The 230,686-nt window shown below is 71.3% G+C and carries 173 protein-coding genes and 16 pseudogenes (1 of these 189 only partly in view); 105 read left to right on the top strand and 84 right to left on the bottom strand.

All coding sequences use genetic code 11. The features are described 5' to 3' along the window. On the bottom strand, nt 1–180 hold the 5' portion of the coding sequence (locus tag ACWCP0_RS04025) for a histidine kinase (protein WP_451077271.1). 1,062 nt of this gene lie to the left of the window's left edge; 180 of the gene's 1,242 nt are visible here — the first part of the coding sequence; it begins with the start codon at nt 178–180; its stop codon lies beyond the left edge, outside the window. Between the two features lie 145 nt (nt 181–325). Between ACWCP0_RS04025 and ACWCP0_RS04020 the strand changes: the two genes are divergently transcribed. Further along, nucleotides 326–547 (top strand): hypothetical protein, encoded by a 222-nt coding sequence (locus tag ACWCP0_RS04020; RefSeq protein ID WP_451077270.1) that lies wholly within the window; start codon nt 326–328, stop codon nt 545–547. A gap of 9 nt (nt 548–556) precedes the next feature. Here ACWCP0_RS04020 and ACWCP0_RS04015 read toward each other — a convergent pair whose 3' ends face one another. Beyond that, nucleotides 557–1,258 carry a TetR/AcrR family transcriptional regulator gene (locus ACWCP0_RS04015; protein WP_451077269.1) on the bottom strand — a complete coding sequence of 234 codons (702 nt, stop codon included), beginning with the start codon at nt 1,256–1,258 and terminating at the stop codon, nt 557–559. Nucleotides 1,259–1,373: 115 nt separating this feature from the next. Between ACWCP0_RS04015 and ACWCP0_RS04010 the strand changes: the two genes are divergently transcribed. After that, nucleotides 1,374–2,624: a saccharopine dehydrogenase family protein gene (locus tag ACWCP0_RS04010; protein ID WP_451077268.1), complete on the top strand. Its 1,251-nt coding sequence runs from the start codon at nt 1,374–1,376 to the stop codon at nt 2,622–2,624. Between the two features lie 46 nt (nt 2,625–2,670). Here ACWCP0_RS04010 and ACWCP0_RS04005 read toward each other — a convergent pair whose 3' ends face one another. Beyond that, complete coding sequence (locus ACWCP0_RS04005; RefSeq protein WP_451077267.1) at nt 2,671–3,294, bottom strand: dihydrofolate reductase family protein; 624 nt, start codon at nt 3,292–3,294, stop codon at nt 2,671–2,673. 182 nt (nt 3,295–3,476) lie between these two features. On the opposite strand from ACWCP0_RS04005, the gene ACWCP0_RS04000 reads away from it, so the two are divergent. Beyond that, on the top strand, nt 3,477–4,208 hold the full coding sequence (locus ACWCP0_RS04000; protein ID WP_451077266.1) for a 3-oxoacyl-ACP reductase family protein: 732 nt from the start codon (nt 3,477–3,479) through the stop codon (nt 4,206–4,208). A 161-nt stretch (nt 4,209–4,369) separates the two neighbouring features. On the opposite strand, the gene alc is transcribed toward ACWCP0_RS04000, so the two are convergent. Both alc and allB read right to left on the bottom strand, forming a co-directional pair. Further along, a complete protein-coding gene (gene alc / locus ACWCP0_RS03995; RefSeq protein WP_451077265.1) occupies nt 4,370–5,482 on the bottom strand; it encodes an allantoicase in 1,113 nt (370 codons plus the stop codon). A 4-nt stretch (nt 5,483–5,486) separates the two neighbouring features. Continuing rightward, nucleotides 5,487–6,833, bottom strand: a complete 1,347-nt coding sequence (gene allB, locus ACWCP0_RS03990) for an allantoinase AllB (RefSeq protein ID WP_451077264.1) — start codon at nt 6,831–6,833, stop codon at nt 5,487–5,489. A gap of 329 nt (nt 6,834–7,162) precedes the next feature. Here allB and ACWCP0_RS03985 point away from each other — a divergent pair, with 329 nt between their 5' ends. Further along, nucleotides 7,163–7,984: an IclR family transcriptional regulator gene (locus ACWCP0_RS03985; protein ID WP_451077263.1), complete on the top strand. Its 822-nt coding sequence runs from the start codon at nt 7,163–7,165 to the stop codon at nt 7,982–7,984. A gap of 61 nt (nt 7,985–8,045) precedes the next feature. Here the strand turns inward: ACWCP0_RS03985 and ACWCP0_RS03980 are convergent, their stop codons facing one another. Both ACWCP0_RS03980 and ACWCP0_RS03975 read right to left on the bottom strand, forming a co-directional pair. Next, complete coding sequence (locus tag ACWCP0_RS03980; protein ID WP_451077262.1) at nt 8,046–8,762, bottom strand: class I SAM-dependent methyltransferase; 717 nt, start codon at nt 8,760–8,762, stop codon at nt 8,046–8,048. Nucleotides 8,763–8,823: 61 nt separating this feature from the next. Beyond that, nucleotides 8,824–9,183 carry a DUF5955 family protein gene (locus ACWCP0_RS03975; protein WP_451077261.1) on the bottom strand — a complete coding sequence of 120 codons (360 nt, stop codon included), beginning with the start codon at nt 9,181–9,183 and terminating at the stop codon, nt 8,824–8,826. A gap of 280 nt (nt 9,184–9,463) precedes the next feature. On the opposite strand from ACWCP0_RS03975, the gene ACWCP0_RS03970 reads away from it, so the two are divergent. Next, entirely contained in the window at nt 9,464–10,072 is a 609-nt protein-coding gene (locus ACWCP0_RS03970; RefSeq protein WP_451077260.1) for a nucleotidyltransferase family protein, read from the top strand. 224 nt (nt 10,073–10,296) lie between these two features. Beyond that, complete coding sequence (gene aceB / locus ACWCP0_RS03965; RefSeq protein WP_451077259.1) at nt 10,297–11,928, top strand: malate synthase A; 1,632 nt, start codon at nt 10,297–10,299, stop codon at nt 11,926–11,928. 67 nt (nt 11,929–11,995) lie between these two features. Here aceB and ACWCP0_RS03960 read toward each other — a convergent pair whose 3' ends face one another. From ACWCP0_RS03960 to ACWCP0_RS03950, 3 genes are all read right to left on the bottom strand, one after another. Next, entirely contained in the window at nt 11,996–12,307 is a 312-nt protein-coding gene (locus ACWCP0_RS03960; protein ID WP_451077258.1) for a TspO/MBR family protein, read from the bottom strand. 614 nt (nt 12,308–12,921) lie between these two features. After that, the gene (locus tag ACWCP0_RS03955; RefSeq protein WP_451077257.1) at nt 12,922–15,039 is read right to left on the bottom strand and encodes a DUF3320 domain-containing protein; all 2,118 of its coding nucleotides are present in this window, start codon (nt 15,037–15,039) and stop codon (nt 12,922–12,924) included. A gap of 7 nt (nt 15,040–15,046) precedes the next feature. Continuing rightward, nucleotides 15,047–17,866 carry a DUF4011 domain-containing protein gene (locus ACWCP0_RS03950; RefSeq protein ID WP_451077256.1) on the bottom strand — a complete coding sequence of 940 codons (2,820 nt, stop codon included), beginning with the start codon at nt 17,864–17,866 and terminating at the stop codon, nt 15,047–15,049. A 289-nt stretch (nt 17,867–18,155) separates the two neighbouring features. Between ACWCP0_RS03950 and ACWCP0_RS03945 the strand changes: the two genes are divergently transcribed. From ACWCP0_RS03945 to ACWCP0_RS03935, 3 genes are all read left to right on the top strand, one after another. Then, nucleotides 18,156–19,301 carry a serine/threonine-protein kinase gene (locus ACWCP0_RS03945; protein ID WP_451077255.1) on the top strand — a complete coding sequence of 382 codons (1,146 nt, stop codon included), beginning with the start codon at nt 18,156–18,158 and terminating at the stop codon, nt 19,299–19,301. 66 nt (nt 19,302–19,367) lie between these two features. Next, nucleotides 19,368–22,244, top strand: a complete 2,877-nt coding sequence (locus ACWCP0_RS03940; RefSeq protein WP_451077254.1) for an SNF2-related protein — start codon at nt 19,368–19,370, stop codon at nt 22,242–22,244. Between the two features lie 217 nt (nt 22,245–22,461). Then, a complete protein-coding gene (locus tag ACWCP0_RS03935) occupies nt 22,462–27,336 on the top strand; it encodes a class I SAM-dependent DNA methyltransferase (RefSeq protein WP_451077253.1) in 4,875 nt (1,624 codons plus the stop codon). Between the two features lie 64 nt (nt 27,337–27,400). On the opposite strand, the gene ACWCP0_RS03930 is transcribed toward ACWCP0_RS03935, so the two are convergent. Together ACWCP0_RS03930 and ACWCP0_RS03925 are read right to left on the bottom strand one after the other, a co-directional pair. Beyond that, entirely contained in the window at nt 27,401–27,616 is a 216-nt protein-coding gene (locus ACWCP0_RS03930; RefSeq protein WP_451077252.1) for a DUF397 domain-containing protein, read from the bottom strand. After that, nucleotides 27,613–28,446 carry a helix-turn-helix domain-containing protein gene (locus ACWCP0_RS03925; RefSeq protein WP_451077251.1) on the bottom strand — a complete coding sequence of 278 codons (834 nt, stop codon included), beginning with the start codon at nt 28,444–28,446 and terminating at the stop codon, nt 27,613–27,615. The genes ACWCP0_RS03930 and ACWCP0_RS03925 overlap by 4 nt, the downstream gene beginning before the upstream one ends. Nucleotides 28,447–28,904: 458 nt before the next feature. On the opposite strand from ACWCP0_RS03925, the gene ACWCP0_RS03920 reads away from it, so the two are divergent. Continuing rightward, entirely contained in the window at nt 28,905–32,459 is a 3,555-nt protein-coding gene (locus ACWCP0_RS03920) for an nSTAND1 domain-containing NTPase (RefSeq protein WP_451077250.1), read from the top strand. Here ACWCP0_RS03920 and ACWCP0_RS03915 read toward each other — a convergent pair whose 3' ends face one another. Further along, on the bottom strand, nt 32,460–32,759 hold the full coding sequence (locus ACWCP0_RS03915) for an NIPSNAP family protein (RefSeq protein WP_451077249.1): 300 nt from the start codon (nt 32,757–32,759) through the stop codon (nt 32,460–32,462). It abuts the gene before it with no gap. Nucleotides 32,760–33,158: 399 nt separating this feature from the next. On the opposite strand from ACWCP0_RS03915, the gene ACWCP0_RS03910 reads away from it, so the two are divergent. Then, nucleotides 33,159–34,271, top strand: coding sequence for an NADAR family protein (locus tag ACWCP0_RS03910; RefSeq protein WP_451077248.1), 1,113 nt, complete (start codon nt 33,159–33,161; stop codon nt 34,269–34,271). 301 nt (nt 34,272–34,572) lie between these two features. Continuing rightward, the gene (locus tag ACWCP0_RS03905) at nt 34,573–36,003 is read left to right on the top strand and encodes a hypothetical protein (protein ID WP_451077247.1); all 1,431 of its coding nucleotides are present in this window, start codon (nt 34,573–34,575) and stop codon (nt 36,001–36,003) included. A 51-nt stretch (nt 36,004–36,054) separates the two neighbouring features. On the opposite strand, the gene ACWCP0_RS03900 is transcribed toward ACWCP0_RS03905, so the two are convergent. Continuing rightward, nucleotides 36,055–36,519, bottom strand: a complete 465-nt coding sequence (locus ACWCP0_RS03900; protein ID WP_451077246.1) for a hypothetical protein — start codon at nt 36,517–36,519, stop codon at nt 36,055–36,057. A 275-nt stretch (nt 36,520–36,794) separates the two neighbouring features. Here ACWCP0_RS03900 and ACWCP0_RS03895 point away from each other — a divergent pair, with 275 nt between their 5' ends. The 7 genes from ACWCP0_RS03895 to ACWCP0_RS03865 all read left to right on the top strand — a co-directional run bounded on the left by ACWCP0_RS03895 (nt 36,795) and on the right by ACWCP0_RS03865 (nt 50,414). Then, nucleotides 36,795–38,108: a DUF262 domain-containing protein gene (locus ACWCP0_RS03895; protein ID WP_451077245.1), complete on the top strand. Its 1,314-nt coding sequence runs from the start codon at nt 36,795–36,797 to the stop codon at nt 38,106–38,108. Continuing rightward, complete coding sequence (locus ACWCP0_RS03890; protein WP_451077244.1) at nt 38,105–39,268, top strand: AAA family ATPase; 1,164 nt, start codon at nt 38,105–38,107, stop codon at nt 39,266–39,268. Before ACWCP0_RS03895 ends, ACWCP0_RS03890 begins: the two co-directional genes overlap by 4 nt. Nucleotides 39,269–39,448: 180 nt before the next feature. Beyond that, the gene (locus ACWCP0_RS03885) at nt 39,449–40,243 is read left to right on the top strand and encodes a hypothetical protein (RefSeq protein ID WP_451077243.1); all 795 of its coding nucleotides are present in this window, start codon (nt 39,449–39,451) and stop codon (nt 40,241–40,243) included. 113 nt (nt 40,244–40,356) lie between these two features. Further along, complete coding sequence (locus ACWCP0_RS03880; RefSeq protein WP_451077242.1) at nt 40,357–40,812, top strand: ATP-binding protein; 456 nt, start codon at nt 40,357–40,359, stop codon at nt 40,810–40,812. Nucleotides 40,813–41,140: 328 nt separating this feature from the next. After that, a complete protein-coding gene (locus ACWCP0_RS03875) occupies nt 41,141–47,944 on the top strand; it encodes a DEAD/DEAH box helicase (protein ID WP_451077241.1) in 6,804 nt (2,267 codons plus the stop codon). Next, the gene (locus ACWCP0_RS03870; protein WP_451077240.1) at nt 47,944–50,184 is read left to right on the top strand and encodes a UvrD-helicase domain-containing protein; all 2,241 of its coding nucleotides are present in this window, start codon (nt 47,944–47,946) and stop codon (nt 50,182–50,184) included. Before ACWCP0_RS03875 ends, ACWCP0_RS03870 begins: the two co-directional genes overlap by 1 nt. 50 nt (nt 50,185–50,234) lie before the next feature. Further along, nucleotides 50,235–50,414 (top strand): hypothetical protein, encoded by a 180-nt coding sequence (locus tag ACWCP0_RS03865; RefSeq protein WP_451077393.1) that lies wholly within the window; start codon nt 50,235–50,237, stop codon nt 50,412–50,414. 76 nt (nt 50,415–50,490) lie between these two features. On the opposite strand, the gene ACWCP0_RS03860 is transcribed toward ACWCP0_RS03865, so the two are convergent. Next, entirely contained in the window at nt 50,491–50,796 is a 306-nt protein-coding gene (locus ACWCP0_RS03860) for a SelT/SelW/SelH family protein (protein WP_451077239.1), read from the bottom strand. Nucleotides 50,797–51,351: 555 nt separating this feature from the next. Between ACWCP0_RS03860 and ACWCP0_RS03855 the strand changes: the two genes are divergently transcribed. Beyond that, complete coding sequence (locus ACWCP0_RS03855; protein ID WP_451077238.1) at nt 51,352–51,573, top strand: hypothetical protein; 222 nt, start codon at nt 51,352–51,354, stop codon at nt 51,571–51,573. Here ACWCP0_RS03855 and ACWCP0_RS03850 read toward each other — a convergent pair. The 3 genes from ACWCP0_RS03850 to ACWCP0_RS03840 all read right to left on the bottom strand — a co-directional run bounded on the left by ACWCP0_RS03850 (nt 51,563) and on the right by ACWCP0_RS03840 (nt 55,423). Further along, nucleotides 51,563–52,498 (bottom strand): fibronectin type III domain-containing protein, encoded by a 936-nt coding sequence (locus ACWCP0_RS03850; protein ID WP_451077382.1) that lies wholly within the window; start codon nt 52,496–52,498, stop codon nt 51,563–51,565. The two genes, ACWCP0_RS03855 and ACWCP0_RS03850, sit on opposite strands and share 11 nt — an antisense overlap. A 197-nt stretch (nt 52,499–52,695) precedes the next feature. Further along, nucleotides 52,696–53,214, bottom strand: coding sequence for a hypothetical protein (locus ACWCP0_RS03845; protein ID WP_451077237.1), 519 nt, complete (start codon nt 53,212–53,214; stop codon nt 52,696–52,698). Nucleotides 53,215–53,335: 121 nt separating this feature from the next. Beyond that, nucleotides 53,336–55,423 (bottom strand): hypothetical protein, encoded by a 2,088-nt coding sequence (locus tag ACWCP0_RS03840; RefSeq protein WP_451077236.1) that lies wholly within the window; start codon nt 55,421–55,423, stop codon nt 53,336–53,338. A gap of 192 nt (nt 55,424–55,615) precedes the next feature. Here ACWCP0_RS03840 and ACWCP0_RS03835 point away from each other — a divergent pair, with 192 nt between their 5' ends. From ACWCP0_RS03835 to ACWCP0_RS03825, 3 genes and pseudogenes are all read left to right on the top strand, one after another. Further along, the gene (locus tag ACWCP0_RS03835; RefSeq protein WP_451077235.1) at nt 55,616–56,224 is read left to right on the top strand and encodes a TIGR03086 family metal-binding protein; all 609 of its coding nucleotides are present in this window, start codon (nt 55,616–55,618) and stop codon (nt 56,222–56,224) included. Nucleotides 56,225–56,339: 115 nt separating this feature from the next. Then, nucleotides 56,340–56,543 (top strand): TRIC cation channel family protein, encoded by a 204-nt coding sequence (locus ACWCP0_RS03830; protein WP_451077234.1) that lies wholly within the window; start codon nt 56,340–56,342, stop codon nt 56,541–56,543. Nucleotides 56,544–56,751: 208 nt separating this feature from the next. Continuing rightward, nucleotides 56,752–57,345, top strand: a pseudogene (locus tag ACWCP0_RS03825) (exonuclease); the annotation flags it as partial. 10 nt (nt 57,346–57,355) lie between these two features. On the opposite strand, the gene ACWCP0_RS03820 reads toward ACWCP0_RS03825, so the two are convergent. Next, nucleotides 57,356–59,224: a peroxidase family protein gene (locus tag ACWCP0_RS03820; protein ID WP_451077233.1), complete on the bottom strand. Its 1,869-nt coding sequence runs from the start codon at nt 59,222–59,224 to the stop codon at nt 57,356–57,358. Nucleotides 59,225–59,502: 278 nt separating this feature from the next. Here ACWCP0_RS03820 and ACWCP0_RS03815 point away from each other — a divergent pair. Continuing rightward, a pseudogene (locus ACWCP0_RS03815) lies at nt 59,503–60,275 on the top strand (twin-arginine translocation signal domain-containing protein); the annotation flags it as partial. 200 nt (nt 60,276–60,475) lie between these two features. On the opposite strand, the gene ACWCP0_RS03810 reads toward ACWCP0_RS03815, so the two are convergent. From ACWCP0_RS03810 to ACWCP0_RS03785, 6 genes are all read right to left on the bottom strand, one after another. Continuing rightward, nucleotides 60,476–61,867: an 8-oxoguanine deaminase gene (locus tag ACWCP0_RS03810; RefSeq protein ID WP_451077232.1), complete on the bottom strand. Its 1,392-nt coding sequence runs from the start codon at nt 61,865–61,867 to the stop codon at nt 60,476–60,478. 234 nt (nt 61,868–62,101) lie between these two features. After that, complete coding sequence (gene pucL / locus ACWCP0_RS03805; RefSeq protein WP_451077231.1) at nt 62,102–63,049, bottom strand: factor-independent urate hydroxylase; 948 nt, start codon at nt 63,047–63,049, stop codon at nt 62,102–62,104. A gap of 7 nt (nt 63,050–63,056) precedes the next feature. Then, the gene (uraH, locus tag ACWCP0_RS03800) at nt 63,057–63,470 is read right to left on the bottom strand and encodes a hydroxyisourate hydrolase (RefSeq protein ID WP_451077230.1); all 414 of its coding nucleotides are present in this window, start codon (nt 63,468–63,470) and stop codon (nt 63,057–63,059) included. After that, a complete protein-coding gene (gene uraD, locus ACWCP0_RS03795) occupies nt 63,470–63,979 on the bottom strand; it encodes a 2-oxo-4-hydroxy-4-carboxy-5-ureidoimidazoline decarboxylase (RefSeq protein WP_451077229.1) in 510 nt (169 codons plus the stop codon). The genes uraH and uraD overlap by 1 nt, the downstream gene beginning before the upstream one ends. A gap of 155 nt (nt 63,980–64,134) precedes the next feature. Further along, nucleotides 64,135–64,512, bottom strand: coding sequence for a helix-turn-helix domain-containing protein (locus ACWCP0_RS03790; RefSeq protein WP_351222503.1), 378 nt, complete (start codon nt 64,510–64,512; stop codon nt 64,135–64,137). After that, the gene (locus ACWCP0_RS03785) at nt 64,509–64,769 is read right to left on the bottom strand and encodes a thiamine-binding protein (RefSeq protein WP_451077381.1); all 261 of its coding nucleotides are present in this window, start codon (nt 64,767–64,769) and stop codon (nt 64,509–64,511) included. Before ACWCP0_RS03785 ends, ACWCP0_RS03790 begins: the two co-directional genes overlap by 4 nt. A 247-nt stretch (nt 64,770–65,016) precedes the next feature. Between ACWCP0_RS03785 and ACWCP0_RS03780 the strand changes: the two genes are divergently transcribed. The 4 genes from ACWCP0_RS03780 to ACWCP0_RS03765 all read left to right on the top strand — a co-directional run bounded on the left by ACWCP0_RS03780 (nt 65,017) and on the right by ACWCP0_RS03765 (nt 69,252). Then, the gene (locus ACWCP0_RS03780) at nt 65,017–66,060 is read left to right on the top strand and encodes a lytic transglycosylase domain-containing protein (RefSeq protein WP_451077228.1); all 1,044 of its coding nucleotides are present in this window, start codon (nt 65,017–65,019) and stop codon (nt 66,058–66,060) included. A gap of 51 nt (nt 66,061–66,111) precedes the next feature. Continuing rightward, complete coding sequence (locus tag ACWCP0_RS03775) at nt 66,112–67,134, top strand: RNA polymerase sigma factor (protein WP_451077227.1); 1,023 nt, start codon at nt 66,112–66,114, stop codon at nt 67,132–67,134. A gap of 263 nt (nt 67,135–67,397) precedes the next feature. After that, nucleotides 67,398–68,288, top strand: a complete 891-nt coding sequence (gene ku / locus ACWCP0_RS03770) for a non-homologous end joining protein Ku (protein WP_451077226.1) — start codon at nt 67,398–67,400, stop codon at nt 68,286–68,288. Between the two features lie 265 nt (nt 68,289–68,553). Continuing rightward, complete coding sequence (locus ACWCP0_RS03765) at nt 68,554–69,252, top strand: SDR family oxidoreductase (RefSeq protein ID WP_451077380.1); 699 nt, start codon at nt 68,554–68,556, stop codon at nt 69,250–69,252. A gap of 227 nt (nt 69,253–69,479) precedes the next feature. Here ACWCP0_RS03765 and ACWCP0_RS03760 read toward each other — a convergent pair whose 3' ends face one another. Continuing rightward, complete coding sequence (locus tag ACWCP0_RS03760; RefSeq protein ID WP_451077225.1) at nt 69,480–69,683, bottom strand: hypothetical protein; 204 nt, start codon at nt 69,681–69,683, stop codon at nt 69,480–69,482. On the opposite strand from ACWCP0_RS03760, the gene ACWCP0_RS03755 reads away from it, so the two are divergent. From ACWCP0_RS03755 to ACWCP0_RS03675, 17 genes are all read left to right on the top strand, one after another. Beyond that, nucleotides 69,682–70,911 (top strand): damage-control phosphatase ARMT1 family protein, encoded by a 1,230-nt coding sequence (locus ACWCP0_RS03755; RefSeq protein WP_451077224.1) that lies wholly within the window; start codon nt 69,682–69,684, stop codon nt 70,909–70,911. The genes ACWCP0_RS03760 and ACWCP0_RS03755 overlap by 2 nt on opposite strands. 335 nt (nt 70,912–71,246) lie before the next feature. Further along, nucleotides 71,247–71,489, top strand: coding sequence for a hypothetical protein (locus tag ACWCP0_RS03750; RefSeq protein WP_451077223.1), 243 nt, complete (start codon nt 71,247–71,249; stop codon nt 71,487–71,489). Nucleotides 71,490–71,517: 28 nt separating this feature from the next. Further along, on the top strand, nt 71,518–72,105 hold the full coding sequence (locus ACWCP0_RS03745) for a class IV adenylate cyclase (protein WP_451077222.1): 588 nt from the start codon (nt 71,518–71,520) through the stop codon (nt 72,103–72,105). A 640-nt stretch (nt 72,106–72,745) separates the two neighbouring features. Then, nucleotides 72,746–73,657 (top strand): ABC transporter ATP-binding protein, encoded by a 912-nt coding sequence (locus tag ACWCP0_RS03740; protein WP_451077221.1) that lies wholly within the window; start codon nt 72,746–72,748, stop codon nt 73,655–73,657. Continuing rightward, nucleotides 73,654–74,424, top strand: coding sequence for an MlaE family ABC transporter permease (locus ACWCP0_RS03735; protein ID WP_451077220.1), 771 nt, complete (start codon nt 73,654–73,656; stop codon nt 74,422–74,424). The genes ACWCP0_RS03740 and ACWCP0_RS03735 overlap by 4 nt, the downstream gene beginning before the upstream one ends. Before the next feature lie 3 nt (nt 74,425–74,427). Beyond that, nucleotides 74,428–75,255 carry an MlaE family ABC transporter permease gene (locus tag ACWCP0_RS03730; protein WP_385419186.1) on the top strand — a complete coding sequence of 276 codons (828 nt, stop codon included), beginning with the start codon at nt 74,428–74,430 and terminating at the stop codon, nt 75,253–75,255. A gap of 5 nt (nt 75,256–75,260) precedes the next feature. Next, nucleotides 75,261–76,505 carry an MCE family protein gene (locus ACWCP0_RS03725; protein ID WP_451077219.1) on the top strand — a complete coding sequence of 415 codons (1,245 nt, stop codon included), beginning with the start codon at nt 75,261–75,263 and terminating at the stop codon, nt 76,503–76,505. After that, entirely contained in the window at nt 76,502–77,545 is a 1,044-nt protein-coding gene (locus tag ACWCP0_RS03720; protein WP_451077218.1) for an MCE family protein, read from the top strand. The genes ACWCP0_RS03725 and ACWCP0_RS03720 overlap by 4 nt, the downstream gene beginning before the upstream one ends. Before the next feature lie 8 nt (nt 77,546–77,553). Further along, the gene (locus ACWCP0_RS03715; protein WP_451077379.1) at nt 77,554–78,531 is read left to right on the top strand and encodes an MCE family protein; all 978 of its coding nucleotides are present in this window, start codon (nt 77,554–77,556) and stop codon (nt 78,529–78,531) included. After that, a complete protein-coding gene (locus ACWCP0_RS03710) occupies nt 78,531–79,664 on the top strand; it encodes an MCE family protein (RefSeq protein WP_451077217.1) in 1,134 nt (377 codons plus the stop codon). The genes ACWCP0_RS03715 and ACWCP0_RS03710 overlap by 1 nt, the downstream gene beginning before the upstream one ends. After that, entirely contained in the window at nt 79,661–80,947 is a 1,287-nt protein-coding gene (locus ACWCP0_RS03705) for an MCE family protein (protein WP_451077216.1), read from the top strand. Before ACWCP0_RS03710 ends, ACWCP0_RS03705 begins: the two co-directional genes overlap by 4 nt. Beyond that, on the top strand, nt 80,944–82,224 hold the full coding sequence (locus tag ACWCP0_RS03700) for an MCE family protein (protein WP_451077215.1): 1,281 nt from the start codon (nt 80,944–80,946) through the stop codon (nt 82,222–82,224). Before ACWCP0_RS03705 ends, ACWCP0_RS03700 begins: the two co-directional genes overlap by 4 nt. A gap of 5 nt (nt 82,225–82,229) precedes the next feature. Continuing rightward, complete coding sequence (locus ACWCP0_RS03695) at nt 82,230–82,814, top strand: hypothetical protein (RefSeq protein ID WP_451077214.1); 585 nt, start codon at nt 82,230–82,232, stop codon at nt 82,812–82,814. A gap of 75 nt (nt 82,815–82,889) precedes the next feature. Further along, nucleotides 82,890–83,714, top strand: a complete 825-nt coding sequence (locus tag ACWCP0_RS03690; RefSeq protein ID WP_451077213.1) for a hypothetical protein — start codon at nt 82,890–82,892, stop codon at nt 83,712–83,714. 163 nt (nt 83,715–83,877) lie between these two features. After that, nucleotides 83,878–84,717, top strand: a complete 840-nt coding sequence (locus ACWCP0_RS03685) for a TIM barrel protein (RefSeq protein WP_451077212.1) — start codon at nt 83,878–83,880, stop codon at nt 84,715–84,717. Between the two features lie 41 nt (nt 84,718–84,758). Continuing rightward, nucleotides 84,759–85,652 carry a 2-hydroxy-3-oxopropionate reductase gene (locus tag ACWCP0_RS03680; protein WP_451077211.1) on the top strand — a complete coding sequence of 298 codons (894 nt, stop codon included), beginning with the start codon at nt 84,759–84,761 and terminating at the stop codon, nt 85,650–85,652. Between the two features lie 257 nt (nt 85,653–85,909). Further along, nucleotides 85,910–87,373 carry a catalase gene (locus ACWCP0_RS03675; RefSeq protein ID WP_451077210.1) on the top strand — a complete coding sequence of 488 codons (1,464 nt, stop codon included), beginning with the start codon at nt 85,910–85,912 and terminating at the stop codon, nt 87,371–87,373. 938 nt (nt 87,374–88,311) lie between these two features. Here ACWCP0_RS03675 and ACWCP0_RS03670 read toward each other — a convergent pair. Further along, on the bottom strand, nt 88,312–88,704 hold the full coding sequence (locus ACWCP0_RS03670; RefSeq protein WP_451077209.1) for a DUF5994 family protein: 393 nt from the start codon (nt 88,702–88,704) through the stop codon (nt 88,312–88,314). A 400-nt stretch (nt 88,705–89,104) separates the two neighbouring features. Here ACWCP0_RS03670 and ACWCP0_RS03665 point away from each other — a divergent pair, with 400 nt between their 5' ends. Next, nucleotides 89,105–90,049 (top strand): Mur ligase family protein, encoded by a 945-nt coding sequence (locus tag ACWCP0_RS03665; RefSeq protein ID WP_451077208.1) that lies wholly within the window; start codon nt 89,105–89,107, stop codon nt 90,047–90,049. 646 nt (nt 90,050–90,695) lie between these two features. Here ACWCP0_RS03665 and ACWCP0_RS03660 read toward each other — a convergent pair. Next, nucleotides 90,696–91,493 (bottom strand): carbon-nitrogen family hydrolase, encoded by a 798-nt coding sequence (locus tag ACWCP0_RS03660; protein ID WP_451077207.1) that lies wholly within the window; start codon nt 91,491–91,493, stop codon nt 90,696–90,698. 442 nt (nt 91,494–91,935) lie between these two features. Here ACWCP0_RS03660 and ACWCP0_RS03655 point away from each other — a divergent pair, with 442 nt between their 5' ends. After that, nucleotides 91,936–93,405, top strand: a complete 1,470-nt coding sequence (locus tag ACWCP0_RS03655) for a multicopper oxidase family protein (protein ID WP_451077206.1) — start codon at nt 91,936–91,938, stop codon at nt 93,403–93,405. 483 nt (nt 93,406–93,888) lie between these two features. Here the strand turns inward: ACWCP0_RS03655 and ACWCP0_RS03650 are convergent, their stop codons facing one another. Further along, nucleotides 93,889–95,109 (bottom strand): MFS transporter, encoded by a 1,221-nt coding sequence (locus ACWCP0_RS03650; protein WP_451077205.1) that lies wholly within the window; start codon nt 95,107–95,109, stop codon nt 93,889–93,891. 297 nt (nt 95,110–95,406) lie between these two features. Here ACWCP0_RS03650 and ACWCP0_RS03645 point away from each other — a divergent pair, with 297 nt between their 5' ends. The 5 genes from ACWCP0_RS03645 (at nt 95,407) to ACWCP0_RS03625 (ending at nt 99,140) form a co-directional block, all read left to right on the top strand. Beyond that, complete coding sequence (locus tag ACWCP0_RS03645) at nt 95,407–95,601, top strand: hypothetical protein (RefSeq protein ID WP_451077204.1); 195 nt, start codon at nt 95,407–95,409, stop codon at nt 95,599–95,601. A 68-nt stretch (nt 95,602–95,669) separates the two neighbouring features. Beyond that, nucleotides 95,670–97,010: an LCP family protein gene (locus ACWCP0_RS03640; RefSeq protein ID WP_451077203.1), complete on the top strand. Its 1,341-nt coding sequence runs from the start codon at nt 95,670–95,672 to the stop codon at nt 97,008–97,010. A gap of 385 nt (nt 97,011–97,395) precedes the next feature. Then, nucleotides 97,396–98,127, top strand: coding sequence for a TSUP family transporter (locus ACWCP0_RS03635; RefSeq protein WP_451077202.1), 732 nt, complete (start codon nt 97,396–97,398; stop codon nt 98,125–98,127). A 105-nt stretch (nt 98,128–98,232) separates the two neighbouring features. Continuing rightward, nucleotides 98,233–98,451, top strand: a complete 219-nt coding sequence (locus tag ACWCP0_RS03630) for a hypothetical protein (protein WP_451077201.1) — start codon at nt 98,233–98,235, stop codon at nt 98,449–98,451. 197 nt (nt 98,452–98,648) lie between these two features. Beyond that, the gene (locus ACWCP0_RS03625) at nt 98,649–99,140 is read left to right on the top strand and encodes a DUF1801 domain-containing protein (protein ID WP_451077200.1); all 492 of its coding nucleotides are present in this window, start codon (nt 98,649–98,651) and stop codon (nt 99,138–99,140) included. Between the two features lie 105 nt (nt 99,141–99,245). Here the strand turns inward: ACWCP0_RS03625 and ACWCP0_RS03620 are convergent, their stop codons facing one another. Next, nucleotides 99,246–100,391 (bottom strand): winged helix DNA-binding domain-containing protein, encoded by a 1,146-nt coding sequence (locus ACWCP0_RS03620; protein ID WP_451077199.1) that lies wholly within the window; start codon nt 100,389–100,391, stop codon nt 99,246–99,248. A gap of 146 nt (nt 100,392–100,537) precedes the next feature. On the opposite strand from ACWCP0_RS03620, the gene ACWCP0_RS03615 reads away from it, so the two are divergent. Then, entirely contained in the window at nt 100,538–100,960 is a 423-nt protein-coding gene (locus ACWCP0_RS03615) for a DUF6221 family protein (RefSeq protein WP_451077198.1), read from the top strand. Nucleotides 100,961–101,184: 224 nt separating this feature from the next. On the opposite strand, the gene ACWCP0_RS03610 is transcribed toward ACWCP0_RS03615, so the two are convergent. After that, complete coding sequence (locus ACWCP0_RS03610) at nt 101,185–101,316, bottom strand: hypothetical protein (RefSeq protein ID WP_451077197.1); 132 nt, start codon at nt 101,314–101,316, stop codon at nt 101,185–101,187. 40 nt (nt 101,317–101,356) lie between these two features. On the opposite strand from ACWCP0_RS03610, the gene ACWCP0_RS03605 reads away from it, so the two are divergent. Continuing rightward, on the top strand, nt 101,357–102,082 hold the full coding sequence (locus ACWCP0_RS03605; protein ID WP_451077196.1) for an NADPH-dependent F420 reductase: 726 nt from the start codon (nt 101,357–101,359) through the stop codon (nt 102,080–102,082). 666 nt (nt 102,083–102,748) lie between these two features. On the opposite strand, the gene gcl is transcribed toward ACWCP0_RS03605, so the two are convergent. Next, nucleotides 102,749–104,533: a glyoxylate carboligase gene (gcl, locus tag ACWCP0_RS03600; protein WP_451077195.1), complete on the bottom strand. Its 1,785-nt coding sequence runs from the start codon at nt 104,531–104,533 to the stop codon at nt 102,749–102,751. A 250-nt stretch (nt 104,534–104,783) separates the two neighbouring features. Here gcl and ACWCP0_RS03595 point away from each other — a divergent pair, with 250 nt between their 5' ends. The 4 genes from ACWCP0_RS03595 to ACWCP0_RS03580 all read left to right on the top strand — a co-directional run bounded on the left by ACWCP0_RS03595 (nt 104,784) and on the right by ACWCP0_RS03580 (nt 107,744). Then, nucleotides 104,784–105,632, top strand: a complete 849-nt coding sequence (locus tag ACWCP0_RS03595; RefSeq protein WP_451077194.1) for a hypothetical protein — start codon at nt 104,784–104,786, stop codon at nt 105,630–105,632. A 156-nt stretch (nt 105,633–105,788) separates the two neighbouring features. Next, complete coding sequence (locus ACWCP0_RS03590) at nt 105,789–106,583, top strand: TIGR04222 domain-containing membrane protein (protein WP_451077193.1); 795 nt, start codon at nt 105,789–105,791, stop codon at nt 106,581–106,583. A 14-nt stretch (nt 106,584–106,597) separates the two neighbouring features. Continuing rightward, a complete protein-coding gene (locus tag ACWCP0_RS03585) occupies nt 106,598–107,125 on the top strand; it encodes a GNAT family N-acetyltransferase (RefSeq protein ID WP_451077192.1) in 528 nt (175 codons plus the stop codon). Nucleotides 107,126–107,180: 55 nt separating this feature from the next. After that, entirely contained in the window at nt 107,181–107,744 is a 564-nt protein-coding gene (locus tag ACWCP0_RS03580) for a dihydrofolate reductase family protein (protein WP_451077191.1), read from the top strand. 529 nt (nt 107,745–108,273) lie between these two features. Here ACWCP0_RS03580 and ACWCP0_RS03575 read toward each other — a convergent pair. Both ACWCP0_RS03575 and ACWCP0_RS03570 read right to left on the bottom strand, forming a co-directional pair. Further along, a complete protein-coding gene (locus ACWCP0_RS03575; RefSeq protein ID WP_451077378.1) occupies nt 108,274–109,224 on the bottom strand; it encodes an FAD-dependent oxidoreductase in 951 nt (316 codons plus the stop codon). A gap of 7 nt (nt 109,225–109,231) precedes the next feature. Then, nucleotides 109,232–109,378, bottom strand: a complete 147-nt coding sequence (locus ACWCP0_RS03570; RefSeq protein ID WP_451077392.1) for a hypothetical protein — start codon at nt 109,376–109,378, stop codon at nt 109,232–109,234. A 74-nt stretch (nt 109,379–109,452) separates the two neighbouring features. Between ACWCP0_RS03570 and ACWCP0_RS03565 the strand changes: the two genes are divergently transcribed. Further along, nucleotides 109,453–109,644 carry a hypothetical protein gene (locus ACWCP0_RS03565; RefSeq protein ID WP_451077190.1) on the top strand — a complete coding sequence of 64 codons (192 nt, stop codon included), beginning with the start codon at nt 109,453–109,455 and terminating at the stop codon, nt 109,642–109,644. A 300-nt stretch (nt 109,645–109,944) separates the two neighbouring features. On the opposite strand, the gene ACWCP0_RS03560 is transcribed toward ACWCP0_RS03565, so the two are convergent. The 3 genes and pseudogenes from ACWCP0_RS03560 to ACWCP0_RS03550 all read right to left on the bottom strand — a co-directional run. After that, nucleotides 109,945–111,777: a PhoX family protein gene (locus ACWCP0_RS03560; RefSeq protein ID WP_451077189.1), complete on the bottom strand. Its 1,833-nt coding sequence runs from the start codon at nt 111,775–111,777 to the stop codon at nt 109,945–109,947. A 138-nt stretch (nt 111,778–111,915) separates the two neighbouring features. Further along, nucleotides 111,916–112,151 (bottom strand): annotated as a pseudogene (locus tag ACWCP0_RS03555) (AMP-binding protein); the annotation flags it as partial. A gap of 14 nt (nt 112,152–112,165) precedes the next feature. Next, nucleotides 112,166–112,405: pseudogene (locus ACWCP0_RS03550) on the bottom strand (AMP-binding enzyme); the annotation flags it as partial. Between the two features lie 9 nt (nt 112,406–112,414). On the opposite strand from ACWCP0_RS03550, the pseudogene ACWCP0_RS03545 reads away from it, so the two are divergent. The 4 genes and pseudogenes from ACWCP0_RS03545 to ACWCP0_RS03530 all read left to right on the top strand — a co-directional run. Continuing rightward, nucleotides 112,415–116,899 (top strand): annotated as a pseudogene (locus tag ACWCP0_RS03545) (RICIN domain-containing protein); the annotation flags it as partial. 10 nt (nt 116,900–116,909) lie between these two features. Then, nucleotides 116,910–117,569: a hypothetical protein gene (locus tag ACWCP0_RS03540; protein WP_451077188.1), complete on the top strand. Its 660-nt coding sequence runs from the start codon at nt 116,910–116,912 to the stop codon at nt 117,567–117,569. 57 nt (nt 117,570–117,626) lie between these two features. Beyond that, nucleotides 117,627–117,953: a hypothetical protein gene (locus ACWCP0_RS03535; RefSeq protein ID WP_451077187.1), complete on the top strand. Its 327-nt coding sequence runs from the start codon at nt 117,627–117,629 to the stop codon at nt 117,951–117,953. 12 nt (nt 117,954–117,965) lie between these two features. Then, nucleotides 117,966–118,337 (top strand): annotated as a pseudogene (locus ACWCP0_RS03530) (DUF6907 domain-containing protein); the annotation flags it as partial. A 308-nt stretch (nt 118,338–118,645) separates the two neighbouring features. Here the strand turns inward: ACWCP0_RS03530 and ACWCP0_RS03525 are convergent. Both ACWCP0_RS03525 and ACWCP0_RS03520 read right to left on the bottom strand, forming a co-directional pair. Beyond that, on the bottom strand, nt 118,646–120,187 hold the full coding sequence (locus tag ACWCP0_RS03525; RefSeq protein WP_451077186.1) for an AMP-binding protein: 1,542 nt from the start codon (nt 120,185–120,187) through the stop codon (nt 118,646–118,648). Nucleotides 120,188–120,310: 123 nt separating this feature from the next. Next, nucleotides 120,311–121,657 (bottom strand): annotated as a pseudogene (locus ACWCP0_RS03520) (AMP-binding protein); the annotation flags it as partial. A gap of 103 nt (nt 121,658–121,760) precedes the next feature. Between ACWCP0_RS03520 and ACWCP0_RS03515 the strand changes: the two are divergent. From ACWCP0_RS03515 to lysA, 4 genes and pseudogenes are all read left to right on the top strand, one after another. After that, nucleotides 121,761–122,589 (top strand): annotated as a pseudogene (locus ACWCP0_RS03515) (LuxR C-terminal-related transcriptional regulator). 52 nt (nt 122,590–122,641) lie between these two features. After that, nucleotides 122,642–123,289, top strand: a complete 648-nt coding sequence (locus ACWCP0_RS03510) for a LysE family translocator (protein WP_451077185.1) — start codon at nt 122,642–122,644, stop codon at nt 123,287–123,289. A 242-nt stretch (nt 123,290–123,531) separates the two neighbouring features. Then, nucleotides 123,532–123,885: an SAV_915 family protein gene (locus ACWCP0_RS03505; protein WP_451077184.1), complete on the top strand. Its 354-nt coding sequence runs from the start codon at nt 123,532–123,534 to the stop codon at nt 123,883–123,885. Between the two features lie 32 nt (nt 123,886–123,917). Beyond that, nucleotides 123,918–125,288 (top strand): diaminopimelate decarboxylase, encoded by a 1,371-nt coding sequence (lysA, locus tag ACWCP0_RS03500; RefSeq protein ID WP_451077183.1) that lies wholly within the window; start codon nt 123,918–123,920, stop codon nt 125,286–125,288. Nucleotides 125,289–125,324: 36 nt separating this feature from the next. Here the strand turns inward: lysA and ACWCP0_RS03495 are convergent, their stop codons facing one another. Then, nucleotides 125,325–126,470 (bottom strand): winged helix DNA-binding domain-containing protein, encoded by a 1,146-nt coding sequence (locus ACWCP0_RS03495; RefSeq protein WP_451077377.1) that lies wholly within the window; start codon nt 126,468–126,470, stop codon nt 125,325–125,327. Nucleotides 126,471–126,716: 246 nt separating this feature from the next. On the opposite strand from ACWCP0_RS03495, the gene ACWCP0_RS03490 reads away from it, so the two are divergent. The 11 genes from ACWCP0_RS03490 to ACWCP0_RS03440 all read left to right on the top strand — a co-directional run bounded on the left by ACWCP0_RS03490 (nt 126,717) and on the right by ACWCP0_RS03440 (nt 140,152). Further along, complete coding sequence (locus ACWCP0_RS03490; RefSeq protein WP_451077182.1) at nt 126,717–127,877, top strand: magnesium and cobalt transport protein CorA; 1,161 nt, start codon at nt 126,717–126,719, stop codon at nt 127,875–127,877. Between the two features lie 791 nt (nt 127,878–128,668). Further along, the gene (locus ACWCP0_RS03485) at nt 128,669–129,607 is read left to right on the top strand and encodes an NADP-dependent oxidoreductase (RefSeq protein WP_451077181.1); all 939 of its coding nucleotides are present in this window, start codon (nt 128,669–128,671) and stop codon (nt 129,605–129,607) included. Further along, nucleotides 129,604–130,068 (top strand): cupin domain-containing protein, encoded by a 465-nt coding sequence (locus ACWCP0_RS03480; RefSeq protein ID WP_451077180.1) that lies wholly within the window; start codon nt 129,604–129,606, stop codon nt 130,066–130,068. The genes ACWCP0_RS03485 and ACWCP0_RS03480 overlap by 4 nt, the downstream gene beginning before the upstream one ends. Nucleotides 130,069–130,313: 245 nt before the next feature. Further along, nucleotides 130,314–131,021, top strand: coding sequence for a hypothetical protein (locus ACWCP0_RS03475; protein WP_451077179.1), 708 nt, complete (start codon nt 130,314–130,316; stop codon nt 131,019–131,021). Nucleotides 131,022–131,269: 248 nt separating this feature from the next. Beyond that, on the top strand, nt 131,270–131,893 hold the full coding sequence (locus ACWCP0_RS03470; RefSeq protein ID WP_451077178.1) for an IS607 family transposase: 624 nt from the start codon (nt 131,270–131,272) through the stop codon (nt 131,891–131,893). Continuing rightward, the gene (locus ACWCP0_RS03465) at nt 131,890–133,860 is read left to right on the top strand and encodes a zinc ribbon domain-containing protein (RefSeq protein ID WP_451077177.1); all 1,971 of its coding nucleotides are present in this window, start codon (nt 131,890–131,892) and stop codon (nt 133,858–133,860) included. Before ACWCP0_RS03470 ends, ACWCP0_RS03465 begins: the two co-directional genes overlap by 4 nt. 13 nt (nt 133,861–133,873) lie before the next feature. Further along, the gene (locus tag ACWCP0_RS03460; RefSeq protein ID WP_451077176.1) at nt 133,874–134,413 is read left to right on the top strand and encodes a TauD/TfdA dioxygenase family protein; all 540 of its coding nucleotides are present in this window, start codon (nt 133,874–133,876) and stop codon (nt 134,411–134,413) included. 97 nt (nt 134,414–134,510) lie between these two features. Then, nucleotides 134,511–136,319, top strand: coding sequence for a methylmalonyl-CoA mutase family protein (locus ACWCP0_RS03455; RefSeq protein ID WP_451077175.1), 1,809 nt, complete (start codon nt 134,511–134,513; stop codon nt 136,317–136,319). Further along, a complete protein-coding gene (gene scpA, locus ACWCP0_RS03450; protein WP_451077174.1) occupies nt 136,319–138,493 on the top strand; it encodes a methylmalonyl-CoA mutase in 2,175 nt (724 codons plus the stop codon). Before ACWCP0_RS03455 ends, scpA begins: the two co-directional genes overlap by 1 nt. 5 nt (nt 138,494–138,498) lie before the next feature. Beyond that, the gene (meaB, locus tag ACWCP0_RS03445; protein WP_451077173.1) at nt 138,499–139,494 is read left to right on the top strand and encodes a methylmalonyl Co-A mutase-associated GTPase MeaB; all 996 of its coding nucleotides are present in this window, start codon (nt 138,499–138,501) and stop codon (nt 139,492–139,494) included. A 124-nt stretch (nt 139,495–139,618) separates the two neighbouring features. Then, entirely contained in the window at nt 139,619–140,152 is a 534-nt protein-coding gene (locus tag ACWCP0_RS03440; protein WP_451077172.1) for a MarR family winged helix-turn-helix transcriptional regulator, read from the top strand. Nucleotides 140,153–140,162: 10 nt separating this feature from the next. Here ACWCP0_RS03440 and ACWCP0_RS03435 read toward each other — a convergent pair whose 3' ends face one another. The 11 genes and pseudogenes from ACWCP0_RS03435 to ACWCP0_RS03385 form a co-directional block, all read right to left on the bottom strand. Beyond that, the gene (locus ACWCP0_RS03435) at nt 140,163–141,176 is read right to left on the bottom strand and encodes a Rieske 2Fe-2S domain-containing protein (RefSeq protein ID WP_451077171.1); all 1,014 of its coding nucleotides are present in this window, start codon (nt 141,174–141,176) and stop codon (nt 140,163–140,165) included. A 2-nt stretch (nt 141,177–141,178) separates the two neighbouring features. Beyond that, a complete protein-coding gene (locus ACWCP0_RS03430) occupies nt 141,179–141,406 on the bottom strand; it encodes a recombinase-like helix-turn-helix domain-containing protein (protein WP_451077170.1) in 228 nt (75 codons plus the stop codon). Nucleotides 141,407–141,426: 20 nt separating this feature from the next. After that, nucleotides 141,427–142,362 (bottom strand): PDR/VanB family oxidoreductase, encoded by a 936-nt coding sequence (locus tag ACWCP0_RS03425; RefSeq protein WP_451077169.1) that lies wholly within the window; start codon nt 142,360–142,362, stop codon nt 141,427–141,429. A 13-nt stretch (nt 142,363–142,375) separates the two neighbouring features. Next, nucleotides 142,376–144,025, bottom strand: coding sequence for a thiamine pyrophosphate-binding protein (locus ACWCP0_RS03420; protein ID WP_451077168.1), 1,650 nt, complete (start codon nt 144,023–144,025; stop codon nt 142,376–142,378). 12 nt (nt 144,026–144,037) lie between these two features. Further along, on the bottom strand, nt 144,038–144,820 hold the full coding sequence (locus tag ACWCP0_RS03415; protein WP_451077167.1) for an SDR family oxidoreductase: 783 nt from the start codon (nt 144,818–144,820) through the stop codon (nt 144,038–144,040). A gap of 14 nt (nt 144,821–144,834) precedes the next feature. Then, nucleotides 144,835–145,587 carry an SDR family oxidoreductase gene (locus tag ACWCP0_RS03410; RefSeq protein ID WP_451077166.1) on the bottom strand — a complete coding sequence of 251 codons (753 nt, stop codon included), beginning with the start codon at nt 145,585–145,587 and terminating at the stop codon, nt 144,835–144,837. Further along, the gene (locus tag ACWCP0_RS03405) at nt 145,580–146,101 is read right to left on the bottom strand and encodes a cupin domain-containing protein (RefSeq protein WP_451077376.1); all 522 of its coding nucleotides are present in this window, start codon (nt 146,099–146,101) and stop codon (nt 145,580–145,582) included. The genes ACWCP0_RS03410 and ACWCP0_RS03405 overlap by 8 nt, the downstream gene beginning before the upstream one ends. Nucleotides 146,102–146,131: 30 nt before the next feature. Continuing rightward, nucleotides 146,132–146,926, bottom strand: a pseudogene (locus ACWCP0_RS03400) (alpha/beta fold hydrolase); the annotation flags it as partial. Beyond that, nucleotides 146,923–147,738: an aspartate dehydrogenase domain-containing protein gene (locus ACWCP0_RS03395; RefSeq protein ID WP_451077165.1), complete on the bottom strand. Its 816-nt coding sequence runs from the start codon at nt 147,736–147,738 to the stop codon at nt 146,923–146,925. The pseudogene ACWCP0_RS03400 and the gene ACWCP0_RS03395, both read right to left, overlap by 4 nt. Further along, the gene (locus ACWCP0_RS03390) at nt 147,735–148,667 is read right to left on the bottom strand and encodes a VOC family protein (RefSeq protein ID WP_451077164.1); all 933 of its coding nucleotides are present in this window, start codon (nt 148,665–148,667) and stop codon (nt 147,735–147,737) included. Before ACWCP0_RS03390 ends, ACWCP0_RS03395 begins: the two co-directional genes overlap by 4 nt. 297 nt (nt 148,668–148,964) lie before the next feature. Continuing rightward, the gene (locus tag ACWCP0_RS03385; protein WP_451077163.1) at nt 148,965–150,449 is read right to left on the bottom strand and encodes an aldehyde dehydrogenase; all 1,485 of its coding nucleotides are present in this window, start codon (nt 150,447–150,449) and stop codon (nt 148,965–148,967) included. Between the two features lie 318 nt (nt 150,450–150,767). On the opposite strand from ACWCP0_RS03385, the gene ACWCP0_RS03380 reads away from it, so the two are divergent. After that, nucleotides 150,768–152,132, top strand: a complete 1,365-nt coding sequence (locus tag ACWCP0_RS03380; protein ID WP_451077162.1) for an MFS transporter — start codon at nt 150,768–150,770, stop codon at nt 152,130–152,132. 156 nt (nt 152,133–152,288) lie between these two features. On the opposite strand, the gene ACWCP0_RS03375 is transcribed toward ACWCP0_RS03380, so the two are convergent. Next, nucleotides 152,289–152,633, bottom strand: coding sequence for a hypothetical protein (locus ACWCP0_RS03375; protein WP_451077161.1), 345 nt, complete (start codon nt 152,631–152,633; stop codon nt 152,289–152,291). On the opposite strand from ACWCP0_RS03375, the pseudogene ACWCP0_RS03370 reads away from it, so the two are divergent. Next, nucleotides 152,590–152,935, top strand: a pseudogene (locus ACWCP0_RS03370) (arginine deiminase family protein); the annotation flags it as partial. The gene ACWCP0_RS03375 and the pseudogene ACWCP0_RS03370 sit on opposite strands and share 44 nt — an antisense overlap. A 33-nt stretch (nt 152,936–152,968) precedes the next feature. Here the strand turns inward: ACWCP0_RS03370 and ACWCP0_RS03365 are convergent. The 3 genes from ACWCP0_RS03365 to ACWCP0_RS03355 all read right to left on the bottom strand — a co-directional run bounded on the left by ACWCP0_RS03365 (nt 152,969) and on the right by ACWCP0_RS03355 (nt 155,099). Next, the gene (locus ACWCP0_RS03365; RefSeq protein ID WP_451077160.1) at nt 152,969–154,405 is read right to left on the bottom strand and encodes a S1 family peptidase; all 1,437 of its coding nucleotides are present in this window, start codon (nt 154,403–154,405) and stop codon (nt 152,969–152,971) included. Nucleotides 154,406–154,605: 200 nt separating this feature from the next. Beyond that, complete coding sequence (locus tag ACWCP0_RS03360; protein ID WP_451077159.1) at nt 154,606–154,776, bottom strand: hypothetical protein; 171 nt, start codon at nt 154,774–154,776, stop codon at nt 154,606–154,608. Between the two features lie 65 nt (nt 154,777–154,841). Beyond that, complete coding sequence (locus tag ACWCP0_RS03355) at nt 154,842–155,099, bottom strand: hypothetical protein (RefSeq protein WP_451077158.1); 258 nt, start codon at nt 155,097–155,099, stop codon at nt 154,842–154,844. 299 nt (nt 155,100–155,398) lie between these two features. On the opposite strand from ACWCP0_RS03355, the gene ACWCP0_RS03350 reads away from it, so the two are divergent. Together ACWCP0_RS03350 and ACWCP0_RS03345 are read left to right on the top strand one after the other, a co-directional pair. Continuing rightward, complete coding sequence (locus tag ACWCP0_RS03350; protein ID WP_451077157.1) at nt 155,399–155,977, top strand: hypothetical protein; 579 nt, start codon at nt 155,399–155,401, stop codon at nt 155,975–155,977. Between the two features lie 66 nt (nt 155,978–156,043). After that, nucleotides 156,044–160,933 (top strand): HAD-IC family P-type ATPase, encoded by a 4,890-nt coding sequence (locus ACWCP0_RS03345; protein ID WP_451077156.1) that lies wholly within the window; start codon nt 156,044–156,046, stop codon nt 160,931–160,933. 216 nt (nt 160,934–161,149) lie between these two features. Here ACWCP0_RS03345 and ACWCP0_RS03340 read toward each other — a convergent pair. The 3 genes and pseudogenes from ACWCP0_RS03340 to xylA all read right to left on the bottom strand — a co-directional run. Next, nucleotides 161,150–161,291 (bottom strand): annotated as a pseudogene (locus ACWCP0_RS03340) (endo-1,4-beta-xylanase); the annotation flags it as partial. Nucleotides 161,292–161,384: 93 nt separating this feature from the next. Then, nucleotides 161,385–162,650, bottom strand: coding sequence for an ROK family protein (locus ACWCP0_RS03335; RefSeq protein ID WP_451077155.1), 1,266 nt, complete (start codon nt 162,648–162,650; stop codon nt 161,385–161,387). Between the two features lie 298 nt (nt 162,651–162,948). After that, on the bottom strand, nt 162,949–164,118 hold the full coding sequence (xylA, locus tag ACWCP0_RS03330; RefSeq protein ID WP_451077154.1) for a xylose isomerase: 1,170 nt from the start codon (nt 164,116–164,118) through the stop codon (nt 162,949–162,951). 241 nt (nt 164,119–164,359) lie between these two features. Here xylA and xylB point away from each other — a divergent pair, with 241 nt between their 5' ends. The 5 genes and pseudogenes from xylB (at nt 164,360) to ACWCP0_RS03305 (ending at nt 170,016) form a co-directional block, all read left to right on the top strand. Beyond that, the gene (gene xylB, locus ACWCP0_RS03325) at nt 164,360–165,844 is read left to right on the top strand and encodes a xylulokinase (protein ID WP_451077153.1); all 1,485 of its coding nucleotides are present in this window, start codon (nt 164,360–164,362) and stop codon (nt 165,842–165,844) included. 69 nt (nt 165,845–165,913) lie between these two features. Next, nucleotides 165,914–166,351 (top strand): annotated as a pseudogene (locus ACWCP0_RS03320) (glycosyl hydrolase 115 family protein); the annotation flags it as partial. A 136-nt stretch (nt 166,352–166,487) separates the two neighbouring features. Next, nucleotides 166,488–166,808, top strand: a complete 321-nt coding sequence (locus ACWCP0_RS03315; protein ID WP_451077152.1) for an endo-1,4-beta-xylanase — start codon at nt 166,488–166,490, stop codon at nt 166,806–166,808. A 219-nt stretch (nt 166,809–167,027) separates the two neighbouring features. Continuing rightward, nucleotides 167,028–167,248, top strand: a pseudogene (locus tag ACWCP0_RS03310) (Hsp20/alpha crystallin family protein); the annotation flags it as partial. Nucleotides 167,249–167,565: 317 nt separating this feature from the next. Further along, the gene (locus ACWCP0_RS03305) at nt 167,566–170,016 is read left to right on the top strand and encodes a SpoIIE family protein phosphatase (protein WP_451077151.1); all 2,451 of its coding nucleotides are present in this window, start codon (nt 167,566–167,568) and stop codon (nt 170,014–170,016) included. A 236-nt stretch (nt 170,017–170,252) separates the two neighbouring features. Here ACWCP0_RS03305 and ACWCP0_RS03300 read toward each other — a convergent pair whose 3' ends face one another. Next, nucleotides 170,253–171,176, bottom strand: a complete 924-nt coding sequence (locus ACWCP0_RS03300; protein WP_451077150.1) for a MurR/RpiR family transcriptional regulator — start codon at nt 171,174–171,176, stop codon at nt 170,253–170,255. A 352-nt stretch (nt 171,177–171,528) separates the two neighbouring features. On the opposite strand from ACWCP0_RS03300, the gene ACWCP0_RS03295 reads away from it, so the two are divergent. Beyond that, a complete protein-coding gene (locus ACWCP0_RS03295; RefSeq protein WP_451077149.1) occupies nt 171,529–173,619 on the top strand; it encodes a SpoIIE family protein phosphatase in 2,091 nt (696 codons plus the stop codon). A 119-nt stretch (nt 173,620–173,738) separates the two neighbouring features. Here the strand turns inward: ACWCP0_RS03295 and ACWCP0_RS03290 are convergent, their stop codons facing one another. Beyond that, complete coding sequence (locus tag ACWCP0_RS03290) at nt 173,739–174,224, bottom strand: SPW repeat protein (protein WP_451077148.1); 486 nt, start codon at nt 174,222–174,224, stop codon at nt 173,739–173,741. 121 nt (nt 174,225–174,345) lie between these two features. Between ACWCP0_RS03290 and ACWCP0_RS03285 the strand changes: the two genes are divergently transcribed. After that, complete coding sequence (locus tag ACWCP0_RS03285; RefSeq protein ID WP_451077147.1) at nt 174,346–174,801, top strand: VOC family protein; 456 nt, start codon at nt 174,346–174,348, stop codon at nt 174,799–174,801. 112 nt (nt 174,802–174,913) lie between these two features. After that, nucleotides 174,914–175,144 (top strand): annotated as a pseudogene (locus ACWCP0_RS03280) (TetR/AcrR family transcriptional regulator); the annotation flags it as partial. Here the strand turns inward: ACWCP0_RS03280 and ACWCP0_RS03275 are convergent. After that, complete coding sequence (locus tag ACWCP0_RS03275; RefSeq protein WP_451077146.1) at nt 175,071–175,985, bottom strand: DMT family transporter; 915 nt, start codon at nt 175,983–175,985, stop codon at nt 175,071–175,073. The pseudogene ACWCP0_RS03280 and the gene ACWCP0_RS03275 overlap by 74 nt on opposite strands. 148 nt (nt 175,986–176,133) lie before the next feature. Between ACWCP0_RS03275 and ACWCP0_RS03270 the strand changes: the two genes are divergently transcribed. The 5 genes from ACWCP0_RS03270 to ACWCP0_RS03250 all read left to right on the top strand — a co-directional run bounded on the left by ACWCP0_RS03270 (nt 176,134) and on the right by ACWCP0_RS03250 (nt 182,252). Beyond that, nucleotides 176,134–176,601, top strand: a complete 468-nt coding sequence (locus ACWCP0_RS03270; protein ID WP_451077145.1) for an MFS transporter — start codon at nt 176,134–176,136, stop codon at nt 176,599–176,601. After that, on the top strand, nt 176,598–178,745 hold the full coding sequence (locus tag ACWCP0_RS03265) for an FUSC family protein (RefSeq protein ID WP_451077144.1): 2,148 nt from the start codon (nt 176,598–176,600) through the stop codon (nt 178,743–178,745). The genes ACWCP0_RS03270 and ACWCP0_RS03265 overlap by 4 nt, the downstream gene beginning before the upstream one ends. Before the next feature lie 22 nt (nt 178,746–178,767). Continuing rightward, on the top strand, nt 178,768–179,916 hold the full coding sequence (locus ACWCP0_RS03260) for a PP2C family protein-serine/threonine phosphatase (protein WP_451077143.1): 1,149 nt from the start codon (nt 178,768–178,770) through the stop codon (nt 179,914–179,916). A 199-nt stretch (nt 179,917–180,115) separates the two neighbouring features. After that, nucleotides 180,116–181,774: a SpoIIE family protein phosphatase gene (locus ACWCP0_RS03255; protein ID WP_451077142.1), complete on the top strand. Its 1,659-nt coding sequence runs from the start codon at nt 180,116–180,118 to the stop codon at nt 181,772–181,774. 13 nt (nt 181,775–181,787) lie between these two features. Then, nucleotides 181,788–182,252, top strand: coding sequence for a hypothetical protein (locus ACWCP0_RS03250; protein ID WP_451077141.1), 465 nt, complete (start codon nt 181,788–181,790; stop codon nt 182,250–182,252). 218 nt (nt 182,253–182,470) lie between these two features. Here ACWCP0_RS03250 and ACWCP0_RS03245 read toward each other — a convergent pair whose 3' ends face one another. Together ACWCP0_RS03245 and ACWCP0_RS03240 are read right to left on the bottom strand one after the other, a co-directional pair. Then, nucleotides 182,471–184,597, bottom strand: a complete 2,127-nt coding sequence (locus ACWCP0_RS03245) for a SpoIIE family protein phosphatase (protein ID WP_451077140.1) — start codon at nt 184,595–184,597, stop codon at nt 182,471–182,473. A 66-nt stretch (nt 184,598–184,663) separates the two neighbouring features. Then, nucleotides 184,664–186,211, bottom strand: a complete 1,548-nt coding sequence (locus ACWCP0_RS03240; RefSeq protein ID WP_451077139.1) for a DUF6777 domain-containing protein — start codon at nt 186,209–186,211, stop codon at nt 184,664–184,666. A 148-nt stretch (nt 186,212–186,359) separates the two neighbouring features. On the opposite strand from ACWCP0_RS03240, the gene ACWCP0_RS03235 reads away from it, so the two are divergent. Then, entirely contained in the window at nt 186,360–187,670 is a 1,311-nt protein-coding gene (locus ACWCP0_RS03235) for a streptophobe family protein (RefSeq protein WP_451077138.1), read from the top strand. 165 nt (nt 187,671–187,835) lie between these two features. Here ACWCP0_RS03235 and ACWCP0_RS03230 read toward each other — a convergent pair whose 3' ends face one another. The 7 genes from ACWCP0_RS03230 to ACWCP0_RS03200 form a co-directional block, all read right to left on the bottom strand. Continuing rightward, nucleotides 187,836–188,495, bottom strand: a complete 660-nt coding sequence (locus ACWCP0_RS03230) for a hypothetical protein (RefSeq protein WP_451077137.1) — start codon at nt 188,493–188,495, stop codon at nt 187,836–187,838. A 14-nt stretch (nt 188,496–188,509) separates the two neighbouring features. After that, complete coding sequence (locus ACWCP0_RS03225; protein WP_451077136.1) at nt 188,510–191,002, bottom strand: FHA domain-containing protein; 2,493 nt, start codon at nt 191,000–191,002, stop codon at nt 188,510–188,512. A gap of 76 nt (nt 191,003–191,078) precedes the next feature. After that, on the bottom strand, nt 191,079–192,230 hold the full coding sequence (locus ACWCP0_RS03220; protein WP_451077135.1) for an XdhC family protein: 1,152 nt from the start codon (nt 192,228–192,230) through the stop codon (nt 191,079–191,081). Nucleotides 192,231–192,277: 47 nt separating this feature from the next. Continuing rightward, entirely contained in the window at nt 192,278–193,741 is a 1,464-nt protein-coding gene (locus ACWCP0_RS03215) for an NCS2 family permease (RefSeq protein ID WP_451077134.1), read from the bottom strand. 296 nt (nt 193,742–194,037) lie between these two features. Continuing rightward, on the bottom strand, nt 194,038–196,443 hold the full coding sequence (locus ACWCP0_RS03210) for a xanthine dehydrogenase family protein molybdopterin-binding subunit (protein ID WP_451077133.1): 2,406 nt from the start codon (nt 196,441–196,443) through the stop codon (nt 194,038–194,040). Between the two features lie 2 nt (nt 196,444–196,445). After that, on the bottom strand, nt 196,446–197,105 hold the full coding sequence (locus tag ACWCP0_RS03205) for a (2Fe-2S)-binding protein (RefSeq protein WP_451077132.1): 660 nt from the start codon (nt 197,103–197,105) through the stop codon (nt 196,446–196,448). A 2-nt stretch (nt 197,106–197,107) separates the two neighbouring features. After that, complete coding sequence (locus ACWCP0_RS03200) at nt 197,108–197,998, bottom strand: FAD binding domain-containing protein (protein ID WP_451077131.1); 891 nt, start codon at nt 197,996–197,998, stop codon at nt 197,108–197,110. Nucleotides 197,999–198,281: 283 nt separating this feature from the next. On the opposite strand from ACWCP0_RS03200, the gene ACWCP0_RS03195 reads away from it, so the two are divergent. Then, nucleotides 198,282–200,015 (top strand): PucR family transcriptional regulator, encoded by a 1,734-nt coding sequence (locus tag ACWCP0_RS03195; RefSeq protein WP_451077130.1) that lies wholly within the window; start codon nt 198,282–198,284, stop codon nt 200,013–200,015. A gap of 803 nt (nt 200,016–200,818) precedes the next feature. After that, nucleotides 200,819–201,592 (top strand): hypothetical protein, encoded by a 774-nt coding sequence (locus ACWCP0_RS03190; protein ID WP_451077129.1) that lies wholly within the window; start codon nt 200,819–200,821, stop codon nt 201,590–201,592. 209 nt (nt 201,593–201,801) lie between these two features. On the opposite strand, the gene ACWCP0_RS03185 is transcribed toward ACWCP0_RS03190, so the two are convergent. The 3 genes from ACWCP0_RS03185 to ACWCP0_RS03175 form a co-directional block, all read right to left on the bottom strand. Further along, complete coding sequence (locus ACWCP0_RS03185; RefSeq protein WP_451077128.1) at nt 201,802–202,152, bottom strand: hypothetical protein; 351 nt, start codon at nt 202,150–202,152, stop codon at nt 201,802–201,804. A gap of 329 nt (nt 202,153–202,481) precedes the next feature. After that, entirely contained in the window at nt 202,482–203,810 is a 1,329-nt protein-coding gene (locus ACWCP0_RS03180; RefSeq protein ID WP_451077127.1) for a hypothetical protein, read from the bottom strand. Nucleotides 203,811–203,827: 17 nt separating this feature from the next. Then, the gene (locus ACWCP0_RS03175) at nt 203,828–204,634 is read right to left on the bottom strand and encodes a GntR family transcriptional regulator (RefSeq protein ID WP_451077126.1); all 807 of its coding nucleotides are present in this window, start codon (nt 204,632–204,634) and stop codon (nt 203,828–203,830) included. A 147-nt stretch (nt 204,635–204,781) separates the two neighbouring features. Between ACWCP0_RS03175 and ACWCP0_RS03170 the strand changes: the two genes are divergently transcribed. Next, nucleotides 204,782–205,657: a (2Fe-2S)-binding protein gene (locus ACWCP0_RS03170; RefSeq protein WP_451077125.1), complete on the top strand. Its 876-nt coding sequence runs from the start codon at nt 204,782–204,784 to the stop codon at nt 205,655–205,657. 237 nt (nt 205,658–205,894) lie between these two features. After that, nucleotides 205,895–206,998, top strand: a complete 1,104-nt coding sequence (locus ACWCP0_RS03165; RefSeq protein WP_451077124.1) for a DUF2637 domain-containing protein — start codon at nt 205,895–205,897, stop codon at nt 206,996–206,998. Between the two features lie 114 nt (nt 206,999–207,112). On the opposite strand, the gene ACWCP0_RS03160 is transcribed toward ACWCP0_RS03165, so the two are convergent. The 4 genes from ACWCP0_RS03160 to ACWCP0_RS03145 all read right to left on the bottom strand — a co-directional run bounded on the left by ACWCP0_RS03160 (nt 207,113) and on the right by ACWCP0_RS03145 (nt 214,947). Next, nucleotides 207,113–207,532 (bottom strand): ATP-binding protein, encoded by a 420-nt coding sequence (locus ACWCP0_RS03160; protein WP_351222326.1) that lies wholly within the window; start codon nt 207,530–207,532, stop codon nt 207,113–207,115. A gap of 143 nt (nt 207,533–207,675) precedes the next feature. After that, the gene (locus ACWCP0_RS03155; RefSeq protein WP_451077123.1) at nt 207,676–209,418 is read right to left on the bottom strand and encodes a pyruvate dehydrogenase; all 1,743 of its coding nucleotides are present in this window, start codon (nt 209,416–209,418) and stop codon (nt 207,676–207,678) included. Nucleotides 209,419–209,459: 41 nt separating this feature from the next. Continuing rightward, the gene (locus ACWCP0_RS03150; RefSeq protein ID WP_451077122.1) at nt 209,460–211,070 is read right to left on the bottom strand and encodes a protein phosphatase 2C domain-containing protein; all 1,611 of its coding nucleotides are present in this window, start codon (nt 211,068–211,070) and stop codon (nt 209,460–209,462) included. A 133-nt stretch (nt 211,071–211,203) separates the two neighbouring features. Beyond that, a complete protein-coding gene (locus ACWCP0_RS03145) occupies nt 211,204–214,947 on the bottom strand; it encodes a S8 family peptidase (protein WP_451077121.1) in 3,744 nt (1,247 codons plus the stop codon). 198 nt (nt 214,948–215,145) lie between these two features. Here ACWCP0_RS03145 and ACWCP0_RS03140 point away from each other — a divergent pair, with 198 nt between their 5' ends. The 4 genes and pseudogenes from ACWCP0_RS03140 (at nt 215,146) to ACWCP0_RS03125 (ending at nt 217,971) form a co-directional block, all read left to right on the top strand. Beyond that, on the top strand, nt 215,146–216,141 hold the full coding sequence (locus ACWCP0_RS03140; RefSeq protein WP_451077120.1) for a helix-turn-helix domain-containing protein: 996 nt from the start codon (nt 215,146–215,148) through the stop codon (nt 216,139–216,141). Nucleotides 216,142–216,214: 73 nt separating this feature from the next. Continuing rightward, nucleotides 216,215–216,697: a DUF456 domain-containing protein gene (locus tag ACWCP0_RS03135; protein ID WP_451077119.1), complete on the top strand. Its 483-nt coding sequence runs from the start codon at nt 216,215–216,217 to the stop codon at nt 216,695–216,697. 95 nt (nt 216,698–216,792) lie between these two features. After that, a pseudogene (locus ACWCP0_RS03130) lies at nt 216,793–217,597 on the top strand (glycosyl hydrolase family 95 catalytic domain-containing protein); the annotation flags it as partial. Further along, nucleotides 217,594–217,971, top strand: coding sequence for a PPOX class F420-dependent oxidoreductase (locus ACWCP0_RS03125; RefSeq protein ID WP_451077118.1), 378 nt, complete (start codon nt 217,594–217,596; stop codon nt 217,969–217,971). The pseudogene ACWCP0_RS03130 and the gene ACWCP0_RS03125, both read left to right, overlap by 4 nt. 20 nt (nt 217,972–217,991) lie before the next feature. On the opposite strand, the gene ACWCP0_RS03120 is transcribed toward ACWCP0_RS03125, so the two are convergent. The 6 genes and pseudogenes from ACWCP0_RS03120 to kdpF form a co-directional block, all read right to left on the bottom strand. After that, on the bottom strand, nt 217,992–219,326 hold the full coding sequence (locus ACWCP0_RS03120) for a DNA-3-methyladenine glycosylase 2 family protein (RefSeq protein ID WP_451077117.1): 1,335 nt from the start codon (nt 219,324–219,326) through the stop codon (nt 217,992–217,994). Between the two features lie 186 nt (nt 219,327–219,512). Continuing rightward, nucleotides 219,513–220,577, bottom strand: coding sequence for a ribosome small subunit-dependent GTPase A (gene rsgA / locus ACWCP0_RS03115; protein WP_451077375.1), 1,065 nt, complete (start codon nt 220,575–220,577; stop codon nt 219,513–219,515). Between the two features lie 316 nt (nt 220,578–220,893). After that, entirely contained in the window at nt 220,894–223,437 is a 2,544-nt protein-coding gene (locus ACWCP0_RS03110; protein WP_451077116.1) for an ATP-binding protein, read from the bottom strand. Between the two features lie 308 nt (nt 223,438–223,745). Next, a pseudogene (locus ACWCP0_RS03105) lies at nt 223,746–224,030 on the bottom strand (NAD-binding protein); the annotation flags it as partial. Between the two features lie 109 nt (nt 224,031–224,139). Beyond that, nucleotides 224,140–226,731, bottom strand: coding sequence for an ATP-binding protein (locus ACWCP0_RS03100; protein WP_451077374.1), 2,592 nt, complete (start codon nt 226,729–226,731; stop codon nt 224,140–224,142). Next, entirely contained in the window at nt 226,728–226,817 is a 90-nt protein-coding gene (kdpF, locus tag ACWCP0_RS03095; RefSeq protein WP_351222293.1) for a K(+)-transporting ATPase subunit F, read from the bottom strand. The genes ACWCP0_RS03100 and kdpF overlap by 4 nt, the downstream gene beginning before the upstream one ends. A gap of 229 nt (nt 226,818–227,046) precedes the next feature. Here kdpF and ACWCP0_RS03090 point away from each other — a divergent pair, with 229 nt between their 5' ends. After that, the gene (locus ACWCP0_RS03090) at nt 227,047–228,609 is read left to right on the top strand and encodes a Na+/H+ antiporter (protein ID WP_451077115.1); all 1,563 of its coding nucleotides are present in this window, start codon (nt 227,047–227,049) and stop codon (nt 228,607–228,609) included. 619 nt (nt 228,610–229,228) lie between these two features. Here the strand turns inward: ACWCP0_RS03090 and ACWCP0_RS03085 are convergent. Beyond that, nucleotides 229,229–230,587, bottom strand: a complete 1,359-nt coding sequence (locus ACWCP0_RS03085) for a hypothetical protein (RefSeq protein WP_451077114.1) — start codon at nt 230,585–230,587, stop codon at nt 229,229–229,231. Nucleotides 230,588–230,686 lie beyond the last annotated feature (99 nt).

Here is a 230,686-nt window from a genome sequence, read left to right as displayed (position 1 = left end):
CTTGCTCGCCTCCGCCGCGAGGAGCCCGATGACGGCGGCGAACAGGAACGCGACGGTGTCCACGACCCAGTCGCGCACGGTCCGGCGGGGACGCTCACGGCCCCGGTCGCCCGGAAGCTCCGGGTCCGGGGGGCCGGCGATGGCCGACGGCAGCAGCCAGGAGTACTCCGTACGCGTCATATCGACAAATTTACGCAGGCGAGGGGCCCGGAATCGCCGCGCGAGGGCCGACAGCTACCAAAGTCACGCGGTCTCAGACTTTGGACGCAGCGGTGCATGCCGTCGGCGGAGGCGGCACGTCGCCCGGCCGGGCGACGATCACGGCATGAAGAAGCTTCTGGAGTTCATCGGGATGGCACTGCTCGTCGTGGGCATCTGCGGGGTGCTGCGCGAGCTGACCGGGGGCTGGTTCGCACTGATGGGCTTCACCCGGTGGCTCATCGAGCCGATCGGCTTCCTGGAGGGCAGGGAGCTTTACGCGCACATCGTGGTCACGGTGCTCGGCTTCGCGTTCCTGATGACCGCGGACCGGAGCCGTCGCGCCTGACGTGTGCGGTCACAGCGCCGCGAGCCGGGCCGCGGCGCTGGCGATGAGCATGTCGAGCGCTCCCGGATAGGCGCTGGTGTTCATCTCCGCGATCAGATGCGGGGCCGCGGGCGCGATATGGGGGTGCGTGTCCGCCGGCAGCCGGGCGTACGTGGCCTGCCATACGGTCTCGTCGGCCCGGCGGGCCGCCTCGGGCAGCGCCAGCGCGGCGGCGTCCAGCGCCGCGAAGGCCAGCGTCTGGTCGATGAAGCAGTGGTAGATACGCACTGCGGCGGGCGTCGGGAAGCCTGCGCGGTGCAGTACTCCCAGGATGATCTCGTCCGAGGCGATCTCATGGGCGCGTCCGGAGACCCGGCTCGCCGTCAGCACCGCCGCCTGGGGATGCGCCAGATAGGCGGCGTGAATGCGCAGCCCCAGTTCCCGCAGGTCCGCCTGCCAGTCCGCCGTGGCCGACCAGCCCCGCAGCGCACGGCCGATCAGCTCGTCGCCGACCGCCAGCGTCAACTCGTCCATGCCGCGGAAGTAGCGGTAGAGGGTGCTCGGATCCGCCCCCAGCGCCGCCCCGAGCCGGCGTGCGGTCAGTCCATCGCTGCCGTGCTCGCGCAGCATGCGCAGCGCCGTCGTCACGATCAGCTGCTCCGAAAGAACCACACCCGTCTTCGTCGGGCGACGCCGCCGCCGCTCGGAGTCCGGGACCACCTTCTTGGGCACCGGCCTGCCCCTTCGCACGTCGCCGACCCTTATGCCAACGCCATTGACGCTACCAGTCGCCGGTGAGTTTCATCGGGGCCCGGGAGAGCCCCCGGGAAGAGGGAAGGACCTCGTTATGCGCATCTTGCTGGTCGGCGCCGGTGGAGTGGGGACAGCCGTCACCCGGATCGCCGCTCGCCGTGGATTCTTCGAGCACATGGTCGTCGCGGACTACGACGAGTCACGCGCCGAGGCGGCCGTGGCGGCCCTCGCCGCTCCCGGCACGGCGGGCGCGGGCGCCCCCCGGCAGGAAGGCCGCTTCGCCGCCGTCCGCGTCGACGCCTCGGACGAGTCGGCGGTCACGGAACTGCTCGTACGGGAACGCTGTGACGTGCTGCTCAACGCGACCGATCCGCGCTTCGTCATGCCACTGTTCCGCGCGGCCCTCGCCGCCGGTGCCCACTACCTGGACATGGCGATGTCGCTGTCGCGGCCGCATGCGGAGCGCCCGTACGAGGAGTGCGGGGTCAAGCTCGGGGACGAGCAGTTCCTGCTGGCGGACGACTGGGAGAAGAGCGGCAGGCTCGCGCTCGTCGGCATGGGCGTGGAGCCCGGGCTCTCCGATGTGTTCGCCCGGTACGCCGCCGACGAACTGTTCGACACCATCGAGGAGATCGGTGTGCGTGACGGTGCCGATCTGACCGTGGACGGCTATGACTTCGCCCCCTCGTTCAACATCTGGACCACGATCGAGGAATGCCTCAATCCGCCGGTGGTCTACGAGAAGGACCGCGGCTGGTTCACGACAGCCCCCTTCACCGAGCCGGAGGTCTTCGACTTCCCGGAGGGCATCGGACCGGTCGAGTGCGTCAACGTCGAGCACGAGGAGGTCCTGCTGATCCCCCGCTGGGTCGACGCCGGTCGCGTCACCTTCAAGTACGGGCTCGGTGGCGACTTCATCAACACCCTGCGGGTGCTGCACCAGGTGGGCCTGGACCGGACGGAACCCGTCACGGTGCCCGGGCCCGAGGGGCCGGTGCAGGTGTCGCCCCGAGACGTCGTCGCGGCGTGTCTGCCGGACCCGGCCACGCTCGGGGACCGGATGCGCGGCAAGACCTGCGCGGGCACCTGGGTCAAGGGGCGCAAGAACGGCCGGCCGCGGGAGGTGTACCTGTACCACGTGGTCGACAACGAGTGGTCCATGAAGGAGTACGGATCCCAGGCCGTGGTCTGGCAGACCGCCGTCAATCCCGTCGTCGCCCTGGAGCTCGTGGCGACCGGCGCATGGTCAGGGGCGGGGGTGCTGGGACCGGAGGCCTTCGCGCCCGGGCCGTTCCTCGACCTGCTCACGGACTACGGCTCCCCGTGGGGCATGCGGGAGCATTAGCGGCACCTCGCGGCCGGCAGGAGCGGTCACCGTGTCCGGTGACTCCTCATTCGGGGAGTTCGAACGTGCCGTACTCGGGCCGGCCGGCGGTCCGGTAGGTGTGGATGGCGACGCCCGCGCCGGTGGTCGAGGACGAGGCGAGCGTGAGGCGCGTGGGCGTGGTGCCATCGGCGAAGAGCCTCAGACCCGAGCCCAGCACCACGGGGAAGACCAGCAGATGGAACTCGTCGATGAGGTCATGGGCCATCAGGGAGCGGGCGAGCGCACCGCTGCCGTGGATCTGGAGTTCGCCGTCGCCGAGCTCCTCCTTGAGCCGGGCCACCTCGTCGGCGACATTGCCGGAGATGATCGTGGAGTTGTTCCATTCGGCCTTCTCCAGGGTCGTGGAAACCACGTACTTGGGGAGGGAGTTGAGGCGCGAGGCGACCGGATCGTTCTCGTCGGTCACCTTCGGCCAGTGGCCGGAGAAGATGTCGTACGTCCGGCGGCCGAGGAGGAAGGCCCCGGCACGGTCGAAGACTCCGTCGATGAAGGCGCCGAAGTCCTCGTCCGCGAACGGAAAGCTCCAGCCACCGTGCTCGAAACCGCCGCGGGTGTCCTCGATCCGGCCGCCAGGTGCCTGCTGGACGCCGTCGAGCGACAGGAACTGGGTCAGGGTGAGCTTGGCCATGGGGGATTCCTTTCCTCGGTCTCACAAGCTCTGACTCCACCCTCGGCCGGAACTCATCGCCGTGCGCGACCGCCGTGCGCGATCCCGTGTCCGATGGCCCTGTCCGATCGCCGCCGGTGTCAAGGGCTGCGGCCCGATGTCATGGAAGTCATCACCATTCGCCGACGGACGAGGAGACTTCTATGAACGGCAAGGTGGCCCTGGTGACCGGCGGCAGCCGCGGGATCGGCGCGGCGACCGCGCTCCGGCTGGCCCTGGAGGGGGCGGACGTGGCCATCACCTACGTCCAGGACAGGGAGGCCGCCGACGAGGTCGTGCGCAGGATCGGGGCGACCGGCCGGCGCGGGGTGGCGCTGCGCGCCGACGCGGCGGACGCCATCGAGGCGGTGGGCGCGGTGGAGCGTGCCGTGGCGGAGCTCGGCCGGCTCGACGTGCTGGTCAACAACGTGGGCGTGGGCCTGCTCGGCCCACTGGAGAGCCTGTCACCCGCGGACGTCGACCATGTGCTCGGCATCAACGTACGCGGCGTCTTCCTCGCCTCGCAGGCGGCGGCCGCGCGTATGGAGAAGGGCGGGCGGATCATCACCATCGGCACCTGCATGACCCAGCGTGTGCCCGGCCCGGGCGGGACTCTCTACGCCATGAGCAAGTCCGCGCTGATCGGCCTGACCAAGGCCCTGGCACGGGAACTGGGCGAGCGCGGCATCACCGCGAACATCGTCCACCCCGGCCCCGTCGACACCTCCATGAACCCGGCCGACGGCCCGTTCGCCCAGGCCCAGAGCGCGCTCACCGCGCTCGGCCGCTTCGGCGACCCCGACGAGGTGGCGTCGCTGGTCGCCTACCTCGCGGGCGGCGAGGCGGCGTACATCACGGGTGCCGAGCTATCGGTCGACGGCGGCCACGCGGCCTGAACTCGGACCTGTGCGTGGGGCCACGCGGCCTGAACTCGGACCTGTGCGTGGGGCCACGCGGCCTGAACTCGGACCTGTGCGTGGGGACACGCGGCCTGACACACGTGCGGGGGGCGCACCGGTGCTGTCGTTCCCGTGCGCCCCACGTACGGGAGATGTCGTCAGCCACCCAGCTCGCGGTGGCGGGCCGCCAACCGGGCCGCGCCCTGCTCCGTGAGGGAGCCGAAGAGACGGAGGCGGGAGAACCCTCCGTCCGGGAAGATGTCGATGCGCACGTGCGTACCGACCGCCGGGGTGTCCAGCACGAAGCGGTGGTCGGTGTCGGGCTGCAGACGGGTCCGCGGCAGGAACTCGGTCCACTCGCCGTCCTCGCCCTGTTTGACGGACAGGGAAGCCCAGCCCGCCGAGTTGCCCTTGAGGCAGGCGGTGTCGATCTCGACGGCGCGGATCTCGGACTCGGCGACGAGCTGGTAGCGGATCCAGTCGTTGCCCTGGTCGCGGCGGCGGGCGGTCTCCCAGCCGTCGTCCATCTTGCGGGAGCGGCCCGGGTTGATGGTGTTGGTGGGCGGCGAGTAGAAGCGGTTGGACGCGTCCTGGACGGAGCCGCCGTTCTCCAGGGCCACCACGTCGAAGGTGCCGAGCGTGGCGAGCCACTTCGGGTCCGGTACGACCTCGCCGTACACGCGCAGCCGGGCGATGCCGCCGTCGGGGTGCTGGTTGACGCGCAGGTGTGTGAAGCGCTGCTCGGCGGTGACCTCGAAGCCGTTGGCCGCGTGGCCGCCGACGGGGGTGCGCGGGACGACGGTCGTCCACTTCACGCCGTCGGAGAGGAGCTCCTCCGGCGTGGGGGCGCCCTCGACGGACGTGCCCTCGATGGACACGGCCTGCGGCATGTTGCCTCGGAAATGGGCGGTGTCGACGACGATGCCGCGGATCACACCGGGGGCGCCCAGGCGGACGAGCGCCCAGTCGTGGTCGTCGGCGGTCGGCCACGGGTGCTCGGCCGAGACACCGCGGCGGCGGCGGGTCTCCCAGCCGTCCATGATCTTGCCCTTGTGGCCGAAGTGCTCGGGGTCGAACTCGGCGGCCTCGGGGACGAGGAGGTTCTCCCGCTGGGCGAAGAACTCGTCGTTGGCGGCGATCACACCGGCGCCGAGCCGACGGTCGGCGAGGTTGGCGTAGCCGGTGAACGGGAAGTCCGCGGTGCGGTAGTCGGCGTACGGGTCGCCGCCCGCGTACGGGCTCGCGTTGCCGGTGAAGGACGGTGTCGCCACGGTTTCAGGTGTTCCTTTCGAGCAGCCGGCCGGTCGGCTCGGCGAGGGTGCCGTTCTCCACGATCCGCGTGCCGCGCAGCCATGTCGACCTCACGACGCCGTGCAGGGTCTTTCCGGCGTAGGCCGTGACCTGGTTGCGGTGGTGGAGCTCGGCCGGGTCCACGGTGAAGGTCTCGTCGGGGGCGAGGACGGCGAAGTCGGCGTCGCGGCCGGCCTCGATGGCGCCCTTCTGCGTCAGACCCGCGAGCTCCGCCGGGGCTGACGACATCCAGCGGACGACGTCCTCCAGGGGGTGACCGCGCCGGCGCGCCTCGGTCCAGATGGCCGGGAGGCCCAGTTGGAGCGAGGAGATTCCGCCCCAGGCGGTGGCGAAGTCTGGGGTCTTGAGGTCGGTGGTGCAGGGCGAGTGGTCGGAGACGATGCAGTCGATCGTGCCGTCGGCCAGGCCGGCCCACAGGGCGTCCTGGTTCTCCGCCTCACGGATCGGCGGGCAGCACTTGAACTCGGTGGCCCCGTCCGGGACTTCCTCGGCGGTGAGGGTGAGGAAGTGCGGACAGGACTCGACGGAGATCTTCACGCCCTCCGCCTTCGCCGCCGCGATCAGCGGCAGTGCGTCACCGGACGACAGATGCAGGACGTGCACGCGGGCGTCCAGCCGCCTGGCCTGGGCGATCAGGTTCCCGATCGCGGTGTTCTCGGCATCGCGCGGACGGGACGCGAGGAAGTCGGCGTACCTCGGGCCCGGCTGCTGCGGCGCGGCCGCCAGGTGGTGCGGGTCCTCGGCGTGCACGATCAGCAGGCCGCCGAAGCCGGCGATCTCGGCCAGGGAGCGGGCGAGCTGCTCCTGGTCGAGCTCGGGGAACTCCTCGACGCCCGACGGGGACAGGAAGCACTTGAAGCCGAAGACGCCGGCGTCGTGCAGGGGCCGCAGATCCTTGACGTTGTCCGGGATCGCGCCGCCCCAGAAGCCGGTGTCCACGTGCGCCTTGGGCCCGGCCACCTCCTGCTTGGTGCGGAGGTTGCCGACGGTGGTGGTGGGCGGGAGGGAGTTCAGCGGCATGTCGAGCAGCGTGGTGATGCCGCCGGCCGCGGCCGCGCGGGTGGCGGTCCAGAAGCCCTCCCACGCGGTGCGGCCGGGGTCGTTCACATGAACATGGGTGTCGACGAGGCCGGGGAGCACGACGTCGTCACCGACGTCCTCGAGCCGGGCCCCGGCCGGCACCTCGGCGTCGTACGGCAGCACGGCCGCGATCCTTCCGGCGGCGACGGCGACGGATGCGGCGCGCGTCCCCTCTGGGGTGATGACGCGTGTCGAGCGCAGTACCAGGTTGACGTCGTTCACATCACTCACGTCCGGACCGGACACCCGTGCCCCCTCACTTCCATTCCACAGGGCGAAATTCAACGAACTGTTGAAGGAATCTTCACTCCGGGCCCTGCGTCCGTCAAGACCCTCCCCTGGCGCAGCGCGCACTCGGATGTTTCCATAGAGTGGAAAGAAGATTTCTTGAAGCGGAACCCAGCTATCCACAGGGCGGGGCTCAAAAGGTCGCAGGCGGCGGCCGTCAACCATGGACAAACGCCTCCTGACCGGCAAAGACTCCTTGACATGGGCAGCGCCCAGCCCGCCACCGCCCGGTAGGCTGGCACCTTGCCCGCCCGCCTGAAAGGACCGTTGACGTGCCGACGTCCAGCGCCAGCAGCGCCCCGGTGTCCACCGAGGCCGCCAAGCCCGCCGCGAACAGCGGTGGCGTGCAGTCCCTCGAGCGCGCCTTCGATCTGCTCGAGCGGATGGCCGATGCCGGGGGCGAGGTCGGGCTGAGCGAGCTCTCCGCGAGCAGCGGGCTCCCGCTGCCGACCATCCACCGCCTGATGCGCACGCTGGTCGCCTGCGGCTACGTACGCCAGCAGGCGAACCGGCGCTACGCCCTGGGCCCCCGCCTGATCCGCCTCGGCGAGTCCGCGTCCCGGCTGCTCGGCACCTGGGCGCGCCCGTATCTGGCTCGTCTGGTCGAGGAGACCGGCGAGACGGCGAACATGGCGCTGCTCGACGGCGACGAGATCGTGTACGTGGCGCAGGTGCCGTCGAAGCACTCGATGCGCATGTTCACCGAGGTCGGCCGCCGGGTCCTGCCGCACTCCACGGGCGTGGGCAAGGCGCTCCTCGCGCACACCCCGGCGGAGGAGGTACGGGCCCTGCTCGCCCGCACCGGCATGCCGGCCGCCACCGAGAAGACGATCACCACTCCCGAAGGCTTCCTCGAGGCCCTGGAGCAGGTCCGGCGCGCCGGGTACGCGGTGGACGACAACGAGCAGGAGATCGGCGTCCGCTGCCTCGCGGTCTCGGTGCCCAACTCCCCGACGGCCGCGGCGATCTCGATCTCGGGCCCGGCGGGCCGGGTGACCGAGGCGGCGACGGAGAGGATCGTCCCGATCCTCCAGACGGTCGCCAAGGAGCTCTCCGAGGCGTTGGCCAACACCTCCGCCCCGCCGCAGGGCTGAGCGACCCCATCGACCGGGCGGCACCCGAGCGCCGGTCCGCTCGATGCCGCGCCCGTCCGCTTCAGGCTTCCTTGCGCGCCACGACGAGCGCGGCGCGCGGACGCCCGTCCCGCCTGCGACGCCCCAGCCCTTCGAGCGGAAGCAGCTCCACCGCGAATCCGGCGCGCTCCAGGTCGGGGCGCACTTCGGTGAGCGGGAAGGTGCGGTAGTACATGACGAAGCGCGGCCACCACACGGTGTTGCGGACCCTCATGGCCACGTCGAAGCCGAGCATCGCCCAGTACGGCCACGAGCCGGGGCGCGGCGGTGCTCCGACCGGGAACGCGAAGACGCCGCCGGGCCGGAGCACCGAGTGCACCTGAGCGAAGAGCCCGGGCCGCTCCTTCGGCAGGAAGTGCCCGAACGCCCCGAAACTCACGGCGAGATCGAAGGCGGCCGCGAAGGGCAGGGCCCGCGCGTCGGCCCGTACCCAGTGGGCCTTCGCCTGCACACCCCGTGCCACGTCGAGCATGCCCGCGCTGAAGTCCACGCCGACGACACGGTCCTGGCAGACCTCTCCCAGGGCGCGGGTGCCCGCACCGGTGCCGCAGCAGATGTCGAGCCCGGCGCCGAACGGCCCGAGCGGCCGGAGCGTGCGGACGACCTCGTCGAGGATCCGCTCGGGCGTGCGGAAAGGGGTCGCGTCGAACTTCGGCGCGAGCAGGTCGTAGCCGTGCTCGACCGAGGAGAGCGCCTGGACGGTGAGCTCGCGGAGAGTGGGGCCCTGGTTGGTGGACATCACTGCTCAGCGTAGCCACAGGGGGCCGGGCGTGGGCGTGGACTCCGCTCTCCGGTCCGCGTCAGAGGCGCGGCTCTCCGTTCGGGCCGCCGGTCGGCTCGCCGCTGGGCTCACCGCTCGGCTCGCCGAAGAGCTCCACGGCGTTCCGTACGTTCGTCAGCCCGGGGGCGAGCGCGCTCACCGAGCCGATCGACCCGGCGATCAGCAGCAGCGAGCGGCGCAGCCGGCGGATCTCCGGCACCCCGCTGACCGCCATCGCGTCCATCGCCGCCAGTTCGTCCTCCGCGATCCCGCGGTCGGTGAACTCGGCCGGGTACCCGGCCAGTTCGCGGCGGAGCCGGGAGACGGCGGAGCGCAGCTCCGCCACCCTCGGGTCCTCACCGCTCCGTGTCACCCGCGTCTGCCCCACGCTCCGCAACAAAGCTCTCCCCCTCGCACGTCCTCGTGCCCGGCCTTTTGTCCGACCCGCCGGACGGTGGTCAGACGCCTGGGGTCGCGGGCAAGTTAACGCCATTCCGTGCGGAGTCCGCCACTCCGCGGTACGAAATTCAGCTCGACGTGTCGGCTTCCGGCACCCTGCGCCACCGTCGGGTCGGGGGTGGAGCGGTACTCGGGTCCCCCACGGTGAACTCCGGTACCGGAACGGCACCCTGTCCAAGGTCGTCGAGGCATCTCGCCACTCGATGAGGTAAGCAGGGTGCATGGCTCACACTTCAGACAAACCGCTGGTCGTCGGTCTCGTGCTGGCGGCGGGCGGCGGCCGTCGGCTGGGCGGCCGGCCCAAGGCCCTGCTGGAGCACCACGGACGCCCCCTGGTGGAGCACGCGGTGCGGGTGCTGCGGGCGGGCGGCTGCCGTTCCGTGCACGTCGTGCTGGGCGCTTCGGCGGACGAGGTGCTGCGGAGGGCCGAGCTGGGGGGGTGTGTCGTGACGGTCAACGAGGACTGGGAGGAGGGCATGGGCTCCTCGCTCCGTACCGGCCTCGCGTCGCTGGGAACCGCGGGCGGGCCGGACGCGGTCGTGGTCTCGCTGGTGGACCAGCCCGGCATCGGCGCGGCGGCCGTCGCCCGGGTGGTGGCGGCGTGCGATGCGCCGTCCGCGCTGGTGTCGGCGTCGTACGACGGGCGGCGCGGCCATCCGGTGCTGTTCGGCTCCACCCGCTGGGAGGCGGTGGCGGAGCGCGCGGCGGGCGACCGCGGAGCCCGGGACTACCTGCGGGAGCACGAGAAGGAGATCACGCTGGTCGAGTGCGGGGACGTGGCCGAGGCGTACGACATCGACACGCCGGAGGATCTGGAGCACCTTGGGTGAAGGGCGTGGCACTGAGCGCCACGATATGTCGAACCGCAGAATCTCGATATCAACAAATCATTGAACTTCCACCATGCGGTAACTACTATCCACTGTTCAGAAGCGCCCGATCCCCCGGACGGCGCTGACGACCGCACTTCGGAGCTCTGGCACTGAGTGCCACAATCACGCCCCCGCGGCCGCCAGGCACTGCCCGTGAAGCTCGCTGAAGGAAGTGACAGCTCATGTCCGCACCAGCGCCGTCGCCGCTGGCCATCGTCGATGCCCAGCCACTGCCCCGGCAGGAGGAGGTGCTGACCGACGCGGCACTCGCCTTCGTCGCCGAGCTGCACCGGCGGTTCACGCCCCGGCGCGACGAGCTCCTCGCCCGCCGCGCGGAGCGCCGCGCCGAGATCGCCCGCACCAGCACCCTCGACTTCCTCCCGGAGACCGCACAGATCCGTCAGGACGAGAGCTGGAAGGTCGCGCCGGCCCCGGCCGCGCTGAACGACCGCCGCGTCGAGATCACCGGCCCGACCGATCGCAAGATGACCATCAACGCCCTGAACTCGGGCGCGAAGGTCTGGCTCGCCGACTTCGAGGACGCGTCCGCCCCCACATGGGAGAACGTGGTCATCGGCCAGCTCAATCTGATCGACGCCTACGAGCGCCGTATCGACTACACCGACGACCGCACGGGCAGGTCGTACGCGCTGCGGCCGGCGGAGGAACTCGCCACGGTCGTCATGCGCCCCCGCGGCTGGCACCTCGAGGAGCGCCACCTCCGCCTCGACGGCCGCCCCGTCCCCGGTGCCCTGGTCGACTTCGGCCTGTACTTCTTCCACAACGCGAAGCGCCTGATCGACCTGGGCAAGGGCCCGTACTTCTACCTCCCGAAGACCGAGTCGCACCTGGAGGCCCGCCTCTGGAACGACATCTTCGTCTTCGCCCAGGACTACGTCGGCATCCCGCAGGGCACCGTCCGCGCGACCGTCCTGATCGAGACGATCACTGCGGCGTACGAGATGGAGGAGATCCTCTACGAGCTCCGCGACCACGCCGCAGGGCTGAACGCCGGACGCTGGGACTACCTCTTCTCGATCGTCAAGAACTTCCGTGACGGCGGCACCAGGTTCGTCCTCCCGGACCGCAACGCGGTGACGATGACGGCCCCGTTCATGCGCGCCTACACCGAACTCCTGGTCCGCACCTGCCACAGGCGCGGCGCGCACGCCATCGGCGGCATGGCGGCGTTCATCCCGTCCCGGCGGGACGCGGAGGTCAACAAGGTCGCCTTCGAGAAGGTCAAGGCCGACAAGGACCGCGAGGCGGCGGACGGCTTCGACGGCTCCTGGGTCGCCCACCCCGACCTGGTCCCGATCGCCATGGCTTCGTTCGACGCGGTGCTGGGCGACAAGCCCAACCAGAAGGACCGCCTCCGCGAGGACGTCACGGTGGCTGCGGGCGACCTGATCGCCATCGACTCCCTCGATGCCAAGCCGACGTACGAGGGCCTGCGCAACGCCGTCCAGGTCGGTATCCGCTACATCGAGGCGTGGCTGCGCGGCCTCGGCGCCGTCGCCATCTTCAACCTGATGGAGGACGCGGCCACCGCCGAGATCTCCCGCTCCCAGATCTGGCAGTGGATCAACGCGGGCGTGGAATTCGAGCACGCCGGAAAGACCGTGACGGCCACCCCGGAGCTGGCCCGCAAGGTCGCCGCCGAGGAACTCACCGCGATCCGCGAGGAGATCGGCGAGGAGGCCTTCACGGCCGGCAAGTGGCAGCAGGCCCACGACCTGCTGCTGCACGTCTCGCTGGACGAGGACTACGCGGACTTCCTGACGCTGCCCGCGTACGAGCAGCTGGTCGGCTGACCCTTCCTGCTCGCCGCTTCGTCTCCGCCGCCGCCCCCGGTACCGCACAGCATCGGGGGCGGCCGCCTTACGAGGTGCCGGCGATCCAGATCGCCAGGTTCAGGGCCGCGGCGAAGGCGACCCAGCAAAGGTAGGGGACGAGCAGCAGCGCCGCCGGACGGTGCAGGCGGCCGAAGGCGACCACGGTCGCCGCCAGGGCCACGAGGAGCAGGCAGATGTCGGCGAAACCGAGTCCGTACTGACGCGCCCCGAAGAACAGCGGGCTCCAGACCAGGTTGAACGCGAGCTGCAGCGACCACCACACCATCGCCCCCCGGTTCTCCGGCCGGGGCCTGCGCAGCACCAGCCACGCGGAGACGGCAATCGTGGCGTGGAGCACGGCACACCGGGGCGAACAGCCAGACGGGCGGCGCCCGGTCCGGCCGGTCGAGCGAGGCGTACAAGCCTCCGGCGCCGGCCGACGCGACGGCCCCGAGGCCCGCCACCGCGTAGCAGACGGCGAGCAGGGCGACGAGCAGGAGCGGCCCGCACGCCACCGGCCGGGCCGGAGGACGGTCGGATGTGGTTCGGGACACGGCCTTGCTCCTGTGGGGAGCTTTCACCTGTACAGGTGCCCGGCCCACGCAGTCGGACACCCACATGCGGCACGTCACGCCGGGGCCTGGGCAGCCCGGGAACAACCCGAGCTGGTTGACGGTTCACCCATACGTGGCCGCGGAGGGGACAGTGTCCCCGGGCCTCACCTATTGCCCATGGGGACGATCGTTCGGCTGAAGCCCCATGGAGCCTTTCGCCGAGAGGCGACCACCCTCCGCGGTCCCACATACGACCCCGGCCGGTCCCCCCCACCGGTCGGGGTCCCTCCTGCCCGCGTACGGTCACCGCTGCTGTGGCGAGATGCTGCCGTTGACCGGCTTGTGCGCGCCGTGGAAATCTCGGACCCGGCTGGTGGGCGGGAATCCGCACCAGGTCACGGCCCGAGCCGGCGTCGGGTCAGCGCACCGCTCCGACCCGCCCAGGACCGCCCTCCAGCTTGCGCTGCCGGTACAGCTCCGCGATGTCCGCAGCCAGGCAGTCGCGGATGTCCTTGCCCGTGCGCCGCCAGCCGAAGAACTCACACGCCTGCTTGATCAGCTCTTCCTCGGACATGCCCGGGCACTCCGCTGCGAGCTCACAGAGGGCCAGATACCGCTCCTCCGGCGCGATGTACGTGACCTTGCGCGGGGCCTCCCCCTCGTCGGGACACCGGGCCTTCAGCCCTTCCGCCCGCTCCGCCACATCGAAGAAGGAACCCTTTGAGGTGACGAGACCCGCGCGGACCAGAGCCTGCGCCACTTCCCTCACGTTGTCGCGGATGCGGTTCCCGGCTCGGCCCAGGCCCCAGATTTCACGGGCGCGCTGGACCAGCAGGTCCTCGTGGATGGGGCCCTCAGCCTCGATGATCTGCGCCAGGGCCTTGCGCAGCGCGGGGCGGGCCTCCGGCGTGTGGAGCTCGTGCCGCACAGCAACCCAGACCGAGGCGGTCCGGTATCGGGCGCTCCACTCTCGCTCCACCTCGGTGTCGACCGGCACCCGCTGGAACTCGGCCTCGCCCCGTCCTCCCTCCGCTCGCGGGGCCGGAACCGCCAGCGCGTGCCCGCCCGGGCCGGCGGTCGATCCAGCCGCCGAAGCCGGGCCGCCCCCGGCCGAACCGCCCGACACCACCGCCGCCTGTGCCCCCGGCGCCGATGCCGCCAACGGTCCCTGGGCGATCGCCTGCTCGACCGCCTCCCTCAGCCGCAGCGCCGCAGCCGCACGGCCCCGGTACCAGTCGGTGCCCCAGATCCGGTACAGCCTCCAGCCCAGGCCCACGAGCACCTGCTCGCGCAGTCTGTCGCGGTCACGGGCGGCCTTCGAGGAGTGGTACATGGCGCCATCGCATTCGATGCCGAGGGCGTAGGCACCGGGGAGCTCGGGGTGGCGGAGGCCCAAGTCGATGCGGTAACCGGCGACGCCGACCTGCGGCTGGACCCGGTAGCCCCAGCCGCGCAGGACCGCAAGGACGGACTCCTCGAACGGGCTTTCCGGCTCCGCGTCGGACTGGACGACGTCGCGCGCGAGGACGGACGGCCCGTTCTCGGCGTACTCGAGATAGCGCTTGAGGTACTGGACGCTCTCGTTCGGGCTGTCGGCCAGTCCCGAGCCGCGGAAGGAGGCCACGACCTCCATGCGGTATCGGGAACGGGTAACCGCCACGTTGAGCCGGCGCCAGCCACCACCCTTGTTGATCGGACCGAAGTTCAGTCCGAGCTTGCCGTTCTCGTCAGGGCCGTAGCCGACGGACATGATCATCACGTCGCGCTCGTCGCCCTGCACCGATTCGAGGTTCTTGACGAAGAAGCCGTCGAGCCGGTCCTCGGTGAAACAGTGGTCGAGGTCGGGGCGGGACAGCCGTGCCTGCTGCACGGCTTCGTCGATGGCGGAAGCCTGCGCCTGGGAAAGGGCGACGACGCCGAGGGTCTTGGCGGGCCGGGTGTCGAAGTGGTGGATGACCCGTTCGGCGACGAAGGCCGCCTCGGCCCGGTTGTCGCGGCGGCCTCCCCTGTCGTAGACACCGCCGGCCTTGAGGAACGCGACACCGACGTCGTTGCCCTCGTCCAGGGCGCCGGGGAAGGTCACCATCGAGTTCTCGTAGAACTCTCGGTTGCTGAAGGTGATCAGGTTCTCGTGGCGGCTGCGGTAGTGCCAGCGCAGGGGCAGCTCGCGCATCGCGCCGGCCTTGCAGGCGTGCAGCAGAGACTCGAACGAGTCGGGGACGTCCTCCGCGTACTCGTCCGCGTCGTCGTCGACGGAGGAGTCGAAGAACGAAGTGGGCGGCAGCTGCTTGTCGTCCCCGGCGACGATGAGAGTGCGCCCACGGTAGATGCAGTTGATGGCATCGCTGGGCCGTACCTGGGATGCCTCGTCGAACACGACCACGTCGAAGTGGTAGTCGGCAGGGAGGAATTGACTGACGGTCAGCGGGCTCATCATGAAACACGGTTTGATCGACTGCACGACCTCGCGGGTCTTGCCGAGCAGTTCGCGAACCGGCAGGTGTCGGGTCTTCTTCTCCGCCTCCCGGGTGATCACGGCTCCGCTACCGCTGCCGAAGCGGCGCGGCCGCCGCTGGTTGCAGGCCTCGATCACCGCGCCGCCCGCCGCGGCGACGAGGCGGCGGGTCGGCCGCCCTGAAGTCGGAGACGCGCGCGTCGAGGTCGTCGGAGCGTGTGTGGCGCAGTCGTGCATCGGTGGCGAGGATCCCGTCGGCCCAGGAGCGGAGCATCGCCTGCTCGACGACGTCCGGCAGTTGCCGCGGGTCGATCGCCCGCTCGGCCGCGCCGGCGACGAGGTCGTCGGCGCCGTGGCGGGCGAGTACGGCGAGGCCGTCGCGGTACGCGCGCCATTCCTCGGGTCCGTGCGGGTCTGCGAGCAGCAGGTCGACCACCTGCTGTGCCTGGTCGAACGTACCGAGCAGGGAGGGGGAGAGACGGGTGCGGCGGTCGTCGTCGAATAGTTCGAGCAGCGCGGTCACGGAGCGGGACCAGCGCTCGGCACGGCCTACCGCGATCGCGCACCAGATGCTGAGGGAACGCCTTACGTTCTCGGCCAGCAGGCGCGGCAGCGGATCGGTGTCGGTGCCGTCGGCCAGCTGAGCGGCGAGGAGGTCGCGGAGCTCCGCCTCGCCGCCCAGTTCGGCGACACGGTCGGCGTTGGCCAGGGCTCGGTCGAGCGCTTCGACGGCCTCCTGTGTGCGTGGGGTCCAGCGGCCCAGAACAGCGGAGTGCAGGTCGGCGAGACGAGCCACGTCGGCCGAGGCACGCTGCCAGCCGAGCGCCTGCTCCAGCCGCCCCACGAGGGACTTGTCCCACGTCCCGCCGCGGGTGAGTGCCACGACGGCCGCGCGGTCGGCCTTGTACTGGGCGGAGAAACGGGCCATCAGGCCGCGGTGTTGCTCGGCGAAGCGGCCCACCAGTTCGGGAAGATCGTCGGCGCGCAGCACCTGCTCGCCGAAGACGTCCTCGGCTGCGGTGCGGGCCCGTGTCTCCTCGGCCAGGGCCTGTCGAAGCTCCTCCGCGGCGTCATGGGCGCGGCGCAGGGTGGCGGGCTCGAACCATCCGCCGGGCGGCCGGTGCTCGGCCGTCGTCAGGTCGGCGAGCCCGCAGAGGGCGAAGGCCGCCTCGGCCCGGTCCGGTTTGGGCATCCCGAACAGGTCGGCCAGCTGCCCGAGTTGGCCGGACACATCGTCGGGCAATGCAGTATCGGGCGGGACCTGCAGGTCGTTCTGCAGTCCCGCCCGCAGGGTACGGACGGCCTGCTGGAGCTCGCGAACCGAGCGAGCCTCGTCCTGCGCGGCGGCGAAGGGGCGGCGTCCGACTACGGCCGTGAGTGCCTCCAGAGCGCCCGAGGCTTCCGCGACAATCTGGTGCGCAGAGGTGCCGACCAGTCCACGCCAGGGGAAGGACTCCCCCTCGGCCGCGGGCCGCCATGCTCTGCTGATGGCTTGCGCCGCGGCTGAGAGCTCCTGCATGGCACCGGCGCTCAGGGTGCGCACGGTCTGCGCATTCTTGGCGGACAGCGGAAGCTGCCGCGTGCCGGCCTGCTCCAGCAGGACAAGGCGTCCGAGGACGTCGTGCAACGTACGCTGCAGCGGCTCGCGGGTCTGGTTCATGGCGGCGGCGTAGGAGGACAGTTCCTCACGCAGCTTCCGCGCCCGCTCCAGTTCGTGTTCGGCGGCTCCGGTGACTCGGGCCTCTGTGGTGAGCACCCGCGCAAGTTCCGTGGCAACCGCCTTCTTGCTCGTGTCGCCGCTGTGCAGTGCCATGACGAAGTCGCCGAGTCCCACGCTGCGCAGGCGGTTGCGCACGACGTCGAGTGCCGCGGCCTTCTCACTGACGAACAGCACGCTGCGGCCCGCGTGCATCAGGGCGGCGATCATGTTGGTGATGGTCTGGCTCTTGCCGGTACCGGGCGGGCCGCTCATGACGAACGACCGGTTGTCGAGGGCGGCCGCGATGCACTGTCGTTGCGAGGCGTCGGCGTCCAGGACCAGCGGTGTCTTCTCCGGCAGCTGGACGTCGTCGATGCGGTCCAGCTCCGGAGGCTCGAAGCCGATCACGTCGTCGGGAAGGCCCGCGTCGGGGCCCAGCGCGACGGCCCGTACGAGGGGGTGGCCGAGGATCTGCGCCTCGTTCTGCTGGAGGTCCTGGTACATGGCCTCCCGATGCGAGGCGAACAGGCCCAGTACGACGCGTTCGTCGACCGACCAGCCCTTCAGACCTGCCGCGACGCCGCGGGCGGCCGAGAGCACGGCAGGCAGGTCCGTGACGTCGGTGGCTGTGACCGGGCTCCAGTCCACTCCGAGCCTGTCCAGCTTGACCGCGAGCGCAGGGTTGTGGACGCGGTCCTGGTCGTCGGCCAGGTGCAGGCGGTAGCGGCGGTGGCTGTCCCGGCGCAGCTCGACCGGGACCAGGAGCAGCGGGGCGGAGCTGCTTTCCTGGGCGCCTTCCTCACGCCAGTCGAGCATGCCGACACCCAGCCACAGCACCCACAGGCCGTAGTCGTTGAACATCTGGCCGGACTTCGAACGCAGTTGATAGAGGGCGCTGTTCAGGCTTGCCTGCGTGGCCTTCTGCGTGATCAGACCGGGACCGATCCGCCCCACGGCGACATCCTCGCGGTCGCCCGCCTCCTCCGCCACGGGTGCGAAATCCCAGCCCTTGGCGAGGCCCGACAGGAGTACGCCGGCGCCGGGCGAGGTGATCTCCAGCGTGGCGGTCCTGGTGTGGCGGAAGTTGAGGAGGCGGTTCCGGCCGCTCAGGTCGAGGAGCGAGCTGCGCCAGCCGTCGAGGACCGCTTTCAGCCGCTCAAGACCGGGGTCGCTGACGGAGGCGGACGCGGGCCGGGGCGGGCGGGTCATGCGGGAGGTACCTCCTGAGCAGGGCGCACAGGGGTAGCCGCTCTCACAGGTCCCCCCTGGAGGTATCTACTTATCAGCCGCCATAGGCCGACACACCGGAGTCCGCCAACACGATATGGAGTTGTTGTGAAGGCGCCTACACATATCACGCCTGGAGGCGAGCGGCCTCGCCTGCATGGCCCACGCGGCTGTCGGTGCGTCTCCTGCCCCGTACCGGCTTCATGACCGTACGCAGTCGTCTAACGTGTTACCGGCGCTTTCACCCGATCAGCCCCGAACGAGGAACCACGTGCAGACGACCCCGCTCAGCCCCGAGGACCCGGTCGACCTCGGCGGCTTCGAGCTGCTCGGCAGGATCGGGCACGGCGGCATGGGGCAGGTCTACCTCGGCGAGTCGCCCGGCGGTGAACCGGCGGCCGTGAAGGTGATCAAGGCATCCGTCGTGGACTCCGAGGCGCGTCTGCGCTTCGCGCAGGAGATCGAGGTTCTCAAGACCGTGTGGGGCCCGCGCATCGCCGCGTTCCTGGATGCCGACCCGGAGGCCGAGCGCCCTTGGCTCGCGACGGAGTACGTCGACGGCCCCGATCTGCGCAAGCACATCACCACCCACGGCCCACTCCCCTCCGTCCTCGTCGCTTCGCTCGGCGCGACGCTCGCCGAAGCGCTGGCGGCCGTGCACAAACAGGGCCTCGTCCACCGGGACCTCAAGCCCGCGAACGTTCTCCTCGGACCGAACGGCCCCAAGATCATCGACTTCGGGCTCGCAGCCTTCACCGAGACCGGCGTCACCCTCACGGCGCCCAACACGGTGATGGGCACGCCTGCCTGCATGTCCCCGGAGCAGGCGAACGGCATCAAGCCCCACCAGCCACCCGTCGACGTGTACGCGCTCGGCGCGGTGCTGCTCTACGCGGCGACCGGCCATTACCCGTACCAGGCCGACAACGTCCACGTCATGTTCCACATGATCACCGAGCGGTCGAAGGAGCCGGACCTGACCGGCACACCGCAGGAGCTGGTCCCGCTGCTGACGGCAATGCTGTCGTACGCCCCCGCCGACCGGCCCACGCTGCCCAAGGTGGTGCAGCAGTGCCGGGCGGTCATCGAGGCCCAGGGCATGAAGGTGGCGCAGGCGCGCCGCCGGCTGACGGCGTTCACCGCCCCGGGGGCCACGCCGCCCGCCGCCGAGAGCGCCGCTGCCGCCGAGGCTTCAACCCTGCCGGTCACGCAGGAGCCGCCTGCGCCCACGCTCCCCCTGGACACCCCCGCGGCCACCGCATATACACCGACCGTGAAGATCCCGGACCCTGCGCCCTCGCCCACACCGCTGAAGCCGAAGCGGCCCGCGGCCCCGGCGCCCCTGCGCCACTCGGTCCAGGCCCGCAAGGTGGCCCAGCAGCTGCGCGAGACGTACGCGCAGAGCGCCTCGTTCTGACGCGCGGGACCTCGCCCCGCACCACCCCGTACAGCAGCAGCAACACCAGCACAGGAGGCAGCGCCCGTGACCGTCGAGCAGGAGCGCACGGACCGGCACACCGGGGCGGCCGGCGAGGCGTCCGCCCAGTACCCGCCGGGCGCACAGATCGTCGTACGCGACGAGGAGTGGCTCGTACGGAACGTCACGCGCACCGCCCACGACGGGGACCGGATCGAGGCCGTCGGCGTCTCGGAGTTCGTCCGCGACCAGGAGGCCGTGTTCTTCACGGCCCTGGACGACGTGGAGCTGATGGACCCGCGCCGCACCAAGCTGATCAATGACGACTCGGCCAACTTCCGGCGCAGCCGGCTCTTTCTGGAGGCCGTGCTCCGCAAGACCCCGCTCCCCCAGTCCGAGCGCGGTCTCGCCCTCGCCGACAGCTTCCTGCTCGACTCGCTCCCCTACCAGCACCGCCCGGCGCAGCTCGCGCTCTCCGGCCGTAATCTGCGTCCCCGCCTGCTCATCGCCGACGTCGTCGGCCTCGGCAAGACGCTGGAGATCGGTCTCACGTTGGCCGAGCTGATCCGCCGGGGCCGGGGCGAGCGCATCCTCGTCGTCACCCCGCAGCACGTCCTGGAGCAGTTCCAGCACGAGCTGTGGACGCGGTTCGCGATCCCGCTGATCCGGCTCGACTCGGCCGGCATCGAGAAGGTGCAGCGGGAGATCCCGGCGGGCCGCAACCCGTTCACGTACTTCAAGCGGGTCATCGTCTCCATCGACACCCTCAAGAACACCGACCAGTACAAGCACCACCTGGAGCAGATCCGCTGGGACGCGGTCGTCATCGACGAGTCCCACAACCTGATCAACCGCGGCTCGCTGCGCAACCAGCTCGCCCAGCTCCTCGCCCCGCGCACCGACGCCCTGATCCTCGCCTCCGCCACCCCGCACAACGGCGACGCCCGCTCCTTCGCCGAGCTGATCTCCCTGCTCGACCCGGCCGCTATCCGCGACCCCGAGCGGTACGAGGCGAAGGACATCGAGCACCTGTTCATCCGCCGTACCAAGGTCAGCCCCGAGGTACGCGACCAGATGAAGGGCCAGTGGGCGGACCGCGGCCCGTCGGAGTCGGTGCGCTGCGTGGCCACCCCGGCCGAGGAGAAGGTTTTCGAGGAGCTGGCGCAGGTGTGGCTGCCTGAGGACGGCAAGTCCGTCAGCGATGTGCCGCTGTTCCCTTACACGCTGCTGAAGTCCTTCCTGTCGTCGCACGTCGCGTTCCGGGCGACGGTCGCGGCCCGTATCAAGACCTTGAGCAGCAAGGAGTTCGCCGACCCCCAGGCGCCGGAGCGCATCGCGCTGAACCGGCTGCGCGAGCTGACTTCGGGAATGCAGGAGTCGGACTCGGCGAAGTTCGGCGCGCTGGTCGAGCAGCTGCGGGCGATCGGCGTCGGCCCGAAGAACGACACCCGGGTGGTGGTCTTCTCCGAGCGCGTCCAGACGCTGGAGTGGCTGCGCGAGACCGTACCGGCAGCGCTCGGCTTCAAGGGCAAGGCGCTGACGGAAGCCGCGCGCGTGATGCACGGCGGGCTCTCCGACGAGCAGCAGATGCAGTGCGTGGAGGACTTCGGCCTCGCCGACACCCCCGTACGCATCCTGTTCACGGGAGACGTGGCCTCCGAGGGTGTCAACCTGCACCGTCAGTGCCACCAGCTCATCCACTACGACGTGCCGTGGTCGCTGATCCGCATCGAACAGCGCAACGGCCGTATCGACCGCTACGGTCAGGCCCACCAGCCGCAGTTCCGCGCGCTGATCCTCATGAGCGAGGTCGACGGCGCGAAGGACGACCGCACGGTCGCGGAACGCCTGCTGGAGCGCGAGGACGAGGCGCACCGTTCGCTGGGTACGGCAGAGGGGGTGAGCGGGCTCTACCGGGCGGAAGCCGAGGAGAAGTCCCTCATCCAGGACCTGCTCAAGGGCCGTACGGTCGACGAGTCGTTGCAGCACACGGCCGCGGAGGCGGCGGAAGCGGACGACGACTTCCTCGCCGACTTCTTCGGCTCGGTCGACGCGGTCGGTGACGAGGGAGCCGATGAGGACGGGTCGGATACGGCTCCGGCGACCGCGGACGTTCCGCGCCTGTTCGCCGGCACCCGCGAGTTCATCGACGAGGCAGTACGCGAGGTGTTCCCGGACGCCCAGCGGCAGCTGGAGATGGACCGCGACACCGAGACCGGTCTGATCTCCTTCCGGCCCCCGTCGGACCTGGTCCACCGCATGAAGTCCCTGCCGCCCGACTACCGCCGCGAACAGCGCCTCCACGAGCGCCTGTTGGTGACGCTGAACCGCAAGCTCGCCGACCTGTCGTTGGTACGGGCCCGGGAGTCGGCCACCTCCAGCTGGCCGGAGATCTCCCTGCTGACCGACCTCCACCCGGTGGTGGAGTGGCTGACCGACAAGGTGCTGGTCAGCCTCGGCCGCCAGGAGGCCCCGGCCATCACGGCCGACGTCACGGCCCCGACGTACCTGATCCAGGGCATCTACTCCAACGCGCTGGGTCGCCCGACGGTCGTGAAGTGGATGGCCGTCACGGGCGACGAGGTCACCGACGACATGGTCTCCCTGCTGCGCCGGGCCGGTGTCGGCCCCACTATGGCCAACCCGCTGCACCGCCACGACCTGGAGGCCCTGCGGTCCGGCATCCCGGCAGCGCTGGAGGAGGCCGAGCGCTTCCTCGACCGGCACAGCCAGGACTGGGACCGGGCACTGCTCCAGCCGATCGAGCAGTACAAGCAGCGGCTCGGCGACTGGGAACAGCTCAGCCAGGCCGGCGGCACGACCAAGACCGACCTGGCTCGGCTGGCCGACTCGCTGCTGACCACCGGCCGCCCGATGCTGCGCGTGCTCGCCGTCCTCGACGCGGCCTCTTCCATCCCTTCGCCCGCTCCCGCCCGCGACTGAACCAGGAGGTTCCCGCACCATGACGTACGACTCCCTGGTCAACCGCGGCGACTACTTCTCCGCGCACTACCTGGCCGAGGTCTTCCCCAAGGACCTCAAGTCCGGGCTGCTCGCGAAGTGGAAGGAGCGCGAGGAGGAGGCGAAGGCAGCCGGGGCCACGGGCGACTGGATCGAGTACACAGGCAGTGACCCCGAGCCCCTGCCCGTCACCCCGCGCGTGGGCCTGCGCGGCCTGCGCCGCCCGTACTTCAGGGCCCGCGCCTTCTTCGCGGAGGCCGCCGCCACGGCCGACGAGGCGACGACGTACGACGCACCCGAGTGGCGCCGACGGGCGGCCGACCTCAACATCCTCGTGCTGCGCGCACTGGGCTACGACGGCAAGCCCCAGACGCTCACCGTCCGCCGCGCGGACAACACGCACGAGGTCGAGGTCGCCCACGCCGAACCGGGCCTCGTCGCCCTCGACTGCGGCTGGGCCGCCGAGCCGGACGCGGCCCTGGACCCAGAGGGCGCGGGCCGCCTCCTCCACCCATTGCAGCTTGACGCTCAGAACGTGGTGCGGACCGGCTCCAAGCTCGCCTCGTTCCTCTTCGCCTGCGAGGACGCCCCGCGGTATGTGCTGCTGCTGGCCGGTGGCGTCATCGTGCTCGCCGACCGCGCCGCGTGGGGCGAGGGCCGCTACCTCGCGGCCTCGCTGGACACCGCGCTCGACCGCAACAACACCAAGGACGGCCAGGAACTGGACACCCTGGCGGCCCTGTTCGGCGCGGATTCGCTCCGTACGCCGGAGGAGGGCGGCGAGAATCCCCTGGCGGGTCTCGTCGACAAGTCGACCAAGCACGCGGTGGGCGTCTCCTCGGACCTGCGGGACGGGCTGCGCCAGTCGGTGGAGCTGATCGCGAACGAGGTCCTGGAGCGTGTTCGGGGACATGAGGGCGTACGACTGGAGGACCTCAAGGAACTCCCGGAACTGGCCCAGCAGTTGACGCGCGAGTCGTTGCGCTATCTGTACCGGATCCTGTTCCTGCTGTACGCGGAGGCCCGGCCCGAGCTGGGCATCCTGCCGTCCGACTACCCGGAGTACCACCAGGGGTACGGGCTCGGCCGGCTGGGCGAACTGGTCGCCGAGCGGGACCTAGTCGGCGAGAAGGCGCGCGAGGGCTTCTACCTGTACGAGTCGCTGGACCTGCTGTTCCGGAAGGTGCAGGAGGGGTACCGGCCGCGTCGTACACACGGGGTCGCCGAGGAGAAGGCGTCCGAAGACATCGGGCTGCGCTTCGAGCCGCTGCACTCGAAGCTCTTCGAGGGCGAGTCCATCCGCCTGATCGGGGCCGAGTCCGTACCCGACCCGAGGTACGACGAGGACGCGGAGGGCGGACCTCGATACCTGGACACGCGGCTGCGCAACGCCACGCTCTACCAGGTGCTGCGCAAGCTGATGCTCACCAAGGGCAAGAAGGGCGAGCGCGGCGGCTTCATCTCGTACGCGCAGCTCGGCATCAACCAGCTCGGCGCGGTGTACGAGGGCCTGATGTCGTACTCGGGCTTTGTCGCGGGCGAGGAGCTGTACGAGGTCGCGAAGGGCGGCGACCCGAAAGACGGGTCTTGGCTGGTGCCCGAGTGCAAGGCCGACGAGTACGCGAACTTCTTCGTACGGCACCGGGACGAGGACACGGGCGAGGAGGTGCCGGTCCGGTACCGGCCGGGGGCGTTCGTGTACCGGCTGTCGGGCCGTGACCGTCAGACCTCGGCGTCCTACTACACACCGGAGTCGCTGACGAAGGTGACGGTGCAGCTGGCGCTCCAGCATCGGTTGGACCAGGACGGGACGACGACCGAGGCACGGGAGCTGCTGGACTGGAAGATCTGCGAGCCGGCGCTGGGGTCCGGGGCGTTCTTGAACGAGGCGATCAACCAGGTCGCGGCGGAGTACCTGCGGCGTCGGCAGGAGGAGACCGGCGAGGCGATCGACACGGAGAAGTACCCGATCGAACTCCAGAAGGTCAAGGCTTACATCGCGCTGCACAACTCTTACGGCGTGGACCTCAACTCGACGGCGGTCGAGCTGGCGGAGGTCTCGCTGTGGCTGAACACCATGCATCCCGGCATGGAGGCACCGTGGTTCGGACTGCACCTGCGGCGGGGCAACTCGCTGATCGGTGGGCGCAGGGAGATCTACGGGCCAGAGCGCTTGAAGAAGGGCGGTTGGCTGGGGACGACGCCGGAGCGCTTCCCGCTGACGGAGGCGGCCGGTGGGCTGCCGGAGGGGGCGGTGCACCACTTCCTGCTCCCGGCGAAGGAGTGGGGCGCGGTCGCCGCCGAGAAGGAAGCGAAGGCGCTCGCGCCGGACGAGGCGAAGGCGCTGGGGGCGTGGCGGAAGGCGATCACCAAGTCGCCGAGCACGAAGCAGGTTGCGCGCCTTCAGGGCTTGGCCCGGCGGGCGGAGTATCTGTGGGGGCTGGTGTGCCGGCGTCTGGAGATCTCAGAGCGGGACATCTCGCGCAAGATCGATGTGTGGGGCGCGGAGAGTGAGTGGCTGCGCCAGCCGGTGGAGGCGGTACAGCGCGAGGACGTGCTGGCCGACCTCGAGCGGGAGGACACCCCGTATTGGCGTCTCAAGACGTTGATGGACGCGTGGTGCGCGCTGTGGTTCTGGCCGGTCCATGAGGCATCGATACTGGACGGAACGAATCCGTACTACCAGCGCGCCGCTCAGGCAGCGGAGCGGGCGGCGATGTACGAGACCGCGCTGTCTTCCATGCCGGAGGAGTCCGAAGGCGTCCTGATCTCATGGGCAGAAGACGCGCTCCCTGGCTTCGAGACCGACGCCAAGCAACTCTCGCTGACGCGGGAGGACGTGGACAAGCGCCGGACGCGCGGTCGTAAGGAAGCGATCACGGCCCAGCGACGTGTGGTGATCCCTCTCGCGAACCTGGACGACTGGCTGGCCTTCGCGGAGTCGCTACTCGGTACGCAGGAAGTCCCGGCGGACTCGCTGATCTCGGAGTTCGAGTCGCTGTCTGAGCTGACCCCGTACGAGGACGACCTCCCGGATTACATGGGCATGGACCGGGCGCATCACCTGGAGGAGCGCTACCCGTGGGCGGGCGCTGCGCATGACGTCGCGACCCAGCAGGGCTTCTTCCACTGGGAGTTGGAGTTCTCCCAGGTGTTTGGGCGGGGCGGGTACGACTTGCAGGTGGGGAACCCGCCCTGGGTGAGGCCCCGCTGGGAAGAGGACGTTGTACTAGCAGAGCTAGAGCCGTGGTTCATACTCTCGGACAAGCCAGGCACGGGAGAATGGCGACTCAGAAAGGACGAAGTACTCGGGGACAGAGTGGAAACCTCCCAGTACTTCTTGGGAGAGCTTGCAGCCAATGTCGGGGCTGTTGCTGCGCTAAGCAGTCCCACGAGTTATCCGTTGCTGGCCGGCACTCAGCCGGATCTCTACCGGGCATTCATGTGTCGAACATGGGACGCCAACGGGACAACCGGAGTCGTCGGCCTCATTCACCCCGACACCCACTTCGCAGGAAACAAGGAAGGCCGCCTTCGTAGTGCGGCCTACCGCCATCTTCGGGTTCATGGCCACTTTCAGAACCTCCGCCTCCTGTTCGCAGAGGTGACTTGGACCAAAGAGTTCGGAATCCATATCTACGGGGCCGACCGCGAGATCTCATTCACCCATGTCAGTTGGCTTTTTGATTCTGTTCCGCTCATCAACTCATTCGCTCACGACGGCTCCGGCCCACTCCCCCGCATCAAGCATGAAGGGCATTGGGACCTGCGCCCCCATCGTGCGCGCCTAGTAGAAGTCGATGCGGGTGTCCTTGAGCGCTGGCAACGCCTGGCTGGCGAAACAGAAACACCTATCGAAGAGACGAGGCTGCTCTACCCCGTTAGCACGGCAGAGCAGAACGCAATTGACGCCCTTGCGGTAACATCCTTGCGCTTGAATGACCATAGCCCCTCCATTACCCGCGGATTCGATGAGAAGGGAGCGAAGGATGCTGGGCTGATCCGCTGGGAGACTTTCGCTCCCGCCGACTGGAAGGAGGTGATCATGCGTGGCCCCCAGATTTCGATCGCCACGCCCTTCGCAAAGCAGCCCCCACACACCTCCCGCGTTGATGCACCCGCATGGCTCGTCGACCTTCATCCCGATGGTGTGCCGTCCTCCGACTACCAGCGCGCGTGCGGTGCTGATGCATTCCAGGCTGCACAAGACCGGTGGAATGGAAGGCCGTACACAGAGTACTTCCGTGCCGTATGGCGCGAGATGATTCCCTCTGCCACAGAGCGCAGCCTCTTCGTGGCTCTCATCCCTCCCGGGCCGTCACATATTCACGGTATGCGAAGCATGGCATGCGCGGACAACCGCACAACCGTGCTGACAACAGGTTTTTGGGCTACGTTGCCCCTGGACTATGCCGTGCGCATTAGTGGGCGCGGGCATCTCGACGTCGCCGACGCTCGTACACTTCCTGCACCCGCATCAGTCCACCCCCTTGCCGATCCACTTCTGTTGCGCACTCTCCGCCTGAACTGCCTCACTTCGGCATACGCGCCACTCTGGTCGGAACTGTATCGACTAACGTGGCCAGGCTATGAGGACTGGGCCCGCCCTTGGCCCAGGCTCCGCCCTCTGGCCGGACACCTCACATCCGACTGGGGCCCGGAGACCCCCCTGCGCACAGAGTACGAGCGCCGCGCGGCACTGGTCGAGTTGGATGCTCTTGTTGCGGTGTGGCTAGGCATCAGCGCGGACGAACTTGTGGCCCTTTATCTCTCCCGCTTCCCTCAACTCGTGGGATACGAAAGTGAAATGTGGTTCGACAGCAATGGTCGCCGCCTCGCTGCCAACTACAATGCCTACGGCCACGGACAGACCAAGGACATCTACCCAGCCTTCGTGGAGCACCACGGCAGCCAAGCCACAACCCAACCCCCCGAGGGCTACACCGCGCCGTTCTACAAGGCCGACCGCGAGACCGAGATGCGTGCCGCACACGCGCACTTCCAGGCGCGGCTCGACGCGGAGATCGCCGCCGGCCGCTGGTCCCCGCCGGAGCCGACCACCGCGGAGGCCTGACGCAAACGCTGCGGGGCGGTTCCCAAACACTTAAGAACCGCCCCACGCCAAGCCGACTACGTACCTACACGGCACCGCTCCCCGCCGCGAACCCGACGAAGGCATCCCACGCTTGCGCGGGCACGGTGAGGATCGGAACGGTGGTGTCCTTGGAGTCGCGAACGTGCACAACCCCAGGGCGAGGCGCGACCTCCACGCACTGACCGCCCTCGCCGCTGCTGTAGCTGCTCTTGAACCACGCCAGCTCAGGGGCAGCCGACGCAGACTTATCGACGTTCATGTCTCTCCAAGCAACTTCTCGATGAGGACCAGCGATTCGCGCGGGGTGAGCGCCTGCGCCCGAAGGAGACCGTACTGCTCTTCGAGCTCCCGCACAGTCCTCCGGTCTGTGTAGAGACGGCTGTGCTTGTACGCCTCCACATAGGCGATCCTCCGTCCTTCCTCCGTCTCGATCAAGGTGAACGGACCAGCCAGTCCCGCGTGCTCTTCACGCTTGTTCGGCATGACTTGAATGTCGACGTTCCTTCGCTCACCGCACAGCAGGAGTTGCTCAAGCTGTCCGCGCATCACACCACGGCCTCCAGCGGGGCGGGTGAGAACCGATTCCTCGATGACGAAGCTGAACGTGGGCAGGGGCATCCGCGCCAAGACATCCTGCCGGGCCAGGCGGGCGACGACACGCTCTTCGATCGTCTCCTCGGTCAGGATGGGCCTCCTCATGGTGAACACGGCCCTCGCGTACTCCTCCGTTTGCAAAAGCCCGTTGACCACATGGGTGTCGTAGACATGGAGTTCGACGGCCTCGGCCTCCAACTTGGCCGCATCCCTGAAGAACGCCGGATACTGAGCCCGCGCCACCTCCTCCTTCATCTCCGCCAATACACCCCGCGCCCCCAACAGCTCATCTGCCTGCTCGATGAACCTCGGCGGCGGAACCCGCCGCCCCTGCTCGTACGACGCGATCGTCGAGGCCGAGTACCCCGTTGCCGCCCCGAACGCCGCCCGGTCGTACTTTTCGCACTCACGGAACCGCTTCAACTGCCGCCCGAACACATGCAGGATGCCCGACCCGGGCCCCTGCTCCGCCTGCTGCTCGTCGTCCACCGTCATCCGCACACCACCTCCCGCGCACCCGCGCCCACACCCAACGCCGCCGCCCCAACCCCGGTCACGCCCCACCCCGCGTACAGCCGCCCCGCCGCCGCGTACACAGCTTCCTGTCCCGTCACACCCCACCCTGATCAACGGTACGCAGACCACACCACGTTCGGCCCGGAAGAGCCGACAATTACCCCCCTCCGCGCGACACCGGCACCACCAGACCACCACCCTCGCGTCGCGGCCACCCTCGACTCCCTCAACAGCCTCGGCAGTTCGCGCTGTGTGGCTGGTCTGCCTACGCGGAGTTGAGTTCGTCTCCCGCGCCCCCGATGATGTTCACGAGCACGGACTTCACGGGCACGGACGCTGCCGCCGCAGGTTCAGTGAGAGAGCCGGTGCCCGACTGTCGACAGGGCCAAGGGGGCTGGGATGCTGGGGGAAAGCCACACGGCCGAAGTCGGTCCCGCATGAGGCACCGCATACAGCTCGCGCTCCAGATCATGCTCGTACTCGTCGCGAGCCTGCTCGGCATCGTCACCAACTACGCCACCAACGCGGACGACGCGCCCTGGCTGTTACAGGCCATTCAGCAGGCGTCCGTACCCGCCATCGGGCTGCTGATCGTCGCCATGGTGGTCGGGCAGGTCGTCGTGTACCGGCTGGAGAACCCCGCACCGCCGCACGTCGACTGGCCGCGCGACCGCGTGCCGTACCCAGGGCTGGACGCCTTCGACGAAGACGAGGCAGCGGTCTTCTTCGGCCGGGAGGTCCAGGCCGCCGAACTCACGCGCAGACTCCACGCATCGACGGAGCAGCCTGCCGACCGGTTCCTGGTGCTCGTCGGCGCGTCCGGCAGCGGAAAGTCCTCGCTGATCAGAGCAGGAGTGATGCCCCGGTTACGGGAACGCCGGTGGACGCTGCTGCCCGCCTTCTCCCCCGGACCCAACCCTCTCGGTGCCCTGGCGACGGCCATCGTGGCCGCCAGCGGCGGGCACGAGCCGATGAGCGCCGTGCTGCGGCGCCTGCGTCAGGGGCCCGGGGCCCTGAAGGCGGAGCTGTCCCGGCTGCGTGGCGGCCGGTTCCGGCGCACGCTGCTGGTGGTCGACCAGTTGGAAGAGGTGGTCACCCTCGCCGGGGAGCGGGAATGCACACAGTTCCTCGACGCGCTCCGCTCATGTGTCGAGCAGGACTGCGGCATTCGTGTGCTCGCCACGCTCCGGGTGGACCTCCTGGGGCGGCTGCTCGGCACAGGCCACGCTGACATCGTTCAACGTCCCATCGCCATCGGTACCTTGGGCAGACCTCAGCTTGCTCAGGTCGTGGAGCGCCCGGGTGCCCTGGTCGGTCTCTCCTTCGCGCCCGGCGTCGTCGACACCATCGTGGACGAGACCGGCGCGGACGACGCCCTGCCGCTGCTCGCCTATCTCCTTCAGGAGCTCTACTTCGCTGCCGGCCCCGGCGGAACGGTCACCGAGGAGCTGTACCGCGAACTCGGCGGAGTGGCGGGCGCGCTCGCACGGCAGGCGGACCACACCGTTGCGGAGATCGGCACCAGCGAGGGGATCGACTTCGTGCTCCGGGTGCTCCTCAGATTCGTCACCGTTCAAGGGCACGAAGTCGCCCGCCGTCACGTACCGCTGTCCGAACTCACCGCTCAGGAACGCCACGTCGTGGATGCCTTCGTCGACGCGCGGCTGCTGACGACCGGCGTACGCGGCGACTCGTCCGCCGCCGCTCCGGAGCCCTACGCACAGGTGGCGCACGAGGCGCTGTTCCGTCAATGGGCTCCGCTGAGGCAGGAAGTCGAAGCGCGCGTCGAGCAGCTGCGCGAACGCGCCGAGCTCGAACGGTGGGCCGAGGACTGGGAGCACTCCGGCCGCAGCAACGACTACCTCCTCACGGGCGAACGTCTCTCCCTGGCCCAGCGGTGGCTCGCCGCACTTGAGGAGGCCGGGCAGGCATCGGAGCCGGCACGCGCACTCGTCCAGTCCTCACAGCGACGCGATCTGGCCTTTCTGCGCCGGGTGTCGGACAGCATCGGGCAGCATGTGCTCGGCAGCGCCGAGACCCGACCTGAGCAGGCCATCCTTCTCTCCTTGGCCGCGCTCGGTGAGTGCACGTCGACACCGTCGGCCCGGCGCGGTCTCATGACGGCGCTGGCGGCCAGTCATCTTCGCGCCCGACTCGACGTCCACACGGACACGGTCCGACACACAGCCTGGTCACCTGACGGACGCCTGTTGGCCACGGCTTCCCGAGACGGGACCGCCCGGATCTTCGACGCACGGTCGGGACGGTCGCTGCTCGTCCTCCCTTCCGACGGCGCGATGGTCGAATCGGTCGCCTGGTCCCCCGATTCGTCCCACCTCGCCACGGCGGGCCGGGACCGCGTGATCAGGATCTGGGACGCCACCACCGGCGCTCCCGTTCGGCTGCTGACCGGGGCCGCCGACATCGGCAGGCAGGTGGCCTGGTCGCCCGACGGCCGGCATGTCGCCGCATCGTCCAAGGACCGCGTCGTCAGAGTCTGGGAAGCCGACTCGGGCCGTCTCGTTCACGAGATGCGTGGACACCGCGACGACGTCTGGGGCGTCGCCTGGTCCCCGGACAGCACCCGCCTGGCCTCCGCCTCCCACGATCAGACGGCGATGGTGTGGGACTTGGCGACATGCGCGCCCATCACGACCCTGACCGGCCACGGGGACTTCGTCGAGGGCATCGCGTGGGCCCCGGACGGACGCTCCATCGCCACGGGTTCCGGTGACCACACGGCACGGATCTGGGACGCGCAGACCGGCGACCTTCGGCTGCTGCTGCGCGGACACACCGATTACGTATGGAACCTGGCCTGGTCCCCGGACGGCCGGATGCTCGCGTCCGCGTCCTCCGACCGGACCGTCCGCATCGTCGGCACGGATGACGCGAAGGTCCTGGCCGTACTGCGTGGGCACACCGACACCGTGTGGGGGGTGACCTGGTCTCCCTCAGGCGCGCAGCTGGCCACGAGCTCGACCGACGGCACCGCGATGATCTGGGGCCTGCGCCCACGAGGAGCCGAGCAGGTGCTTGTCGACGGGCACGCCGGCCCGGTGAACCAGGCAACCTGGTCCTCCGATGAGACGCGTATCGCCACCGCCTCCGACGACGCCACGGTACGCATGTGGGACGCGGCCACCGGCGCTCCCACCGCGCAGACGCTGCCGCTGGACGACCGGGTGTGGAGCGTGGCGTGTTCGCCGCAGCATCAGCGGCTCGCGCTCAGCACCAACGACGGACTCTTCCGCGTCGTGGACGAAGCAGGCGGCACCCTGTTCGAGCATCGTGGCGAAGTCGTCGAAGCATGCGCCTGGTCGCCCGACGGTCTACGTATCGCCACCGGCGGGCACGACGGCACCGTACGCATCCGATCCGCAGAAAGCGGCACCGAACTGTGTGCCTTGACGGGGCATCAGGACTGGGTGGGACGCATCGCGTGGTCGCCCGGCGGCCGCATGCTTGCCAGCTCCTCCGACGACCGCACCTGCCGTCTGTGGGACGTCGCCGACAGTCGGCAACTCACCGTCCTGCGCGGCCACGACAACTACGTGGACGATGTCGCCTGGTCGCCGGACGAACTGCGCCTCGCCACGGCTTCCGGCGACTGGACGGCCGCCGTGTGGGACGCGGCCACAGGACGCCGCATCGACATTCTGAAGGGCCACGAGGGACGCGTCCGCGCCATCGCGTGGTCCCCCGACGGACATTACTTCGCCACGGGCTCCGACGACCGCACCGTGCGCGTCTGGTCCGCCGCGACCTTCGAGGAGGTCGCCATCGTCGGGGTCCACCAGGACAAGGTGACGTCGATCGCCTGGTCACGGGACAGCATGCGGCTGCTCACCGCCTCCTTCGACGGAACTGCCCGCGTATGGTCCGCCGACCCCGACTTCGGCCGTCTCGAAGCACACGCCCGTGGAAGGGTTTTCCGGACGCTCGGAGACCACGAACGGCGTCAGCACATGCTGCCGCTCACGGCTACGTAGTCAGTAGCGTTCTTCCACCGTGCGGTCCTCGGTGCTGAGAAGATAGTCGTCCGGGTCAAGATTCATGGCTTTGCGGGCGGGCGACGACCAGTACATCGCATTGCGCTCCGCAAACGTCTCGGGGCCGTCGTACGAGATCAGCCAGACGAACTGGTTGCGCTCACGGTCCACCCACGCCCCACCGATGGTGAATCCCAACTCCAGCCGCAGCGGCACGATTTCCGTGCGCCACCGCTCCACCCACTCTTCGAGCATGCCGTCACGAACGGTATACGTACGGAGCTGGGTGGTCTGGGCCATCTGAGACATCCCTCCTGGAGCGGAACCTGGTGCATCTGGCACCCAGGCTATGCGATGAGACAGCCGTTCGAAGGCTGCGGGCACGTGACAGGCCGGGACGGACGATCATCCCGTGGCCACACGTCGTGATACGACACGGATCACATCCGCCGGACCGGTCAGTACGGTTCGCGAGCGGCGCGTACCGAGGCGCGTTCCGCTCTGGCCGATCCATCGACCTGTTGCCGGGCATCGTGAGCGGCAGGCTCCTCGCCAGTTCCCTCTCCCCCAAGAGGAAGCACCGGCGGCAGGCCGTACACCCCCGGCGGCGCGCACAGCGAGGCCGGGGGGCACCGTGCAGGAGACGGGCGGAGCACAATGCACCGGCGGCGTGCATCGCGGGTCCGGCACAATGGCGCGATGATCGGCAACCGGATCACCTACCGCATGGCGGACGGCATACGCGTACCCGGTACCTGGCGGCACGCCTTCATCCGCAACGGCGACTACCACCTGACCGACCTGTTCATCTACGCGGACGGGCTCATCGACTGCTGGGGCCTGGTCACCCTCGACGAGTTCGAGGAGAAGCTGCGCCGCGGCTGGGTCGCCACCGAACTGCCCGACGGCGGCAGGGCGTCCGGCTACGACGTGGCGGGCTGGAAATTCAGCGAGCCGCGCACCTGGCTCACCCCCGAGCTGCTGCTCGCCGAGGTGCGGGACACCATCGAGCAGCTCAACGGCCGCCCCGACTCGACGGAGCGGTGCCTGGCCGCGGTTGACGCGTTCCTCGCCGACCGGACCGAGGAGCAGCGGGCGGCCGCCCGCGCCGCCTACCTCGCCATCCCCAGGACCCAGCGGCGCTACGCGCTCGGCGACATGGACCGGAAGGACTGGCCGCTCCGGGTCCTGGTGGCCGGGCCGGGCGGGCAGATGGAGGACTGGCCGGACGAGCCGGTCACGCAGGAGGCCTACGACAGGGCAGTCGCCTACCTCGAGGACAGGGCGCGGTGGATCGCCGAACGGCCCTCACGGCTCCCTGCGGACGGACCGGCGACCCCGGTCGCGCCTGCGATCCAGCTGTACCACTCGTATCCGCTGAAGCCGTCGGACGATCCGGGCAAGAAGGCCCTGCGCAACGACTACCCCGCACCCATCGGCGTCGACGGCGTCACTTACCCCTCCGTCGCCTGCGCGTACTGGGCGCTCTCGGCTGCCGACCCCGACGCCCGGGCCGCGATCACGGGCGCGGACACAGCCGCCGACGCCCATAGGCTGGCCACAGACGCCCGCCGCCGCGACGGCTGGGAGCAGGCCCGGACCGCTGTCATGACCGGCCTGCTGCGGGCCAAGTACACCCAGCACCCCAACCTGGCCGAGATCCTTCTGGCGACGGGCGACGCGACCCTCGTCTACGACGACGCCGACTCCGGCTTCTGGGGCGACAACGCCGGTCGCGGCAGGAACTGGACCGGTCGCCTCCTCGAACTCGTCCGCTCCGAACTGCACGCACACCGGGCCGGAATAGTCTGAGGGGCCGGGGTGGTCTGGCGCCAACGGCCGGTGTGCCTCAAGGCCGAGACCGACCGGCTCCCCACTCGGGCGGGTCGACGGATCGCAGCTGACTCTACAAACTCCACGGTGGCCTGGGCGCACCTCGCCCACGGGCTTCCCGTGTTGCCTGCCAGTCACTTGCTCCCCATCCGGCCAGAGAAGCGCCTTGAACGCGCCAAGCTGAGCCCACACCCCCAACAAACGCTCACCAGTTCGATAGGTCTGGTGGCGACCAGGTGATCGGCGCCAAGCCGACACCGACCAACTCGGGGGTACATCCATGCGAATACCGTGGCTCCGCCACGCCCGTGGACGGACATTCGCCCTGCTCACCATCGCGGCCCTTCTGCCCGTCGCAGCCCCGGCCGCGGCGGCTGCCGGCGGTCAGGACGATCTGCGGATCGAGACGTACGTAATGCCTTCTGGGGCGGCACATCCGTCACTGGAGGACCTGCGCAGCGGTCGGGTCAGAGAGACCCTGCGCCGCATGACGGGGGAGATGCAGTCCGAGGCGCGACTGCCTGCTGAGACGGTGGGCCCTGCCGCGTCGTACGCGCCGCTGTCCAAGGAGCCGTCCGGCTCAGCGCCTACGCCCGCGCCGGCACCGTCGAATCGTTCCTCCTCCCAGCTGGCACCGTTCGCCACATATCCGGAGCCCGCCCGCACCATGACGTATGAGGAGTGCCGGAACGGGCTCGGCAGCACGCAGAAGTTCTTCATCAAGTCCCGGTTCGCGGTCTGCTCGGGTGCGTCGTTCCTGCAGACCTGGATACGGAACAACCGGCCCGTCGGCGAGAGCATGTTCAACGTCCGGGTCGTCGGCACGATCGCCAAGAACAGCCGCGAGATCAAGTTCCAGTACTACTACACCGAGATGCAGACGACCGGCTCGACCGCGACAGCCGCTATGAAGATCACGACGAAGGGCGCGATACCGCAGAGCTGGCCCTCGGGAGTCCGTTACGTCCAGGGCGGCAACATGCCGGGCACCAAGAGCTTCGAGGAGCTCAAGCGGCAGCGGAGCTACCTGCACACGGTGAACGCAAAGCCGGGGCAGGGAAGTGGCGGCGCCACCGATCTCGTCTTCTCCGTGTACGAGCCGGTCATCACCATCACACCGCCGGCCGGTTGGAGGCTGGGCGGCGCGCTCAGCGGCAAGCTGTTCATGCTCGCGCCACGCTGGGACGCCGCCACCTACCTCGCGAACTCCACCGGCGGCGGAAACCCCGCACGCAAGGGCGCGGCCACGTTCAGCTATCTGCCCACGCTGACGTACAGCGCGAAGGCAGGGGCCGAGGAGCGGGCCGTCGCCGAGCACATCCGTACCGCGTTCACCAAGCCGCTCGACACCAAGCCGTACATGTCGGCCAAGAAGGTTCCGGGGCAGGTGCCGAAGGAGCCGCTGCACCGGCTGGTGCAGCAGACCCGCAAGGACGACAACCGAAAGGCGGCCGTCAAGCAGTGCAAGCGGTACTGGGGGGACAACTACTCCTGGGGCGGCACCCGGGAGTGCGACGAGTTCCCCTTCGCCACCTATGAAGGTGCCGCACAGGCCGACCACGACCCTGACGCCAAGAAGTTCAACTTCTCGGTCCTGCCCGTGGCCAAGGCCGACAACGGTGCCGCCGGCAGTCTTCTGCTCGGGTTCTACGCGAAGAACCGGCTCGTCGACGGACTCCAGGACGGGTTCCTGGTGAAGATCACCTCATGACCGGCGGGGGCGGGGGCCTGGCAGGTCCCCGTCCCCGCGTGTCATCCGTCGCTATACCTTCGGCCAGAAACGTACGAGGTAGCGCTCGGCGCCGTCGGCCGTACCCGTCTGGGCGGACAGTCGCTCGGCTTCCTCGCGCCCGGCGCAGCACACCTGGACGTGCCACGTGCCGCCCTTGTCGGACAGCGTAATGATCTGGTCCGTCCGCCCGAGACTCATGGACCATATGGCCACCTCGCCGCTGGTCGACACGAACTCGGCCTCCCCGCGCTCGTCCCACCGGGTCCAGTCCTCTTCGGGCGGGCGATCGTCCCACACCTCGGCGGTCACTGCGGCAGTGTGCGTGTGCCCGGCGCTGAAGATGTCGATTCGCCCGGGAAACGTGGTCAGAAACTGCCCGAACACACTGTCGTCGGGATACGGCACCGGAAGCTCGGCGTCATCGGACTCCTGCAGGCAGAAGCTGTGGTAGCCGACATCGGCGCCGAATCGCTGCTGTCGGATCAGTTCCGCCACGCCAACTCCTCACCACGAACGGCCAGCTGGTTACGGCGTGATGCTAGCCGCGTCCCGAGGGGCGATGGGCCACCCCGATCGCAGCTCTGGCCGAGATGCTGCGCTTCGGCCGTGTCATACGCCGCGTCGTTGGTCGCCCAGACGCCGGACCGGAGACCCTTCCCGGCTTCTGAACAGCCGTCCGCCTGCTGACCTCCCAGCACCCGGACCATCGGGCACAATCGGGCGGGACAGGACGCAGCCACGCCGATGCCAGGACGGGAGTACGAGGAGACATGTCGTTGGAGGACAGCGGCGGCAACCGTGCGGCGGCGAAGGAGCAGCTGTCGCTGTACGGGCGCTACCAGGACGGGCCTTCCGTGGAGGACAGCGGTGGGTTCCTCGTCGAGGTGGGTGCCGACGGCCGGAGCACGGACGTGGAGCTGGAGCTTCCCGACACGGACGGGGACCACGGAGCGGATGGGATCACGGCTCCCTACGATCCCTCCAAGATCGAGATTCAGACGTCGAACCCCACCATCAACCTGCTCATGTCGCGGCTGAGCAACGGGATGATCGACCTCGCTCCCGACTTCCAGCGCCGCGCGGGCATCTGGTCGGACGAGCAGCAGAGCCGGCTCATCGAATCACTGCTCCTGCGTATCCCGATCCCCTCCTTCTACGCCGCCGAGCTCGACGACAGCTCCTGGGCACAGGACAGCTCCTGGGCCATCGTGGACGGCATCCAGCGGCTGACGGCGATCGCCCGGTTCATCGCCCCCCAGGCCCTGGCAGAGGTCGCGGGCATCGACAAGGGCCCACTCAAGCTGCGCGGGCTGGAGTATCTGCGCGAGGACTTCGAAGGCAAGGGGTACGCGGATCTGACCGGGCGGCTGCAGATCCGTCTCAACGAGACGCAGGTTGTCGTCCATGTCATCCGGCCGGGCACCCCGGAGGCCGTGAAGTTCAACATCTTCGCCCGCATCAACACCGGCGGGCTGCCACTCACCCGGCAGGAGATCCGGCACGCGCTGATCCCCGGGCCGGCACGGCAGTTGCTGTCCGCGCTCGCGGAGTCGACCGAGTTCACCACGGCCACCAGCAACGGCGTGTACAGCGAGCGGATGGCCGACCGGGAGATGGTGCTGCGGTTCATGGCGTTTCGGCTGACATCACCCGAGAGCTTCCGTTCCCAGGACTTCGACCAGTTCCTCGCGCTGACGATGCGACAGATCAACCGTCTGTCGGACGCCGATCGAGAGGCACACGCGGAGGCCTTCAGGTGGGCGATGTTCACCGCGTGGGCGATCTTCGACGCGCACGCCTTCCGCAAGCTGTATCCGGGGCAGGTACGGCGTTCACCCGTCAACAAGGCCATCTTCGAGACGGTGGCGGTGAACCTTGCCGAACTCACTGATCAGGAGCGCACGGCGCTGGTAGCGTCGCGTGCGGTTGTCCTCGAGAGGTTCCAGCAACTCATGACCTCGCGGGAATTCGAACGGGCCGTATCCGTGGGAACGGGCGACCGAGCCAAGGTGGTCACACGCTTCGCCGCGGTCCGTGACCTCTTTCGGTCCGTGCTGGAGCAGGAGGAATCGAACGCGTCGTGATCGACAGGCTGAAGCTCGTCAACTTCAAGGCGTTCCGCTCCGCGACGATCCCGATGGCACCGGTCACTCTGCTCACCGGCCTCAACTCCTCGGGCAAGAGCACTGTGTTGCAGGCCCTGGTAATGCTGCGCCAGTCCTACGACGCAGGCATGCTGCTCACCGGCGTGAACGACCCCGACGGCCGGGGAGGTTTCCTGCTGGACGGTGAGCTGCTGGAGCTCGGCACGGGCCAGGACGTGCTGCATGAGGACTTTCTGCCCTCAGACTCCGGCCAGGAGCCCATCATCCGTATCGAGCTCCGCATGACCGACGGCGCACCTTGCGGGTGGGCTGCACGGTATGCGCCAGAACAGGACGTACTGCCGTTCTTCACCTCCTTGGTGATGGGGCAGGCGGCCGACGGACTTGACGAATCAGTACCTCTCTTCTCCCGCCGCTTCCAGTACCTGAAGGCCGACCGCATCGTCCCTGCCACCATCTACCCGCGCTCCCACCACCAGGCTATTGCGCGCGGGTTCCTCGGTTCACGCGGCGAACACACCATCAACTTCCTGCGTCATCATGGGCCGGACATCGTCCCGGAAGGTCCACTACGCCATCCTGACGCTCGCGCTCACACGCTGATGGACCAAGTCGTCGCCTGGATGCAGGAGTTGTGTCCCGGCGTCAACCTGGAGGCTGCGGAGATCCCCGGCGTCGATTCGGTGCGCCTCAGTTACGGATTCGGCGGGACGACCGGCATCGACTCCAGCCGTCGACGCCGCCCCACCAACGTCGGATTCGGGCTCACGTACGCCCTGCCCATCGTCGTCGCGTGTCTCACCGCCGGGCCCGGCAGTCTCGTCCTGTTGGAGAACCCGGAGGCGCATCTGCACCCGCGCGGGCAGGCCCGCATGGCTGCCCTGATCGCGGCCGCCGCGGCAGCGGGTGCGCAGTTGGTCGTCGAGACGCACTCGGATCACGTCCTGAACGGGCTGCGCATCGCAGTGAAGACCAAACGCATCGCCGCATCGGACACGGCCGTCCACTTCTTCAGGAACGGCGGGCAGCACAGCGCCGAGATCCTCAGCCCGCACATGGGTGACGACGGCATGCTCTCCGACTGGCCGAAGGGGTTCTTCGACGAGTGGGAGAACTCCCTGGACCAACTGCTCGACTGACCGACACCGGGTACCGGCCATCAGTGCCGACGCGACGACTGGGGGCGGGCGTTGCCACTCCTGCTGTTTCTGAATGAAAGATCCTGCGAGTCCTCCGCCTCATCGGGCGAAGTCCGGGCGGCCATGGACGAGTTCGTACGCGTCTTACGCGTCGCCCGGAGCTGGCGAGAGGTCGCTCTCGTGACCAGGACTCCTTTGGCATCCGCGGAGCTCGCCACCGGCTACCACTTCCAGCAGTGGGCCGCGGACAACCGCAACCGCACGCAACGACAGTTCATCAAGGCGCTTCGTAACCGGGCTCCCTTCTCCGACGTGCTGCCGCAGCACGCCGCATCCGACGAAATCGAGTACGAGTGCGCCGGTGAGACCGTCGAGGGCGTCGGCGCGGCGCATCTCATGGACGGGCTGGCGGTAAGCCTGCCTCTCTCGCTCGCTTGGTCCGGATCGTGGCTGGACGTGACCGCGCGGAGGCTCGTGGAGACCGACAGCGGCGACCTGTCCCTGGAGCAGGTCGTCGAGCCTGTGCGGCACGCGGCTCAGCGGCCCGACCTCGACCCTCACGAGAAGTGGGGATCTTCGACGGGTCTCGAAGCGGTCGACTCGGCAGCACAACTATGGGAGCAGCGGGGGGACTTCTTTCCCCGACTCCAGTTCCTTCCCCGCGTCCAGGACGACCTGGAGCGCCTGGAACTTCGGTGGTTCATTCAGGTGCGCAGCCTCCTCGCCCGCCTCCAGGCCTCGGCCGCCGCCTGGGATCCCACCTCAGTGGCTCTTCCCGAGTGGCAAGGGGCGAAGGTCACCCCGGAGCACGAGCAGCGCAAGCGCCTCTGCATCTTCCGCGACCTCGACGGCGTGGAGCGCTGTTTCGACCTGCACGGTCGTTTCACCCCCGGGGCGGGCCGGCTGCATTTCCGTGCCGTCCGCGAGGAGGGGACACTGCGGATCGCCTACATCGGGCGCAAGTTGGGGAGCTGAAGCCATGGGCCGGCGGTCTGCACGTACATCGCCGCGGCAACCTCGTACAAGCCCCGACCGTCCACGCATCACCCCTGGTCAGCGAGGTTTGCGTGGCGGCACCGTTGGGCGGCATGAAGCCAGCCGATCTTTCGTCCGAGGAACTCGTTCAAGCCCTGTCGGTCACCCGCGAGTTCTCGATGCAGTTCACATCCACACCACGCGGAGCGCGGCTCGCGCGGCGATTGGTGTCCCACCGGCTGCACGAATGGGGACACCCGTACGACTCCACCGCGAACGAGGCCGTGACGCTCATCACCGCCGAGTTGGTCGCGAATGCCGTGCGCCACGGACATGTGCCCGGACGGGACTTCCACCTGCGTCTCATCGCCACCTCGACGACTCTGCGCGCCGAGGTCACCGACACGCGAACGGAGAAGCAGCCGTGCCCCGGACCGCGGCTCCCCTCCTCCGACGAGGATTCGGGCCGCGGGCTGCTGCTCGTCGACGCGCTCGCCACCGACTGGGGCGTCTCACCGCGCGCCGCGGCCCCGGGCAAGACGGTGTGGGCCGAGGTCGCCCTTTCGTAGGAGTTCCGCGTTCGGGTTCCGGGCCGGTACGCGGGACGGCGGTCCACAGGGGCGCGATGCACCGGCCGATGTCCGTGGCCAGGCGCCCGTAGGCGTGGATGGCGCGCCGACGCGTCGGCAGTACAGGCATCGACCGTCACGGCTCCCCCATGGTCATGGCTCCCGAGTCGTCCCTGGTCGCAGGGTGAACGGAGACAGTCCGTCACGAAAGGGTGCATATCCGGCCACGGGCGATATCCCGTCATCACCGATCCTGGTCAGAATGTCCGCGGTCGGATATACGGTTGATCCACATCACTTGCACGTACAGCAGCACCGAGGGAGCACCGTGAGGCCGACGCTGGCCGCCGCGCAGTTGCGGGGCAGTCTGACCCAGTACCTCACGACGACGTACGCGCTGGCGGACGAGGACACCCGGCTCGCATTGGAGCGGTTTCTCGGGCATCCGGAGACCGGGATCTTCAGGGGGCCGTATCTGCGGATCAGGACGCCGTTCCATGCCGCGGACGACGGCTGGCAGCGGCACCTGGACTGGCGGCCCGGCTTCCCGCCGTACCGCCACCAGGTCAGGGCGTGGGAGCGGCTGAGCACTCTCCACGGGCCGGCCCGTCCCACGCTGATCACCACGGGGACGGGTTCGGGCAAGACCGAGTCGTTCCTCGTCCCGGTGCTGGACCACTGCCGCCGGGAGAAGGCCCGCGGGCATACGGGCGTCAAAGCGGTGCTGCTGTATCCGATGAACGCGCTGGCGACCGACCAGGCAGGACGTATCGGGGACTATCTGGCGCAGCCGGACCTCGCTCAGGTCACTGCGGGGCTGTACATCGGTGACCGGCCCGACACCGACTTCCGGCGGGTGATGACGAGGCGCGAGGAGATGCGGGTCTCGCCGCCCGATGTGCTGATCACCAACTACAAGATGCTGGATCTGCTTCTGCAGCGCGGCGAGGACCTGCCACTGTGGCAGGGCGCCGACATCCGGTATGTGGTGCTGGACGAGTTCCACACCTACGACGGTGCGCAGGGCACGGACGTGGCGATGCTGCTCCGGCGGCTGGCGGTGGCGACCGGGGCACGTGACATCTGCCCGGTGGCGACGTCGGCGACGCTCGGCGAGGGCCGCGGCAGCAGCGGGCGTACGGGCATACTCGACGTCGCGGCGCAGGTGTTCGGCGTGGAGTTCGGGCCGGACGCGGTCGTCGGCGAGGAGCGTCTGACCGCCGGGCAGTTCGCCGGTGAGGTGGACTACGAGCTGCCGGAGCCGCCGGGTCCCAAGGAGGTCATCGAGGCGTCCGGCGGTCCAGGCGTGGAGGCGCATCCCGACCTGCTGGACCTGGACGGGCTGGTGGCCCGTCTGCTGGGGCGCGGTGGGCTGGACGCCTTCCAGATCGGCAGGCTGCTCAAGCGACACGACTTCACGCACAAGGTGCTGTCCCTGCTGGACGGTGAGCCCCGCGGCGAGTGGGAGCTGCGTGACCTGCTGGGCGGTCTCGGATACGCGTGGGGGCGCACGGCCCGGGAGAATCCCCGGCTCGCACTCCAGGCGCTGTCCCGCTTCGTGGCGTTGCTGTCCGCCGCACGCGACCCGGAGTCGGACGAGAAGCGGCCCAGGCCCCTGCTGCACATCGAGGCGCATCTGTGGGTGCGGCCCGTCACGCGCGTGCTGCGCGGGGTGGGGAGGACCCCGGAGTTCCGGTGGTACGAGGACGACCGTACGGCGGCCAGGCGTGCCGCGCTCGCCGCCGGGCCGCCCGTCGCGGGCGAGGAGGACTCCGGCAGCAGGGCGGCGGACGCACGCCGGCCCGAGTCGATCCCGGGCACGGACACCGCACTGAGGCCGTCCGCCGCGACGCTGCCTGCGGTGTACTGCCGCAACTGCGGGCGGTCGGGCTGGGCGGCACTGTCGCCGGAGGCGGATCCGCAGCAGCTCGTGATGGCCCAGGAGAAGGTGTGGCGGGCCGGACTCGGGCGCGACAAGCGGCGCATGCGCTACTTCATAGCGGCCACCCCCGCCGAGGCCGAGGAGGCGCTGAACGCGCTGACGGGTGCGAAGCCTTCGTCCGGCGGGACGGACCCGCTGTCGGTGGTGGTGCTGGACGGCGGTCAGGGCACATACCGGCTGCCGCAGCTCGCCGACGCCGAGGAACTTCAGGACGCGTGGTTCGCGCTCGCCATCACGGACAAGAAGTCGGCGGACAAGGCCGCCCTGGACGACCGCTGTCCGGCCTGCAACACCGACAACGGCATCCGCTTTCTCGGCACAGCTCTCGCCGCGCTCGCCTCCGCGACCGTGACCCAGCTGTTCACGGGCGGAGACATCGCGCTCGTGCCGGAGGAACGCAAGACGCTCCTCTTCAACGACTCGACGCAGGACGCGGCGCACCGGGCGGGCTATGTGGCCAACGCGTCCTACAAGTTCTCGCTCAGGTCGCTGCTCGCACACAATCTGGACGAGTCGGGCGCCCCGGTCGCGCTCAACGACCTGATCGGCAATGTGCTGGACTCGGTGGACGATCCCCAGGCGCTGGCCGCGGTGGTGCCGCCGGACCTGCACGACGAACCCGGCGTGGACCGGCTGCTGTCGGGGCGGGGCACGGGTGACGCCCGGACCTGGAAGCTGATCGGCGAGCGGCTGGCGTTCGCGACGGTGATGGAGTTCGGGCTGCGCTCCCGCCAGGGGCGCACGCTGGAGCTGACACGCACCGCCGCCGCCGAGGTCGTGATCGACCACCCCGACCGGATCACGGCGCTGGCCCGGGATCTCCATCTGTCCTTGCCGGGGCAGCTGATGGTGAGCGGCGGGCTGCCGACGCCGGAGCGGTATCTGGCCTTCGTACGCGGCCTGCTGGAGCGCATCCGGCTGCGCGGCGGAGTGCGGCACCGGTGGCTGGAGCCGTGGATCAAGGACGCAGGGGTGGCCCGCTACAAGATCTGGGGCGGCCGGCCCGACGGCATGCCGGCGTTCCCCGACGGGATGGCCGTGCCACGGTTCCTGCTGGACGGACAGAAGGAGCGGTCAGCCTTCGACGCCGTGACCGGACGGCTGGGCTGGTACCAGGACTGGGCACGGCGCTGCCTCGGTCTGGACACGGCCGGGGCGACAGAGTACCTGCGCAGGCTGCTGCCGGTCCTGGTGGAGGAGCACGCGCTCTCGGTGCGTACGGCGCAGGACCGCACCACACGGGTGTATGGACTGCAGCCGGGGCACGTCGAGGTGCGGCTGCTCGACGACGACGTGGTCAACAAGGCGTATGTGAGCTGTGCGGACTGCGGCTGGCAGCAGGTGGTGCCGCCCGAGCGCCGCACCCGCTGGTACGGGCATCCGTGCCCCCGCTACCGGTGCGGGGGGATGCTCCGGGCACCGCTGACCGACGGCTGGGCGTCCGGGGCGGACATCCGCAGCAGCATCGGCTCCAGCGGCTTCGCCGCCTCCCGTGCCCGCGACTACCGGGACGACTACTACCGTCGGCTGTACCTGACCGGCGGCACCTTCCGGGTCGTGACGGCCGAGCACACGGGCATGCTGACCCGGCCCCAGCGCGAGCGCGTGGAACGCACCTTCCGATCCGGTACCCACTACACCGACCCGAACGTGCTCTCCTGCACACCGACGCTCGAACTCGGCATCGACATCGGCGATCTGTCCGCCGTGCTGCTGGGCTCGCTGCCGAAGGGACCCGCCAATTACGTGCAGCGCGCCGGGCGGGCGGGCCGCCGGACGGGCAACGCGCTGGTTGTGGCCTTCGGTGGCCGGCGCGCCCGGGACCTGTACTACCTGGACGACCCGCGGGAGATGATCGCGGGCGACATCGTGCCGCCCGGCTGCTATCTCTCGGCCGTCGAGATCCTGCGCCGCCAGTACACGGCGCATCTGCTGGATCTTGCCGCTCGCGGCGAGCTGACCACGGCCGACAGCGAGCGGCTGATGCCCGTACCCCGGCTGGCGTCCGCCCTGTTCGGCACGACCGGCTGGTGCCAGGACCTGGCGGACGCGGCTCTGACGCACGGGGCGCGGCTGGTGGAGGAGTTCCTTTCGCTGTTCCCTCGCAGCGACGACGACATGGGTGTCACCGACCACGCTGCCGACGAGCTGCGGGCGTACGCGACCGGCGGCATCGCTCGCACGCTCCAGGAGGCCGAGGAGGACTGGACGGGACGCCGTGAGGAGCTACGGCGGCGCATCGCGGCCATCGATGCGGCCATGGAGGGGCTGGTCCGCAGCGACCCGGAGCAGGACCGGGAGCACCGTGAGCTGCTGGCGGAGCGCCGCACCACTGGTGATCTGCTGCGCGAGCTGAGCCGTTCCAGCGCGCACGGTGCACTGGTCGAGCTCGGCCTGCTGCCCAACTACAGCCTCACGGACACCACCACGCAACTGGAGGCCACCCTCTACTGGACCGAGGAGAACCCGGACGGCGAGGAGGGCAGCCGCAAGGCGTACCGCAGCGAGGTGCGCGACTACGAGCGCTCGCGCCGGCTCGCCCTCGCCGAACTCGCCCCGGGCAACAGCTTCTACGTCAACGGCTACCGCCACCAGGTGCGGGCTCTCGACATCGGGGGCCCCGACCGTCGGTCCTGGAAGGTGTGGCGCCTGTGCCCGGCCTGCGGTTACGTGCGGACGGAGAACGCCCAGCACGACGCGTCGCCCTGCCCGCGCTGCGGCGGGCGGGAGATCGCAGACGCAGGCTGCGTCCAGTACGTACTGGAGCCCAGGCGGGTCATCGCCCGTGACAAGCGGGACGACGCGCGGGTGCGCGACGACAAGGACGAGCGGGACCGGCGGCGGTACGCCATGCTGACCACCGTCGACATCGATCCCGCACATCTGGCGCCGGGCTCCTGGCGGCACGAGACGGCCACATTCGGCGTCGACTTCAGCCGTCGCGCGAAGATCCGCACCCTCAACCTCGGTGTGGACCGGCAGGACGGCAGCAGCACCGTCCCGCTCGCAGGCGATGACGTACGTATCAACCCGTTCTACGTCTGCGCGAGTTGCGGCGGTGCGACCGCCGACGGCCGGCCTGTGGCGGACAAGCCGCAGGACGCGCTCACCGATTCCCTCGCCGCCAGTGCCAAGGCCAGTGCACACCACCTGCTGTGGTGCCCCCGCCGACGGACCAAGGGCAATGGCGACGAGCAGGGCAAGGGGCAGGATCTGCCGCTGCTGCTGGCGCACGAGCTGGACACCGAGGCGGTCCGGATCCTCCTGCCCGCGTCGGTCGCCCGCGCCCGGGAGCGGCTCGCCTCTTTCACTGCGGCGATGTTCGCCGGTATCGCCGCCCGTTACGGCGGCGACCCCGACCACATCGACATCGCGGCCGCCTCCATGCCCGACGGCGGCGACTCCGACTGGACGCGACGCTTCCTCGTCGTCTACGACCGCCTCCCTGGCGGGACGGGCTATCTGCACCGGCTCGCGTCCGCAGACGGCTTCCGCGAGGTGCTGGTGGCGGCCCGGGACGTCATCGAGAGCTGCACCTGCATCGAGAAGGGTCAGGACGGCTGTCACCGCTGTCTGCTGCGCCGTGTGCCTGCGAGCGACTACGACCGCGTCAGCCGGAGCGAGGTCCGCCAGATGCTGGACGAGCTCCTGGGCAAGGACGGCGAGGCGTGGAAAACCACCGAGATCCGCACCACTCAGCAGATCCCGCTGGAGCGGCAGGCCGAGTCCGACCTGGAGGTCATGTTCGTCGAGACGCTCAAGGACTGGGCAGCTCAGCCCGACTCCCGGGCCGCTGCCGACACATACACGACGGCCGCGGGGACGTACTCGCTGGACCTCCGGCTCACTGCGGCGGACGGCGCCGTCCTGCGGTGGCGGGTGTCCCAGCAGCGTGTCCTGGACGGTACCCGGCCCGACGTCCTCTTCGAGCGGCTCGACGCCCCGGGCCCGCGCCTCGCCCTGTATCTGGACGGTTACGAGTTCCACGCGAGCACGAAGCACAACCGCCTCGCCGACGACGCCACCAAGCGGGCACGGCTGCGTGTCGACGGTGTGCGCGTGTTCCAGCTGACCTACTACGACGTGAAGGAGTGGCGCACCCGCGTCCGGGAAGCGGGCTACTCCGCAGCCGGCCCGGCCGATCCCGTGTGGAGGCCGTACGGTGAGCAGGCATGTGCCCAGGCGCGTGCGTACTACGCCAAGGTGCGCGGCGCCCTGCCAGGTGAGCTCGCCGAGACGGTGTGGGTCAACCCGGCGGACACCTTGATCGCCTATCTGCGGGCTCCGGACGCGGGCGGATGGCTCGCGCGGGCGGAGGCCGTTGTCGCGGGCCTGACCGGAGCGGGCGCCGATGCGGCTGTCGTCTCGGCGGACACCGTCGGCGAGCAGATCGAGGCGGCGCTGCGCGGGCGGCCCCCGCAGACGCAGCCCGGGAAGGTACGTCTGCTCGCCGCGACGGACGCGTCCGCCTGCCGGGTGGTGGCCGCCGCCGACGGGCGGCGGACTCCCCCCGTGTGGTCCGCGATCACCGTCCTCGACGACTCCGAGGCGGCCGTCGCAGACGAGGCCCGTCACAAGAAGCGCTGGCGGGCTTGGCTGTACTGGAGCAATCTGCTGCAGTTCCTGGAGCAGGGCGGCGGCGACAGTGCCCAGCTGACGACAAGTCTGCTGGACGGTTTCTCGGCCCAGGAGTTCTCCGTCGCGGGCGGGGCGGGCTGGCTGGAGTCGACCCGCGTCACGCTCGTCGAGGAACGGCCACCGGTCGCAGCGGCCCAGGAGCCGCCCCTGGCCGCCGCAGTGGCGGTCCCTGGAGTCGAGGAGGCTCCGGCAACGACGCGGACCGACGGCTGGGAGGCCGTGCTGGAGCTGCTCGACCCGGACGAGCCGGGGCTGGAACTCCTGGCCGTGGCGCTCGCATCCCTCGGCGTCCCGGCGCCGCGGGACGGCTATGAGCTCGACGACCGCGGCTGGATGGCGGAGTTGGCCTGGCCCGACGCCAAGGTCGGTGTCGTCCTGGACCACCGGCCGGTGGACACGGAAGGCGATCCGGAAGCGGAGGACCGCGACCGTGCCTACGCCGCCGCGGGTTGGGACGTGCGCCCCGCCGGCGGCTGGACGGCGAGGGAGCTGGCCGAGCGGCTCCGAGGACAGGAACGGCACGACGGAACGACCCGGGGGGGCACCCACTGATGAGCACGGCGAACGTGACACTTCGGCTGCTGGACAAGGCCGACAAGGAGATCCTCAAGCTCCCCCGCACGGTGAAGGGGGCGATCTACGACTTCCAGCACAAGTTCAAGGCGAACCCGCACTCCTCGGGGCTGCGGCTCAAGCAGCTGACAGGCGACACACGCCTGTGGTCCGCACGGGTCAGCGACGACTACCGAGCGCTGCTGCTGCGGCTTGCGGACGGCGATTGGCTGATCGTCTCGGTACGGCACCGCAAGGACGTGTACGACCGGGTCACGTACGGCGTCAACCCGGTCACGGGCGGCATCGAGTACGTCGACCTCCAGGTCGTCGAGGAGAGCCTCGCCAAGCGACTGCTGCCGAAGACGGCTGCGCCGGCCGAACCGGAACAACCGGTTGCGCCCGCGCCGTCCGTGGCCCCCGAGCCGCTCTTCGCCCACGTCACCGACGAGCAGCTCACCGAACTCGGCGTGGCCGAACCGCTGCTGCCCGTCGTACGCACGCTCACCACCGAGGACCAACTGCTCGGTCTCGTCGAGTACGCACCGCAGCTCTCCGGCGAGGTGCTGCTGTCCCTCTTCGACGGCAAGTCGTACGACGAGGTCCTCGAACAGGTCACGGCCCCCGTTGCCGCACCCGAACCGGTGGACACCACCGACTTTCAGGCGGCGGCCGAGCGCCCGGCGACGATGGTCACCACCACCGACGACGCGCTGCGAGAGGCCCTGGAAGGCGGCAGCTTCGGCCGTTGGAAGGTGTTCCTGCACCCCACACAGGCCAAGCTGGTGGAGCGCGACTACTCCGGGCCGACGCGCGTGGGAGGCGGCCCTGGTACGGGCAAGACCATCGTCGCACTCCACAGGGTCAAGCACCTCGTGTCCCAGCTGCCGCCGGGGCGCACCAAGCCGGTACTGCTGACCACGTACAACAAGAACCTGGCGGCAGACCTCCGGGCTCGTCTGCTGGAGCTGGGTGGTGAAGAGCTGCTGGCGCGCGTCGAGATCAGCCATGTCGACCAGCTGGCGCTGCGTGTGGTGCGCGAGGCGGAGCCCGGCAGCAGCAGGCAGACCATCGATGACAACCAGGCCCTGCGTGAGTGGCGTTCGATGCTCGACGAGTCGGACGAGACGGGCTGGGACGCGGAGTTCCTCCACGAGGAGTGGACGCAGGTGATCCTCGGCCAGGCGGTCGCGTCCCGGACCGACTACTTCCGCGCCCGGCGCGCAGGCCGGGGCCGGAACGTGACCCGGGCCGAACGTGCCGAGATCTGGCAGCTGGCGGAGCGGTTCACCCAGCGGCTGGACCAGCTCGGACGGCAGACCTGGGGACAGGTCGCCGAGCGTGCCGCAAGGCTGGAGATGGAGCGTGAACAGCGCATCCAGGCCGTGGAGCGACAGCGCGAGGCCGCCGGCGGCCGGGAAAACATCCACCTGCAGGACACCTCGGCGGGCTGGCTGCGCTATCGCTACCGGCACATCGTGGTCGACGAGGCACAGGACCTGCAGCCAGGGCACTGGAAGATGCTGCGTGCGATGGTGGCCCGGGAGCGCAACGATCTCTTCCTGGTCGGCGACACCCATCAGCGCATCTACAGCACGCAGGTCACGCTCGGCAGCCTCGGGATCAACATCCGGGGTCGCTCGGCCAAACTGTCCCTGAGTTATCGCACTACCCGGCAGATCCTCGGTTCGGCGCTCGAAGTGCTGCGCGGGGAGGCGTTCGACGACCTCGACGGCAGCGAGGAGACTCTGGCCGGCTACCGATCCGTTCTGAGCGGCGGCGTGCCCACACTGCACCCGAGCACGGACTGGGACGCGGAGCGGGAAGGCATTGCCGGATTGATTGCCGGGTGGGGTGACATCCCGCTTGAACAGATCGGCATCTGCGTCCCCACGAACGCCATGGCGCAGGAGGTGGCCTATGCCCTCGCCCAGGTCGAGATCAGGGCAGTCGAGATCGGTCCGGACGGGCCACGCGGGGACGAGGGCGTCCACATCGGGACGATGTTCCGGTTCAAGGGGCTGGAATACCAGCGCATGATCATCGCCGGAGTGACACAGGGTCTCGTGCCACGCGAAGCGATCCTGCAACTGCGGTCGGCCGACGCCCTACGTCACCGCCGCGAGATGCAGCGGGCCCGCTCACTGCTCTTCGTCGCAGCGACGCGTGCCCGAGACAGCCTCGACATCTTCTGGCACGGCTCGCCGAGCCAGTTCCTGGAGCCGCTCCTGCCCGCCTGAGTGTGCGTCTGTTCCGTGTCAGCGGCGTGCCATGACCCGTTGTCGCCAGCTTGCAAGGTGGATCGCAAGGTCGCACCGAGAAACTCGCCGCGACCCGCGAGGAGCACGGTGAGAAGGCTTTCGCGGCCGACACATGGCAGGAGGCGCACGACCTGCTGCTGCACGTCTCACTGGACGCGGAGTGCGCGGACTTCCTGCCCCTGTCGGCGTACGAGCAACTGGCCGGTTGACCTCGGCCGTCTGCGTGTCGCTGCCGTCGCGCCCTCGTACCACACGACACCAGGGGGCGACGGCATCGGCCGGTGGCTACTGCACCGGCTTGTCCGTGTGCCCCAGCGTCCGCCCCGGTGCGACCCGGTCCCGGACCAGCCGCTTGACGGCCGTGGGCTCCGGGAAGCCCTGCTCCCGCCGGTCCCACACGACCTCGCCGTCGACGCGCACGACGAAGACACCGCCGGTGCCGGGCTTCAGTGCGAGCTCCTCCAGCTCCGTCTCGAACGTGGTGAGCAGTTCCTGGGCCAGCCATGCGGCCCTCGGCAGCCAGCGGCACTGGGTGCAGTACTCGATCTGCACACGGTGAGCGGCATCCGTGGGCGGGGTGGACGGGTTCACGGGACGACGCACCTCTCGGCTGCTGTGGTGACGGTGGAGCACCGGGCCGCGGCCGCGGGCACTCGTACGTTCCCATTCTGAGGGGCGCGTTCTGACGGGCGCGCCCGGCCCGACGAGCACGCCGACACGGAAGCACCACCCGGAGTCCGCTCTCCGGAACGGGCGGGACGGGCGCATCAACCGCGGGACGGCCCGTGTCCCGCGGCACGCACTGTTGTCACGCTCTGTGCCACAAGCGGACGCGATAGCGCTCGACGCCCTTGGCCGTGCCCGTCTCCGCCGCGAGTCGCTCAGCCTCCGTCCGGCCCGCGCGGCAAACCTGCACCCGCCACGCACCGTCCGTGTCCGGGAGCCTGACGAGTTCGCGGGTCCGCCCGAGGCTCATCGACTCGGCCCGACGTCGGATGCCGCGAGCAGCCCTCGCCCGGCATCATGAAAGCCATGAATCCTCCGAGCACGGACTGGGTCACCGTCGCCGCCTACGAGAACCTGCCCGGCTGCCTCCGGCCGATGGCCGCCGCACGCGCCTGACTGCGTGACCGCGGCATCGACTGGATGCCCTTCGACGAGAACGAGATCCGTTGGGGGCTTGCCTGCGGCGTCGGCCCCGACGGGCACTGGCACGGGTGGTTCGACGTCCGTGTCCGCAGCGACGCCCTGCGCCGGCTCGGCCTGCACCCCGACCAGCCGACCGCCGAGGTCGACGGTCCCTCCCCGCCCGGCTGGTGGCACGCCGCCGCCGAACGTCACCGTCGGAACCGCGTCCCTAGCCGATGACCACCGTGCGCTGCGCCGAGAAGTCCCCCCAGTTCCCGTCCGGGAGCTTCGCCCGGAGCTTGACCGAGTAGCGCGTGCCCGGCTTGTCGGTGACGGTGAAGCTGTAACGGACCTGGCCGGGTGGAGGTTGGGCGCCCCAGACGATCGTGGTCGCGAGCTTGCCGTTGAGGAAGAGCTGGTGTTCCTTGACCGGGGCGCCCGTCGTCGGTGGGGTCCAGGTCAGGTCGATGGCGTGGGCCGTGCCGGTGGTGCGGGCGGCGGCGGCGAGGGCCGATGGGGCCGTGTTCGGGCCGGCGCCCGGGGCGGAGGCGGTCGTGAGGTCGAGCGAGGGGCTGTCGGGGGATGAGTTGTCCGCCGCGTCGCGGGCCCGGACCGTGAAGGTGTAGACGGTGCCGGGGCGCAGACCGGTGATGCGGGCGGTGGTCGTGGTGCCGGGGACGGTGTGGATGCGGGAGTCGGCCTGGTAGATGTCGTACGACGTGACGGCCGTGTCGTCGCTCGCCGCGCCCCAGTTCAGGGTCACCGACCGGGCCCCCTCGGCCCGGCCCTCGGGGGCGCCGGGTCTGCTCGGGGCGCGGCTGTCCTCGGCGGCCGGGGCGAGGGTCGTCACGGGGACCGTGGCGCTGTGAGGTGAGGCGTTGCCCGCGGCGTCGAGGGCCCGGACGGTGAAGGTGTACGCGGACGACGGCGCCAGGCCGTCCACGTCGATCATGTGCTGGGTGGCGGGCACCGACTTCACCTTCGTACCGGTGCGGAAGACTTCGTACGCGGTGACGCCGCGGTCGTCCGTCGACCGTTCCCACATGACATGCACGGAAGTGGCGCTGCCGGCCTGGGCGGTGACGCCGCTCGGTACGGACGGGCCGCTGGTGTCCCCGGCCTGCTGCTCACCGCAGGCAGTGAGCAAGGCGGCGGCGGTGCACATCAGCGCGGTCAACACGGCGGATCCCAGGGCGCGTTGCACAGGACTGCCTCCGTCCGACGGAGCAATGGTCCAGACCTGTATGGCACAGTCGGCCACGCCCTGCAAGGGCCTGGCGTGCCCGGCCGACCAGATCCCGCGCTGCCCGTCGGACGAGTCGGTGACGGCACGGAGGACAACCCGACGGACGCCGGCCCGGCTCAGGGCGATCGCTCGGGAAACGACGCGGCTATGTCCCGCATCCGGACCAGTTCACGCTTCGCGGCCTCCACCTGGCCCAGATCGAGAGCCATCCACGCGCGGGCGTACACGTAGTCGATGTCCTGACGCGTCGGCGGATCGATGTCGGAGCGACCGCGCAGGCGCCTGAACTCACCACGCAGGAACAGGCGGACGTGGTCGAGCCGGTCGCGTTCCGCCAGAGAGAGCGCCTCGGGGAGGAGGTCCTTCACGTAGTCGCGCACCTGCGCATCGGCCTCCTCCGGGCGCGGCGCCGAAGGGGCGTGGGGCAGACCGTACTCACGTGCATCATTCATCAGTTGGCGCGAGAGGTCCTCCGCAAAGTCCAGGTCGCCTGCGGCGTGGGCCGTGCGCGCCGAGGCGAGAACGCCCTCCAGCTCGCGGCGTCCCGTGGCACCTTCATCAACGCGTGAGCCCAGGTAGCTCGACCAGACATCAAGCCGTTTGCTCAGCTCCGCTCGTCGCCAGACGTCGTACATACCGGTCGATCGCCGCCTCTCCAGTTCGGACCGTTCGAACCCGGTCCGGCACGATACGGCGGCGGGTGGGGTTCCGGCCTGCGATTTTCCGGCGCCCCGCGACCAGCGGACGGCTCGGGTCTCACTCGCTTCGCGACGCGCGCCGTTTCCCGGAGGGCCTGGCGGACACGGCGGTCTTGACGGTGTGCGCCGCCGCGTCCCTCACCGCCCGCTCCGGGTGCCGGTCGCGCAGGTCGTGCAGGACACGCGCCGAGGTGGGCGGATCCGCGTCGGCCAGCGCACGGACGAGCGCCTTGGCGCCGCCCGGCCATACGGCGGCAGCCGCGTCGAAGGCGTCGAGGACCGCCGTGGGGACCGGGTCCGGCTCGCGGTTCTCGGCCGCGGCGGCGACGAAGGCGCGCATGTCCTCCGTCCAGAGGAGGTCCAGGTCCTCGAGGAGCAGGGTCGCGCGAGCGGTGACGGGGACGAGGGCCTCGTCGGCCGGCTCGTGGCGGGCGGCCAGGAGGCGGTGTGCATATGCGCCGGTGACGGGGTCGGTCACGGCCGCCCGGAGCGCGCCGACAGGGACGGCGGCGGCGTCGAGGTGGGCGAACAGCGTCGGAGTCGCCGTGTTCGGGAAGTCGGCGGCCTTGGCGGCGGACACGGCCGTCAGCAGCTCGCTCCAGGCCGCGTCCGTGCCGCCGCGGGCCGTCGTCCAGTCGGTCAGGGTGGCTGCGGCGATGGCCGGGGGCCAGTGCTGGACGGCGGCGACGGTCTCGGCGGCGCCCCAGGCGGCGACGTCCTCCCGGTCGGGGGCGGCGACCTCGCCCGCGGTCAGGATGTGGCGCATGACGGCGCTGCCGAGCGGGGTGAGGCCGTACGCGTCGCCGGTGCGGAAGACACAGCCTGTCTCGGCGAGTTGGTCGACGAGGCCGGCCAGGGCGTGTGCGTGGGCGTCGAGTTCGGCGCGGTCCGCATCCGTCAGCTCGGGGAGGGACAGGAGGCTCGCGAGTTCGGCCGTCGCCGGCGTCGCGTAGGCGACGGGGGCCGAGTCCGGGACGGGCACCGGGAGCTCCTCCAGGCCCGGGGCGACCTTCCAGCCCGCGATGTCGGCCGCCTTGCGGGCCACCGACTCCGGGGTGCAGCCGCGCTCGTAGAGGGTGTACAGGATGTGCGCCGCGTCGACGGCGTACTCCTGCTCCGGCCCGGCGGCCACGGGGATGCGTTCGACCAGCGCGGCCAGGATGTCGGCGCCCAGCTCGGTCAGCTCCTCCGGCGTGCCCTGGGTCCAGACCGCCGTGGCAGGGCCGGGGAATCCGCACCGCTCGGCCACTTCGCGCAGGTCGTCGCCCGCCGTTCCCGCCGCGAGGGCCGTGGGGAGCGGGGCCGCGTGCAGCAGGGCCCTGATGGCGTCCGGGTCCGGCGTCGCGGGCGGCGGAGGGAGCGGGATACCGGAGTCGGCGAAATAGTCGAGGTGCTCGTCGCGCGTGCGGTCCGCGAGGGCGAGGTGCGCAAGGTCCTCCGGGCCCGGTGCGAGCTCGGCGTACGGGCCGGCGAGGGCGTCGCTGAGGCCGGTGGCGGTCCAGCGGTCAGTCAGCTCGGCCGCGAGGCGCTCCAGCCGGTCCGGCCCGGCGGCGGGGTCCTGGGCGAGCAGGGCCTCGGTGAGGACGGCCCGGGCCACGAAGGTGCGGGCCGTGACGGCGGAGCGGTGCAGCGGTGACGGCAGTTGCGGGCGGTCGGCGTGTGGGGTCCGGGAGTGCGCCGCCAGCCAGGTCCGTACGGCATCGGCGTCGTCCGCGTCGACGCCGTCCGCCCGCAGCAGTGACGCGTACCAGCGCGGCCAGGTCAGGTTCCGCGGGTCCGTCATCGCCCGCTCGAACTCCGGCAGCGCCTCCTCCACGGCGGCGATCAGGCGGGCATGGCGCTTGGCGTTCAGCCTGCGTGCCGCCTTGACCCGGTCGGCGAGTGCCGTGAGCAGACCGGGCATGGCGGCGAGCTCGTCGGGCGTCACCGCCAGCAGCCCCGGCAGGTCCTCGTGCAGCACGCGGACCAGCAACTGCGGCGTCGGCTCGGGTACGCCCGCCCTGGTGTCCGCGCCGTGCAGGGCGAGGAGCGTGAGCACGGCGTCCGCGGGGCGTGCGGGCGGGGCGGCTCCGCGCTCCGACTCCGCCCGGGCGAGGAAGTCGTCGAGGCCGGTGTGCAGGGCAGCGGTGGGGGCGGTACGGGTCACCTCGGGAGCGTATGGGCGCCATGGGCGACTCGGCCGTCCTGGCGCGTACGGATGGCCCGATCGGGTGATCACCGGGAACCTCTGCGTCACCGAAGCGGACTCACGGATGGGACACCGACGGAACAGACGGGGCAGCGACGGGTCGCCGCTGGGACACCGATGAGTTTTTGTCGGCGGGAAGGTCTGCCAGTCATGGAGACGAACCACACGAACACCCCCGACCTGGGACCCGTCGCCGCCGCCATGGCACGGCTGGCGAGCGGCGTCGACGACGCGCGCCTCGGGGATCCCACCCCCTGTCCGAAGTACGCCGTACGGGAGCTCCTCGCCCACATCGTCGGGCTGTCCGTCGCTTTCCGTGACGCCGCGCGCAAGGACCTCGGCCCGACGACGGACACCGATCCGGGCACGGTCACCCCGGTGCTGGAGGACGACTGGCGCGGGACACTCCCCCGCGTCCTGGACGAGCTGGTGGCGGCGTGGCGCACCCCCGGCGCCTGGGACGGCGACACCCAGGCCGGCGGCGTCACGTTCCCGGCCGCGATCGCGGGGCGGGTCGCGCTCAACGAACTCCTCGTCCACGGCTGGGACCTGGCCCGCGCCACGAGCCAGGACCACGACCCGGACGAGGCGAGCCTCGCCGTGTCGTACGCCCTGCTCAAGCCGGCCGCGGACGACCCGGGACGTGGCGGCATGTTCGGCCCGGCCGTGCCGGTCCCGGACGACGCGCCGCTGCTCGACCGGGTCATCGCGCTGAGCGGGCGGAGCCCCGACTGGACCGGGGAGGCCGACACCCGCTGACGAGACCGGCGAAGGGGCGACCACCCCGTGCCCGCGGTCGGCGCACCCCCGGGGCTGCAACGGTCGCCCCCATGGCGGAGCATCCCGCGCCCCCGTCCCAGGAAGAGATCCGGGGGTGTCGCATGTGTACGAGATCCTCGGTCACTCGGTGCTCACGGTGGCGGCTCACTCGGGCATCATCGTCTTCGCCGTCACCGGGGCTCTGGTGGCCGTACGCGCGAGGTTCGACATCCGCTACGGCTGGCGCAGTCCCCTCGCCTGGAAGGGCGAGGCGCCTCCGGTCCCCCGGCCGGCCGGGCAACGGACCGGGGCCGGCTGAGGAGGACGGCGCACGCGAGCAGCGCGGCAAGCAGGACGAGCCCGCCCAGCACCAGGAAGCTGACCTCGACCGCCGAGACGAAGGCATGGTCGGCGGCGTCACGGACCCGGTCCCGTGAACCGCCCGGCAGCCGGGCGAGCAGTCGCTGCGCTCCCGACGCGTCGAAAACCCGGTGGCCCGCGGCCCGGCGGCCTGCGAGGCTCGCCCCATGCCTCATCCGTCGTCACCCTCCTCACCACGCACGCCGTCACGCCGTGTGAAGCCCAGCCTCTACATCTCCGTCGATGTCGAGGCCGACGGCCCGATCCCGGGCCCGTACTCGATGATCAGCCTCGGTGCGGCGGTGGCGGGGCGGCAGGACGCGCACGGGTACGTGCCGGCCGAGGACCACGGGGCACACACCTTCTACCGCGAGCTGCGGCCGATCAGCGAGGAGTTCGTCCCCGAGGCGCTCGCGGTGAGCGGGCTCGACCGGGACCGGCTGATCAGGGACGGCAGCGAACCGGCCGCCGCGATGGCCGCGTTCGCCGACTGGGTGCGCGAGGTGAGCACGGGGGCCCAGCCGGTGATGTGCGGTTACCCGGCCTCGTACGACTGGATGTTCCTGTACTGGTATCTGATCCGGTTCACCGGCGCGAGTCCGTTCGGCCACTCGGGATGTCTGGACATGAAGACCCTGTACGCGACGAAGTCCCGGCTCCCGCTGCGTGCCGTCGCCAAGGGAACGATGCCGCGCAGGCTGCTCTCGCGGCGACGGCACACTCATCACGCGCTGGACGACGCGATCGAGCAGGCGGAGCTGTTCAGCAACCTCATGCTGTGGGATCCGAACCCGGGTCCGGATCCGCACCCGGACCCGGCCCCGGCCCCGTGGCCGAAGCCGGAGCCGCATCCGGCACGGACTCCGGCCCCGGAATCGGGCCGTCCCCCAGCGGGTTGAGCTGGTCCGCCTCGCCGTCGAAGGCGAAGAGCAGCAGATCGGCCATCGTGAAGGCGCCGCGGCGTGCCGCGGGCAGGCTCGGGCGCCAGTCGGGATGGCGGACGATCGAGGTGCGACTGCCCTCCATCGCCCGGTGGAAGACCTCGGCGACGAGATGACCGCCGACGCCGGTGAGACGGCCGGGGTGGCGCGGGTTCGTCTCCGACTCACGGAGGATGTAGAACCAGAGCGGGGTGTGGGCGACGAGCTCGGCGCGCTCGGCGTCGGTCAGTGCGGACAGGTCCGCGCCGCTCCCCGACCCCTCCAGGATCTGGTCGGCGGTGAGGGGCTCGATGCCCATGTCAGCGGCCAGTTGGGGGCCGGTGGCGAGTTCCACCATCTCGGCGCGGGCGAGGTTGCGGAACGCCAGGTTGCGGTGGAGGGCGGGCGGAGCCGGCTGTCCCCGGCCCGCGAAGGTGCCGGTCGGCAGCAGGGTGAGCGGGTCGACGAGCCGTGTGTCGATGCGCTTGGCCAGGTTGAACTCGCCGGCCGGTACGGCGAGGTCGTCGCGGCCCGCCTCCGCGAAGTCGAAGAGCCTGCGGAAGTCGGCGACCCAGTTGCTCGGCAGGCGCAGGTTCTCGCCGGACTGCGGGTCGTCGAGGTCGCTGAGGTCGTCGGGGTTCCCGCTCGGCGCAGTGAGGTTTCCCGCCGTACCGCTGAAGCGGAAGAGCAGCGCCAGCGACGCGGCGCCGCCGGGCCCATCCGTGCGGAAGACCCGGTTCCACTGGTAGGCCGCGCGGATCATGCTGTGGCCGAGCCGGTACGCGGCGACGGAGAACTCCAGCGGCATCGTGGGCCGAGCGCCCGGGCGGTACGTCCCCGGGGCGTCGAAGTGGCGCCGCCCGTAGGTGAAGACGCGCGACACGATCTCCGGGTCGACGATCCGCGGCAGGAAATCGGTGCGCAGCATCCACTGGTAGTGCTTGACGACGGTCTCGCGGGCGGCCCGGAAGAGCAGCGGCTCGGGCACGCCGCTCGCGGCCAGGTGTGCGTGGACCTGGTTGTGCAAGCGGATGAAGGCGAGATGGAGCTGCCCGACGGCCAGGTTCTCGTCGTTGCGGGCGTCGGGAATGAGCGCGGCACGCTGGTCGGCGCGGGTCCCACCGGCGCTCTCGCCGGCCCGCGGCAGGTCGAAGCCCTTCAGGTCCGTGTTGGCGGGCGGGAAGTCGGGCGGGAACGGCACGCCGAGTGAGGTGCCTGCCTTCAGCCTCCCGTCGGGCTCGTAGAAGCGGGTGCTCGTGCGGTGGTCGGGGCCGAGGCCGTAGACGGAGTCGAGGTCGAGGGCGGGTGAGCGGCCCTGGCGCAGGTCCTCGTCCTCGACCGGTTCGCCGAGCGCGGCCCGGGTGTTGTCGAGGGTCAGGTCGTGGTCGACGAACTGGCCGAGATAGGTGAATCCCGCCGGGATCCCCGGCGCGCCGTCCGCGTCGGAGTCGGGGTCCGGCCCTGCCGCGGCGGTGGTCATCGCCTCGGCCAGCTTGGCCCGCAGCTGCTCGCCGATCGGGGCGCCCCGCTGCTTGCTCAGCCGGGAGAACCGGAAGGCGCGCCGCTGCTCCTCGGCGGTGGGGGCGCGCGAGGCGCCGTGCTCTCCCCCCGGCCGCGGCTCGAGGACGCGGCCGTCGTGCCCTTCCCGGTCCTCGGTGCCGTCGTGCCCTTCCCGGTCCTCGTTGACGACGTAGTAGGTCTCACGATGGTGACGGTGCATGAAGTGCCCCCGGTTCTGTCCCCCGTACCACGCGGGGTTCGTCCCGCGTGGCGGTCGTGCGTCCCTGTCTGCCCTGTACGACGCCATACGTCCGGGGCCGGTTGTGTCCCCCGCCGAATGCGGCCGAATCCCGCCGTGGACGAGGCGCACGCGACCGTCCCCCCACGCGTGATCAAACGATCAATTCGCTCAACTCTGCCCAAATACTTGAGCACTTGACCGAAGCGGTGTGAGAAACCGGTCACTTCGCAACGCCCTCCCCCGGCTCCGGAGACCCCATGAAGACCGCCTGGACCCGTCGCGGCTTTCTGCGCGTGACCGGCTGCACCGCCTGCGCCCTCGCCCTTCCCACCGCCTCCCTCCCCTCCTCGGCCCTGTCCGCTCCGGCACACGCCGCGACGGACGCCGACGCCTACGACACGCTCCGCGCCACCTGGCGCGATCCGATCCTCGGCACCGGATTCAGCCCCACGGCCGAGCCGTTCAGGACGAAGCTCGCTCAGCTCGGCACCGCCGCCGCGGGCCGGCGCGACTCCATGGCCCCCGCGAGCGGCTCGCTCTGGCCCGATCTCGTCTTCGCCGACCCGGAACCGGACACCGACCAGGAGTCGTACGGCTACTCGGCGAAGATCGTGGACAGTTACGCCCGGCTGCGGACCATGGCCGGGCGTACGTACGCCAGGGCACCGGACTCACCGGGAACGCCGCCCTCGCGGCCGACGTCCTCACCGGCCTGGACCACCTCCACGCCCAGGTCTACAACGAGAACCGGACGCGGTACGGCAACTGGTACAGCTGGCAGATCGGCGCCTCGCAGATCATGCTCGACATCTGCGTGCTCCTGTACGACCAGCTCTCCGCCACCCAGATCGCCCACTACTGCGCGGCCGTGGACCACTTCGTGCCGGACTCCGCGGTCGCGAGCTACACCGGCACGAGCACCGGCGCGAACCGCGTCGACCTGTGCCGCGTCCTGGCGCTGCGCGGAGTGGTCGGCAAGAGCTCGGCGAAGCTCGCACTCGCCCGGGACGCGCTCTCCCCCGTCTTCCCGTGTCACCTGACCGGCGGCTGATGCCCTGATCCCCTCCCGGTGCCGCCGATACCGCCGGTACCGCCGGCAGCCCCGGCGGACCATCCCCGGGGGGTGCGTGCCTTTGGCGCACGCCCCCCCGGTGACGGCTGCCGTGGACCCCGCTCGGGTTCACGGCCGCCGGCCGAGGGCCGTCCCCCTCGGCCGGACTACCGGGGGTGTCAGGCCTGCGCGGCGATCCGCGCGAGGCGCTGGGCCTCGTCCCGCGTGGAGCGGGCGATGGCGTCCTCGTCGACGTGCAGCAGCCGGCTGTCCTCGACGACCGGCTTGCCGTTGACGAGCGAGAGCGTGACCGGGGCCGCCGCGCCGAAGACGAGGGCGGTCACCGGGTCGGCGATCGAGGAGTGGGCCAGCGTGTCCAGCTTCCAGAGCACCAGGTCGGCGAGCTTGCCGGGCTCCAGGGAGCCGATCTGGGAGGCGCGGCCGAGGACCTGGGCGCCTCCGTACGTACCGAGCCGCAGGGCCTGGCGCGCGTTGAGCGCGCGCTCGCGGTGCACGGTGCTCAGGCGGTTGATCAGCAGGGCGTTGCGCAGTTCGGTGTGCAGCTCGCCCGACTCGTTGGAGGCGGTGCCGTCGACGCCCAGGCCGACCGGCACACCGGCGGCGAGCATGTCCGGCACGCGGGCGATACCGGCGGCGAGGCGGGCGTTGGAGGACGGACAGTGGGCGACACCGGTCCTCGTGCGGGCGAAGGCCTCGATGTCGGAGTCGTTCATGTGGACGCAGTGGGCCATCCACACGTCCTCGCCGAGCCATCCGGTCGACTCGAAGTAGTCGGTCGGGCCCATGCCGAACAGCTCGTGGCAGAACTTCTCCTCCTCCACGGTCTCCGAGCCGTGGGTGTGCATCCGCACGCCCTTGCGGCGGGCCAGCTCGGCGCCCTGCCTGAGCAGTTCGGTCGAGACGGAGAAGGGGGAGCAGGGGGCGACCGCGATCTGCGTCATCGAGTCGAAGGAGGCGTCGTGGTGCTTGTCGATGGTCTCCTCGGTGGCGGCGAGGGCACCTTCGAGGGTCTCGACGGCGAAGTCCGGCGGCAGGCCGCCGTCCTTCTCGCTGCGGTCCATCGAGCCACGGGCGAGGGTGAAGCGGACACCCGTCTCGGACGCGGCACGGATGATCGCGCCGGAGAGGTCGCCGGAGCCCTTCGGGAAGACGTAGTGGTGGTCCATCGCGGTCGTGACGCCGCCACGGGCCATCATCGCGAGCGAGCCCTGGGCCGCGGAGTACGTCATCTGCTCGTCGATGCGCGCCCACGTGGGGTAGAGCGCGACCAGCCAGTTGAAGAGGTTGTGGTCCGTGGCGAGGCCCCGGGTGATCCACTGGTAGAAGTGGTGGTGCGTGTTCACCAGGCCCGGGGTGACGAGGTGGCCGGTGCCGTCGATACGGCGGACCACGTTCTCCAGGTTCTCGGGTGCCTTCCCCGCGCCGATCGACTCGATCCGGTTGCCGGCGACGACGACGTACCCGGAGGCGTATTCGGTGTCGTTGGCGTCCACGGTCGCGATCGCACAGTTCTCGATGACTGTGCGCGGGGCTGCTGCCGATGCTGCCATGGCGGTGCGTCCTTTGTCTGCGGTGGCGGTCAGGGCACGGCAGGACCCTAGGGGGAGTTGAGTGCCACGGCCGCGGGACCGTGGGTGCCGAAAGGGAAACAGCAGGTGGGGGTCCGGTGGGTCCGGTACGGGGACGCCGCGGCGGACAGATGCGGCGTACACGTGTCAAGCAAAGCACGCCACCGGCGTACGGCCCCGCCTCCGGTCGGGCGGGGGCCGTCCGCCGGCCATGCGTCAGAGGTTGGTCAGGTCGACGGGGATCCGCGGCTCGACGCCGTCGCGCAGGATCGTGGCCTCGATCAGGCCGTACGGGCGATCGGCCGCGAAGTAGACCTCGTTGTCGTTCTTGAGCCCGAAGGGCTCCAGGTCGACGAGGAAGTGGTGCTTGTTCGGCAGGGAGAAGCGGACCTCGTCGATCTCCGAGCGGTGATTGATGATGCGCGCACCCATCTGGTACAGCGTCTGCTGCAGGGAGAGGGAGTAGGTCTCGGCGAAGGCCTGGAGCATGTGCTTCCTCACCTGCTCGTAGGACTTCTCCCAGTGGGGCATCCGCTGCTCGTCGTCGGTCCAGTTGAACCGCCAGCGACCGGAGACCTGGGTGGCCAGGATGCGGTCGTACGCCTCCGGCAGCGTCGTGTACTTGTCCTTGACGTAGCCCCAGAACTCGGAGTTCGTCGAGTTCATCACGACCAGGTCCTTGAGGCCGGAGATGACCTCCCACGTCGAACCGTCGTAGGTGATCTGGGTGACCCGGGTCTCCTGGCCCTTGCGGACGAAGGAGTGCTTGACCTCGTCCGCGCCGATGAACCTGGAGTTGGCGTCGGAGGTCTCGATGCGCTCCCAGGCGTACTCCTCGATACGGATGCGCGCCCGGTGGATCGGCTCCTGCGAGGTCACGAAGTGACGGGCGAGGTGGATGCCGAACTGCTCGGCGGACTCGATGCCGTGCTCCTTGGCGAACGCGTACACCGTGTTCTTGGTGGTGTCCGTGGGCAGGACGTTCGCGTTCGATCCGGAGTAGTGGACGTCGTCCATGTCGCCGGAGAGGGCGACCGAGACGTTCAGGTCCTTGATGTGGTGGGTGGCACCGTCGCGCGTGATCTTGACGACGCGGTTCTCGGCCTTGCCGTACTGGTTCTGTCCCAGCATCACAGGGCGGGCGGGTCGGGAATGGGCTGTCATGTGTCTGCTAGCTCCCTCGGTAAACGGAGTAGCCGAACGGGTTGAGCAGCAGCGGTACGTGGTAGTGCTCGCCCGGTACCACGGCGAAGGTGATCGCCACCTCCGGGAAGAACACCCCGGCGGCACCGCTGTCCCGATTCGCGGGGGCGTCCTGCTGGGCTTCGGCTTGCTTCTTCGAGCTGTGCTCGTTCAAGAAATACGGCTCGGTCTCGAAGTCGAGCCGTACGTGGGTGGTGCCCTCCGGCAGCGCCGGAAGGTCCTTGCAGCGCCCGTCCGCGTCGGTCGCGGAGCCGCCGAGCGCCACCCACTCCGCGCCGGACCCGGCTCGGGCCGACAGGGAGACGGCGACGCCCTCGGCGGGGCGTCCGACGCTGGTGTCCAGGATGTGCGTGGAAACCGACGCGGTGGTCCCGGTGCTCATCAGTTCTCTTCCTCCACCAGGCGGCCCAGCCGGATGCGGTTGATCTTTCCCAGTTCGGTGCGGACGATCTCCCGCTCCTGCTCGGGCGAGTTGTCGATCCGCTCGCGGACGGCGTCCCTCATCTGCTCACCGGTCCGGCCGGTGGCGCAGATCAGGAAGACGTGGCCGAACTTGTCCTGGTAGGCCAGGTTGAGTTCGAGCATGTCGGCCTTGAGCTCCTCGGCGGCGCCGGCCATTCCGCTCTGTTCGCGGGAGGAGGTCGGGTCCCCGGGCTTCGGGCGACCGATCGGCGGGTGCCCCGCCATAGCTTCGGCCAGATCCTCGGCGGTCAGCTCGGCCATGGCGGCGTCACTGGCGGCGAAGAGGGCTTCCACGGTGGCGTACGGGCGCTGGGCGAGCAGCTTGCTCCCCCACGCCGAGCTGGCACACACCTCGTGCAGCGCGGCCTGGGCCGCACTGTCCGGCGAGGTGTTGAACCGGGCGAGGCCCGGTACGGAAGTCGAAGACACGGGAGCCTCCGTGGCTGTTCTGCACTGTGCGTCGGACGGGCTGGGGACAGCTAACGCCTTCAGCCAACACCGCGTCAACACTTTGTTGAAACTCCGGTGACACAAAAGCCGCCGTCCCGACATCCGGACGGCGGCTGTCTACGCATGGCGATCAGCTACTCACTCTTCGCGGCATTCTCACGGTTGAGATAGTTGTACACAGTGAACCGGCTGACACCGAGCGCACTTGCCACCGTCTCCACCCCGTGCCGCACCGAAAAGGCACCACGTGCCTCCAGGAGCCGGACGACCGACTGCTTGGTCTTGCGGTCCAGCGCGGAGAGCGGCATGCCGTGGCGGCGCTCCAGCGCGACCAGGATGTGGTCCAGCGACTCGGAGAGCTGGGGCAGCCGCACGGCGACGACCTCGACGCCCTCCCAGGCCAGGACGACGTCGTCGCGCCCCGCCTGCTCGGGCCGGAGCAGCTCCGCGCCCATGGCGTCCACCAGCGGCTTCACCGCGATGACCAGCGGGTGGTCTGCCGACTCGGTCACTTCTCGCCCTCCCCCGTCTCCCCGATCACATTGACCTGGAGCGAGACCCGGGTGGCGCCGGCTCCGAGAGCCTTGCGCAGCAGCGAGTCGACGGCGGTGAGCACCTCGTCCGCGCTGCCTTCCGCCGTGTTTCCGAACGGCCCGACGTCGACGGCGTCGAGGTCCGCCGCCTGGATGACCTCCCGCGCCACCAGCGCGTGGGCGGGGGCCTCATCCAGGTCGAACGGTTCGGTCGTGAACTCCACTCTCAGTCGCACCATGCCCCCACGTTAAGCCCGGCCGCGCCGGCCTCCGCCGCCGGTCCGGAAATTGCGCGGCTTCCGCGCGACGGACCGGCGCCCGGCCGCCGTAGAGCCGGTGAGGGAAGCCGCGCCGGGCCTCATCTCCGGTGCGGTGTCAGGACTGGGAGGGGATCGCGGAATGGCACAGCGCACGCGCACAGTTGCCGGAGGTGCCGGAGGTGTCAGAGATGTCAGAGGTGTCAGGGGCGTCAGAGGTACGGCGGTGGCGGCTGCGGCCATGGCGGCGCTGACCGCCTCCCAGGCGCCGGGGGCACAGGCATCCCCGCCCGGCACGGAGACGGTGCCCGCCGGAGCCGGGCGGTCAGGCGTCGCAGGCGACAGCGCGTACCGCACCGAGCTGCCGCCGCTGCGGGCACCGGTCACGGAGGGCGAGGGCGGCGCGGACGGTGCGCCGGGCGGCTCCGGCACGACTGCCGTGGGCGCACTGCCGGCCACCGTTCTCGCCGCGTACCGGGGGGCGGAGTCCGCGCTCGCGACGGCCGCCCCCGGCTGCGGCCTGCGCTGGCAGCTGCCGGCCGCGATCGGCCAGGTCGAGTCCGGGCATGCGCGCGGCGGGCGGGTCGCCCCGGACGGCACGGCTCTCACGCCGATCCTGGGGCCGCGGCTGGACGGCAACGGGTTCGCGGCGATCAGGGACACGGACGGCGGCAGGTACGACGGGGACGTCCGGTACGACCGCGCGGTCGGCCCCATGCAGTTCATCCCGTCGACCTGGGCCGTCTGGGGCGCCGACGGCAACGGGGACGCAGCGGCCGACCCGCAGAACGTCCACGACGCGGCGCTCGCGGCGGGCCGCTACCTGTGCGCGGGCGGACGGGACCTCCTCGACCCGTACGACCTGGACCGCGCGATCCTCGCCTACAACCACTCGACGGCCTATCTCCGTACGGTCAGGGCCTGGTTCGCGTACTACCTCGAAGGGCACGGTGTGGTTCCGGAGCGGCGCGGCACCGCGCGCCCGCAGTCGCGCCCGGCTGCCTCGGCGCGGTCCGGTCGACCGGGGGAGGAAGGGCCGGCAGCACCGTCCTCCCCGGCTCCCTCGCCCTCGGCGTCCTCCGGGACCGACCCCGCGGGCGGCCAGGAGGACCCACCACAGGCGCCCGTAAGTCCCCTCCCCGGAAAGGGTGTTGAGCTGCCGGTCGCAACTCCCGGCGACGGGGTGCTGCCGAGCACGACTCCGCTGGTCGGCAACGGTACGGATTCGATGGGCGCCGGCCTCTCCACAACCCCGGATACCCGGCGGTAATGTCGCGCCCGCCGGGCGGCAGGGACCGGCGGTGAGCGCGAAGGGGCCCTCATGGCGGAAACGTCTCAGGACCGGTGGCAGCGCGCATGGAGCCACCGGGAGCAGCTGCTGAAGGTGGCCCGCCGCAGATCCATGAGCGTCGAGGACGCCGAGGACGCCGTGCACGAGGCGATGCTGCGTGCCGCGGAGAATCCGCACCTCGACGACGAGCGGCTGGGCGCCTGGCTGACGACGGTGACCATGCGGCTCTGCGTCGACCGCTACCGCCAGGTCCACCGCGAGGCCGAGGTGCACAACAGTCCGACACTGATCACGCCGGGCCCGGCGCCCGTCGAGGACGTGGTGTGCGACCGGGCCGAGGCGAAGTGGCTGGCCGTACGCAGCGGGGAACTGCCCGCCCGGCAGGCCGAGGCGCTCTGGCTGAAGGCCGAGGACCTCGACGTCGGGCAGGTCGCCGTGAAGATGGGGCTGAGCTACCGCACGGTCGAGTCGCTGCTGGCGCGGGCCCGGCGGACGCTGCGCAATTCCCTGGCCGCGACGCTGGGCCTCGCCGTGTGGCTGTGCGACCGCTGCCGGCCGCGAACCCTGGGCAACGCGCAGGCCGTGGCCGTGGCATCGACGGCAGCGGCCACGCTGGTCGTCGCGGGGTTCGTCCTGCCGTACGACCACGGCGGGGACGTTCCGCCCGTCCCCTCGCCGGGCACGTCCGACACCGGGGAGGTGCGGGTGGCGGGCGACGAGGCCCGTCGCCCGCCGGTCCCGGCCTCCGCCGCGAGCCCGGTGACCTCGTCCCTCGTCCCGAGCCCCACCTCGCCGCCGTCGCCGCTCCTGCCGGTCGTCTCCGTGCCGCCGCTGCCATCCCTGCCGTCGCCCGACGTCCCGGAGGTGACGGACGTGGTCCGGGGTGCGTCGCTGCCAGCGCTGCCCACACCGCCGCTGCCACTGCCCAGCGCGAACATTCCGGGCGCACCCGGCGCGGCGGCTGCGCCCGCGCCGTCCGCACCACCCGCGCCGTCGGTACCGCCGCTGCCCACGTCGGTGCCGCCCGTCCCGATGGGCGCGCCGACGCCGTGAAGACGGCGATCACACGGGAAACGCACAACGCTGCCCGACGTGAACGCCACACCCCTTGTACCGAATAGGGTCCGGGCAGGATCTGCACGTTGCCGGCAGCGCATCCCTGCCGGTCACGCCGCTGGTACAGGTTCAGTGGATCCCCGGACGTCTTGCAGCCGCAGCCGCCTTCACCGTCCTCGGGTTTCTGGTCCCCGCACCCCGCATGCCACCTCGCGCCGCCCGCCATACCCTGGTGGTCCGAGGGGGTCTGGAGGTGCACGATGCCCCGCCCTGTGTGGTCCGGAGCGATCAGCTTCGGCCTGGTCACGATCCCGATCAAGCTGCTGCCCGCGACCGAGGACCGCAGTGTCCACTTCCGGCAGATCCACCTCGAGGACCAAGGGCTGATCCGCTACAAGAAGGTCTGCGAGCTCGACGGCAAGGAGTTGTCCCAGGCCGAGATCGCCAAGGGGTACGAGCTGCCGGGCGGGGACACGATCACGATCACCGACGAGGAGCTGGAGGCGATCCCGTTGCCGACGGCGAAGGCGATCGACATCGAGGGGTTCGTGCCCGCCGCGAGCATCGACCCGATCCGGATCGGTGACGGCTACTACCTGGCTGCGGACGGGCCTGTGGCGGCGAAACCGTACACGCTGCTGCGGAAGGCGCTGGAGCGCAGCTCGAAGGTCGCGGTCGCCAAGATGGCCTTCCACGGCCGTGAGCGCCTCGGCCTGCTGCGGACGGTCGGCGACGCGATCCTGATCCACATGATGCGATGGCCGGACGAGATCCGGAGCTCCGAGGAGCTGACGCCTCCGGCGACCGAGCTGCGCGAGGACGAGGTCGAGGGCGCGCTCGCGCTGATGGACACGATGAGCACCGAGGGCATGCCGGACCTGCACGACGAGTACCGCGCGTCCCTGGAGCAGGTGATCGCCGCCAAGGTCGGGGGGAAGGCACCCCCGGAGACACCGGAGCGGGAGGAGCCGGCCGGGCAGGTCGTGGACCTGATGGCCGCCCTGAACGCATCGGTGGCGGAGGCGAAGGAGCGGCGCGGCGACGCGACGGTGCACGAGATGCCGAAGAAGAAGGCGGCCGCGAAGAAGAAGACGGCCGCGAAGAAGACCGCGGCCAAGAAGACGTCAGGCCGCAAGCCCCGCAGCGCCTGAAGGCCTGAGCCGGAGCCTGCCCGCTCACCGGGGATGCCCCCTTCTGCACGTCGACACCCCCGCCCCGGTCTCCGCCGTCCTGGACATGCCCTTCTGTACGTCCTCGCAGGTGGGCCACGGGCATGTCCGGTACGCGCAGCTTGGCCGTCGAGTGCGGAAGAGGTAGGGACGCAGGTGCAGTCGAGTGACAGGTGGATGAGCCGCTGTCCGGGGCCTAGCGTCGGAAGAAGGGAGGTTTCCACATCCGCGCGCAAGGAGGGTGATCATGGACATCACAGGTTCGGTAGCCCTTGTCACGGGTGCCAACCGTGGCATCGGGCTGGCCTTCGCCCAGGCACTGCTCGCTCACGGCGCCGCCAAGGTTTACGGCGGGGTCCGGGAGCCGGAGACCCTCCGGGACACCGGGCTTGTTCCGCTGCGACTGGATGTCACCGACGAGGAGCAGGTCGCCGCAGCCGCACGTGCCGCCGGCGATGTCAGCATCGTCATCAACAACGCCGGGGTCGCCGGTGGCCCGTCCCTCCTCGAGGGATCATTCGACGGCGCCAGGCGCGAGATGGAGGTCAACTACTTCGGCACCTGGGCTGTCTCGCGTGCGTTCGCGCCCGTCTTGGCCGCCAATGGCGGCGGTGCGCTGGTGAACATGCTGTCCGTGGCATCGTGGGTGGCCAACAGGCGGCTTCCGAGCTACGCGGCCTCCAAGTCCGCACAGTGGTCGCTGACGAACGCCTTCCGACTGGCGCTGCGGGAGCAGGGCACGCTGGTGGTCGGCGTGCATGCCGGCTATGTCGACACCGATTTGGCGGCGGATATCGACTCCCCGAAGATCCTTGCGGCCGACGTGGCCGAGAAGACGATGGCAGCGCTGCTCAATGACGAACCCGAAGTGCTGGTGGACGAGGCCACCCGCCACGTACGCGCCGCGCTCTCGGGGGAACTGGAGGCTCTGTATGCCAATCGGTGACCGCCCCGACCCGCCGCCGTCGTCCTGACCGCCGAGCAGGCCGGTGACGCACCCGCGTTCCCGGCATCAGGGGCAGCGGACATGGCGGGCTCGTCCGCTCAGGCCGCACGGCAGGAACGCCGGCGCCGGCCGCTGCGTGCGATGACTGGACGTGGCCGGCATCCAGGCCGAGCTGACCGCCCTCGGAGCGACGCAGGCATTCCCGGGGACCGTCCCAACCCGCAAGATCATCGGGTTCCGCGGTCGTGGTGGCGGAGCTGGGCGGAGCTGGTACCGGCGGTGGCGGCGATACGGTACGGCTCTGCTCGCTCGGCGAGCAGAAGCAGATCGCCGGGGTCAGGGTGGAAGCACTGCTCGTGGGCAGTCCGGCCGGTGCCCTGGCCCCGGATGTCAAGGACACACGAGCGATACGCGAAGGGCTCGGACACCATGACAGAGAAGATCTCTGGCGCCCACGACGACCAGGACGACGACCCGAGCCCCGGAAGGGCCGCCGGATCCGGAGCGCCGGTGATCTTGAGCAACAAGCCCGGCTCGTTCGCCAGGGGCGTCCTGGAGAGGCGCCATCCCGCGCTGATCCGGCAGGTACGCGACGCTTTCCCGTACGGTCCCCGGCAGCACCGGGCCCTCGACGCTCTCCTGGACGAGATCACCGACGGTGTCGTCGAACCGCTCGAGGCATCGGACCCGGACCTCGAGCTCTGGTCGGCCTGGGGGCGGAAACACTTCGGACGATCGTGGTTCGACGTCCCGTTCCTCTGGGCCGAGAGCTACTTCTACCGCAAGCTCCTCGCCGCCGTCGACTACTTCGGTGAGGGGCCATGGCAGGGCGTCGACCCCTTCATGCCCTTCAAACAGGCCGAACTGCGCGGTGCGGCGGTGGACGAGGAACTCCGGGCCCTGGACGAGCTCGCCGATGCGCCCGCCGACGAGCGGGCCACGGCCTTGCTGTACGCCTCGCTCTGGGGCAACCGCGCAGACCTCGGCTTCCGTGCCTCGGCGGATGAACCAGCGCCCGGCGACACCGACCCCAACCTGGTCGCCGACGACAGCGCCGAGCTGTGGTCGCTCCTGCCCGCAGGGGCGCCGGCGACCGTCGCCGTAGTGGCGGACAACGCCGGACGGGAGCTGATCCCCGACCTGATCCTCATCGACCACCTCCTCGGACACCGTCACGCCGAGCGGGTCGTACTCCACGTCAAGCCCTACCCGTACTACGTATCCGACGCGACGACGGCGGATGTCGTCGACTGCCTCCGTCGCCTCGCCCAGGCGCCCGGTGAAGCGGGCAGGATCGGCGGGCGCCTCTGGGAGGCCATGCGGACAGGTCACCTGGAGGTGCGCACCCACCCGTTCTTCTGCGCTCCGCTGCCGTACGAGGAGATGCCCGAGGAACTGCGGAAGGAGTTCGCGGCTGCCGCGGTGACCATCCTGAAGGGCGACCTCAACTACCGCCGCCTTGTCGGTGACCGGCTGTGGGAGGCGACGACGTCGTTCGCGGACGTCTCCGCGTATTTCCCGGGGCCCGTCGCAGCGCTCCGCACCCTGAAGTCCGATGTCGTCGTCGGGCTGGAGCAGCAGAAGTCGAGCGCTCTCGAACGGTCCGGCCAGACTTGGCGCACCAGCGGTACTCACGCGCTGATCCAAGCTCGGCGGTAGACGGGAGGTATCCCGACGCCCTTCTAAGAAGGCCGGCCACCACGCTGCGGAAGTCGCCTGACCACACGCCGGCCTCCGGTCGGCCCGTTCGGGAGGGAATCGCGCCTTGGGGCGCCCTGAAGGAAGCTGCCACCAAGCGCCATGCAGCACTTCGGTCTTCAGGCAGACCCGAACGCGCGCTCGCGTTTTCTTCGGGATGAGACCGGGTCGAGGTCGTCGAGGAGGACTTCCTTCTGGCCGAATCCCTGCCGGCGCACTGCGATGCCGTCTGGACGAGCTGCTCCTGGCACTACAGTGCCAATCACCAGCGCTCCCTTGCCGACTTCGTCGCCCGAATGCAGTCCATGGTCCGCGTCGACGGCCTGTTCGGTGCGGAGTTCATGATGCCTGTCGAGGGACGCCACTACCTCATCGAGCACTACACCTCACCCGAGAAGCTCGGCCGTCACTTCACCGTCAGCTGGAACGTTCTGCTCATGCTGCGAACGAACGAGTTCACCGAACGGGCGCACGTCGGTCAGTTCCGGAGCCACACCCACCGCATGGGCCTGCTCCTCGCGGCCCGCACCGCCACGTAGCCGAGAACAGCAACCGAAGAAGAGGATCATGAAGCACGAGTACGAGGCCACGTTCCTGTCCGTCGACGTGGCCGATCTCCAGGTCAAGCTGACCGCCCTCGGTGCCACGCAGGCATTCCCCCGGACCCTGCTCACCCGCAAGATCTTCGAGAATGACGCCCTCGACAACGGCCAGTGGGTCCGACTCCGCGACGAAGGCACCCGCTCCACCCTCACGCTCAAGCAGGTCACCGACTCCACCACGATCGATGGCACCACCGAGATCGAGACTGAGGTCACCGACCTGCATGCCATGGCCGACATCCTGCGCCGACTCGGTCTGCGCGAGGTCCGCTACCAGGAGAACTACCGCGAGGAGTGGCGCCTGGGCGAGGTCGCCTTCGACTTCGACACCTGGCCCGACCTCCCCACCTTCGTCGAGATCGAAGGACCCGACGAGGCGTCGGTCCGCCACGCAGCCTCTCTGCTCGACCTCGACTACGCCGACGCCCGCTTCGGCAGTGTCGACGAGATCTACAAGAGCGAGACCGGCCGCGACATCCTCGCCGAACCCACCCTCCTCTTCGCCGAGGACGAGAGGACCGACGCACCCGCGGCGACGGTCCCGAGCCACTGATCCCGGGCAGCGCCACGCTTACGGAACTCGCGTTACCCCTCGGATTATCCCCGGTATCGCCGACTTCGCCCGCGGCGGCCCCCGGCCCCGGCGGCCACGAGCGACGGCAACCACCGGGTCGACGGCTTCTGCTGGCTCTACTGCGGCCAGCACTGTGGGCACGGCCTCGTGCATCAAGCAGATGAATCATTCGACCGCGGGTGTTGACGGCTTGTGGTGGGCGAGGACGGCCGGCGGCATCGCGGTGGCCTGGTCGTAGGCGGCCTGCACGTGAACGAGCGCCTTGCTGGTGGCGATGACTCGCTGGTCGTGGTGGCGAGCTGATGCCGGCAGGCGGCGGCGAGGACGACGAGGAGGGCCGCGTCGAGGAACATCGCCGGCAGGGCGCCGTCGCGCGGCGCCGACTGGGTACGCATCGCCCGAACGACGCCGCGCAGGGCACGGGGGTATTCGTTTTCGGCCTGGATGCCGGCGGACGGGCTGGATGGCGCCTGCGGCGCCACAGCCGCCCGCGCCCGCACACCCGCGGTCGCGCTCGATTGCGCGCTCGTAAAAGATTTCGGAATTCGTTGCGACGGACCCCCCGCCCCTCCCCGTAGAGCAGATGTAGGAGCTGCTCCACGGCCGAAGGGTGAACCGGATGGGTGTCGAGATCTGTGTGGAAGGGCTGACCAAGTCCTTCGGCCACCAGGTCATCTGGCAGGACGTTTCGCTGACGCTTCCCGCCGGGGAGATCTCGGTGATGCTCGGCCCTTCCGGCACGGGCAAGTCGGTGTTCCTCAAGACGCTCGTCGGGCTGCTCAAGCCGGACCGTGGGTCGATCCGGATCGCGGACCGGGACATCACCAGGCTCCGCGAGCACGACCTGTACGAGGTGCGGAAGCTGTTCGGCGTCCTCTTCCAGGACGGTGCCCTCTTCGGGTCGATGAACCTGTACGACAACATCGCCTTTCCGCTGCGCGAGCACACCCGTAAGCCGGAGAGCGAGATCAGACGCATCGTCCTCGAGAAGATGGACATGGTCGGGCTGATCGGTGCCGAGGAGAAGCTGCCCGGAGAGATATCCGGCGGTATGCGCAAACGGGCGGGGCTGGCCCGGGCGCTCGTCCTCGACCCGGAGATCATCCTCTTCGACGAGCCGGACTCGGGTCTCGACCCGGTGCGGGTGGCGTATCTGAACCAGCTGATCGTGGACCTCAACGCGCAGATCGACGCCACGTTCCTGATCGTCACGCACGACATCGCCTCGGCAAGGCAGGTGCCGGACAACATCGGATTGCTCTTCCGCCGCGAGCTGGTGATGTTCGGCCCCCGCGAGAAGCTGCTGACCAGCGACGAGCCGGTGGTACGGCAGTTCCTGAACGGCCGGATGCAGGGGCCGATCGGCATGGCGGAGGAGAAGGACGCGGCCCAGGTCGAGCAGGAGCTGGCCCAGGTAAATGAGGGCACCGCTGTCAAGGACATGACACCACGCCTGCTGCCGAGTCCCGGGATCACCCGGCCGCCCCGCTGGGAGGCCATCGCGAAGCGAGAGGCGGTGGTGGGCGCATGAGCCTCTCCCCCACCGGCGCGCTGCGCCACTCCGGCAGTCTCTTCGCCATGGCCCTGGACGTCGTACGCACCATTCCCAGGCGGCCCTTCCAGGTCCGGGAGTTCATCCAGCAGGCCTGGTTCATCGCGAGCGTCACGATCCTGCCCACCGCACTGGTCTCCATCCCCTTCGGCGCGGTCATCGCCCTGCAGATCGGCAGCCTCACCCGCCAGCTCGGGGCCCAGTCGTTCTCGGGTGCGGCCTCGGTGCTCGCGGTGCTGCGCGAGGCTTCGCCGATCGTCACCGCGCTGCTGATCGCCGGGGCGGGCGGCACCGCGATCTGCGCGGACCTCGGTGCGCGCAAGATCCGTGAGGAGATCGACGCGATGCAGGTGCTGGGCATCGATCCGATCCACCGGATGGTCGTGCCGCGGGTGCTGGCCTCGATGGTGGTCGCGGTGCTGCTCAACGGCCTGGTGTCGGTGGTCGGCGTGGCCGGCGGCTACTTCTTCAACGTCATCCTGCAGAACGGCACGCCCGGCGCCTATCTGGCCTCCTTCACCACGCTCGCCCAACTGTCCGATCTCTGGGCGGCCGAGTTGAAGGCCCTGGTGTTCGGCGCGATCGCGGCGATCGTCGCCTCGTACAAGGGGCTGACGGCCAAGGGAGGGCCGAAGGGCGTCGGCGACGCGGTGAACCAGTCCGTGGTGATCACCTTCATGTTGCTGTTCGTGACGAACTTCGTGATGACCGCCGTGTACTTCCAGATCGTTCCGCAGAGGGGTTGACGAATGGCGCTCATCAACCGGTTCGTGGGGCGTCCGCTCCGCTCCCTCGAGGAGCTGGGCAGCCAACTGTCGTTCTACGGGCGCTCGCTGGCCTGGACCGGCCGCACCCTGCGCCGCTACAAGAAGGAGATCCTGCGGTTGCTCGCCGAGGTGAGCTTCGGCCGTGGCGCGCTCGCCGTGGTCGGTGGCACCGTCGGTGTGATCGCGTTCCTGTCGTTCTTCACCGGCACCGAGGTGGGCCTGCAGGGGTACGCGGCCCTCAACCAGCTGGGCACCTCCAACTTCGTCGCGTTCCTGTCGGCGTACTTCAACACCCGCGAGATCGCCCCGCTGGTGGCCGGGCTCGCCCTGTCCGCGACTGTCGGCGCCGGGTTCACCGCGCAGCTCGGCGCGATGCGGATCAGCGAGGAGACCGACGCCCTGGAGGTGATGGGCGTCCCCTCGCTGCCGTTCCTCGTGACCACGCGGATGATCGCCGGTTTCGTCGCCGTGATCCCGCTGTACGTGATCGGGCTGCTGTCCTCGTACTTCGCCGCCCGGACCATCACGACCGGCTACTACGGGCAGTCCGCGGGCACGTACGACCACTACTTCCAGCAATATCTGCCGCCGGTCGACGTGCTCTGGTCCTTCGGCAAGGTGATCGTCTTCGCCGTCGTGATCATCCTGGTGCACTGCTACTACGGCTATTACGCGAGCGGCGGTCCTGCGGGTGTGGGCGTCGCGGTGGGCCGTGCGGTACGCACCTCGATCGTCGCCATCAATGTCCTGGACTTCTTCCTCAGCCTGGCGATCTGGGGCGCCAACACGACCGTACGGATTGCGGGGTAGGGCCGATGCGGACACGGATCGTCGGACTGAGGGTGTACGGCATCGTCTTCATCGCGGTCATCGCGCTGCTGCTGTCGCTGTCCGTCGCTGTCTACCAGCAGGTGTTCGTCTCCGTCGTACGGATCACGTTGGAGGCCGACACGCTCGGCAACCAGTTGGAGCCGCGGGCCGACGTCAAGCTGCGCGGGCTGCTGGTCGGCGAGGTCCGCGCGGTGCGGGCCGACGGTGAGAAAGCGACGCTCGACATCGCCCTCAAGCCGGAGCACGTCTCCCGCATCCCGTCCGATGTGCATGCCCGGCTGCTGCCCAAGACGCTGTTCGGCGAGAAGTACGTCGACCTCGTGGCTCCCCGGGAGCCGTCCCGGCGGCACATCCAGGCCGGGGACGTCATCACCCAGGACCGCACCAAGGTCGGCATCGAGGTGCAGCAGCTGATGAACGACCTGCTGCCGCTGTTGCGTACGGTACGGCCCGCCGAACTCAACGCGACGCTCTCGGCGTTCGCCACTGCCCTCGAAGGCCGCGGCGACCGGATCGGCGACAACCTCACCCGCGTCGAGGGCTATCTGGCCCGGCTCAACCCCCATATGCCGTCGATCAAGGAGGACATCTCGCGGTTCGCCGATGTCGCCGAGGTCTACGGCGACGCCGCGCCCGACCTGATGAGGATCCTGCGGAACACCGTCACCACGAGCCGCACGATCGTGGAGAAGCGGGACCAGCTGGCCACCCTGTTCACCTCCACGGCCACCGTAGCCAGGACAGCGGACGGGTTCCTGGACGAGAACGGGGAGCGGCTCATCACCCTGGGCCGGGTCTCCCGCCCCACGCTCGCGCTGTTCGCCCGCTACGCGCCGGAGTACCCCTGCCTCCTCGACGGCCTGGTGAGGCAGGAGGCGGCGGCAGAACAGACCTTCAAAGGCGGAAAGATGCATATCACCCTGGAAGTCGTCCGCCCGCAGGGCGCGTACGAGCCCGGCGAGGAACCGCGCTATGGAGAGCGCTCGGGACCCGACTGCCGCGGAATGCCTCATCCGCGGATCCCGGCACCGCACGACAAGCTGAACGACGGTACGCGCGGTACGTCGAGTGCGTCCCAGGCGTCCTCGGTGTCCGCCACCGCGGCCGAGCAGCGTGCCGTGAACTCGCTCGTCGCGCCCGTCATGGGCGTGCCGGCCGATGAGGTGCCCGCGGTGGCGACGCTGCTGTTCGGTCCGATGGCCCGGGGAACGGCGGTGAGCGTCGCATGAGGTTCGTACGCGTCAAGCGCGCCAGGGAGACCGCGGCGCCGCTGGTCAAGTTCAGTGTCTTCGCGGTCGTGACGGTGCTCGCAACCGCGCTGCTGGCGGCCACCATCGTCAATATCTCCTTCACTCCCGAGCACACGTACAAGGCGGTGTTCAGCGATGTCACCGGCCTGGAGGAGGGCGACGACATCAGGGTGGCCGGGGTGCGGGTCGGCGAGGTGCATGACATTCGCATCACGGACCGGACGCTGGCGGAGGTCAGCTTCAGCGTCACCCACAACCGTCCGCTGCTCACCAGCACCGGCGCGGTCATCCGCTACCGCAACCTGGTCGGCTCGCGGTACATCGCGCTGACGGAGGGCGCCGGCGACGGCACCCGGCTGGCGCCCGGAGGGCGGATCCCGCTGTCCCGGACGCAGCCCGCGCTCGATCTCAACGCGCTGCTCAACGGGTTCAAGCCGCTGTTCGCGGCACTGAGCCCCAAGGACGTCAATCAGCTCGCCGGCGAGATCATCAAGACCCTTCAGGGCGAGGGCGGAACGGTGAACAGCCTGCTCGCGCACACCGCCTCGCTCACCACCACGCTCGCCGACCGCGACGAGCTGATCGGTTCCGTGATCGACAACCTCAACACGGTGCTGGCAACCCTGGACAAGCGCGGCGCTCGCTTCTCCGGGCTGATCAAGCAGCTCCAGCGGGTGATCTCCGGGCTGTCCGCCGACCGCAAGCCCATCGGTGACTCGCTCGTGAACATCGGTGATCTGACGGAGGCCACCTCGGGCCTGCTGGAGGACGCCCGGCCTCCGCTGCGCGACGACATCGCCGAGCTGAGGGATCTCACCGGAACGCTGAACAAGAACGAGAAGACCGTGGAGGGCGTGCTGAAGCGGCTGCCGAACAAGCTGAACGAGCTGACCGGGACGGCCTCGTACGGCTCCTGGTTCAACTTCTACCTCTGCGACTTCGACGGCCGGATCGTGCTGCCGAAGACCCGGGAGGTGCTCACTCCCGAGCTCCACGTCGCCCGTGCGAGGTGCGCATGAAAGCACGCATGATGCCGTTCCGCGAGCGGAACCCGGTCGTCATCGGCGCGGTCGGCCTCACCACGCTCGGGCTGCTGACCGTCGCCGCGTTCAACGCCGACAGCCTTCCGCTCATCGGCAGCGGGGAGACGTACAGCGCGGCATTCTCGGAGGCGGGCGGGCTCAAGCCCGGCGACGAGGTCCGTATCGCCGGCGTGAAGGTCGGCAAGGTCGACGAGGTGGATTTGGACGGAGACCACGTCAAGGTGGTCTTCCGGGTCAAGGGCGAGCCGGACTTCGGCACCAGGACGGGCGCGGCCATCCGCGTCAAGACGATCCTGGGCGCGAAGTACCTGGCGCTGGAACCGAAGGGGCCGGGGCAGCTGAAGCCAGGCAGCGAGATCCCACTGAGCCGGACGACTCCCGCGTACGACGTCGTGGCGGCCTTCAGCGATCTGACCACCACGACGGAGAAGGTCGACACGGAGCAGCTGGCGCAGGCGCTCGACACCATCTCCACCACCTTTGAGGACTCCCCCGCCGAGGTGAAGGCGTCCATCAAGGGCCTGTCGAAGATCTCCCGTACGGTCGCGTCCCGCGACCAGGCGCTGCGTGAACTCCTCGACCACGCGAACGGGGTCAGCGAGGTGCTCGCGGAGCGTTCCGGCGAGTTCTCCACGCTGGTCAAGGACGGCGACGCGCTGTTCAAGGAGATCGCACAGCGGCGGGCCGCGATCCACGCCCTGCTCAAGAGCTCGGCCGCGCTCGGAATCCAGCTGTCTGGCCTGGTCAAGGACAACAACGCGGAGATCGGCCCGGCGCTCAAGGGCCTGAACACGGTGGTGGCGATGCTCGAACGCAATCAGGCGAGCCTCGACCGCAGCATCAAGCTGATGGCGCCCTATGTGCGGGTCTTCACCAACACCCTCGGCAACGGCCGCTGGTTCGACAGCTACATCCAGAACATGGTTGCCACTCCGGTGGTCCCGCGGACGGGAGGTTCGTGATGAGCAGGCGTCTGCTGCGCCGAGCGGCGCTGGTCACGGCGCTGGCGGTCATCGCCGGGGCCGTCGTGGCGCTGTGGCCGCAGCGGGATCCGGTCCGGGTCACGGCGTACTTCCCGCGCACGGTCGGCATCTATCCCGGTTCCGACGTACGGGTGCTGGGCGTCCGGATCGGTGAGGTCAAGGAGATCACTCCGCAGGGCGAGCGGGTGCGGGTGACGCTGGAGTACGACGCCGGACGAAAGGTCCCTGCCGATGCCAAGGCGGCGATCATCAACTCCTCGGTGGTCAGCGACCGTTACCTGCAGCTGCTGCCGGTGTACCGGAGCGGCCCGGTGATGAGCAGCGGCGATGTCATCCCGGAGAAGCGGACGGCCGTACCGGTCGAGCTGGACCGCATCTTCGAGAGTCTGCACACGACGGCGGAGGCGCTGGGCCCGCGCGGCGCGAACCAGGACGGTTCGCTGTCCCGGCTGCTGGGCGTGAGCGCGGACAACCTCGAAGGGCAGGGCGAGAACCTGCACCAGACGGTGGAGGACCTTTCCCTGGCGGTGACGACGCTGTCCGACGGCAGGAAGGACATGTTCGGCACCATCCGCAATCTGCAGGTGTTCACGGCCGTGCTGGCCGCCGACGACAAGAACGTGCGGTCGTTCAACGACAGCCTGGAGCAGGTGGCCGGGCAGCTCGCCGCGGAACGCACGGACCTCGCGGCCGCCCTGCGGCATCTGGGGGTGGCGCTCGCCGATGTGTCGGACTTCGTGCGGAAGAACAAGAAGTCGCTGACGTCGAACGTGGAGGGGCTCAGCAAGGTCACCAAGGTGCTGGTCACCCAGCGCGCGGCGCTCGCGGAGCTGCTGGAGGTCGCCCCGGCGGGCCTGTCGAATCTGCAGAACGCCTACAACGCGGGGTCCGGAACCCTCGACACCCGCAACAACCCGGAGCAGGCGCAGGATCCGGCCGCGCTGCTGTGCTCGCTGCTCAGCACGACCGGGGAGGCGAAGGCCGCGGACTGCCGGGAGCTTGAGGAACTGTTCGGCTCGCTCCCGGAGCTCGGGCCGGCCGGCACCCTGCCCGTCTCCGGGGCCGGCTCGGTCGACCGTACGCTCGGCGGAATCCTGGAGGCCCGCGCATGAGGGCACTGCGCAGAGCCACGGCGGCGTGGGCGGCGGCCGGTTCACTGGTACTGACCGGCTGCGAGTTCAACGGTCTGTACGACGTCGGGCTGCCCGGCGGCGCGGCCGCCGACGGAAACGCCTACCGGGTCACCGTCGAGTTCCGGGACGTCCTGGACCTGGTGCCCCAGTCCGCGGTGAAGGTCAACAACGTCACCGTGGGCGCGGTCGAGAAGGTGGAGCTGAACGGCTGGCACGCCACGGTGCGGCTGCGTATCTCGGACACGGTGAAGCTGCCGGGCAACGCGATCGCCGAGCTTCGCCAGACGAGCATGCTCGGCGAGAAGTACGTGGCGTTGTCCGCCCCGGTGGACACCACGCCCGTCGGCAGGCTCACCGACGGCGCCCGGATCCCGCTGTCCCGCAGCGGCCGCAACCCGGAGATCGAAGAGGTGCTGTCCGCCCTGTCGGCGCTGCTCAACGGCGGCGGGGTGGCCCAGCTCAAGACGATCACCACGGAGCTCAACAAGGCCCTGGAAGGCCGGGAGAACCGGGTCAAGTCCCTGCTGACCGAGCTCGACACCTTCGTCGGCGGCCTCGACGAGCAGCGCGCGGAGATCGTCCGCGCGCTGAACGGCATCGACCGGCTGGCCAAGCGGCTCGGCCAGGAGCAGAAGACGATCGCCCAGGCCGTCGACACCATGCCGCCCGCGCTGAAAGTACTGGCCGACCAGAGGCAAAAGCTGACGTCGATGCTCACCGCGCTGTCGGAGTTCGGCAAGACCGGCACCAAGGTGATCAACGCGTCCCGGGCCGATGTGATCGCCAATCTGCGGAGTCTGCGCCCGATCCTCGAGCAGCTGAACAAGGCGGGCGACGATCTGCCGAACGCCCTGGAGCTGCTGACGACCTATCCGTTCCCGCGCAACGCGGTGGACGCCGTCAAGGGCGACTACGTCAATCTCAAGATCACCGCCGATCTCGACCTCGCGGGCATCTACGGCAACCTCGCCGACGAACCCGGGAAGCCGAGTAAGCCGGGGAAGCCGGGTCTCCCCGAGGTCCCCGGCCTCCCGGAGGTCCCCGCGGTCCCGGGTGTGCCGACGCCCACCGCGCTGCCGGACGCGCCGGGCGTGCCGGACGGTCCTGGCAGCCCCTCGGCCCCCTCGGACGACGGGGATGCGCTCTGCCCGCCGGTGTGCACCGGCAGTTACGCCTCGTACGGGAGCGGGGACGAGGACGGCTTCCCGCCCGGGGTCGATCCCGCCCTCGCCGAGCTCATGCTGAAGGGGATGCTGCCGTGATCACACTTACGGTCAAGGCCCAGTTGCTCGCCTTCGCCACGGTCACCGCCGTCGGCGTGTCGTACGTCGGCGCCCGGTACACGGGGCTGGCCGACGCCCTCCTCGACCGCGGATACACCGTACGGGCCGACTTCGCCGACTCCGGGGGCATCTTCTCCGGCGCCGAGGTCACCTATCGCGGGGTGCCGGTCGGCCGCGTCGGGGAGCTGCGGCTGGCCGGCGCGGACGGGGTGTCGGTGGCGCTGGACATCGAGGACGCACCGCGGATCCCCGCGGACACCGTGGCGGTGGTGGCGAACCGTTCGGCCGTCGGCGAGCAGTACGTCGACCTCCAGCCGCGGGCCACCGACGGCCCCTATCTGCGCGACGGCAGCACGATCGCCCGCCGCGACACCCGGGGGCCGCTGCCCAATACGGAGATCATCGGCAGCCTGGACGAGCTCGTGAACTCCGTCGGCAAGGAGGATCTGCGGATCACGGTCGACGAGCTGGGCAAGGCGTTCGCCGGCACCGGACCGGAGCTGAGCCGGCTGGTGGACTCGGGCAACGCCCTGGTCGAGTCGGCGTCCGGCTCGCTCCCGCAGACCATCACGCTGATCGAGGACTCGCGGAAGGTCCTGAAGACGCAGGCCGACAAGGGCTCGGCCATCAAGGCCTTCTCCCGCGACCTGGCGGCCCTCACCGCCGAGTTGAAGTCCAGTGACGGGGACATCCGCAGGCTCATCGGCGCCGGTGCCCCCGCCGCGCAGGAGGTGAACTCACTGCTCACCGCGACTCGGCCCCATGTGCCGGTCCTGCTGGGCAATCTCATCAGCGGCGGGCAGATCACGGTGGCCCGGCTGCCCGGTGTGGAGCAGGCCTTGGTCACGTTCCCCGTGGTGGTCGCGGGCAGCTACACCGTGATCCCGGGCGACGGCACCACCCACTTCGGGCTGGTCGTGAACGCCGACGATCCGCCGCCCTGCCGGCAGGGCTACGGGACGCAGCGGCGCGACCCGGCCGACACGAGCGAACGGCCGGCGAACACCGGCGCGCACTGTGCGGCCCCGCGCGGCGGTCCCACCTCGGTCCGCGGCGCCCAGAACGCCCCCGGCGCCTCGGGGCGCGCCGGGTCCGGCGGTGCGGACCCGGCCGCATACATCGCCCCGTACGACCCGGAGACCGGCACCGCCGCCGGACCGGACGGAACGCCCGTCGAGATCGGCTCGACCGGCGGTGAACCGAGGGTGTTCGGAAAGGACTCGTGGCAATGGCTGCTCGTCGGACCGATGGCGTGAGCGACATGAGCAACATGAAGGACAGGAGCGAGGAGGCGGCGGCCGGGGGCCTCGCGGCACGCGTGACACGGTCGCTGCGCCGCCTGTGGGCCCTGCTGACTGAGGCCGCACGCCGGGGCAGGGCGATGCCCGCGTCCCTCGCCGTGGCGACCGTTCTGACGACGGCGCTGTCCGGCCTGCTGACGTACGAGGTGTACGAGCAGCGCGTCGAGGAACAGCGGCACCAGGCCATCCTGGCCGCGGCGCGCCAGTCCGCACTGAACTTCACCTCGCTCGACCACCGGCACTACTCGCGGGACAGCGCGAACGTGCTGAAGGGCGCCACGGGCGAGTTCCGGGAGCAGTTCGCGGCGCAGACCGCCGAGCTGACCAAGCTGGTCGCCGCGAACAAGTCGGTCTCCGAGGGGCAGGTGCTGGAAGCGGGCATCGCCAGGGCCGACGAGCGGACCGCCCGGGTCCTGGTGGTCGCCGACAGCAAGGTGACCAACGTCGCCGCGCCCGAGGGGCAGGCCCGCACCTACCGGCTGCAGCTCGATCTCGTACTCGAGAACGGTCGCTGGCTGACGTCCGATGTCGAGTTCGTCGGCTGAGCGCGCCTCGTCCCCTCGTCCCTCGTCCTCTACCCCCGCACCCACCACCCCGTACCTCCAGAGAGGAGAAACCCCGTGGCGAACACGAGCACCCGAGGTCGCGGCGTCAGCTCTCCCGCCCGCCGCTCCATGACCGCGGCCGCCCGAGCGGCGGCCAAGCGCGCCCATCGCCCTGAAGCGGGTGAGAACGCCCCCGCGAACAGCGGGGACGAGGTCACGGTGGTGGCCGGACGCACCCTGCGCGCGGAGGAGCCGGAGCCGGGCACGAAGGGAGCGGAGCCGGACTGGGAGGCGCCCGACTGGGAGGAGCCGGACCGGGAGGGGACGGACCCGGAAGGACCGGATCCGGACGAGCCGGGCTCGAACGAGCCGGGGCCGCGCGGCGGACGGCGCGGCGGGCGGCGTGGCGTGGTGAGCGCCGTGCTCGCCGTCCTGGCCCTGGTGGCCCTGATCGCGACCGCCGTGCTCGTAGGGGAGTACCGGGACGCCCGGCAGACGGACCAGGCGCGGCGCCAGGCGCTCGCCGCCGCGCAGAAGGCGGCGCCGGTCGTCCTGTCGTACGACAACAGGCATCTGGACCGGGACTTCGCCGCCGCGCGCGCCCATCTCACCGGGGCCTTCCGCGAGGAGTACGGGAGGACGACGGCGAAGGTGGTGGCACCGACCGCGAAGAAGTACCAGGGCGTGGTCGAGGCGACAGTGGCGAGGCCCCCGGGTGGTGGCGCCCAGGCGGCGTCGGTCGTGTCGGCGTCGCCCGACCGGGCCGTCGTCCTGCTGTTCGTCAACCAGGTGACCCGGAGCACCCAGGTCCCGGGGCCCCGTCTCGATCTGAACCGGGTGCGGATGACCCTCACGCGCACCTCGGAGGGCTGGAAGGTGAGTGCCGTCGACGCGCTGTAGCCATCGGCCGGCCGTACCCCTGCCGGGGCGCCCCCAGGGCGCCTCAGCAGGGGTCTTTTTGTGCTCGCTTTCGTGGCCGCTCTTGACAGCCTCCCCCCGCTCCAGGCAATCTTCCATTAAGCAGAAACTAACTTCCGCGCTACGGAAGGAGCGCACAGCCCTCATGGGATACACGGACCAGCGCTTCGATGTGAACCTGTCGATCCTCTTCACGGAACTCCCGCTCCTGGAGCGCCCCGCGGCCGCCGCCGCGGCGGGCTTCACCGCGGTCGAGCTGTGGTGGCCCTGGATCGAGACCCCCACGCCCGACCGGAGCGAGCTGGACGCCCTGAAGACGGCGCTGGTGGCTGCCGGCACCCGTCTGGTGGGCCTGAACTTCTACGCGGGGCAGCTGCCGGGACCCGACCGCGGCGCTCTCTCCGTGCCCGGCGAGGAGTCGGACCGCTTCCGCGCCAACATCGACGTCGCCGCGGACTTCGCCGCATCGGTGGGCTGCAAGGCGCTCAACGCGCTGTACGGCAACCGCGTCGAGGGCGTCGACCCTGCGGTCCAGGACGAGCTCGCGCTGGAGAACCTGATCACGGCGGCCCGCGCGGCCGACCGGGTCGGGGCGATCCTCCTGATCGAGACCCTCAACAAGCCGGAGTCCCCGCTCTACCCGCTGGTGAGCGCTCCGTCCGCGATCGAGGTCGTGGACAAGGTGAACGCGGCGACGGGCCTCGGGAACGCGAAGTTCCTGCTCGACATCTACCACCTGTCGATGAACGGCGAGGACGTCGGCCAGGTCATCGCGGAGTACGCCGACAGGACCGGCCACGTGCAGATCGCCGACAACCCGGGCCGCGGCGCGCCGGGCACCGGCTCGCTCCCGCTGGAGCAGCTCCTCGACGAGCTGAAGAAGGCCGGCTACGACGGCTGGGTCGGCCTGGAGTACAAGGCCGGCGACCGCCCGAGCGCCGAGGCCTTCGACTGGCTGCCCGCCGAGGCCCGCGCGGCCCGCTGACTTCTTGCCCGTACCACCAGTTTCCGAGAGGCACCCTCACCATGAGCACTCTTCCCAAGATCGCATGGATCGGCCTCGGCATCATGGGCTCCCCCATGTCCGAGAACCTGCTGAAGGCCGGTTACTCCGTCACCGGCTTCACACTGGAGCAGGACAAGCTGGACCGGCTGGCCGCCGCCGGCGGCACCGCCGCGGGCTCGATCGCCGAGGCGGTCGAGGACGCGGACGTCGTGATCACGATGGTGCCGGCGTCGCCTCAGGTCGAGGCCATCTCGTACGGCCCCGACGGCATCCTGGCGAACGCGAAGCAGGGCGCGCTGCTGATCGACATGTCGTCGATCACCCCGCAGACCTCCATCGACCTGGCGAAGAACGCCGCCGAGGAGGGCATCCGCGTCCTGGATGCCCCGGTGTCCGGCGGCGAGGCAGGCGCCATCGAGGCCGTCCTCTCGATCATGGTGGGCGGCGAGCAGGAGGTCTTCGACGAGGCCCTCCCGATCCTCGAGGCGCTGGGCAAGACCATCGTCCTGTGCGGCCCGCACGGCTCCGGCCAGACGGTGAAGGCCGCCAACCAGCTGATCGTCGCGGTCAATATCCAGGCCTGCGCCGAGGCCGTCGTCTTCCTCGAGAAGTCCGGCGTGAACCTCCAGGCCGCCCTGGACGTCCTGGGCGGCGGCCTGGCCGGCTCCACCGTCCTCGCCCGCAAGAAGGACAACTTCCTGAACCGGGACTTCAAGCCGGGCTTCCGCATCGACCTGCACCACAAGGACATGGGCATCGTCACCGACGCCGCCCGCAACGTCGGTGCCGCGCTGCCGGTCGGCGCCGTGGTCGCCCAGCTGGTCGCCTCCCTGCGCACACAGGGCGACGGCGGCCTGGACCACTCGGCCCTGCTGCGCGCCGTCGAGCGCCTCTCGGGCCGGCCGGTGGCCTGAGCCCGGCAGGGCTCCGCAAGGGGCCCGAAGGGCTCCGCCCCGAGGGCCCGAAGGCCCTCCCCCGACATCCGGGCCGTGGCTGCGCTGACACCTGTCCTGTCGCGCCCAAGTGCAGCCACGGCCCGGATTCATCACCTCCATTTCAACAAACTGTTGACGTTTTCGCCGGAGTGAATTTACGCTCCAGGCACTCCCCCTCGCTATCGCTGGGGGCGCCCCCAGGCAGCCCCTTGCACGGAAGGTCAACCCAGCCACCCATGACGCAGCGCGTGCTAACGACCGAGTCCGGCGCTCCGGTCGCCGACAACCAGAACTCCGCCGCCGCCGGCGTCGGTGGCCCGCTCCTCCTCCAGGACCAGCACCTGCTGGAGAAGCTCGCCCGCTTCAACCGCGAGCGCATCCCGGAGCGCGTCGTCCACGCACGCGGCTCCGGCGCCTACGGCTACTTCGAGGTGACCGACGACGTCACCGGCTTCACGAAGGCCGCCTTCCTCTCCGAGGTCGGCAAGCGGACCGAGACGTTCCTCCGCTTCTCGACCGTCGCCGACTCGCTCGGCGGCGCGGACGCGGTCCGTGACCCGCGCGGCTTCGCGCTGAAGTTCTACACCGAAGAGGGCAACTACGACCTCGTCGGGAACAACACGCCGGTGTTCTTCATCAAAGACCCGATCAAGTTCCCCGACTTCATCCACTCCCAGAAGCGCGACCCGTTCACGGGCAAGCAGGAGCCGGACAACGTCTGGGACTTCTGGGCGCACGCCCCCGAGGCCACGCACCAGATCACCTGGCTGATGGGCGACCGCGGCATCCCCGCCTCGTACCGCCACATGAACGGCTACGGCTCCCACACCTACCAGTGGACCAACGCCGCGGGGGAGGCCTTCTTCGTCAAGTACCACTTCAAGACGAACCAGGGCATCCGCTGCCTGTCGTCCGAGCAGGCCGCAGAGGTCGTCGGCAAGGACGCCAACAGCCACCAGACCGACCTGCTGCAGGCCATCGAGCGCGGGGTGAACCCGTCCTGGACCCTGTACGTACAGGTCATGCCGGCCGCCGAGGCCGCGGACTACCGCTTCAACCCGTTCGACCTCACCAAGGTGTGGCCGCACGGCGACTACCCGCTGCAGCGGGTCGGCCGGCTGGTCCTCGACCGCAACCCGGACAACGTATTCGCCGAGGTCGAGCAGGCCGCGTTCTCCCCGAACAACTTCGTCCCGGGCATCGGCCCTTCGCCGGACAAGATGCTCCAGGGCCGTCTGTTCGCGTACGCGGACGCCCACCGCTACCGCCTGGGCGTCAACCACACCCAACTGCCGGTGAACGCCCCGAAGGCCGTTCCCGCCGGGGCCGACAACTACGGCCGCGACGGCTTCATGGCCACCCGCAACGGCTCGCGCCACGACAAGAACTACGAGCCCAACTCGTACTCCGGCCCGGCCCAGACGGACGCGGCCCTCGCGGCCCCGCTGGCCGTCCGCGGCTGGACGGGCACCCACGCCGCGCCGCAGCACTCCAAGGACGACGACTTCTTCCAGGCCGGCGAGCTCTACCGACTGATGTCGGAGGAGGAGAAGCAGCGCCTGGTCGCGAACATCGCCGGCGGACTGTCCCAGGTCTCGCGCGACGACGTGATCGAGAAGAACCTCGCCCACTTCCACGCCGCCGACCCGGACTACGGCAAGCGCGTCGAGGAAGCGGTCCGCGCCCTGCGCGAGGACTGAGCGGCGTACTCGGCCCACCGAGACCGCGTACGGGAGCCGACTGGGAGGTCTTCCTCCCGTACGCCGTCCGAACCGCCGGCCCGGATGAGGGGTGGCCCGCGGTAAGGACAGCGCGAGGACCGCGGCGGCGAGCCAGTGCGGTGGTACGGGCAGCACGACCCCCTTCCTGACCTGAAGGAAGGCCAGGCCGGAAGCCCATCGCCCCGCCGCGGTCCCCAGCGCTCACGGACGCCGTCCGTCCCCTCCGGGCCGGGGACGACCAAAGGCTCCGCCCGGCGGCGCGAACGATCCGTCGCGCCGGGCTCGCACCGTCGGGCGGCAACAACTTCACAGCCCTCACGGCTCCATGGCTCCACAGTTCTGCGGCTCTGCGGCTCTGCGGCTCTGCGGCTCTGCGGCTCTGCGGCTCTGCAGAGCCAACAGCCAGGGTTCACAGCGCGGTTTACGGTCCCGCACTGCGTTCCCGAGCGATCGGCCGGTGACCTGCGCACAGAGGTCACCGGCCGGTCGTGTTCCTCACTTTGGGAACATCACGGGAACAGGGCCGGCGACATTCATACCTATTGTCCGATCATGGCGAGCATGGTGGAGAGGCCGAACAAGGACGGTTCGGTGACCTGTCAGGTCAAGTGGCGTCAGGCCGGCGAGTGGCAGTCCGAGCGGTTCGGCGGTCGCCGTTCAGCGGAGCGGTTCAAAGGGCTCGTCGAGGCGCACCGAGGGGTGTGGCCCGGTTGGGTTCGCGGGCGCGGCTTTGCCGAGCCCGAGTCGCAGGACGGTGACATGCCGTTCGCGACCTCGCCCTCGCGCTGGATCACGTCGCGGACGGCCGCGAACTCAGCATCCGCCTCGCCGCCAACTGGTCCCGCCCGGGCCTCGACCCCACCGCCTCCCGCCGCAGACGCCGCCCGGCGTTCGCGGGGCGCCTGAGCCCTTCCGGCCTATCCGGCATGCGTCTCGTCGTGGGTGGTCGCCGAGGACATGAGACGGTCCGCCTCCGCGGGTGTCGCGCCGGGCGGTACGACCAGCAGATCGCAGCGCCCGACGCCGTAGGAGAGCAGACGGATCGCACTCGGGCTCTCCCCCGCGTCGGAGCGGTTGATGTGGACCGTACGGTCGGCGAGGGTGAGCCTGCCGAGCCCGGTGCGCCACAGGGGCCGGCTCACCGTGATCCTGCTGACGTGCGGCCACCGCTCGTCCAACGCCGCCAGCAGATCCGGCAGTTCGCGGGCGAGGTCATGAGAACGGGGCCACCACGCGCCGTCCAGCCTGTACGGCCCGGCACCTGGGGGCAGCAGTTCCAGCCTGATGGGCAGCGATTGATCGTGATTCACGGTGACTCTGTTTCTGAGGCGGGGTGCGTGCTGTGTGATCATGCCCATGGCATGTCCCTGTCGTCGTACCCAAGAACGACGCCGGCATGGCAGCAGACGTGCGAGGTGCTCTCAGTGAGCACCACTGTACTCCGGCCCACTCCGCCCCACTCCGGCCGGACCGGAGCGGACGGGAGCGGACAGGAGCGGATCGTTCAACCGATTTGCGGGCGTAGACTCGCGCAGCATCGAGCCGCCGAAGCGAATTCTGCCGTGCTCGGATTTCTTTCACGTCCTGCGCGATCCCCGACAGTCGGGTGCCTGACTCCAGGTACCGGACAGCCAGGTCCATGGTCATCACCGCGGCCTTCCGGCCCACCGCAAACCGGCGTACCGGAGCTCCGCTTCCGAGGGGACAGCTGTGAAACTGAACGAACTGCTGGACGGGTACGCACACCAGGTGCTTCAGGGCGCCATCGGAACGCGGATCAGCGGAGGAATGCACTTCGACGCCCACCGCATGACCCGGGGCTCGCTGTACATCGCGGTACCGGGCCACCGCGAAGGCGGCCCCGACGGGATCACGCGTGCCGTGGAATTCGGAGCGGTGGCGGTCCTGGTGGAAGGCGCGGGCGTCATCGTCCCGGATGGGGTGTGCGTCGTACGCGTACCGGACGTCCGGGTGGTGGCCTCGGCGGTCGCCGCCCGCTACTACGGCGAGCCCGGGCGGGCCATGGACATGGTGGCGATCACCGGCACCAACGGAAAGACCTCGGTGTCGTACATGGTCGAGTCGGTCCTGCGGATCGCCGAGGGCGCGAGGGTCGGGGTCATCGGGACGGCCGGCAGCCGCATCGGCGACGACCCCGTGCCGATGCCGCACTCGGTCCTGACCACGCCGGAGTCGCCGGACCTGCAGTACCTGCTCGGTCACATGCGCGACCGCCGCACGGGCAGTGTCGTGCTGGAGGCCACCTCTATGGCGCTGCTGACCCACCGCGTGGACGACGCCCACATCGACGTCGGCGTATTCACCAACATCGCCGGCCGGCTCTCCGACCTCTGTGTCCTCACCTCCGACAACCCCCGCACCGAAGATCCCGGAGCGATCCTCGACCAGATCGTCCCCGGCATCACCCCGACCGGCACCCCGTTCGAGCGGATCCCCGACCGGAGTCAGGCCATCCGCTTCGCCCTCGCCGCCGCCGGACCCGACGACGTGGTCCTCGTCGCGGGGAAGGGCAGCGAGCCGCACCAGATCATCGGTGAGGAGTTGCTTCCCTTCAGCGACATGGCCGTCGTACGGCAGCTCTCCGACGAGCTGTCGCCGGCACAGTCCGGGGCTGCTGATGCCACCCCCCGCTAACCGGCTCTTCACTGACGGCGTCCACGCAGGGCCGCGGTCCCGCCCGAGGGAGGGACGTGCCGCCGCTCTGCGCACCTGCGACTCCGACGCCCGCTCGGGCCTGGTCCACTGCGAAAAGGGAACTGCTGCATATCGAGGAGCGTCTCGGCCCGGTCAAGGCAGCCGGCTGTCTTGAACAGGCCGCAGTCGCCTCGGTGGAGGAGAGGGCAACCGCACCCGAGGGCGAGCGGGGTCGGAGGCCCGTTGTTCCCAGGCATCGCGGTTCGGGTTCTTTGTACACACCCGGGAGGCAACCTGCGAGGTCCTGAGAAGGGCTGTTCCCACGGGAACAGCAACCGCGAGTTCGCAGGCTCCGAGTGGCAGGGACTGGCATCGAACAAACCTCGAATTCGCTGGTCAGCGGCGTTGTCCCAGGTCAAGACCGAGTCAGGAATCCGATTACGGTCCCGCACTGCGTTCCCGGGCGATCGGCCGGTGACCTGCGCACAGAGGTCACCGGCCGGTCGTGTTCCCAGTTCCGGGAACACCACGGGAACAGGTCAGGGGACACGCCGAGGGGGCACGGTCGAGCGCCCGGATGATCTCGTCGCGGGACAGCCCTGTGACCATCCTCAGCCGGCAAGCGGACCGCCGCAGGATCCGGGGCTCAACGCCCCGCGGGGGCGGGGATACCGAGCACACGGTCGCGCAGGACGGGCAGTTCGGAGCGGATCCGGGCGACTTCGGCCATGTCGACGTCGGCCGTCACGGTCTGCTCGCGGTCGCGCGCTTCGGCCACCACGGTTCCCCAGGGGTCGACGGCCATGCTGTGCCCGGCCTGCTGTACACCCCCGTGAGCTCCCGCGGCGTCACAGACCAGGAGGAACACCTGCTCTTCCACGGCGCGCGCACGGACCAGGAGCTGCAGATGCGCGAGACGGGCGGCGGGCCATGCGGCCGGCACCACGATCAGTTCCGCCCCGGCGTCGAGCAGTCCTCTGAAGAGCTCCGGGAAGCGGAGGTCGTAGCAGATGGCAAGGCCCAGCCCGCCGAATTCCGTGGGGACGGTGACAATGTCGCTGCCCCCGCCCATGGCAACGGCCTCGCCGGTGTCGAATCCGTACCGATGGATCTTCCGGTAGTGACCGCGCAGGCTTCCCTCCCGGTCGAAGAGCAGAGCGGCGTTGTACAGCGTCCCGTCCCCGTCCCGCTCGACGATCGACCCGGCATGGAGCCACACGCCGGCCGCGCGGGCGGCGGCGGACATCACTTCGGCGGTAGGGCCGTCCAGCCCCTCGGCATCGCGCTCCCAGTCGTCGTAGGCCCACGCTCCGGCTGTCCATAGCTCCGGCAGTACGACGAGGTCGTCACCGGCCCGGCTGCGGACCGTCGCGGCTGCCCTCAGGCGGCGGTCGCCGGCGGTTTCGGCCGAGTCGACGGACATCTGCAGGAGCGAGGCACGCATGGTTCTCTCCTCTCGGCGGTCACCGCAGGGACCGGCCGGGCCCGGAGGGCCCTCGCCACCAGCGTAGGAGCCGAGCGCACAAGGCGGACACCCGACAGGTGCCTCCCCTCCGACGGTCCGTGTCGCCCCAGGTGCGAGCGGGTTCGCGGGCGGTCACAGTCGGTACGGACCCGCGGACACACTGTGGGTCCCGCGGACGCGCGGCTCATCGCGGTGGCCCGGGTGCCGTGCCCTCCGCACCCGCGCACGCACGACCCTGGGCGTGTCCGTGGCTCCGGGCTCCGCCCGCGGCGGCGGTGGCGGCCGATCCGGCGGCGGGTCGTTCAACAAGAGCACCCCCTCATTGAGTTATCAGCCATTTCGCTCAATTAAGGGTGCATCATGGCAAACCGGACCCACGCCCGTTCCTCAAGTGCCCGGCAGCTCTCGTAGGGAGTTCAGCTTGCATCCGCACGTCCACCGGCCAACGACCGTCATCGCGGCCGCGCTCGTCGCCCTCGCCCTCGCGTCCGGATGCGCGATGGAGTCCCGACGGGGCCCGCACGCTCATTCCGCCCCGTCATCGACGCCCCCGTCCAGCGTGTCGCCGTCACCGGCCCTCTCCGCGCAGGCGACCTCCGACCTGCGCGACCCGGCAGAGGTCGTGAGCAGGAACGGCCTGCTCAGAACGACGATCGTCGTCGAGCGGAAGAAGGTGCCTCTGGCGGGGCGCGACGTGTGGGCCCTCACCTACAACGGCCTCTACATGCCGCCGACACTGCGGTTGCGGCCGGGCGACCGCATGGAGATCACCTTCAAGAACGAGCTGGACAACCGGACGAATCTGCATGTGCACGGCATGCACGTCTCCCCCGGCGGCAATTCCGACAACGTCTTCCTCGCGATCGAGCCCGGGAAGACGTTCCAATACTCCTACACCTTCCCCGACAGCCTGGCGCCGGGGACGTACTGGTACCACCCGCATCCGCACACGGCCTCGGCCGCCCAGACCGCCGGCGGCATGTCGGGCGTCATCCTGGTCGACGGGCTCGACGCGTACATGCCTGCCTCGTTGCGCGGCATCACCGAACACGTCATCGCGCTCAAGGACTTCCAGCTCGTCGGGGACCAGATCAAGACCCAGGACCTCAAGATCGGGGCACCGACCACGCGCACCGTGAACGGTCAGCTGAACCCGCGCATCCGGATCCGGCCCGGCGAGACCCAGCTGTGGCGGCTCGCGAACATCGGGGCGAACATCTTCTACAAAGTGGCCCTGCCGGGCAGTACGTTCCATGTCGTCGCCCGGGACGGCAACCCGGTGAACGAGGTCTACGCGGCCGACACCCTCGTCATCCCGGCCGGCGCCCGCTACGACGTGCTCGTGCAGGGCCCCGAGGCGGGCGTGACGGAACTTCAGACCCTGCCGTACGACACCGGCAAGGCCGGCAACCAGTTCCCCCGGGCCACGCTCGCCACGGTCCGGTCCGCGGGCGAACCCACGCGGCCGGCGGCCCTGCCCACCTCCTTCGCACCGGTGGACGACCTGGCGAAGGAACCCGTCGCGGGCCGCAAGACGATCGTCTTCACGGAGAACGCGGACGGCACGCTCTTCTACGTCAACGGAAGGCAATTCGACCACAACCGCGTCGACTTCCGGGTCAAGCTCAACACGACCGAGGAGTGGACCGTCAAGAACGACAGCGACGAGGTGCACTCGTTCCACGTGCACACCAACGACTTCCAGGTGATGAGCGTGAACGGCAACCCGCAGATCAACCGCGGCTTCCAGGACACCGTGGACGTGCCCCCGCGCGGAAACATCGTCATCCGGTCCCGCTTCCTCGACTACCCGGGCAGGACGGTCCTCCACTGCCACATCCTCAACCACGAGGACGCGGGCATGATGGCGGTGCTCCAGATCGACGAATAACAGACGCCCGGACACACCGGGGCCCGGCCCACAGGGGCCGCCGGTCGCCGCCGACGGGGCCGGGCACCGGACCGGGGCGCACGCCCCGGGGCCAGCCCCCGCGCTCCTCGCCGTGGAGGACCGGCCGCTGTCACGCGCTCCCCGGCGGCACCGGGGGTCCGCGAAGCCTGCCCGTCCCCGGGGCCGGTGCCGTCCCATCTCCGAGTGAGCCACAGCCTCATCACCGCGGTGAACGCCTGTGGCTGCTCGACCTGAGTGCAGTGCCCGGCGTCCTCGATCGGGGCCGGCGAGGCCGAGGGTATGGACCGGGCCGAGGTACCGGCCTCGTCCTCGGTGACGATGCGGTCCTGGCGCCCGTGGATCACCGGCGCCTCGGCGCTGATACGGGGCACGGACGGCGGGCTCGGTCGAGCAGTCGGGGTCGCCCGGTCAGCGGATCTGCGGCAGATCCTTCGGGCGTGGTCCGCCACTGCCCTTGATGGCCTACGGATCGGAACAATCCGAGGTGCGCGGGCGTCCTGCCCGGGCCAGGGCCACGGCAACCGCCAGGTACGGCAGTGCGAGCAGGGCGAAGACGACGCCGTGCGACGCGTGGCCCGAGAGCGCCGCGTACGCCCCGTAGACCAGGAGCGTGGCGGCGCCCGTGCCGAGGCCGGCGAGGGACGTCACGGTGGCGCGGCTCGGGCCCGTGATCGACGCCTGGAGGCGGGCGTCGGCCAGGACGTCCGCCAGCTGGAGCACCAGGAATCCCAAGCCGACGAGGACGAACCCGGCCGCCCTGCCCGACAGCGCACCGGCTGCCAACGCACCCGCCGCGACTGCGACGGCCGCGCCGAGGACCCGAGCAGACAGGCGCTCTCCCGGCCCAACGAGCAGCGAGCCGACGGTGACCCCGATCCAGACGACCAGGACCAGCAGCGGGACGGTCCTCGTGGCGACGCCGGTGGCGGCGGCCAGCAGCGGTACGTACTCGTCGAGCGCGCCCCAGACGGAGGTCAGCACGATGGACAGCATCAGCGCGCGCCGCACGGGGCGTCTGCCCCGCACCTCCGCGAGGCCGGCCCGCAGGGTCGCCGCGTAGGCCCCGCGACCGGAGGTCACGACGGCGGGCGTGCGATGCTCGGGCAGCGTCGCACCGACGGCCGCACACAGCAGGCACGCGACGACGCTCGCCGCACCGAGCAGACCGTGACCGCCCATCGCGAAGGCGGGGGCCGCCGCCGCGGTCGCCGTCGCCGTCGCGACCATGCTCACCGCGGCGGCCCGCCCCATGACGCGGGCGTACCGCGACGCCGCGTCGAGCCGTTCGAGTTCGTCGTGCACCAGTGCTTCCATGGCGCCGGAACGCAGCGCGCCCCCGACGCCCCACAGCACGAACCCGGCGGCGAAGGCCGCGTACGACGGGGTCAGGACCCACAGCGCGAATCCGGCCGCCGACAGCAGCGGTCCGACGGTCACCATCAGGCGGCGCGACACGGCATCGGCCCAGACGCCCGAGGGAACTTCCAGCACCAGCCCGGTGAGGGACCAGAGGGAGAAGAGGAAGGAGATCTCAGCGGTGCTCAGCCCGTGCTCGGCGAACAGCAGCGCGTAGACGGGGTAGAGCAGGACGAAGTCCTCAAACCCCGCGTAGGCGTAGAGCTTTCGCTCGATCCGGCGCACACCGGGGTGAGGTGGGGATGGGCATGACGAAGAGGTGAGCATGAATCGTGGTCCTTGTGCGGAGCGGACGGGGACGCCGGGTGCTCACCCGCGCGGCGGCCCGCGACAGCCCGTTCCGGGACCGGCAGTCGTGGATCAATGTCGTCGTCGGCTCATGCGATCGAGTCTGGCACACGATGCGTTGATCAGGCCTGCCTTCACTCCTCCTCGCAGCCCCCGCGGCCCCGCAGCCCTCTTGGCGTCGCGCACGGCAGATGACCGCCTTCGCACGCCGACACGTTCCACTCTTCGCTGTCCGGCGGGGCAGGTCGCTTCGCCACGAGCACCAGGCGCCGGAGTGTGGCGCCGAAGTCGACCGGCCCCGGACGCCGCGGGGCCAACCACGGGCCGGGCGGCCTCGCAGGCGAGTTCGCCCGCACCGTGACGGCCGGCGTGCTGCGGGCTTCGGCGTACGGACCGGCCGGGAGTGCGAGAGCCGCGCGGGACAACATGAATGACCACTACAAGGGGGACGACGCGCCCATCAGCGCCTGACGCAGGCTCCTCGCCGCATGACCGTTAAGATCACATACATCCGATTATGTGCCTCTCGGGGGTGTGTGATGCGCCGTATCACTGTCGGGCTGACGCTGTTGGCCGGCCTGGCCTCTTGGCCGTGGTTCGGTGCGCAGGCCGAATCGGCCGTCGACCCGGTCGGCCGGGACGACAGCCGCGGCACGAACATCCTGATCGTCGGTATCGACAGCCGCGCCGGCATCTCGCCTGCCGAGAAACGGCGCCTCCATGTGGGCGGCGAGGGGTGCGACTGCACCGACGTGATGATGCTCGTACACCTCTCCGAGGACCACAGGCGCGCAAGCATCGTTTCCCTCCCCCGGGACAGCTACGTCGAGTACGCCCAGCCGGACGGCGCCACCACCCCGGCCAAACGCGGCAAGATCAACGGCGCCTTCAAGATCGGCCGTGGGCCCCTGGCCGTCCGCACGGTCGAGAAGGCCACCGGCCTGCACATCGACCACTACCTCGAGACCGGATTCACCGGCTTCGAACAAGCCGTCAACAATCTGGGCGGCGCGACCGTGTGCACGGACAAGCCGCTCAAGGACGAGAATTCCGGCCTCGACATCACCACGGGCACCCATCACCTCGACGGGAGCGGAGCTCTGCGCTACGCCCGGGCCCGGCACCTCAACCCCCCGGGCGACCTCGGCCGGGTCCGCCGCCAACAGCGCATGCTGGCCGACATGCTCGCCCGCCTGACCGCCCAAGGGGCACTGGCTGATCCCGTGAGCGCGGCACGCACAGCTCACCAGCTGCTCACGTCCGTACGCACGGACGAACGGACCGGCCTGGTCGACCTCGTGCGCATCGGCTGGACACTGGGCCGGCTACCGGCGGACCGGACGGAGTTCGCCACCGTGCCGATCACTCACTTCGACCACCGCGTGCCCGGCGTCGGTTCCACCCTGCTCTGGCACGAGGCCCGCGCCGATGCCCTGTGGGACGCCCTGCGATCGGACCGACCCATCACCGGAGACACGCGCATCCTGCCCGTGCCCGAAACACGCGCCGGGACCAACCCCGCCGGAATCACGGTACGAGTCGACGACGCCGCCGTCGCCAAGGCCCTCGAGCGCAGCAAGTTCGTCGTGACGGACACCTCCGCATCCGCCCCCGCGGTGCGACCCGCCGGCCCCCCTGCCATCACCTACCCGGCCGGACGAGAAGCGGATGCGGCCACCCTGGCCGCCGCCCTGCCCGGAGCACGCCTGCAGGCGGTCGCCCGGCACGACGCCCTCTTCGACGTCGCCGTCGGCTCCGAGCCCGTCGTGGTGAAGACGGTCACCTACGACCGCAACGTCGCCGAAGGCGCCCCCGTCACCGCGGACCACCTCCGCTGCGCCGGGTCAGCGACGCTTCGCGACGAGGGCCGGCACCGCTGACGCAGCGGGGGCCTCCAACTGCGCGGGATCCAAGGCCGGATCCGGAAACCACCACCTCGGCACTCCGGCTCGCGGCTCGCCCTGGCGCTCGGTCCGGCCGGTCGGGCCATGCACGGCGGGCGCTTCTCGAACGCCTCACGCGAACCGCTGCAGAAGGCAGACGGTGCGGGCTGCCCGATCCCGGAGGGCGGCACGGTGATGCCGTCGGTGAGGTGCACGCAGCGGTCGCCGGCCGATCGTGCTTCACAGCACGGGAACGCGACCGAGCAACGCGCTGCGGGCAATGCGCCCCCGGCTGAGCAGGGAAATGCCGTTGATCGGGCTTGCCCGGTGGGTGGAGGCTGTGCGTGATCACCCCTCAACGCCACCCCACGAGGAGCCGTCTGTGACGAACGGCTGGGCCGCCGACCTCTTGCTCGGCGGCATCATCCTGGTCGGGGCGTCCGTGCAGCGGCTGGCGGGAATCGGGTTCGCGCTCGTGGCGGTGCCTGCTCTGGTGCTGCTCCTCGGTCCGGCCGAAGGCGTGGTGCTGGCGAACTGTGCGGCCGGAGCCATCAGTGCCGTCGGACTTGTCGGCAGTTGGCGGGAGGTCCGTCTCGCCGCGATGCTGCCGTTGGTCGCTGCTGCTGCCTGCACCGTGCCGGCGGGGGCTTGGGTGGCCGGCCGACTGCCCGAGCCGGAACTGCTGGCCGGCATGGGGGTGCTGGTGAGCGCGGCCGTACTGCTGGCGATGGGCGGCGCCCGGGTGGCCGCCCTGCGCGGCACCAAAGGGGCGCTGGCCGCGGGTGCAGCAAGCGGGTTCATGAATTCCTCTGCCGGCGTGGGCGGCCCGGCAGTGTCCTTGTATGCGGTCAACGCGGGCTGGACGGTCGCGGAGTTCGTGCCGAACGCGCAGTTCTACGGGGTCGTGGTGAACGCGTTCTCCGTTGCGGCCAAGGGCCTGCCACAGCTCACGGCTCCGACCTGGGTGCTGGTCGCTACAGGAATTGCGGCAGGCGCCGTGATCGGAAAGGTGCTCGCAGAGCGGGTGCCTGAGGGACGGGCCCGGCTGATGCTGTTCCTGCTGGCGCTGGCGGGCGGGCTCACCACGCTGTGCAAGGGACTGTGGGGTCTTTGAGCCCTGAGGGGCCGACGTAGTCGAATGTTCGTTCGCCGGGCTCCTCATGGAGTGAGTCAAACTTTCCGGCAGGGGTTGAGTTGAGGGGCCGGGAAGGACGGCTGGGTGAGCAGACAGCAGAAGCCGTCACGGCTGGTGTCGGTGGACGAGCAGATCCAGGTCGTGTTGGCCGTGTTGAAGGGCCAGTTGCCGCTGGCCGAGGCAGTACGTCGGCACGTGCTTCCGGTCGCCTACCACGCTCACGCGAACACGATGAGGACCCCTCCGAAGATGGAGAATCCCGACCCGAGCAAGAACAAACTCTGCCAACTTCTTGACTCATGACACACACGTCGATGTGAGCAGCCGCGCCCACGCGTTGGGCGTCGCGCGACCTCTGCCGTCTGCATCACGAGTTCCCTACAGCCTGCCACCTTGCACCTTCCGGCCCCACTTGGTGGCGCGCATCCGTCTCGCAGCCGCCGCGTACGCCGGAGGTTGGAACAGAAGTCTGGAAGCTCACCAGCGAGAACGTTTCCGACATGGGGTTCCGGTTCGAGCACCCGGACACCGGCCACGAGGTGGACGTGGACTGGTACGAGCCGACCGGAGCCCTCGCCGTCCGCGCCCAGGCCCCGTGGCATGCTGGCGCCATGGACGAAGAGGTGGAACGAGTCCTCGCGGCCCGGGACGCGCACATCGCCGAACTGGGGCGCAGCACGTGCGCACTGCTGCTGGAGCAGTTCCCGGACGCGGTCGTCACGGTGGACGGCAACGACATCGGGTTCGGCACCGGTACCGGGTACAAGGGACTGGTGTTCACGGTCGCGCCGGCGAAGGCACATGTCACGCTGGGCATCGCGGGCGGTGCGGGGCTGCCCGATCCGGCGGGGCTCATGGAGGGCAGCGGCAAGGTGCACCGGCACATCAAGCTCCGCACGCCGAAGGATCTGGACAGTCCCGAGCTGCGGCGGCTCCTCGCGGCGGCGCTCGCCGCCCGGCGTCCGCAGGACGGGTCCGGGGGGATCGCGTGATCGGACGCGGCCCTGATGGCTGGCCCGTGACAAAAAGCACCGGCGGCGACCGCCTCGGCCGGCCGCCGTCCCGTCCGGCCGGGGCCGTACGCGACGACCCGGGCCTCATTCTCCGGTGAGCAGCCGGGTCCTGGCGTCGCTCGGCAGCTTGCTCCACCAGTGGTCGTAGCGGTGGTAGACCCGCGGTTCGCGGTCGGCGAGGAAGGCCGTCAGCGAGCGTGCCTCGGCGGCGAGTTGCTCCCAGACCTCGTCCGGGAGGTGGTGGAAGGCGGTCGCCTCGATTCCCCCTGCGGCCGGGCGCCACACGCCGGCGACGTACCCGTCGACCAGCAGCGTCGGCAGCACGTCACCGTTCCTGCGCGTGACGAGCGTGCGGTACGCGGAGGGGATGACACGGCCGCGGTCGGAGTAGGCCAGCAGGATGCTGTCCCACATGGCCATCAGCCGGGGCGGTGCCGGTGTTTCCTCGTCCGGGCGCGGTCCGCCCGGGACGTCGAACAGGTCCTCGCCCTTCGGTCCGTCCAGCCGCTCGATGTCACCGTCCAGAGCCTCCAGTGCCGTCCTGACCCTGGCCCGCTGGACCAGGGCGAACTGTGCCATGTCCGCGACCGAGGCCGGGCCGAACCCTTCGAGGTAGCGCAGGACCAGCGTCTGCAGGGATGCGGCGGACACGTCCGGGTTCGCCAGCACCGGTCGGGTCCGGGGTGCGACGTACGAGGGACGGGTGCCGAACGACCAAGGTGGCGTGGTGGGTGCGTGCAGCAGCGGTGCGTAGTGCCGCAGCCCCCACCATGCTCCTGGCCTCGGCGGCGCACCCAGCCGTCGCTCGAGCCAGCCCTCGTAGTCCGCGGTGGTCCGGGGCCGGTCGGCGAACGCCAGCAGCTCCGGGACCAGCGCGTCGGCGTCCGCGGCGGTCAGCCCGGATGCAGTGAAGCGGCCACCGAGCCTGGCGGCCCGCAACGACGGCTGCACGGCCTCGTGGAAGGACCGGTGGTCGTCGGCGTGGACGGCGTGCAACGTGATCCGCATCAGGGTCGACTTGACGACCGTGTGGCCGGCGAAGGCGGTGTCGAGGTCGGCCGGGTCGAAGTCGGTGAGACGGTTCCACAGCGCGAGGTAGGGCGAGGCGGCCTGCTGGGCCTGGAGTGCGACCACGCGCCGTACGGCGTCGGCGACACCGAGCGTCTCCCGGCGCAGCAGCATCTGCCGGGCGAGCGTGGAGCGGTTGAGCTCCCGTCCGGTGATTCCCATGCCGTGATCGTCTCGTTCACGGCGCCCGCGCGCAGAGGTTTCCGGTGATCGCACTTCCCGCACGGCCCTCGCCGACCGTACGGAACGATGAGCCCGTCGCCTTCACCCCCTGGCTGAAGCCAGGGGTACCCAGCGAAGATCAAGGGATGGAAGATCTGGTGCAGTTCCTCCGCGCCCGCCTCGCCGAGGACGAGTACGAGGCCATGGTGGCCGTCCAGCGCGCCCCCGGACCCTGGCGGGGCACGAGCCGGGACGAGGCGCCTGCCGAAGGCGGCGGCCTGGTCGACGCGAACGGCGACGGGATCGCGGTGGTTCATGACCGGTACCTCCGCCTCTACATGGCCCGTCGCGACCCGGCGCGCGACCTGCGTGAAGTCCGGGCGAGACAGCGGATCGTGGAGCGGTGCGCGCACTGGGATCGCCCAGTCGCCACAAACTCCGGTGACGCGCTGAGCGACTTCGAGAAAGGCGAACGCACCGCCTGGCTCCACGCCTGCTTCGCTCTCGCCCTGCCGTATGCCGGCCACCCCGCCTACCGCGAGGAATGGCGGGAGGAATCGCGGCCATAGCCGCTTCGCGCACAGGGGTTACCTTCCGGCCGGCGACAGGCTTAATCTCAGCCACCCGGCAAAGGCCCTCCCTCCCCAAGGCCCCACTGCCGCGGTGGCGCAGCGCACTCCCCGAACACACCGCTGTGCCCGCCCAGAGGCCCCGCTCGAACCGCTCCGGCGGGGCCTCCTCGCGCGTACGCAGGCCACCGGCCGCTCCCAGGGCGCTCCTGCGCGGCGCCTCATCACTCCTCCAGGTGCCTGCCGGGCTTCTCGATCTTCGCGAAAGCGGCTTTCGCCTGCCCGTTCCCGCTCCGGCGCAGCCTCCGCCGGGCCGGGTGGCGCGGCAGGACCTCCGCGAGGTCCGCGTGCGCCACGGGGTCGCCAGGGCCGGAAATAGCACCGACGGTCACATGGTTGCACCGAAATGCGGCATATAGTCGCAGCACAGCCGGGAGGACACACCGGGAGGACAGGCCCATGAAGATCGGCATCATCGGCGCGGGCAACATCGGCGGGAACCTCACCCGGCGGCTGACCGCTCTCGGGCACGACGTGTCCGTCGCCAACTCACGTGGCCCGCACACGCTGACCGCGCTCGCGGAGGAGACCGGCGCCACCCCGGTCACCGCGGCCGAGGCGGCGCGCGACGCCCAGGTCGTGGTGGTGACCGTACCGCTGAAGAGCGTGCCCCATCTGCCGTCCGGCCTGCTCGACGAGGCAGCCGCGGGCGTCGCCGTGATCGACACCGGCAACTACTACCCGAAGGAACGTGACGGAAAGCTCGCGGGTATCGAGGACCAAGGGCTGACCGAGAGCCGCTGGACCGAGCAGCACATCGGCCATTCGGTCATCAAGGCGTTCAACGGCACGTACGCCCAGGACATCCTCGAAAGGCCGCGCCCCAAGGGCGATCCCGAGCGCATGGCACTGCCCGTGGCCGGTGACGACGAGGCCGCCAAGAAGGTCGTGCGCGACCTGATCGACGAACTCGGCTTCGACACCGTGGACTCGGGCGGCATCGACGGGTCCTGGCGCCAGCAGCCCGGCACCCCCGTCTACGGGCTGCGCGCCGGCGTCGAAGAGGTCACCAAGGCCCTGGCCGACGCGTCCCCGGAACGGACGGCGGCGTTCCGCGCGTAGGCGTTCCGTACGCAGACGTTCCGTACGCAGGCGTTCCGTACGCAGGCGTTCCGCGCGTAGGCGTTCCGTACGTAGGCGTTCCGTACGCTGACGTTTCGTACGCAGGCGTTCCGTACGCAGACGTTCCGTGCGTAGGCGTTTCGTACGCAGGCGTTCCGTGCGCGGGCCTTTCGCGCGCAGGCGTTCCGTGCGCGGGCCTTTCGCGCGCAGGCGTTCCGTGCGCGGGCCTTTCGCGCGCAGGCGTTCCGTGCGCCGGCCTTTCGTGGGCAGGCGTTTCGTGCGCCGGCCTTTCGCGCGTAATCGCTCGGGCCGAGCCCGCGGCCTTCAGCGCGACCGTCCCTCCGCGCGTCGCGGCTGTGGGAAGCCGTCGGCAACGGCTCGTCAGCGGTGCCCGACGTCACCGCGACGGACATGAACGCCCGATGCGCGAGGGGCCCGATGCGGTGACCGCATGGCCCGGAGCGTACGACGCTCCCCCTTGATCCGCCGTACGGATCCAGGGCCTGATCCGGCAGACGGTCCTCGGCCTCGGCTCCTGCTCGCGGGACGACGACGCCCGCTCCCGCGCACGCAGCGGCAGAGAGGGCCTCCTCGCGCGAAGCGGCCCCCGCCCCCGGCAGGTCCCGGGGTGCGGGGGCCGTCCCTCCCCCGTCGGCAGCCGCTCCGTCAGGTGAGCGGCCGGATCGCGGTGGGCGCGTGGCCCGGCTCGGTGGCGAGCTCCTCGAACTCGGAGATGTCGCTGATGTCCATCGTCCTGCTCATGGAGATGTTGGTGATCCGCTCCAGGATCGCCTCGACGACGACCGGGACCCGGTACTCGGCGGCGAGCTTCTTGGCCTCCTCGAAGGCCGGGAGCAGTTGGTCCGGCTCGGTGACGCGGATGGCCTTGCAGCCGAGGCCCTCGGCGACCTTGACGTGGTCGACGCCGTAGACGCCCAGCTCCGGTGCGTTGATGTTCTCGAACTCCAGGTTGACCTGGAAGTTGATGTCGAGGCCGATCTGGGCCTGGCGGATCAGGCCCAGGTAGGAGTTGTTCACGAGAACGTGGACGTACGGGATGCGGTGCTGCGCACCGACCGCCAGCTCCTCGATCATGAACTGGAAGTCGTAGTCGCCGGAGAGCGCGACGACCTGGGCCTCCGGGTCGGCGGTGGCGACACCGAGCGCGGCCGGGATGGTCCAGCCGAGCGGGCCCGCCTGGCCGCAGTTGATCCAGTGGCGCGGCCTGTAGACGTGCAGCATCTGCGCGCCGGCGATCTGGGAGAGGCCGATGGTGGTGACGTAACGCGTCTCCGGGCCGAAGGCCCTGTTCATCTCCTCGTACACGCGCTGCGGCTTCAGCGGGACGTTGTCGAAGTGCGTGCGGCGGTGCAGCGTGGCCTTGCGCTCCTGCGTGGAGGCGATCCACTCCGTGCGGTCGGGCAGCCTGCCCGCGGCCTTCAGCTCCTTGGCGACCTCGACGAAGAGCTCCAGCGCGGCCTTGGCGTCCGAGGCGATGCCGTAGTCAGGGGCGAAGATCTTGCCGATCTGGGTGGGCTCGATGTCCACGTGGACGAACTTGCGGCCCTTGGTGTAGACGTCCAGCTTGTAGCCGGTGTGGCGGTTGGCCCAGCGGTTGCCGATGCCGAGGACGAAGTCGGAATCGAGGAAGTTCGCGTTGCCGTAGCGGTGCGAGGTCTGGACGCCGACCATGCCGGCGTTCAGCTCGTGGTCGTCCGGCAGCGTGCCCCAGCCCATCAGGGTCGGGATGACGGGGGTGCCGGTGATCTCGGCGAACTCGACCAGCAGGTCGCAGGCGTCGGCGCTGATGATGCCGCCGCCGGCGACGATCACCGGGCGCTCGGACTCCAGCAGGAAGGAGATCGCCTTCTCGATCTGGCGGCGGGTCGCGGACGGCTTGTAGACCGGCAGCGGCTCGTACGTCTCGGGGTCGAACTCGATCTCGGTCTGCTGGACGTCGATCGGCAGGTCGATGAGGACCGGGCCGGGACGGCCCGAGCGCATCAGGTGGAAGGCCTGCTGGAAGACGCCGGGGACCTGCGCGGCCTCGAGGACGGTGGTGGCGGCCTTGGTGACCGGCTTGGCGATCGAGGCGATGTCGACGGCCTGGAAGTCCTCTTTGTGGATCACGCTGGTCGGCGCCTGGCCGGTGATGCACAGGATCGGAATCGAGTCACCGATCGCGGAGTACAGGCCGGTGATCATGTCGGTGCCGGCGGGGCCGGACGTACCGATGCAGACACCGATGTTGCCGGGGCCGGTCCGGGTGTACCCCTCGGCCATGTGCGAGGCGCCCTCGACGTGGCGGGCGAGGGTGTGGTCGATGCCGCCACCCTCCTTGAGGGCCTTGTAGAAGGGGTTGATCGCCGCGCCCGGCACACCGAACGCGTGGGTGACGCCTTCGCGCTTGAGGATCTCAACTGCCGCTCGGGCGGCGGTCATACGAGGCATGGGGTGCTCCTGCTTCGGCCTGGCGGATCGGGCTCTGTCGCGCCACCTGAGAGCATCGATTCCGAGTTGATTTCCGACATGCGGAAGTTTAGTTCTGCTATACGGAATCAATCTAAGGTGCACGGTCGGCGACGTCAAGGGAGAGCGGCCCGCACCCGGACGAGGGATGGCCGAAGTCCCTCCCCAAGGGGTCGCGGGTGGTGGACGATGGACCACGAGGCGTGTCCGACAGCGCCGAAGGGGGTCAGACATGGGAGATCAGGTGCCGGTTCGCTGCCCGGTCTGCCGCCGGACGCACACGTTCGCCGCGCCCGTCTTCCCGTGCGCGTGCGGGGCGCCGCTCGCTCCCCCGCTCATGCGCGGCGCCCCCGCGGAACCGATACGGCACCGCACCTGGACCGACGACTGGGTCACCGTCCGCTGTCTGGCCTGTGGGCGGCAGGACCAGTGGCCGCAGCCGGAGCTCGGCTGCCCCTGCGGCACGGTCCTGCGCGTACCGGTCCGGCCGGTGACCGCGGCCCCGACGTCGACCGCGTCGGCCCCGTCCCGTACGGCATCCGCCTCTTCGGGACCGGCCTCGTCGGGACCGGCCCCCTCGGGACCGGCGACGTCCCTGTCGGCTGCCGGGCCGCACGGATCGCCGACGGGCTCGCCCTCGGGGTCGTCATCCGTGGAACGCCCGGCGCACATACCGCTGCCGCGGACGGCCCCCGTGCCCCGCCCCGCCTTCCACCCGGTCACGATCCGCACGGCGCGCGACGCCGTGACGGCCGCCGCGCTGTATCTGCGGTGGCTGGGGTTCCAGGAGGTCGTCCAGCCGGAGGAGCGCCCCGCCTCCGGGATCGACCTGCGCGGACCCGGGCTCGTCGCCCAGGTGGACCCCACCACCCGCCCGGCCACCCTGCGCGCCGTCGAATGCCTCTGGCTGAACGGGCTGAGCTCGTCGTCGGTGAGCGTCTTCTTCTCGCTCGCCGGTTACGCGGACGACGCCCGGGCCCGCGCCGACGACCTCGGCGTCCCGCTGTTCGTCATGGACCTCACGGGCACCCCGCAGCCGGTGAACAGCCCTGCCGACGAACTCCTGTCGGCCGGCGCCTGACACCGGCACCGGCGTGTCGTCCGGTGCGCTCGAGGAGTGGGAGACGAACGGGGCGTTCCACGCCATGGCGCGGGCCCACGAAGCTCAAATCGAGCTCTGAACCCGGCCGTTCGGGCTTCGCCCCCATCCCCGGCGGGGCACCACACCTACGGGGAGGTGGGCGCCATACCGACGGACATGTGGTGGTTCATCGGAGCGTGCGGGGTGCTGCTGGCCGCGGCCGCCGCCCTGTTGTGGAGCTGGGGGCCGCCCGACCGGCCCGACCTGACGCCGCAGGCGGTCGCCCTGCTGCGGGGCGGGCGGCCGGCGGCCCTGACCGTCGCGCTCGTCGCCCTGCACCAGAGAGGTGCGGTCGCAGCCGGCCGCCGGGGCACGGTGCAGCAGACCGGCCCCGCCCGTGGCGTCCGCGATCCGCTCCAGCTGGCGGCGCACCGGGCGCTCCTCTGGCCGGCCGGACCACGGGTGCTGGCCTCCCGACCCCCCGTGCGGCACGCGCTCGACGCGGTACGGGACGAGGTGTGGGTGGAAGGACTGGTGCGGTCGAACGGGCGCTGGCGCACCGCCCGGGTGCTGCTCGCCGCCGTGCCACTGACCGTGGCCGCGGGGCTGCTGATGACACGGCTCGGCGCACCCGACACACCGCGCGAGCTGGTGGTCCCGGTTCTCGTCGTACTGCCCGCGGCGGCATTGTGGTGCGTGCCGCGCCGCACTCGCGCGGGCCGGCAACTCCTCGCGTCGCTCCGTGAGGACCACCCGCTCCCCACGTCCCGGCACGGCTGCCCGCCGGGGCAGGTCCGGTTGGCCGTCGCGCTGTACGGAGAGCCGGCGCTCATGCTGTTCGTCCCGCACTTCGCCCGGGACGGCGGACTGCTCGGTAGGGGCGGCCCGGGCCACGGCAGCTCCCGGGACTACGCGGCCCGCGCACTCGACGGCGACTGGTCGGGCCCTTGAGCGATACTCGCCGTATGCAGATCCGACCGGCCGCCCGCGCCGAACTCCGCCTCCTCCAGGACATCGAAAGGGCCGCCGGCGAGCCCTTCCGCTCGCTCGGCATGGCGGCGGTCGCGGACGACGAGCCCCTTCCGCTCGACCTCCTGGAGCGTTACCGGCGGGCGGGCCACGCCTGGGTGACGGCGGACGCGGACGACCGGCCCGTCGCGTATCTGCTGAGCGAACCGGTCGACGGGGCCGCCCATATCGAGCAGCTGTCCGTCCACCCAGCCGCCGCACGCCGCGGTCTCGGCCGCGGCCTGATCGACCATCTGGCCGCCGTGGCCGCGGCCGACGGCCTGGCCGCACTCACCCTGACGACGTTCGCCGACGTCCCGTGGAACGCGCCGTACTACGCACGCCTCGGCTTCCGTGCGCTCGGCGAGGACGAACTCACCGACGGGCTCCGGGAGATCCGCCTCGCGGAGGCGCAGCACGGCCTGGACCGCTGGCCCCGGGTGTGCATGCGCCGTCCGCTCAGGGGATCCCGCGAGCCGCGATGAGTCCTGCGGCGTCCGGCGGTCGTACTGTCGAACCCGTTGCCGAGGAGGACATCTGATGCGCAGCGTGACCTATTCGATGAGCGTCTCACTTGACGGCTACATCGTCGGGCCGGACGGCGACTTCGACTGGACGGCGCCCGACGAGGAGGTCTTTCGCTTCTGGATCGACGAGATTCGAGAGGTCGGCGTCCACCTGTTGGGACGACGGCTGTACGAGACGATGCTGTACTGGGAGACCGCCGACCAGGATCCATCGCTCGACGACTCAATGCTCGAGTGGGCCGCGCTCTGGAAGCCGCTCCCAAAGGTGGTGTTCTCCACCACGCTGTCGGCGGTGCAGGGCGATGCCCGCCTGGCCCCCGGCGGCCTGGCGGAGGAGATCGAGCGGTTGCGAGCCGAGCCGGGGGAGGGCGACATCGCGATCGGCGGCGCGACTCTCGCCGCCGAGGCGGCCGCGTTGGGTCTGATCGACGAGTACCGGGCCATGGTCTATCCGGTGCTGGTTGGCGGTGGCATTCCGTTCTTTCCCCAACGCGAGCGCCGGGTGGATCTCGAACTCGTCGAGACCCGCATCTTCAGCTCGAGAGTCGTCTACCTCCGCTACCGCGTGGCGCGTTAGCCGGCTCGTCCGCCGAGCCCTAGGAAGAACGGGCCAGCCAGTCCTGAGCCCCGGCAGCGAGCGAGCGAGGCGACAGTAGCCCGGCCTCTGTCCACTTCCGAGCAACGGCAGACAGGTGCTCACCGGCGAGGATCATCGAGGCGCCTTCGCGGATAGCCTCGGCAGGCACGATCGTCCCGCGATCCTCGGCGTACCCGAAGGGGCGGATGCCCGCTGTGTACGGCTTACCTGCTCGGGCGGCTTGCAGGTGCCTCGCGTGGCACGGTGCGCAAGGGCGGGTCCTACTCGGCGCGGTGGTTGTACCGGGTCCCGGGCGGCGCGTGGACGGTGGGTGGCGGCTGGCGGGCCCTGCGGCACGTGAAGGGCGCGGACTTCGCGGAGGTGTCGTGGGGTGCTGGCGGCCATACCGGGCGGGTGGTACCGAACGGCACGCAGGTCTGCACGCAGTACGAGGGGCTCAAGTCGAAGGCGTGCGTAACCCTGCGATGAGCTCGGCGGTGCCGAAGCCTCGCGTTCCCGCGCCGTCACGTCAGGCCAGTAGTTGCCGGACCTCCCCAGCGCATCCCCACGACAGCGTGACGCCGGCCCCTCCGTGCCCGTAGTTGTGCACCACCACAGTTCCGTTCTCCTGCCGCTCTTCCTCCACGCGGACCGTGGCGCGGGTCGGCCTGGCGCCGATCCGGTGTTCGAGGACGCGGGCCTGGGCGAGGCGGGGCTCGATCTCGGCGCAGCGGGCGAGGATGCCGGCCGCTGCCTTGTCGTCGGGGGCCAGGTCTCCCTCGTCGTCGATGGCCGTGCCGCCCAGGACGACGGTGTCGCCGTGGGGGTAGAAGCACAGCAGATCCGGTGAGTAGCCGGTGTCCTCGGAGAAGAACTCGGTCAGGCCCGGGTTGGTGACGACGACGTGCTGGCCGCGGATGGGCCGGAGGTCGGGATCCGAGATCAGGTCGCGGGCGCTGAGGCCGGTGCAGTTGACGATTACCGAGGTGGGCCCCGCGTCAGCGAGTGTTGCGAGGCGCCGCCGCTCGAGCGTTCCACCAGCCGCATGGAGCCGACGCAGGAGGTAGTTCAGGTAAACCGGCATGTCGATCAGCGGCACGGTGAAGCGGTACCCCGCCGTGAACCTGGCCGGAAGCTCGGTCGGCTCACAGGGCCGGAAGCCCGGCAGGATGGTGGCCCAGTCCGGTGGGGCTTCGGCCGTGCGGGATGTCTCGATGCCGCTAGTGAGCCGGACGCCCGTGGCCGGGTTCTCGGCCAGCTTCCGGAAGATCTCCAGGGACCGCTGCCCCCACTCGTCGACCTTGTCCTTGGGCTCGACCAGATACGGGCCCCACATCGCCCCGGCCGCGAGTGACGTGACACCGGGCACCTGCAGGGCGATCACGTGCACCGGGATGCCGGACTCTGCAATAACGACGGCGGTGGTAAGCCCTGCCACCCCAGCCCCGATAACGACAACGCGCTCCCCTGCGGTCGTGATCCTGGCCCTAACGGCCGGGTAGCGTCGACGGGGCGTATCGGGCGAGTGCGTCCTCCAGGACCGGCAGAAAGCTGCGTACGTGAGGGTTCCGCTGGCGGCGGCGGAGGTCGGCGGCGAGCTGGTGGAGCAGGGCCGCGCTGCGAGGCGAGCGCACGACGTCGAGGCGGTCGGCAGCGATCTGGTCGATCTCGCAGGCTGCCTCCAGGTCTCCGTGGGCGCTGTGGCCGAGTGCCAGCCAGGCGCCCTCTCGAACAACGGCAGTACTTCGCCAAGGTCGACCTGACGCCGCAGGAGGTCGTCCCGGTAACCAAGGGAACGTCCCCTCCCACGCCGCCGCTGCTCGCCAACAAGGCCCGTCCGGCACGCGCGACCATGGAGGCCGCCTCGCTGGCCGCCTCGCTGGCCGTTCGCCGACCGTGAGGGGTGGCTGGTCGAGGTTGAGGTGACTGCCACATACACGAAGTGCTGATCAGCGCAGTTCACAAGGAAACAGCATCGTGGGGCGAAGTCCGCGACCGGGCTCCGCCCCACGTCCCATGCCCTCGTGTTCTCTCCTGTCGCATCTCGCAGCCGGTCCTGTTCTTGCTCCGGCGACACTCCGTTCATGAGACGCCGAAGGGCCGAGAGCTGGCCGAGAACAAGACGTAGGCCGGTCCGGCAGGCCCCTGAGTCACAGCGACTACGGACCGGTGCTACCGCGAGACGGTATGCAGGGCCTGGTCAGCCGCCGACCACGCCACCGTCTTCCCTGGTGATGACGATCGTGGCCGACCGGGGACGACCGGTGGGGCTGAAGTCGGGCCAGTTCGAACTCGCCCGAGGGTTGTCGGGCGTGCCGGAGTCACCGGGGTGCTGGATGTTCACGAACAGCGACCGGCCGTCGGGCGTGGAGGTGATGCCGGTGATCTCGGAGCGCGGCGGACCGACCAGGAACCGCCGGATGTCGCCGGTGTCGGGGTCGGCCGCCAGCATCTGGTTGTTCTGACGGGCGCCGTCGACCGTTGGCTGGGTGCCGTCGGTCTGGATCCACAGTCGGCCCTGGGCGTCGAACCAGAGGCCGTCGGGCGAGCCGAATGCCTGGTCCGGGGGAACGGTGGCGCCGCTGGCCTCATCCCCGGCGAGCAGGAAGATGTCCCAGACGAACGTCTCCGCGCTGGGGTTGCGGTTCTCGTCGATCTTCATGATGTGCCCGAAACGGTTGTTGAGCCGGGGGTTGGGCGCGTTCACCGAATCGGTTCGGGCCGTGTTGTTCGTGCAGGTGAAGAACACCGCGCCGGTGCCGGGCTGTACCGTGCACCACTCCGGGCGGTCCATCGGGGTCGCTCCCACCGCGTCCGCGGCAAGACGCGCATGGATCAGCACCTCGGCCTGGTCGGCGAACCCGTCGGCCGCGGCCAGGCCCGGCTCGCCGTGCACCAGAGGCAGCCACCTGCCGGAGCCGTCCTCCTCGAACCTGGCGACGTACAGGGTGCCTTCGTCGAGAGGACTGCGCCCGCGCTTGAGCGCCTTCTTGATCGGTTCTGCGCCCACGAACTTGTAGAAGTAGTCGAACTGCGTGTCGTCGCCCATGTAGACGACGGCCTCACCGTGCCTGCCGCGCACGACGACGGCGTTCTCATGCTCCATGCGCCCCAGAGCGGTCCGCTTCTTCGGCGTCGACGAAGGGTCGAAGGGGTCGATCTCCAGCACCCATCCGAACCGGTTGTACTCGTTCGGCTCCGCCCTCATGTCGAACCGGGCATCCGTGGTGTACCACGGGTACGGATTCTCCGATCCGATGCCGTAGCGTTCCTCGACCGAACCGGCCGGCGGCGGCTCCTCACCAAAGTAGAAGTACTTGTTGACCGTCTCCTCACACGTCAGGTACGTGTCCCAGAGGGTCGGCCCACTGGCGCAGTTGTTCAGGGTGCCCAGCACCCTGACGCCGTCCGGGTCCGCGCCGGTGCGCAGCAGTGGATGTCCCGCCGCGGGACCGGTGATCTCGGCAGGCGTGGTCATGGTCACCCGGCGGGCGAACTCCGACTCCGCCAGGTGCCACCGGCCGTCGCGGTTTCGCTCGATCTCGATGACCGAAACGCCGTGCGCGGCCAGCGACTTGGCGGTCTTCTCCGGCGACCAGGCGGCCCGGCCGTCGGCGTGCAGCAACTGCTCGGCCGTGGACTCGTGGTTCACGCACAGCAGACCCGAACGCCCGCCCTTGAAAGGGAAGAACCACATGCCGTCGTGCTGATCACCCGCCTGTTCGGCCTGCTCCGCCGCGCTGTTACTGGCGTCCTCGGCGAACGCGGGCCCGGACGGCACGATCGGGTGGCCCCATGGATAGAGCACCTGGTACCGGTACCCGGGCGGCAGCACGACCTCGTCGGCGACGCTGGGCGGGACCGCCGGGAACCCGAGCAGGGGCCGCCTGCCGGCTCCCCCAGCCGTGGATCCCGTGTCAGCAGCCGCCGCCTCGGGCAGGGTGGCGGCGCCGAAGAACGATGCGGCGGCCGTGACGAGTCCCCCGGCCACCACCGTCCTGCGGGACAGCCGGCGCTGGGCCAACTCGGACATCGAAGGTGAAGCGGCATTGTCGGGACGCACAGATGGCCTCCAGCCAAAATGGACCACGAGGATTGGGGGGCGCGCCCACAATAGGAAGCCGAAGTGGCCCGATCTTCACTCGAAAGTGAACGGGAGCGTAAGCCAGGGCGCTGCCGACCCGGTCGCCCTTGGCCACGCCCGTCCCCATCAGCCCGCGCGCCAACCGGTCCACGGCCGAGCCGAACTCCGTGTAGGTCCAGCGCGCACCCGAGGGCACGTCGACCAGCGCATCCCGGTCCGGGTACGCGGCGATCGCCCGGTCCAGGTTGCGCCCGATCGTGTCGCCGAGCAGCGGGACCGTGCCCGTTGCCGTGCGTGTACGAGAGCAGTGCCGGCTCCGTCATCGCGGGTCCCTCCGTCATCGCAGGTCCCCCTCGTCGTATTCGGCCGTGGAGCCCTCGGCGGTGGCCTGGCGCAGCTCGATCCGGCGGATCTTGCCGGACACGGTCTTGGGCAGCTCGCCGAACTCGAGCTTGCGGACGCGCTTGTACGGCGCCAGGACCGTGCGCGAGTGCGCGAAGATCTGCCGCGCGGTGTCGGCTGTCGGCTCCCAGCCCTCCGCCAGCACCACATACGCCTTGGGGACGGCCAGGCGCAGCAGGGGTACGCGTGGTCCGCCACCGTCAGCGGTCTGGAGTCCTACCCCGACGCACCGCGAGACCCGGGCAAGATCTTCGACCAGACCGGGCTGCTCCCTTGGCTGTACCAGTCGTACTGGGGTCCGCTCGACGTGTTCAACCCGTTCTACGACCCGTCGCCCACCGCTGACGACAAGACGAAGGCCGCCGCGCTCGCGATCGGCGACCCGCTGTACACCACCGGAGGGACGCCGAAAGAGCAGGAGGCGTGGGCGCTGTGGAAGAAGAACTCCGGGAAGATCGAGCCCAACCAGTTCTTCGTTCCCAGGGTGTTCGCCGATGACGCCCGTATCTTCCTGGCCTCCGGCGGCTTCCCCCGCAAAGCTCCAGCCCCGGACACCTCGGAGTTCCGGATCGCGATCGAGGACCTGAAGGCCCGCTTCGCGTCCTGCGCCTGGCACGACCCGATCGACCCGAACCGGGTTCTCGGAAAAGAGGTAGCGCAGGCATCCGCCGAATGGCAGCAGGAGATCGCCGCCCAGGCCACACAGCGCAACCAGATCCTCACCGCAAACAAGGACGCCACGAAAGCGCTCCAGGACGGCACGTTCGCCCTGGGCCAGACCCTTGGCCAGTCGTGGCTCGCCGACTACTACACCCGCTGGCAGGACTACTGGGCAGCGGGCGGGCTGGGCTGGATCGGCGACAGCTACGTGACCATCGAGGTGCCGGGCGCGAAAGGCAACTGCCTGGACGTCCAGGGCGGCGGCAAGACCAACGGCACGCCGGTCCAGATCTACACCTGCAACGGCAGCGCCGCGCAGCAGTGGACGATCGAAGGCAGCGAGGACGACCTCCACCTTCGGAGCGTCAACTCGCAGAAGTGCCTGGATGTGGCCGGGAACGCGTCGGCCAACGGTACGAAGATCCAGATCTCGGACTGCTACAAGTCCAAGGGACAGTCGTGGTCGGGTGATGTCCGTGCTTCTTCGCCGCTGAAGAGCGTCTCAACGGGTAAGTGCCTGGACCTGAGTGCGTTCACCAAGAGCACGGACGCGCGACTGTGGGGCTGCAAGGACACCAGCGCGCAGAAGTTCCTGATCAAGCCGTCCGGGCACAAGGGCACCGACAGCCCGTCCTATCCGGACAAGGCGCAGTTCGACAAGGCGAAGAAGGGCCTCACCGACGCCCAGGCGGCGGCGAAGAAGCAGCTGGCTGCGCTGAAGGCGCAGTTGGAGAGTGCCAAGAAGTCGGCCGCCTCTTCCGACGCGGCTGAGCAGGCAGCGTATGGCATCGCGGACGGCGCCGGTGCCCCGCGTGGCCGTGGTCTTCTGGTGGGTCAGCAGAAGGCGCAGGTCACCAAGGGTTCCGTGGCGGCGCTGACGGCGATGGTGAACGCCGGTGAGACCGCCGAGGCCGCAACGAGGGCCTCCGCGGGTGACACCAAGACGATCGCGCAGCGTGCGCTGGCGCAGGCGGCGCAGGTCAACGCGGAGTTCCGCAAGGAGGCCGCGCACATCGCCGAGTTGCAGGCGAAGGCGGCGGCGGATGCGGCCAAGCTGCACCGGGACAACGCGAAGAAGGACAAGGAGACGGCCGAGGCCAAGCTCGCCGTCGCGCTGAAGGCGGAAGCGGACGCGAAGGCGGCAGCTGCTGACGCGCACGCCAAGCGACTCGCGGCCGAGGCCGAGGAGAAGACGGCCAAGGCGGAGAAGGAGACCGCTGCGGCAAAGCAGGCCGAAGCGGCTCAGCACAAGCAGAACGCCCAGGCCGAGGCGGCGAACGCCCAGGATGCCAAGGAGAAGGCGGAGGCCGCCGAGGGGATCGCGGTCGCGCGGAAGAACGACGCGGTCAAGGCGCGCGACAACGCCCGTGATCTCAACGCCGACGCGTGGGACGCCGCGCCGAAGGCGGACGCGGCCCGCGCCAAGGCGGACGCCAAGGAGGCGTACGCCGAGGCCCATGAGTCCGACAGCAGTGCCCAGGAGTCCAGGGCGGCAGCGGACGCGGCGGACAAGTACGCGGACGATGCCGAGGCTGCCGCGGGTCGGGCCCGGGGCGAGGCGGATGCCGCGAGCGAGGCGGCGGCCGAGGCGGATGCCGCGGCGACCCGTGCCGAGGCGGCCGCCAAGCGGTCCCGTGCTCACGCGGACGCTGCTCAGGCCGCCAAGCTGAAGGCCGATGCCGCGGTGCGGACCGCGACCAGTGCCGCGGCCGACGCCATCAAGGCGTCCGAGCACGCCTCCGAGGAGGCCAAGACGGCCGTCAAGCTGGCGGAGGAAGCGGAGAAGCTGGCCAAGACCGCCAAGTCCCACGCGGACGAGGCGAGCAAGGAAGCGGGCAAGGCCCTCGTGGCTTCGGCGAAGGCAGCGGGCTTCGCCCACGTCACCGCCCAGGCCGCCGTCGACGCGGGCAACGCGGCCGCACAGGTCGCAAAGCCCGCCAACGACGCCATTCAGCTCGGCTCGCCGTATGTCACGACTGACTCGGCCGCCGGCCTGGTCGTGCTGACCGGGCAGGCATCGAAGTCGATCGCGGAGCAGCAGAAGGCCGTCGCCGACGCCCACGCCAAGAACGCGCAGGCCGAGGCCGCAGCCGCCAAGAACCTCGCCGACCAGGCCACCGGCGACGTGAAGATCGCCTACCAGTACGCGGCCAACGCCGCTGGCCACGCGGCCAACGCCCGCGGCTACTCCAAGGAGGCCCTCGGCTACGCGGCCGACGCCGCCGCAGCCGCCTCAAAGGCCTCGGCGTCACTGGCCCGCACCATCGAATACGACCGCAAGGCCACCGAAGACGCCGATACCGCCGACAAGGCCGCAGGCCGCGCCGAAGGCTATGCCAAGGACGCCCGTGACTCCGCCGATCAGGCCGCCCTCGACGCCGCCGCGGCCCGCGAGGCGGCAGCCGCTGCGGAGCAGGCAGCGAAGGACGCACGGGCAGCCGCGACACGTGCCGACGCCGCCGCGACCGAAGCCGAACAGGCCGCCAAGGACGCGCTGAAGTACGCCCAGGAGGCACAGAAGGCAGCCGAGGAAGCGGCACGCAGCGCCGCGAACAAGCAGGTCTCGACCGGCGCGGGAACCGGAGTCGGCGGAACGTGGTACGTCGTCGACGAGGACAGCATCGAGATCACCGACGCCAAGCAGCACAACCCCTGCGTGATCACGATCGGCTTCGAAGGCTGCACCACCACGTTCACGGTTACCTTCAGCGCGGTGGTCGACTTCTTCCTCTGCACCAACCCCGACACAACGGCCAGCGCCAGCGGCTGCCCGAGCGAGGACACGCTGCTCATCGAGAGCAAGCGCATCCCGGGTCTGACGAAGGACGTCACCCGGTACTTCTCCAAGCTGCAACTCATCCAGCAGACCCTCACCTACAAGCTCATCAAGGCGGTCCTGGTCCAGGACTTCGTCGACTGCTATCACGGCAGCGCCAGCGGCTGCGCCTGGGCGCTGAGCAACTTCATCCCCGGCAAGGCGTTCAGCAAGGTCTTCGAAGGGATCCGGGCTCTGGACGCAGCCATGAAGACCGGCGTCGGGGTCCGTGATGCGTTCAAGGCCCTCAAGGCCCTCGACCTGGACCCCGGGACCCTCGCCAAGCTCAACAGCACCATCAACGCCTATGAAGACCTGTACACCGCCTGCAAGGTGAACAGCTTCCCCGGCACCACCCAGGTGCTGATGGCGGACGGCTCACACCGGCCCATCAGCCAGGTGGGCGTGGGGGACCTCGTCAAGGCCACGGATCCGGCTTCCGGCCAGTTGCGGGCCCGGCAGGTCACCGACACCTTCAAGCACGACACCCAGCGGCTGGTGGACATCACCGTTGCCGACGGAGGGAGGCTGGCCAGCACCGCCGGCCACAAGTTCTACGTGGTGGACCGCGGGTGGACGCTGGTCTCCGACCTGCGCGTAGGCGACCGCCTGCGCACCCCGGACGGCTCCGTCCGCGCGGTGACCGCTCTCCACGACCGCTCGGGCCTGGCTCCGCGCACGGTCTACGACCTCACGGTCGACGACCTGCACACGTTCTTCGTGCTGGCGGGCGCCACTCCGATTCTCGTTCACAACTGCAAAGTAGCGTTGGGGTGGCAGAATAAGGGGAAGCTCGACGAGTGGGCTGGGAGGCCCGAGAACAAGTTCAACACCTTCTCCAACGCGTCCCCGAGGGACTTCGCCCGGATCGCAGAAATGGCCGTCGCCGACCCGAACGTGAAGCTTCACATCAACATGACGGGACTGAACGAACTCGGCGGCTTCATGGCGGCTGCCCAGCGTGGCCTGAGGGGCGGTGAGGCCGGAGCTGCTGCCACGGACTACGAGATGTCCATGATCGCGAGAGCTCTCGCCAATGGTCAACGCTCGTGGGATTCGATCAAGTTCTACTCCCCGTCGGGTCCAGACGGAGCCATGCGACTGGATCCCCCGACAGATATGCCGGATCTATCAGTGCTGCAAGGAAAACTTCCCCCCGTAAAAGGTTCGATCATCGGATACTGTCACTGCTGAGGAATCGAATATGGATACCCATCCGAAAGACCTGTACCCGGACGTGACCGCTTCGGGTGGCCTTGGACCAGCCATGAAAGAGGCAGCGAAGCTGCGCGGATGCGACATCGGGCTACCGCCCTGGGCCACCGACGTCATCAGTATCGAGACGGCAAGGGGTTACGTGTCCGTCGTTACTGCGACCGAGGAGCGTCTGTTCCGGGTGCGTGTCCACATTCCCGGGTTCACCTGGGAGATCGGCTCGACGGACGATCTTGGATTGCTCGTGGAGGCGGTCGCGGCATGGCGGGAAGGTATGCCGCTCGACGAGTTGGAGGCGAAATTCGAGTTCATGGAGCTCGATGAATTCGCCAGGGCACTCGAAATCGGAGAGCCTACCCCTTCGCAGTGGTCCGACCTCCTGTCGTCCGACTTCCACCGGAGACAATGGAACCTTCTGCGTCGCCTCCATGCGGATGAGGTACTGCGGAACATGTTCCCAACGATCACGCACGGTGCCGTCCGCTTGCGTGTGGATCCGCTGGACGGAACGAGCGGTCAGGTCCTGGTGCATGAGCTGGATGGGGAGCGTTATGAGGTCATTCGCGCCGGGGTGCCCGGGGCCGCCTGGGTCGAGGTGCCGACCGGTCATCTGATCGCCTACCTTCGAGCTGCCTTGAGCAATCAGTGATCTCGACAGATCGATGAAGTCGAAACCCCGCCAGGTAATCCCTGGCGGGGTTTCTTCATGTTGCTCACGCGTTCGGCCCGCACGAAGGCGGCCCGGGTCACCTACGCCGGTCAACACAGGGACAGCGTCATGGCCTTCCACCTGTCCCAGATCAACGACAAAGCACCCGGACTGGACTTCGTCGCCGGCGGCGACTGGCCGACGCTCAACCTCGAAGAGGTCGACGAACTGATCAGCGACATGAGCGCGCACCTGGTGAAGCTCCGGGCAGCACGTACGGAGATCGCCGGCGTGGGATCCAGGCGGACCAGCGAGACGGCCGAAACGCCCGGCCGCACTTGGACGTACGACGACGGGTACGGCCCCCGGCACATCGTCGCCTGACCGTCCTGGTGCACGACAGATCACACCGACGACATGGAGGGGACACGCCACCCGGCCGACGTCTACCACCAACTGTACGGCGCAGATGCCTATGCTGAATACACCGAGGCCTACGAGGAGTACGAGTCCTGGCCGCTGCTCTGCGCGCACCTCTCCGTAAGTCCGGACTCGACAGTCAGCCCGGCCGATCGAGTCCCACACGTTCTGGTCGAAGTGGCCGCCGACATGTACACCCGCCCGATGGATCCAGACCAGCTGGCCGAGTTCATCGAGACGGTGGCCGGGCCGCTGGAAGAGCTTCGCGCGATGCACCCCCGGCTCGCCGCCGCCCGCGCCGAATGGGCCGCGCGGACCGACACGATCACCAACGCCAAGACTGCGTGATCCCGTCGATCCAAGACGGCCCCGAGGTGCGCGACTCCAGCGTAGGGTTTCGAGCGGCTGTGGTGAACGCCCTGCCCAGGGGCCTCGCCCGCCCCTCCGCGCCAGGGATTTTTCAGGGACTTTCAGCACTGTCCGAGGGACTTCCGAGAGACTTTTCACCGCCTAACGCGGCAAGCCTCCGAAAGATCGAAAAGGGCCTCCGTTGCAGATCAGAGACCCTTTCCGAGGCAAAGCCGCAGGTGGCGGCAGACGAGTCGGGCTGTACGCCGGGATCTGCGCAGCGAAATCGGCGGCGCGCACGGGAAGAATCAGTTGACGCCCCGATCACGGCCGGCCCAGTACGGCTCCCGCAACCTGAACTTCTGGATCTTCCCCGTCGCCGTCCGCGGGATCGCGTCCCGGAACTCCACACTCGTCGGCGCCTTGTACCCCGCCATCCGCTCCTTGCAGTACGCGATGATCTCCGCCTCGCTCACCTCCGTGCCCTCGGCCGGCACCACCAACGCCTTGATCGTCTCGCCCCACTTCTCGTGCGGGACGCCGATCACAGCGACTTCGGCGACCGCGGGATGACTGAAGATCGTGTCCTCCACCTCGATCGACGACACGTTCTCACCACCCGTGATGATCACGTCCTTCTTCCGGTCGGAGATCGTCAGATGCCCGTCCGCCTCGTCGATCGACCCGCCGTCCCCGGTATGGAACCAGCCGCTCTCCAGCGCCGCCGCCGTCTCCTCCGGCTTCTCCCAGTAGCCGTCCAGGACCACATTCGACCGCGCCAACACCTCACCCGAATCCGCGACGTGAAGCCTCACACCCAACGCGGGCAGCCCCGCCCGCGACAGCTTCCGCGCGCGCACTTCCGCCGGCAGCTCCACATCTTCCGACCGCGCCCGGTTGAACGTCAGCACTGGCGACGTCTCCGTCAGACCGTAGATCTGCGTGAACTCCCAACCCAGCTCCTCCTCCACCCGCTGGATCATCCGGCTCGGCGGCGGCGCCCCCGCACACACGATCCGCACCCGATCACGGCCAGGGATCTCGCCCTCCCAGCCCGTCGCCGCATCCAGCACCGCGTTCCACACCGCCGGTGCACCGCACATCAACGTCACCCCGTGCTCGTCCACCCGACGCAGGACCTCTGCGCCGTCGACCTTCCGCAGCACCACCTGCTTCACGCCGAGCCCGGCCATCACGAACGGCATCCCCCAGCCATTGCAATGGAACATCGGCAGCGTGTGCATGTACACGTCCCGCTCCCACGCCCGCGTATGCAGGCCGAACGTCAGGCCGTTCACCCAGATGTTGCGGTGCGTGAGCTGAACCCCCTTGGGACGGGCCGTCGTTCCCGAGGTGTAGTTGATCGTCGCGGTGGCATCCTCGTCAGGATTCGACCAAGGACGCGACTCCACGCCGAACCGCATCAGCTCGCTCTCCGTCTGCTCCCCCAGGACGAACCGGTGATCCGTCTTGATGTCCGCCACCGTGTCCTGGACCTCGGGATCGACCAGCAGCACCGAGGCACCGCTCTGCCGCACCACGTACTCGATCTCCTCCGCCTTCAGACGGAAGTTGACCGGCACACAGATCCGCCCGCTCATCGGCACCGCGAACAACAACTCCAGGAGACGAGCGGAGTTGTGGCTGACCACCGCCACCCGCTCGCCCTCCCCCACACCCAGCGCATCCAGGCCCGCCTGCCACGCCCGCACCCGCTCACCCAGCCGCCCGTACGTCGACACCGGCACCGGCGGCGCGGGCTGGCTCGGCTCGTCGATCACCCCGGGACTGGCGGCGAAGCCCAACTCGGCCCGGTCCAGGAAGTCCGCAATCGTCATCGGAACGCGCATCGCTCTCCCCTACTCCTCTATATAACGTGCTGGCTGCTTACGGTTGTCGGAGCTGACGGGCCGGTCAGGGCCCACCCTCCATCACGCCGCGATCCGCGATCGAAAAGCAATGCCCCCTGATCTTGACGTCTTCAAGACGTCGTCGGCGCGGCCGACGTAGGTGATGTATCCGTCGGCGTCGCGCGCGCCGATGTCGCCGATGCGGTGGTAACCGCCGGCCATCACCTCGGCCGTGTGCTCCGGATCGCCGTGGTAGCCGGTCATCAGCCCCACCGGCTCGGCCGACAGGTCGATGGCGATCTCGCCCTCCTCGGCGCCCGGCTTGCCGCTGACGGGGTCGAGGAGCTCGACGCGGAGGCCGGGGCTCGGCCGTCCCATGGAGCCCGTCTTCAGCAGCTGCCTCGGGGAGTTGGAGACCTGGACGGCCGTCTCGGTCTGCCCGAAGCCGTCCTGGATCGTCACGCCCCAGGCACGGCGGACGGCCTCGATGACCTCGGGGTTGAGCGGCTCACCCGCCGCGACGACCTCGCGCGGCGGCGTGCGGAGCTGGGTGAGGTCGGCCTGGATCAGCATCCGCCACACGGTGGGCGGGGCGCAGAAGCTGGTGACGCCGACGCGGTCCATCTCGGCCATCAGGCGGGCGGGGTCGAAGCGTGTGTAGTTGAGGATGAAGACGGTCGCCTCGGCGTTCCAGGGAGCGAAGAGACTGGACCAGGCGTGCTTGGCCCAGCCGGGTGAGGAGATGTCGAGGTGGACGTCGCCCGGCTTGAGGCCGATCCAGTACAGGGTCGCCAGGTGGCCGACCGGATACGAGACGTGGGTGTGCTCGACGAGCTTCGGCCGGGCCGTGGTGCCGGAGGTGAAGTAGAGCATCAGGGGGTCGTCGGCCCGGGTGGGGCCGTCGGGCTCGAAGGTCTCCGGCGCCACGTACGCGTGCTCGTACGGGAGCCAGCCGGTGACGCCGCCGCCGACCGCGATCCGGGTGTAGTCGCCCGGCACCTCGTCGAACTTGGCGGTGTCGTCGGTCCGGACGATCACCTGCCGCACCCGCCCCCTGTCGATCCGGTCGCGCCGGTCGACCGGGCCGAGGAGCGGGGTCGCGGGGACGACGACGGCGCGCAGTTTCATCGCGGCGAGGGCGGCCTCCCAGAGCTCGGCCTGGTTGCCGAGCATCACGAGGATGCGGTCACCGGCGCGGACCCCATGCTGCCGGAGCCAGTTCGCGACGCGGTTCGAGCGGGCGCTGAGCTCGGCGAAGGAGAGTCGGGTCGTGGCGCCGTCCTCCTCGACGATGTGCAGCGCGGGCCGCTTGTTGCCGTCCGCGATGGCGTCGAACCAGTCCAGCGCCCAGTCGAACCGTTCGAAGCGCGGCCAGGCGAACCCCTCATACGCCGTGGCGTAGTCCTCCCTGTGCTGGAGCAGGAAGTCCCGCGCCGCCCGGAACCTCTCCGTCTCGTCGCCAGCCGTCATGCGTCCTCCTCGTTGCGGGACCGGTGCCCAGCATCGTGTAATCGGTGACGCAGGTCTCACTACCCCCTATGGGGGTGCTGTGTGTCGGGAGGACCGTAGGCGGATGACCGAGGCAGCGGAGATGGTCGAGATACGGGCGGCGCTGCCACGGCTCCGCCGAGCCACCGGGCTGCAGATCGCCTTCGGCGGCCTGCTCCACGAACCCCGCCGGATGCGGATCGCCGAACTGAACGGCACGATGACGGGCGCGCTGCGCGGGTTGGCGATCCGGTCGGGCCACGGGCTCGGCGGGAAGGCGATCGCCCGGTCGCGACCGTGCGCGGTGACCGAATACGTGACGGCCCGTCAGCTACGAGTACGACACGCCGGTGGCGGCCGAGGGCCTGCGGTCGGTGGTCGCCGTGCCCATCGTCGTGCGCCGCACCGTACGGGGCGTGCTGTACGGGGCGCTGCGGCAGGCCCTGCCGCTGGGCGACCGCACTCTCGACGCGGCGGTCGCGGTCGCGCGCGACGTGGAGCAGAGCCTGGTCGTCCGGGACGAAGTCCAGCGGCTGCTGGCCGCGGCCCGCGAACCGGAGCCTGCCGACAGGGCCGGCGCCTGGGAGACGGTCCGCGACACCCACACCGAGTTCCGCGCCCTCGCCCCGCGCATCCCGGACGCCCCGCTCCGCGAGGAGTTGCTCGCCCTGTGCGACCGCCTCGCCGCCGCGCACGCCCCGGCCGCCCTGGATGCCTCGATCGCCCTGTCGCCGCGCGAGCTGGACGTCCTCGCCTGCGTCGCGACCGGTTCCACCAACGCTTCCACGGCCGAGCGTCTGGGCCTTCGCCCGGAGACGGTCAAGGGCTACCTGCGCGCCGCGATGCGCAAGCTGGGGGCGCACACGCGCCTGGAGGCGGTGGTGGCGGCGAGGCGGGCGGGGCTGCTGCCCTGACCGACACAAGAGAGGTCGGCACGACGCAGGTCGGCCACGAGAGGGGTGGGAGATGGTGTCGGCGGACCGGATGCTCACCTTCGTGGCGATGTCCCTGCTGGTGATCGTGATCCTGGGGCCGAGCGTGCTGTTCGTGATCGGGCGGGCGCCGGCCCACGGGCGGCGCACCGCGATGGCGACCGTGCTCGGCAATGTCGTCGGGTCGTACGTCCTCGTCGTCGCCGTCGCGCTCGGCATCGGGTCGCTCGTCGAGAGCTCCGTGGCCGTGTTCGTGGCGGTGAAGCTCGCAGGGGCGGTGTATCTGGTCCATCTGGGCGTTCAGGCGTTCAGGCACCGCAAGGAGCTGAGGCTCTCGGCAGCACCCGCCGGGCCGGCCGTTCCCGTCCGCGGCGATCTGCGGACGGTCGTGGACGGCGTGGTCGTCGGGGTCACCAACCCGAAAGGCATCGTCTTCTTCGCCGCCGTACTCCCCCAGTTCGTGGACCCCTCCCTGGGCCGTGTGCCCGCGCAGATGCTCCTGATGGGGCTGGTGCCGATCGGGATCGGGCTGGTCACGGACACCCTGTGGGGGCTCGGCGCGGCGGCCGCCCGGAACTGGTTCGCCCGCTCGGAGCGGCGGCTCCCGCTGGTCGGCGGGGCGGGTGGCTTCGCCATGATCGGGCTCGGGGTGACGGTCGCGGCGACGGGGCGGGCGGACTGACGGGGCCGGCGGAGGACCGGGCGGACCGACACGGGCCGACGGAGGACCGGACGCACCGCCGCGGGCCGGTCGGCGCTGCGGCTCCGGGCATCCGCTAGGAACCCGTCAGGAGAGGGCCCGTCCCGGTCAGTGGCGCGTCATGATTCCGCTTCCCGCCTCCTTGTCACGGGAGCTCGGGGCGACGCTTCCGGGGTACCGGTACGCACGTACCGGCGCACACGGAACGTCGCCCGGAGGACACCATGGACAACCTCATCCGCGAGGACGCGGACCCCGACGAACCCACCCCGGCAGAGCCGCTGTTCGTACCGGTCCGGCTCGGCTCTGCCGGGGGATACCAGCTGCGCTTCATGCGCACCCCGCTCGGCGTACGCACCGCCATCGGCTTCACCAGCGCAGGCCGGCTCACCGCCGTGCTGGGCGAGGGCCAGGCGTGGATCAGGCTCGCCGAGCCCGCGCTGCGGGCGCTCTCCGAGCCGCTGGGGGTGACCAGGGTGACCGTGGACCCGCAGCTCACCGCCCCGGCGCCGACGGCGTGCGACCCGACCGTCCGGACGCCCGCCGGCCGGGCGGACGCGCTCGCGTTCATCCGCTGATGCCCGCCCCATTGTTGCCCGAAGGAGTGAACATGACCGCAGTGTCCGTGGGCCGCACAGCTCCGGAGCTCCCTGCCCCGTCCGACCGGGGGGCCGCATGGCCGTCCGCATCGCCGTCCGTCTGGCCCGCGTCCGCCGTGTCGGCCCCCGGCGGGGACGTCACCGTCGGCGGCGTGTCGCTGACCGGGCTCGCGGAACGGTACGGGACGCCCACGTACGTGCTGGACGAGGGCGAGGTACGCGCACGGGCACGGGCCTGGCAACGGGCCCTGCCCGACGCGGAGATCGTCTACGCCGCGAAGGCGTTCCTGTGCCGGGCAGTCGTCGACTGGGTCGAGGAGGAAGGGCTCGGCCTCGACGTCTGCTCGGCGGGCGAGCTGGAGGTGGCCTCCACCCGGGGCTTCCCTGCGGACCGGATCGTCATGCACGGCAACGCCAAGTCGCCGGAGGACCTGCGCACCGCTCTGCGGCTCGGCGTCGGCCGGATCGTCATCGACTCGGACTGCGAGATCGCCCGCCTCGCGGCGCAGGTCCCGGGCCCGGACGCGCAGCAGGTGATGGTGCGGGTGCTGCCCGGCATTGAGGCGGGCGGCCACAAGAAGATCCGGACCGGTGCGGAGGGCCAGAAGTTCGGGCTGTCGATCGCCGAGGGCGACGCGGAGGATGCGATCGCCCGGATCCTGGGGCAGCCCCGGCTCGAACTGGTCGGCCTGCACTGCCACTTGGGCTCGCAGATCGCCTCGCCCGAGCCGTACGCGCAGGCGGTGCAGCGCCTCGTGCCCTTCCTGGCCCGCATCCGCGACCGGTACGGGATCACGCTGCGCGAGCTGGACCTGGGCGGCGGCTTCGCCGTCGCGTATCTGCCGGGCGACCCGGCGCCCACGCCCGCCGCGTACGGCCGCCGCATCACCGACGAACTGGTGTACGCCTGCGCCGAGTCCGGCTTCCCTGTGCCCCGGCTGACGGTCGAACCGGGCCGCTCGATCATGGCACCGGCGGGCGTCGCGCTGTACCGGGTGCTGTCGGTGAAGCGGTCGGCCGGCCAGGTCTTCGTCGCCGTCGACGGCGGCATGAGCGACAACCCGCGGCCCGCGCTGTACGGGGCGCGGTACACGGTCCGTACGGTCGGGCGGACCTCGACTGCCCCGATGCGCACGACGACGGTGGTCGGCCGGCACTGCGAGGCGGGAGACGTGCTCGCGGAGGCGGTGGAGCTGCCGGAGGACGTACGGCCGGGGGACGTGCTGGCGGTGCCGGCGTCGGGGGCGTACCAGGTGTCGATGGCGTCGGGTTACAACACGACCGGCAGACCGCCGGTGGTGGCGGTGACGGAGGGACGGTCGAGGCTGCTGGTGCGGCGCGAGCGCGTGGAGGACCTGCTGCGCAGGGACGTGGGTCTGTAACGCGCCCTCCGGGTGCAGCCGCTCCCGCGAGAACGGCTACTCCGGGAAGTTCCCGAACCGCACATCGCGCGCCGTGGCCGAGGTCATGGTGGCGAGCAGCCGCTCGCCCTCCTCGGCCACGGCGGTGCGCTGCGCCCGCGTCAGCTTCACGAACGGCTGGACGGTCAGGATCGCGGCCCGCTCGGTCTCCTCCAGCTGCCACAGCCCGGCGAGGAACCCGTCGACGAGGAAGACGCAGAACGACCGGTTGCCCTTCCAGGTGCGCACCTTGAGCTCCTCGGCGACGACCCGGCTGCGGTCGGCATGCGACAGCAGCAGGTTGTCGTACTCGGGCAGGAAGCGCGGCGGCGCCGGGGTGTCCGGGTCGGGGCGCGGGGCATCCGGAAGGTCGAAGAGTTCCACGCCGTTCTCGTCGCGGAAGGTGAGCAGCTCGGGGCGCAGCCGTTCGAAGGCGTCCAGGAGCCGGGTGAGCCCCGACCAGGTCTGCATGTCCTTCACCGATGCGGGCCCGAAGGCGGCGAGGTAGCGCCGTACGACGGTGTCGGGCGCGGGGGCGGGCTCCACCGGCCGGCCGAACCACTCCTCGGCGGTGGTCAGCGTGACCTGGCCGCTGCGGCCCCACAGTCCGCGCGGCGTGACCTGCACCAGGGGCAGCAGACAGCGCGCGGCGGTGGTGAGGGCGAGCGGATCGGCGTCGGGCCACTGTGCGCGAAGGGCCTCGCGGAGCTCCTTGACCGGGCGGGGGCGCTCCTGGAGCAGCTCGCGGCTGAGCGCGGTGAGCCGGCCGATGTCGACTCCGTCGAGCCTCCTGAGGAACATCCTCAGCTCGCGGTCCGGCCCTCCGGCCTGTGCGAACGGGCGCAGGGCGAGACAGTCGGCGGCGGTGTGGGTGTGGATCGTGGAACGCAGCGTGACCAGGCGCCCGACCTCGCGCGACTCCATCAGCCCGGACAGCTCCTGCGGGCGGAATCCGTGCAGGCGGGCCGCGAGGGCGTAGTACGGCGGCTTGACGTTCTGCGCCTGGAGGCCGACGAGGTGCTCGATCGCCGCCTTCGCGGACAACCGGTTCTCAGGATCGCGGCGCAGCAGGAGCTGGCGGGCCAGGGTGGCGCGGTTGAGGGCGCGGGGGCCGAGCACGGGGTCAGTGCCGTGCCTCCCGTGGTCACCGTCCAGGGCGTGCATGGCGTGCATGGCGTGCTCGCCGTGATTGCCGTGATTGCCGTGCGCCGGCTGGGTCCGGCGTGTCTTCGAGGCCATGACCGGCACGCTACGCGTCCTTGCGGACACCTTCTGTCCGCAAGGGACGGTCCGACCGGTTTCTGCGCATTCCCGTTCCGCCGTGCCGGGGAAATTCAGCCCGTATATCCTGCCCGTGGCCGCTGAGCAGGGTCGCAGCTGCGTCCGTACGTCATGCGGGAGGTGACCAGGATGTCCGACCGACGGGCGCGCCCCGTGCCGATCCCGAAGAGGCACGCCTGGCGCCGCCGCCCCGCCGAGCCTGCCCCGCCTCCCCCACCGCCGGGCCCCGCAGCCGCACCGGAGGTACCCGCCCCCGTGCAGAAGGACCAGGGCAGCATCGTCCAGGCCGCGCTGTACCGCGACGGCCGCCGCGTCTCGACGCCCGTCTCGCTCGCCGAGACCTTCCGCCAGCTGCGCGAGGAGCCGGCCGGCATGGCCTGGATCGGTCTGCACCGGCCGACCGAGTCCGAACTGCACTCCCTGGCCGGCGAGTTCGACCTCCACCCACTCGCCGTCGAGGACGCACTGGAGGCTCACCAGCGCCCCAAGCTGGAACGTTACGGCGAAACCCTCTTCGTCGTCCTGCGCGCGGCCCGCTATCTCGACGCCCCGGAGGAGGTCGACTTCGGCGAGCTCCACGTCTTCGTCGGCAGCGACTTCGTGATCACGGTCCGCCACGGCGCGGCCCCCGACCTGTCGGCGGTCCGCCGCCGCATGGAATCGACCCCCGAGCTCCTCGCCCTCGGCCCGGAGGCGGTGCTGTACGCCATCCTCGACGCCGTCGTCGACGGGTACGCCCCGGTCGTCGCGGGCGTGCAGAACGACATCGACGAGATCGAGACCGAGGTCTTCAGCGGTGACCCGGCTGTGTCCCGCCGCATCTACGAACTCTCCCGCGAGATGGTCGAGTTCCAGCGCGCCACCCGCCCCCTCGTCGGCATGCTCCACGGCCTGATGGCCGGCTTCGCCAAGTACGGCACGGACGAGGAACTCCAGCGCTACCTCCGCGACGTCGCCGACCACGTCACCCACACCAGCGAGCGCGTCGACGGCTTCCGCCAGGCGCTCGCGGACATCCTGACGGTCAACGCGACACTGGTGACGGAGCAGCAGAACGCGGAGATGCGGGCGCTGGCGGAGGCGGGCTTCGAGCAGAACGAGGAGATCAAGAAGATCTCCGCCTGGGCGGCCATTCTCTTTGCCCCCACACTGGTGGGAACCATTTACGGCATGAACTTCGACAACATGCCGGAGTTGCACTGGGCGTTCGGCTACCTCTTCGCCGTTGCGCTGATGGGCGTCGTCTGTGTGAGCCTGTACGTCATTTTCAAGCGCCGGGACTGGCTGTAGCGAAGAGCGAGCGAGACCCGGCTTTGTCGCTCGATGAGCATTGGCGTCGTCCTGGCTGCCGCGGGCGCCCGCCATGTTCGCTCGAGCCCGCGCATTTTTTGCAGTCGTCGGGCCCGTTGAGCCTACTCCGCCACCAGACGGCGCGCGGTGACCTGGGACAGAACGCGGTCCGCGGGCTGAGGGCGGGCCTGGACGACGATGTGCCACTGGAGCGAGCCGGGCCCACCGGACGGGCCGGGCGGGGTGACTCGGCAGTCACCGCCGCCAGGGCGGCCACGGAGCACCGCCCGCTGCCACCTTCACACTGCACGTTCGCCCCTCAGAGGCCGACACCGCAATCCGCAAGGGGCCATTGCCGCGACGGTGCGTGAGCTGGTCGAGTTGCCCGTGTCGCAGGTCGATGGTTGTGTCTTTCGTGTGGACACTCACGTGGGACCGCCGCCGATTTTGATCCTCGCTCATGACGGGCGATTCGTCACGACGAAACCGCAGAATGCGCCTTTCGGTTCCGGCGAGAGTTTTCCCTGTCCCGCGACCTTGGCACATCGATCATGCACGTGCTGCGACCCCACCGGACCTGGTGAACAGTTCACGATCATTCCGTGATCGCGAAAGTCGAAACCGCAGCCCGCACCACTTGTTGATCTTGCTCACACAAAAACCGTTGGCGACAGGGCGAGATCGGCCAAACGGAAGACGCCCTTCCAAACCTGCTTCCGGCCCCGCCGTGAACCAGGTCCGGATGATCTGTGCGCTCGAAACGGAAATCCCCGCCACAGAGAGTACCTGCCATGCAAGCCATCACTGTTCGAGACCGCGCCGCCGGTATCGGCGGACTCTCACTGATGGACATGCCCTACCCCCACGCCGCCGAGAACGATGTCATCGTGCGGGTGTATGCCGCGGGGTTCACCCACGGAGAGCTTGACTGGCCGGGAACGTGGTCCGACCGCGCCGGCCGCGACCGGACCCCGAGCGTGCCCGGGCATGAGCTGTCGGGTGTCGTCGCCGAACTCGGCTACGGAACCACCGGTCTTACCGTCGGCCAGCGGGTATTCGGACTTACCGACTGGACCCGCAACGGCTCACTGGCCGAGTACACCGCGGTGGAGGCCCGCAACCTCGCTCCGCTCCCGGCGGACGTCGACCACACCGTGGCCGCCGCACTGCCGATCTCCGGACTGACCGCATGGCAGGGCCTGTTCGACCACGGCCGCCTCACGACAGGCCAGACCGTCCTGATCCACGGCGCCGCGGGCGCCGTCGGGTCGATCGCGGTGCAGCTCGCGCACGAGGTGGGAGCCCGAGTGATCGGCACGGGCCGGGCCGCCGGCAGACAGGTGGCACTCGGTCTCGGCGTGGATGTCTTCCTGGACCTCCAGGCCGATCGACTGGAAGATGCCGGCGAGGTCGACGTGGTGTTCGACGCGATCGGCGGCGAGGTCCTCGACCGTTCGGCCGCGCTGGTGCGCGCCGGTGGCACGCTCGTCGCCATCGCTATGCCGCCCACCGTCCGTCCCAAGGACGGGCGGGCTGTCTTCTTCGTCGTCGAACCCGACCGCGCCCGGCTCATGGACCTCGCCCTGCGGCTCCGGGACGGACGGCTCAAGCCGATCGTCGGGGACGTGCGGCCGCTCGCCGAAGCGCCCGCCGCGCTCGCTCCCGACCGGCGCACCCCCGGCAAGACGATCATCCGGATCACCGAAGACCGAGTGCGAGAGCAATCGTGATCGGGATACGGCTTTCCTGTGGCGTTCTGGCTGCCGGCGTGGTGGCCGCGGCCGTCGCATGCGCCCCCGCGGCCGAGCGTCCGACCGGCAGGGTGCCGGTTGCCGCCGTGGCTTCCGAGCCACCGGAAGAAACGCTGACGCCTCTGTATGAACAGGCGCTTCCGAACGTCAAGGGCAAGACGTTCACCTCGGCGGCAGTGGACTTCCCGCCCGCCGCACGCGCGGTTCCGCATCGGCACGGCGAGGCTTTCGTCTACGCCTACGTGCTCGACGGCACTATGCGCAGCAAGCTCGATGGCGAGCCGACACGTACGTACCAGCAAGGCGAGAACTGGGTCGAGGAGCCGGGCGCCCACCACGTGCTCACGGAGAACGCCAGCAAGACGGAACCGGCGAAGCTGCTGGTCATCTTCGTCTCCAACACGGGAGATGAACTCAAGGTCCCTGATCCGCAAAGCTAGGGCATCGGTTGCGCAACGGGTGGTACGGGTTTCCCCGATTCATCTTCGAACGCCGCGACCGGCCCTGAATCCCCCTCAGCCGGACACGGGACACGCGAAGCGGCAGCCGATACCCCGCCCGGCTTCGAGGTACGTTCGGTGACGTAGCGGGCGGCCCGCCGCCCAGCCCTCGAGGAGACTGGCGTGATGGGTATGGCCGGACAGACGCCGCCGAGCCGCGAACCGGCCCCGGGCAGCAGCCGAACATGACCGGACACCACCCGACCGGTACCAACGATCCGAGCGATCCGAGCGATCGGGAGCCGCACCAGGCGGCCTACGGCGAGGCCCGCTGGCCGATGGCCGGAGCCGTCGTCGCCGCCATGGTGCTGACCCTGCTGATGCCCGACGACCTGCGCCTGGGGCCCCGCTGGCTGCTCCCCCTCGGCGAAGGGCTGCTCCTGGTGACGCTGATCGCGGGCGACCCGGGCCGGATCAGCCGTCGCTCCGCCACCCTGCGCGGAGTGTCGATCGCCCTGGTCGGCGTGCTGGCCCTCAGCGCCATCTGGTCGACCGTACGGTTGGTCGACGACCTCATCCACGGAGGAGCCGAGACCAATTCCGCCACCGGCCTGCTGCAGGCCGGTGGCGTCGTCTGGGGCTCCACCGTCCTCGCCTTCGCCCTGCTGTACTTCGAACTCGACAGCGGTGGAGCGGCCGCCCGAGCCCACCACATGCCGGACACCCCCGAACTCGCCTTCCCCCAGCAGCTCAACGCCGACCTGAACGCGACACAGTGGCGCCCCCGCTTCGTCGACTACCTCTACCTCGGACTCACCAACTCCACGGCCTTCAGCCCGACCGATGTCATGCCACTGGCCCCCTGGGCCAAGATCGCCATGGCCGTCCAGTCCCTCGTCTCCCTGGTCATCCTCGGGCTCGTGGTCGCCCGAGCCGTCAACGTGCTCGCCTGACCGCCGCCTCCATCTGCGCGAGGACCTGGTCGGCCGGCGCCTGGGACGGACTCGGCGGGCGACCTCCGTGGCGGCCCTCGGGAACCGCAGGGCGAGCGAATCGCTTGGCCGGAACTGCTCCGTGCCACGCGGAGGAGGTGACCGCCACCGTCGCCGCGCACGCCCCCGGACCCACGGGGTCCGGCGGGGATCGTAGGCTCATCAACTTCATTACAAATGCCTAGTGTTGTGCCTGTATCGTTGGGTGCGTGGAGTTGCTGCGGATGTCCAAGGCCGCGAAGCGTCTGGGTGTTCACCCGATGACGCTTCGCCAGTGGGCTATCGACGGCAAGATTCCGTTCTCGTGGGTGGGTCGTGAGCGCCGGTTCTCCTCGGTCGATGTGGAGAACATGAAGCGCGGCAGCGGCGCGGTAACCTCCCTTCCGAGGTGGGAGGTTCTGTATGTGCGTGTGTCGGGTTCGTCCGGACAGGAGTCCTCACTGGCCGCGCAGGAGGAGGAGTTGCGGGCCACGTCCACGGGTGAGGTCGTGAAGGTCGTCAGGGACCGCGGATCGGGTCTGCGGGAGAACCGGCCCGGCCTGAACCGGGTGTTGGCGATGGTCTCTGATGGCAGCGTCAGTGTGGTGCGGGTGACGCATGAGGACCGGCTGGCCCGGTTCGGTGTCGGCTGGCTCAAGCGGCTGTTCGGCGTATACGGCGTCACCCTCGAAGTTCTGCACCCGAAGAAGGCCGGCGGCCGGGACGAACTCCTCGAAGACTTCGTGTCCCTGGTCACCACCTTCGCCGGGCGGCTGTACGGCATGCGCTCGGCGGAAGCCCGCAAGCGGCTGCTTGCCGAGACCGGCCAGTACCCGCAGGATGATGCCGCGTGAGCCGGAAGCTGCCGCTTGCCGAGGGGGAGACCTTGCGCACGGCGTGCGCCCGTGGTGTCTTGCGCGCCGGAGTGGACGAGAAGACCGGCGAGCTGATGACCGCATCCGTGCTGGCGGAACGTGTTGCATGGGCGGCCGGTCTGGTGTCTGGCATGGTCGCCGATCTGCTGGCCGGGCACTGGAACACCGCCGACGTGGACGTGCTCGCCTCCGGTGAGGACGCGGGCGGCAGGAAACTGCCGTCGAACGCGTGGATGGCCTTGCGCCGCCTGGGCTGGACGATCGCCCCGATCGGAGGCTTCAAGGTCAACGACCGGATCGTTCGGATGGCTCAGGAGCAGGCCGGGCGCGGGCTGCGGGCGGCGAAGTGGCGAGCCGACCTGACCGCAGGAATCCTCGCGACCTGGCCCGAAGATCCTGCGAAGCGCACCCCGGACGAGTGGGACACCGTCCGGGGTGCGGTGCCCAACGGGCAGTTCCTGCCGTCCAGCGTCATCAAATCCCGTACCCGGCAGATCGCTGCTTTCGTGCGCAAGCACGGCCGCCTTCCGGCGGATGTGTTCGAGCTGGAGCCTGTACCGCGGATATCGCGGATGTTGCTGCTGTCCGCCTGTGACGGGCAACAGGTCACCATCGAGCGGAACGAGAGCGATCCGGGCCGGGCGCTGCTGCGTTTGCAGCTCCCTACCCGCCCCGACCCGGCCTCCTACCGGGACTGGACGTGGGTGGCCTGCCCCATCAGCCTGCCGCCGACGATCCCCACGAACGCGGTGTTGCACCTGCCCACCCTGCGCATCCACCAGCGCCGGGTACGCGTCGATCTTGCCTACACCCACCGGGTCCCCAAGACTGCCCGCAGCGGTCATGCGGTCGCACTCGGCGTGGACTGGGGCCTCAATACCCTCCTCAGCGCGGGCGCTGCCCGGCTGCAAGCCGACGGCACCATCACCGCACTCGGCAGCGGGGGCATGTTCCGCGCCGCCGGCGTCCTGGCGAAACAACACCGCCTGCGCCGCCTGTCCGAGCACCTGCACACCAGGACCGACCACTATCAGCGGCTCATCGGCGGCGACACCGCACACCCCCTGGCGGCCAAGGACGCGGTACTGACCGACGAAATCCGGCGCATCTGCGACAAGCGGTCGAACCTCAACGATGCACTGGCCTGGTCAGCCGCGCGCTGGGCCGTGGACCAGGCTGTCGCCGCCGCAGCCACGGTGATCTATGTCGAAGACCTCCGCTCGATGGAGGCCAAGGGCATGGGCCGCACCATGAACACCCGCCTCTCCCAGCAGGTGCGCGGGCAGATCATGAACCGCATGCGGCACCTCGCCGCCGAGGCAGGCATCGCCGTGGTCGCCGTGCCCGCGAAGAACACCTCGAAGCACTGCCCGCAGTGCCTGGCCCCGCTGCGGCACCGCAGAGCCCCCGACCGGCCCACCACGCCCGGCTGGAAATGGGCCCTGTGCCGCTCGTGCGGCTACCAGGGCGACCGCGACCAGGGCGCGTGGAAACGCATCGCCGCACGCGGCCTCACCCACCAGACCAAGACCGTGACCGACCGCGCCACCGACACCATGGTCATCCGCACAGTGGTGGACACACTCGAAACCCGCGCCGTGATCGCCCCGACCACCAGGACCCGCCCGGACCGGTCCAAGACCGGACCCACCCGGCGACAGACAACACGCCCCGCGCCCAGGCGACGCAGGGCACCCTCCCCCACCGGCCCATACGGTCCGGCGGGCAAGCGTCCGGAGGGACACGCACCAACGGGCCGGACCCGGCTGCCCCGCGCAGCCCACCGGAACCAGGACGTGACGACGATCAGCACACCCACCACCAGCCGACACAGGCCACGCGGAGCAGCACTGGGCGCGGGATTCCACCTGCACGCCCACGCCACCCCTCCACGGTGGGCACAACCCACGCCAGACACTACGTCTTGCACGGGATCGCTTAGCTGATCAGAGACGCTCTGTGCATGGTGGGTACACAGCCGCGCGGGACGGAACGGGGACCGGAGCGACCGCGGGAGGAGCGGGTCACCGGGGCGGTCCTGAAGGCGGTGGTCGACCGATCGGCGAGGACCTCGCTGACAAGATCAGGCAGGCGCTGCTGGAGTGGAAGGTGCTGTTCTTCCGCGATCAGCACGCCTTCGACCCGCAGTCCCAGCTCGCGTTCGCCGGCCTGTGGGGCGAGCCGGAGCCCAACCCCTTCTTCCCCAAGGGCGACACCGTCGGCGTCTCCCGCCTGGCCAAGGACGCCATGGCCATCGGCGCCGAGAACATCTGGCACAGCGACCACTCGTTCATGGCCGCGCCGGCGCTCGGCTATGCTCCGGCGTTTGGCCCCGGCTCCGACGCCCGCCGCCAGGAACTGACGGACCCCTTCGACAGGTTCCGCGACGATCCGCTGGGCGGCCTCAGGCCCTACCGGTACACGACGGACTGCTGTGACATCAACCGCTCCGCGGCGTACCCCTCCCTGATCCGGCCCGATCCAGAAGACGGGCCGTAGTACGAACCCCGCCCGCGGATCAAGGCCGTCCTGGAGAGGGCAAGGTCACAGCCGTGCCCTCTGCTGCTCCTTTGTCGGCCTGTCCTAACATCCGAGCATGACGGTCCTGCCTGACGACGGGCTCTCGCTGGCCGCCGAGTTCCCTGACGCGACGCATGAGCAGTGGCAACGCCTGGTGGCGGGTGTCCTGCGCAAGTCGGGAAAGGAAGTCTCGGGCGCGGCAGCGGAGGATGCCCTGTCCACCGCGCTGGAGGACGGGCTGCGCACCCGGCCTCTTTACACCGCGCACGACACTGCGCCCGGCCCCGGCTTCCCCGGTTTCGCACCGTTCGTACGCGGCGGCCGGGCCGAGGGCAACAGCAGCGGCGGCTGGGACGTACGGCAGCAGCACTCGGCGGTCGACGGCGGCGCGGTGCTCACGGACCTGGAGAACGGCGTCACCTCGCTGTGGCTGGTCCTGGGCGAGAGCGGGATCCCGGTGTCCTCGCTCGGCCGGGTCCTCGACGGCGTCCTTCTCGACCTGGCGCCCGTCGTCCTCGACGCGGGACGTGACGTCGAGCCCGCGGCGCGGGAGCTGCTGCGGCTGTTCGAGGAGCGGGGTGTCGGCAAGGACGCGGCACGCGGCAACCTCGGCGCGGACCCGCTGGGCCACGAGGCCCGTACGGGCGAGGCGCTGGACTTCGCGCCGGCCGCCGCTCTCGCACTGCGGTGCTCGGAGGAGTACGCGGGGCTGCGGGCGCTGACCGTGGACGCGCTGCCGTACCACGAGGCCGGCGGCTCGGCCGCGCAGGAGCTGGGCTGCTCCCTGGCCACCGGTGTCGCCTACCTCCGTGAACTGACCGAGGCGGGACTGTCCGTCGAACAGGCTTGTGCACAGCTGGAGTTCCGGTACGCGGCGACGGCCGACCAGTTCCTGACCATCGCCAAGCTGCGAGCGGCCCGCAGGCTGTGGGCGCGGGTGGCCGAGGTGTGCGGGGCGCCGGGGGCGGGGGCACAGCTGCAGCACGCCGTGACGTCGCCGGTGATGATGTCGCGCCGCGACCCCTGGGTGAACATGCTGCGCACGACGGTCGCCACGCTGGCCGCCGGGGTCGGCGGCGCCGACGCCGTCACCGTGCTCCCCTTCGACCACGCCCTCGGCCTGCCGGACGCGTTCGCCCGGCGCATCGCCCGCAACACCTCGTCCATCCTGGTGGAGGAGTCGCATCTGTCCCGGGTGATCGATCCGGCCGGCGGCTCGTGGTACGTGGAGCGGCTCACCGACGAACTCGCCCACGCGGGCTGGGAGTTCTTCCGGTGGATCGAGCGGACCGGCGGCCAGCCGGCCGCGCTGCGCTCGGGCCGTCTCGGCCAGGATCTGGCCAACACGTGGGAGGCGCGCAGCTCGAAGCTCGCCAAGCGCCGTGAACCCATCACCGGCGTCAGCGAGTTCCCGCACCTCACCGAGCGTCCCGTGGAGCGGAAACCGAAGCCCGCACCTGCGTCCGGTGGGCTCCCGAGGGTACGGCGCGACGAGGCTTACGAGGCGCTGCGCGCCCGCTCCGACGCCCATCTCGCCGCCACCGGGTCCCGGCCGCGCATCTTCCTGGCCGCCATCGGTCCCGCCGCCGCCCACACCGCGCGGACGGCCTTCGCCGCCAACCTCTTCCAGGCCGGCGGCATCGAGGCCGTCACCGAGGGCACCTTCGAGGACAGCGGCGCCACCGAGGCCTGCCTCTGCTCCAGCGACGCGCTGTACGAGGAGCAGGCCGCGGCCACGGCCCACGGGCTCAAGGCGGCGGGCGCACGGCACGTGTTCCTCGCCGGCCGCCCCGGGCAGTACACCGACGTCGACGCGTACGTCTTCGCGGGCTGCGACGCCGTCGACGTGCTCTCCGCCACCCTCGACCGCATGGGAGTGTCCTGATGGGAATCCCCGACTTCTCCGGGATCGAGCTGGGGACCCCGGCCGCCGGCGGCAGCGCCGACGAGTGGCGTACGGCCGTCACGAAGGCGACCGGCGGGGACGACCTGCTCTGGGAGACCCCCGAGGGCATCGGGGTCAAGCCGCTCTACACCGGCCGGGACCTGGAGGGCCTGGACTTCCTGGGCACGTACCCGGGCATCGCCCCGTATCTGCGTGGCCCCTACCCGACGATGTACGTCAACCAGCCGTGGACCATCCGCCAGTACGCCGGCTTCTCCACGGCCGAGGAGTCCAACGCCTTCTACCGGCGCAACCTCGCCGCCGGCCAGAAGGGCCTGTCGGTCGCCTTCGACCTGCCCACCCACCGCGGCTACGACAGCGACCACCCGCGGGTGACCGGTGACGTCGGCATGGCGGGCGTCGCCATCGACTCCCTCTACGACATGCGCCGGCTCTTCGACGGCATCCCGCTCGACCGGATGACCGTGTCGATGACGATGAACGGCGCCGTGCTGCCCGTGCTGGCGCTGTACATCGTGGCGGCCGAGGAGCAGGGCGTACCGCCCGAGAAGCTGGCCGGGACCATTCAGAACGACATCCTCAAGGAGTTCATGGTCCGCAACACGTACATCTATCCGCCGAAGCCGTCGATGCGGATCATCTCCGACATCTTCGCCTTCACCTCGCAGCGGATGCCGCGCTACAACTCCATCTCCATCTCCGGCTACCACATCCAGGAGGCGGGCGCGACGGCCGACCTGGAGCTCGCCTACACGCTCGCGGACGGCGTGGAGTACATCCGGGCGGGCCGGGACGCCGGGCTGGACGTGGACGCGTTCGCGCCCCGGCTCTCCTTCTTCTGGGCGATCGGCATGAACTTCTTCATGGAGATCGCCAAGCTGCGGGCGGCGCGCCTGCTGTGGGCCAAGCTGGTCAAGCAGTTCGACCCGAAGAACACCAAGTCCCTCTCCCTGCGCACCCATTCGCAGACCTCCGGCTGGTCGCTCACCGCGCAGGACGTGTTCAACAACGTCACGCGCACGTGTGTCGAGGCGATGGCCGCGACGCAGGGCCACACCCAGTCCCTGCACACCAACGCCCTCGACGAGGCGCTCGCCCTGCCCACCGACTTCTCGGCGCGCATCGCCCGCAACACGCAGCTGCTGATCCAGCAGGAGTCGGGCACGAGCCGGGTCATCGACCCGTGGGGCGGCAGCGCGTACGTCGAGAAGCTCACGTACGACCTCGCCCGCCGGGCCTGGCAGCACATCGAGGAGGTCGAGGCGGCGGGCGGCATGGCGCAGGCCATCGACGCGGGCATCCCCAAGCTGCGGGTCGAGGAGGCCGCGGCCCGCACCCAGGCCCGGATCGACTCCGGACGCCAGCCGGTCATCGGCGTGAACAAGTACCGCGTCGACAGCGACGAGCAGATCGACGTCCTCAAGGTCGACAACTCCTCCGTACGCGCCCAGCAGATCGCGAAGCTGCGGCGGCTGCGGGAGGAGCGCGACGAGCTCGCCTGCCAGGACGCGCTGCAGGCGCTGACCCGGGCCGCCGAGGGCACCGGCAATCTGCTGGAGCTGGCCGTCCGCGCAGCCCGTGCGATGGCCACCGTCGGGGAGATCTCCGACGCCCTGGAGAAGGTGTACGGGCGGCATGCCGGCCAGATCCGTACGATCTCCGGCGTGTACCGCAACGAAGCCGGCGAGTCCCCGTCCGTGGAGCGCACCCGTACGCTCGTGGGCTCGTTCGAGGACGCCGAGGGCCGCCGTCCGCGCATCCTGGTCGCCAAGATGGGCCAGGACGGCCACGACCGCGGCCAGAAGGTGATCGCCACCGCCTTCGCCGATCTCGGCTTCGACGTGGACGTCGGTCCGCTGTTCCAGACCCCGGCCGAGGTGGCCCGCCAGGCCGTCGAGGCGGACGTGCACATCGTCGGGGTGTCCTCGCTGGCCGCCGGGCACCTCACGCTCGTACCGGCCCTGCGGGAGCAGCTCGCCGAGGAGGGCCGTGAGGACATCATGATCGTCGTGGGCGGGGTGATTCCGCCGCAGGACGTCCCGACGCTGCTGGAGATGGGTGCGGCGGCCGTGTTCCCACCCGGGACGGTCATCCCGGACGCGGCGTACGACCTGGTGAAGCGGCTGTCGGCCGACCTCGGACACGACCTCTGAGCCCCATGGCGATCGACCTCGGCACGTATGTGAAGGGTGTACTCGACGGGAAGCGGGCGATCGTGGCCCGCGCCATCACGCTCGTCGAGTCCACCCGGCCCGATCACCGGGCGCTCGCGCAGGAGTTGCTGACCGAGCTGCTTCCGCACAGCGGCAGGGCGCGGCGGATCGGTGTCAGCGGTGTTCCCGGCGTGGGCAAGTCCACCTTCATCGACGCGTTCGGCACGATGCTGACGTCGCTCGGGCACCGGGTCGCGGTGCTCGCGGTGGACCCGTCCTCCAGCCGGACCGGCGGTTCGATCCTGGGCGACAAGACCCGTATGGAGCGCCTGGCCGTGGATCCCTCGGCCTTCGTGCGCCCCTCCCCCACCGCCGGCACCCTGGGCGGGGTCGCCAGGGCGACGCGCGAGTCGATCGTGGTGATGGAGGCCGCGGGCCACGACGTGGTGCTGGTGGAGACGGTCGGCGTCGGCCAGTCGGAGACCGCGGTCGCGAACATGGTCGACTCCTTCCTGCTGCTGACGCTGGCCCGCACCGGAGACCAGTTGCAGGGCATCAAGAAGGGCGTCCTGGAGCTGGCCGACGTGATCGCCGTCAACAAGGCGGACGGCCCCCACGAGCGCGACGCCCGGGCCGCCGCACGGGAGCTGGCCGGCGCCCTGCGGCTCATGCACGGCAGGGACGCGGTCTGGACGCCGCCCGTACTGAGTTGCAGCGCCCGCGAGTCGAGCGGTCTGGACACCGTCTGGGAGCGCATCGAACAGCACCGGACCCTCCTCGACTCGACCGGCCGCCTCGCCGCCAAACGCCGTGACCAGCAGGTCGACTGGACCTGGACGATGGTCCGCGACGAGCTGCTCGGCCGCCTCCACGCCGACCCTGGCGTCCGAGCCCTGGCACCCGGCCTGGAGCAGCAGGTCAGGGCCGGCGGATTGACGGCCACGCTCGCCGCCGAGCGCATTCTGAGGGCGTTCGGCGGATCCGGCGGTCACGCGTCGTGACCGCCGTGGGCCGGACGCCCTCGGCATCAATCCTTCAGCGGTAGAATTCTCAGGGGCGTGGGATGTCCGCCCGCGCCGGAGGAGACTCGGCCGAGGCGCTGGACCAGCGGCATGAGGGGACGGGATGGCGGAGCGCAGGGCAACGGCCGGTCGGGACGCCGTGGCGATGGCCATCGAGGCCTGGGCACGGGAGCGGCCCGAGCTGGACACCAGTCCGCTGGAGGTCCTGGCGCGGCTGCACCGCTCGTTCGTGCGGTACAGCACCCGGCTCACGGCGTCCATCGAGCGGCACGGGCTGTCCGTGGCCGGCTTCGACGTGCTGACGGCCCTGCGGAGGTCCGGGAAGCCGTACCGGCTCACGGCGGGCCAGCTCGCCGACTCCGGGCTCGTCTCGTCGGCGGGCGTCACGCTGCGTATCGACCGGCTCGAGAAGGACGGGCTGATCGTCCGGGAGCGCGACGCCGACGACCGGCGGATCGTCCACTCACGGCTCACCGACGCAGGGCTCGCCAAGGTGGACGAGGTGTTCGCCGAGCATCTCGACAACGAGCGCCGCATGCTCGGCGAACTGACCCCCGCCGAGTGCCGCCAGCTCGCGCGGCTGCTGCGCAAGCTGGAGCACTCGATCCTCGCCTCGGACGAGGAGCCGGCGGGCTGAGCCGTCCGGTTCACCCCGCCGCGGCCTGTGCCTCCGCCTGTGCCCGGTACAGACGGCGCAGCCGCACCACGCCCAGGTCGTGCTGGTACAGGTTCTCCCGCTGGTCGGCGTCGGCCGGCATGGCCTCCAGCATGACGCGGTCCTGTTCGAGGACCTCCCAGTGGCGCTTCTCGATGAGCGTCTTGTAGAGGAAGCGCCAGGTGTCGCGCTCCCAGCCCCGGACCCGGCGGTAGCGCCAGAAGAAGACACCCGTGCGTCCGGCGTCGACCGGGCAGGCCGCCCCGACGATGCCGAAGGCACCGCCGGGTCCGGCGGACGGCGGGTACGGGATGGAGAGGTCCACCCAGTCGATGCCGGTGCGGCACAGCTCGACCCAGTCGAAGTTGACGCCGCGCTGGTCGGTCTTCTCGAAGAAGTAGCCCCGGTCGGTCTCGCGGATCCGGAACTTGGCGGTGGTGTCGCCGTCGTACATGGTGTGCGACTCGTGGTGCAGGAACGCTCCGTGCATCGGGTCGAGGAGGTTCTCCACGGCGAACCGCCACGGCACGTTCCACTCGGCGTAGCACAGGATCGGCTCGACGTCGGGGTCGGTGAGCGGGTCGGGGAGGGTGAGCTCGGCGGGCTCGGGGTGCTGTTCGTCGCCGAACCAGGCGAGGACCGCGCCGGCGACCTCGCGGACCGGCAGCGAGGTGACCAGCTTCTTGCCCTCCAGGGCGCAGCCGGGCAGTCCCGGCACGGACGAGACGGTGCCGTCGGTCTCGACCTCGACACCGTGGTACCAGCAGGCGACCCGGTCGCCGAGGTGCTTGCCCAGGGACAGGGGTGCGCCGCGGTGGGGGCAGCGGTCGGCGAGCATCGACAGGGCTCCGTCGGAGCGGCGGAACAGCAGCCACTGTTCCCCGAGCGCCGTCACCTTGCGCATCGCGCCGGGCGCGACGAAGCGGGACGGGACGACGGGGTGCCACTGGTTGCGCAGCCCGGTGGCGTAGATGTGCTCGGCGGTGGCGGTGGTGGACAGGCTCATGGTCAGGCTCCCAGGCGGTGCATCTCGGCGCGGAAGGACTCCTCGGTCCAGGGGGCGCCGTCGGGGGCGTGGACCTGGCGGGCGTTCAGTCCGCGGACGACGTCGGCGAGTTCGTGGCCGTCCTTGGTGAAGACCTCCTCGAGCGTGGCGGCGAGCTTGTACTCGTAGGGGGTGGGTTCGTGCGTACGGGACTGGTGGGCGTCCAGGTACGGCCAGGGGGCGGTGGTCATGGGGGTCTCCAACGGGCGGTTCACAGGTCGAGGACGAGGCGGCCGGAGGCGCAGCGCGAGACGCAGATCATCATGGTGGCGTTCGCGCTGTGCTCGGCCTCGCTGAGCAGGAAGTCGCGGTGATCGGGCGTGCCGGCCAGCACACGCGTCTCGCAGGATCCGCAGATGCCGTCACGGCACGAGCTGTTGACGCTCAGTCCCGCCCCTTCGGCGGCCTCCAGGATCGAGGTGCCGGGCCCGACGGTGAGCGTGCGGCCCGAGGTGCGGCACTCGACCTCGAAGGCCGCGTCCTCGCCGGTGCGTTCCACGGCCGGTGCGGCGAACCGCTCCACGCGCAGCCGCCCCGCGGGGCACTTCTGCTCGACGGCGGCGAGCAGTGGCTCCGGGCCGCAGCTGTAGACGAGGGTGCCGTCGGGCAGATCCGCCAGCGCGGCATCCAGGTCGATGTGGCCCTGCTCGTCGTGCGGAACGAGGGTCACCTCGCCGTCCAGCGCGGCCAGTTCCTCGGTGAAGGCCATCGAGGCGCGGCTGCGTCCGCCGTAGACCATGCGCCAGGGCGCGCCGCGCCGTGCGGTCTCCCGGGCCATGGCGAGCAGCGGGGTGATGCCGATGCCGCCGGCGACGAAGACGTATCCGGCGGAGTCCTCCAGTGCGAAGTGGTTGCGCGGCTCGGAGACGGTGACGGTCTGCCCGGGGCGCAGCCGGGTGTGCACGTACCGCGAACCGCCGCGCGAGGCGGGCTCGTCGAGGACGCCGATCCGGTACACGGTGGCGGACCGCGGGTCGCCGCAGAGGCTGTACTGGCGGATCCGCCCGCCGACCTCGACGTCGACATGGGCGCCGGGCGTCCAGGCCGGGAGGGGCTTGCCGTCGGGGTGGGTCAGCTCGACGGACAGCACGCCGTCGGCCTCCCAGGTCATGCGGTGCACGGTCAGGTGCAGAGCGCTCTCGCTCATCTCGGCTGCCTCCTCACGGGGCCGGCGTCGGGCCGGGGCTGCGGCCCGGGATCTTCACGGGCGGCGTGAACGGGTTCTTCATCGGTCCGAGCTCCGCCAGGTCGACCTCGACGAGCGTCGGCCCGTCGGCTGCGACGGCCTCGGCGAGCGCGGCCTCGGCGTGCTCGGGGGCGGCGATCCGCAGGTACGGGAGCCCGCAGGCCGCGGCCAGTTGCGCGAAGTCGGGCGTGACGAGGTCGACCCCGGAGCGGCGCTCGCTGTGCCTGTCCTGCATGTTGCGCAGCACGCCGTAGCCGCCGTCGTTGAACACGATCAGCGTGAGGCGGGGCCGTTCCTGGGCGAGGGTGAGCAGCTCCCCGAGATGGACGGCGAGGCCGCCGTCACCGGCGAGGACGACGGTGGGGTCCCCGGGCCGGGCGAGCGCGGCCCCGATGCCCATCCCCAGGCCCTGCCCGATGCCGCCGCCGCGCGGGAAGACGTTGTCGCGCGGGTCGTACAGGCCAAGGAGCCGGTTGCCCCAGCTGCTCGACGGGATGGTGACATCGCGGGCGACGACGGCCTCGCGGGGCAGTGCGGCGCGGATCGCGTCGCAGATGGCCGCCTGGGGGCCGATGGCGTCGTGCAGCGTGGCCCGCACCTCGGCACGGACCGCGGCGACGCGGCTCGTCCAGGCCGGTTCGGCCGCCCGGGCGTGGGGAAGCAGCGCCGCGAGGACGGCGGCGGCTTCGCCGTGCAGTGCGTGGTCCGCCGGATACACACGGCCCAGCGCGGCGGCGTCCAGGTCGATCTGGATGTGGGACGCGGGGAGCTCCAGCCCGTAGTCGGCCGTCTCGTTGGAACGGAAGTGGGTGCCGACGGTCAGCAGCAGATCGGCGTCGGCGAGCAGGGCGCGCCCGGCCGGGGTGGCGGCGAAGTTGCCGATGACCTGGGGATGGTCCTCGGGCACGGAACCGCGCCCGGAATTGGAGGTGAGCAGTCCGGCGCCGGTCGCGGCGAGCAGGCCGGCGAGCTCGCCACGGGCCCGGGTGGCGCCGCCACCGGCCCATATCAGCGGCCGCCGCGCGGACGCGAGCAGCGCTCCGGCGGCCGCCAGCTCGCCCTCGGTGGGAGCGGGTACGGTGGGCACGGCGGTCGCCGCCGGGGCATCGGTCTGGGCCGCGTACTGGAGGTCGATCGGCCACTCCACGCTCGCGGGTCCACCGGGTGCCGTGAGCGCCGCCCGCGCCGCCTCGCGCAGGACGCGGCCCGCCGCCTCGGCGGACGGGACGGTGGCGGCGTGCTTGGAGACCGCCGTCAGCATGCCCAGCTGGTCCTTCGTCTCATGGATGAAGCCGCGTCCGCTGCCCAGGAACGCGCTCTCCACCTGCCCGGTGACGTGCAGGACGGAGGTGCCGGCGCTCAGCGCCTCGATCAGCGATCCGGCCGCGTTGCCCGCACCGGTCCCCGTCGAGGTGAGGGCGCAGCCGATGGTGCCGCGGGCGCGCCCGTAGGCGTCGGCGGCGTTCACGGCGGATGCCTCGTGGCGTACGGGCACGAACCGGAGCTCCCGGTCGACGGCCTCGACGAGCGGCAGATTGTGCACGCTGACGATGCCGAAGACGGTGTCGATGCCCAGTTCCCGCAGAACGGCGACGAGGAGATCGCCTCCGGTGTCGTATCGCATGGTGGGGTCTCCTCAGAGGATGGAGCGGCCGACGCCGCCGCAGACGTCGATGCTGGTGCCGGTGATGTACGAGGCGCGGGGCGAGAGCAGCGAGACGATCGCGTACGCGACCTCCTCGGCCCGTCCGAGCCGGCCGAGCGCGATCCCGCGGTCGGCGGCGAGCTCCGCCTGCCACTCCTCGTAGGTCGTGCCGGAGCCCGCCGCCGCGTGGCGCCGGGTCCACTGGCCGGTGTCGATGAGGCCCAGGCACACCGAGTTGACCCGGATGCCGTCGGGGGCGAGCTCGGCCGACAGGGACTTGGAGAGGTTGAGGATGCCGGCCCTGGCGGCGCTCGTGGTGATCAGGCGGGGCTCGGGCTGTTTGGCGAGGACGGCGTTGACGTTGACGACGCTCGCCGCGTCCGAGGCCCTGAGATGGGGGCGGGCCGCGTGCAGCGTGTTGAGCACGCCGGAGAACTTCAGTTCCAGTTCGTCGCGCCAGTCGTCGCCGGTGGTCTCGTCGAGGCGCTTCATCCGGGACTGGCCGGCGTTGTTGACGAGTCCGTCGATGCCGCCGAACTCGCCGGCCACGCGCTCGGTGAAGGCGTGTACGGCATCCGCGTCGCGTACGTCGCACACGTCCGTCAGCAGCCGGTCGCTGCCGATGGCCGCGGCCGCCTTGGCGAGCCGGTCGGCGTCGCGTCCGCAGGTGGCGACGCGTGCGCCTTCGTCGACGAGGGCGCGGACCGTGGCCAGGCCGACGCCCGAGCTGCCGCCGGTGACCATGATGGTGCGGTCGGCGAGGCCCAGATCCATGGTGGTTCTCCAGGTCAGTTCATGGTGAAGCCGCCGTTGACGGCGATCACCTGTCCGGTCAGATAGCGGGACTCCTCGCTGAGCAGGAAGGAGACGAGTCCCGTGAGGTCGTCGGGCCGCTGAGGGCGGGAGACGGCCCGGTTCGCGCGGTAGAGGTCGTGGCGCTCGGCGGGCACGGTCCCGGTGGCCTCGCCCTCGGTGAGGCCGGGGGCCAGCGCGTTGACGGTGATGCCCCGCTCGCCGAGCTCCCGGGCCATGGCCCGGGTCAGGGCGATCACCGCCCCCTTCGAGGCGATGTAGTGGGCGAGGCGCGGGGAGCCGTACAGGGCGGCGTCCGACGCGAGGTTGACGATGCGTCCCTGCTCCCCGAAGAGCGGGTACAGGGCCTTCGCCACGAGCCAGGGACCGCGGGCGTTGACCGTCATCAGCCGGTCCCACACCTCGACGTCGATGTCCTGGAACTCCTTGCCGCCGACGCCGTTGGCGAGCGCGGCGTTGTTGACCAGGCCGTACAGCGGTCCCATGTCCCGTACCGCGTCGGCCAGTTCCGTGACGGAGGCCGGGTCGGCGACGTCGCACCGCACGAAGTGGGCGTCGGTCCCCTCCGCGCGCAGCGTCCCGGCGGCCCGCGTGCCGCGCCCGGGGTCGAGCTCGGCGACGACGACCCGGAAGCCGTCCGCGCCGGCCCGGCGGGCCATGGCCAGTCCCAGGCCACGGCCCGCCCCGGTGACGACGACCGTACGGACGCCCTCGCCGGCGTCAGTCACGCGTGATCCCGTACAGCGGCGAGTACTCGGGGTAGGTCGGGACCTGCGGCTTCTGCGTGCCGATGATCACGCAGAACAGCGCGTCGGTGTCGCCCTCGTTCTTCAGCGAGCGGGTCACCCCGGCCGGGACGACGATCATGTCGCGGTAGCCGAGCGTGCGGTACTCGACCTCGTCAGGGCCGCGGTGGACACCGACGCGGACCTGGCCCTCCAGGACGAAAAAGGCCTCCTCGACGTCGTGGTGGGTGTGCGCCGGGCCCTCGGCACCCGGGGGCAGCAGCATGTTGGAGAAGGTGAAACCGCCGGACGGGATGATCCGGTTGTCACTCTCGTGGTTGCCGGTGGCGCCGGAGCCCACGTAGCGGATCTGGGCGCGCTTGAACTGCGGACCGGCCTTCTCCTGGAAGGAGAGGGTGCCCCAGTCCGGCTCCCGCGAGTCCTTCGTCGCGATGAGGGCGTCGGTGTACTTCGCGAGGTCGCCGCCGTTGTCGTACTCGGTGGTGGTCAGAGGCATGGCAGAGGGCTCCTGTTCGTCGGTGCGCTGTTCGGGGATGCGCGCGGTGATGCGGAGGTGAGCGAGCACCCATGCGTTGACGTGCGCGGGCTGCTCCTGGTTGGCCAGGTGACCGGCGTCCTTGACGATCACGTAGGCGGTCCTGTGGACGGCGCCGGCGATGGCCTGGGAGGCCTCGGTGCCGGTGATCCGGTCCTGGTCGCCGCACAGGACGAGCGTGGGGGCCGTGATGCGCGCGAGCTCGCCCCGCAGATCGGCGGCGGCCATCGACTCCGCCGCGTAGCCGTAGCCGGGGAGGCGGACGGAGTCGGCCATCGTGTCGGTCACGCGTCGTACGAGCTCGTCGGGGGCCCGCTCGGACACCAGGCGGGGTGCGCGCAGCTCGGCGAACGCCCTCGGCCCGACCTCGGCCAGCTCGGAGGCGCGTGCCCGCATGGCTGCCGCCTTCGCCGGGTCCGTGCCTGATCCCGGGCTGGAGTCGGCGACGATCAGCGAGGCGACGAGCTGCGGGTGGCGTACGGCGAGCCGGAGTGCGATCACGCCGCCCCACGACACGCCCAGCACATGGGCACTCCCGCCGCGCGAGCGGATCAGGCCGGCCGCCGTGTCGGCGTAGTCGTCGAGCGTCAACGGGGCCTCGGGGTCGGCGGACTTGGCGTATCCGGGGGCGTCCCAGGCGACGACGCATGCGTACCGGCCCAGTTCGTCGAGCTGCGGTGCGAACGCGGCCGACGAGGAGCCGATCCCGTGCAGGCACAGCAGCAGCGGACCGGCCTCGCCCGCCTCTTCGACGTGCACGGCCTCGACGTGCACGGCCGCCGTCACAGGATCTGTCCCGTCCGGCCGGCCAGTGCGGCCAGGCTGCGCAGCACCGCGTACGGAACGACCTGGCTGGTCGCCGGGTTGCCCGGGTCGGGCAGATGCGCGACCTCGAAGCGGTACGTGCCGTGGGTGCCGGACGCCTCGACGACATGCCGGGTGTGGTGCGCGCCGGGGTCGGCGACGACCCGGACCCGTACGGCGTCCAGGTCGCCGACGGCAAGGGCGACCGAGGCGGCGACGTTCGTCGACTTGGGGAACTTCACCGGGATGTCGCGCGCACTGCCGGACATGACCTCGACGGGCCCGTTCGCGGCCCGCATACGGGTCAGCAACTCCTCGTCCATCCACGGCTGTTCGAGCGTGGCGGGCAGCTTGGTCGTGGTCAGCCGTACGTCGTGCAGCGGGCCGAGGGCACGCACGGCCTGGAGGAGGTCGAGTCCGCCGACGGCGCCGCCGGTGAAGTACACCCGGCCCGGTCCTGCCGCGAGCAGCCGCTCGGCGAGCTCCTCGTCGGTCAGCGCACCGGTCGAGGCGATCAGCAGATCGGTCCCCGAGGCGAGGACCCGCTCGCCCCATTCCCGTACGACGCCCTGGCCGGCCGCCTCCACGATCAGGTCGCAGCGCTTCAGCGCCTCCTCGAAGGTGACCTGCGGCGCCGGGGCCTCGCCGATGGCCCGGTTGTCGACGATGCACACGAGCTCGGCGCCGGGTACGGCGCCTTCGGTGAGCGCCGCACCGACGACACGGCCGATCGCGCCCCAGCCGACGAGGCCTGTCCTGCGCGTCGTCATGTGTGCGCTCATGTGGGTGCTCATGCGTGTGCTCCCTCGGGACGGATGCTGAGCGGGCCGGGGTCGGGCGACCCGGCCATGTGGCAGCGGATCTCCTGGGACGGTGCGCCCGCCGTGCCCCACAGGTCGGACAGCTCGGGCGTGCGCCGCCACACCTTGGCGATCCAGCGGTCCTCGACCACCTGGGCGACCTCGGAGGTGTACTCGCAGACCAGGCCGGTCGGGTCGGTGAAGTAGGAGAAGGTGTTGTCGCCGGGGCCGTGCCGGCCCGGGCCCCACTGGGGGCTGACGCCGTGGTGCCGCAGCCGGCCGAGCCCTCGCATGAAGTGGTCCACCGACGTCATCTCGTACGCCACGTGGTTGAGGGACGCCCACTCGGCCTGGTTGAAGGCGATGCAGTGGTGGTCGGCGTTGCAGCGCAGGAACGCCATCCGGTGCTCCGACCAGTCGGAGACGCGCAGGCCCAGCACGTCGCAGTAGAAGGCGACGGAGGCGTCGATGTCGGTGGTGTTGAGCACGGCGTGGGTGACACCGACCGGGACGGCCTCGTCCCGGCCGCGCGGGGTCACGGCCCAGGTCTCGGCGGACAGCTCGATGAGCCGGCCCTCGTGGTCGGTGAAGCGCAGGCCGTAGCCGCCGCCGACCTGGTCGAGGCGGCCGGGTCCGGCCACGGGGGTGATGCCGCGGGCCAGCAGCCGGCGGGCCGCCTCGTCCACCTCGGCGGGGGTGGCGACCGCGAAGCTGATCCGGCCGAGGCCGACGCGGTGCGAGCGGGTCAGCTGGAGCGCGTGGTGCTCCTCGCCGGTGCCGCGGAGCCATACGGCGTCGTGCTCGGAGTCCACGACCGTGAGGCCCCAGGCCTCGGCGTAGAAGTCGGCGGCCTCGCCGAAGGCCGGCGTGAGCAGCTCGACCGAGCGCAGGGCGCGCAGTCGCGCGACGGGGGGATGGGGCATGACCGTCTCCAGACGTACGGAGGGGAGGGGACTCGGGGCGTGTCTTCGCGCATCAGGCCCTGGGCCTGTCCGGCACATGGCGCCGTCCGCCCGCAGGGCGGGGCGCGCGGCGTCCGGTGCGTGCGATCGCAAGGCGGAGGATCATCTCCGTACCGGACGTACGTGGATGACTCCGACAACGCGGCGTCGGGGCAGCTCCCGTGCCCGAAGGGCTACGGGGTGGGGGCACCTCCCAGGCGCAAGCTCTGGGGGAGCGTGCCGGGCGTCGCCGGCCAGGCGGGACCTGCCGGACACGGCCTAGCCCGCCCAGGGCAGGGGCGCGTCGGAGGTGCCCCAGTACAGGGACTTCTGCCGCTGGTACGCGCGGATCGCGTCACGGCCCTTCTCGGTGCCGAGGCCGCTGTCCTTCATCCCGCTGAAGGGGGTGGAGATGCTGAACTGCTTGTACGTGTTGATCCAGACCGTGCCGGCGTCGATACGGCGGGCGAGGCGCCAGGCGGCCCGGTGGTCGCGGGTCCAGATGCCGCAGGCCAGCCCGTACACCGAGTCGTTGGCCTGGCGGACCAGGTCGTCCTCGTCGTAGTACGGCAGGGCGATCAGCACCGGGCCGAAGATCTCCTCCTGGCACACCCTGGCCGTGTGGGGCAGGCCGTCGATGACCGTCGGCAGGTAGTACGCGCCGTCCTGGTACGCGTCGCCCTCGGGTGCGGCGCCGCCGCACAGGACCCGGCCGCCCTCCTCGCGTGCCAGGTCGACGTAGGCGGCGACGGCGTCCCGGTGCCGGTGGTGGACGAGCGGGCCGACCTGGGTGCCGGGGGCGGTGCCGGGGCCGACGCGCAGCTTGCGGACCCGTTCGACGAGCTCGCCGACGAACTCGTCGTAGATGCCGCGCGCCACGAACAGCCGCGATCCGGCGATGCAGGACTGGCCGCTGGAGGAGAAGATCCCGAACATGACGCCGGCCAGCGCCTGGGGGATGTCGGCGTCCGCGCGGACGATCGTCGGGGACTTGCCGCCCAGCTCGAGCGAGGCCGGGACCAGCTTGTGGGCGGCGACCGCCGCGATGGACCGGCCGGTGTCGGTGCCGCCGGTGAATCCGATGCGGCCGACCAGCGGGTGGGAGACGAGGGCGTCACCGACGACCCGGCCGCTGCCGGGCAGCACCGAGAGCAGCGCCCGGGGCAGCCCGTACTCGTCCAGCGCCTGAGTGATCAGCCCTCCCAGGGCGAGGGAGACCAGGGGCGTCCAGGCGGCCGGCTTGAGGAGGACCGCGTTCCCGGCCGCGAGAGCGGGGGCGATCTTCTGGGCGTCGCTGGCGACCGGCGAGTTCCACGGATTGACGGCGGCGACGACGCCGATCGGCTCGTACACGCTCATCGTGACGTAGTCGCCGCGCGACGGGGTGATCTCCTCCTCCGCCGTCTCCAGGGCGGCGGCCGTGTAGCGGAAGGTGGCGGCGGCGCTGAGCGCGAGGGCCCTGGTCTCGGCGAGGGTCTTGCCGGTGTCGGCGGTCTGGACGGCCGACAGGTCGTCCGCCGCGTCCTCGATCAGTTCCGCGACGCGGTGGAGAAGCCGGGCGCGACGGTGGGGCAGAAGGTTCCGCCAGACCGGGTCGGCGGCGGCCTGCGCGGCGGCGCGGGCCGCCTCGTCGACCTCGTCGGCCGATGCCGCGTGGACGGTGGCGAGCACCTGACCCGTGGCCGGGTCCACGGTCTCGATGGGGGCGCCGCCGCCGCGCCGCCACTGGCCCGCGATCAGGATGTCGGTCGTGAAGCGAGGCATGGCTGGACCTCCGGGCGCGTGGGTGTGGGGGCGGTGCTGGTGCGGGATTTTCACTGGGTGCGGATGTCCCCGGCGGCCTGACGACAGGCCGACCCGGGATCCCAATCCCTCAGCGCTAGATATCTAAGCCCTAAGGCATCTTCCACGCAAGACCCCGCATGGGAGGATTCCCCGGAAGTCCGTGCCGCACATGATCAACGCAGCCGCATCGAGGATCCGGAGCCACCGATCCAAGATGTCTTTGCCATTAATCATTGACCGCTTAGATAACTGCTCCTACTGTCGCCGCAACGTCAATGTTCGCGGAAGGAACCACTCATGACGACTGTGGCCGGCCGGCCCGCCGTGGGATCGATAGCGGCGAGGCTCGAACGACTGCCGCACTCCCGCTGGCATGTCAAGGTCCGCTTCCTCATCGGCGCCGTCACCTTCTTCGAGGCGTTCGACCAACTGCTGGCCGCCTCCGCACTTCCTGTCCTCATGAAGGAATGGCACCTGACGACAGGGCAGGCCACCTTCGCCGTGACCGCCGGCTCGATCGGCATGCTCCTGGGCGCCCTGGCCGCCGGATGGATGGGGGACCTGATCGGCCGGGTGCGGACCGTCACCCTGGGGGTCGCCGTCACCGCACTCGCCAGCCTCGCCGTGGCGTTCTCGAACGGCATCGAGCTGTTCGCCCTCTTCCGCTTCGCCCAGGGCCTGGGCATCGGCGGTGTCGTCCCCGTCGCCGCCACGTACATCAACGAGATCGCACGCTCCGACCGCCGGGGCCGCTTCGTCCTCCTCTACGAGATGATCTTCCCGGCCGGTCTCGCGGCGGCAACCCTGGTCGCCGTGTGGGTGGTTCCCAACCTCGGCTGGCGGGCGATGTTCGTGATCGGCGCACTGCCCGTACTGATCGCGGCCGCACTCCCCAAGCACGTCGCCGAGTCCCCGCGCTGGCTGCTCGCACGCGGCAGGACGGAGGAGGCCGAGCGGGTCATCACCCAGATCGAGGCAGAGGTGGCCCGGTCCACCGCCGCACCGCTGCCCGCACCGGCCGCCGACCAGGCGGAGGAGGCCGCGCAGGGCCGGCTGCGCGAGCTGTTCCAGGGGCGGTATCTGCGCCGCACGGCGGTCGTGTCGGGCCTGTGGTTCGTCGCGTACTACGTCAACCACGGCATCTCCACCTGGCTGCCCTCCCTCTACACCAAGAACTTCGGTCTGGACCTGACCACCGCCCTCGTCTACACGCTGCTCAGCAACGTCACCGGGCTGCTCGGAACCCTGATCGTCGCGCTGCTGATCGACCGGGTCGGCCGCCGGCCCGCTCTGGTCACCGCCCTCGGCGGCACCACGCTGGCCCTCGGGACGCTCGCCCTGACCGGGGCGGTCTCCGGCGGGCAGGTCGCGGTGTTCGCGTCCTGCATGACCTTCTTCGTGTACGCGATCAACGCCGGGCTCTACCTCTACTCCCCCGAGCTCTACCCGACCCGCAACCGCGCCAAGGGAGCGGCCTTCGGCGGCCTGTGGAACCGGCTCGGCGTCATCCTCGGCCCGATCACCGTCGGCGCGATCCTCGGGGCGGGCGGCAGCCTGACGCTCGTCTTCGCTCAGCTCGCCTGCGTGGCGGCGGTGGGCATGGCGATCGCGTTCTTCGCGGTCGAGACGAACGGGAAGACGCTGGAGGAGCTCAATTCCTGAACCGAGCACCACCCCGGGTCGGGGTCGGGGTCCGGGTCCGGGCTCGGGTCCGGGTCCGGGTCCGGGTCCGGGCTCGGGTCCGGGTCCGGGTCCGGGTCCGGGTCCGGGCCGCAGGGTCCCCCGTTCCGCCGTAGGTGCGGAGCGGGGAGCCCGTTTTCACTTTCCGGGGTCGGCGCCCTCGAGCGACTGCCCCAGTGAGCCGAGCAGCGCGGCGAGTTGTCGCCGCTGCGCGAGCCCGAGCCCGGCGAGCATCTCCCTCTCGCTCGAGGCCCGGGCGTCGGCCACCCGGTCGGCCATGGCCATCCCGGAGGCACGGTCGTGGCTCCTCGACCGCAAGATCACCGCGAACGAGGTCGGCCTCGGCCTGATCGACAGCACACGCGCCTTCCTGGAGACGCTCGAGCCACGCAGGCTGCTCGTCGCGACCGGCGCGCCGACCTGCCCCATGGGGTCGCAGACGCCGGCCCTGCGGCCCAGTGACGAGGCCCCGGGGGTCGACATCACCGACGAAGGCTCCCGCGCCTTCGTCGACGTGGTCGCCGGGGCACTCGGCCTCCCGGAACTGCAGGTGATCGAGACCGGCGGCGACGTGTACGCCTCCGAGCGGCAGCAGTGGGACAGCGGCAACAACGCCGTCGCCCTCGGACCGGGCGTGTCTTCACCTACGACCCGAACACACAGACGAACGCGCTGCTGCGCAAGGCCGGGGTCGACGTCATCACCATTGTCGGCGCCGAACACGGCCGCGGCCGTGGCGGCGGCCACTGCATGACCGCCCTCTCATCCGCGAACCCGTCGACTTCCGAACCGCCGCCGCGACGACCCGGGCCCGAGGTTCAGGCCCAGGTCTGGGAGTAGATGTTGCGGTATTCCCGGCGCCCCTGGGCCGCCTGGATCCAGCGACTGGCGATCAGCAGGACGAGGCTCAGGCCGATGACCCCGAGCCCCGGACCGACGGCGCCGAGGGGCCCGAGGCCGGCGGCGATATCGGTGACGCTCCCCGGTCCGGCGGCGGCCGGCGGGACAGGGGCTCCCGGCGGTGCGGGGGTGCCCGGCGTCACGGCGTCGGAGCCGGCGGACGCGTCGGAGGCGTCGGAGGCGTCGGAGGCGTCGGAGGCGTCGGAGGGCCCGTCGGTCGGGGAGTCCGTCCCCTGGCTCGCGGCATCGTCCTGACCGTCGGCCGGGGGCCCGCCGGCCGGGCGCACCCCGAGCGCCGCCATCGCCTTGATCGCCGGCTGGAAGTAGGTGATGCCCCCGGTCGTGCAGTCCCCGTTGCCTCCCGAGGTCACTCCGAGCGCCAGCCCCTGCGAGAACAGCGGGCCGCCGCTGTCTCCGGATTCCGCGCAGACGGTCGTCTCGATCAGGCCGGTGACCGTGCCCTCCGGATAGTTGACCGTCGCGTTCAGCGCGGTCACCCGCCCGGTACGGAACCCGGTCGTGCTGCCGCTGCGGAAGACCTGCTGCCCGACGACGGGATCGGCGGCGCCGATGATCCGTACCCCTCGGCCACCGCCGATCTCCACGATGTCGGGACGTTCGGGGGTCGCGCCGCTCTCGTACTCCACCAGGGAGAAGTCGTTGCCCGGGAAGCTGGAGGCGACCGTGGAGCCGAGGGCCTCGCCCTCCCGGCCGCCGAACCAGGTGGTGCCGACGGGTCCGCAGTGCCCGGCCGTCAGGATGAACGAGCTTTGGCCGTCGGTCACGTTGAAACCCGCGGAACAGCGGATGTTGTCCGCGAGCATCGAGGCCCCGCCGTTGAGCCTGGTGGTGAACGTACCCGGGGTCCGTTCCATGTGGACGAAGCCGCCGATGCTCTCGGCGAGATCGGCCATGCGCGACCAGTCGGCGGCGGAGACGGTGCTGTCGGCGTGGACCACGACCCTGTTGGACGCGTAGTCCACCGCCCACGCGGTTCCGCTGACCGTCGGCGCCGAGCGCAGGGTCGCGGTGGCCGAACGGAGCCGCTTCATGCTGTTGGGCACGATCTTGGCGGTCACACCGGCCCGTTGCACCTCCGCCGCCGCGTCCGGGTCGGTCACCGCGACCACCGGACGGCCGTCGGCCCCCCTCCAGCTGCCCGCGGTACGGGACGTGCCGAGCCGCGAGACCAGCGACGCGACCGGGTCGCCGGCCCGCTGTACGGCGCCGGGGTCTGTCACCGGCGCGGACGGCTCGCCCGCCATGGCGTCGGAGACCATCAGCGCGCCGCACACCAGCCCGCCGACGGCAGCCAGCCGGGCGATCCGCTGAAGGTTGCGTCGTGCGTGCCTCATCCGCGGCCCCAAGGTCGTACCGACTACTGACACGGTGTCACCCGTTGGACGGTGGGCCCGGGAAGCCGGACCCCCTCGTCTATACGGACCTGTGCGCCGAGGTGTTCATCACCGGCCGCAGCTGAATCCGCTCCTCGATTCGTCGCCGACGTCCGTCCAGGCACTGCCCGCGTCGGCTTCCCCGGCGTCTCGTACGGCAGTTACCGCACGGCGGAGAGTCCGTGGCCGCTCTGTGCGGACGTGTCGGCGACTGGCCGGACGGCCTTCCCGAGCACGCGGGCCGGGTACTCGCCGTCACCGGACCCGCCGTCGTACGCGCCGCCGTCGTGCACGCCCTCGGGGCCCCGGTCGGCGACGGCGATGGCGAGCAAGGCGTCGTGCCGCGGAAGCGCACGCTCCTGACGGAGCCCGCGGACGTCCGTCGAAGTGCCGTCGGTCAGTTGTCGAGTGCCTGCCGGGCGAAGCGGAGGGCGTACGGGAGGGCGGCGCGGGTGACGGGAGAGGCGCCGGCGGCGTGGGCGGCGGCGGCGTGGGCGGCGGCCGTGACGAGGGGTTCTGCGGAGGCGACGGCGCGCCGGAGGGCGGCAGGGGTCAGCAGGCGGCCCGCCTGCCGCAGCGCGGGGGTGTCGGGGAGCGCGAGGGTGAGGGTCCGGTCGTCGGCGCCGGGGCGCGGCCAGGTGAGTTCGATGCGCATGGAGCGGCCTTCGTGGGGAGGTAGGGGGCCCGATGCCTGCCGCACGCCCGGCGGCGTGCCGGTGGGCCGGTCGGCGAAGCGCAGGAGCCGCGGACAGACGGTGACGGCGATGCCGACGGTGGCGGGCGAGGGTTCGGACCATCGGCTCCGACGGCGTCCACCGCCGGTTAGCTCACTCGGCGGTAGTTGGATATGCCCAGGCTTGCCGGAGTTGCGTGATCTTGTCAAGGTTGTTGAAGGGTGAGGGCTGTCACGGCTGAGGCCGCATGCCTCACCTGCCCTACGGAGGGAGAGCGACCATGACCGACCGTTCCCGCGCGTCCGGCTCAGGGGGCAAGAAGGGGCAGCATCCCGTCCAGGAGACACTGGCGCACCCCGTGCAGACGATGACGGCGGCCGTGGAGAAGGTCCCGGGCGCCGACCGGGTCAAGCCCGGCATGGAGCGGGTCAAGGGGGTCGTCGACGGTGTCCTGGACTCCGTCGGGATCGTCTCGCCGCACGCACGCCGTGTCGCCGCGTACACCGGTGCCGGGCTGCTCGGTGTCGCCGGCGTGGTCGAGTGGCCGGTGGCCGTGGCGGGCGCCGCGGTGGTGTGGCTCACGCAGCCGCGCCCCAAGGACGCCGCGGCGGCCGAGGCGGCGGGCGGGGCCCGCACCGAAGGGCTGAAGGCCAAGCAGGCCGCGAGGTCGGGCAAGGCGTCGACCGCCACGGGGTCGGCGAAGAGCCGCCCGGCCAAGGCCACGTCGGGGTCGGCGAAGACGCGCCCGACGAAGTCCACCAGCACCTCGGCCACGGCGAAGGCCCGCTCGTCCAAGCGCGCCGCCACGAGCGCCACGAGTGCCACGCGCGCCAAGGCAGGTGGGCGGAAGAAGTCCTGACGCCGGCCTTCCCCGTGTGACCACCGTTCCGCCCCGGCCCGTTCGGCAAGCCCGCGAAGGTGACAGATGCTGCTCCGCTTGCTGACCGGGCTGCCCGTCGTGGCCCTCCAGAACATCCTTGCGGCCCCCGTCGAGGCCACGCGCCGGATCGCCCCGCCGGCCACGGACACGGCGCGCATGGCCGCTGAACTCGTGCACGCCGGTGCCGGCGGCGCGGCGAAGGGCGCGACGGCGGTGTCCGCGACCGCGTTGCGCGTCGGCAGGGCCGCCCGAAACGCGATGACCCCTCAGGTCGGCTACTGGCGCGCCGGTTCCCGGATGCACCTCGCCCTGCGGCACCACCCGGACGCACAGACGCCCACCGTCGAGCGGCTCGAGGCCACCGCACGGAAGGTGGCCGTCGAGCTGGCCGAGCACCCTGACGTACTGCTCGCCTACTGGGACGGCGGGCTGGGACGGCTGGTCGTGCAGACCACGGAGGACGCGGCCGGCGACGAGTTGGCGGACAGGGTGTCCGCACTCGCCGCCGAGCACGGGCTGGTGCACGTCGGCGACCACACGCTGGAGCACGCGCACCCCGGTGCCGCCGGGGGTGTGCGCGCGAGCGCTCTCGCCCTCGCCTGCGACGCGGCGGGCATCGCCACCGCCTTCGCGGCACGGACGGCGTTTCTGCGTCGTGCGCCGGAGGTCGTGGTGGCCGCGGTCGTGGTGCTGCGCGAGGACTCGCGCGTACGCACGGCGCTGAGCCGCACGCTGGGCGCGGACGCGGCCGATCTGGTGCTGGCCGCGGCCCATGCGGCCGTCTGCGGGATCGGGCAGTCGCCGAGTCCGCTGCTGCTCGACGCGGCTCTGCGGACCGTCCAGTTGGTGCAGTCCCTGGCCCAGCTCGCCACCTTCGACGCCGTGCACGACAGCCTGTGCGCCCCGCATCGGCTGACGGTCGCCGGAGGCGACATCGAGCGTCCGTCGCTGCGTCCGTGTCCGGGCGAGGAGTACGCCGACGCCGCGGTCAACGGCATGCTGGGCGGCGCCGTCACCACGCTGCTGTTCACCCGCAACCTCGACGAGGCGGCCGAGACCGCACTCGGCGGTTCGCCCAAGGCCGCGCGCTACGGCCCTGCGGCATTCACGGCGGCGCTCGGCAGTGCCCTGGCGCGCGAGGACGTCCTGGTCCGCGACCCCGAGCGGCTGCGCCGACTGGAGCTCGTGGACACGGTCGTCCTCCATCCCGAGGCGCTGCGCAGCACGCGGCGTACCGTGCTCGAGGTGCATCCCAGCATGCCCGGCTGGGACCACCACCGGTTGTGGCTGGAAGCCACCGCGGTCCTGAGCGCGCCCGACGACACAGCCGATGGCGGGGCGACGACCGGCGCCGGGACTTCGCCCGAGAACGAGGCCATGCCCGGTGGCGGGACTTCGCCCGAGGACGGGGCCATGCCCGGTGGCGGGACTTCGCCGGAGAACGGGGCCATGCCCGGTGGCGGGACTTCGCCCGAGAACGGGGCCATGCCCGGTGGCGGGACTTCGCCCGAGAACGGGGCCATGCCCGGTGGCGGGACTTCGCCCGAAAACGGGGCAGCTCCGTCCGGGAAGCCGCGGCTCGGCCTGCGGCCGGTGCCCGATGAGACGGCGTCGGCCACGCGACGGTCGAAGTCGGGTCCGCCGGCGTCGGAGCCGCCGCCCACGGGACTGATGATCGCGTCGGTCGGCGGCGCGGACGTCGGCACCGTGCTGGTCGGCTGGGAGGTCGACCCGATGGCCGAGGCCGCGCTGGACGCGGCGCGCCGGGCCGGGCTGCACGTCGTGGTGGTGGACGACCACGCGCTCGGTGAGTTCGGGACCCTGGCCGATCAACTCGCCCCCGCCGAGCGCCCCTTCGCCGAGGTGGTGACCGGCCTGCAGGCCGACGGCCGGACCGTCCTCACAGTGGCGCGCGTCCCGCACGAACGGGCCGCGACCGAGCGGGAGCTGACGGAATCAAGCCGGGACGTGCTCGACGGGCTGCTCCGCAGTGACCTGGCCTTCGCCGTCACCGACGAGCGCAGCGCAGTCGTCTGGGGGGCGGACCTCCTGGCCCTTCACGGACTGGAGGGCGCCTGGCGGCTGCTGTCCGCCGTGCCCGCGGCACGGGCGGTCAGCCGACGGGCCAAGTTCCTCGCCGAAGCGGGCACCACGCTCTCCGAGCTCCTGGTGCTCACCCGTGGGTCGCGGTCGCAACGCGTCCCCTTCCCTCTCGAACTGCGGCTCAGCCCCGTCAACATCGCGACCGCGGTGGCCCTGGTGTCGAGCTGGTTCACCGCGCTGGTCGTCACCGCCGGTACGGCCCCGCACCCCCGGCCCCGGGTGCCCTGGCACGCCCTGCACCCGGACGAGGTCATGGCCCGGCTGGCGCGAGCTTCGCGGGCCGCGCCCACCGCCTGGACGGTGGTACGGACCCGGGCCGGACACGCCGCGGGCGCGGCGGTGACGCACCCGGCCCTCGCGCCGGCGCGGATGGGCGCGCGCCTGGCCGGTGCCGTGTGGGCCGAACTCGACGACCCGTTCACCCCCGTCCTGGTGGTCGGTGCCACCGCGTCGGCGCTGCTGGGATCGGCCGTGGACGCGTTCCTCGTCATCGGTGCCGTGGCGGTGAACGCCCTGGTCGGCGGGGTGCAGCGGCTACGCGCCGAGCGGGCGCTGTCCGCGCTGGTCACCGGTCAGCGGCGGACGGCCCGGCGCCTCGCCGACGCCGGCTCCGGCGCCGACGAGCCGTCCCTCGTCGCGGCCGAACGGCTGGCGCCCGGCGAGGTGATCGAACTGCGCACCAACGACGTGGTCCCGGCCGACGCACGGCTGCTGGAGGTCAGCGGCTTCGAGGTGGACGAGTCCTCGCTGACCGGCGAGTCACTGCCCACCCGTAAGCAAGTGGCCCCCGTACCGCAGGCGTCCGTGGCCGACCGCACCTGCATGGTGTTCGAGGGCACCACGGTGGTGGCCGGCCGTGCGCGGGCGGTCGTGGTGAGCACCGGCGACCAGACCGAGGCCGGTCGCGCGGCGTCGCTCGCCGCCCGGGTCCCCACCTCGGCAGGCGTCCAGGCACGGCTGCACCAGCTGACGCGCCGGGTGCTCCCCCTCACCCTCGCCGGCGGCGCCGCGGTGGCCGGGCTGTCCCTGCTGCGCGGCCGCCCGGTGCGCACCGCGCTCCAGGGCGGGCTGGCGGTCGCGGTGGCCGCCGTGCCCGAGGGCATGCCCCTGGTGGCGACGGTGGCGCAGATGGCCGCGGCGCGGCGGCTGAGCAGGCTCGGTGTCCTGGTGCGCACACCGCGCAGCCTGGAGGCGCTGGGACGCGTGGACACCATGTGCTTCGACAAGACCGGCACCCTCACCGAGAACCGGCTGCGGGTCGTCCGCGTGGTCACCGCCGACGGCGCGGAGCACCCGGCGTCCGACCCCGGCGCGGAGCCGGTCCTCCGCATCGCCGCCCGGGCCTGCCCCCGCGTCGTCGAGCAGGCGGGCTTCCACGCCCACGCCACCGACGAGGCCGTCCTGGCGGCAGCCCCGCGCGAGACCGGGTGGACCGTGATGCGGGCTCAGCCCTTCGAGGCGAGCCGGGGCTACGCGGCCGCCGCGGGAACGGCCGCGAAGTCCGACGACGACGGCGACGGCGACGGCCGGGACCTGCTGGTGGTCAAGGGTGCGCCGGAAGTCGTGCTGCCCTGCTGCCCCGACGCGGATCCGGCAGTCGTCGACACGGCACACACGCTCGCCGCCCAGGGCCTGCGGCTCCTGGCCGTCGCCCAGCGCCGCCTCACGGCGGACGAGTCGGATGAGGCCCTGGACAAGCCCCTCGAACTGCTGGAACTCATCGGATTCGTGGCCCTGGCCGACACGCCCCGCGCCGGCTCCGCCCCGCTCGTGGCCGGACTCGGCGAGGCGGGCGTACGGCCCGTCATGCTCACCGGCGACCACCCCGAGACCGCCCGCTCCGTGGCGGTCGCCCTCGGCTGGCCACCGGACGTCACGGTCGTCACGGGGGACGATCTGGCCGCGCTGGACCGGGCGGGGCGGGCGCGCCTGCTGCGGGACTGCGGGGTCGTGGCCCGCGTCGCCCCCGAACAGAAGCTTCAGGTCGTCGAGGCGCTTCGGGAGGCGGGACGCGTCGTGGGCATGGTCGGGGACGGCGCCAACGACGCCGCCGCCATCCGCGCCGCCGATGTCGGGGTCGGTATCGCGGCACGCGGATCGGCGGCCGCGCGCAACGCCGCGGACCTCGTGATCACCAACGACGAACTGTCGGTGCTCATCGACGCCATCGGCGAGGGCCGCGCCCTGTGGCGCAGCGTGGCCGACGCGATCAGCATCCTGCTCGGCGGGAACGCCGGCGAGGTCGGCTTCTCCGTACTCGGCACGCTGCTGTCCGGTACGTCGCCGCTGTCGACACGTCAGCTGCTGCTGGTCAACCTGCTCACCGACATGTTCCCGGCGATGGCGGTCGCGGTCACCCCCCACACCCAGGACCCCGCGGGTGAGGTCGCGGCCGAGGGCACGCCCGTCGGCCTCGCCGTCCTCGGCCGGCCGCTGACCCGCCAGATCCGGCACCGTGGCGTGATCACCGGGATCGGCGCGGCCGTCGCCTGGCTGATCGGCACGCTCACTCCGGGCTCGGCGCGACGAACGAGCACCATGGCCCTGTGCGGGGTGGTCGGCGCCCAGCTCACACAGACCGTCGCGGGACGCCGCCACAGTCCGCTGGTCCTGGTCACCGTGCTCGGCACCGCGGCCGTGCTCGTGGCACTCGTCCAGACGCCCGTCGTCAGCCACTTCTTCGGGTGCACGCCGCTCGGCCCGCTGGCCTGGACCGGTGTGGCCGTCGCCGTCGGTGCCGCTTCCCTCGGTCCGTGCGTACTGCCGCAGGCCGACCGGCTGCTGGCCGATCTCACCTCGCGGATGCGTCCCGTCGTACGGGTCGTCCGCTGAAGGTCGTACGGCTCGTCCGCTGACGGCCGCACGCCCTCGCGCTCGGCCACGGCTTGATGTCGACCTCGACGAGGGGGTCGTCACCGCCCTTGTCGTGGGCCCTGATGCGGTCCTGGTCGCCGCCGGCCATGAAGTTGTGTCCGCGGGGTCCGCCCACATGCCGGCGATGACCGTGGCGAACGTGGCGTTGCGGTACGCGAAGGCGGTCGCGTCCTGCACCGGGGACTGGCTGTTGACGTGCGACTGGAAGCCGCCGACGCAGTCGATGGGCACCACCGCGCTGCTCGAAGTCCCTGACCAGGTTGTGGACGGCAGTGTTCTTCGCGTTGACGCCGTCCGTGTTGCAGTCGTTGTCACAGCGAGCCGACATCACACGGCTGAGGAGGCGGAATGCGCAACTCGAATCGCGAGCGACGCAAGGAGTTTCGAAGAAGTTTCGGAATCCGGCGCCCTACGACGCGACGTCCACCCGGCCCGGATCGGCGAAGATCTCCTCCACGATGACGTCCGCGGCGCCGCGCACCGCGGCCGTGAAGCCCAGGGCCGAGCCGGTCACCCGGCACACCGCCGAGTCGCCCGCCACAGCCCGGTCACGCAGTTCACGCATGGCGGCGGGAAGCAGATAGGGGGCGACCGCCGCGAAGTAGCCGCCGAGCACGATCACGTCCGGGTTGAGGAGATTCACCGGGATCGACAGGCCGATGCCGAGCCAGCGGCCGATCTCGTCCAGTCCGGTCAGCGCCCTCGGGTCGCCCTGCGCGGCACGGCGCAGCAGTTCCCGGGCCTGTTCCTGAGGGTCGTCGAAGGCGGTGCCCGCCGCCTGCCGGCTCACCAGGTCGGGAGCGGCGACACGCATCGCGGCGGGCAGCCCCACCTTGGTCTCCAGGCAGCCGGTGCGCCCGCAGGCACACGTCCCGCCCGCGGGATCGACCTGGATGTGCCCCAGTTCGCCGCTGAAGCCACCGGCGCCACGCAGCAGTCTGCCGTCCGCCACGATGCCCGCGCCGATGCCCGCCTCGCCCGTCACGTACAGGAGGTCGGCGGCCGCGGACCGGGCGTGACCGCGCTCTGCCAGGGCGGCCAGGTTGGCCTCGTTGTCGACGACGACGCTCACACCGTCCGGCAGGCCGAGCAGATCGCGCAGCAGCCCGGCGACCGGGACGTCCTTCCAGTGCAGGTTCGGCGCGGAGCGTACGAGACCGGTGGCGATGTCCACCGGGCCGGGCACGGCGACACCGATGCCCACCGTGTGGACGCCGGCGCGCAGGGCGCCGTCGACCAGTTCCCCGGCCATCGCGGCGAGCGTGCGGATCGTGACCTCGGCGGCCTCGCGCGTCGCGTCGTGCACGAGGCGCCGCTCGTGGAGCGGCCGCCCCGCGAGGTCCGTCGACCAGGCCGCCAGGTAGCGGGAGTTGATCTCCAGACCCAGCGCGGCCACTCCCCTGCCGTCGATCTCCAGACGCCGTCCCGGGCGTCCGACCGTGCCGTCCTGCTGGTAGTCGGTCTCGCGCAGCAGCCGGCGCTCGATCAGCTCCGCGACGAGGCTGGAGACCGTGGCCCGGGTCAGCCCGGTGTGCCGGGCGACCGTCGCCCGGGACAGCGGCCCCGCCGAGCGGACCTCGCCCAGCACACGGACGAGGTTGACGCGGCGCACCGCCATCTGGTCGACGGGGGCCGCCCCGGGGGAGCGAGCCGCCTCGGCGGCGCTCTGTGACACGTACTCACTCCCTACCTGCCCCGGCAGGGCGACCTGCTGAAGGGTTTCGCTGTGCGCCGGCTGCGGCGCGCTGATCGCTGCTCGCTGATCGCCACGGGGCGACGGGTCAACATAACCCGCCGGTTCCGCGCATGTCCCGGCGCGCCGGGCCACACGGACGCGCACACCCCGGGCCACCGACGGCCGCGCCCCGGAGGCCATGGGCGGCCGCGCTCCCCGGGGCCCTGGGCGACCGTGGGCACGCGCCGGGCGCCACGGGCGGCCGTTGACCGCCCCGGGGCGCCCGGCAGGGACCGGGTCAGCGCACCCCGAGCAGGTGCTCCATCGCGAGCTGGTCGAGGCGCTCGAAGGCCATCGAACGCTCGGCCGCGCCCTGCACATCGAAGTCCTCGTACGAGGCGGTGTCGGCGAGCAGGCCCTTCAGGCCGTCGGCGGCGGTCGGCAGCGCGAGCTCGTCGAGCCGGGAGGCGGTCAGCGCCTCCTGGACCTCGGCGTCGGCGCGGAAGGCGGCGGCGCGCTCCTGGAGGATCAGGTAGTTGCGCATGCAGTTCTTCGCGGACTCCCACACGCCGTCGAAGCCGTCGGTGCGCACGGGCTTGAAGTCGAAGTGGCGGGGGCCCTCGTAGCCGGCCGTCTCCAGGAGGTCGACGAGCCAGAACGCCTGGCGCAGGTCGCCCGCGCCGAAGCGGAAGTCCTGGTCGTACTTGATGCCCGACTGGCCGTTGAGGTCGATGTGGTACAGCTTGCCCGCCCACAGCGCCTGGGCGATGCCGTGCGGGAAGTTCAGGCCCGCCATCTGCTCGTGGCCGGTCTCGGGGTTGACGCCCACGAACTCGGGACGCTCCAGGCGCTCGATGAAGGCGAGGGCGTGGCCGATGGTCGGCAGGAGGATGTCGCCGCGGGGCTCGTTGGGCTTCGGCTCGATGGCGAAGCGCAGGTCGTAGCCCTGCTCGGTGACGTACTCGCCGAGGAGGTCGAAGGCCTCCTTCATACGGTCGAGCGCGACCCGCACGTCCTTGGCGGCCCCGGACTCCGCACCCTCGCGGCCGCCCCAGGCGACATAGGTGGTGGCGCCCAGCTCGACCGCGAGGTCGATGTTGCGGATGGTCTTGCGCAGGGCGTACCGGCGCACGTCGCGGTCGTTGGCGGTGAAGGCGCCGTCCTTGAAGACGGGGTGCGTGAAGAGGTTGGTGGTCGCCATCGGCACCTTGAGCCCGGTGCGCTCGAGCGCGTCCTTGAAGCGTTTGACGGCCGCCTCGCGCTGGGCTTCCGACGAGCCGAACGGGATCAGGTCGTCGTCGTGGAAGGTCACGCCGTACGCACCGAGGCCGGCCAGGCGCTCGACGGACTCGACGGGGTCGAGGGCCGGCCGGGTGGCCTCGCCGAAGGGGTCACGGCCCTGCCAGCCGACGGTCCACAGACCGAACGTGAACTTGTCCTGGGGGGTGGGGGTGAAGGAATCGGACATGGTGCGGCCCCTTGGGTGACGGCAGCTCGATGATTTGTTTGTCTCCTAACCAATACCTCATGAAGCAGCTCCCGCCAAGCCCTCGGCCCACGGCACGAGCTCTGAGGAATAATCGATGATTTACCCCATATGCCCGCTCGCCTCGTCCTCGTTGCCCCGCTTGACGGCCGTTCGCGCCCTGGACATATTTTGTTCTTCGTATAACCAAAATTATGGGCCCACATCACCAGTGAGGTGCGCAGTGCCGACATCACCCGTCGTCATCGGCGTGGACAGCTCCACCCAGTCCACCAAGGCGGTCGTCACCGACGCCGCCACCGGCCGGATCCTGGCGGTCGGGCGCGCGCCCCACACCGTCACCGGTGACGGCGGCGCTCGGGAGACCGATCCCGAGGTGTGGTGGCAGGCGCTGCGCGAAGCGGTCGCCGCCGCTCTCAAGGAGTCCGGTACGGCCGCGTCGGCCGTCATCGGCATCGCGGTCGCCGGCCAGCAGCACGGCCTGGTCACCCTGGACCCCGCCGGACGCCCGCTGCGCCCCGCCCTGCTGTGGAACGACACGCGCTCGGCCCCGCAGGCGGCCGCGCTCACCGAGGCGCTCGGCGGCCCGGACGCCTGGCTGGCCCGCACCGGCTCCGTGCCCGTCGCGTCCATGACCGCCGCCAAGTGGCAGTGGCTGCGGGAGCACGAGCCCGCCGTCGCCGAAGCGGCCGCCGCCGTACGGCTGCCGCACGACTTCCTCACCGAGCGGCTGACCGGCGTCGCGGCGACCGACCCGGGCGACGCGTCGGGCACCTGCTGGTACTCCACCGCCACCGGTGCCTACGATCCCGGGCTGCTCGACCTCGTCGGCCTCGACGCGGCGCTGCTGCCGGCCGTTGCCGCGGGCGGTGCCGAGCGCGTGGGCCCGCTGACCCGGGCGGCCGCCGCCGCGCTCGGTCTGCCCGAGGGCATCGCGGTGGCCGCCGGGACGGGCGACAACATGGCTGCCGCGGTCGGACTCGGGTTCGGCGGCGCCGGGCTGCTCGACCATCCCGTGGTCAGCCTCGGGACCTCCGGGACCGCCTTCGCGGCCACCCGTACGCGGGCCGCATCGGCCGCGCTCGCGGGGTTCTCCGCCACCGACGGCACCCATCTGCCGCTCGCGTGCACCCTCAACTGCACGCTCGCCGTCGACAAGGTCGCGGCGCTGCTCGGCCTCGGCCGCGAGGACGCGGAGCCGGGCGGCGAAGCGGTCCTGCTCCCGTACCTCGACGGGGAGCGCACGCCCGATCTTCCGCACGCCTCGGGCCTGCTCACCGGCCTGCGGCACACGACCACGGCGGGCCAGCTCCTCGGGGCCGCCTACGAGGGAGCGGTCTTCACCGTGCTGCGCGCGCTGGACGAGCTGCTCGTCGCCGTCGGCCTCGACCCGGACGGGCCCGGCGTGCGTTCCCGGCCGCTGCGGCTCATCGGCGGCGGCGCGCAGGGGCGCACCTGGGTCGAGACCGTACGCCGGCTCTCCGGTCGGCCCGTCCTGATCCCCGAGGCCCAGGAACTCGTCGCGCTGGGCGCGGCCGCCCTCGCCGCGGGCGCGGCGACCGGCGACGACCCGGTGGCCGTCGCGACGGGCTGGGGCACCGGCCGGGGCCGCGAACTGCCCGCCGTGGAACGGGACCGGGCGACGTGGGAACGGATCGAGTCGGTGCTCGGCGATGCAGGTGGGTGGTTCGCCCGGGCGGGGCGCTGAGCCCTTCGCGCGCCTTCGGAGAGCGCGGCCGGTTCGGCCAACTCGCGTGCCCCGCCCATCGGTTCGAAAGTGTTTCGATCGCACCACTCCATTGCGGCCGGGGTGCCGCACGTCTGGACGCTCTACAAGGAGGTCCAGCGCTACTGGGCCCGCGGTCTGCGCGCCCCCGAGGACGTCACCGTCGTCCTGTGCGACGACAACTGGGGCAACATCCGCAAGCATCCCGACCCCGCCGAGCCGGCCCGCTCCGGCGGCTACGGCCTCCATCACCACTTCGACCACGTCGGCGTCGGCCGCAACCACAAGTGGGTGGACACGACGTCGCTGCCGAACCTGTGGGACCAGCTGCGGCAGGCCGCGGCGTACGGCAACCGCACGCTGTGGATGACCAACGTCGGCGACCTCAAGGGCGACGAAGTGCCTCTTCCTCGACTACGCCTGGAACCCGGCCCGCTGGGGCTGGAGGACATCCCCGCGTGGGAACGCCGTTACGCGGCCCAGAACTTCGGCGAGGCGCAGGCGGCCGCGATCGCCTCCGTCCTCGCCGACTACCGGGCTGCAGTCGCTGCGCAAGCCCGAGCTCCTCAACCGGTGCATCACCCTGGACCCGGCGAAGGACCCGGCGACCGACTCCTCCGCGATCGTGTACGACGACAAGGCGACACCGTTCTCGCTCGACCACCACCGCGAGCTGGAGCGCGTCACCGAGCAGTGGCAGCAGCCGGCCGCACGCGCCGGGCGCATCGGCCGCCGCCTGCCGGAATCCGCCCGGGACCGCCGGCTGCTCGACGCGTGTCTGAACGTCCGACGCTGCACCTCCCTCACGGTCCGGGGCTTCACCGACGCGTACGCGTGGGTGCCTGGCCGGTTCCAGGGCCAGGGCGCGGCCAACCTCCTCGACGAGGACTTCGCGGCCGAACCCGCCTATGTGGCGGTCCGCGACGAACTGGCCGCGGGGCGCTGATCCCGCCGGTCCGCTGCTGCCTCCGGCGGCGGGTGCGGCACGGTCGGCCGTGCCCTCGGTCGGCGGCGGGTGCGGCCGATCCGACCCTTGCAGCCCGTCCGACCTTGGGCTTCTCCAATATTGAGTCGAGGGTTGTCAAGTTTCCTCTCATGCGTCGCATAGATGTGCGTCAGGGCATCGCAGAACGGACCCGCACGGAAGAAATGACCCGTGACGCTCATGCGCACCGGCCCCCTCCGCGAGATCGGCCGTCTCACCCGTCAGCTGTTCGGGACCGCCGCCCGGCCCGCGGCGATGCCGATGGACGCGTACCGCACGGGTGAGGACTTCGTGGTCCACTTCGACCTTCGCGGTGTCCACCCCGAGACGATCGACCTCGATGTCGGCGGAACGTCCTCGGCATCCGCACCGAGCGGCGCTCACCGGCCCCCGCCGCCGCCCCGTGGGCCGGCGGCTCCGGCGCCTGCGAGCGCGAGTCCGCGCTCGTCCGAGGCGCGGGCGGCGGGGCGGGCCCCCTTTCCCGCTTTCCGGGATCGTCCCGGCCCCCGCCTCGGGGCCGGCCCCGCCCCCTGCGGTCTCATGTGCCCCCGTACGCCCTGCCAGGCGTACGGGGGCATGAGACCGCAGGGGGCGAAACACCTGGATCGCGTCGACGACAGGACCACATCCGACGTCCGGGCGCCGAGTTGTCACCGGGTTGCCGTAGAGGAGACTGGGGAGCAGGGAAGACGTCGACGCAGGGCGAGGCTGGGTGGCCATGGGAGCACCGGACGTCGGGCAGGGGACGAGCGAGCGCGACGGGTTCGCGAGGCCCGGCTGGGCTCGTGTCGTGGTCGACGCGCGGGGTGTCGTGACCGGTTGGAGCTCGGCTGCCCAGCAGTTGCTCGGGTACGCCGCCGACCAGGTGCTGGGGCGCCCGGCGGCCGACCTGCTGGCCGAGGCCGAGGAGCCGGCCCGGGAGCCGGGGGGCGGTGAGAGCGGCGCGGTCCTCGTGCGGCATCGCGACGGCGGGCTGGTGCCCCTGCGGCTGACCGTCCGTACCGAGGAATCCGCCGGTGCTGGGCGCGAGGTCGGGACCCGCTGGGTGGTGATGCTCGCCCCGGCGGCGACGCCGGAGCCGGCGGGGATGCGGGAGCGGGACTGGGACCGGGCGCTGCTGGAGTCGCTGTTCACCCAGTCGCCGGTGGGGCTCTTCGTCTTCGACGAGCAGTTGCGTCTGCTGCGGTACAACGCCGCGGCGGAGGGCATGCAGGGCACACCGGAGTCGGAGGGGATCGGGAAGCGGCTGACCGAGGTGTGGCCCGACTTCAGCGCGGAGTTGGCGGAACGCGTGCTGGCACAGGTGCTGGAGTCCGGTGTACCGGTGATCGGATTCGAGAAGCACGGCAGGCCCCCGGGTGACCCGGGTCGCGAGCACGTCCACTCGGTCTCCGCGTTCCGCCTCGAGGACCACGACGGCCGTGTACTCGGCGTGGCCGACGCCGCCGTCGACGTCACCGACCGCTACCTCGCGCGGCAGCGGCTGGCAGTGCTGGCCGAGGGCGGTGCCCGGATCGGATCCACCCTCGATGTGATGCGGACGGCGCAGGAGTTGGCCGAAGTGGCGGTGCCACGACTGGCCGACAGCATCGCGGTCGAGGTCCTCGAACCGGTGCTCGCGGGCGAGGACATCGTCCCCGGCCCCGTGCGGCCCGACGCGGTGCTGCGCCGTGCGGCTTCGCGGTCCCGCCGGCACGGCGTACCGGCCGGCGCCTACGCGGTCGGCGAGGAGAGCACGTTCCCCCTCGTCGCCCCGTCCGCCCGGGCCCTCTCCGATCTTCGGCCGCGCCTGGTCAGCCCGGTGCACGCGGACAGCGACTGGGTGCTCCACGATCCCGTCCGCGGCCGGCGGATGCTGGACGAGAAGGTGCACTCGCTCATGTTCGTGCCGCTGGTCGCCCAGGACCGCGCCCTGGGCATCGCCACCTTCTACCGCTGGGGGGAACAGGGTCCCTTCCAGCAGGACGACCTCACCCTGGCCACCGACCTGAGCCATCGCACGGCCCAGTGCCTGGACAACGCCCGCCGCTACCTCCGCGAGCACAACTCCCTCGTGTCCCTGCAGCGCAGCCTGCTTCCGGGGGAGTTGCCCCAGAGCAACGGGGTGGAGGTTGCCCACGAGTACATCCACGCCGGTACCGGGGGCGGCTGGGTCGACGTCGTACCGCTGTCGGGAGCCCGGGTCGCCCTGGTGGCCGGCACCGTGCCCGGGCGCGGCGTGGGGTCCGCCGCCGCCGTGGGACGGCTGCGGGCGGCCGTGCACACGCTCTCGGACCTGGACCTGGAGCCCGACGAGGAGCTCGCCCGCCTGGACGACCTGGTACGCCGCCTCGGCAGGGACGACTCACAGGGCGCGGCCGGCGAACCCCGGCCCGACGACGGCCCGGGGCCACGCCCCGTGAGCGACGACGCCGGGTGCACCTGCCTCTATCTGGTCTACGACCCCGTCTCCCAGCTCTGCTCCATGGCCGGCGCGGGCCATCCCGGCCCCGCTGTCGCCTTCCCGGACGGGACGGCGAAGATCCTCGGCGTCCCGGCCGCCGCCCCTCTCGGCCTCCCGGGCCCGCCGTTCGAGAAGACCGAGGTGACGCTGCCCGAGGGTTCCTTGCTCGCCCTGTACACCAGCGGGTTCCTCCAGGCGCACCCCGGCGAAGGGGAGGAGTCCCGGCTCGCCGGCCTGCTCGCCCGGTCGCGCGGCTCCGTGCGGGACGCCGCCCGCATGCTCACCGAGGCGCTGGTCCCGGCACGGCCCAGCGAGGACGCCGCCGTGCTCGTCGCACGGACGCACGCCCTCGGCTCGGGCCGGGTCGTGTCGTGGGACCTGCCGACGGACCCGGCGATCGTCTCCACCGCCCGTTCGCTCGTCACCCGCCAGCTCATGTCGTGGGCCCTGGAGGAGGAGGCGTTCGCCACCGAGCTCATCGCGAGCGAGCTGGTCACCAACGCCGTACGGCACGCGAAGTCCCCCATCCGGCTACGACTGATCCGGGACCGCGTCCTGACGTGCGAGGTCTCCGACGGCAGCAGCACGGCGCCACGGCTGCGGCATGCGCGCACGAGCGACGAGGGCGGCCGCGGGCTGTTCCTCGTGGCGCAGTGCGCCGAGCGCTGGGGAACGCGCTACACGCAGCGGGGCAAGACGATCTGGACGGAGCTGAAACTCGCCTGATCGCGCGTGACGTGGTTTGCCGGCGGCCCCGGCCCAGGGGTTGACCGGGGCCACCGGGGAACGGGCACTCCGAGGGGAGCGAAGTGTCCGAACAGGAACACCGTGGGGCCGACGAGGAGGAGTGTCGTCCGCAGTGCCAGGTGCAGTAAATATATATACCGCCAAGTAAGCAAGAGTATGAAAAATTTCATTCCGGAAGTTGGCCTGAAAGACCCGGGCCCGGCGCAGGCACGCCGTCAGTACTCGATGAAGAAGTCGTGCTGCTCCGCGGCCTGTTCGTACTTCTCCAGCCGGATCTGCGTGCGCTCCGGGTCGGCGTCGGCCATGGCCTGAAGGATCGCCGCGGAGAGGACTCCGGGCGCCGCGTAGGAGTCGAAGACGAGACGTGATCCGGTGCCGGCATTGAGCGTCACGTCGGCCTCGTCCACGAGCGGGCCGAGCGTCAGGTCGGTGATCAGGGCGACACGCAGCCCGGTGCTGCGCGCGGAGCGCACCGCCGCGAGCGTCTCCTTGGCGTGCCGCGGCATCGCGAAGGCCAGCACCCAGCTCCCGCCCGCCTCCCGGGACTGCAGGAGCGCGTCGTAGGCCACGCTGCCGCCGCGGGAGACCAGGCGTACGTCCGGGTGGATACGCCGGGCCGCGTACGCGAAGTACTCCGCCAGCGACGCGGAGATCCGCAGCCCCAGGATCGTCAGGGGGACCGACCGGGCCAGCTCGCGGCCGAGCGCGAGCACCTGGTCGGTGTCGGCGAAGACGCGGCGCAGACTCTCCAGGTTGCCGATCTCGGCGTCGACGGCGGCCTGGAGCTCGTTGCGGCGGCGCTCGTCCCCCGTGTCCGGAGAACCGGCGAGCGCGCTGAGGGCGATGGGCTGGAGGGCCTCCCTGAGCGCCGGGTAACCGCTGAAGCCCAGCGACGACGCGAAGCGCGTCACCGAAGGCTGGCTGACGCCCACCCGCTCCGCGAGGTCGGTGATCGACAGGAACGCGGCCTCGGTGAGGTGGTCGGTGATGTACTGCGCGATGCGCCGTTGGCCGGGAGAGAGACGATGACCGCCGAACAGAGCGCGGACCTTGTCCGCGGGGGACGGTTCGGTGTCCGGTGACTGCCGTCCCGGCGTGATCGCAGACGCCTGCGCGCGCGCCTGCTGCCCTGATGGCACCGTGTGCCTCCTTCTTGTCCCGCTCGTGCTCAACATAGCGCGACCCGCACCGCCGAGACCGGTCCCTCGGTCCGTCGTCCGTCCCGCCCTCCCCGCCCTCCGGCGCCTCGTTCCGGGCGGCGGTCACCTGGCCGGGCGGTGCCCGCCGGCTTCACCCGCCCCGCAGCGCGGGCCCGGAAGCGCAGCCGTGGCGCCGTCGCCGGGTGGACGCCGGGTCACACTCCGGGGACGAAGCCGCACGCGGGGGGTGCGCGTCCATGGTCGCGGAGGGAGTATGGAACGCGCGCGGATCCGGTGGGGTGGGCAGGTCCGCACAAATACGCCGTGACGGCGTCGGGAGGAGCGGCTAGGAATGGGTGGCACGGACGCGTTCTCCGCCGGCCCGGCCGCGACCGGACAGGTGGAGTTCGGGCCTGCCCCGCCGGGCGGACTGCTGGACGTCCTGCAGATGGCGGCGATAGTGCTCGACGAGTCGGGCAGGATCTCCCTCTGGAGCCCCGCGGCCGAGGAGCTGCTCGGCTACACCGCGGAGGAGGCACTGGGCCAGTACGCGGCCCGGCTGCTGGTCGCCGACGAGCACATCGAGCTCGTGCTCGGCCTCTTCGCGCAGGTCATGGGCAGCGGCGAGAGCTGGGCCGGGGTCTTCCCCGTCCGGCACAAGGACGGCGGCATCCGGCTGCTCGAGATGCGCAACATGCGGCTGCAGGACGTGCACGGCAGCTACTACGCGCTCGGCCTGGCCGCCGAGCAGGCCACGCTGCGCCGCGTGGAACGGGACCTGGCGCTGTCCGTACGCCTGGTGGACCAGTCCCCCATCGGGCTCGCCGTCCTGGACTCCGACCTGCGCTACGTGGCGGTCAACCCGGCACTGGAACGGCTCAACGGCATCCCCGCCGCGCAGCAGATCGGCAGGCGGGCGGGCGAAACGCTGCCGTTCCGGCACGACGGGACCAGCGAGGCCGCGATGCTCACGGTCCTGGAGAGCGGGAAACCGCTGCTGGACCGCCAGGTCCTGGGCCGGACCCCGGCCGACCCGGACACCGAGCGGGCCTGGTCGGTGTCCCTGTTCCGGCTGGAGGACCCCAGCGGGCGGATCCTGGGCGTCGCCGCATCGGTCGTCGACGTCACGGACCGGCACCAGGCGGCCATGGAGGCGGAGCGGGCGAGGCACCGGCTCGCCCTCGTCGCGGATGCGTCGGTGCGCATCGGCACCACCCTGGACCTGCGCGAGACCGCGCGGGAGCTCGCCGCGGTCGCCGTGCCCGAGCTCGCCGACATCGCCGCCGTGGACGTCCTGGACTCCGCCGTCCAGGGCCGTCGCGAAGAGATCCCGGTGGGCGGCACCGCCGTCCTGCGCGCCCTCGCCGTCGCCGCGGCGGCCCCCACCCCCGCGGTCCGGGCGGCCGACCCGACCGGCGAACTCGCCCGCTACGACTCGGACCGTCTGGTCACCAAGTGCGTGCAGACGGGCAAGCCGGTCGTGGTGCCCCGCGTGGGCGAGGCGGACCTGCCGAGCATCGCCCGCGACGCCGATTCCGCCGTCCTGCTCGCCGAGGCGGGCGTCCACTCGTATCTCGCCGTACCGCTGATCGCGCGGGGTGAGGTGCTCGGCGCGCTCGATCTCAAACGGTTCAGGAATCCGCTGCCCTTCGACTCCGACGACGTCATCCTGGCGTTGGAGCTGGCCGCCCGGGCAGCGGTGTGCATCGACAACGCCCGCTGGTACGAGCAGCAGCGCAACACCGCGCTCACGCTGCAGCGCAGTCTGCTGCCCCAGCAGCCGCCCCCTGCGGTGGGCCTGGACGTCGCGTTGCGCTACCAGCCGGCCGGTACCGCCGGAGAGGTCGGCGGCGACTGGTACGACATCCTGCCGCTCAGCGGGGACCGGACCGCCCTCGTGGTGGGCGACGTCATGGGCAGCGGCATCAACGCGGCCACCGCCATGGGCCAGCTGCGCACCGCGACGCGGACGCTGTCCGTGCTCGACCTCGACCCGGCGCAGGTGCTGCACCACCTCGACGCGATCACCATCGGCCTCGAGTCGTACATCGCCACGTGCCTCTACGCCCTCTACGACCCCCATCAGGCCCAGTGCACCATCGCCACCGCCGGTCATCTGCCGCCGGTGCTCGTACGACCGGGACACCGCCCGCGCCTGCTCGAACTGCCCACCGGCGTCCCGCTCGGCGTCGGCGGCGTCCCGTTCCGCGCCGTCACCGTCGGCCTCGACCCGGGCGACCGGCTCGTGCTCTACACCGACGGCCTCGTCGAGACCCGCGACCAGGACATCGACGTGCGCCTCGACGTGCTGCTCGGGCTGCTCGACGCGCCGCGTCCGGGGCTGGAGGAGACGTGCGACCGGCTGCTCGAGGCCCTGCGCAGCGGGATGGGCCAGGACGATGTGGCGCTGCTGATCGCCGGCGTACACGACCGGCGCGACTGACGACGCTCACCGCGGCCGGCTCGGTCGGCCGCCCGGCGCGCCGGGAAGGGCCCCGGCCCTGGCCGGGGCCGGGGCCGGGGCCCTTCCGTGGAGCGGGACCCTCCGCGAAGCGGTGAGCGCTACTGCAGCGGGTCGATGTTCGAGCGGCCGCCGCGTCGGGGCGCCGCCGAGAGAGGGCGGCCACCGCCCTGGCTGCCGCCGGTCACGGCGGCCATGGCCAGGCCGAGGCACAGGGCCACGACGCCGACGATGACGTTGCTCACGATGCTGCGCGTCGTGGCGACGTCGCCGGCGACCAGCCACGGAGCGATGATCGTCCATGCTCCGATGACGATGGCCGACCAGGCCATGGCGTGGGTCCGCTCGTATGCCGAGCCGAACCCGCCCATGCACACGGCATAGGCGACGCCGGTGATCAGGTTGCTGACGGCCAGTGTGGTGAGGCCGTTGAACCCGGCGATCCACGGCGAGGCCGCCAGGTAGAGGCCCGTGAGCAGGGCCAGAGTTTCTATCGCCTGGGCGCGGGGCGTGGTGGTCGCCCGCTCGAAGCGGGCGCGCATCTCGGCCAGGTCGGGATGCTGCTCGATGCTCGGGTGCGTGGTCATTGCGGGCCGTCCTCCCTCGGGAGCCTGAATTGACCCTTTCATCTGAAATGAAACGCTTTTTGTACCGTTCCGGTCAACGGGCTTCCACGACGCTGTCGGACCGGTCTGGGAAGCTCCCGGCATGGAGACGACACTGCAGCTGACCATCGACTGCGCCGACCCGCGAAGGCTCGTCGCCTTCTGGTGCGAGGCGCTCGGCTATGTGCCCGAGCCGCCGCCCGGCGGGCATGCCACCTGGCGGGACTACTGGGCGGACATGGGGGTGCCGGAGGACGAGCTGACCGACGGCGCAGGCGACGCGCCGGAGTCGATCGTCGATCCGGACGGGCGGGGACCACGCGTGTGGTTCCAGCGGGTGCCGGAGCCGAAGACGGTCAAGAACCGGGTGCATCTGGACCTGAAGGTGGGCGGTGGCCGGGGCGTGCCGGTCGCGGTCCGCACGCAGCGGGTCACGAGCACGGTGGAGCGGCTGGTGAAGGCCGGCGCCACCGTGCTCCGCGTCATGGACGAGCCGGGCATGGAGTACTACGCGGTGGTGCTCCAGGACCCCGAGGGCAACGAGTTCTGCGTCGTATGACGCGCTCCCGGACCACCGTGCGCCATCGCGTGCGTCAGGCGCCGGGGGCGGCGTGGACCCGCTCCCCACCGACGTACGTCAGCGCGACCCCCGGTCTCCGCGATGGCCTCGGGCGCTGCCCGCGGCAGCGCGGGCGGCGGACGAGACGGCCTGGCGGTCGACGTACGCCAGGCTGCCCGCCGAGACCCACCCCCATGTCTCCGCCACGGCACGGCATCTGGTGGCGGACATGAACCTCAGCGCCTACCCGAGAGCGCTCGACATGCTGCTCACGGCAGCGGCTGCCCGGCTGGAGGAGGTGACGGGCCGGACGCCCCGTCGGCGGCCACGAGCGACCGGGTGAACGGAACACGGGCCAGGGCGACCACGCCGAGGGCGATCAACGCGAAGCCGAGCAGCTGCGGCAGCAGCCACCAGCCGGAGCGCACATGCTCCTCGTACAGCAGGATGCCGAGCGCGAGACTCACCGTCGCGTCGCCGAGGGTCAGTGCGGGCTGCGAGGCGACGAGCGGTCCCCCTTGCAGCGCGTTCTCCAGGAGGAAGAGCGCGGTCCCGCCGCTCACGGCGAAGGCGTAGGTCTGCCAGGTGGTGAAGAAGGCCGCGACTCCCTGGTCGTCCAGGGTGTGGGTCGCCGACTTCATGAGCGCCGCGGTCAGTGCGTAGCTGATGGCGGTGGCAGCGCCCAGGAAGGCCGCCCGGGCCCGCCCCTCGGGGCGCCTCAGCGCCACGGCGGAGAGGACCACGATCGCTGTGGCGCAGCCGACGAGGGCGGGCAGCCAGCGATGCATCGGCACATCCGTGCGATTGCCCGCGGGGGCCAGGGCGGCGAGGGCGACGCCGAGGCCCACCACCACACAGGTCACGGCCAGCCAGCCGGAACGGGGCAGCCGACGGCGCATGAGCAGCGACGCGACGATCAGCGCGAGCGGCAGTTCCAGGACGAAGAGCGGCTGAACGACCGCTATCGGCCCGTTGTTCAGGGCCAGGGCCTGGCACACGCCCGCGGCGATCACGGCGGCGATGCCGGCCAGCCAGAGAGGACGCCGCAGCAGATCGACCATCAGCCCCGGGCGCAAGCCGGCCGCGCTGGGCACCTTGAGGGCCTCCCGGCGCTGCAGCACGGTGGCGAAGGCGTTGCTGAGCGCCGAGGCGAGGGCGAAAAGGACCGGGAGGAAGGTGAACACCGTGCGACCTCCCGCTTCCACCCGCGTCGTCTGTCCCGTACTCCTGCCATGGTGGCCCCGGCCCGCCGTCCCCCGCGACCGAACCGGCCGGGCTGCGGTGCACACGGCGCCGTCCGACAATGGGTCCAGGTCGCATGCCACGAGCCGCATGCCCGACCCACTCACGACGTCGGACGACGTCGGCACGGCGTCGGCCGAGAGGAACGTGCTCATGCGCGCAGAGTCGTCAGCGGCCGCGCGGACTGGGGCCTTCATCGCGGTCACGGTCGCGCTGTTCTGCATCCAGCTCGACTTCTTCGCCCCGAACCTGGCCATCCCCGGTATCTCGCACGAGTTCGGTGTCACGGCCCCGGCCGTCCAGTGGACGCTCTCGGCGTACCTGCTCGCCATCGGCTGCTCCTTCATCGTGGGCGGCCGGCTGGGTGACGTCTTCGGGCGCCGGGGCACCCTGCTCACCGGGATCACGCTGTCCGCCGCCGGTTCCGTGGGGTGCGCGCTCGCCCCCGGGAAGGTCCCGCCGCTGTCCCTGCGCGCCGCACCCCTGCCCGTGCCGAGCGGGGACAGAGCCGCCGACGCCGGCAGTGGTGACCGACGGACCGGCGAGGACCGGCAGTGACCGGCGGGCCGGAGCGTACGGCGATCCTGCACCGGGCGGTCCGCGTGGCCGTCGCGGCGAGCGCCGGCTTCTACTCCTTCCTGTACGGGTTCGACCAGCCCGTCATGGCGCTGTACGCGCTGTTCGCCCCCGTCGCCCTCGGCGCGCTGTCGTCGGTCCCCGGGTCGGGCCGGCAGCGGGCCGTCGTGATGCTGAAGGCGCTGCCGATCGCCCTGGCGCTGGTGACGCTGGGAACGGCCCTGGCGGTACGGACCTGGGCCGCGGTGCTCGGGATGCTCGTCGTCGGCTTCCTCCTCGCCTTCGCGGCGGTCGCGGGCCCCCGCCCGGCCGGGGTGGCACCCGGGCTGCAGCTCTTCTACATCCTGGCGTGCTTCCCGCCGTACGCCCCCGAAACCCTGGGCCTTCGCCTGGCCGGCCTCACCGCGGGGGTCCTGCTCCTGGTCGCGTGCGAGCTCTTCCTCCTGCCCACCCCGGCGACCGCGTCCTACCGGGGCCTGCTGGCGGACGCGGTCGACACCGCGGCCGCCGCGGCGGCGGATCCTTGCGCCGCGTCCCCCGCCGGCCTCCGTGAATCCGGCAGCCTCCTGCGCCTCTCGCAGCTGCCCCCCGCCGAACGGCCCGCCGGCCCCTGGCGCACGGACCGGGCCATGTTCCAGGCGGGCAGCGCGGCCCGCCGGCTCCTCGACCAGCTGGCGCACTTCGCCGACGCGCTCTCGTCCGACGGCACCGTCGCGTCCGGCGGCGGGGGCCGGGGCGGCGTGGACGCCGCTTCCGAGTCGCTCCTGCGCCGGATCGCGGCCCTGTGCACCGGCATCGCGGGCGCCCTGCGCGCCGGCAGGCCGCCCCCGGCGCCCGGGACGCTCGAGGACGCCATACGGGACTTCCAGGAACTGCGCGTCCGGCAGGCCACGGGCCCGGCCGACACCGTGCCCGCGGTGCCCGTACTGCGACACCAGGCCTCGGTGCTGGCCATGGCGGAGTCGGTGCGGATCCTGGAGACCGCGGTACTGGTCGGCACGGAGGGGCGGCGGACGGCACCGATCAGGCCGCGGGAACTCTTCTGGTACGCCGACGCGAGCACCGCGAGACTGTGGAAGGCGCGGCTCCTCGGGAACATGACCCTGCGCTCGGTGCAGTTCCAGAACGCCGTCCGGATCGCGCTCGGGCTCGGCGCCGCCCGGCTGGTGGCGGGGTCGCTCGATCTGACGCACGGGTTCTGGGTGCTGCTCGCCGTCCTGACCCTGGGCCGGACCACCGTCGGGGCCACCTGGGCGGCCGTGCGCAAGGCGGTGGCCGGGAATCTCGTCGGCGCGGTGGCGGCAGGCTCGCTGATCCTGGGGCTCGGGCCGAACACCGAGGCGTACGCCGCCATCCTCGCGCCCGGGATGCTCCTCGCGTTCACGCTCGGGCCGCTGCTCGGGATCGCGTGGGCCCAGGCACTGTTCACGCTCGTCGTGGCGTCCGCGTTCGCCCAGATCGCCCCCGCGTCCTGGCACCTGGCCGAGGCACGCCTCGTCGACGTGTTGGCGGGCAGCGTGACCGGGCTGCTGTGCGCGCTGCTCGCGTGGCCCGCCGGCGCCCGGCGCGAGGTGCGCAGAACCATGGCCGCCCTGCTCCGCTCCTGCGGCCCGCTGATCACGGGGACGGTCGGTGTGCTGCTGGGCGACGCGTCGGGCACCAGGCCCCCGCCGCCGTCCACGTGGCCCACCCTGCACCGCCTGCGGCTCGCGGAGACCGCGTACGACCAGTACCGGAGCGAACCGGGCCGCGACCGGGCCGCCGCCCTCGCGGACTGGCATGCCGTGCTCATCGCCGCGAACCAGGTTCTCCTCGGCACCCACTGGCTTCCCTGCTTCGCTCCGCCCGTGGTCACGGTCCCGCGGGACGCCGCCGACTGGGCCCGTACGACGGCCGACCGCCTGGCCGCTACCACCGAGCGGATCGCCGTGCTCGTCACCGAGGACGCACCGAGCCCACGGGCACCCGATCCGCCGCGGGCGGTACGGGCGGACGCCCCGCCGCTGCCGGTGCTGATCGACCTCGAGATGTGGCTGCGCAGTCTTTCCGCCCAGCTCGCCCGGATCGAGGACTCGGTCCACGACACGGCGCACGCCGTGATCGTCCGCGGCGGCCCCGGCTCCTAGGGTGCGCCTTATGCCTGGCCTCATGCCTGACGGGAGTCCTCCCCGGGACCGGGGGTCCTTGTCCCTGCGCCGGGGATGGGTCTGGTGGCTGCCGTTCCTCGCAGTGCTGCTCGATGTGGTCGGGGAGCTCGCCGTCCGCGGGCGGGAGCCCGTGAGTTTCCTGCTCATCGGCGTACCTCCGCTCACCGCCGCCACACGCGGGCCACGGGGCACGGCGCTGGCGACCGCCGGCTGCCTGGGGCTGCAGATGCTGATGGCGTCCTTCCGCCCCGGTCACTTCGCCGAGCAGCACCATGTGGCCCTGTACGTCTCCACACTGGTCATCGGGACGGCGAGCATGGCCCTCGCCCGGCAGCGCGAGCGCACGACGCAGCATCTGATCCGCGCGAACTCGGTGGCCGAGGCGATGCAGAGGACCCTGCTGCGCCCGGTGCCGCGCAGCCTCGGTCCCCTGCGGGCCGCCGGGTTCTACTCGGCCGGTGAGGGAGGCACGCTCGTCGGCGGGGATCTGTACGACGTGTGCACGACCCCCTTCGGGGTGCGGGTGATCATCGGTGACGTACGCGGCAAGGGCATGGACGCGGTCCAGACGGTCGCCGCCGTCCTCGGCAGTTTCCGGGTGTCCGCCCACGAATGGCCGAGCCTCAGCAGTCTCGCCGAGCGCCTGGAGCTCAGCATCGCCCGCAACAGCCCGTGGGGGGAGAACGGCGACCCCGAGCTGTTCGTGACCGCGCTGGTGCTGGAGTTCCCGGCCTCGGGCGGCGAGGTCCGGGTCGTGGACCGCGGCCACCCGGCCCCGGTCGTGGTCGGCCCGCGGGGCACGCGGCGTCTGGCCACCGCGCCGGGCCTCCCGCTGGGGCTCGGCGGGCTGTCCCCCGGGTCCGCGGAGACCACGGTGCACCCGCTCGGTCCGGGCGAGGTGCTGGTCGTCCACACGGACGGCGTGAGCGAGGCCCGCGACGCGGCCGGCGCCTTCTACCCGGTCGTGGAGCGGCTCGCGGAACGCTTCGGCGGTGCGCGGTCGCCGGACCCGGAGGCGATCGTGGCGTTCCTGCGGTCGGACACGAAGCGCTGGACGGCGGATGCGGTGGACAACGACGACGACGACCAGGCCGTGCTCGCGCTGACGCCGGCCCACCCTGGTCACCGAGCTGCCGTCCGGCCGTCGTGACCGGCGCCGTGCGGTGCGCCCGCGGTGGCCCGTCCTCTCACCCCTGACGTGCGCGCATCGCGGGTCGCAAGGGCTTCACGGATACCCTGCCGGGGTACGCCCCGGCACCACGGAGGAGTGCGTTTCCCTCAGGTGATGCGAGCAGTGAGGCTGTGCAGCAAGCTGGGGTCACCGCCCCGTGAGGGGAGGAGGTGATCGTGTGGCAACCGAGCCTCCGGACTGGTTCCAGGCCCGTGGCGGGCGCCGCACGTCCGAAGCCGACGGCGCCGCTCCCTGGGCGCTGGAGGAGGTTCTGCGGGACGCCACGGCCGGCATCGCCGTTCTCGGGACGGATCTCCGCTACCTCTTCGCCAACCCCGCCTACTGCCGGATGGCCGGGGAGCCGTCGGAGCAGGTCGCGGGCCGGTCCCCCGGCGTGTCCGCGGAGCAGTACCTCGGCCCGGCCGACCTGCTGGCCGGGGTGCTCGACGACGGGATCCCCCGGGCCCGGGTCTCGGGCCCCCGAAGCAGCTGCCACACGGCCTGCGTCCGGCTGGAGAACCGGGGGACGGTGACCGGCGTCCTGTGCATCGTGGTAGAGACCCCCGCCCCCGAACTGTACGAAGAGCTGGAGCTGGCCCGGGCCCGCATCGCCGCCGCCGACGATGCCGTCGAGCGGATCGGGTCCTCCCTCGACGAGGGCGCCACCTGCCGGGAGCTGGCGGACTTCCTGAGTTCCTGGATCGCGGACGCGGCGGCCGTCGACGTACTCCCCGCTCCGCCGCCGAAGGGCTCGCTGGTGACGGACCCCGGTCCGGCCAGGATGGTCCGCGCCGCCACGGCGGGCGCCGGGGCGCTCCTGGACGACGCGGAGCAGGACAGTGGCGGTGGCCACCCCGCGCAGTCGGCGGCCGCGAAGGCCGTCGCCTCCGGCATGCCGGCCACCGAACACAGCGTGGGGGCCCGCGCCGCGGTGCTCGCCGTGCCGATCTCGGAAGCCGGCTGCGAGGCCGTGGGGGTGGTCCGACTGGCCCGTACACGCTCGGCGTTCGGCAGGAACGACATCCTCATCGCCCTGCACGCCGCACGCCGGGCCGCCATCGGCATCGCACACGCCCGTCAGTTCGCCGCGGAGCAGCGGACCGCGGTCGAGCTCCAGCGCGCCCTGCTGATGGAGCCCGGCAAGCCGCACCCCAATCTGCAGTTCGCCACCCGCTATCTGCCGGTCGGCACGAGCAATCTGGTGGGCGGGGACTGGTTCGAGACGGTACGCCTCCACTACGGGCGGACGCTTCTCGTCATGGGCGACGTGATGGGCCACGGCGTCGAGGCTGCCGTCGAGATGAACACCTACCGCGCGATGCTGCGCGACGTCGCCGCCGCCGATCTCCCGCCGCACCGGGTGCTGCGGCAGCTCGACATCGCCATCGCCGACACCAGCGCCCGGCCCGCGACGTGTCTGCTGGCGCGCGTGGACCCGGCCAGGATGCTCGCGTCGTTCTCCAGTGCCGGACATCTGCCGCCCGTCGTGTTCACCCAGGGCGGGACCGCCGAGCTGATCGACGTACCCGCGGGACCTCCGCTGGGCACGGGCGTCGGCGGGTACGAACTCGTCACCCGTCAACTCACCCCGGACGACACGCTGCTGCTGTTCACGGACGGACTGGTCGAGCGGCGCGACGAGGACATCGACGAGTCGCTGGCGCGGCTGACCCGCGTCCGGCTGCCGTGCGCCACACCGGTGGATGAGCTGGTGGACGCGGTGGTCAGGGAACTGGGCGCGGACAAGGCGGAGGACGATGTGGCCCTGCTCGCGGCGCGCATCCGCCGGCGCACCAAGGCCGAGGAACAGCCCTTGCTGGAGCGCCCTCTGCATTAGGGCCGGCCGTGGCGTGGACGGAAACAGGCACGGGATCCGGCATGGACGGGATCCGGCAAGAAGCCGGACCTCCGCCGCCCTCCGGCCCGGCCGGCACCGCTACGCGGCCGACACCCAGTGGTCGGACACGGACTTCGCCGCACGGCTTTCCGGTCTCGGCGGGGCCGTCGAGAACGCCCCCTCCGACAAGTCCCTCGTCCTGGCGCCCTTTGCTCCCGCGTCGCACAACGAGGAGCTGCTGCGCGACATGGCCTTCTCGGTGCTCGGCGACAGCTACGCCGGTCCGGCGCGCCTCGGCGACCTGAGCCAGCACCTGCTGGAGGACCTGACTGCCCGGCGGGATGCGCGGCGGCTCGTAGGTCCAGATGTGCTGCACCCAGGGGTCGGCGAGGTGGTCGTCCGGAACCGGGGTGATCCGCCTTCTGGGACGACCCTGCGGCGGACGGCCTCGACATGCGATGGCTGTGCGAGGCGATGAGCTCCGTGGAGCCGCTCGGGACGGGGCACTGCATCGCCGAGACCGACCTCACCGCCCACCCCGCCCGCGCCGAGCGCTCGTTCACGCCGACGACTGGCAACGGCTGCAGACCGTGCGAGCGCAGTACGACCCGCAGGGGGTCTTCCACTCCTTCCTCGGCCCCTGACGGGCTCCCACCCTCGCGGTGCGACAACGCCGGCCCCGACGGCAGGCCCGGATCAGTGGGGCCGCAGCAGCAACAGCGCCACGTCGTCGGCTCGTTCATGGGCCTGATGGGTGTGCCGGACGAGACTGTCGGCGACCTCCTCGAGCGGACGGTCGCCGATCGCCGCGAGGTGCGCGCCGAGGTCGGCCAGGGCCTCGTCCAGGTCGGTCCCGGGCGCCTCGACGAGTCCGTCGGTGTAGAGGGCGAGCACGGATCCGGGCAGCAGGGACACCGGCGCGGTGGGGTACCGGGACGTCGGGTCGACGCCGAGGAGAGGCCCGCCCAGGATGTCGAGCACGTGGACGGAGCCGTCGGGCTCGCGGAGCAGCGGGTGCGGGTGCCCGGCGCGCGCGACCAGGGCCCGGTGGCCCATCAGGTCGAGCTGGACGTACACACAGCTGACGAAGAGCTCGGCGTCGAGGTCGAACAGCAGCTGGTTGGTGCCGGTCATGACCTCGCCGGGGGACTGTCCGACCGCTGTGAACGCGCGGACCGCCGTGCGGACCTGCCCCATCAGCCCGGCAGCGGTCACGTTGTGGCCCTGTACGTCACCGATGACGGCACCCGCCGCGACACCGTCGCCGGCCATCAGGTCGTAGAAGTCGCCGCCGATGTCCATGCCCCGGGTGGCGGGCAGATAACGGGCCGCGCGCTCCAGGCCCGGCAGCTGCGGCAGGGAGTGCGGCAGCAGGGCGGCCTGCAGCCCATGGGCCAGTCGGTGCTTGGCGTCGTAGAGCCGTGCCCGCTCCAGGGCCTGGGCGATGAGACTGCCGAGGCTGGTGAGCATCGAGCGGTCGTCCGGCGAGAAGCGGTGCTGCTCCGCGTAGCCGAGGACGCAGGTGCCCACCGGGCGGCCGGAGGCGATGAGCGGCAGATAGGCCCAGGCGGCCATGCCGTCGGGGGTGGCGTGGCGGACGGGATAGACCTGTTCGAGCTCCTGGCGGGACTCGAAGAACGACGGCACACCGGTGACCAGCGCCCGCACGCCCGGTGTCTGCGCGGTCAGAGGCATTCCGTGGAACCGCTCGACGATGTGCGGATCGGCGTAGCCCCGGTGCCCGAGCACGTTCAGCCGGCCGGACTCCGATCCGAGCATCACCAGCGCCTGGCAGCCGACGGCGGGCATGAACTCGTCCTCGACCAGCTCGATCACGTCCTCGACGCCGACGGCCTCGGTCAGTCCGGCGGCCAGGCTCAGGACGTGGGAGATGACGATGAGCCGCTCGGGCGCGGCCTCGCGGGCCTCCTGCTCGGCGCGGCGCCTCGTACGGGCCGGATCGATGCGCACGGTGACACCGCTGGTGCTCGGCAGCAGTTGGAAGGAGAGCCAGTCGCGCGGTGGGCGCAGCGCCACGAACGTGGTGGGTTGCTGACTGATCAGGGCGGCACGATAGCGGTCCTCGTAGACGGGATCGTGCAGCCAGGGCAGCACGGTCCACAGCGGCCGGCCGACCATCCCGTGACGGTCGAGACCCACGAGTGCGGCCGCGGCGGAGTTCACGAAGGTGATCCGGCCGTTCAGGTCGAGCGAGCAGAGCCCCTCGGGCACACGGTTCACCATCTGCACCGCGTCGGACGCGCTCGACGCGCCGGTCAGGGTGGAGTCGCCGAGCAGATCGGGCTCGGCGCGGACGGGCCGGCCCTGTTCGACGGCCTGTTCCAGGTGGGACGCGAGCCGCCCGCAGGCCGCGGTGAGGTATTCGCGTTCGTGCTCGGAGAGTTCCGGCGGATGGGAGCCGGGCCAGGTCACGAACACGGCCCCGTACACGCTGTCGGCGGTGGCGACGGGCAGGGCGGCGAGCGCGAACGGATAGGGCAGCACCACCGCGATCCGCGGATAGCGGGCGGCCATCTCCTGCTCGCCACCCACCCAGACGAGCCGCCGTTCGCGCACCGCGTCGGCGACGGGGATCGGGGCGGCGACGCCGACGCGCTCCCAGGGCGCGGCGAACGCCCGCGGGAGCCCGGCCATCACGGCCATCTCCAGCGCCTTGCCGTCGGGGGCCATGAGATAGACGGCACCGGAGTGGGCGTCGACCTCGTCCATCATCCCGGCCAGGGCGAGCGAAAGCACGGGCCGGCGGCCCTCACCCCCGGGAAATGGCCGGGGTGCGGATGCGAACGGGGGCCTGTCGGTCATGTCGCGCTCACCTCCTCCCGCCCTTGGGTGCATACGGCTCCACGACGACACCAGGGGACTCCGGCGTCAGGGGTTCGGTCCCGACAGCGCACCGGAGGCAGACGACAACCGATGCGCCGACCACGTCTGCGGGTGCACGGGCGCGCGCCGGGACTCGGGGGCGAGCGACTGCGGCGGCGGTTGCTCCTTCGACGCGGTCCGGCCCGGGATGGGCGGAATCGGAAGGTCGGGCGGGGGCTCTGCCGGGGGAGGCTCGTTCGGGGCCGTCTCGTCGGTCCGGGGCTCCGCCGGCGGGGTCTTCGGGGGCTTGCTCTCCGGGGCCTCGCTCTTCGGAGGCTCGTTCTTCGGGGGCTTGCTTTCCGGAGCCTTGCTCTTCGGGGCCTCGCTCTTCGCCGACGGGTCCTTGGGCGACGGGTTCTTCGGGCCCTCGCTCCTGGACGACGGCGGCGTGGGCGGGCAGCCGGCGTCGCCCTCGCCCGGAGGACAGCTCCCGGTCTTCGGCGAGTCCTCGTCCTTGGAGTTGTCGGGGCGGGCGTTCCCCGGCGGGGTCGGGACATGGGTCGGTGTCAGGGGATGATCGGGTGGCGGTACGGGCTTGTCGTGGCCGCCCGTGTCGCCGCGGCCGCGGGAGAAGTAGGTGTTCTCCCTGGGGTCGTACACGACGAAGTCGGCGACGACCTGGGGCGCGGGCCGGACGATCACGACGTTGGACTGCTCGAATCCCTCCCAGCTGTCACCGGTCCGCTTGAACGTGCTCCGGGACACGTCGGGTGGTGTCAGCGGATTGCCGCAGGCGCAGCGCACCTGCGGCACTCCGCGGCCGTCGACGAGCACGGCCGTGCCGGCCTGCAGCACAGCCTGGTAGCCGGTCGCGGCACCGTCCTTGTAGCCGTGGTTGGTGACCCATGTGTCCACGCGCAGTTGCACAGCCGTCAGGGAACGCAGATGGGCCGGGACGGCGGACGGCTCGATGCGCAGGACCCCGGCAAAGGCACGGTTCTTCGCCGGATCGGCGGTGAGGAACCCGATCTGCTTCTCGATGTCGCAGCTGGCGGCGTTGCGCGTGCCGCCGTACAGACCGGGTGTCGCGCCGTCCACGTCCCGCACGTTGCCCTCGGTCTGCGACGTGGGGGGCGCCGTGGTGGGGACGGCGGCGGGCGGTTCCTCGGCGGTGCCACCGGCCGTGGACTCGGTGAAGGGGTCGCGGCCGGTGGCGTCCGCGGCCTGGAGGACGAGCTCGTCACGAGCGCCGGCGGGGCCGCCTCCGGGGCGGGTGAGGACGACGGAGATGACGACCGCCGCGACGACGAGGGCCGTGACAGCGGCGATCTTGGGGAAGGACCGGTACCACGGCTCGCCGCGGCCCCCCGCACCGCCGCCGGGGCCGCCGGGTCCGCCATCGCCTCCCTGCTCCCCTGTCCCTCCCGCTCCACCGGGGCCGCCGGGGCCGCCGGGACCTCCCGCGCCGCCCGCGCCTCCGCGAGACGGTCCGCCGCCACCGCTGGTCGGCCCGCTGGGCGGTCCGGGCGGTGAGGAAGGTGGCGCCGGCTCCGGGCCTGACAGCGGGCCCGAAGGAGGTCCTGTCGGTCGGCCTGACGGCGGCTGGTCGCTCACGGGCGCTTCTTCCAGGCAGCGGAGCTCGCTTCCTCACTCCTGTTCCCCTTGCCCCAATTGTGTGCCCCTGCTCCGTACGGCCCGCAAGCCGACGCGGTCGGACCCGCCGGGCGCGCGCAGGCCCGTCGGCCCTGCTTACGGTGACAGCGTGAGCGAGCACCGCGGCAGCGTGAACCGGCGGGGATCCACCGCCCGGAGCGGCGCCGCGCGCGCCGTCCGCGACTGGGCCGACGCGCTGGTGGCGGTTGTCGCGGGTCTGGTCACCATGATCGTCGTGGCGGCCCTCGGGCTGTGGGCGGCGGGCGGCACCGATCTCCCCGAGAGCGCGTTCCCGCGCGTCGTCGCCGCCGTCGTCGTCATGGCGGCGGGTGGCTCCGTCGGGCTGTCCGGCGACGCGGGGGTCATCGCCGAGTCGCAGGCGGAGCTGACCGTCGTGCCCCTGTCCGTCGGCCTCGCCGGCGCGCTGGTGACCGCCGAGCTGTTCCTGCGTCCGCTGCGGCACCGTGCCGTCGCGGGGACCGGCGAGCTGCTGGGCCGCTTCGCCCGGCTGGCGTTGCTGTGGCTGGCGGCGCTCGCGGGCCTGGCCGCGTTCGCGCGGCAGAGCTTCCAGATCTCGCTCGGCGAGGACTCGCTGATCGGTGACATCGGCGACCTCCTCGACGCCAGGCCGCAGGTCGGCTTCGCGGCGGACGTGGGGCTCACGATCCTGTACGGCCTGCTGTGGCTGATCGGTGTGATCGCGGTGGCGCTCCTGGTGTCGCGTCGGGCGCCGCTGCCCACCCGGCTGGTGCGTTTCCAGGAGTCGGTGCGCCCGGCGGCGTTCGCGATGGTGGCGCTGCTGCTCGCGTACGCCGTTCTCGGCCTGTGCATCGGTCTGGTCGTCGCCGCGACACAGGGGCACGCCGCCCGAACCTTCGCGGTGATCCTGCTCGGACTGCCGAACCTGATGTGGCTCGCGCTCACGCTGGGCCTCGGCGCGTCGTGGGACGGCAAGGTGCAGGGGCCGTTCGGGTTGCCGATGCCGCAGGTGCTGGACGAGGTGCTGCGTACGCCGGAGGGCGGGACGCTCAACCTCGCCACGCTCTCCGAGCGCGACGGCCGTGCATGGTGGCTGCTGGTGGCAGCGGTGGTGCTGGTGCTCGGTGCGGCCTTCCTGATGGCCGTGCGGTCCCCGGCCCGGATGCGGCCCTGGGAGCACGCCCTGCACATGGGCATCGCGCTGGCTCTCACCACGCTGGTCGTCTGCCTCCTCGTCCGGGTCACCGCACGGTACGGGCTGTCGCTGATCGGCATCGGCGAGGTCGAGGGTCTCGGCGGGGAGGTCGCGCTGGATCCGCGGCTCTGGGGGGCGGTCGGTATCGGGCTGGCCTGGGGCCTGGTCGCCGGCCTGCTCGGCTCGCTCCTCGCCGCCCCGGTCCGCCGCCGCGGCAAGGTCCCGGCCCCACCGGACCGCCCGTAGGCACGAGGCGCCTCCCCGTCGAAGCCCGATTGGCCCTTGAAGACGGACGCGCGGGCCCACGCGTCCGGTACCGGTGGCCAACCCGAGCCCGTCCTGCAATGGGGGACGGACACGCGAACCCACCCTGACCGTACGGCCCCGCCGCAGACGCGGGCACCCGCACGGTCACCCGCCGCCGCGCCGGCCCGCCGTGTCCTGGGTCGGGGACGAGGACTGCGGCGGAGGCGGGGAGGCCTGCGGGTCCGAGCCGTCCAGGGGGACGCTGCGCGTGGGGGGCGCGGGTGTGGGCAAGCCGTCCGCTGCGGTATCGGAGGGCTTGGGCGTGCCCCGGGGCGGGGAGTCCGACGCGAACGTGGACAGCCGGGTGCCGTCGCAGTACATCCACCGCTCCTGCTCACCGTCGTACAACCACACCGACTCCCCGTCCACGACCACCCCCACCCGCACCCCCTGGGTGCTCCGGCGGAACGTCTCCCCGTCCGACCCGCCCCCGGCGAGGGACTCCGCCGCTCGCCGGTACTGGCTGAGCGCCTCCTCCGCACGGGCGAGCAGCGGGCGCGGGTCCACCGCGCGGTCGAGCGGCCGGCCGGCGCTCGGCGGGTCCTGCGCCACGGGGACGAGCAGCCGGCCGTCGACCCAGGCCGACCAGCCGTTGGCGCAGAGCACCCGGCCCCAGTCGCCGCGCCGGTCGACGACCTGGACCGGCAGATAGGCGTCGAGCGGCGCGCTGGGACGGCTCGCGTCGGGCGACTCCCAGGTCTGCATCCCGTCGCCGGGGACGACATGCGTGGGCCGGAACCCGGACACGGAAGCGGAGTCGGTCATGTCGCCACCACCCTCTACTTCCGCATGACCGCGGGTTCATGGCGCCGCAGCAGCCGTGCGACGACGCCCAGGAGGACGACGCAGAACAGCACCATCACGCCCATGTTCTGCAGCCACAGCCCGGCGGAGTGCCCGAACAGCGGATCGTCGGTGTCCGGCGTCGGCACGATCCGGGCGATGTCGACCGACCCGGCCATGGCCGCGAAGCCCCACCGGGCCGGCACCAGCCACGCGAACTGCTCCAGTCCCGCGACGCCGTTCAGCTTCAGCAGGGCACCGCAGAAGACGATCTGGACCATGGTGAGGAGGACCAGCAGCGGCATGGTGACCTCCTCCTTGGGGACCAGTGCGGAGATGACGAGGCCGAGCATCATCGCCGTGAACGACAGCAGCGCGACGGCCACGGTGATCTCGAGGAGCGGCGGCATCAGGTTGCCCTGGCCACCGGGGGCGTTGAGGTCGACCCCGAACAGTCCGACGAGGGTGAGCACGACGGCCTGGGCGATGGTGATCGTGCCCAGGACCACGACCTTCGACATCAGATACGCGGATCTGGAGAGTCCGACGGCGCGCTCCCGCCGGTAGATGACGCGTTCCTTGACGAGCTCGCGCACCGCGTTCGCCGCGCCGGTCAGGACCGCGCCCACGCACAGGACGAGCAGGGCGTCCAGCGCCGTCTCCTCGGTGAATCTGCTGCCGGCCAGGCCCCGGGCCATGAGGCCCATCCCGATCGGCAGCGCGATCATGATGATGATGAAGGTGCGGTCGGCGCTCAGCACGGCCGCGTAGCGCCGTACGAGCGTGCTCAACTGGTCGAACCAGCTCTGCGACTTGGGCGGCGGCGTGAAGTCCGCGGGATGCCGGTCCTCGTCGAGCCGGGGCTGCGGGCTGCCGACGGCGATGTACTGGCGGTGGTACGGGGATGCCCGGTACTCCCCCGCCCAGTCGCGGTCACGGTCGTTCTCGAACGCCTCGAAGGCCTCGGGCCAGTGATCGAAACCGAAGAACGTGAGGGCCTCGTCGGGCGGCCCGTAGTAGGCGATGCGGCCCCCGGGCGCGAGGACGAGCAGCCGGTCGCAGACGTCCAGGCTGAGCACGCTGTGGGTGACGACGATGACGGTGCGCCCGTCGTCGGCGAGCCCGCGCAGCCGGTGCATGACCGAGCGGTCCATGCCGGGGTCGAGTCCCGATGTCGGCTCGTCGAGGAACAGCAGCGACGGTTTCGTCAGCAGCTCCAGGGCGACGCTGACGCGTTTGCGCTGGCCGCCGGAGAGGGTGTGGATGGGCTGGTCCGCGCGCTGCTCCAGGCCGAGTTCCCCGATGACCTCCTCGACCCGCTCGTCGCGTTCCTCGGGCGCGCTGTCCCCGGGGAAACGCAGTTCGGCCGCGTACTGCAGGGCCCTGCGCACGGTGAGCTGGAGGTGCAGGATGTCGTCCTGCGGAACGAGTCCGATGCGCCGGCGCAGCTCGGCGTAGTCGCGGTAGAGGTCGCGGCCGTCGTAGAGGACGGCGCCGTGATCGGCGGGACGCAGTCCGGTGAGCGCGTTGAGCAGCGTGGACTTCCCCGCGCCGCTCGGCCCGACGACGGCGAGCAGGCTCTTCTCGGCGACGGGGAAGGACACACCGTCGAGAAGGACCTTGCGGCCGCCGTCCACGGCGACGGCGAGGTTCTGCACGTCGAGCGAGATCTCGCCGGAGTCGACGAACTCCTGCAGTTCGTCGCCGATGAGGCAGAAGGTGGAGTGGCCCATGCCGATGATGTCGTTCTCGGTCACCGGGGCGCGGGCGACGGCCCGGCCGTTGAGGTAGGTCCCGTTGTGGCTGCCGAGGTCGACGATCTCGTACGTGCCGTCCCGGTGCGCCCGCAGTTCCGCGTGCCGGCGGGAGACGATCAGATCGTCGATGACGAGGTCGTTGTCCCTGGCACGGCCGATCCGCACGGTGCGGGTGAGCAGCGGGCGGACGGTCGTGGGCTGCTTGAAGGTGTGCGTGGCGGAGGGCAGGGAGACGGCGGACGGGTGCACGGCAGGGTGCCCGTCCGGCGGGGTTGCGGCGCGAGCGGGCTCGGCGGGGCGGCCAGGCGCGGGAGGGGCGGGATGCGCACGAGGCGTCGGGGACGCGGGTGGGGCGGGACGCGACGCAGGAGGCGGGGGCGGCGGGGGAGGCGCGGGCTTGGGCTCGGCCTCGGACACCCTGTTGATCACGGCCCGTGGCCCGTCGGCCGGGTTGCCGAACCGCAGGACGCTGCCGGGCCCCACGTCCCACTCGTTGATGCGATGGCCGTCGGCGTAGGTGCCGTTGGTGCTGTTCACGTCCTGGACGGTCCAGTGCCCTCCCTCGGTGCGCAGCACGGCGTGGTGCCAGGACACCCGTGCGTCGTCCAGCACGATCTCGCTCGTGGGGTCGCGTCCGACGTGGTACTCCCGACCAGGGCTCATCAGCAAGGAGCCCCCGTCGGTCCAGAGGACGAGCTGGGGCGCGTTCGGCGCGACGGGACGCTCTCCCATGCCACGATTCTAACTTTCGCCCCTTTTATGCGCCCGATATGAGGAGCCGGAAGAGAACCTCGGCTGCGGGAGAGCGTCAGGCGACGGACCCGATGACCTGCGCCGGGGCGGGTGGCCCGTCGTGGTGGATCGGAGTGTGCGCACCGGTCAGCGAGACCCCGCTGCCACCGCGCCGGTCGGCCACGATCTCCGCGGCGATCGACAGGGCCGTCTCCTCGGGCGTCCGGGCGCCGAGGTCGAGGCCGATCGGCGAGCGGAGCCGGGCGAGCTCGAGCTCGGTGACACCGACCTCGCGCAGCCGCCTGTTGCGGTCCTCATGGGTGCGACGGGAGCCCATCGCGCCGACGTACGCGACGGGAAGCCTCAGCGCCAGCTCCAGCAGGGGCACGTCGAACTTGGCGTCATGGGTGAGGACGCACAGCACCGTACGGCCGTCGACGTCCGTCGACGCGAGGTACTCGTGCGGCCACCGGACGACGATCTCGTCCGCCTCGGGGAAGCGCGGCCTCGTCGCGAACACGGGCCGCGCGTCGCACACGGTCACGTGGTAGCCGAGGAACTTGCCCACCCGCACCAGCGCCGACGCGAAGTCGACGGCACCGAACACGATCATCCGGGGGGCGGGCACGCTCGATTCGACGAGCAGGGTGAGCGGCCGCCCGCAGCGCGAGCCGTCCGCACCGATCCCGACGGTGCCGGTCCGGCCGGCGTCCAGGAGGGCGCGGGCCTCACCCGCCGCGGTGCGGTCCAGTTCGGGGTGCCCGCCCAGGCCGCCTTCGTAGGAACCGTCCGTGCGGACGAGGAGGGCACGCCCCAGCAGTTCGGCCGGACCGTCGGTGATCCGCGCGACCGCCGCCGCCTCCCCTCGCGCGGCGGCGGCCAGCGAGGCCGCGAACGTCTCCCTCGCGGGAGAGTCCGCGCGTACCGGGGTGACGAGGATGTCGATGATCCCACCGCAGGTCAGGCCGACCGCGAAGGCGTCCTCGTCGCTGTACCCGAAGCGCTCGAGAACGGTTGCGCCGTCCTCGAGCGCCTGTCGGCACAGGTCGTACACGGCGCCCTCCACGCAGCCTCCGGAGACCGACCCGATCGCCGTGCCGTCGCTGTCGACGGCGAGTGCGGCACCGGGCCGGCGGGGCGCGCTGCCGCCGACCGCCACCACGGTGGCCACGGCGAAGTGGCGTCCCTGCTCGACCCACCGGTGCAGCTCGTCGGCGATGTCCAGCATGTCGGTCTCCTCAGGGGGTCTGCGGATACGTGGAGGGCGCTCGGGGGTCAGTGGACCCCCAGCCACCCTTCGATGGGGTGGAGGGCGAAGAACACGACGAAGATCGCGGTCAGGCCCCACATGAAGCCGCCCACCTCACGGGCCTTGCCCTGGGCGACCTTGATGGCAACGTACGAGATGACACCGGCGGCCACACCCGCGGTGATGCTGTAGGTGAACGGCATCAGCACGACGGTGAGGAAGACCGGGATGGCGACCGAGCGGTCGCTCCAGTCCACGTGCTTGGCGTTCTGCATCATCATCGCGCCGATGACGACCAGGGCCGCGGAGGCGACCTGGGGCGGCACGATCGCGGTGAGCGGGGTGAAGAACAGACAGGCGGCGAAGAACAGGCCGGTGACGACCGAGGCGAGCCCGGTCCTGGCACCCTCGCCGACGCCGGTGGCCGACTCGACGAACACGGTCTGGCCGGAGCCGCCCGAGACACCGCCGATCGCACCGCCCGCACCGTCGATGAACAGGGCCTTGGACAGGCCGGGCATCCGGCCCCGCTCGTCGGTGAGATTGGCCTCGGTGCCCACGCCGATGATGGTGGCCATGGCGTCGAAGAAGCCGGCCAGCACGAGCGTGAAGACGATGAAGCCGACGGTCATCGCGCCGACGTCACCCCAGCCGCCGAACTCGACCTGGCCGAAGAGCGAGAAGTCGGGCATGGAGACCGCGCCGCCGGTCAGCTCCGGCGGGGCCATGTTCCACGCCTTGGCGTCGAGACCTGCCACGTTGTGGACGACGACGGCGACGAGCGTGCCGGCGACGATGCCGACGAGGATCGCCCCGGGGATGGCGCGGGCCTGCAGCATGAAGATCAGCAGCAGGGTGAAGCAGAAGATCAGGACGGGCCAGCCTGCCAGTTCGCCGCCCACGCCGAGGGTGACGGGCGGGCCGAACTCCGGACCCCTGCCGACGAAGCCCGACTTGACCAGGCCGATCAGGGCGATGAACAGGCCGATGCCCATGGTGATGCCGTGCTTCAGCGCGAGCGGGATCGCGTTCATGATCAGTTCACGGAGACCGGTGACCACCAGGAGGCAGATCACCAGGCCGTACAGGACGCACATGGCCATGGCCTGCGGCCAGGTCATCTGGGGCACTACTTGCGAGGCGAGAACGCCGGACACGCTCAGACCGGCCGCGAGGGCGAGCGGAACCTTGCCGACGAAGCCCATCAGCAGGGTGGTCGCCGCGGCCGCGAAGGCAGTCGCAGTGATGAGTCCCGGCTGGCCGAGGACGTTGCCCGCAACGTCCTTGCCATTGAGGATCAGTGGGTTGAGCAGGAGGATGTACGCCATCGCCATGAAGGTGGTGATGCCGCCGCGCACCTCGCGCGCGACCGTCGATCCTCGTTCGGATATGTGAAAGTACCGGTCGAGCCAAGACCTACCGGCGGGGACGTGCGAGCCGGGGCCCGCGTCCTCCGCGGCGGTCCTCGGCTCCACTGACGACTGGGTCATGGTGCCTACTCCCAAGGTTCACAGGGGCACCCGCATAAGACGTGGAAGTGTCGGACAAGCTGCGGGATTTGGGATCTTGCGTGGGCTGCACGACCCGGGGGACGGCCCGAGACGAACGACTGCTCCTACGGGTTACTGCTGATGGTGCTCGTACTGCGGGTACTGCTGGTACTGCTGGTACTGCGAGGTGGTCCCGTGGCCGCGAGCGGTGCGGTACGGGGTTCCTTCGGACGGTGCGGGCCTGGACTCCGACGTTCCGGGGAGGGACGCACCGTCCGGAGAGGTGGGCGAGCCGGTCAGGTCCCCGTGAGGTGCTCGGGGCGTACCGGCGTCCTGTTGAGCTCCAGACCGGTCGCGTTCCGGATCGCCGCGAGGACGGCCGGCGTGGACGACAGGGTCGGGGCCTCGCCGATGCCACGGAGCCCGTACGGGGCTTGGTCGTCGGCGAGTTCGAGCACGTCGACCGGGATGGTCGGCGTGTCGAGGATCGTGGGGATGAGGTAGTCCGTGAAGGAGGGGTTGCGCACCTTCGCGGTCTTGGGGTCGACGATGATCTCCTCCATGACCGCCACGCCCAGGCCCTGCGTGGTGCCGCCCTGGATCTGGCCGACGACCGACAGCGGGTTGAGCGCCTTGCCGACGTCCTGGGCGCAGGCCAGCTCGATGACCTTCACCAGGCCGAGCTCGGTGTCCACCTCGACGACCGCGCGATGCGCGGCGAACGAGTACTGGACGTGGCCGTTGCCCTGGCCGGTGCGCAGGTCGAAGGCCTCGGTCGGGCGGTGCCGCCACTCGGCCTCGACCTCGACGGCCTCGCTCTCCAGCACGTCCACCAGGTCGGCCAGGATCTCGCCGCCGTCGGTGACGACCTTGCCGCCTTCGAGCAGCAGCTCGGCGGTGGCCCAGGCCGGGTGGTACGTACCGAACTTGCGGCGGCCGAGCTCCAGGACCTTCTCGCGGACGAGCTCGCAGGAGTTCTTGACGGCGCCGCCGGTGACGTAGGTCTGCCGGGAGGCGGACGTCGAGCCGGCGGAGCCGACCTGCGTGTCGGCGGGGTGGATGGTCACCTGCGTGACACCCAGCTCCGTGCGGGCGATCTGGGCGTGGACGGTGACACCTCCCTGGCCGACCTCCGCCATCGCGGTGTGCACGGTCGCGACCGGCTCGCCGTTGATCACCTCCATCCGCACCTTGGCGGTGGAGTAGTCGTCGAAGCCCTCGGAGAAGCCGACGTTCTTGATGCCGACGGCGTAGCCGATGCCGCGGACGACGCCCTCGCCGTGGGTGGTGTTGGACAGACCGCCGGGCAGCGCGCGCACGTCGGCGCCCTCGGTGGTCACCCACTGCTGCTCGGGCGGCAGGGGCATGGCCTTGACGCGGCGCAGCAGCTCGGCGACCGGGGCCGGGGAGTCGACCGGCTGCCCCGTCGGCAGGAGCGTGCCCTGCTCCATGGCGTTGAGCTGCCGGAACTCGACCGGGTCCATGCCCAGCTCCTTGGCGAGCTTGTCCATCTGGGCCTCGTACGCGAAGCACGCCTGGACCGCGCCGAAGCCGCGCATGGCGCCGCAGGGCGGGTTGTTGGTGTAGAGCGCGATCGCCTCGATGTCGACGTCGTCCACGACGTACGGCCCGACGGAGAGCGAGGAGGCGTTGCCGACGACCGCCGGGGACGCGGACGCGTATGCGCCGCCGTCCAGGACGATCCGGCACTTCATGTGCGTGAGCTTGCCGTCCTTGGTGGCGCCGTGCTCGTACCAGAGCTTCGCCGGGTGGCGGTGCACGTGTCCGAAGAAGGACTCGAACCGGTTGTAGACGATCTTGACCGGCTTGCCGGTGCGCAGCGCCAGCAGACAGGCGTGGATCTGCATCGACAGGTCCTCGCGGCCGCCGAAGGCGCCGCCGACGCCGGAGAGCGTCATGCGGACCTTCTCCTCGGGCAGACCGAGGACCGGGGCGATCTGGCGGAGATCGGAGTGCAGCCACTGGGTGGCCACGTACAGGTCGACGCCGCCGTCCTCGGCAGGCACGGCGAGGCCGGACTCCGGGCCGAGGAAGGCCTGGTCCTGCATGCCGAACGTGTACTCGCCCGTGACGATCACATCGGCTCGCCCGGCGGCCTCGTCGGCGTTGCCGCGGACGATCGGCTGGCGGTGGACGATGTTCGGGTGCGGGACGTGGCCCGCGTGGTGGTCGTCGCGGCCGGGGTGCAGGACCGGCGCGTCGGGCGCGGTCGCGGAGGCCTCGTCGGTGACGACGGGCAGCTCCTTGTACTCGACCCTGATCTTGGCGGCGGCGCGGCGTGCGGTCTCCGGGTGGTCGGCGGCGACAAGGGCCACCGGCTCCCCGTGGTGGCGTACGACGCCGTGGGCGAGGACCGGGGTGTCCTGGATCTCCAGGCCGTAGTTCTTCACCTCGGTCGGCAGGTCGTCGTAGGTCAGCACGGCGTAGACGCCGGCCTGGGCGAGGGCCTCGGAGGTGTCGATGGACACGATCTCGGCGTGCGCGACGGTGGAGCGCAGGATCTGGCCCCACAGCATGTCCTCGTGCCACATGTCCGAGGAGTACGCGAACTCGCCGGTGACCTTGAGGGTGCCGTCGGGGCGGAGCGTGGACTCGCCGATGCCGCCCTTGGTCTGCGATCCCTGGGTGACCTTCGTGGGAGTGCCCGCCGGAGCGGCGGCGACTCGGGGATTCAGCGCCATGGTCAGACCGTCGCTTCCTGATGCCCTTGAGGTTCCTGACGGGCGGCCGCGAGGCGGACGGCGTCGAGGATCTTCTCGTAACCGGTGCAGCGGCAGAGGTTGCCGGAGAGCGCCTCACGGATGTCCGCGTCGGACGGGGACGCGTTGCGCTCCAGCAGCTCGTCGGCCGCGACCAGCAGACCCGGGGTGCAGAAGCCGCACTGGACGGCGCCGGCGTCGATGAACGCCTGCTGGATCGGCGCGAGGTCGGTGCCCTCACCGGTCCGGGAGTCGCTGACCCTGTCGGATGGGCGAGCGGACCAGTGCCGGGCGTCCTGGAGGGAGGTGCCGGAGGAGCCGCAGGCGCCCGTGCCTCCCCCACAGCCCTCCGGGCGTGGGAGGTGCCCCCATCCGCCGCCGTGCTCGGCGCGCTGCTTGGCGAAGTCCGCCAGGCCCTCGACGGTGACGACCTCGCGGCCCTCGACCTGACCGGCGGCGACCAGGCACGAACACACCGGCACACCGTCGAGGCGGACCGTGCAGGAACCGCACTCGCCCTGCTCACAGGCGTTCTTCGAGCCCGGCAGGCCCAGGCGCTCACGCAGTACGTAGAGGAGGCTCTCGCCCTCCCAGACGTCGTCCGCTTCCTGCTTACGGCCGTTGACCGTGAAATTCACGCGCATGGTTATGCAGCTCCTTCAAGGGTGCGGCCGGTGCCGCGGTACTGCTCCCAGGTCCAGCCGAGCGTGCGGCGGGCCATGATGCCGACCGCGTGACGGCGGTACTTGGCGGTGCCACGGACGTCGTCGATCGGGTTGCAGGCGGCGGAGGCGAGCTCCGCGAACTGCTTGGCGATCGAGGGAGTGATGATCTTGCCGCTGTCCCAGAAGCCGCCCTCCTCGAGCGCGGCGTTCAGGAACTCCTCGGCGGCGGTCGCGCGCACCGGGGTGGGCGCGGCGGAGCCGATGCCGGTCTTCACGGTGCGGGTCTCGGGGTGCAGCGCGATGCCGAAGGCGCACACGGCGATGACCATCGCGTTGCGGGTGCCGACCTTCGAGTACTGCTGCGGGCCGTCGGCCTTCTTGATGTGGATCGTCTTGATGAGCTCGTCCGGGGCGAGCGCGTTGCGCTTCACGCCCGTGTAGAACGCGTCGATCGGGATGAAGCGCGCGCCACGCACCGACTCGACCTCGACCTCGGCGCCCGCGGCCAGCAGGGCCGGGTGCGCGTCACCGGCCGGGGACGCGGTGCCGAGGTTGCCGCCGACGCCGCCGCGGTTGCGGATCTGCGGGGATGCGACGGTGTGCGAGGCGAGCGCCAGGCCGGGAAGCTCCGCCCGGAGGTTCTCCATGATCTGGGTGTACGGGACGGAGGCGCCCAGGCGGACGTTCTCCTCGCCGACCTCCCACTCGCGCAGCTCGACGATGCGGTTCAGGTCCAGGAGGTACTCGGGCCGCCGGTGATCGAAGTTGATCTCGACCATGATGTCGGTGCCACCCGCAATGGGCGCAGCCGTGGGGTGCTCGGCCTTGGCGGCGAGCGCCTCCTCCCAGCTGGCGGGGCGAAGGAAGTCCATGAGTGGCTCTCTTCTACGTGATTCGGTCGTTCGCAGGGGCTGGGGACGGCCGGCCCTCGTCGGGATATTCATGTCCTGTCAACGCGGTGTGGCCCAAGTACACAAGTACCGCCTCGCCCGGTGCAGTCACCGAAAACATGAAGGAGTTGGCTGGTCGCCACCGCCGTCTTGTAGATTCGAACGAAAGGCGGGACTCGGTAACCTCTCGGCTTTCCTCCTGAAACCAACGGCCCGAACCTCACTTGAGTCCACGGCGACAACGAGACAGATCGGCGGCGACGAGATGCGGTTGCGCGCACTGCTGGAAACCGACGCGCTGGGACTGCGGCTGCTCGGCGGCGACGACGAGCTGGACCGCACCGTCCGTGGCGTGATGACGACCGACCTCAGGGACCCGAGCCGCTATCTGTCGGGCGGTGAGCTGGTCCTCACCGGTCTCGCCTGGCGTCGCACCGCCGAGGACTCCGAGCCTTTTGTACGTATTCTCGCAAGTGCCGGGGTCGCCGGTCTCGCAGCCGGCGAAGCGGAGCTCGGGGACGTCCCGGACGACCTCGTCGAGGCGTGCGTACGGCACCGGCTGCCGCTCTTCGCGGTCAACGAGTCCGTCGCTTTCGCAACGATCACCGAGCATGTCGTACGGCAGGTGTCGGGCGAGCGGGCCGGTGACCTGGCCGCCGTCGTGGACCGGCACCGCCGGCTCATGACCTCGGGACCGGCGGGCGGCGGGCCCGAGGTGGTCCTGGACCTCCTCGGCTCCGACCTCGACCTTCACGCCTGGGTCCTCTCCCCCACCGGCCGCCAGATCGCAGGCGCGGGCGACCCGCTCCCCGCCGGGGTCAGCGCCGCGCTCGCCGGTGAGCACCTGGCCGCGACGCGCACCGGCCGACGCGGCCCGCACCGCGCGACCGCCGCCGGCTCGACGTATTCGCTCTTCCCGATCCGCAACACCGGCCGGGGCGCCGCGCCCGCTGCGCGCGACGTCCGCGAGACCGTACTGTCCGAATGGCTGCTCGCCGTCGAGGCCGACGCCTCCGACTGGCCCGCCGCACGCCTCGATCTCCTCCAGGGCGTCACCCAGCTCATCGCCGTCGAACGCGACCGGCGCGAGGCGGCGCGTACGGTTCGCCGCCGGCTCGCCCAGGAAGTCCTCGAACTCGTCCAGAGCGGCGCCGCGCCCGCCGAGATCGCCGCCCGGCTGCGGGTCGCCGCGCCCGTGCTGCTGCCCGGCCTCGGCACCGCCCCGCACTGGCAGGTCGTCGTCGCGCGGGTGGAGTGGGGGCAGGAGGGCGGCGCCCCGATCGAGGCCGGCCCCGTCAGCCAGTCGCTGCTCGAGGAGATCCTGGTCGACCCGGCGACGACGGGCGCGGAGTCGGCCGACCGCATCGCCGTCGCGCACACGGGGGACGAGGCGATCGCGCTGGTGCCGCTGCCCGCCGTGGCGGCCGCCGCCGTCCCCGGCGCCCCCGAGACACCTGCCGACCTGCTCGAGGGGCCGGCGGCCGACATCGGCACCAGCAGCGCCGGGCTCCACGCGGACGCGCTGCTCACCGCCGTCCGCGAGCCCCTCTCCGCGGGACTCGACGGCGACGGCCGCCTCACCCTCGGCGTCAGCGCCGCCGTCCACTCGGCGGAGGGCCTGCGCGGCGCCCTGGAGGAGGCCCGCCACGCCCGCCGCGTCGCCGCCGCCCGCCCGGGCCGGGTGTGCGCGGCCGGCCACCACGAGCTGGCCTCGCACGTCCTGCTGCTCCCCTTCGTCCCCGACGACGTCCGCCGCGCCTTCACGGCCCGCCTCCTGGACCCGCTGCGCGACTACGACCGGCGGCACAGGGCGGAGCTCATCCCGACGCTGGAGGCGTTCCTGGACTGCGACGGCTCGTGGACGCGCTGCGCGACGCGGCTCCATCTGCATGTGAACACGCTGCGCTACCGGGTGGGGCGGATCGAGCAGCTGACCGGCCGGGACCTGTCCCGGCTGGAGGACAAGCTGGACTTCTTCCTCGCGCTGCGCATGAGCTGAGCCCGACCGGGGCTGCCCCGGGGCGACGTCCGGCACGTCGGGGGCGGCTGCGGCCTGCCTTCCCCCTCCCGACCCTTCCCGGCCGTGTCGACGTGCGGCTCCGCCGCGTGGGGCATGCCCCAGGCCCTGTTGCGGGAGCTCCGCCCCCGTACCCCTGCGCCGCGAACTCCCCCTACGCCCTGCGGGCGTGGGGGCCGAGCGAGGCTGAACGCCCGGGGCGCCGCCCCGGGCCCCGACCTCTACGCCCTGCGGGCGTGAGGCCGAGGCGTGGGGCTCCTTTGGTGCCCGTCGGGCGTTCGGGGTACCGGGCCGCACACATCCACGGTCCGGCGTCCGACGACGGACACACGGGCCTCCCGCCCGTACCGGGCCCCACACGCCCAGGCCCGTCCGGCACCTGAGCGGCAGGTGAAGGCCGACCGGGCGGGTGCGCTCTTCATCAGCGCCGTCGTCTCGCTGCTGCTGATCCGGGTGACCTCCGCGGGTGACACGTGCGACTGGCTGGACGGACACGCGGGCCCAGCGGACGGTAGCGGGCCGCCACCCAGCCCGCCCGGCACTTGAGGACGGAACCGCGGGCCCACCCGCCCGGACCGGATCACCCCCGGATTTCGGGGAGGCTTCAAATGGCATACGCGCAGGCGGAATCACACCGACCGGTGCATCAGGCAGCGGTCGAACGCCCAGAGATTGTGAACTGATTCACCAGAACCCTTGGCCAGGCATGCCTGTCCGTGCTGAGATTCGGTCTGACTCAACAGCACAATGGCGCGCTCGGGGAGGGCAATGTGGCGCATACCGCCATGTCTGGTTCCGGAACCACTGCAGGTGACGATCCACTCCAGACCGCGGTATGGCGGCTGCGCTCCCGCGGCTGTTGGACCGACGCAGCGGCCCTCCTCGCCCCCCACTCCGCATCCCCGGCGCTCACGGTGCAGCGCGCCGCGCTGCTCGTCGAGCGCTGCCTGTTCACCGGCAAGGGCTGGGCGGACGCCGAGGACGCGCTGCGTGCGGCGGAGGCGTCGGCCGGTGACGACGACGAGCGCGGGGCCGCGGCCTGCGAACGCGGGCAGCTCGCCTACGCATCGACCGTGCTGGGCGTCCGCGACCGGGCTGACGAGGCCCGCGCGGCCCTGGGCCGCGCGGCGGCACTGCTCGCGCCGGCCGCCCCCGGCCGCCCTCTCCTCGACTTCCGCCGCGGCCTTGTCGCCGAACACCTCGCGGACTCCCCGCAGGCCGCCCGCGCCGCGTACCACCGGGCCCACGCGGGCGCCGTCGCCCAGGACGACGCCCTGCTGCTCTCCTCCACATGGCGCCATCTGGCCGCGCTCGCGCTCCGCGACGGTGAACTGGCGGAGGCCCGGCACGGGTTCACGGAGTCCCTCCGTATCCGTGAGGAGCTCGGCTACCTGGTCGGTACGGCCCCGGCCCTGGCCGCACTCGCCGACACCGAGCCCGAACCGGAAGCGGCCCGCCTGCGGGCAGAGGCGATGCGGCTGTTCCGGCTGCTGGGCGGCGTACCGACGTGGCTGGCGGACCAGTTGAATCCGCCGGCCCAGGCCGTCAGGGCGGTGTGAGGGCGGTTCGCCGCGGCAGCATGGTCAGGGCGAGCACGAATGCCAGGGTCAGGAACACGCCCGCCCCGACGAAGCCGGCGACCGTGGCCGCGCCGGTGAAGACGCGTACCCCGCGTAGGCCGCCAGGGCCCTTCCCCGTTCGTGTTCCATGTAGACATCCGTGATGACGGCTGTGGCCACGGAGAGCATGAGCGCGGCGCCCGCGCCCTTCACGGCTCTCGCCGCGAGTATGAACGGTTCTGCGGCTCGCCCGGTGGGGTGAGACCGCAGCACGCGGAGGCGGCGGCGAAGAGCACGACGCCGCAGCGGACGGTGCGGAGGAACCCGAATCGGCGCGCAATCATTCCGACGACGGCGGCCAGCGAGGACAGCGACAGGACGTAGATGAGCACCACGCGGTACATGGCCGCGGCGTCGAGCCCCAGATCCCGTGCCATGGGAGTCAGGGCAACAGCGACGACGGTCTGGTCGAAGAGGACCATTCCGCCGGCACATCCCATGGCGGCGAGCAGGAAGCGCTTCCGGGAGCGCACCTGGCGCCGTGCGGTGAGCGAATCCATGGCGCCCTCCTGAGCCGCCGTCGACGGGTCCGGCACCGTTCAGCCGGCGGGCACGAGAAAGGCCGCTCCGCACCGAAGGATCGATCGGCGGCCCGACGAGGCTACGGCCACGGCATGGCTCCTTCGTGCAGACATCACCAAGCCATGTCCACGAGAGTGATCACCGTGCCGGCTGACCACCCGGCGGGCGCGCCGTCGTTGCGCTCGCGCTGCTGCCGCGGCGCAGCGTCCGGGTGGCCCTGGGCCCGGGCCGCCCGTCCGGTTCGACGGAACCGTCGACGACGAGCGGTACGCGCCCGGGATTGCTCGGGATTCGCACGGGAAGCGGATCAGCGAGCGGATCGGGCGGTGAGACGGATCAGGGCCTCGTCCATGCCGATGACGACCGACCGGTCGGATGCCATCGCGACGGCGCGGACCGGTGGGCCTGGACGGAAGGTCAGGGCACCGGCGGCGTCCGGGCGGTGGGGTTCGACGAGTTCCACGGGCTCCACGGGTCCCCCGGGTCCCACGAGTTCCACGAGGCCGTCGGCCCAGGCGATCGCGAGCGCCGGGCCCTGTGCGGCGAGGGCGACCACGGGGCAGGGGCGCTCGGCGAGAGGGACCGGCTCCGGGGCCCGGCCCGGGCGCCAGGCGCGGACCGTGCCGTCCGCCCCTCCGCTGTAGGCCCGCGGCACCGGGGTGGCGTCGGTGACCGCAAGGGCGGTGACCCGGCCCCGGTGGAGGGCGGCCTGGTGCATTCCCCGGAGGCCGAACGCATGCACCGAGCCGTGCCGGTCACCGACGAGGACGAGGCCGTCGGTCGCGGTCAGAGCCGTGCCCGGGTACTTCGCCAGCGTGGCCGCGACGGCTTCCGTGAGGGGCGTACGGCCCTGGGTGTGCAGGTGACCCCGCTCGTCCAGCAGAAGCAGGCTGCCGTCGGCCACCGGTGCAAGTGCCTTGATGCGTACAGGCATCGGGGCGGAGCCCGGCGCGGGCGTGGCGTCGGCGGGGTGCAGCGAGCGGACCGTGCCGCGCTGGTCCGCCACGAGCAGGTGGTCCGTCCACCGGCCGGTGCCGTGGGCCAGCGCGGCCACGGCACCGGGCCAGGGCGGGGTGACGTCGCCGCACACCCGGGTCCAGTCGACCCGCCAGGGCGCGGCGGTGGCGAGGCCGGTGAGGGCGGGGCGCAGCCGGGGGTCCGCGCCGTCGCCGAGCGCGGCCAGGAGGACCAGGGCGCGTTCGGCCACCGGCTGGTCGCGGACCAGGGACTGGCCCGCACGCAACCACGCGGCCCGCAGACCGCCGTGTGCGTCGTCCGGGTGGCCGGTGTCGTCCGCGTAGGCGGCCGTCACCCGCAGCGGGTCCGCTGCGCAGACCGCAGCAGGGTCGTCCGGGTCCGGCGGGGCGCCGCCGGCAGGCTCCGTCCTGCCCGGCCGCGCCTCGGTGATCAGCCGGATGTGGCCCAGCTCCCGCAGCGCCTGCATCAGTTCGGCCAGTGCCTCGGGGTCGTGGGCGGCGGGCAGGTCCGGCAGGGCGAGCACCCTGCGGCGCGGATCGGCCGTCAGGGCGCCGATCAGCTCACCCGGTGTCCGCGCCACCACGCCGAGCTGGTTCGCCAGTGCCCAGACGGTGCCTCGTACGCTCTGGCCCGCGAGGGGCACGATCGCGTCCGGCAAGGGCCCCGCCCCCGTCCTCAGCCGTCCGCGCCGGTGAAGTGCTCCCGCACCAGCGTCTGCACCACCATCAGGTCCTGGGCGATCAGGGCCTCCAGCAGCGCCGAGTGCTCGGCGGCGTCGGCCACCAGCTCCGCGCGGCGGGTGGCGGGGGCGCTCATGAGCGGCCACTGGGAGCGGCGATGGAGGTCGTCGGCGATGGCGACGAGCTGTTCGTTGCCGGCGAGGGAGAGCACCGCGCGGTGGAAGGCCCGGTCGGACTCGGCGTAGCCGGCGCGGTCGCCGGTCGCCGCGGCCGCGGCGGTCGCGTCGGCGAGGGGGCGCAGCTCGGTCCAGCGGGCGGCCGCGACGGTGCGGGCGAGCCGGAGCATGACCGGGACCTCGATGAGGGCGCGGACCTCGGCGAGCTCGGAGAGTTCGCGGGCGTCACGCTCGACGACCCGGAAGCCGCGGTTGGGGACGACCTCGACCGCGCCTTCGAGGGAGAGCTGCTGCATGGCCTCGCGCACGGGGGTGGCGGAGACGCCGAAGCGCTCGCCGAGGGCGGGAGCCGAGTAGATCTCGCCCGGGGCCAGCTCGCCGGTGACGAGGGCGGCGCGCAGGGCCTCCAGAATCTGGCCGCGGACCGAATGGCGCTGGACGGCGACCCGGGGCGCCGGCGGCTCGCTGTGCGTGTGCTCGCCGCGGGCAGGTTCGGGCACCCCGGCCTGCTCGGCGCCGCGGGCCTGTTCCGGTATGCGCGCCTGCGCCTCGGGCCCGTACGAGGACTCGTACGACGAGGCGTGCGGCCGTGCTGCGGCGGCCCCGCGCGCTCTGCCCTGCTCCACCCGGGTCCTCCTCCGGCGTCGACGGGCCCGGCTCGCACCGCACGGGCCCCCTGTGCACGATAGGCGGACACGCCCGCAGTTCAAACATCGATCGCTTCGGGTAAGGTAAGGCTAACCTGCCAACGATCGCGATTCGGTGGTCCCTGCATGACCGTCCCCGCCGTTCTCCCCCGCTCGGGGACTGCCGCCCCGGCCTTCGCCGCCACGCCCGTCTCGGACGCCTACGCGCGCCTGACCGAGGCGTTCCCGGGACTGCGCATCCAGGAGCTGCGCGACGGCGAGCCGGCCCCCCGGGGCGGCGGCTGGACGGCGGCTGCGGACCTCGCGGCCGGAGGCCCGGCCCTGGACGCGTTCCTCGCCCGGGACAACGCCCAGGTGCTGCGCGACTACGGGCAGCAGGCCCGCCCCGATGTCATCGCCAGCTTCGGGCTGCACCGCTACGCCTGGCCGGCCTGTCTGCTGATCACGGTCCCCTGGTTCCTGGACCGCCGGGTGCCTCGGGTCCCCGTCGAGGAGGTCGCCGTCCAGCGGGCCCTCGGGCGGCTGAGCGTCCGCGTCCGCGACTTCGCATGCCTGCCCGGCGACCCTGCCGCGGAGCTGCCCGGCGCCCGCGTCGTGCCCGACGAGGAGGCACTGCGCGCCGAGGTGCGGGACGCCGTCGCCGAGCACTTCGGGCCCGTCGTCGACGGGTTCGGCCCGCGCATGCGGCGCGGCAGGCGGGCCTTGTGGGGCATGGTGACGGACGAGGTCGTCGAGGGCCTCTGGTACGTCGCGCATCTGCTGGGCGAGGAGCGGCGCGCGATGGCGGAGCTGGAGGCGCTGCTGCCGGGCACGACCAAGCCGTACGTCGGGACGGCCGGCTTCCGCGAGCTCACGGGCCCGGCCGGCGAGCCGCTGCCCACCCGCGACCGGGCGAGCTGCTGCCTGTTCTACACGCTGCGGCCCGAGGACACCTGCGTCACCTGCCCGCGCACGTGCGACGACGACCGCGTGCGCAGGCTGAGCGCGGCCACGCAGGACTGACGGAGACCGCCCGTTCGCGCGCCACTCGTCAGGGTGGCGTTATTCGAACTCAATTCCCGCCCCCTGTCCGAGTGTTCGAGAGGAACGCACCTCTTCGCAGGCCCTGAAGCCCCCTTGGCGTTCTCTTGCCACGAAACCCCGTGTCCGCCACCGGACTTCGGCCAATATGGGCGCCCGAATCGCCCTACCGCGACGCGGACGCAGCAGTCGCAGACGCAAGGATGCAGGGGACCCCGCATGAGACTGACCGACATATCGCTGAACTGGCTGCTTCCGGGCGCCGTGATGCTCGCGGGGGTCGTGGCGGCGGTGGCGGTGCTCGCGCGCGGCAGGCGCGCCGGTGACGGTTCCGCGGCCGACGACTCCTGGGAACGCAGCGAGGAGCGCCGCAGGCGCAAGGAGGCGATCTACGGCACCGTCTCCTATCTGCTCCTCTTCTGCTGTGCGGCGGTCGCCGCGGCCCTGTCCTTCCACGGCCTGGTCGGCTTCGGCCGGCAGAATCTGAACCTCGCCGGCGGCTGGGAGTACCTCGTCCCGTTCGGCCTCGACGGCGCCGCCATGTTCTGCTCGGTGCTCGCGGTGCGCGAGGCCAGCCACGGCGATGCCGCGCTCGGCTCCCGGCTGCTGGTGTGGACGTTCGCGGGCGCCGCCGCCTGGTTCAACTGGGTCCACGCGCCGCGCGGCATCGACCACGCGGGCGCCCCGCAGTTCTTCGCGGGCATGTCGCTGTCGGCCGCGGTCCTCTTCGACCGCGCCCTGAAGCAGACCCGCAGGGCCGCGCTCCGCGAGCAGGGCCTGGTGCCCCGCCCGCTGCCGCAGATCCGGGTCGTGCGGTGGCTGCGGGCGCCCCGTGAAACCTTCGGCGCCTGGTCGCTGATGCTCCTCGAAGGCGTTCGCACGCTGGACGAGGCCGTGGACGAGGTCCGCGAGGACCGGCGGCAGAAGGAGCAGGACCGGATGCGCAGGCGCGACCGGGAGAAGCGGGAGCGGGCGCATCTGCGGGCCCTCAGCCGGCAGCACCGGGCGTGGGGCCGCGGCCGCGGCGGCCGCCAGGTGGAGGTCACCACCATGAGCGGAGCGACCATGACCGGATCGGCCGTGCCCGGATCGGCCACGGGCGGCTCAGTGGGCTCCGCACCGGCCTCGGTGGGGCCGGTCGCGGAGCCTGCCATAGCCGCCGAGCCGGGACAGCTGCCGCCGAGCCCCCGGCCCTCCCTTCAGGCCGTGAAGGGCGCTGAGCGCCACACGGTCGACCTCACCGCCGAGGACGACACCCAGGCGCTGCCGCGACTCGACTCCCTGGAGCGGAAACTCAAGGATCTGGAGCAGCAGTTCGGCTGAACGGGTGACACACGGGCCGGCGGCACACAAACCGGCGCACGAGTGACGGTCGGCACGAGGACAGGTCGGCAGGTCGGCAGGTCGGCAGGTCGAGCGGACGGCGGGCAGGGCGGTTCACGTCCGCACGCCGTCCAGCTCGAACCAGACCACCTTGCCCAGCGCATGTGCCTGCACGCCCCACGCATCCGCCAGGTTCTGCACCAGGACAAGGCCCCGCCCGTGGGTGCTCTCGTCGGCCACCGGGACGCGCGGCTCGGGCAGCCCGGACGTGAAGTCCCGGACCTCGACGCGGAGTCGGCTCGGCGCCACCGTCGCCGTCACGACCGCGCCGTCGGCCGTGTGGACCAGCGCATTCGTCACCAGCTCGCTGACGAGCAGCTCGGCGACGTCCGCCGAACCAGGCTCGCCCCAGTCGCCGTGCCCCAGTAAGTCGCGCAGGGCCCGCCTCACCTCCGGCACGGCTCTCAGGTCCGCGCGCCCCACTCTGCGGCGCAGCTGCGCCGGCCGAGACCCTCCCTGACGCCTCGTCATCATCCCCCACCGCACGTCGGAACGGTCCCTTCCTTCTCGCTTGCTCGCACAGGCACTCGCAAGCCCTCCCGAAATGCATGCCCCGCCCCCGTGCGGCCACGCATGTGGGATTCACCACGCGTGATGGAGGGGGCACGCTCCGCTCGTCACGGCCGTGGCACGTTCCTCAGGTTGGAGCGGGCCATCTGGACCATGCGCCCCACTCCCCCGTCCAGCACGATCTTGCTGGCGGAGAGCGCGAAGCCGGTCACCATCTCGGCGCTGATCCTCGGCGGGATGGAGAGCGCGTTGGGGTCGGTCACGACGTCCACGAGGGCCGGTCCCTTGTGCGCGAAGGCCTCCTTCAGCGCCCCGGCGAGCTGCTTCGGCTTCTCCACACGGATGCCGTGGGCGCCCGCCGCCCGCGCGATCGCCGAGAAGTCCGGGTTGCGGTTCGTGGTCCCGTACGAGGGAATGCCCGCGACCAGCATCTCCAGCTCGACCATGCTCAGCGAGGAGTTGTTGAAGAGCACCACCTTCACCGGCAGGTCGTACTGGACGAGGGTGAGGAAGTCGCCCATCAGCATCGCGAAGCCGCCGTCGCCGGACATCGACACGACCTGCCGGCCACGGTCGACGAACTGCGCCCCGATGGCCTGGGGCAGGGCGTTCGCCATGGAACCGTGGCTGAACGAGCCGATGATGCGGCGCCGCCCGTTCGGCGTGAGGTAGCGGGCGGCCCATACGTTGCACATGCCCGTGTCGACCGTGAACACGGCGTCCTCGTCGGCGAGTTCGTCGAGGACCGATGCGACGTACTCGGGATGGAGCGGAACATGCTTGTCGACCTTGCGGGTGTACGCCTTGATGACGCCTTCGAGCGCGTCGGCGTGCTTCTTCAGCATCTTGTCGAGGAAGCGCCGGTCGTTCTTGATCCGCACCCTCGGGGTGAGACAGCGCAGCGTCTCGCGCACATCGCCCCAGACGGCGAGGTCGAGCTTGGAGCGGCGCCCCAGGTGCTCGGGCCGCACGTCGACCTGGGCGATCTTGACGTCGTCGGGGAGGAAGGCGTTGTACGGGAAGTCGGTGCCGAGCAGGATCAGCAGATCGCATTCGTGGGTGGCCTCGTACGCGGCGCCGTAGCCGAGGAGGCCGCTCATACCGACGTCGTACGGATTCTCGTACTGGATCCACTCCTTGCCGCGAAGCGCGTGCCCGACAGGTGACTTGATGCGCTCCGCGAACTGCATGACCTCGGTGTGGGCGCCTGCCGTCCCGCTGCCGCAGAAGAGGGTGACGCGCTCCGCCTCGTCGATCATGCGGGCGAGGACGTCGATCTCCGCGTCGCCGGGGCGGACGGTGGGTCGTGCGGTGACGAGGGCGTGCTCGACGGTCTTCTCGGGTGCCTGCTGCGAGGCGATGTCGCCGGGGAGGGCGACCACGCTGACGCCGCTGCGGCCGATGGCGTGCTGTACCGCCGTCTGGAGGAGGCGCGGCATCTGCTTCGGGCTGGAGATCAGCTCGCAGTATTCGCTGCACTCGCGGAAGAGCTGGTCGGGGTGGGTCTCCTGGAAGTAGCCGAGGCCGATCTCGGAGGAGGGGATGTGGGAGGCGAGGGCCAGGACGGGGGCCATCGAGCGATGGGCGTCGTAGAGGCCGTTGATGAGGTGGAGGTTGCCGGGGCCGCAGGAGCCGGCGCAGGCGGCCAGTCTGCCCGTGATCTGCGCTTCGGCGCCCGCGGCGAAGGCGGCGGTCTCTTCGTGGCGGACCTGGATCCAGTCGATGGCGGCGTTGCGGCGGATGGCGTCGACGACGGGGTTGAGGCTGTCGCCGACGACTCCGTACAGCCGTTGCACGCCGGCGCGGACGAGGATGTCGACGAACTGTTCTGCGACGTTCTGCTTGGCCATGGATCCATCTATCCATGGCCGGGCCGGTCACGCCTCTCGCGTTACGCCTCCCAGACGGCGCAGGCCGTGCGGTCGTCGGCGTATCCCTTCACCCTGAGCTGGGTGTCCGCGAGGTAGGCGGCGAGGCCGGGGGGCTCGTTGCCCGCCCACCGCCGGGCCAGCTCCTCGGCCAGGGAGGGTTCGCCGCGGAGCGGATCGGCGAGGCCGGTGCTGCACAGGAGGAGGGTGTCGCCGGGCCGGGCCACGGACGCGCGGAACCGGAAGGGCTCGGCGGGTGGCGGTACGGGCGCGTCGATGTGCGGCGACGGGGCCGTGGTGATGCCGAGGTCCATGGTGAGCCGGTCGCCGTCGACGGTCTCCGGGAGCTGGGAGCCGTAGCCGACGACCGGCTCGCCGGTCACGGCGGAGGGCTCGGGGACCTGCGGCTCTATGTCCTGCCAGCCGCCGTCGCGGAGCCGGAAGAGCCCGCCGGCGCCGACGCCGAAGAACACCCGGGTGCGGCAGGCGGGGTCGGCGGAGAGCAGCAGGCAGCGCAGGCTCGCCGAGTACTCCTGCGGTGGGACGCCCAGTTCGGCCGCTCGGGCGCGCAGCTTGCCGAAGGAGCGGTCGGTGAGGCGCTGCAGCCCGGACTTGAGATCGCCGCGCCGCCCGGCCCTGATGTCCTCGGCGAGGCGGACATGGCTGCGGCCGACGGCTCCGCCGATCCAGCGCGTCGCTTCGACGGCGGCGCGGTGCGCCCCTTCGGCGGCCCGGTCCCCGCCGGCCACGGCCACCAGGACGAGCGCGCCCTCGCCCGTGCCGAAGCGTGCGGTGAGCAGCGCGTCGCGCCGCGGCTCGCCCCGGTACCGCGCGGAGTCCCCGCGCACGGAAGCCGCGCGCAGGGTGTACGCCCCGTACCGGGCGCCGTCGAGCACGGTGTCCGCGACCAGCTCGTCGAGCTCCTGGGGGCGTGCGGCGGGCAGCGCGGTGGGCTCGGCGTCGTAGGTGGGCGGGCGGTCGCCGACGTACTCGGTGCGGGGGCGCGGGGGCGCGGCGCTCCGGACGGCGGGCTCGGCGCCGGCGGTGGGCGGCACCGACGGCTGCGGCGGAACCTCGGGCGGCTGCGGCGGTGCGGCCGAGGGGGGTGGAGGTACGGGCGCAGGTGGTGGCGGTGCGCTCGAAGCCTGCGGCGGTGCGGAGGACGGCCGCGGCGGTGGGCTCAACGGCCCGGCGGAGCCTCTGTCCGTGCCTGTGCCCACGCCCGCGTTACCCGTGCCCGCGTTACCCGTGCCCGCGTCGCCTGTACCTGCGTCGCCTGTACCTGCGTCCGGCTGCGGGGGCGCGGCGGACCTCCCCCCCGAACGGGCCGTGCCGGCCCGCGTGGCCTGCGGCGGAACGGTCAGGGCGGGCGGGGCCGGTGGCTCCCACGTCGGGCGGTGCGGCGGCGGCCCGGAGGACGACGGCTCCCACCGGACACGAGGGCCGCTCCCGTGTGGAGGCGGTGGCGGTGCGGACTCCGGGTCCTCGCCCACGGTGTCGACCGCGGAGTGGAAGCGGTCGTCCAGTGTGTCACCCGCCGAAGGGGCGGGTCCGGTGTCCGGGGTGGACTCGTCGTACAGCCGGTGCCACCAGTCGTCGTCGGCGGTGGCGGGCGTCTCCCCCTGCTGACTCATGCCCTTATTGTCCACCGCAGAGCGCGGCCGAAAACGGGTCAACGGGAGATTTTGTCGGCGAACGGATGCACGAAGAAGTCCGCCGGGCGGCCCAACCCCCCACGGGAAGGACGCCCGGCGGACGTATGGGTGGTCAGCGCACGTCGTACGCGCGCTCCACGGTCTGGGTGACGGAGTTGCCGTTGGCGTCGGTCAACTCGGCCTTGAGGGTGACCGGTTGACTGCTCCTGCCGGCGTGGTCGACGGTCACGGTCCAGTCGCCGCCCTGCTGCGTGGTTCTGGCCTCGGTCCACGTCGTGCCGCCGTCGTACGAGTACGACACCTCGGCCGAGACCAGCGCACCCGGGGTGTACCCCGCGTGCCCCGACACCCCGAGTGTGAGCTTCTGGCCGTCGGCCGCCGGGAGGGTCTTGAGCCCGTCCTCGGGAAGGCCGATCACCGGGAAGAGGAGCGGGATGCCTTGAGAGTACGCGCTTTCGTCGAGCGCGGAGCGGAACGTCCACACCGTGGACAGCTGCGTCGAGCGCTGCCAGACCCTGGCGGGTGACCCGACCTTCAGCGTGTTCAGGGTGAGTTCGTAAGCGGCGTCGTCCGCCGGGACATCGAAGACCCCGAACGGGTAGGCGGAGCTGCCGATCTCCTCGCCGTTCCGCTTGAGCGTCATGTTGCCGATGTCGCCGAAGGAGCCGGCCGCGCCGTCGTGCTCGCTGTCGCCCCAGAAGGCGGTCGCGACCCCGATCAGATTGCCCTGCCGCTCGGCGGCGAGCACCGGCTCACCCGACGCGTCACGCGGGGCGGTCGGGGCGACGACGCCTCCGTACCAGGACTCGCTGCGCCGCTCGCCGCTCTTGTGGACGCGGGGAGCGCCGAGCATGAACTCGCCCCAGGGGAAGCTGCTGGAGACCGTTCCGGAGTAGGTCGTGTCCCCGGGCGAGTGGTACTCGGTGCGCTTGCCGGGCGCGGCGACGATGTCGACGAGCCCGCCGAGATAGATCCGCTGGCCGGTGTCCGGGCGGACCGCCGAGACGCTGTCGAGGTAGTCGGCCGCGACGCCCATCGCCCGGTACGTCGCCCGGGTCGCTGCGAGCTTACCGTCGCGGACCCGGTAGGTGCGGTCCGAGGTGACCGGGCCGTCCTCGGGGAAGGCGAGGTTGTAGACGTACGGGCTCGTCGCGGTGGCCTTCCAGCGCAGGGTGACCGGTCCTCGGGCGAGCCGCGTGAGCAGACCGGCGGCTTCGTCGGAGGGCACGGAGAGTGCGGGCAGCGGGGCGCCGAGGAAGCCGGCGGACGGGTACCAGGCGCCGGGGGCGGCGCGGTGGGCGATCAGGGCGACGGCGCCCGCGGCCTTGGCCGCCTGGGCCTGCCGGCCGACCGATGCGGTGTCGTCGGCGACGCGGACCAGTACGACGCGGCCCTTGGCCCCGGCCGCGGCGAGTTCCGCCGCCGTGCCCGAACCGGCATCGACGAGCTGCGCGGAGCCGGTGCCGTCGAGGTTGGCCGAGCCCACGCCGGAGGTCAGCGGGTGCAGCACGGGGCCGCCGGCGACGGCGAGTTCGGTGATCTGGGGGGCGTAGCGGCGCCAATAGCTGCCGAACTCGAAGTCGCCTTCGCGGGCGTGACCGTCGACGGAGGCGTAGTACTGCTGGATGTCCCGGCCACCGGTGAGCGTGCCCGCGTGCAGCCAGGCGTCGTCCCAGGAGCGGGCGAAGGCGAGCGTACCGGCGCGGTTCTCGCCCGGTCTGTCGGTCTCGACGCGGAGGCGGTGGGCCTTGCGGGCGTCCAGGACGACCGTCGTGTCCTTCGTCAGCTCCAGCTGCGGGCGGCCCAGATAGGCCACGGAGTTCTGCCCGGTGACGAAGGAGGAGAGGAAGTAGGAGCCGGGGCGCAGCCGGTAGAGCTGGTCGGACGCACCGTCGTTGAAGCGGCGCTCGCCGGTGGCGGTGTCCGTGCCGATGACGTCGACCGAGGACTGGCCGCGGGCGGGCTGTCCGGAGCGGTCGACGAGCTTGACGCGCAGGGTGACGGTCTCCGGCTCGGCGTACAGCGAGAACGGCGTGGAGACGGTGACACCGCGCGCGGTGGCGAGAACCCGGCCGGTGACGTCGCCGTACTGGCTGCGCGCCAGGTCCGCGGACGGGTCGAGCGTCAGCGGGACTTCTGCGGTGGCGCCGGCAGGGACGGTCACGGAACGCTGTCCGAGGCGGGCGACGGAGGAGCGGATGCGTGAGCCGTCGTTTCCGGTGACCTTCTCGACGGCGAGGTCCAGCTTCACCGCCTTGTCGCCGTGGTTGGTGTAGGGCAGCGTGACGGTGGTGCGGTCGCTGCTGTCCTGCGGCCAGTTGAAGGTGCCGCCCTGGACGGCGGGGGCGCCGGTGACCGCGGTGTCGACGGCGGCCTTGACGTCGAGGCGGCCGGCGCCTGCCTCGCGCACGTCACCGGGGATCCCGGAGTCCGCCGAGGAGACGAGCGCGGCCTTGATCTGCTGAGCCGTCCACTCGGGACGGCGCTGCTTGAGGATCGCGGCGGCGCCCGCGACATGCGGGGTGGCCATCGACGTACCGGACATGGACCGGTACGCGTACACGCCGCGGCCGCCGGCGGCCGCGGCCGAGATGGCGACTCCGGGAGCGGCGATCTCGGGCTTGAGGGTGTGCGAGCCGATCGCCGGGCCGCGGCTGGAGAAGTACGCGGTCGAATCGTCGCGGTCGACTGCGCCGACGGTCAGGACGCTCGGCGCACAGCCGGGCGAGGACACGGTGTTGAGCGTGGGGCCGGAGTTGCCCGCGGCGACCACGAACAAGGTGCCCTTGCCCTGCGAGAGTTCCTCGGCGGCGACGCTCATCGGGTCGGTGCAGTCGGTCGGTACGGAGCTGCCGAGGCTCATCGAGACGACGTCGGCCTGCTGGTCGACGGCCCACTGCATACCGGCGATGATCCAGGAGGCGGCGCCGTCGCCGTAGTCGTTCAGCACCTTGCCGTTGAGGAGCTCGGCGCCGGGGGCGGCGCCCTTCCTCCTGCCGTCGCTCGCCGCGCCGGAGCCGCCGACGGTGGAGATGGTGTGGGTGCCGTGGCCGTGGCGGTCGCCCGCGTCCGGGGAGTCGGTGAAGTTCTCGGAGGCGACGACCCGGCCCTTCAGGTCCGGGTGTTCGGTGTCGACGCCGGTGTCGAGGACGGCGACCTTGGTGCCCTTGCCGTCGTATCCGGCGGCCCAGGCCTCGGGGGCGTGGACCTGCTTGGTCGAACGGTCGAGCGTGGCCCGGACCTTGCGGTCGAGCCAGAGCTTCTCGAGACCGGCGGCGGCGCGCGAGCGGGGGCTCGTGACGTCGGCCCAGAAACCGGCGGTCTGCTTCTTGTCCGCCTTGAGCGCGACGCCGTCGACGGCCGGGAGCACGAGCGAGCGCTCGGCGCCGCGCGGGGTGGCGGGGGCGGAACGCGCGACATCGTTGCCGTACACGGCGATGAGCGGCAGGGTCTCGCTGTGCGCGTCGTCGTAGCCCTGGCGGATCAGCCCGGTGACGTTGAACAGCTCCCGGTCGACCCGGCCCGCGGCGAGCGCACCGGTCGCGCCTTCGGGGTAGACGTACAGGTCCTTGCCCGACTGGCGGGTCTGGAGCAGCGGTACGGTCCCGTCCTCGCGGGGCAGCGCGGCCGCCGCTGGACTCGCGGTGCCCGCACCGCGCACCAGCACGCGGTCGCCGGTGACGAGGGTGACCGTGACGGCCTCTCCCCCGGCCGCCCGGGCGGCCTGACTTCCGGTCAGCGGTCTGCTGCCTGCCGGGCCGTCCTGTGGCCTGGCGGCCACGGACGGCGCGACCGCGGTGACGGCCAGGACGGCGGCGGTCGCCGCGCCCAGGGCCGTGCGCGATATCGGACGCATCGCTCTCCCCAGTTGATTTCCGGACACGGGACACCAAAGGACCCATGTCCGGGAGCTGTTGGTGCTGCGGTGGCGCCACATTGGCAGAGGGGCGGGTGGTGCAGGGATGATGTGGGCGGCGGGTTTACGCCGCGGCCGGTTTCCGCCACGATCATGTCCGTCGGATGGGAAACGCACAGGTCCGGGGAGGGGTCGTAGGTGCTGGGAGCGATAGGTCTCGACGCGCGGCAGGAGTCGGCGTACCGGGCGCTGGTGGCGCTCGGCGCAGCGGAGGTCACCGATCTGGCGCATCGGCTCGCGCTGCCCGAGACGGACACCGAGCGCGCGCTGCGGCGGCTGGAACGTCACGGGCTGGCCGCGCAGTCCTCGGCCCGCGCGGGCCGCTGGGTGGCGGCGCCGCCCGCGGTCGCGCTGGGCGCGCTGCTCACCCAGCAGCGCCACGAGCTGGACCAGGCGGAGCTGGCGGCGGCGCTGCTCGCGGAGGAGTACCGGGCGGAGGCCACGGAGCCCGCCGTGCACGACCTGGTCGAGGTGGTGACGGGCGCGAGCGCGGTGGCGCACCGTTTTCTGCAGCTTCAGCTGGGTGCGACCGACGAGGTGTGCGCGCTCGTGACCGGCAAGCCGGTGGTGATGTCGGGCACGGACAACGAGGCGGAGGAGCAGGCCGCACAGCGCGGCGTCGCGTACCGCATCGTCATCGAGCGCGAGGTGCTGGCGCTGCCCTCCGGGCTCACCGAGGTATCGGCGTCGCTCGGCCGTGACGAGCAGGTCCGGGTCGTGGACCGGGTGCCGACCAAACTCGTCGTCGCCGACCGGGCGCTGGCGATGGTGCCGCTCACCGGCCGCGGTTCGGAGCCCTCGGCGCTGGTGGTGCACGCGAGCGGGCTGCTGGAGTCGCTGATGGGCCTGTTCGAGGCGGTGTGGCGTGACGCGCTGCCGCTGCGGCTGGGTACGGGCGCACAGCTGACGGAGGAAGCGGTGACGGGCCCGGACGCCACTGATCTGGAGGTCCTGTCACTGCTGCTGGCGGGGATGACGGACGCGAGCGTCGCCAAGCAGCTGGAGCTGGGGCTGCGGACCGTACAGCGTCGGGTGAAGGGGCTGATGGAGCTGACCGGGGTGACGACGCGGCTGCAGCTGGGGTGGCATGCGTACGAGAAGGGCTGGGTGGCCAGGAACCCTGCCGACAACTAGCCGGCGGCCGGTCCGCCGGCCCGGAACGGCGCCGCGACCTGCGGAGCCGATCCCGGTCCTGCACCCTTGGCAGATGAGTGCGTGGCAGCTCTTCCTGGTCGGCATGGTGATGCTGCTCGGCCTGGTCGGGGTGCTGGTTCCGGGCGTTCCGGGCACCTGGCTCGTCTGGTCCGGCGTGCTGTGGTGGTCGCTGCATGCGCAGACCAACCTGGCGTGGTGGATCCTGGTCGGCGCCACCGCGCTGCTGCTCGTCGACCAGGTCGTCGTGTGGCAGCTGGGGCCGCGCCGGATGCGCGGCGCGGGCATCACCCCCCGGATGGCGCTCTTCGCGGGCCTGGGGGCGCTGGCCGGCTTCGTACTGCTGCCGGTCGTCGGCACGGTGGTGGGCTTCGTCGGCGGGGTGTACGTCAGCGAGCGGCTGCGGCTCGGCGGGCACGGCGAGGCGGTGACGTCGACGCGCACGGTGATGCGGGCTGCGGGGACGAGCGTCCTGGTGGAGCTGCTCGGATGTCTGCTGGTCGTGGGTGCGTGGGTGGGGGCGGTGGCCGGGGGCTGAGGAAGCGGCCCGGGACAGGGGCCGGGCCAGGGCCCGGGACGGGTTTCGCCCTCCACCGTTCGGCCGAATGCGGGCCGCGGACCGCGGTGTTGGCCCACGGCTACATGATCGGCGCCGGGGTCCCCTTCGCCAAGTCCCACCAGCACTACTCCCATCTCCTCGCGGTCTACCCGCTGTACGAGATCACCGGCCGCACACCCGAGGAGCGGGCCCTGATCGAGACCTCGCTCGACCACTGGGTGAGCTTCGAAGGCGCCCTGCAGGGCTACACGTTCACGGGCGCCGCGTCGATGTCGGCGCTGCTGGGCAAGGGGGATGACACGCTCGCCCATCTGGGCGAGCTGATGCGCCGCTTCATCCAGGCCGACACGATGTACGAGGAGTCGGGCCCGGTCATCGAGACCCCGCTCTCCGCCGCGCAGTCGCTGCACGACATGGTCTGCCAGTCCTGGGGCGGCACCGTCCGCGTCTTCCCGGCGATCCCCGCGGTGTGGCGGGACGTGGCGGTCCATGACTTCCGCACGCAGGGCGCGTTCCTGCTGAGCGCGGTACGGGAGGCGGGCGCCACGCGATGGGTGCGCCTCGTGACCGAGCCGGGCGCGCCCTGTGGGGTACGCCATGGGATCGCGGGTGCGGTGGACGTACGCGACGGGCGGGGGCGGCCGCTCCGGTACGAGGACCTGGGCGACGGGACCGTACGGATCCCGCTGGACCGCGGCGACTCGGCGCTCATCACCGCCCGCGGCGACCGTCCGGACCTGGCGGTACGACCGGTCACGCCCGAACGAGCCGGCGGCGCCGTGGGGGCTTCCCGGCTGTCCGGCGGCGGACGTAGGTCCCGCGGACCAGGCCGATGAGCCGATGCGCGGCCGATCGGGGCGGGCGATGCTGACCGCATGACCGAATTCAGCGAGGCCGAGCGCGCGTATCTCAGGACCCAGCGGCTGGGGCGGATGGCGACCGTGGATGCCCAGGGGCAGCCGCAGGCCAACCCGGTCGGCTTCTTCCCCCAGGACGACGGCACGATCCTCGTCGGCGGACTGGCCATGGGGAAGACGAAGAAGTGGCGCAATCTGCAGGCGAACCCGAAGGTCGCGCTCGTCGTGGACGACATCGTGAGCACACGGCCGTGGCGGGTGCGCGGGGTCGACATCCGCGGCGAGGCGGAACTGCTGACGGGGCCTCACGAACTGGGGCCGCACTTCAGTGAGGAGGTGATCCGGATCCACCCGGAGAAGATCCACAGCTGGGGCCTGGAGGAGCCCTCCCCCTAGGCCACTCCCCAGCGCCGCCCCTAGCGGTCGGCAGTCTCCAGACACCGGACGGCGTACGAACGCCACGGCCGCCAGGACTCGTCGTGGGGCCCGCCGTCGGGGGCGACGTCCGGGTCGCCGAGCGCCCGCATCCGGATCAGCGCGGCGGCGCGCGGTGACATGCCGGGCAGGGCGACCAGGGCGCGCTCGGCCTCGTCGCGGTCGGCGCCCGGGTCCAGGCGTACGCGGCCGTCGGCCAGGGCGGTCGCGAGCGGTCCTGCGACCGGGTGGCCGGTGAGAGCGGCGGGTTCGGGGAAGAGATGGGTGAGCCCGCCGCAGGGCTGGTCCAGGACCTTTCCGTACGTCTCGACGAGCCGCGCGGCCTCCTCGCGGTCGACGACGGCCCGCACCGCGAACTCCTCGGGCTCGGCGGAGCCGGGTGAGCGCAGACCGGGGCGGGCGGCGACGAGCGGGGCGAGCCCGGGGTCGGCGGACAGTCGTTCCGCGACGGCGTACGGATCGGCGTCGAGGTCGAAGAGCCGGCGCAGCCGCTGGACGGCGGTGGTCAGGTCGCGCAGATCGGTCAGCTGGATCCTGGCCTCCAGCCAGGGGCCGTCCGAGCGTTCGTCGACGGCGACGATGCCCGCGCCGTACGGAAGCCGCAGTGTGCGGCGGTAGGTGCGGGCGCCGGGTCCGCCGACGACCTCCTCGATCCGCTCGACGGCTTCGCGGGAGAGCAGGTCGAAGACCTCGCGGGCGGCGTAGGCGCCGCGGTGGGCGAGGCGCAGCGGAATGCCGGCGGCGTTCGCGGCCTGCCGGGCACGCAACTCGGCGCGGAGTTCGGTCGGCGTGCGGGCGTAGATCTGCCGGATCGTGTCGTTGAACTGCCGTACGCTCGCGAAGCCGGACGCGAACGCGATCTCCGTCACCGGCAGTCCGGTCGTCTGGAGCAGCGTGCGCGCGGTGTGCGCGCGCTGGGCGCGGGCGAGTGCGACGGGCCCCGCGCCGAGCTCGCCGTTGAGCTGCCGCTGCAGTTGCCGCGCGCTGTACCCGAGCCGCCCGGCGAGCCCGGGCACGCCTTCGCGGTCGACGACCCCGTCCGCGATCATGCGCATCGCGCGGCCCACGACATCGGCCCGTACGTTCCACTCGGCCGACCCGGGCACGGCGTCCGGGCGGCAGCGGCGGCAGGCCCGGAAGCCGTGGCCGTGGGCGGCCGCTGCGGTGGGGAAGAACCGCACGTTCCTGCGCTTGGGCGTGACTGCCGGGCAGCTCGGGCGGCAGTAGATGCCGGTCGTCTCGACAGCGAAGAAGAACTCGCCGTCGAAACGGGCGTCGCGGCTGCTCACGGCTTCGTACCGGGTGTCCTCGTCCATCACCCGTCCAGTGTCGGTGGCGCACGGCCCACTTTCCGGCGGTTTTCGGACACCACGCTACCTCGCGAGTGAAACACAGCACGCCCGACCGGCGATCGAGGACGGACACCCGGGCCCACCGGCCGGTACCGGACGCTCACACCACCGGTACCGGGCAGGGGCCCGGGGCCGCCCGCACCCCGGACGTCAGCGCACCTGGCCCCGTTTGGCCTGCATCGCCGCGCGTCCCTCCGCGTGCTTCAGCTTCCAGTCGCGCCGCATGCCCGCCCGCAGGCGGGCGTCGGTCTTGGCGACGATGCGCTGGTTCTCGCGGAGGAGCTTGCGGTAGCTGTCCAGGCGACGCTCCGGCAGGGTGCCGTCCTCGATCGCGGCGCGGACGGCGCAGCCCGGCTCCGACTCGTGGGCGCAGTCGTGGAAGCGGCAGTTCTCCGCCAGTTCCTCGATCTCCGAGAAGACCTGGCCGACCCCGGTGGCCGCGTCCCAGAGACCGACGCCGCGCAGTCCGGGCGTGTCGATGAGGACCCCGCCGCCGGGGAGGGCGAGCAGGTTGCGGGTGGTGGTCGTGTGGCGGCCCTTGCCGTCGGCGTCACGGGTGGCCTGCACCTCCATGACGTCGTCGCCGAGCAGCGCGTTCGCCAGCGTGGACTTTCCTGCACCGGACACCCCGAGCAGCACGCTCGTGCCGCCGGCGACGATCGCGGCGAGCACGTCCATGCCCTCGCCGGTCAGCGAGCTCACCGACAGCACCGGCACCCCGGGCGCCACGGTCTCCACGTCCTGCACCAGGTACGACCTCCCGGTCGCGTCCGGCACGAGGTCGACCTTGGTCAGCACGACGACGGGCTGCGCGCCGCTCTCCCAGGCCAGTGCAAGGAAGCGCTCGATCCGCCCGAGGTCGAGCTCGACGGCGAGCGGGACCGCGATGATCGCGTGGTCGACGTTGGCGGCGAGGATCTGCCCCTCGGACCGCTCGGACGACGTGGAGCGGACGAAGGCCGTACGCCGCGGCAGATACGTGCGCACATAGCGCGGGCTGCCGTCCGCGTCCACGGCTGCCCAGTCCCCGGTGCAGATCACCCGCATCGGGTCGTGCGGGGTCACGAACGCGGTGTCGGCCCGGACGATCCCGTCCGCGGTGACGACGTCGCACTGCCCGCGGTCGACGCGTACGACCCGTCCGGGCACCAGTCCCTGGTCGGTGTACGGAGCGAACTCGGCGGCGATTCCCTCGTCCCAGCCGTACGGGGACAGCGGGTGCGACGCGGACGAGGAGGAGAGAGAAGCGAAAGAAGAGGAAGAGAGGGAGGAGGACAAGGGGTAACCCTTCACAAGGGTGGCCCCGGCACACGCGCGCGGTCGTGGGCGTGTGAAGTGACGAGGAAGGTCAGCCGGAGACCACGGAGATGAAATCGAGGATCTTCTGGTTCTGGGCAGCGCCCAGCGCGACGACGGTCGTCAATGTCCTCACCTCCGGTTCTTCTCGAACGGCAACGGGACACACCCTAGTCACGCCCCTCCCGGGCGCGCCAGCGAATATCCGGGACGTCGGCCGCAGGCCGTCGAGGCGTCAGGACGTCACGGTCGCCGGGAGTTCGGGCCCCGACGGCTGCTGCCCTTCCGCGAGCGGCAGGGTGAGCACCATCGTCATTCCCCCGCCCGGCGTGTCCTCCGCGCTCAACGTCCCGCCCATCGCCTCCGCGAAACCGCGGGCCACAGCGAGGCCGAGCCCGACGCCGGAGCCGCGCGGGGCGTCCCCGTACCGCTGGAAGGCGGCGAAGATCCGCTCCTTCGCCTCGTCCGGGACGCCGCTGCCGCGGTCCACGACCCGTACCTCGACACGGTCCGCGATCGCGCTCGCCGCCACGAGGACCCGCTCCCCGTCCGGGGTGTACTTGACGGCGTTCTCGACGACGTTGGCGACGGCCCGCTCCAGCAGCCCGCGGTCGACGGCGACCATCGGCAGCGTCTCGGGGATGTCCAGGACGACACTGCCCTCCGCTACCCCGACGAGGGCCATGGGGACGACCTCGTCGAGGTCGGTCTCGCGGATCACCGGGATGACCGTGCCGGTGTCCAGACGGGACATGTCGAGCAGATTGCCGACCAGGTTGTCGAGCCGGTCCGCGCCCGCCTCGATGCCCTCGAGGAGCTCGGCCTGATCCTCCTCGGACCACTCGACGTCGTCGGAGCGGAGCGAGCTCACGGCGGCCTTGATGGCCGCGAGCGGGGTGCGCAGATCGTGGCTGACGGCCGCGAGCAGGGACGTACGGATCTTGTTGCCCTCGGCGAGCTTGCGGGCCTCCTCGGCCTCGCCGACGAGGCGCCGGCGGTCGAGGACGACGGCGGCCTGGGCGGCGAAGGCGCCGAGCACGCGGCGGTCCTCGGCGGGCAGCACCCGCCCGGTCAGCGCCAGCGCCAAGTGGTCGCCGACGGGCATGTCGACATCGGCGTCCTCGGGACGGTCGACCGGATTCCGGCCCACGCTGCCCGCGCACACCCAGGGATCGACGTCGCTCGCACGCTCCAGCAGAGCCACGCACTCCATCGCGAACGTCTCGCGCACCCGCTCCAACAGCGCTTCCAGGCTCGTCTCGCCGCGCAGCACATTGCCGGCCAGGAACGACAGGATCTCCGACTCGGCGCGCAGCCGAGCGGCCTGGTGGGTCCGCCGGGCCGCGATGTCGACGACCCAGGCGACCGAGATCGCCACACCCACGAAGATGACGAGAGCGACGAGGTTCCTCGGGTCGGCGATCGTCAGCCGATGGATCGGTGGCGTGAAGTAGTAGTTCAGCAGCAGGGATCCGAACCCGGCGGACGCCAGAGCGGGGATGAGCCCGCCGAGCAGCGCCGCGGCCACGGTCAGCGACAGGAACAGCAGGACGTCGTTGGCCAGCCCCAGGTCGGGACCGACCTCCAGCAGCAGGGTCAGCACGGCGGGCCCCACGATGCCGACCAACCAGCCCCAGAGGATCCGGGAGCGGCCGAGCCGGGCGCCCCGCTGTGCCAGGGGCCGACCGCGTCCGCGGCCCGCCTCGTCGTGGGTGACGATGTGGACGTCGAGGTCGGGCCCCGACTCACGGGCGACGGTCGCGCTGACGCCGGGCCCGAAGGCGTACTGCCAGGTGCGCCGCCGGCTCACTCCGAGCACGATCTGGGTGGCGTTGACGCCCCGCGCGAAGTCCAGCAGCGCCGTGGGCACATCGTCGCCGATGACGTGGTGGAAGGTCCCGCCGAGATCCTCGACCAGGGTGCGCTGGACCGCCAGCTCCTTCGGGGACGCGGACGTCAGGCCGTCGCTGCGGGCGATGTAGACGGCGAGCACCTCGCCACCGGCGCCCTTCTCCGCGAGCCGGGCGGCACGGCGCAGGAGGGTGCGCCCCTCGGGGCCGCCGGTGAGTCCGACGACGATGCGCTCGCGGGAGCCCCAGATCTTGGAGACCCGGTGTTCGGTCCTGTACTCCTGCAGATACTCGTCGACGCGGTCGGCGACCCAGAGCAGGGCCAGCTCGCGCAGAGCGGTGAGGTTCCCGGGCCGGAAGTAGTTGGACAGGGCCGCGTCGACCTTGTCCGGCTTGTAGATGTTGCCGTGCGCCATGCGGCGGCGCAGCGCCTGCGGGGACATGTCGACCAGTTCGATCTGGTCGGCACGGCGCACGACCTCGTCGGGGACGGTCTCCCGCTGCCGTACGCCCGTTATCGACTCGACGACATCGCCGAGCGACTCCAGGTGCTGGATGTTGACGGTCGAGACGACGTCGATGCCGGCCGCGAGGAGCTCCTCGACGTCCTGCCAGCGCTTGGCGTTGCGCGAACCGGGCACGTTCGTGTGCGGCAGCTCGTCCACGAGGGCGACGGCGGGACGGCGCCGAAGCACCGCGTCGACGTCCATCTCCGTGAAGGTGGTGCCGCGGTACTCCATGGTCCGGCGCGGGATCTGCTCCAGGCCGTGCAGCATGACCTCGGTCCGCGGCCGGTCGTGGTGCTCCACGAAAGCCACGACACAGTCGGTGCCCCGTTCAACCCTGCGGTGTCCCTCGGAAAGCATCGAGTACGTCTTGCCGACGCCCGGTGCCGCGCCCAGGTAGATCCGCAGTTTGCCGCGTCCCATGTGTCTCCAGCAGATGGCGTTCGGTCGAGGTCGTCGGGACGTCGCTGCGCTGCCCGCGCTCCCGACCTGCTGTCACACGGACCGGCAAACGGGCCCTCAAGAGGAAACCGCTCTTCTGTCACGACCCGGATTCCCTTGACACATTCCATACGGATCAGGGGTACTTCTTGACGCGTTCTGTATGCGCCTGCGCCGTGCCCGAGGCGTCACAGGGGTCCACGGCCCGCCGGATGCGGCTGGACCCCGGTCATCAGGAAGTCCGGTCCGCGCCTCGTGGTCGTGAGCACCACCTGGTCACCGGCGCGCAGCACTCTGCGCGCGAACAGTGCCGCGGTCATGTTCGTCCGGTCGTCCCCGTACGTGAGCGCGAGGGCCGCCGCCCGCTCGACGCCGGCGGCCCACAGGGTCTGCTCGTCCGGTCGCGCGGCGACCAGCAGCTCGATCGGGGAGTGCGGATCGCGGTGCAGGGAGGCGATCTCGGCGCCGTGCTCGTCGCGGCGCGACGGGAGGACGACGGTGACGGCCTCGCCGCACACGGCGTCGAGTTCGACGGCGAGCCGGTGCGCGAGGCCGTCGTCCCCGCAGATCACCATGTGCTGCGAGCGCTGCCCAACTGACGGGCAGAGACGGATGGTTGAGTTCACATCGGTCAAGACTGCCCATCGGGGGGCGACGGGTTCCGTCGCGTCCGCGAGTTCGCCGTCAGGGTTCCGTACGGACGCCTGCCGCACCGGCACCACCGGCTTCGCCGGCGCCTTCGGTGACGGTGTCGGCGAAGGGCAGGGCCAGGACCATCGTCAGGCCGCCTCCCGGAGTGTCCTCCGGCGTGAGCGTGCCGTTCATGGCCTCGGCCAGGCCGCGGGCGAGGGCCAGGCCGAGGCCGATGCCGGTGGTGTTGTCGGTGTCCCCCAGCCGCTGGAACGGTTCGAAGATCCGCTCCCGGTCGGTGGGCGGGAGCCCGGGGCCGCGGTCGACGACGCGCAGTTCGACCTGGCCGGCGAGGGCGCTCGCGGTGATCAGCACCGGATGGTCGGGCGGGGTGTAGCGGGCGGCGTTGGTGACGAGGTTGGCGATCACCCGCTCGAGCAGCGGCGGGTCGGCGAACACGGGGGGGATCTCCTCCAGGTCCCGCACCACGGGCGGCGCCGCATCCGGAGGCAGCGAGTCCAGGGCCGCGGGCAGCACCTCCTCCAGGGCCGTCGCACGCAGGTCGAGGCTGAGCGCACCGGCCTGGAGCCTGCTCATGTCCAGAAGGTTGTCGATCAGACGGCTGAGCCGGGCCATGGACTCGTCGGCGGTGGCCAGCAGTTCGTCCTGCTCCTCCTCCGAGAACCGCACGTCCGGGCTGCGCAGCGAGCCTACGGCGGCCCAACCAGCGGCGAGCGGGGTGCGCAGGTCGTGGCTCACCGCCGCGAGCAGCGCGGTGCGCATGCGGTCGGCGGCCCTGACCGGTTCGACCTCGGCCGCGGCCTCGGCGAGCCTGGCCCGTTCGACGGCCGCGGCGACGTGGGCGGCGAAGGCGGCGAGCACCCGGCGCTCGGACGACGGCAGGGCGCGGCCGCGCAGCAGGAGGTGGAGGCCGGGGCCGACGGGGACCTGGGTCGCCGCGGGGTCGTCGACCTTCTGCTCGACGAGCTCGGCGGAGTCCATCCCGAAGGTCTCCTGGGTGCGGGTCAGCAGCGCGGGGATGGCCTGGTCGCCGCGGACGATGGACCCGGCGAGCGAGGACAGGGTCTCCGCCTCGGCGGTGGCCCGGGCCGCGCGCCGCGACAGTCGCAGGGACCGGTCGACGATCCCGGCCACCGTGACTGCGACGACCGCGAACACGGCGAGCGCGAGCATGTTGTCCGGATCGCTGAACGAGAACTCGCCGATCGGCGGTATGAACCAGTAGTTGAGCAGCAGCGATGCGGTCAGTGCGGCGATCAGGGCGGAGACGACCCCGCCGATGCAGGCCACGCCGACCACGGTCATCAGGTACAGCAGCGTCTCGCTGGTGAGGTTGAGACTGCCGCGGAACTGGTGGAGCACGAGGGTGAGGAGGACGGGCAGGACCAGGCCCGCCACGGGACCGGCGACCAGCCGCGAGGTGGGCAGCGTACGCCGCCGGGAGGGCAGGAGCCGGCCCTGTCCGGCCCGCTCGTGCGTGACCATGTGGACGTCGATGCCGTCGGAGAGGGCGACGGTCGTCTCACCGATGCCGCGTCCGGTGAGGAAGCGTTCGAGACGGCGGCGCCTGCTGGAGCCGAGCACGAGCTGGGTCGCGTTCTCGGCACGGGCGAACTCCACCAGTGCGGTGGACACGTCGTCCCCCACGACCGAGTGGTAGCTGCCGCCGAGACTCTCGACGAGACGCCGCTGCCGGGCGAGCGCGGAGTGCGAGGAGCCTCCGGCCAGTCCGTCGCTGCGGGCGACGTGGACGGCGAGCAGCGCGCCGCCCCGGGCCGAGCGGGCGGCGATCCGGGCGGCCCGGCGGATCAGCGTGTCGCCCTCCGGCCCGCCGGTCAGCGCGACGACGACCCGCTCGCGGGTCTCCCACACACGGCCGATGCCGTGCTCCGAGCGGTACTTCTGGAGCGCCTCGTCGACCCGGTCGGCCACCCACATCAGCGCGAGTTCGCGCAGCGCGGTGAGATTGCCCGCCCGGAAGTAGTTGGCCAGCGCGGCGTCGATCTTCTCGGGCGGGTAGATGTTGCCGTGGGCCATCCTGCGGCGCAGCGCCTCGGGGGGCATGTCCACGAGCTCGATCTGGTCGGCGCGGCGCACGACGTCGTCGGGGACCGTCTCGTGCTGCGGGACCCTGGTGATCTTCTCGACGACGTCGTTGAGTGACTCGAGGTGCTGGACGTTGACGGTGGCGACGACGTCGATGCCGGCGGCCAGCAACTCCTCCACGTCCTGCCAGCGCTTGGCGTTGCGGCAGCCGGGGACGTTGGAGTGGGCGAGTTCGTCGATGAGGACGACCTCGGGGCGGCGGCGGAGCACGCCGTCCAGGTCGAGCTCGGGATAGGTGCTGCCCCGGTACTCGCATCGGGCCCGGTCCAGGACCTCCAGGCCGTCGAGCATGGCCTCGGTGTGAGCGCGGGCGTGGCACTCGGCGTAGCCGACGACCACGTCGGTGCCGCGCGCGGCCCTGCGCCGGCCCTCGTCGAGCATCCGGTACGTCTTGCCGACGCCGGGGGCGGCACCGAGGAAGACCTTGAGGCTTCCCGGGCGGGGCGTCTTCGGAGGGGTCGCCTGCGCGGTGCCGGGCGTTGCCGCGGGCGCGGTGCCCGGCGGTTCGTCGAGCTTCAGAACTTCTCCGGGCGGATCAGGGCGGCTACCAGGTAGCCGACGAGGCAGACGGCAACGATGAGTCCGACGACGTTCTCCACGCCCATGGGCGACCAACTCCTCGTGTCCGCATGTTTCTTGGAGTATCGGATCGGGGTACAGCGAATCGCTCCCCGACCGCGGCGCACAGTCACCTTGACGGCTCTCTGGCGCCGACCGCGTCAATGCTGACGCTGTCTTGACGACTCCCATACGGATAGGGTGAGACCGGCGTGCCGGGAAGTCTGGTCGGCGGTGGGGGACCGCATGGCCCCTGTCCGAATCCCTGGGGGCGGCATGCGCAGCGTCGGAACAGTCCTGGTCCTTGTCGTGCTCGCGACCGCCGTGGCGACCGGTGCCCGCCGCTGGCGCATCCCCGCACCCTCGCTGCTCGTCGTCGCCGGTCTGGCCGTCGCCCTGATACCGGGTGTCCCCGAGGTCCGGGTGAGCCCGGAGGCCATCGGCCTCGTGGTGCTTCCGCCGCTGCTGTACGCGAGCGCCGAGGAGCTGTCGTGGCGGGAGCTGCGGGCGGTGTGGAAGCCGGTCGGTGTGCTGGCGGTCGGTCTGGTGCTGGCGTCCGCGGCCGCGGTCGGCGCGGTGGCGTCCAGCCTCACCCCGCTGTCGTGGCAGATGGCGTTCGTGCTCGGCGCGGTGCTGGCCAGCACGGATCCGGTGGCGGTCACCGCGCTGGGGCGGCGGCTGGCGCTGCCGCCGCGGGTCCAGGTGCTGGTGCAGGCGGAGAGCCTGTTCAACGATGCGACGTCGCTGGTGCTGTTCCGGGTCGCGGTGGGTGTGGCGGTGGCGTCGTCGGCCGTCTCCTGGGGGTCTGCGGGCGGCGAGTTCGCGGTACTGGCGGGCGGCGGCACGGTCATCGGCGCCGGGGTGGCGCTGGTGGTGGGGGCGCTGCGGCGGCGCACCGAGGACCCGGTGCTCGAGACGGTGATCGCGCTGGTGACGCCCTACGCCGCGTACGTACTGGCCGAGTCGGCGCACACATCAGGCGTCACCTCCGTCGTCGTCGCCGGAGTGCTGCTGGGCGGGCGCGGCGACCGGCTCACCAACGCCCGGATACGGCTCCAGCTCCACGCCGTCTACGGCACGGTGGTCTTTCTGCTGGAGAGCGTCGTCTTCGGCCTCATCGGTCTCGCCCTGCCGACGCTGATCCGCGAGCTGCCCGATGAGTACGGCATGTGGCCGCTGCACGCCCTCGCCGTCGCCGCCACGCTCGTCGCGGTGCGGATGCTGTGGCTGTTCCCGCTGTCCGCGCTCGTCCAGCGCAGGGGTGGCGCGCCCCGGACGTCCTGGCGGGTGCCCGTCGTGCTCACCTGGGCCGGGACCCGCGGCGTGGTGCCGCTCGCGGCCGCGCTCTCCATCCCCGTCGTCACGGGGGACGGCACGGTCCTCACCCAGCGCCCGCTGGTGCTCGTGCTCGCCACGTCGGTCGTGGTGGTCACGCTCATCGCCCAGGGCTTCACCCTGGCACCCGTAGTGCGCCGCTCCGGCATCGCCCTCGAACCCGACCACACCGAGCGGGAGGAGGCCGAGGCCCGGTGCAGCCTGGCGGGCGCGGGGCTGCGGCGGCTGGACGAGCTCTCCGAGCTCGAAGCCGTCCCGGACGTGGTCCTCGACCGGCTGCGCCGGAGCTTCCAGGCGCGCCTGGAACACGCGAAGGACCGGCTCGGCGACGCGGATCCCGCGGAGTCGGCGGACCATGTGTACCGGCAACTGCGCCGCGATCTGATTCTCGTCGAGGCGGACGAACTGCAGCGGCTGTACGACGACCACCTCATAAGCGACACGACCCGCAGACGTCTCCAGCGCTCGCTGGACCTGGAGGAGGCGCGGCTCGCCGACGCGTAGGTGGCGTGCCGGGGGACTTTTCCCCACCCCGCCCCTTCCCGAACTGTGGGCTTCGCCCCCAGCCCCCCACGGGGACTCCGCCCGGGCCCCTCACGCCCCGGCGGGCGTAAGGCCCTCCCCGGCGAAGCTCGTTCTCGGGGCTCCGCCCCGGTCCCTTCTCCCTCCGCCCTGGCGGGCGCGGGGCGTTGACTCCCTTGGAGCCCGCCCGGACGTGGTCACGATCAAGCCCGTCCGGCGCTTGAGCACGGCCGCTCGGCCCACCCCACTGCCGCCAGGCCCAGTTCCTGCCTGCCCGACGCTCGAGGACAGACGCCCCGCCCACCGCACGATGCAGGGCAGGATCAACCCCGTCCGGCGCTCAAGGACAGACGCCCCGGCCCACCGGACCGCACCGGCCACACCACCAAACCCGTCCGGCGCTCAAGGCCGGACACCCGAGCCCACCCCACTGCCGCCAGGCCCAGTTCCTGCCTGCCCGACACTCGAGGACAGACGCCCCGCCCCACCGCACGATGCAGGGCAGGATCAACCCCGTCCGGCGCTCAAGGCCGGACACCCGGGCCCACCGGACCGCACCGGGCTCGCCCCTCGCGCGGCGGAGCGCACCGCAGGCGCGCTCTCAGCGGAACTCGGCGAGCCGCGGGCGCAGGCCCAGTGCCGTCAGTGCCGCCGCGGCGAGCAGGGCCGCGCCGGCCGCCGGCAGAAGCCAGGCCACCGCGCTCCTGCCGTCCCGGACCGCGTTCGCGAACGCCGCCCGGTTGATCCCGGTCACCCGGTCGAGCGCAGCCATCCACTCGCCGAAGTGCGCGTTCGACATCCCCGGCTCCCAGCTGATGCAGAACTCGACGGCCTCCCGCTCCTTGCCCTGAACCACCAGGGACCTGATCGTGCGGTCGTCTCGCTGATAGACGGCGTACCGTTCGACCGTCTCCTCCGCGGCCTCCCGCTCCCCGGCGAAGGTGATGTTGTCCAGCTCCCGGCGGAACTCGCCCGCGAAGACCCGGTCCTCGTGGTCGGCCCGGTAGCGCGCCCAGGTCTCGTCGAGTTTCCTGTCGTACGTGGCGAGCTCCGCACCCTCGATGCCGTACAGCTGCTGCGACTTGGCGAGGAATCTCTGCTCGTAGGAGTCACGGCGGGCGGGATCGAGCAGATAGCGGCTCTCGTCGGCGTTCGCGTCGTAGGCGATCGCGCGGGCGCGGGACAGGGCGACGACGGAGTCGAAGGCGTCGCGGCGGGCGACCCGCAGCTGCTCGCCGGATGCGGTGACGAATTGGAGACCGAGGACGAGGGCGGTGAGCGCGCAGACGGTGGCGGCCAGCAGGGCCGGGTTGAGGACGCGGTGGAAGCGCCGGCCCACGTACCACTGGAGCAGTACGAGGACCGCGAGCAGCGCAAGGCCCAGCCCGAGCAGCACGGCCGTCCGGCCGGCGAGGTCGGAGCGCTCGGAGGCGTAAGTCGCTTCGAATGCCGCATTGTTGGCCTCGACGAGCCGGCGCGCCTCGGGCAGAAGCCGGTCTGAGAGCAGATCGGTGGCGGCCCGGTAGTCGATGAGGGCGTCCGCCGCGCCACCGGACCGGCTCGCGTTCTCGAGTGCCCGGCCCAGCAGCTCCTGGTAGCGGGCGAAGTCGGCGGTGAGCGTCTCCACGGTGCGTTGCGCCTTCGGATCGCCCTCGGCGGCGACGGCGAGCGTGCGCAGTTCGTGGCTGATGGTGCCCCGCGCCTCGGTGTAGAGGGTGGTGGCCTTCTCGTACGGGACGGTCAGCCGGCCCTCGCCCGCGTCGCCTCCTGCGAGCAGGATGTTGGCGGCCTGGGCGTCCATGTCGTTGAGTGCGAGGTTGAGATCGGCGGCGCTCACGGTCTGCGGAGCGTGCCGGTCGGCCACCCGGTCCCAGGTCCGCGAGGCGGCGAGCCCGGTGACGAGGAGCAGCACACCGCAGGCGACGGCCATGAGGAGGGTCGCGGTGCGCAGCAGGCGCAACCGGGCGGGCAGGGTGGCCCAATAGCGTCGGCGTAACGTGTCCGCGAGGGCTCGGGCCCGCGTGACGACGGGGACCGAGGGCCGTCCCGGTCGCGGACC

The sequence above is a fragment of the Streptomyces sp. NPDC001970 genome (assembly GCF_053594115.1).
This window is presented reverse-complemented; position numbering and strand designations above follow the sequence as displayed.

Excerpts from the sequence above, each read along its gene's own strand:
- ACWCP0_RS03200 (WP_451077131.1), bottom strand. The coding sequence starts at position 197,998 with ATGGACTTCCTTCGCCCCGCCAGCTGGGAGGAGGCGCTCGCCGCCAAG.
- ACWCP0_RS03915 (WP_451077249.1), bottom strand. The coding sequence starts at position 32,759 with ATGGCCCAGACCACCCAGCTCCGTACGTATACCGTTCGTGACGGCATG.
- ACWCP0_RS04005 (WP_451077267.1), bottom strand. The coding sequence starts at position 3,294 with ATGGCCAAGCTCACCCTGACCCAGTTCCTGTCGCTCGACGGCGTCCAG.
- ACWCP0_RS03685 (WP_451077212.1), top strand. The coding sequence starts at position 83,878 with ATGGGATACACGGACCAGCGCTTCGATGTGAACCTGTCGATCCTCTTC.
- ACWCP0_RS03220 (WP_451077135.1), bottom strand. The coding sequence starts at position 192,230 with ATGCTGGACATCGCCGACGAGCTGCACCGGTGGGTCGAGCAGGGACGC.
- ACWCP0_RS03615 (WP_451077198.1), top strand. The coding sequence starts at position 100,538 with ATGGAAGATCTGGTGCAGTTCCTCCGCGCCCGCCTCGCCGAGGACGAG.
- ACWCP0_RS03305 (WP_451077151.1), top strand. The coding sequence starts at position 167,566 with ATGGGAGCACCGGACGTCGGGCAGGGGACGAGCGAGCGCGACGGGTTC.
- ACWCP0_RS03905 (WP_451077247.1), top strand. The coding sequence starts at position 34,573 with ATGCGAATACCGTGGCTCCGCCACGCCCGTGGACGGACATTCGCCCTG.
- ACWCP0_RS03705 (WP_451077216.1), top strand. The coding sequence starts at position 79,661 with ATGAGGGCACTGCGCAGAGCCACGGCGGCGTGGGCGGCGGCCGGTTCA.
- ACWCP0_RS03385 (WP_451077163.1), bottom strand. The coding sequence starts at position 150,449 with ATGCCTCGCTTCACGACCGACATCCTGATCGCGGGCCAGTGGCGGCGC.
- ACWCP0_RS03850 (WP_451077382.1), bottom strand. The coding sequence starts at position 52,498 with ATGTGCACCGCCGCCGCCTTGCTCACTGCCTGCGGTGAGCAGCAGGCC.
- ACWCP0_RS03365 (WP_451077160.1), bottom strand. The coding sequence starts at position 154,405 with ATGAGGCACGCACGACGCAACCTTCAGCGGATCGCCCGGCTGGCTGCC.
- ACWCP0_RS03430 (WP_451077170.1), bottom strand. The coding sequence starts at position 141,406 with ATGACCACCGCCCCCTGGCCGTACCTGGACGCCCACCAGTCCCGTACG.
- ACWCP0_RS03725 (WP_451077219.1), top strand. The coding sequence starts at position 75,261 with ATGCGGACACGGATCGTCGGACTGAGGGTGTACGGCATCGTCTTCATC.
- ACWCP0_RS03835 (WP_451077235.1), top strand. The coding sequence starts at position 55,616 with ATGGAGACGAACCACACGAACACCCCCGACCTGGGACCCGTCGCCGCC.
- ACWCP0_RS03930 (WP_451077252.1), bottom strand. The coding sequence starts at position 27,616 with ATGAACGTCGATAAGTCTGCGTCGGCTGCCCCTGAGCTGGCGTGGTTC.
- ACWCP0_RS03980 (WP_451077262.1), bottom strand. The coding sequence starts at position 8,762 with ATGTCCACCAACCAGGGCCCCACTCTCCGCGAGCTCACCGTCCAGGCG.
- ACWCP0_RS03525 (WP_451077186.1), bottom strand. The coding sequence starts at position 120,187 with ATGCGCGTTCCGATGACGATTGCGGACTTCCTGGACCGGGCCGAGTTG.
- ACWCP0_RS03775 (WP_451077227.1), top strand. The coding sequence starts at position 66,112 with ATGGCGGAAACGTCTCAGGACCGGTGGCAGCGCGCATGGAGCCACCGG.
- ACWCP0_RS03490 (WP_451077182.1), top strand. The coding sequence starts at position 126,717 with ATGTCCGACCGACGGGCGCGCCCCGTGCCGATCCCGAAGAGGCACGCC.
- ACWCP0_RS03260 (WP_451077143.1), top strand. The coding sequence starts at position 178,768 with ATGCCTGACGGGAGTCCTCCCCGGGACCGGGGGTCCTTGTCCCTGCGC.
- ACWCP0_RS04020 (WP_451077270.1), top strand. The coding sequence starts at position 326 with ATGAAGAAGCTTCTGGAGTTCATCGGGATGGCACTGCTCGTCGTGGGC.
- ACWCP0_RS03720 (WP_451077218.1), top strand. The coding sequence starts at position 76,502 with ATGAGGTTCGTACGCGTCAAGCGCGCCAGGGAGACCGCGGCGCCGCTG.
- ACWCP0_RS03925 (WP_451077251.1), bottom strand. The coding sequence starts at position 28,446 with ATGACGGTGGACGACGAGCAGCAGGCGGAGCAGGGGCCCGGGTCGGGC.
- ACWCP0_RS03755 (WP_451077224.1), top strand. The coding sequence starts at position 69,682 with ATGACAGAGAAGATCTCTGGCGCCCACGACGACCAGGACGACGACCCG.
- ACWCP0_RS03695 (WP_451077214.1), top strand. The coding sequence starts at position 82,230 with ATGAGCAACATGAAGGACAGGAGCGAGGAGGCGGCGGCCGGGGGCCTC.
- ACWCP0_RS03380 (WP_451077162.1), top strand. The coding sequence starts at position 150,768 with ATGACGACTGTGGCCGGCCGGCCCGCCGTGGGATCGATAGCGGCGAGG.
- ACWCP0_RS03170 (WP_451077125.1), top strand. The coding sequence starts at position 204,782 with ATGACCGTCCCCGCCGTTCTCCCCCGCTCGGGGACTGCCGCCCCGGCC.
- ACWCP0_RS03245 (WP_451077140.1), bottom strand. The coding sequence starts at position 184,597 with ATGACCGACAGGCCCCCGTTCGCATCCGCACCCCGGCCATTTCCCGGG.
- ACWCP0_RS03215 (WP_451077134.1), bottom strand. The coding sequence starts at position 193,741 with ATGACCCAGTCGTCAGTGGAGCCGAGGACCGCCGCGGAGGACGCGGGC.
- ACWCP0_RS03580 (WP_451077191.1), top strand. The coding sequence starts at position 107,181 with ATGCGCAGCGTGACCTATTCGATGAGCGTCTCACTTGACGGCTACATC.
- ACWCP0_RS03190 (WP_451077129.1), top strand. The coding sequence starts at position 200,819 with ATGTCTGGTTCCGGAACCACTGCAGGTGACGATCCACTCCAGACCGCG.
- ACWCP0_RS03230 (WP_451077137.1), bottom strand. The coding sequence starts at position 188,495 with ATGACCGACTCCGCTTCCGTGTCCGGGTTCCGGCCCACGCATGTCGTC.
- ACWCP0_RS03845 (WP_451077237.1), bottom strand. The coding sequence starts at position 53,214 with ATGTACGACGTCTGGCGACGAGCGGAGCTGAGCAAACGGCTTGATGTC.
- ACWCP0_RS03205 (WP_451077132.1), bottom strand. The coding sequence starts at position 197,105 with ATGCGCGTGAATTTCACGGTCAACGGCCGTAAGCAGGAAGCGGACGAC.
- ACWCP0_RS03505 (WP_451077184.1), top strand. The coding sequence starts at position 123,532 with ATGGACAACCTCATCCGCGAGGACGCGGACCCCGACGAACCCACCCCG.
- ACWCP0_RS03455 (WP_451077175.1), top strand. The coding sequence starts at position 134,511 with ATGACGGTCCTGCCTGACGACGGGCTCTCGCTGGCCGCCGAGTTCCCT.
- ACWCP0_RS03355 (WP_451077158.1), bottom strand. The coding sequence starts at position 155,099 with ATGCGCATCGAACTCACCTGGCCGCGCCCCGGCGCCGACGACCGGACC.
- ACWCP0_RS03675 (WP_451077210.1), top strand. The coding sequence starts at position 85,910 with ATGACGCAGCGCGTGCTAACGACCGAGTCCGGCGCTCCGGTCGCCGAC.
- ACWCP0_RS03270 (WP_451077145.1), top strand. The coding sequence starts at position 176,134 with ATGCCCGACCCACTCACGACGTCGGACGACGTCGGCACGGCGTCGGCC.
- pucL (WP_451077231.1), bottom strand. The coding sequence starts at position 63,049 with ATGACAGCCCATTCCCGACCCGCCCGCCCTGTGATGCTGGGACAGAAC.
- ACWCP0_RS03475 (WP_451077179.1), top strand. The coding sequence starts at position 130,314 with ATGACCGGACACCACCCGACCGGTACCAACGATCCGAGCGATCCGAGC.
- ACWCP0_RS03375 (WP_451077161.1), bottom strand. The coding sequence starts at position 152,633 with ATGTCGACCCCCGGGGCCTCGTCACTGGGCCGCAGGGCCGGCGTCTGC.
- meaB (WP_451077173.1), top strand. The coding sequence starts at position 138,499 with ATGGCGATCGACCTCGGCACGTATGTGAAGGGTGTACTCGACGGGAAG.
- ACWCP0_RS03150 (WP_451077122.1), bottom strand. The coding sequence starts at position 211,070 with ATGAGTCAGCAGGGGGAGACGCCCGCCACCGCCGACGACGACTGGTGG.
- lysA (WP_451077183.1), top strand. The coding sequence starts at position 123,918 with ATGACCGCAGTGTCCGTGGGCCGCACAGCTCCGGAGCTCCCTGCCCCG.
- ACWCP0_RS03125 (WP_451077118.1), top strand. The coding sequence starts at position 217,594 with ATGACCGAATTCAGCGAGGCCGAGCGCGCGTATCTCAGGACCCAGCGG.
- scpA (WP_451077174.1), top strand. The coding sequence starts at position 136,319 with ATGGGAATCCCCGACTTCTCCGGGATCGAGCTGGGGACCCCGGCCGCC.
- ACWCP0_RS03110 (WP_451077116.1), bottom strand. The coding sequence starts at position 223,437 with ATGGGACGCGGCAAACTGCGGATCTACCTGGGCGCGGCACCGGGCGTC.
- ACWCP0_RS03880 (WP_451077242.1), top strand. The coding sequence starts at position 40,357 with ATGAAGCCAGCCGATCTTTCGTCCGAGGAACTCGTTCAAGCCCTGTCG.
- ACWCP0_RS03485 (WP_451077181.1), top strand. The coding sequence starts at position 128,669 with ATGCAAGCCATCACTGTTCGAGACCGCGCCGCCGGTATCGGCGGACTC.
- ACWCP0_RS03440 (WP_451077172.1), top strand. The coding sequence starts at position 139,619 with ATGGCGGAGCGCAGGGCAACGGCCGGTCGGGACGCCGTGGCGATGGCC.
- ACWCP0_RS03510 (WP_451077185.1), top strand. The coding sequence starts at position 122,642 with ATGGTGTCGGCGGACCGGATGCTCACCTTCGTGGCGATGTCCCTGCTG.
- ACWCP0_RS03155 (WP_451077123.1), bottom strand. The coding sequence starts at position 209,418 with ATGGCCAAGCAGAACGTCGCAGAACAGTTCGTCGACATCCTCGTCCGC.
- ACWCP0_RS03535 (WP_451077187.1), top strand. The coding sequence starts at position 117,627 with ATGTTGCTCACGCGTTCGGCCCGCACGAAGGCGGCCCGGGTCACCTAC.
- ACWCP0_RS03420 (WP_451077168.1), bottom strand. The coding sequence starts at position 144,025 with ATGCGATACGACACCGGAGGCGATCTCCTCGTCGCCGTTCTGCGGGAA.
- ACWCP0_RS03345 (WP_451077156.1), top strand. The coding sequence starts at position 156,044 with ATGCTGCTCCGCTTGCTGACCGGGCTGCCCGTCGTGGCCCTCCAGAAC.
- aceB (WP_451077259.1), top strand. The coding sequence starts at position 10,297 with ATGTCCGCACCAGCGCCGTCGCCGCTGGCCATCGTCGATGCCCAGCCA.
- ACWCP0_RS03435 (WP_451077171.1), bottom strand. The coding sequence starts at position 141,176 with ATGAGCCTGTCCACCACCGCCACCGCCGAGCACATCTACGCCACCGGG.
- kdpF (WP_351222293.1), bottom strand. The coding sequence starts at position 226,817 with ATGGGCGTGGAGAACGTCGTCGGACTCATCGTTGCCGTCTGCCTCGTC.
- ACWCP0_RS03135 (WP_451077119.1), top strand. The coding sequence starts at position 216,215 with ATGAGTGCGTGGCAGCTCTTCCTGGTCGGCATGGTGATGCTGCTCGGC.
- ACWCP0_RS04010 (WP_451077268.1), top strand. The coding sequence starts at position 1,374 with ATGCGCATCTTGCTGGTCGGCGCCGGTGGAGTGGGGACAGCCGTCACC.
- ACWCP0_RS03870 (WP_451077240.1), top strand. The coding sequence starts at position 47,944 with ATGAGCACGGCGAACGTGACACTTCGGCTGCTGGACAAGGCCGACAAG.
- ACWCP0_RS03195 (WP_451077130.1), top strand. The coding sequence starts at position 198,282 with ATGCGGTTGCGCGCACTGCTGGAAACCGACGCGCTGGGACTGCGGCTG.
- ACWCP0_RS03920 (WP_451077250.1), top strand. The coding sequence starts at position 28,905 with ATGAGGCACCGCATACAGCTCGCGCTCCAGATCATGCTCGTACTCGTC.
- ACWCP0_RS03495 (WP_451077377.1), bottom strand. The coding sequence starts at position 126,470 with ATGCACGCCCTGGACGGTGACCACGGGAGGCACGGCACTGACCCCGTG.
- ACWCP0_RS04000 (WP_451077266.1), top strand. The coding sequence starts at position 3,477 with ATGAACGGCAAGGTGGCCCTGGTGACCGGCGGCAGCCGCGGGATCGGC.
- xylA (WP_451077154.1), bottom strand. The coding sequence starts at position 164,118 with ATGTCCGATTCCTTCACCCCCACCCCCCAGGACAAGTTCACGTTCGGT.
- ACWCP0_RS03680 (WP_451077211.1), top strand. The coding sequence starts at position 84,759 with ATGAGCACTCTTCCCAAGATCGCATGGATCGGCCTCGGCATCATGGGC.
- ACWCP0_RS03735 (WP_451077220.1), top strand. The coding sequence starts at position 73,654 with ATGAGCCTCTCCCCCACCGGCGCGCTGCGCCACTCCGGCAGTCTCTTC.
- ACWCP0_RS03820 (WP_451077233.1), bottom strand. The coding sequence starts at position 59,224 with ATGCACCGTCACCATCGTGAGACCTACTACGTCGTCAACGAGGACCGG.
- ACWCP0_RS03745 (WP_451077222.1), top strand. The coding sequence starts at position 71,518 with ATGAAGCACGAGTACGAGGCCACGTTCCTGTCCGTCGACGTGGCCGAT.
- ACWCP0_RS03650 (WP_451077205.1), bottom strand. The coding sequence starts at position 95,109 with ATGCTCACCTCTTCGTCATGCCCATCCCCACCTCACCCCGGTGTGCGC.
- ACWCP0_RS03620 (WP_451077199.1), bottom strand. The coding sequence starts at position 100,391 with ATGGGAATCACCGGACGGGAGCTCAACCGCTCCACGCTCGCCCGGCAG.
- ACWCP0_RS03910 (WP_451077248.1), top strand. The coding sequence starts at position 33,159 with ATGATCGGCAACCGGATCACCTACCGCATGGCGGACGGCATACGCGTA.
- ACWCP0_RS03560 (WP_451077189.1), bottom strand. The coding sequence starts at position 111,777 with ATGTCCGAGTTGGCCCAGCGCCGGCTGTCCCGCAGGACGGTGGTGGCC.
- ACWCP0_RS03855 (WP_451077238.1), top strand. The coding sequence starts at position 51,352 with ATGCCCTTCGACGAGAACGAGATCCGTTGGGGGCTTGCCTGCGGCGTC.
- ACWCP0_RS03210 (WP_451077133.1), bottom strand. The coding sequence starts at position 196,443 with ATGGCGCTGAATCCCCGAGTCGCCGCCGCTCCGGCGGGCACTCCCACG.
- ACWCP0_RS03145 (WP_451077121.1), bottom strand. The coding sequence starts at position 214,947 with ATGCGTCCGATATCGCGCACGGCCCTGGGCGCGGCGACCGCCGCCGTC.
- ACWCP0_RS03185 (WP_451077128.1), bottom strand. The coding sequence starts at position 202,152 with ATGGATTCGCTCACCGCACGGCGCCAGGTGCGCTCCCGGAAGCGCTTC.
- ACWCP0_RS03090 (WP_451077115.1), top strand. The coding sequence starts at position 227,047 with ATGCGCAGCGTCGGAACAGTCCTGGTCCTTGTCGTGCTCGCGACCGCC.
- ACWCP0_RS03760 (WP_451077225.1), bottom strand. The coding sequence starts at position 69,683 with ATGGTGTCCGAGCCCTTCGCGTATCGCTCGTGTGTCCTTGACATCCGG.
- ACWCP0_RS03290 (WP_451077148.1), bottom strand. The coding sequence starts at position 174,224 with ATGACCACGCACCCGAGCATCGAGCAGCATCCCGACCTGGCCGAGATG.
- ACWCP0_RS03350 (WP_451077157.1), top strand. The coding sequence starts at position 155,399 with ATGACCGACCGTTCCCGCGCGTCCGGCTCAGGGGGCAAGAAGGGGCAG.
- ACWCP0_RS03415 (WP_451077167.1), bottom strand. The coding sequence starts at position 144,820 with ATGGATCTGGGCCTCGCCGACCGCACCATCATGGTCACCGGCGGCAGC.
- ACWCP0_RS03660 (WP_451077207.1), bottom strand. The coding sequence starts at position 91,493 with ATGCGTGCCTCGCTCCTGCAGATGTCCGTCGACTCGGCCGAAACCGCC.
- ACWCP0_RS03895 (WP_451077245.1), top strand. The coding sequence starts at position 36,795 with ATGTCGTTGGAGGACAGCGGCGGCAACCGTGCGGCGGCGAAGGAGCAG.
- ku (WP_451077226.1), top strand. The coding sequence starts at position 67,398 with ATGCCCCGCCCTGTGTGGTCCGGAGCGATCAGCTTCGGCCTGGTCACG.
- ACWCP0_RS03225 (WP_451077136.1), bottom strand. The coding sequence starts at position 191,002 with ATGGGAGAGCGTCCCGTCGCGCCGAACGCGCCCCAGCTCGTCCTCTGG.
- ACWCP0_RS03540 (WP_451077188.1), top strand. The coding sequence starts at position 116,910 with ATGGATACCCATCCGAAAGACCTGTACCCGGACGTGACCGCTTCGGGT.
- ACWCP0_RS03625 (WP_451077200.1), top strand. The coding sequence starts at position 98,649 with ATGGGGTTCCGGTTCGAGCACCCGGACACCGGCCACGAGGTGGACGTG.
- ACWCP0_RS03585 (WP_451077192.1), top strand. The coding sequence starts at position 106,598 with ATGCAGATCCGACCGGCCGCCCGCGCCGAACTCCGCCTCCTCCAGGAC.
- ACWCP0_RS03395 (WP_451077165.1), bottom strand. The coding sequence starts at position 147,738 with ATGAGCACCCACATGAGCGCACACATGACGACGCGCAGGACAGGCCTC.
- ACWCP0_RS03295 (WP_451077149.1), top strand. The coding sequence starts at position 171,529 with ATGGGTGGCACGGACGCGTTCTCCGCCGGCCCGGCCGCGACCGGACAG.
- gcl (WP_451077195.1), bottom strand. The coding sequence starts at position 104,533 with ATGCCTCGTATGACCGCCGCCCGAGCGGCAGTTGAGATCCTCAAGCGC.
- ACWCP0_RS03970 (WP_451077260.1), top strand. The coding sequence starts at position 9,464 with ATGGCTCACACTTCAGACAAACCGCTGGTCGTCGGTCTCGTGCTGGCG.
- ACWCP0_RS03740 (WP_451077221.1), top strand. The coding sequence starts at position 72,746 with ATGGGTGTCGAGATCTGTGTGGAAGGGCTGACCAAGTCCTTCGGCCAC.
- ACWCP0_RS03810 (WP_451077232.1), bottom strand. The coding sequence starts at position 61,867 with ATGGCAGCATCGGCAGCAGCCCCGCGCACAGTCATCGAGAACTGTGCG.
- ACWCP0_RS03595 (WP_451077194.1), top strand. The coding sequence starts at position 104,784 with ATGGGAGATCAGGTGCCGGTTCGCTGCCCGGTCTGCCGCCGGACGCAC.
- ACWCP0_RS03715 (WP_451077379.1), top strand. The coding sequence starts at position 77,554 with ATGATGCCGTTCCGCGAGCGGAACCCGGTCGTCATCGGCGCGGTCGGC.
- ACWCP0_RS03165 (WP_451077124.1), top strand. The coding sequence starts at position 205,895 with ATGAGACTGACCGACATATCGCTGAACTGGCTGCTTCCGGGCGCCGTG.
- ACWCP0_RS03285 (WP_451077147.1), top strand. The coding sequence starts at position 174,346 with ATGGAGACGACACTGCAGCTGACCATCGACTGCGCCGACCCGCGAAGG.
- ACWCP0_RS03950 (WP_451077256.1), bottom strand. The coding sequence starts at position 17,866 with ATGACCCGCCCGCCCCGGCCCGCGTCCGCCTCCGTCAGCGACCCCGGT.
- ACWCP0_RS03425 (WP_451077169.1), bottom strand. The coding sequence starts at position 142,362 with ATGAGCGAGAGCGCTCTGCACCTGACCGTGCACCGCATGACCTGGGAG.
- ACWCP0_RS03710 (WP_451077217.1), top strand. The coding sequence starts at position 78,531 with ATGAGCAGGCGTCTGCTGCGCCGAGCGGCGCTGGTCACGGCGCTGGCG.
- ACWCP0_RS03640 (WP_451077203.1), top strand. The coding sequence starts at position 95,670 with ATGCGCCGTATCACTGTCGGGCTGACGCTGTTGGCCGGCCTGGCCTCT.
- ACWCP0_RS03730 (WP_385419186.1), top strand. The coding sequence starts at position 74,428 with ATGGCGCTCATCAACCGGTTCGTGGGGCGTCCGCTCCGCTCCCTCGAG.
- ACWCP0_RS03390 (WP_451077164.1), bottom strand. The coding sequence starts at position 148,667 with ATGCCCCATCCCCCCGTCGCGCGACTGCGCGCCCTGCGCTCGGTCGAG.
- ACWCP0_RS03765 (WP_451077380.1), top strand. The coding sequence starts at position 68,554 with ATGGACATCACAGGTTCGGTAGCCCTTGTCACGGGTGCCAACCGTGGC.
- ACWCP0_RS03120 (WP_451077117.1), bottom strand. The coding sequence starts at position 219,326 with ATGGACGAGGACACCCGGTACGAAGCCGTGAGCAGCCGCGACGCCCGT.
- ACWCP0_RS03750 (WP_451077223.1), top strand. The coding sequence starts at position 71,247 with ATGCAGTCCATGGTCCGCGTCGACGGCCTGTTCGGTGCGGAGTTCATG.
- uraH (WP_451077230.1), bottom strand. The coding sequence starts at position 63,470 with ATGAGCACCGGGACCACCGCGTCGGTTTCCACGCACATCCTGGACACC.
- ACWCP0_RS03160 (WP_351222326.1), bottom strand. The coding sequence starts at position 207,532 with ATGATGACGAGGCGTCAGGGAGGGTCTCGGCCGGCGCAGCTGCGCCGC.
- ACWCP0_RS03405 (WP_451077376.1), bottom strand. The coding sequence starts at position 146,101 with ATGCCTCTGACCACCACCGAGTACGACAACGGCGGCGACCTCGCGAAG.